At 43.5% G+C, this 183,747-nt stretch carries 160 protein-coding genes, 1 tRNA gene and 1 pseudogene (1 of these 162 only partly in view); 45 read left to right on the forward strand and 117 right to left on the reverse strand.

Going from position 1 to position 183,747, the window contains the following annotated elements:
* Positions 1-57: the final stretch of an MFS transporter gene (locus RA086_RS13205; RefSeq protein ID WP_308704239.1), read on the forward strand. It extends 1,161 nt beyond the left edge of the window; the window shows 57 of its 1,218 coding nt (coding positions 1,162-1,218); its start codon lies beyond the left edge, outside the window; it ends in the stop codon at positions 55-57.
* Between the two features lie 242 nt (positions 58-299).
* Here the strand turns inward: RA086_RS13205 and RA086_RS13210 are convergent, their stop codons facing one another.
* The 4 genes from RA086_RS13210 to RA086_RS13225 form a co-directional block, all read right to left on the reverse strand.
* On the reverse strand, positions 300-1,046 hold the full coding sequence (locus tag RA086_RS13210; RefSeq protein WP_308704240.1) for a helix-turn-helix domain-containing protein: 747 nt from the start codon (positions 1,044-1,046) through the stop codon (positions 300-302).
* A 227-nt stretch (positions 1,047-1,273) separates the two neighbouring features.
* Positions 1,274-2,062, reverse strand: coding sequence for a PRD domain-containing protein (locus tag RA086_RS13215; protein ID WP_308704241.1), 789 nt, complete (start codon positions 2,060-2,062; stop codon positions 1,274-1,276).
* Between the two features lie 241 nt (positions 2,063-2,303).
* Complete coding sequence (locus tag RA086_RS13220) at positions 2,304-3,242, reverse strand: alpha/beta hydrolase (protein ID WP_308704242.1); 939 nt, start codon at positions 3,240-3,242, stop codon at positions 2,304-2,306.
* 27 nt (positions 3,243-3,269) lie between these two features.
* The gene (locus RA086_RS13225; RefSeq protein ID WP_308704243.1) at positions 3,270-3,725 is read right to left on the reverse strand and encodes a DUF1836 domain-containing protein; all 456 of its coding nucleotides are present in this window, start codon (positions 3,723-3,725) and stop codon (positions 3,270-3,272) included.
* A gap of 209 nt (positions 3,726-3,934) precedes the next feature.
* On the opposite strand from RA086_RS13225, the gene RA086_RS13230 reads away from it, so the two are divergent.
* On the forward strand, positions 3,935-4,408 hold the full coding sequence (locus tag RA086_RS13230) for a nucleoside 2-deoxyribosyltransferase (protein ID WP_308704244.1): 474 nt from the start codon (positions 3,935-3,937) through the stop codon (positions 4,406-4,408).
* 823 nt (positions 4,409-5,231) lie between these two features.
* Here the strand turns inward: RA086_RS13230 and RA086_RS13235 are convergent.
* Complete coding sequence (locus RA086_RS13235; protein WP_308704245.1) at positions 5,232-6,098, reverse strand: LysR family transcriptional regulator; 867 nt, start codon at positions 6,096-6,098, stop codon at positions 5,232-5,234.
* A 162-nt stretch (positions 6,099-6,260) separates the two neighbouring features.
* Here RA086_RS13235 and RA086_RS13240 point away from each other — a divergent pair, with 162 nt between their 5' ends.
* The 4 genes from RA086_RS13240 (at position 6,261) to RA086_RS13255 (ending at position 11,829) form a co-directional block, all read left to right on the forward strand.
* Complete coding sequence (locus RA086_RS13240) at positions 6,261-7,499, forward strand: hypothetical protein (RefSeq protein WP_308704246.1); 1,239 nt, start codon at positions 6,261-6,263, stop codon at positions 7,497-7,499.
* Positions 7,493-8,734: a neutral/alkaline non-lysosomal ceramidase N-terminal domain-containing protein gene (locus tag RA086_RS13245; protein ID WP_308704247.1), complete on the forward strand. Its 1,242-nt coding sequence runs from the start codon at positions 7,493-7,495 to the stop codon at positions 8,732-8,734. The genes RA086_RS13240 and RA086_RS13245 overlap by 7 nt, the downstream gene beginning before the upstream one ends.
* Before the next feature lie 96 nt (positions 8,735-8,830).
* On the forward strand, positions 8,831-10,780 hold the full coding sequence (locus RA086_RS13250) for a beta-glucoside-specific PTS transporter subunit IIABC (protein WP_308704248.1): 1,950 nt from the start codon (positions 8,831-8,833) through the stop codon (positions 10,778-10,780).
* 26 nt (positions 10,781-10,806) lie between these two features.
* Positions 10,807-11,829, forward strand: a complete 1,023-nt coding sequence (locus tag RA086_RS13255; protein WP_308704249.1) for an amidohydrolase family protein — start codon at positions 10,807-10,809, stop codon at positions 11,827-11,829.
* 81 nt (positions 11,830-11,910) lie between these two features.
* On the opposite strand, the gene RA086_RS13260 is transcribed toward RA086_RS13255, so the two are convergent.
* Positions 11,911-14,523: a cation-translocating P-type ATPase gene (locus tag RA086_RS13260; RefSeq protein ID WP_308704250.1), complete on the reverse strand. Its 2,613-nt coding sequence runs from the start codon at positions 14,521-14,523 to the stop codon at positions 11,911-11,913.
* Between the two features lie 230 nt (positions 14,524-14,753).
* Between RA086_RS13260 and RA086_RS13265 the strand changes: the two genes are divergently transcribed.
* Positions 14,754-16,304, forward strand: a complete 1,551-nt coding sequence (locus RA086_RS13265) for a bifunctional metallophosphatase/5'-nucleotidase (RefSeq protein WP_308704251.1) — start codon at positions 14,754-14,756, stop codon at positions 16,302-16,304.
* A gap of 198 nt (positions 16,305-16,502) precedes the next feature.
* Here RA086_RS13265 and RA086_RS13270 read toward each other — a convergent pair whose 3' ends face one another.
* Positions 16,503-17,363, reverse strand: coding sequence for an aldo/keto reductase (locus tag RA086_RS13270; protein WP_308704252.1), 861 nt, complete (start codon positions 17,361-17,363; stop codon positions 16,503-16,505).
* Between the two features lie 140 nt (positions 17,364-17,503).
* Between RA086_RS13270 and RA086_RS13275 the strand changes: the two genes are divergently transcribed.
* Together RA086_RS13275 and RA086_RS13280 are read left to right on the forward strand one after the other, a co-directional pair.
* Positions 17,504-18,256 carry a threonine/serine exporter family protein gene (locus RA086_RS13275; protein WP_308704253.1) on the forward strand — a complete coding sequence of 251 codons (753 nt, stop codon included), beginning with the start codon at positions 17,504-17,506 and terminating at the stop codon, positions 18,254-18,256.
* A gap of 15 nt (positions 18,257-18,271) precedes the next feature.
* The gene (locus RA086_RS13280; RefSeq protein WP_308704254.1) at positions 18,272-18,751 is read left to right on the forward strand and encodes a threonine/serine exporter family protein; all 480 of its coding nucleotides are present in this window, start codon (positions 18,272-18,274) and stop codon (positions 18,749-18,751) included.
* A 204-nt stretch (positions 18,752-18,955) separates the two neighbouring features.
* Here RA086_RS13280 and RA086_RS13285 read toward each other — a convergent pair whose 3' ends face one another.
* From RA086_RS13285 to RA086_RS13300, 4 genes are all read right to left on the reverse strand, one after another.
* Positions 18,956-19,783, reverse strand: a complete 828-nt coding sequence (locus RA086_RS13285) for an undecaprenyl-diphosphate phosphatase (RefSeq protein WP_308704255.1) — start codon at positions 19,781-19,783, stop codon at positions 18,956-18,958.
* A gap of 194 nt (positions 19,784-19,977) precedes the next feature.
* Positions 19,978-20,496, reverse strand: coding sequence for an O-acetyl-ADP-ribose deacetylase (locus RA086_RS13290; RefSeq protein ID WP_308704256.1), 519 nt, complete (start codon positions 20,494-20,496; stop codon positions 19,978-19,980).
* A gap of 2 nt (positions 20,497-20,498) precedes the next feature.
* Positions 20,499-21,080 (reverse strand): TetR/AcrR family transcriptional regulator, encoded by a 582-nt coding sequence (locus RA086_RS13295; protein ID WP_308704257.1) that lies wholly within the window; start codon positions 21,078-21,080, stop codon positions 20,499-20,501.
* Between the two features lie 24 nt (positions 21,081-21,104).
* A complete protein-coding gene (locus RA086_RS13300) occupies positions 21,105-21,428 on the reverse strand; it encodes a DUF4870 domain-containing protein (RefSeq protein WP_308704258.1) in 324 nt (107 codons plus the stop codon).
* A gap of 181 nt (positions 21,429-21,609) precedes the next feature.
* Between RA086_RS13300 and RA086_RS13305 the strand changes: the two genes are divergently transcribed.
* A complete protein-coding gene (locus RA086_RS13305) occupies positions 21,610-22,566 on the forward strand; it encodes a DUF1002 domain-containing protein (RefSeq protein WP_407659098.1) in 957 nt (318 codons plus the stop codon).
* Positions 22,567-23,270: 704 nt separating this feature from the next.
* Here RA086_RS13305 and RA086_RS13310 read toward each other — a convergent pair.
* Both RA086_RS13310 and RA086_RS13315 read right to left on the reverse strand, forming a co-directional pair.
* Positions 23,271-23,768, reverse strand: a complete 498-nt coding sequence (locus RA086_RS13310) for a MarR family winged helix-turn-helix transcriptional regulator (RefSeq protein ID WP_308704260.1) — start codon at positions 23,766-23,768, stop codon at positions 23,271-23,273.
* Between the two features lie 163 nt (positions 23,769-23,931).
* Positions 23,932-24,570, reverse strand: coding sequence for a TetR/AcrR family transcriptional regulator (locus RA086_RS13315; protein ID WP_308704485.1), 639 nt, complete (start codon positions 24,568-24,570; stop codon positions 23,932-23,934).
* A 443-nt stretch (positions 24,571-25,013) separates the two neighbouring features.
* On the opposite strand from RA086_RS13315, the gene RA086_RS13320 reads away from it, so the two are divergent.
* The gene (locus tag RA086_RS13320; protein ID WP_308704261.1) at positions 25,014-26,675 is read left to right on the forward strand and encodes a phosphoenolpyruvate carboxykinase (ATP); all 1,662 of its coding nucleotides are present in this window, start codon (positions 25,014-25,016) and stop codon (positions 26,673-26,675) included.
* A gap of 95 nt (positions 26,676-26,770) precedes the next feature.
* On the forward strand, positions 26,771-26,968 hold the full coding sequence (locus RA086_RS13325) for an LBP_cg2779 family protein (protein ID WP_308704262.1): 198 nt from the start codon (positions 26,771-26,773) through the stop codon (positions 26,966-26,968).
* A gap of 171 nt (positions 26,969-27,139) precedes the next feature.
* Here RA086_RS13325 and RA086_RS13330 read toward each other — a convergent pair whose 3' ends face one another.
* Positions 27,140-28,189, reverse strand: a complete 1,050-nt coding sequence (locus RA086_RS13330; RefSeq protein ID WP_308704263.1) for a C40 family peptidase — start codon at positions 28,187-28,189, stop codon at positions 27,140-27,142.
* 303 nt (positions 28,190-28,492) lie between these two features.
* Entirely contained in the window at positions 28,493-28,825 is a 333-nt protein-coding gene (locus RA086_RS13335; protein WP_308704264.1) for a hypothetical protein, read from the reverse strand.
* Positions 28,826-28,940: 115 nt separating this feature from the next.
* On the opposite strand from RA086_RS13335, the gene RA086_RS13340 reads away from it, so the two are divergent.
* The 5 genes from RA086_RS13340 (at position 28,941) to RA086_RS13360 (ending at position 31,852) form a co-directional block, all read left to right on the forward strand.
* Complete coding sequence (locus tag RA086_RS13340) at positions 28,941-29,312, forward strand: hypothetical protein (RefSeq protein WP_308704265.1); 372 nt, start codon at positions 28,941-28,943, stop codon at positions 29,310-29,312.
* Between the two features lie 397 nt (positions 29,313-29,709).
* A tRNA-Ala gene (locus RA086_RS13345) sits at positions 29,710-29,782 on the forward strand.
* Between the two features lie 101 nt (positions 29,783-29,883).
* On the forward strand, positions 29,884-30,237 hold the full coding sequence (locus RA086_RS13350) for a bacteriocin immunity protein (RefSeq protein WP_308704266.1): 354 nt from the start codon (positions 29,884-29,886) through the stop codon (positions 30,235-30,237).
* 201 nt (positions 30,238-30,438) lie between these two features.
* On the forward strand, positions 30,439-31,161 hold the full coding sequence (locus RA086_RS13355; RefSeq protein ID WP_308704267.1) for a demethylmenaquinone methyltransferase: 723 nt from the start codon (positions 30,439-30,441) through the stop codon (positions 31,159-31,161).
* Positions 31,154-31,852 carry a YdcF family protein gene (locus RA086_RS13360; protein WP_308704268.1) on the forward strand — a complete coding sequence of 233 codons (699 nt, stop codon included), beginning with the start codon at positions 31,154-31,156 and terminating at the stop codon, positions 31,850-31,852. Before RA086_RS13355 ends, RA086_RS13360 begins: the two co-directional genes overlap by 8 nt.
* A gap of 53 nt (positions 31,853-31,905) precedes the next feature.
* Here the strand turns inward: RA086_RS13360 and RA086_RS13365 are convergent, their stop codons facing one another.
* On the reverse strand, positions 31,906-32,877 hold the full coding sequence (locus RA086_RS13365) for an SGNH/GDSL hydrolase family protein (RefSeq protein ID WP_308704269.1): 972 nt from the start codon (positions 32,875-32,877) through the stop codon (positions 31,906-31,908).
* Between the two features lie 112 nt (positions 32,878-32,989).
* Here RA086_RS13365 and RA086_RS13370 point away from each other — a divergent pair, with 112 nt between their 5' ends.
* The gene (locus RA086_RS13370; protein WP_308704270.1) at positions 32,990-34,903 is read left to right on the forward strand and encodes a heavy metal translocating P-type ATPase; all 1,914 of its coding nucleotides are present in this window, start codon (positions 32,990-32,992) and stop codon (positions 34,901-34,903) included.
* A 119-nt stretch (positions 34,904-35,022) separates the two neighbouring features.
* On the opposite strand, the gene RA086_RS13375 is transcribed toward RA086_RS13370, so the two are convergent.
* The 3 genes from RA086_RS13375 to RA086_RS13385 are packed head-to-tail and all read right to left on the reverse strand — an operon-like array spanning position 35,023 to position 38,012.
* A complete protein-coding gene (locus tag RA086_RS13375; RefSeq protein ID WP_407659072.1) occupies positions 35,023-35,967 on the reverse strand; it encodes a LacI family DNA-binding transcriptional regulator in 945 nt (314 codons plus the stop codon).
* 60 nt (positions 35,968-36,027) lie between these two features.
* Positions 36,028-37,074, reverse strand: a complete 1,047-nt coding sequence (locus RA086_RS13380; protein WP_308704271.1) for a DarT ssDNA thymidine ADP-ribosyltransferase family protein — start codon at positions 37,072-37,074, stop codon at positions 36,028-36,030.
* A 2-nt stretch (positions 37,075-37,076) separates the two neighbouring features.
* Positions 37,077-38,012, reverse strand: coding sequence for a macro domain-containing protein (locus RA086_RS13385; protein WP_308704272.1), 936 nt, complete (start codon positions 38,010-38,012; stop codon positions 37,077-37,079).
* Positions 38,013-38,244: 232 nt separating this feature from the next.
* Between RA086_RS13385 and RA086_RS13390 the strand changes: the two genes are divergently transcribed.
* A complete protein-coding gene (locus RA086_RS13390; RefSeq protein WP_137626139.1) occupies positions 38,245-38,565 on the forward strand; it encodes a thioredoxin family protein in 321 nt (106 codons plus the stop codon).
* Between the two features lie 2 nt (positions 38,566-38,567).
* Complete coding sequence (locus tag RA086_RS13395; protein WP_308704273.1) at positions 38,568-38,840, forward strand: metal-sensing transcriptional repressor; 273 nt, start codon at positions 38,568-38,570, stop codon at positions 38,838-38,840.
* A gap of 44 nt (positions 38,841-38,884) precedes the next feature.
* On the opposite strand, the gene RA086_RS13400 is transcribed toward RA086_RS13395, so the two are convergent.
* From RA086_RS13400 to RA086_RS13420, 5 genes are all read right to left on the reverse strand, one after another.
* Positions 38,885-39,088 carry a hypothetical protein gene (locus RA086_RS13400; protein ID WP_308704274.1) on the reverse strand — a complete coding sequence of 68 codons (204 nt, stop codon included), beginning with the start codon at positions 39,086-39,088 and terminating at the stop codon, positions 38,885-38,887.
* Positions 39,089-39,291: 203 nt separating this feature from the next.
* Positions 39,292-39,750: a Panacea domain-containing protein gene (locus RA086_RS13405; protein WP_308704275.1), complete on the reverse strand. Its 459-nt coding sequence runs from the start codon at positions 39,748-39,750 to the stop codon at positions 39,292-39,294.
* Positions 39,751-40,004: 254 nt separating this feature from the next.
* A complete protein-coding gene (locus tag RA086_RS13410) occupies positions 40,005-40,562 on the reverse strand; it encodes a ferritin-like domain-containing protein (protein WP_308704276.1) in 558 nt (185 codons plus the stop codon).
* Positions 40,563-40,573: 11 nt separating this feature from the next.
* Positions 40,574-40,795: a heavy-metal-associated domain-containing protein gene (locus RA086_RS13415; protein WP_308704277.1), complete on the reverse strand. Its 222-nt coding sequence runs from the start codon at positions 40,793-40,795 to the stop codon at positions 40,574-40,576.
* 80 nt (positions 40,796-40,875) lie between these two features.
* Complete coding sequence (locus tag RA086_RS13420; protein WP_308704278.1) at positions 40,876-41,109, reverse strand: heavy-metal-associated domain-containing protein; 234 nt, start codon at positions 41,107-41,109, stop codon at positions 40,876-40,878.
* Positions 41,110-41,369: 260 nt separating this feature from the next.
* Between RA086_RS13420 and RA086_RS13425 the strand changes: the two genes are divergently transcribed.
* The 5 genes from RA086_RS13425 to RA086_RS13445 all read left to right on the forward strand — a co-directional run bounded on the left by RA086_RS13425 (position 41,370) and on the right by RA086_RS13445 (position 46,747).
* Positions 41,370-42,044 (forward strand): Crp/Fnr family transcriptional regulator, encoded by a 675-nt coding sequence (locus RA086_RS13425; RefSeq protein ID WP_308704279.1) that lies wholly within the window; start codon positions 41,370-41,372, stop codon positions 42,042-42,044.
* Between the two features lie 102 nt (positions 42,045-42,146).
* Complete coding sequence (locus RA086_RS13430; RefSeq protein WP_308704280.1) at positions 42,147-44,063, forward strand: M13 family metallopeptidase; 1,917 nt, start codon at positions 42,147-42,149, stop codon at positions 44,061-44,063.
* A 93-nt stretch (positions 44,064-44,156) separates the two neighbouring features.
* On the forward strand, positions 44,157-44,642 hold the full coding sequence (locus RA086_RS13435) for a GNAT family N-acetyltransferase (RefSeq protein WP_308704281.1): 486 nt from the start codon (positions 44,157-44,159) through the stop codon (positions 44,640-44,642).
* A 317-nt stretch (positions 44,643-44,959) separates the two neighbouring features.
* Entirely contained in the window at positions 44,960-46,312 is a 1,353-nt protein-coding gene (locus RA086_RS13440; protein ID WP_308704282.1) for an FAD-dependent oxidoreductase, read from the forward strand.
* A gap of 120 nt (positions 46,313-46,432) precedes the next feature.
* Complete coding sequence (locus RA086_RS13445) at positions 46,433-46,747, forward strand: DUF1828 domain-containing protein (RefSeq protein ID WP_308704283.1); 315 nt, start codon at positions 46,433-46,435, stop codon at positions 46,745-46,747.
* A 563-nt stretch (positions 46,748-47,310) separates the two neighbouring features.
* On the opposite strand, the gene RA086_RS13450 is transcribed toward RA086_RS13445, so the two are convergent.
* The 5 genes from RA086_RS13450 to RA086_RS13470 all read right to left on the reverse strand — a co-directional run bounded on the left by RA086_RS13450 (position 47,311) and on the right by RA086_RS13470 (position 52,266).
* The gene (locus RA086_RS13450) at positions 47,311-49,458 is read right to left on the reverse strand and encodes a lectin-like domain-containing protein (protein ID WP_308704284.1); all 2,148 of its coding nucleotides are present in this window, start codon (positions 49,456-49,458) and stop codon (positions 47,311-47,313) included.
* Between the two features lie 19 nt (positions 49,459-49,477).
* On the reverse strand, positions 49,478-50,500 hold the full coding sequence (locus tag RA086_RS13455; RefSeq protein WP_308704285.1) for a DUF916 and DUF3324 domain-containing protein: 1,023 nt from the start codon (positions 50,498-50,500) through the stop codon (positions 49,478-49,480).
* A gap of 164 nt (positions 50,501-50,664) precedes the next feature.
* Positions 50,665-51,348: a WxL domain-containing protein gene (locus RA086_RS13460; protein WP_308704286.1), complete on the reverse strand. Its 684-nt coding sequence runs from the start codon at positions 51,346-51,348 to the stop codon at positions 50,665-50,667.
* Between the two features lie 43 nt (positions 51,349-51,391).
* Positions 51,392-51,985 carry a WxL domain-containing protein gene (locus RA086_RS13465; protein WP_308704287.1) on the reverse strand — a complete coding sequence of 198 codons (594 nt, stop codon included), beginning with the start codon at positions 51,983-51,985 and terminating at the stop codon, positions 51,392-51,394.
* Positions 51,985-52,266 carry a cell surface protein gene (locus RA086_RS13470; protein WP_308704288.1) on the reverse strand — a complete coding sequence of 94 codons (282 nt, stop codon included), beginning with the start codon at positions 52,264-52,266 and terminating at the stop codon, positions 51,985-51,987. Before RA086_RS13470 ends, RA086_RS13465 begins: the two co-directional genes overlap by 1 nt.
* A 662-nt stretch (positions 52,267-52,928) precedes the next feature.
* Here RA086_RS13470 and RA086_RS13475 point away from each other — a divergent pair.
* Positions 52,929-53,522, forward strand: a complete 594-nt coding sequence (locus RA086_RS13475; RefSeq protein ID WP_308704487.1) for a TetR/AcrR family transcriptional regulator — start codon at positions 52,929-52,931, stop codon at positions 53,520-53,522.
* 52 nt (positions 53,523-53,574) lie between these two features.
* Here the strand turns inward: RA086_RS13475 and RA086_RS13480 are convergent, their stop codons facing one another.
* The 5 genes from RA086_RS13480 to RA086_RS13500 are packed head-to-tail and all read right to left on the reverse strand — an operon-like array spanning position 53,575 to position 60,706.
* On the reverse strand, positions 53,575-53,874 hold the full coding sequence (locus tag RA086_RS13480) for a hypothetical protein (RefSeq protein ID WP_308704289.1): 300 nt from the start codon (positions 53,872-53,874) through the stop codon (positions 53,575-53,577).
* A complete protein-coding gene (locus RA086_RS13485; RefSeq protein WP_308704290.1) occupies positions 53,867-55,201 on the reverse strand; it encodes a vWA domain-containing protein in 1,335 nt (444 codons plus the stop codon). The genes RA086_RS13480 and RA086_RS13485 overlap by 8 nt, the downstream gene beginning before the upstream one ends.
* Positions 55,202-55,216: 15 nt before the next feature.
* Positions 55,217-56,410 carry a P-loop NTPase family protein gene (locus RA086_RS13490; RefSeq protein WP_308704291.1) on the reverse strand — a complete coding sequence of 398 codons (1,194 nt, stop codon included), beginning with the start codon at positions 56,408-56,410 and terminating at the stop codon, positions 55,217-55,219.
* Positions 56,411-56,448: 38 nt separating this feature from the next.
* The gene (locus tag RA086_RS13495) at positions 56,449-59,583 is read right to left on the reverse strand and encodes an SMC family ATPase (RefSeq protein ID WP_308704292.1); all 3,135 of its coding nucleotides are present in this window, start codon (positions 59,581-59,583) and stop codon (positions 56,449-56,451) included.
* 1 nt (position 59,584) lies between these two features.
* Positions 59,585-60,706 carry an exonuclease SbcCD subunit D gene (locus RA086_RS13500; RefSeq protein ID WP_308704293.1) on the reverse strand — a complete coding sequence of 374 codons (1,122 nt, stop codon included), beginning with the start codon at positions 60,704-60,706 and terminating at the stop codon, positions 59,585-59,587.
* A gap of 397 nt (positions 60,707-61,103) precedes the next feature.
* Here RA086_RS13500 and RA086_RS13505 point away from each other — a divergent pair, with 397 nt between their 5' ends.
* Positions 61,104-61,754, forward strand: a complete 651-nt coding sequence (locus RA086_RS13505; protein ID WP_308704294.1) for an MIP/aquaporin family protein — start codon at positions 61,104-61,106, stop codon at positions 61,752-61,754.
* A 148-nt stretch (positions 61,755-61,902) separates the two neighbouring features.
* Here the strand turns inward: RA086_RS13505 and RA086_RS13510 are convergent, their stop codons facing one another.
* Positions 61,903-63,633 carry an ABC1 kinase family protein gene (locus RA086_RS13510; protein WP_308704295.1) on the reverse strand — a complete coding sequence of 577 codons (1,731 nt, stop codon included), beginning with the start codon at positions 63,631-63,633 and terminating at the stop codon, positions 61,903-61,905.
* Positions 63,634-64,101: 468 nt separating this feature from the next.
* Here RA086_RS13510 and brnQ point away from each other — a divergent pair, with 468 nt between their 5' ends.
* Positions 64,102-65,487, forward strand: a complete 1,386-nt coding sequence (gene brnQ / locus RA086_RS13515) for a branched-chain amino acid transport system II carrier protein (protein ID WP_308704296.1) — start codon at positions 64,102-64,104, stop codon at positions 65,485-65,487.
* A gap of 174 nt (positions 65,488-65,661) precedes the next feature.
* Here the strand turns inward: brnQ and RA086_RS13520 are convergent, their stop codons facing one another.
* From RA086_RS13520 to RA086_RS13540, 5 genes are all read right to left on the reverse strand, one after another.
* A complete protein-coding gene (locus tag RA086_RS13520; RefSeq protein ID WP_308704297.1) occupies positions 65,662-66,069 on the reverse strand; it encodes a type II toxin-antitoxin system HicB family antitoxin in 408 nt (135 codons plus the stop codon).
* 403 nt (positions 66,070-66,472) lie between these two features.
* Positions 66,473-67,474 carry a LacI family DNA-binding transcriptional regulator gene (locus RA086_RS13525; protein WP_308704298.1) on the reverse strand — a complete coding sequence of 334 codons (1,002 nt, stop codon included), beginning with the start codon at positions 67,472-67,474 and terminating at the stop codon, positions 66,473-66,475.
* A 58-nt stretch (positions 67,475-67,532) separates the two neighbouring features.
* Entirely contained in the window at positions 67,533-68,999 is a 1,467-nt protein-coding gene (locus tag RA086_RS13530) for a UDP-glucose--hexose-1-phosphate uridylyltransferase (protein WP_308704299.1), read from the reverse strand.
* Entirely contained in the window at positions 68,999-70,003 is a 1,005-nt protein-coding gene (gene galE, locus RA086_RS13535) for a UDP-glucose 4-epimerase GalE (RefSeq protein WP_308704300.1), read from the reverse strand. Before galE ends, RA086_RS13530 begins: the two co-directional genes overlap by 1 nt.
* 27 nt (positions 70,004-70,030) lie before the next feature.
* Positions 70,031-71,209 carry a galactokinase gene (locus tag RA086_RS13540; protein WP_308704301.1) on the reverse strand — a complete coding sequence of 393 codons (1,179 nt, stop codon included), beginning with the start codon at positions 71,207-71,209 and terminating at the stop codon, positions 70,031-70,033.
* Between the two features lie 278 nt (positions 71,210-71,487).
* On the opposite strand from RA086_RS13540, the gene RA086_RS13545 reads away from it, so the two are divergent.
* Positions 71,488-72,930, forward strand: coding sequence for a sugar porter family MFS transporter (locus RA086_RS13545; protein WP_308704302.1), 1,443 nt, complete (start codon positions 71,488-71,490; stop codon positions 72,928-72,930).
* Between the two features lie 92 nt (positions 72,931-73,022).
* Here RA086_RS13545 and RA086_RS13550 read toward each other — a convergent pair whose 3' ends face one another.
* Positions 73,023-74,054 (reverse strand): aldose epimerase family protein, encoded by a 1,032-nt coding sequence (locus RA086_RS13550; RefSeq protein ID WP_308704303.1) that lies wholly within the window; start codon positions 74,052-74,054, stop codon positions 73,023-73,025.
* Positions 74,055-74,632: 578 nt separating this feature from the next.
* Between RA086_RS13550 and RA086_RS13555 the strand changes: the two genes are divergently transcribed.
* Positions 74,633-74,854, forward strand: a complete 222-nt coding sequence (locus RA086_RS13555) for a hypothetical protein (protein WP_308704304.1) — start codon at positions 74,633-74,635, stop codon at positions 74,852-74,854.
* Positions 74,855-75,235: 381 nt separating this feature from the next.
* Here RA086_RS13555 and RA086_RS13560 read toward each other — a convergent pair whose 3' ends face one another.
* The 4 genes from RA086_RS13560 to RA086_RS13575 all read right to left on the reverse strand — a co-directional run bounded on the left by RA086_RS13560 (position 75,236) and on the right by RA086_RS13575 (position 80,177).
* Entirely contained in the window at positions 75,236-77,497 is a 2,262-nt protein-coding gene (locus tag RA086_RS13560; protein WP_407659099.1) for an FAD-dependent oxidoreductase, read from the reverse strand.
* 25 nt (positions 77,498-77,522) lie between these two features.
* A complete protein-coding gene (locus tag RA086_RS13565) occupies positions 77,523-78,440 on the reverse strand; it encodes an FAD:protein FMN transferase (RefSeq protein ID WP_407659100.1) in 918 nt (305 codons plus the stop codon).
* A 63-nt stretch (positions 78,441-78,503) separates the two neighbouring features.
* Positions 78,504-79,262 (reverse strand): type I 3-dehydroquinate dehydratase, encoded by a 759-nt coding sequence (aroD, locus tag RA086_RS13570; RefSeq protein ID WP_308704307.1) that lies wholly within the window; start codon positions 79,260-79,262, stop codon positions 78,504-78,506.
* Positions 79,263-79,298: 36 nt separating this feature from the next.
* Positions 79,299-80,177, reverse strand: a complete 879-nt coding sequence (locus tag RA086_RS13575) for a shikimate dehydrogenase (protein ID WP_308704488.1) — start codon at positions 80,175-80,177, stop codon at positions 79,299-79,301.
* Between the two features lie 146 nt (positions 80,178-80,323).
* Between RA086_RS13575 and RA086_RS13580 the strand changes: the two genes are divergently transcribed.
* Both RA086_RS13580 and RA086_RS13585 read left to right on the forward strand, forming a co-directional pair.
* Positions 80,324-81,253, forward strand: coding sequence for a LysR family transcriptional regulator (locus RA086_RS13580; RefSeq protein ID WP_308704308.1), 930 nt, complete (start codon positions 80,324-80,326; stop codon positions 81,251-81,253).
* A 37-nt stretch (positions 81,254-81,290) separates the two neighbouring features.
* On the forward strand, positions 81,291-81,860 hold the full coding sequence (locus RA086_RS13585; RefSeq protein ID WP_308704309.1) for a hypothetical protein: 570 nt from the start codon (positions 81,291-81,293) through the stop codon (positions 81,858-81,860).
* 143 nt (positions 81,861-82,003) lie between these two features.
* On the opposite strand, the gene aroD (RA086_RS13590) is transcribed toward RA086_RS13585, so the two are convergent.
* The 6 genes from aroD (RA086_RS13590) to RA086_RS13615 all read right to left on the reverse strand — a co-directional run bounded on the left by aroD (RA086_RS13590) (position 82,004) and on the right by RA086_RS13615 (position 89,924).
* Positions 82,004-82,768, reverse strand: coding sequence for a type I 3-dehydroquinate dehydratase (aroD, locus tag RA086_RS13590; RefSeq protein ID WP_407659073.1), 765 nt, complete (start codon positions 82,766-82,768; stop codon positions 82,004-82,006).
* Positions 82,761-83,648, reverse strand: coding sequence for a shikimate dehydrogenase (locus RA086_RS13595; RefSeq protein WP_308704310.1), 888 nt, complete (start codon positions 83,646-83,648; stop codon positions 82,761-82,763). The genes aroD (RA086_RS13590) and RA086_RS13595 overlap by 8 nt, the downstream gene beginning before the upstream one ends.
* Positions 83,649-83,778: 130 nt before the next feature.
* Positions 83,779-85,266 (reverse strand): glycoside hydrolase family 1 protein, encoded by a 1,488-nt coding sequence (locus tag RA086_RS13600; RefSeq protein ID WP_308704311.1) that lies wholly within the window; start codon positions 85,264-85,266, stop codon positions 83,779-83,781.
* A 163-nt stretch (positions 85,267-85,429) separates the two neighbouring features.
* Entirely contained in the window at positions 85,430-86,893 is a 1,464-nt protein-coding gene (locus RA086_RS13605) for a glycoside hydrolase family 1 protein (RefSeq protein ID WP_308704312.1), read from the reverse strand.
* Between the two features lie 26 nt (positions 86,894-86,919).
* Complete coding sequence (locus tag RA086_RS13610; protein ID WP_308704313.1) at positions 86,920-88,914, reverse strand: beta-glucoside-specific PTS transporter subunit IIABC; 1,995 nt, start codon at positions 88,912-88,914, stop codon at positions 86,920-86,922.
* A 161-nt stretch (positions 88,915-89,075) separates the two neighbouring features.
* The gene (locus tag RA086_RS13615; protein ID WP_308704490.1) at positions 89,076-89,924 is read right to left on the reverse strand and encodes a PRD domain-containing protein; all 849 of its coding nucleotides are present in this window, start codon (positions 89,922-89,924) and stop codon (positions 89,076-89,078) included.
* Positions 89,925-90,060: 136 nt separating this feature from the next.
* On the opposite strand from RA086_RS13615, the gene RA086_RS13620 reads away from it, so the two are divergent.
* Both RA086_RS13620 and RA086_RS13625 read left to right on the forward strand, forming a co-directional pair.
* Complete coding sequence (locus RA086_RS13620; protein WP_308702118.1) at positions 90,061-91,299, forward strand: ISL3-like element IS1165 family transposase; 1,239 nt, start codon at positions 90,061-90,063, stop codon at positions 91,297-91,299.
* Positions 91,300-91,827: 528 nt separating this feature from the next.
* Positions 91,828-92,454 (forward strand): HAD family hydrolase, encoded by a 627-nt coding sequence (locus RA086_RS13625; RefSeq protein WP_308704314.1) that lies wholly within the window; start codon positions 91,828-91,830, stop codon positions 92,452-92,454.
* 104 nt (positions 92,455-92,558) lie between these two features.
* On the opposite strand, the gene RA086_RS13630 is transcribed toward RA086_RS13625, so the two are convergent.
* The 4 genes from RA086_RS13630 to RA086_RS13645 form a co-directional block, all read right to left on the reverse strand.
* Complete coding sequence (locus RA086_RS13630; RefSeq protein ID WP_308704315.1) at positions 92,559-93,449, reverse strand: BadF/BadG/BcrA/BcrD ATPase family protein; 891 nt, start codon at positions 93,447-93,449, stop codon at positions 92,559-92,561.
* An 18-nt stretch (positions 93,450-93,467) separates the two neighbouring features.
* The gene (murQ, locus tag RA086_RS13635; protein WP_407659101.1) at positions 93,468-94,361 is read right to left on the reverse strand and encodes an N-acetylmuramic acid 6-phosphate etherase; all 894 of its coding nucleotides are present in this window, start codon (positions 94,359-94,361) and stop codon (positions 93,468-93,470) included.
* A gap of 234 nt (positions 94,362-94,595) precedes the next feature.
* Complete coding sequence (locus RA086_RS13640; RefSeq protein ID WP_308704317.1) at positions 94,596-95,696, reverse strand: DUF871 domain-containing protein; 1,101 nt, start codon at positions 95,694-95,696, stop codon at positions 94,596-94,598.
* Positions 95,697-95,711: 15 nt separating this feature from the next.
* The gene (locus RA086_RS13645; protein WP_308704318.1) at positions 95,712-97,061 is read right to left on the reverse strand and encodes a PTS sugar transporter subunit IIC; all 1,350 of its coding nucleotides are present in this window, start codon (positions 97,059-97,061) and stop codon (positions 95,712-95,714) included.
* A gap of 223 nt (positions 97,062-97,284) precedes the next feature.
* Here RA086_RS13645 and RA086_RS13650 point away from each other — a divergent pair, with 223 nt between their 5' ends.
* The 3 genes from RA086_RS13650 to RA086_RS13660 are packed head-to-tail and all read left to right on the forward strand — an operon-like array spanning position 97,285 to position 99,192.
* The gene (locus RA086_RS13650; protein ID WP_308704319.1) at positions 97,285-98,016 is read left to right on the forward strand and encodes a GntR family transcriptional regulator; all 732 of its coding nucleotides are present in this window, start codon (positions 97,285-97,287) and stop codon (positions 98,014-98,016) included.
* Between the two features lie 17 nt (positions 98,017-98,033).
* Positions 98,034-98,828: an alpha/beta hydrolase gene (locus tag RA086_RS13655; protein WP_308704320.1), complete on the forward strand. Its 795-nt coding sequence runs from the start codon at positions 98,034-98,036 to the stop codon at positions 98,826-98,828.
* A complete protein-coding gene (locus tag RA086_RS13660) occupies positions 98,821-99,192 on the forward strand; it encodes a hypothetical protein (RefSeq protein ID WP_308704321.1) in 372 nt (123 codons plus the stop codon). The genes RA086_RS13655 and RA086_RS13660 overlap by 8 nt, the downstream gene beginning before the upstream one ends.
* A gap of 58 nt (positions 99,193-99,250) precedes the next feature.
* Here the strand turns inward: RA086_RS13660 and RA086_RS13665 are convergent, their stop codons facing one another.
* The 32 genes from RA086_RS13665 to RA086_RS13820 all read right to left on the reverse strand — a co-directional run bounded on the left by RA086_RS13665 (position 99,251) and on the right by RA086_RS13820 (position 137,060).
* A complete protein-coding gene (locus RA086_RS13665) occupies positions 99,251-101,005 on the reverse strand; it encodes a putative frv operon regulatory protein (protein ID WP_308704322.1) in 1,755 nt (584 codons plus the stop codon).
* Between the two features lie 3 nt (positions 101,006-101,008).
* Positions 101,009-102,172 (reverse strand): MalY/PatB family protein, encoded by a 1,164-nt coding sequence (locus RA086_RS13670; RefSeq protein ID WP_407659074.1) that lies wholly within the window; start codon positions 102,170-102,172, stop codon positions 101,009-101,011.
* Between the two features lie 86 nt (positions 102,173-102,258).
* Positions 102,259-103,716, reverse strand: a complete 1,458-nt coding sequence (locus RA086_RS13675) for a PTS fructose-like transporter subunit IIBC (RefSeq protein WP_308704323.1) — start codon at positions 103,714-103,716, stop codon at positions 102,259-102,261.
* Positions 103,717-103,730: 14 nt separating this feature from the next.
* Positions 103,731-104,174 carry a PTS fructose transporter subunit IIA gene (locus RA086_RS13680; protein ID WP_308704324.1) on the reverse strand — a complete coding sequence of 148 codons (444 nt, stop codon included), beginning with the start codon at positions 104,172-104,174 and terminating at the stop codon, positions 103,731-103,733.
* 354 nt (positions 104,175-104,528) lie between these two features.
* Positions 104,529-106,514, reverse strand: a complete 1,986-nt coding sequence (gene tkt / locus RA086_RS13685) for a transketolase (RefSeq protein ID WP_308704325.1) — start codon at positions 106,512-106,514, stop codon at positions 104,529-104,531.
* Positions 106,515-106,538: 24 nt separating this feature from the next.
* Positions 106,539-107,909 (reverse strand): PTS ascorbate transporter subunit IIC, encoded by a 1,371-nt coding sequence (locus RA086_RS13690; RefSeq protein WP_308704326.1) that lies wholly within the window; start codon positions 107,907-107,909, stop codon positions 106,539-106,541.
* Between the two features lie 20 nt (positions 107,910-107,929).
* Positions 107,930-108,220, reverse strand: coding sequence for a PTS sugar transporter subunit IIB (locus RA086_RS13695; RefSeq protein ID WP_308704327.1), 291 nt, complete (start codon positions 108,218-108,220; stop codon positions 107,930-107,932).
* A complete protein-coding gene (locus RA086_RS13700; RefSeq protein ID WP_308704328.1) occupies positions 108,198-110,315 on the reverse strand; it encodes a BglG family transcription antiterminator in 2,118 nt (705 codons plus the stop codon). The genes RA086_RS13695 and RA086_RS13700 overlap by 23 nt, the downstream gene beginning before the upstream one ends.
* 553 nt (positions 110,316-110,868) lie before the next feature.
* Positions 110,869-112,140: a glycoside hydrolase family 125 protein gene (locus RA086_RS13705; protein WP_308704329.1), complete on the reverse strand. Its 1,272-nt coding sequence runs from the start codon at positions 112,138-112,140 to the stop codon at positions 110,869-110,871.
* A 286-nt stretch (positions 112,141-112,426) separates the two neighbouring features.
* Positions 112,427-112,915, reverse strand: coding sequence for a PTS sugar transporter subunit IIA (locus RA086_RS13710; RefSeq protein WP_308704330.1), 489 nt, complete (start codon positions 112,913-112,915; stop codon positions 112,427-112,429).
* 14 nt (positions 112,916-112,929) lie between these two features.
* On the reverse strand, positions 112,930-113,313 hold the full coding sequence (locus RA086_RS13715; protein ID WP_308704331.1) for a hypothetical protein: 384 nt from the start codon (positions 113,311-113,313) through the stop codon (positions 112,930-112,932).
* Complete coding sequence (locus RA086_RS13720) at positions 113,300-113,881, reverse strand: PTS transporter subunit EIIB (protein ID WP_308704332.1); 582 nt, start codon at positions 113,879-113,881, stop codon at positions 113,300-113,302. Before RA086_RS13720 ends, RA086_RS13715 begins: the two co-directional genes overlap by 14 nt.
* Before the next feature lie 44 nt (positions 113,882-113,925).
* The gene (locus RA086_RS13725) at positions 113,926-114,426 is read right to left on the reverse strand and encodes a hypothetical protein (RefSeq protein WP_308704333.1); all 501 of its coding nucleotides are present in this window, start codon (positions 114,424-114,426) and stop codon (positions 113,926-113,928) included.
* Positions 114,427-114,441: 15 nt separating this feature from the next.
* A complete protein-coding gene (locus RA086_RS13730; protein ID WP_308704334.1) occupies positions 114,442-115,218 on the reverse strand; it encodes a MurR/RpiR family transcriptional regulator in 777 nt (258 codons plus the stop codon).
* 88 nt (positions 115,219-115,306) lie between these two features.
* Positions 115,307-117,205, reverse strand: coding sequence for an alpha-glucoside-specific PTS transporter subunit IIBC (locus tag RA086_RS13735; RefSeq protein ID WP_308704335.1), 1,899 nt, complete (start codon positions 117,203-117,205; stop codon positions 115,307-115,309).
* Between the two features lie 103 nt (positions 117,206-117,308).
* Entirely contained in the window at positions 117,309-118,640 is a 1,332-nt protein-coding gene (locus RA086_RS13740; RefSeq protein ID WP_308704336.1) for a 6-phospho-alpha-glucosidase, read from the reverse strand.
* A gap of 199 nt (positions 118,641-118,839) precedes the next feature.
* Positions 118,840-119,520, reverse strand: coding sequence for an HAD family hydrolase (locus tag RA086_RS13745; RefSeq protein WP_308704337.1), 681 nt, complete (start codon positions 119,518-119,520; stop codon positions 118,840-118,842).
* Between the two features lie 140 nt (positions 119,521-119,660).
* Positions 119,661-120,161 carry a hypothetical protein gene (locus RA086_RS13750; RefSeq protein ID WP_308704338.1) on the reverse strand — a complete coding sequence of 167 codons (501 nt, stop codon included), beginning with the start codon at positions 120,159-120,161 and terminating at the stop codon, positions 119,661-119,663.
* 39 nt (positions 120,162-120,200) lie between these two features.
* A complete protein-coding gene (locus RA086_RS13755; protein WP_308704339.1) occupies positions 120,201-122,066 on the reverse strand; it encodes an alpha-glucoside-specific PTS transporter subunit IIBC in 1,866 nt (621 codons plus the stop codon).
* Between the two features lie 88 nt (positions 122,067-122,154).
* A complete protein-coding gene (locus RA086_RS13760) occupies positions 122,155-123,498 on the reverse strand; it encodes a 6-phospho-alpha-glucosidase (RefSeq protein ID WP_308704340.1) in 1,344 nt (447 codons plus the stop codon).
* A 405-nt stretch (positions 123,499-123,903) separates the two neighbouring features.
* The gene (locus tag RA086_RS13765; RefSeq protein WP_308704341.1) at positions 123,904-124,635 is read right to left on the reverse strand and encodes an L-ribulose-5-phosphate 4-epimerase; all 732 of its coding nucleotides are present in this window, start codon (positions 124,633-124,635) and stop codon (positions 123,904-123,906) included.
* Positions 124,620-125,501 (reverse strand): L-ribulose-5-phosphate 3-epimerase, encoded by an 882-nt coding sequence (locus tag RA086_RS13770; RefSeq protein ID WP_308704492.1) that lies wholly within the window; start codon positions 125,499-125,501, stop codon positions 124,620-124,622. Before RA086_RS13770 ends, RA086_RS13765 begins: the two co-directional genes overlap by 16 nt.
* Before the next feature lie 11 nt (positions 125,502-125,512).
* Complete coding sequence (locus tag RA086_RS13775) at positions 125,513-126,289, reverse strand: DeoR/GlpR family DNA-binding transcription regulator (RefSeq protein WP_407659102.1); 777 nt, start codon at positions 126,287-126,289, stop codon at positions 125,513-125,515.
* Positions 126,290-126,319: 30 nt separating this feature from the next.
* Positions 126,320-126,961 (reverse strand): 3-keto-L-gulonate-6-phosphate decarboxylase UlaD, encoded by a 642-nt coding sequence (locus RA086_RS13780; protein WP_308704343.1) that lies wholly within the window; start codon positions 126,959-126,961, stop codon positions 126,320-126,322.
* A 78-nt stretch (positions 126,962-127,039) separates the two neighbouring features.
* Positions 127,040-127,333: a PTS sugar transporter subunit IIB gene (locus tag RA086_RS13785; protein ID WP_308704344.1), complete on the reverse strand. Its 294-nt coding sequence runs from the start codon at positions 127,331-127,333 to the stop codon at positions 127,040-127,042.
* 33 nt (positions 127,334-127,366) lie between these two features.
* Positions 127,367-128,887: a PTS ascorbate transporter subunit IIC gene (locus RA086_RS13790; protein WP_308704345.1), complete on the reverse strand. Its 1,521-nt coding sequence runs from the start codon at positions 128,885-128,887 to the stop codon at positions 127,367-127,369.
* A 16-nt stretch (positions 128,888-128,903) separates the two neighbouring features.
* A complete protein-coding gene (locus tag RA086_RS13795) occupies positions 128,904-129,362 on the reverse strand; it encodes a PTS sugar transporter subunit IIA (protein WP_308704346.1) in 459 nt (152 codons plus the stop codon).
* A gap of 23 nt (positions 129,363-129,385) precedes the next feature.
* Entirely contained in the window at positions 129,386-130,456 is a 1,071-nt protein-coding gene (gene ulaG / locus RA086_RS13800) for an L-ascorbate 6-phosphate lactonase (RefSeq protein ID WP_308704347.1), read from the reverse strand.
* Positions 130,457-130,760: 304 nt separating this feature from the next.
* Positions 130,761-132,152: a glycoside hydrolase family 1 protein gene (locus RA086_RS13805; protein WP_308704348.1), complete on the reverse strand. Its 1,392-nt coding sequence runs from the start codon at positions 132,150-132,152 to the stop codon at positions 130,761-130,763.
* Between the two features lie 13 nt (positions 132,153-132,165).
* On the reverse strand, positions 132,166-133,047 hold the full coding sequence (locus tag RA086_RS13810) for an ROK family protein (protein WP_308704349.1): 882 nt from the start codon (positions 133,045-133,047) through the stop codon (positions 132,166-132,168).
* 1 nt (position 133,048) lies between these two features.
* A complete protein-coding gene (locus tag RA086_RS13815; protein ID WP_308704350.1) occupies positions 133,049-135,760 on the reverse strand; it encodes an alpha-mannosidase in 2,712 nt (903 codons plus the stop codon).
* Between the two features lie 10 nt (positions 135,761-135,770).
* Positions 135,771-137,060, reverse strand: coding sequence for a glycoside hydrolase family 125 protein (locus RA086_RS13820; RefSeq protein ID WP_308704351.1), 1,290 nt, complete (start codon positions 137,058-137,060; stop codon positions 135,771-135,773).
* Positions 137,061-137,209: 149 nt separating this feature from the next.
* On the opposite strand from RA086_RS13820, the gene RA086_RS13825 reads away from it, so the two are divergent.
* Positions 137,210-138,277 (forward strand): GntR family transcriptional regulator, encoded by a 1,068-nt coding sequence (locus RA086_RS13825; protein WP_308704352.1) that lies wholly within the window; start codon positions 137,210-137,212, stop codon positions 138,275-138,277.
* Positions 138,274-140,409 (forward strand): GH92 family glycosyl hydrolase, encoded by a 2,136-nt coding sequence (locus RA086_RS13830; RefSeq protein WP_308704353.1) that lies wholly within the window; start codon positions 138,274-138,276, stop codon positions 140,407-140,409. The genes RA086_RS13825 and RA086_RS13830 overlap by 4 nt, the downstream gene beginning before the upstream one ends.
* A 117-nt stretch (positions 140,410-140,526) precedes the next feature.
* On the opposite strand, the gene RA086_RS13835 is transcribed toward RA086_RS13830, so the two are convergent.
* The 13 genes from RA086_RS13835 to RA086_RS13895 form a co-directional block, all read right to left on the reverse strand.
* Positions 140,527-142,185, reverse strand: a complete 1,659-nt coding sequence (locus RA086_RS13835; protein WP_308703384.1) for an IS1182 family transposase — start codon at positions 142,183-142,185, stop codon at positions 140,527-140,529.
* Positions 142,186-142,369: 184 nt separating this feature from the next.
* Positions 142,370-143,845, reverse strand: coding sequence for a response regulator transcription factor (locus tag RA086_RS13840; protein WP_308704354.1), 1,476 nt, complete (start codon positions 143,843-143,845; stop codon positions 142,370-142,372).
* A 322-nt stretch (positions 143,846-144,167) separates the two neighbouring features.
* Positions 144,168-145,307 carry an ABC transporter ATP-binding protein gene (locus RA086_RS13845; RefSeq protein WP_308704355.1) on the reverse strand — a complete coding sequence of 380 codons (1,140 nt, stop codon included), beginning with the start codon at positions 145,305-145,307 and terminating at the stop codon, positions 144,168-144,170.
* 207 nt (positions 145,308-145,514) lie between these two features.
* The gene (locus tag RA086_RS13850) at positions 145,515-146,378 is read right to left on the reverse strand and encodes an ROK family protein (protein WP_308704356.1); all 864 of its coding nucleotides are present in this window, start codon (positions 146,376-146,378) and stop codon (positions 145,515-145,517) included.
* Between the two features lie 577 nt (positions 146,379-146,955).
* Positions 146,956-148,416, reverse strand: a complete 1,461-nt coding sequence (locus RA086_RS13855; RefSeq protein ID WP_308704357.1) for a response regulator transcription factor — start codon at positions 148,414-148,416, stop codon at positions 146,956-146,958.
* Positions 148,417-148,422: 6 nt separating this feature from the next.
* Positions 148,423-150,129 (reverse strand): sensor histidine kinase, encoded by a 1,707-nt coding sequence (locus RA086_RS13860; RefSeq protein ID WP_308704358.1) that lies wholly within the window; start codon positions 150,127-150,129, stop codon positions 148,423-148,425.
* Positions 150,130-150,738, reverse strand: coding sequence for a YesL family protein (locus tag RA086_RS13865; RefSeq protein WP_308704359.1), 609 nt, complete (start codon positions 150,736-150,738; stop codon positions 150,130-150,132).
* Positions 150,739-150,866: 128 nt separating this feature from the next.
* Positions 150,867-152,495: a glycoside hydrolase family 13 protein gene (locus RA086_RS13870; RefSeq protein WP_308704360.1), complete on the reverse strand. Its 1,629-nt coding sequence runs from the start codon at positions 152,493-152,495 to the stop codon at positions 150,867-150,869.
* 102 nt (positions 152,496-152,597) lie between these two features.
* Entirely contained in the window at positions 152,598-154,061 is a 1,464-nt protein-coding gene (locus RA086_RS13875) for an ABC transporter substrate-binding protein (protein WP_308704361.1), read from the reverse strand.
* A gap of 161 nt (positions 154,062-154,222) precedes the next feature.
* Positions 154,223-155,140, reverse strand: a complete 918-nt coding sequence (locus RA086_RS13880) for a carbohydrate ABC transporter permease (RefSeq protein WP_308704362.1) — start codon at positions 155,138-155,140, stop codon at positions 154,223-154,225.
* Positions 155,141-155,152: 12 nt separating this feature from the next.
* Complete coding sequence (locus tag RA086_RS13885) at positions 155,153-156,133, reverse strand: ABC transporter permease (protein WP_407659075.1); 981 nt, start codon at positions 156,131-156,133, stop codon at positions 155,153-155,155.
* 859 nt (positions 156,134-156,992) lie between these two features.
* Positions 156,993-158,846: a beta-N-acetylhexosaminidase gene (locus RA086_RS13890; protein WP_308704363.1), complete on the reverse strand. Its 1,854-nt coding sequence runs from the start codon at positions 158,844-158,846 to the stop codon at positions 156,993-156,995.
* Between the two features lie 169 nt (positions 158,847-159,015).
* A complete protein-coding gene (locus RA086_RS13895) occupies positions 159,016-159,846 on the reverse strand; it encodes a helix-turn-helix transcriptional regulator (RefSeq protein WP_308704364.1) in 831 nt (276 codons plus the stop codon).
* A gap of 143 nt (positions 159,847-159,989) precedes the next feature.
* Here RA086_RS13895 and RA086_RS13900 point away from each other — a divergent pair, with 143 nt between their 5' ends.
* The 4 genes from RA086_RS13900 (at position 159,990) to RA086_RS13915 (ending at position 165,694) form a co-directional block, all read left to right on the forward strand.
* On the forward strand, positions 159,990-161,753 hold the full coding sequence (locus RA086_RS13900; protein ID WP_308704365.1) for an ABC transporter ATP-binding protein: 1,764 nt from the start codon (positions 159,990-159,992) through the stop codon (positions 161,751-161,753).
* Positions 161,734-163,527, forward strand: coding sequence for an ABC transporter ATP-binding protein (locus tag RA086_RS13905; protein WP_308704494.1), 1,794 nt, complete (start codon positions 161,734-161,736; stop codon positions 163,525-163,527). Before RA086_RS13900 ends, RA086_RS13905 begins: the two co-directional genes overlap by 20 nt.
* Before the next feature lie 221 nt (positions 163,528-163,748).
* The gene (locus RA086_RS13910) at positions 163,749-164,804 is read left to right on the forward strand and encodes a GntR family transcriptional regulator (protein WP_308704366.1); all 1,056 of its coding nucleotides are present in this window, start codon (positions 163,749-163,751) and stop codon (positions 164,802-164,804) included.
* A 32-nt stretch (positions 164,805-164,836) separates the two neighbouring features.
* Positions 164,837-165,694: a helix-turn-helix domain-containing protein gene (locus RA086_RS13915; RefSeq protein ID WP_308704367.1), complete on the forward strand. Its 858-nt coding sequence runs from the start codon at positions 164,837-164,839 to the stop codon at positions 165,692-165,694.
* 210 nt (positions 165,695-165,904) lie between these two features.
* Here the strand turns inward: RA086_RS13915 and RA086_RS13920 are convergent, their stop codons facing one another.
* The 4 genes from RA086_RS13920 to RA086_RS13935 form a co-directional block, all read right to left on the reverse strand.
* Positions 165,905-166,183 (reverse strand): type II toxin-antitoxin system RelB/DinJ family antitoxin, encoded by a 279-nt coding sequence (locus RA086_RS13920; RefSeq protein WP_308704368.1) that lies wholly within the window; start codon positions 166,181-166,183, stop codon positions 165,905-165,907.
* A 140-nt stretch (positions 166,184-166,323) separates the two neighbouring features.
* Complete coding sequence (locus RA086_RS13925; protein WP_407659076.1) at positions 166,324-167,694, reverse strand: Nramp family divalent metal transporter; 1,371 nt, start codon at positions 167,692-167,694, stop codon at positions 166,324-166,326.
* A 62-nt stretch (positions 167,695-167,756) separates the two neighbouring features.
* Entirely contained in the window at positions 167,757-168,218 is a 462-nt protein-coding gene (locus RA086_RS13930; RefSeq protein WP_308704369.1) for a universal stress protein, read from the reverse strand.
* A 101-nt stretch (positions 168,219-168,319) separates the two neighbouring features.
* Positions 168,320-168,871 carry a PadR family transcriptional regulator gene (locus RA086_RS13935; RefSeq protein WP_308704370.1) on the reverse strand — a complete coding sequence of 184 codons (552 nt, stop codon included), beginning with the start codon at positions 168,869-168,871 and terminating at the stop codon, positions 168,320-168,322.
* Positions 168,872-168,987: 116 nt separating this feature from the next.
* On the opposite strand from RA086_RS13935, the pseudogene RA086_RS13940 reads away from it, so the two are divergent.
* Positions 168,988-169,524 (forward strand): annotated as a pseudogene (locus RA086_RS13940) (phenolic acid decarboxylase).
* Between the two features lie 390 nt (positions 169,525-169,914).
* Here the strand turns inward: RA086_RS13940 and RA086_RS13945 are convergent.
* The 3 genes from RA086_RS13945 to RA086_RS13955 form a co-directional block, all read right to left on the reverse strand.
* Positions 169,915-170,370, reverse strand: coding sequence for a GNAT family N-acetyltransferase (locus RA086_RS13945; protein ID WP_308704371.1), 456 nt, complete (start codon positions 170,368-170,370; stop codon positions 169,915-169,917).
* Positions 170,371-170,469: 99 nt separating this feature from the next.
* Entirely contained in the window at positions 170,470-171,156 is a 687-nt protein-coding gene (locus RA086_RS13950) for a hypothetical protein (RefSeq protein WP_308704372.1), read from the reverse strand.
* Positions 171,131-171,646, reverse strand: coding sequence for a Panacea domain-containing protein (locus RA086_RS13955; RefSeq protein ID WP_308704373.1), 516 nt, complete (start codon positions 171,644-171,646; stop codon positions 171,131-171,133). Before RA086_RS13955 ends, RA086_RS13950 begins: the two co-directional genes overlap by 26 nt.
* Positions 171,647-171,819: 173 nt before the next feature.
* Here RA086_RS13955 and RA086_RS13960 point away from each other — a divergent pair, with 173 nt between their 5' ends.
* The gene (locus RA086_RS13960; protein ID WP_308704374.1) at positions 171,820-172,686 is read left to right on the forward strand and encodes a DegV family protein; all 867 of its coding nucleotides are present in this window, start codon (positions 171,820-171,822) and stop codon (positions 172,684-172,686) included.
* A gap of 57 nt (positions 172,687-172,743) precedes the next feature.
* Here RA086_RS13960 and RA086_RS13965 read toward each other — a convergent pair whose 3' ends face one another.
* The 10 genes from RA086_RS13965 to rpmH form a co-directional block, all read right to left on the reverse strand.
* Positions 172,744-173,130, reverse strand: a complete 387-nt coding sequence (locus tag RA086_RS13965) for a helix-turn-helix domain-containing protein (RefSeq protein WP_308704375.1) — start codon at positions 173,128-173,130, stop codon at positions 172,744-172,746.
* A gap of 21 nt (positions 173,131-173,151) precedes the next feature.
* Positions 173,152-174,468 (reverse strand): C1 family peptidase, encoded by a 1,317-nt coding sequence (locus RA086_RS13970; RefSeq protein WP_308704376.1) that lies wholly within the window; start codon positions 174,466-174,468, stop codon positions 173,152-173,154.
* 163 nt (positions 174,469-174,631) lie between these two features.
* The gene (locus tag RA086_RS13975; RefSeq protein WP_308704377.1) at positions 174,632-175,417 is read right to left on the reverse strand and encodes an alpha/beta fold hydrolase; all 786 of its coding nucleotides are present in this window, start codon (positions 175,415-175,417) and stop codon (positions 174,632-174,634) included.
* 126 nt (positions 175,418-175,543) lie between these two features.
* Positions 175,544-176,131, reverse strand: coding sequence for a signal peptidase I (lepB, locus tag RA086_RS13980; protein ID WP_308704378.1), 588 nt, complete (start codon positions 176,129-176,131; stop codon positions 175,544-175,546).
* Between the two features lie 739 nt (positions 176,132-176,870).
* Positions 176,871-178,784 carry a tRNA uridine-5-carboxymethylaminomethyl(34) synthesis enzyme MnmG gene (mnmG, locus tag RA086_RS13985; protein ID WP_308704379.1) on the reverse strand — a complete coding sequence of 638 codons (1,914 nt, stop codon included), beginning with the start codon at positions 178,782-178,784 and terminating at the stop codon, positions 176,871-176,873.
* A 24-nt stretch (positions 178,785-178,808) separates the two neighbouring features.
* A complete protein-coding gene (gene mnmE, locus RA086_RS13990; protein ID WP_308704380.1) occupies positions 178,809-180,200 on the reverse strand; it encodes a tRNA uridine-5-carboxymethylaminomethyl(34) synthesis GTPase MnmE in 1,392 nt (463 codons plus the stop codon).
* A 242-nt stretch (positions 180,201-180,442) separates the two neighbouring features.
* Positions 180,443-181,339 carry an RNA-binding cell elongation regulator Jag/EloR gene (jag, locus tag RA086_RS13995; protein ID WP_308704381.1) on the reverse strand — a complete coding sequence of 299 codons (897 nt, stop codon included), beginning with the start codon at positions 181,337-181,339 and terminating at the stop codon, positions 180,443-180,445.
* A 459-nt stretch (positions 181,340-181,798) separates the two neighbouring features.
* Positions 181,799-182,632, reverse strand: a complete 834-nt coding sequence (yidC, locus tag RA086_RS14000) for a membrane protein insertase YidC (protein ID WP_308704382.1) — start codon at positions 182,630-182,632, stop codon at positions 181,799-181,801.
* 15 nt (positions 182,633-182,647) lie between these two features.
* A complete protein-coding gene (gene rnpA, locus RA086_RS14005) occupies positions 182,648-182,992 on the reverse strand; it encodes a ribonuclease P protein component (protein ID WP_137626200.1) in 345 nt (114 codons plus the stop codon).
* Positions 182,993-183,105: 113 nt separating this feature from the next.
* On the reverse strand, positions 183,106-183,240 hold the full coding sequence (gene rpmH / locus RA086_RS14010) for a 50S ribosomal protein L34 (RefSeq protein WP_003640225.1): 135 nt from the start codon (positions 183,238-183,240) through the stop codon (positions 183,106-183,108).
* Positions 183,241-183,747: the final 507 nt, after the last annotated feature.

A 183,747-nucleotide genomic window follows, 5' to 3' on the forward strand; every position in this document is an offset into this window, starting at 1 on the left:
ATCGTGGTTCTAATCTTCATTCCAACGATGCGGCATCCATTTAAAAATAAAGCTTAACCGTTAAAAAGGCTTTCATCTTCTCTTCTAAATTAGTTTCTGTTATTGCCCCTTCGTACATCATGGGTAAAGAGAATGAAAAAGATTCGGAAAATTATTGTCGCAAGACTGCTTGTATTGATCGTATCTCTGTACGTGCATAAGCTTAAAAAAGGTAGTTCTGAGAAATCAAACGATTTCTCAGAACTACCTTTTTTAATGTGAGCCAAGCGTTTTGTCACGGACGCTTATGACTACTTGTATTAAGTCGTATGAAAGTGTTCATATAACGATTGACCACTGATAATAACGGGTAGCACGGCCTGGTCATCGTTGACTTGAACCCCGTTCCGCGTTAAATAATTCACTAACTGTGGCAAATATTGATCGACTTGTGCGTTTAACGCTAACGTCCTCGTCATGGTAGCAGTCGTTAACACTAACTGAAAGTAATCCGGGTTAATATCAAACGGTGAGACCCGCTGGCGCACTCGGTAATGAAGCGTGACGGTTTGCAACTGATCATAGCAGATCACCGTTTGCGTCGGGTGACGTAACACTTGTTTGAATTTGGCCCATATGGTCGTGGCATAGTGATTCAAGACTAGTCCATCATGCGTGATGACCCAATAATCGTCCACCGCAACCGGTAAAACCACGACGATTCCGAAACCCATTATCGCCACGAATAACCACCATGGCTGAGTACCAAAACCCGTGAATAGCAAACTGACAGCTAACCAAAACAAGCCCAAGCTAATGGCCCGACCAAAACTAAACCGTTTACCAACCAGATAGGGCTTCTTAAAGAACGGACTCCCCTGAATCAATTCATCCAACGAAACATTGTAAAAACCCGACAAAGCTAATAGGTTGTCAATCGACGGCACCGCCTTACCAGTTTTCCACTTAGAAACGGCCTGGGTCGTGACAAATAACTGGCGTGCGAGCTGTACTTGAGTCAGCCCTCGCTGCTGACGACGTATTCTTAACATTTCTTGTAATTGCACGTTGTTCGCCCCCTAATCCTCACTTTCATCATAGCGGTAAGTCTCATTTTTAACCATCAACTGGTGGTTGAACTTACCTTTTAATCGGTATTTAAGTCCGTTAAAGTTTGATGACGAACAACGATGGTCTGAAAGTCCACGTTAAAATAATAGGGCAACGTGCGTGCAAATACCAATGCCTATTGATCGAACAGTTGTGCTATCAATCATTTCAACTCGTCTCTCGGCTACTTCAAGATTCGTTGAATTTGCATTGCCATCAACATCACTTCTTCATCTGGTAACGGTTTAGTAAATTTCATATTTAAATAAACGGCAACCTTTTGCGCAATTTGATAGGCACGTTGATTTTGGCTTTGGACTAACGCAACCATGGCCGGGTCACTATCCGTTAGCAAGTTATGTGCAATAGCTCGTTCAACCAAAAACTTAACGTGAACTAAGCAACGTTGATAATTCGGACTCGCTTCGTCCAAAGCACCACCAGCTTGATACTTGATAATATTAATTACCCGACCAATCAGTTGGCCAGCTTTTAGCGCATCTTTACGCTCATCTGTACCATTTTCGGCATTGATTACATGTGCAGCAATATTTGCCGCTTCCTGATCAGAAAATACCGTACCTAGTTGCTGATTCATTATGGTAACGGCAAAACTTCCAGTAGCAAATTCAGCAGCATAGTAAGTTTTAATTTCCCAGTAAACTCGATTTGTAATCACAATTCCTTTTTCGGCGCGCTCCAGTGCAAACTTCAAATGGTCTAATAGTGAAATAAACAACGTATCGCTAAGCTTCAAATGTAAATGTTCCGTTGCATGATTGATGATCTGCTGAGTAATTTCAATCAACTGTGGAGATGATGAAGCAATGGTCGTCAGTAACTGTTCGAGATTTGCCTTATCAAAATCATTTAATGTGAATCGTAGTCGCGTTGAACAGTGAATTAAAGTAACAACATTTTTTGTACCACCAACACCAGCAATAATTGCCTGAGCACTTGCTTTAAAATCCATCTTATAACACTCCTTCAGACATAAAAAAACAGGACCTGAAAAGATACTGAGTCGTCACCCAATGTCCTTTTAGATCCTGCCTGCTTTACCAGTTACATGTCTAGTTTTATTCGTTTGTATGAATTAAATGTAAGCCCTTACTTTAAAACTGTCAAGTCCCATTTATGCTCAATTATATCTTTTACACCAAAAATGCCTGGTTGATGGGGATCGACTATTCCCATCAACTAGGCATTCTTAGCTACTTCATATGTGACGCCATAAATACGGCTACTTTTTCTTCATACTGATCTGGCTGCTTGTTTAAGGCTTCCCCGTGCTTAGCACCCGGTACGACCCAGAGCTTTTTATCTTTGACCGTTGTGGCCCGATAGTTTTCATACACCATCTTCGTGGGGACAAAAGTATCGTCTGCCCCATGAATGAAGAAGATCGGTAGTTTATTCTTCTTCAATTGGTTCACTGAACTCGCCTCTAAAAAGTTAAAATGAGCCTTCCAGTCTGCGACCCAGCTCGCCGTATAAATTAGCGGGAACTTCGGCAAGTGATACAATTGCTTCAATTCATACGCGAGTTCATCGGTGACACTCGTATAGCCACAATCTTCAATAATCGCCTTCACTTGTGAGGGCAGTTTTTCGCCGCTCATCATCATCACAGTCGCACCACCCATCGAAACGCCAAACAGGCCAATTTGGCTGTCAGATCCTAAACGACGGACGATTTGTTTGGTCCATTTGACATAATCTAACCGATCAGGCCAGCCAAAGCCATAATAGTTTCCTTGGCTTTGACCATTTCCGCGATCATCTGGTGCCAGCACATTATACCCTTGACGATGCCATAACCGAATATAGCTCGCCATCTGTTCTTTATTACCCATATAACCATGCGCGATCACAATCGTACGCGTCGTCTTTTTGGTTGCTGGGACAAAATCCGCGACCAACTTCAGATGATCCGTAGCCGAGGTTTCATGCCACGTTTGCTTGTTCACCTTTTTCAACCAGGCTTTATTTTTCAACAACGTGGTGTGGCTTGTTTTTGATGTCGATGTCAGTACCTTAGGCGTGGGTTCAAAAGCAAAATGATACAGATAGAAACTACCGCCAGTAATACCAATAATTAAAACAGTGACCAGTCCCACTAATACCAAAATCCATTTTTTCTTGGTCGTCATCAGTTCAATTCCTCTCATGCCGCAAGCTTATGCCAAAGTTTGCTGGGTTAATAGATGATATGCCACCGTCTGAGCAGCTAATTGCACCGCTTGAGTCGTTCGATCAGTAGGCTTGACTGACACGGTTTGCCCATGTAACGTTTGTTCAAATGCCATAGCGAATGCCTCATAGCGTTTCTCAACCAAACGTGATTCACGAATGCCGTTGATTGCCTGACTAATCGTTGCCAATGAAAAGTCCTGCTTTAAAATGGTGACAACCATCACGGCAACCACATGATTACGTTGATATTGCCGCCCCACTGGCCGACTAAAAAAATGCTGTTTCACATAACTATTCACCATGGTTTTCGTTACCGCTGGCAATGCCAGTGGCGCCAAGGCTTGATTCACTAATTGCAATAATTGATCCATGTAAATGGGCATCGCGGGCAGTTGGTCCCACGGAGTCATTTTAAACGTTGCTAGAGCCGTTGTTGCCATTCTCATTCCTCCAATGTTAAATCTTAATTTACCTGAAACTAGCTTCGATTACAAGCAAATTCACTATATACATTAGATTATGTAGAATTATAATCTACATAATATGTATAAACAATTAACTTAATGCCAAGACTACTTGAAACCACTACCCGCTTTCCGCTAAAATAAGACATACCCAAAACTACTGCAACAAAGAAAGGACTTTCTTCATGAATAACGTTTATTTAGCAGCTCCCTTTTTTGACGATGCGCAACAAGCACGTATCGAACAAGTAAAGGCCGCATTAATTGCGAATCCAACGATCAATTCCGATGGCATTTTCCAGCCACAAGAACACCAATTTGAAGATGAGCCTTTTGGTAGCCGTGCTTGGCAACAATACGTCTACGCTTCTGACATGCGCCAAGTCCACCGGGCAGATTTAGTGGTCGCACTCTTAGATTTCGACATGACGAGCGACAATAACGAACCTGATTCTGGCACAATGTTTGAAATCGGCGCCGCCGTCGCAGAAAAGACTCCCGTTCTGGTAGTCCAATTTGATGCGGACAAACAGTTGAACCTCATGATTGCTCAAGGTTTGACCGCTTACTTTGATGCCAGCAAAGACGGTTTACAGGAATTAGCCACTTATAACTGTGATGATTTGAAATCTAAACCTGCTAAACGGCCGGTTTTCTAAATTTTAAGATAACTCGAACGCCTGGAGATCAACTGCCAAGCGTTTTTTATTTTAGCTGATATTATTCACCGAATGCGCTTAAAGATATGAAAGCCCCACGCTATCTATGATGCCAAGCAGCAATACAAGAAGGCTGCAAAATACTATCAAGCCGCTTACAAATCTGTTGATATTACTGGGGACATTAATTTGGCACAACTTTATCTAGACGGCAAAGGTGTCAAATTAGGCAGCGATACTGCAAAACAAGCGTTAGCTAAACTTAATTAGTGATAATTTGCCAGTAAAAAAGCCACACCTTTTCATACGAAGATGTGGCTTTTTGCTATCTATAATGGTCATTCGAAAACGCGTACCATCTTATTTGAATAATTAGGTTTATCAACAACCAACTATTGTAGCCCAGCTGTCGTATTTATAGCTGTAGTCTTAACTTTTCGCTCCGGTTGGTCCGGGCCCCAAAGTGCGGTCTCACAAGCTGATCTTTCTCTAAACTGGAAGTGAACCAGCAAAGGGAAACTTCGCCACTAAGCACCAGCCATCCCTGTGCTAAATCAGAAAATCTAATCAATCGACTTTCGTTGAGCCCTGATTATGTCAGTGCTTTATTGATTACAACCAGTATTTTACGTCAGAGTGGGCCAGTTCGTTCGCCGTGTCGAGACACTTAGCTGGGTGATTTCCCCAGGTTAGTGTCTGGCCGACTTTTAAGACGCGATTTTCGGCTTGAAAGCGCCCTGCAGACCGGTCTTTGGCTGTAGGTCACCTCACAGCGAACGTGCTGGCCCACGGAGACGGATAACTTTAGGTCGTCGACCAGACACTAGTCTCGATCACCATTAAAATAATCCACAAACTGTTGTTGATAACGATTTAACTTGGCCTGCCTCAAATAACAGAGATTGATATCCGCCACAACGGTAGGTTCAATGGGTAAAGCCACTAAGTCTGGATCTGCTGGCACCAACTTTTGCATCAATAGTGAGACTCCGAGCCCTTTTTTGACAAAATTCAAAATGTTTTCAACAATCCGATCCGCATAAATCACATTGGGCGTAAAACCGTTTTTCTGACAAATCTGGACACAAAGTTCATAGGGCCGTGAATTGACTGGCTGAAAAATGAAGTCCTCCGTTGCTAACTGCTTAATATGCACACTTTTCTGTTGCGCTAGCGGATGCTCCTTCGGTAAAACTGCCACTAAATGGTCTTCGGTATACGGTAATTGCGTGAAAAGTTCCCCATTTTGAACATCCTTGACGAAGGCAAAATCAATCGTCTTATTTGCTAACATCGGCTCCAAGTCTTCCGATGGCCCCGTTTTCACTCTACAACGAATCTGTTGCGAACTCATAAAACCAGTGATCAAATCTAAGATGCCATATTCATTGATTGACGGAATACCACCAATGACTAAACCGCTATCTTCGGAATGCCGCCGATTGATTTCATCAGCCGCTTGCTCAGATAATAGTTTGATCTTGGTGGCGTACTTTAAATAGATCTCACCATACGGCGTCAACTTAACTTGCCGAGTGGTCCGTTCAAACAACGGTACACCTAACTCACCTTCCAAGCGCTTGATTCTTTTCGAAAAGGACGACTGTGAAATGTAACAAGCATCCGCCGCTTCCGAAAAGTTCTGCGTTTTGACTAGGGCTAAAAAATTATCTAAATATTTCAAATCCATGTTCCGACACTCCCATCAATGCGAAATTGGTCTAATTAAGCTTTTTATTCCTTACAGGCATAAGTATAGTCAGACTTAGAATTGCGTGTCAATGGTTAGCGGACCATAATGGGCACTGTAAAGAAAACGGTTACACAGATAATTAGAAAGGAGCACAGGCTTTTGAAAACAATTCAAGTGGGATTTGGTAAAGCTGTGATTGATTTTAAACCAACCGACTTCCCCATCCGAGAATTTGCTAAACAATTGGATACGCTTAATAGTCGAATCATGTTGATTGCTGGGCCTCAGCCATTTGTACTCGTTTCATTGGATCTGACCTCATTACCCAATCACCGAGTCATTGAACTTTTCAAAGACAAGGTGGCAGCAACATTGTCAGTGGCACCAGCCAATATTTGGATCACGGTAACGCACACTTTCGCTGCGCCGCATCTACCAAGCAACCCGCAAACCGCTGCTGCTCATCAAATTTACGATTTCATTCTCGCCAAATTGATGGCTAGCTTAGTGATGAGTTGCCAAGCCGCGCAACAAGATCTGCAACCAGTTAAGTTGGGGCACGCGGTGGTTGACTGCCCACTAAACGTCAACCGCAATGTTGCCACTCCGGCTGGCTGGTGGCTCGGTCGAAATTTTGCAGGCTATTCCAATCATCAACTACGTGTCTGGGCCTTTCAAAAAGCGGACGGTCAGCGCCACTTGCTTGTTAATTACGACCTACAACCAAGCGTCTTAGACCACCTCACCGATGATGCCGACCAACGCATGATTTCCAGTGATTTAGTGGGTTTTGGCTTAAAGAAATATGAAACAGATCAGCAAGTGGCCATCTTCTTACCCGGTGCCGCCGGTGATCAGCGACCATTGTTTGTTGGTCATAACGATGAACCCTTTGCCGTGGCTAAAAGTTTAATGCAACGTCAAGGTGACGTCTTCTATGAAAGTATTCAACAAGCCGTCCAAACAATCACCACTTGGACAACACTCAGCCAAGTTCAACAGGTTGCGCAACCAATGACGTTACCGACAAAGGTTCAAAAATTGACGACGTTTGAGTTAACCCCAACCCATCAAGACGACTTCGAGCCCACTGGTGCCACGGTTGATCTAAGTGTTGTTGGGATAAAGCTCAACCAGTTATTATTAATTGGCACGCAACCAGAATTGAACAGTCAATTTGGTAACAAGTGCCGCCATGCTTTAGGTACTGACCAAACGACCATGGTTGCCACACTCGTTAATGGAGCGGCCAAGTATTTACCAGAAGCCCGCGACTTCGATCAGGTCACCTATCAAGCCATGAACACGCACTTAGGTCGTGGTTCAGATCAGCTCGTTTTGAAGGCTTGCACCCAGTTAGGCCAAAAATTAATTAAGGAGGATGCTGCCAAATGTTAGTTGGACATGCTAGAAAAGATATTACCCCAACCGCACCATTTTATTTGTTGGGCTATAAAACACCGTTACGCAATCAACCTGCGAAAGGCGTCCATGATCATATTTTTATCAATGCGTTACTTTTCTACGATGAAAAAGGTGATGAATGCTTCTTAGCTACCGGGGATCTGTTGGAATTAGAAGACGTCGTTGCGGCCGATATTCGACAACGCATCAGTCGCCAGTATGGCATCGCGATGGATCACGTCATTATTGGCGTCACCCATGACCACCATTCCGTTCGGGATTATCACCGAACCTGGGAATTTGGTAAGTTCAGTCAAAGTTACTACGACTTCTTCGTAAACAGTTTCCTAGCTGCCTTCGAAGAATGTCGTGAAACATTAACCGATGTGACCGTGCAATATGGTCAGCGTGAAATTTTCGGTTACTACAGCAATCGAAATCATCCCAACAAGCCATCAGATAATGCCGTCAGTGTCATCAAGTTTATGCAAAACGGTCAAGCCGTGGCTGGCATCGTTAATATGGCCGTCCACTCCACCGTGTTAGGTCCAGATAACCAATATTTAACCGCAGATTTAGCCGGCAATACCTGCGCGAAACTCGCTGAAGATTGGGGCTTTTTCCCCTTAATGTTAATTGGCTGTGCCGCGGATTCTAGCAATCGCTATGAACGCCAAGGTCGTGACTTCTCCGAACTAGAACGGGTCACAACGGGTTTATCACAAGCGATTGCCAAGATTCAAACGCCTAAGACCATCGAGCTGGGCAAAATTCGAACTTTGACTTTAAGCCATGAAGTGGTTAACGATAAGAAGCTTTATGATGAACAATTGACTCAGATGATTGCGGATTTGAAGAGTGGCGCTAAAAAGTCGGTTGGGTCACAACCAGTCGCTGCCATCATTGAAAAATGTGAAGGCCAACTGCAACAACCGCAGTTCCATGACTTACTCAGTCTACAAATTCTGGATCTTGGTAACTTACGGCTTTTCATTTTTCCAGGCGAGCTAGCTTCAGCTGGTGCTAAGTTGCTCCGCGCTTCCACTGACAAAACCGTCTTGATTGCTGGGTACTGCGATGGGTTCCACTATTATTTCCTACAAGCTCAAGATTACGGCTTATCGTTTGAAACGATTGGTAATCCAGTCCCCGCGGGTACCTTCGAGGAGATCATTGCAAAATTTGTCAGTGGCAGTCGCTTACTAGATGTGTACGAGAAAAACAACTAACTCATTAAGGAGCCATAATCGGGACTCCATCATAAAAATCGATTATTGTATGTCAATTAAATTTGATAAATACAACAATTGAAAGGGTTGTTCAAAATGGATTACAAACCATTAGCTAAAGACATTCTTGAAAATGTCGGTACCAAAAGTAACGTTCAAAGCATTACCCACTGTGTCACCCGAGTGCGATTCGTTTTAAAAGACGAGTCCCAGGCCAACGATGCCGCCATCAAAAATTTAGATGGTGTGCTGGATGTGGTGAAGCAAGGTGGTCAATACCAAGTGGTCATCGGTCCTAGTGTTGGCAGTGTTTATGAGGCTATTTTAGCCGTTGCAAAGTTTCCAGATAGCGTCGTTGCCGGTAATGATACCGCAGCGCCAACTGGTGGCGACGATGATGAAAAGGGCTTTTTGAACAAAGCCCTCGGTTTAATCAGTTCAATCTTTATTCCCGTTTTAGGCCTATTGTCTGGCGCCGGGATGATCAAAGCGATTCTTTCACTTTGTACCGTCACTGGCCTCTTAACTGACAAGAGCGGTACTTATATTATTCTAAGTGCTTTAGGTGACACGCTATTCTACTTCTTCCCAGTCGTCATTGGCTGGAGTGCCGCTCGTAAGTTTGGTTTGAAGGAAATTTATGGGGTTACCTTAGGCGCATTCTTGGTCTATCCAACCTTGGCAACTGCCGCCAGCAGTACCGCCGTTTCAACCATTTTCAAAGGAACCATCTTTGCTTTGAAATATAAATTGACCTTCTTAGGAATTCCGGTCGCATTACAGTCATACGCTAGCACGGTCATTCCTATCATTATCATCGTTTGGTTCGCAAGCTACGTTTACAAGTACTGCGACAAAGTCATTCCAGATGTTTTAAAGATGGTCTTTGTCCCCTTCTTCACACTACTCATTGCCGGAATCGTTAGTTTGATTATCATCGGCCCAATCGCCATGATTTTGCAAAACATCTTGAGTGATACGGTTCTCTGGTTAGTTGGTTTGAACAAAGGGATTGCCGGTTTCCTGCTTGGTTTCTTCTGGAGTATTTTGGTTATGTTTGGCTTACATTGGGCCGTTATCCCATTCTTTGCCATCGACGTTGCGCACTATGGCTACGATGTGATCAACCCCTTGATTTTTGCTGGTGGTTTAGCCGTTTTGGGCTCCGCAGTTGGGGTTGCAATTCGTGCTCGCGATGAACGTGTCAAGAGTATGTCTGTCGCTGCTGCCATTTCAGCCTTCTTCGGGATTAATGAACCAGCCCTTTACGGTGTCTTGATTCCACGTAAAAAGATCCTGTTATCTTCGTTCACTGCTGCTGGGATTGGTGGGGCCATCGCTGGCTTCTCTGGTTCAAAACTTTACTCATTCGGTGCGAGTGGGATCTTAGGCCTACCTTGTTTCATTAATCCTAAAGGGATCGATGCTGGTTTCATTGGTTTATGTCTCAGTGGGGTCATTGCCTTTGCAATTGCTTTAGTTGCCGCCTTAGTCTTAGGCGCTAAAAAGGATGCTGCTGATCCTAAACAAGCTCAAAAAGCCGTTGAACATAGTGACGTTTATGCCCCAGTTGCTGGCGAAAGTTTCGATTTAACGACCGTCAACGATGATGTTTTCTCAAAATTGATCTTAGGTGATGGGATTGCCATCAAGCCTAGTGAAGGCAACGTTTACGCACCAGCTGCTGGCGTTATCCGCGTCGCTTATCCGACCGGCCATGCCGTGGGGATGGTCACAGATGATGGTGAAGAACTCTTAATTCATATCGGGATTGACACCGTTAATTTACAAGGCAAACACTTTAAAATGCATGTGAACCAGGGGATGCGGGTCAAGAAAGGTGAATTGCTCGTTGAATTTGACGAACCAGCCATTACCGCTGCAGGCTACGACACAACTGTCATGATGGTCGTCACCAAGACTGATCGGTTGAAGAGCGTTATGCCGACCCAATTCGGTCCAGTTACAAAAGACACTAAAGTTTTAAATGTTGAATTAAAAGAATTGACGACTGATGCGGATACCGCAGCAATCGCAAGTCACTAAGTTTTAACGACAAGGAGAGATTCAGAATGATTATTGATGCCAATGTCTACTGGTTACCAGCCGAGTTATTCACTGATGAACAGCTACAACAAAAGTTTGTGCAAGCCGTTAATCACGGCCATGATTCTAAGGCCACCGTTAGTCAATTACCTGATGGCTCGAAAAAATTCGTGATTGAAGAACCCATCGGTCAAAGTAGCCTAGATTATTTTCAAAATGACTATACGCTTGACCATCAACTTCATGATATGGACGCTGGCCACGTTGATAAAGCCGTGTTGAAGCTACCCGGTTGTCAAGAATGGCTGGATTTAGACCTATGTAAGATCTTTAATCGCGCTGTGGCGAAGCACGTCCAGGCTAGTCATGGTCGGATGGTCGCATTAGCTACGGTTCCCCCTTATGACACGCCGGAAAATTTGGCGGAACTGGATTATGCTATTGATGAACTAGGCTTAAACGGCCTTCAGCTCTCAACACATTATCAAGACGGCTATCTCGACAACCCAGCTTACCGGAGCTTCTTCAAGCACGTTGCGGCAAAAAAGATTCCCGTTTACATTCACCATTCACCCGTTCCAATTGAGTACGAATCGATCAAGGATTATGAAAATTTACGGCGATCCTATGGTCGTTGTGAGGACCAGATCATTGCGATTAGTCGTGAAGTCTTCAGTGATCTGTTCGAAGACCTACCTGACCTAAAGTTGATTCACTCGATGCTGGGTGGCGGTTACTTCACGTACAAGACGATGTTTCTTCCACACGATTCCGGTAACGGCCGCTTTGATACGAATACCAGCAGTGTTCAGGACCGCTTGGAAAACAACATTTTCTACGAAGTTTCACATGCACAGCCTTGGGGTCCTGACAACCTCGAAATTGCGATGAAAGTTCTCGGCGCGAACAATGTCATTTATGGTTCCTCTTACCCAGTTAAAACGGCTTGGATGACGGAAGGTCCGGCGATGATTCAGCATTTAAACGTTGCCGCAACTGACCGTGAACAAGTTTTAGCCGGTAACGCTGAACGGTTATACAACCTATAAGACTTAACACCTAAAAACAGGTCCAAAGATCCTCAACCTTGAGAATCTTCGAACCTGTTTTTGATTTTCATTCAGAATTCTTTATTCGGCTAAATCCGTCACATAACCCTGACGGCGCCGCTGCCAACGCTTGTTGAGTTCTAAGACGATTGTTGGCACAAACATGCCGACAATCGCGATGACCCAAGCACTTGCTGGTAGTGCCACCAGACCAATCAAGCTGCCTAATCCTGGAATAGCTGCGATCGCAATGACGACGGCAACACCGACTAGTAACGCCCAATTTAAAGTTGGATTACGTTTCAAACTCGCTAATGTCAATGGTTGGCGGTCCTTGATCGCGTAAATATCGATCATCGACCCGACTGCCAAGACTAGGAAGACCATCGTCATCCCAACAGTCGCTTGGTTGGCCGTTAAAACGAACCGACCCAGCGCATAAATGCCTAACGTGAGGATCGTAAACGTCACCGCTCGCAAGCCTAAACGACGACCCAGACCACGTGCTAAGATACTTTCATCACTGCCAACTGGCGCTTGTTGCATCGCGGTTGGTTCGCCGGGTTCCCGACTAATATAGAAACCAGGAATTCCATCCGCTAACACGTTAACGATCAGGAGTTGTTCCGCTAAGAGTGGCGCACCCCAACCGAATAACACGGCTCCAACCATCAGGAAGATTTGGGCAAAGTTCACACCGACTAAGAACTCAACGGCTTTCAAAATGTTTTGGTAAACGGTCCGACCTTCTTTGACCGCGGCAATGATCGTGGCAAAATTATCATCCGTCAAAATCATATCAGCCGCACCCTTGGAAACCTCGGTCCCGGTGATTCCCATGGCAATCCCAACATCCGCCGCTTTCAAGGCGGGCGCATCATTAACGCCGTCACCCGTCATCGCGACCGTGGCACCGGTTGCCTGCCAAGCTTGCACGATTCGAATCTTATCTTTCGGTGACACACGAGCATACACCGCAATCGTTTTAATTTGTGCCGTCAACTCATCATCTGACAAGCCACGCAACGTTTCACCAGACATCACTTGTTGATCATCCGTCAAAATGCCAATATCTTTAGCGATAGCGGTCGCAGTCACCAAGTGATCACCCGTAATCATCACCGGTTTAATCCCGGCACGCTTAGCTTCACGGATGGCAGGAATCACTTCTGGCCGTGGTGGATCAATAATACCAACAATGCCGGCCAACGTTAGGCCTTCATTAACCGCCGCCCAATTTGCGCTAGGATCAGCTTGGCTGGGCATCACTTTATAACCCACCGCTAAGACTCGCAACGCGGCTTCCCCAAATTGATCATGGGCCTGCTGAGCAGCGGTATAACTCGTACTATCCGCCTTCAACGGTAACCGATCCAGCGCACCTTTGACGATCACCAATTGCTGGTCATCATTTAGCGTATGCACCGTCGTCATCATCTTTTTCTTCGAGTCAAACGGATCTTCGGCAACCCGTGGATAGTCTTTTTCAAAATCGGCCCGACTGGTCTTGTTATGGGCTAGCCAACGTACAATCGCCAATTCAGTGGCATCACCTAAGGTCTGTTCTTCCCCCGCCACTTGCTTGATTTCAGCGTTGGTCGCCAGTCCTAATGCTTGCATCAATTGGCGCCCAGCTGCGGGCACGGCTTCAGTCGCCGCTTTAATCCCGGTTTTAGGCGTCCAGTATTTGGTAATCGTCATTTTATTTTGCGTCAACGTACCGGTCTTATCGGAGGCAATCACATCAACGCCACCAATCGTTTCCACCGCACTGACCCGACGCATAATCGCATTGCGTTCCGCCATTCGCCGCACTCCATGTGACAAACTAATCGTTACAATAATCGGTAACGTTTCTGGGACGGCCGCGACCGCCAACGAGATTCCAATCATTAAACTATCCGCAACCCCTTGATGTTGAACCCAAATGCTGAGGCCGAAGATGACCATGCCACCTAATACGGCAAAGGTGGTCAACCAACCGGATAAGCGATTTAAGCGTCCTTGCAAAGGCGTCGCACGTTTTTTGGTTTTATTCAATAGACCGGCAATTTGCCCTAATTCGGTCGCCATCCCGGTCGCCACAATTTGAATCACTGCCGTACCACCGGTGACCGCTGTTCCTGCGAAAGCTTGTTGTGACTCAAGCGGTTCCGTTGTGGGGTCATAGGTTATTTTTTCAACTGGCACACTTTCCCCAGTCAAGACGGCCTCGTCAATGGTTAAATTGGTGCTCTCAATAACAATAGCATCCGCTGGCACCTGATCCCCTGCTTTTAAATGGACCAGATCACCCGGCACCACTTGTTCGGCGGCAATCGTTTGTGTCACGTTGTCACGACGCACCGTCGTTGTCGGTAAACTCATTGATTTCAACGCAGCGAGCGCTTTTTCTGCCGAAGCCTCTTGATAGAGACCGATTGCGACGTTGATGATCAAAATCGCACCAATCACGATCGTCTTCATCCAGCCACCACCTTGGGCTACGGCCATATAAGTCGCCAGGCCCACGGCAAATAACAGCACTAAAGATGAAACGTCACTGAGATGTTGCCAAATTTTCCGCCATAACGGGGGTTGCCGGCTAGCAATCAATTCATTGACACCGAATTCTTCCAGTCGCGCAGCCACCTCGGTCGCATTTAACCCAGACTTGGGCGTTAAGTTAATTTTGCTTAGCTTAGCGTTGTTCATATGTTCCTCCTCCACTGTGATTATCGTTACAATTGCTATTACCTAATGATAGCGTAAACATTTAGTCGAATTTTGCCCGATTTATGAAGAAAGTTTGAGGATTGCACGGGGTGGCGTTGGTTAGCGCCATTTGATCAGAAAAAAAGTTGACTTGTAAACTGTCATGATTAACTTTATTAGCGTTAATATTGTTATAATAGACATTAAAATAATAAGTGGAGGCCCGGCGAATGCAAATCAAATTAATCTCAACCAGCGATGTTCATGGCTACTTAGCGCCCACCGACTATAGCCGGCGCGACCGGGTGGTGCCTTTCGGTTTGAGTCGCGCGGCGACCATGATCCAGCAACTAACCGCGACCGATAATGACCAAGTCTGGCCAATCGTGATTGAGAACGGTGATTTCGTGCAAGGTTCACCGTTAACCTATTTCATCGCGCGGCGCCATCAAGAAGCCGCCCCGTTATATTCACGGCTAGCTAACTGCAACCACGTTCAAGCGGGTGTTTTTGGCAATCATGAATTTAATTATGGTTTAGACTTTTTGGACTTATGTGAATCGAGTCGTCATTATCCGATGCTGGCCGCAAATATTCACGATGACTTGCAACGGACGTTGTTTGCTAAGCCTTATACGATTCTTGAACGGGCCGGCGTTAAAGTAGCTATTTTAGGGTTAACGACCCAATTTGTGTCACGCTGGGAATTGCCACGGCATCTCACTGGATTACATTTTACGGATGTCGTCGAAACCGCCAAAGCCTACGTTCCTAAGTTGCACAAGCTCGCGGATGTCGTCGTCGTTGCCTATCATGGCGGACTCGAACGTGACCCTAAAACTGACGCCCCAACAGAACGGCTCAACGGCGAAAACCGCGGCTCAGCGCTCTTGGCGGAAGTTCCCGGAATCGATGCCATGATTACCGGTCATCAACATCGTCGCCTAGCCGTGACGGTTCACGGCGTTCCCGTGACACAACCCGGCATGAAGGGTGCTAATGTGGCCATGATCACGCTCGACTTAGATGATCACAAACAAGTCACTAAACGCAAACCAGAAGTCTTCAGCGTCAAAAACACCGCACCCGATGACGCGATGATGGCGTTGTTAGCACCGATCAACACACAGATGGAAAATTGGCTCGACACACCATTAGGCAAGATCAATGGCAGTATGTTGGTTCATAGCCATCTACAAGCGCGGTTACATAACCATCCCTATCTCAATTTCATTAACCAAGTTGAAATGGCGGCAACTGGCACAGATATCGCGGCGACGGCCCTGTTCAACGATGAGGTGCCGGGCTTAAAACAGCATGTCACGATGCGCGAAGTGATGAATAGTTACGTTTATCCGAACAAATTAGCAGTCGAGACGATTACCGGCGCTGATTTGAAACAAGCGTTAGAACGTTGTGCCAGCTATTTCTTACTAGTCGCCGGCAAAGTTATCGTCAATCCTGAATTTTTGAAACCAAAATTACGCCATTATATTTATGATATTTATAGTGGGATTGATTATACTTTTGATCTCACGCGACCGATTGGTGATCGCGTCGTTCAGCTGGATTACCATGGCACCCCTGTTCAACCTGAACAATCTTTGACAGTGACATTGAATCATTATCGGGCTGGCGGTGGCGGCAACTATCCCATGTTTGGTACCGACAAGATCCAACGGCAGCTTTCAACGGATATGACCGTCTTAATTGCGGATTATTTCGCTGAGCACCCCGTGGTAACGGCAACGCGCCCAACAAACTTTAAAGTAACCTATTAACAAAAAATCGACTCACTTTAAAACCGGGAGACTTCCCGAAACTAAAGTGAGTCGATTTTTTTGTTAGTCAGCTTGGACAAAAATGCCATTATCAGGTCAGGTTCACCGAATGCTCGCTGCTGAACCGGAAAGAATCCAACAAAAAAGAGCCCAGATTCAGGCTCTTAAGATTTAGCGTCAAAAAACTAATGGTTTAACTTAGAAATCAACTTGGTCAGGGTCGTTGGCTAAGCCAGCTACACCATGCATCCCATCGATGGTTTCCATGTCAGCCGCACTCAATTCAAAATCGAACAATTCGGTATTTTGCTGAATTCGGTCCGCATGCACTGATTTTGGCAATGGTAAGAAGCCATTTTGTAGTGACCAACGTAGCACAACTTGCGCAACACTCTTGTGATACTTGTCCGCAATCGTCTTCAATTCTGGAATACCGAAAATTTTACCGGTACCTAAAGGACTGTAAGCTTCGGATAAAATGCCATGGCTTTCGTTATAAGCCACTACATCTGCTTCCATATCACTAGGATTCAAGAAAATTTGGTTTACCGCTGGCACCACTTTGGCCGTCTTTAATAAAACGTCTAAGTGCTTTGGTCGGAAGTTTGAGACCCCGATTGCACGGGCTTTACGGCTGGCGTACAATTCTTCCATCGCGCGCCAAGTATCCGCGGTCAATTGTTCGAAATTATTCCGCATTGCTACTGGATTTGGCCAATGAATTAAATAAAGATCAACATAATCCAAACCTAGTTTTTTTAATGAAGTCGCTAAAGCGGCCTTAGTTTGTTCGTAACCATGATCTGCGTTCCATAACTTAGTTGTGACGAAAAGATCTTCACGCGCAACCCCGCTATCCGCAATCGCCTTGCCAACACTATCTTCGTTGCCATAAGCAGCGGCCGTGTCAATGTGGCGGTAACCCGCTTTCAACGCAGCTAAGACTGAATCATAAGCCACTTGACCATCTGGCGTTTGCCAGGTCCCAAAACCAACGATTGGAATCTTGGTGCCGTTATTCAAAGCATACGTATCGGTAAGCTTAGTTAATTCTGTCATCGTGATGCCTCCAGTATTTTATTTACAGCTTAATTTTCCCGTATAAGTAGGGCAATGGTCAAGCAATCTGTCCCAAACGAGTGACGATTCGCATTTTTCGTGAGAAAATACAAGTATTCTATTCAAGGGAGATGGCCCTCATGGCCGAAACAAAATTACTCATGCAGACCACCTTGCTGGCGGGGGCCATTCTGCTCGAAAACGGGGCCGAAATTGCGCGCGTTGAAGATACGATGCACCGGATTGCCGCCAACGCGGGGCATCCCGAAGCGCAGGTCTTCGTCCTTTTGACGGGAATTACCGTCTCCTTGCCAGACGCTGACGCCAGCCAAGTTCGTGCGATTCACCAACGTGGCATGGATTTAGAAAAGGTTGATCAAGTGAACACCCTATCACGGCAATTTGCAGCACATGACATTGATCTTAATGAATTTGCGACCGCTTTAACCCATGTTAATCAAGCGGTGCCAACTTTTCCTTTTAGTTGGCTAGTTATTGCGGCACTTGTTGTCAGCGTGCCATTGATGATTGCCTTTACTGGTCACGCGACCCCCGCTGATTTAATCACTTGCGGACTCGCTGGTATGGCAGGCTTTGCGACGTATTATTGGGTCAACCGACTCGGGCATATCCGCTTTTTAAGTGAGTTTATTGGGGCCTTTCTCATTGGGTTGATCACGCTGATTGGTTTTTACTTAACACACGCGCCATACCATCCAGACGCAATCATTATCGGTGCCGTGATGCCCCTCGTTCCCGGCGTCGCCATCACAAATGCCGTCCGCGATACCATGACCGGCAATTTACTCAGCGGCCCGGCACGTGCCATCGAAGCGATTCTATCCGCGTGCGCTATTGGCCTCGGCATCGCGTTAACATCAATTTTTTACTAACTGGAGGTGACACACTTGTGGCATTGGCTTTTAACCACTGGCTTATTACAAACAATTCTCGCTTACCTCGCTACCGCGGGCTTCGGTGTGCTGCTTAACATTCCACGCCGAGCAGTTAACTTGAGCGGTTGGGTCGGCGCGGCTGGCTGGGTGACTTACGAAGCCCTCTACCAGATCTTACCCACTACTATTGACGTTAAACTCGCCATTGGTAACCTCGTCGCCGCCATTGTCATCGGCGTTGCCAGTGGCCTGGCCGCTCACTATAAGCACATGCCAATGATCATTTTTAATATTCCCAGTCTAGTGCCACTAGTCCCTGGTGGCCAATCTTATCGGGTCGTGCGCAACTTAGTCACCGGCCATCCTGATATCGCCAATCAATATTTAGCGCAAGTCGTCATCATTGCCGGTGTCATCGCCATTGGCTTTCTGATTGCTGAATTCATTAACCGTATGACTTGGCATTTAGCTCAGAGTTTAAAACAGCTTTAAGCAATGAACGTGTCGAATGACAAATTACGACTTTAACGGTTGTCACGGCAGAATCATTGGTCATTTATCCTCAAATGTTGTTAAGAATTGGGTTAAATGTGCAAAACAAATCAATATCCTGATACTAAATCAAAAACACCACTTTAAACTAGCAACGATTGACCTCGTTGCGGTTTAAAGTGGTGTTTTAAAAAATTTCAATTTTTAGTTAATTAAGGTAAAGTATGCAATGACTACAGCCCCTAAGACAATTCGGTACCAACCGAAAGCCTTAAAGTCGTTCTTCTTGATGTAGTCTAGCAAGAAGCGGATGGATAAGTAGGCAACTACGAAGGACACAATGACCCCAACCGCTAAGACTGCCCCTTGTAAGCCGGCCAAAGAATTGCCGTGATCGAAATACTTATACAGTTTCAACAGTGACGCCCCAAACATCGTTGGAATCGCCATGAAGAAGGAGAATTCAGTTGCGACGTAACGCGACGTCCCAATCAAAATGGCCCCTAAGATCGTGGCACCAGAACGTGATGTCCCTGGCACTAACGAAAGCAATTGGAAACAACCGATGAAGAGCGCTGTCGTATAAGGCAACGTCTTCAAATCACCAAATTTTGGTGTGAGTTGCTTGTTATGATTTTCAATCACAATGAAGAGAATCCCATAAATGATCAGGGTCGCCGAAACGACTGCCCAATTCATCAAATGTGCATCCATCCAGTCATTTAATGGCAAGCCAATAATTACTGATGGAATTACGGCTAAGATGACTTTGCTCCATAAGATCCAAGTATCATGCTTTTCAGTGCGGTTCTTTCGTGGGGATAGCGGATTTAATTTATGGAAATATAGCACAACCACCGCCATAATCGCCCCTAATTGGATCACAACATTGAACATATCCGTGAATTGCGTTGACTGTTGCATCTTAATGAATTCATCAACTAACACTAAATGTCCAGTTGAACTAATTGGTAAGAATTCGGTAATCCCTTCGACAATCCCCAGGATCACCGCTTTAATCATATCTAACAAGGTCAGATTCCTTTCTTTTAAGCCGGCGCGTGCCCCATATGCAAGCCCGGTTTGATCACAACTTCCCCGACAGTTCTGCCAGCTGCATGGTTAGTTAAAGAACGTTTCACTGACTTGCAGCCGGATTAAGCTATTTAATTATAGCAATGCTGACGGCTAGTGAATAGCGTTTGAAGGTAAGAAATTTGTAAAGTTTAGGCTAACAACGACGCTAAGGCAGTCTCGTAGGCCTTTTTGGTTTGTTCATCAAAACAAACCATCTGAATCAACTGGACGCCTTTAGCCGTCGCCGCGGCAGTATCCCGTAGCGTCCGCAAAGCAATTTCAGCTGCCATGGCTAACGGGAAATGATACACCCCGGTGCTGATCGATGGAAAAGCGACCGTTTGACAACCATGCTCAGCGGCCAAGTTTAAACTGTTCCGATAACTGTTCGCCAGTAGTGTCAACTCATGATGCTGACCACCTTGCCAAATGGGTCCTGGCGTATGTACCACATATTTTGCTGGTAGTCGAAAACCAGGCGTGATCTTGGCTTCTCCAGTGGCACAACCGTGCAATGGCCGACACGCGGCTAGTAATTCTGGCCCAGCCGCGCGATGAATCGCACCATCCACACCGCCGCCACCTAATAAACTTGTATTTGCGGCATTTACAATCGCATCTACCGGACATTTCGTAATATCACCTAAAACAATTTCAATTTTTACCACGCTTATTGCCCCCTAATGATCAAGTCAACACTTGCCATGGCCTGTTGTTTTAACTGTGCAGCACTCGGATGTTGTTTGGCTAGCACTTGTAACCCGGTACGCACTTGCATCAAACTCGTCGCGACCATTGACACCGTTACAGCTAGATCACTCGCATGCGGACTCAATAATCCCACCAATCGCGTTTGCAGATCAGCGTAGATGGCTTGGGTTTGATCCGCAATCAAGGCATCTTGATCCCCTAATTCTGCCATCAAATTAACCATTAAACAGCCCGCGGGCCAACGTTCACTTTGAAATGGCATCAATAGACAATCGGCTAACAATGCCGTTAGTGGCGTTCCCATGGCGTGATCACGTTGAATGAGTTGAGTCAACTGTTCGTCCAAGATGGTTTGATAGGCTTGCAAACTCCGTCGTAACGCAACCGATTTACTGCGATAGTGCCGATAAAATTGTGACCGTGATAACTGACCAACTGTAATTAATTCATCAACGGTTGTTTGCGCGTAGCCGTGCTGCCAAAACTGAACCATGAAAGCTTCAGTGGTCGCTTGCGGCGTTAATTTTTGTGAGTTTGTCATCACTAACACCTTCCTTATAGAAAACTACTCACTGACCAGGTACATAATCCCACGAACGAGCGCGTATAAATAACTCCCCAACGCGACGAGGACTAAAACGGCTAGGAGTACGATTGCCAGCCAACCACTATGCACCAAATTATCCATATAAAATCCTGAAACAGCTAAAGTAATCAAAAAGATGAGTCCCATGATTGTGGGGAGTAGTTGGACCCAAAACGCTTGACCAGCCGGCCGATGAATTTCTGGGTCATCGCCTGTCAAGGCCCAAACAATCAGTGGAAATAAGACTGGTAGAAATAAAATACTAAGATAGCTCAAACTGTTAATGACGCGATGTCGTGTCATAATACCGCCCACCCTTCATTAGTTACCCCGAGTATAGCGAACCCCAGCGTTATCGGCAAATAATAAATAAATCTAAAAATGTTTATGAGTCTATCAAATTATGGCAGTCATTGAACACTTGAATCATCAGTCTGCTATAATTCAAGGTGCATTAGTTAAGATGCGGAGGGAATCTTTTATGATGAAACGACAGTTTAAATGGCTCGGCTTAATAGCCGCCATATTATTAAGTATCGGTAGCTATCAACTCGTTGCTCACGCTGATGATAGTTCCGACGAACCAATCGTCACCTTGGGTAGTAGCCTAACTAGTAGTCAAAAGAGCGGTACCATTAGCACCTTGACTGCCAGCTTGAATGGCGATAATTACCAAACTTTGACGGTCAATGGCGATACCTTGGTCAAATATCTTAATCCAGCTGGTGAAAGTTTCACGAGTAGCTCAGGGGTTTGGTCAAGTGCCATGATTCAAAAAACCAGTTCTGGTTCCGGTATCAATGTTAAAATTCTTGATTACAACGGCACAAACAACATTACCACGATTACTGCTGATCAATACAAAAATGCGGCTTTAACTGCCGGGATCACCGACGCCAACATTTACGTGACTTCAGCGACTTCCATTGACGGTTCTGGTGCCTTAGCAGGCGTCTACGCAGCTTATGCGAAGAATGGTAATGCATTAAATACGCAACAAGTTAATGCCGCACAGAGCGAGCTAAGCACCTTGAGTGGCATTACTAGCGCCAACAAGAACAAAGATGGCTACTCTGATGCCCAATTAAATAATGCCGTGGCCGGTGCCAAGGCCGCTATGGCTAAAAAGGGCAGTAATGTAACCAAAAATGAAATCACAACTATTGTGAACCAACAGATCACTAATAATAACTTAACTAATGTCATTACCAATAATCAGAAAACAGAAATTATTAACTTATTAGTCAAAATCCGTGATTCTGGGGCTTTGGACTCTTCAAGTTTCAAAACTCAGGCCAATTCATTGATGAAGAATATTCAATCGAATGCCAAAGGGATCTTTAGCAAATTAAATACGCCCGAAAATCAAAACTTACTGCAAAAAGTCTGGACCGCCGTGGTGAACTTCTTTAGTTCCATCATCAAATCCATTTTCGGTTAGTCTTGATCATTAAAAAGACCAGTCACACCCGCGATGTTTAGGCGTGTGACTGGTCTTTTTATTTGGCGTTTTTTGGCATCAAAGATGGGTAGATCGACTAAGTTCGTTGCACTGGTTGGTCGGAAACGACACGGAAACGTGACCTAAGTGGCAGTCGGCTAGAACCTTATTTTAACCGGCATCACACCCAATATATTGTGACTAAAACAACTAATAGCAATACCTATTAACAAAATTGCTATATGAATCATTTGGCCGATCAAGTCTAATTGAATGGCTTCTTTACTGACACTCTCAAAGCCGTGAGGTTGGGTCATTTTAGGGCTCAGTGGTGAAATTTGACTTAGCTGGCGGTGAACTTTCCGGCAGGTTAGTCAAAGGTCGGCTTGTGAGACCGCCGTTTGGCTCACAAACGTGCCCACCACGTTCCAGCCCTAAAATGACCCAACCGGTAAGGCGACAATCAAACCACTATTTTGTTCTTAGTCTCCCTATCATTATAGTCGAAACGTGTTCATCAAGCCTGCGTCCTCCGCTTAGCTACGCCATTAGCACCATGCCAAACCCGCATGATACTAATGGCTAGGCTATGCTCGGAAGCAAACCGGCTTGATGAACACTCTACAAAAAAAGCCGTCGACCCAGCCCTCTTAAGCCAGTTCAACGACTTGATTTAAATGATTGACACTTGGTACTGGTACGTTTTAGGCTTCGGCACGCTTGTCCTCGGCATAACTGGCCTTTTCAGATTGCTTGCCGGCATTTTCATTGACAAACTTATCCATAAATTCTTCAACTAAGTCCAAAGTTTGATATTGTTTAGCTGAACTGAAGGCTTGACGCCATTCGCGGTTCCGTTGTAACAATTCACTAAAGACAACATGTTCTACTCGTGCGCCTTCTGGTGTTAATTTCAAAACTTTATTCCGACGATCATGATCTTCGGCTTCTTGATATAAGTAATCTTTGCGTAATAACCGGCCGATTAACCGTGAAATCGCTGACCGCGTTACGCCATGAGTTTCCGCAATATCCATTAAACGAATCTTACCCTTAGCTTCTGCAATGTCATAAAGGATGTAAAATTCGTCTAGCGTAATTCCGTGCTCCGTGGCTGGTTCCGCGAACATGTCAGCTAGGTTCTTGAAGCCGTGTAAATACATATGGCTGAATCGGTTAAAAAACTCCATATCTTCGTTCATATTAAAATCTCCCTTTCAATCTAACGGTCGAATCTGAATCAGTCAATAATTCATAATTCGCTCCAAAGTTATTCTTAATTAGTAAGCGTCTTTTATCATTTCCCCGATTTAAAGTGTACTAGTATATTTTACATAATACAAGGAAATTAAGTTATTTTTTATATTAAATTTTTATTTCTGAAGCCAAATCAATTGTGGCATGCGTATGCAGGTAATCAATAAAGTGCTGATAGTAGCGATCCGTATTATACTTGGCTGTACTCAAGTAAATCTGGTTGATTTTCTGGGCGTCCTCGCCTAGTAACAAGTAGAACGCCTGTGCAATATTCTCTGATATCGCCTCAACACTAGTTCTTAACAACTTGCGCTTGAAAAAGACGGCCATCCCACCAGATACTGAGAAATTAATCGCATACCGAATCACTGCGGTCTCACCGTCGACCCCAATCGCTTCTAGCCAGTCAAGCGTTACTAGTACTAATTCCGTCGTGAGTTCCGGGCTCTCAAACACGTCACGAATAAAATGTTCGATCTTCGGATTTTCATCCAGCGTCCGTAACAAAAAGCTCATCTGAATCATCGTCCGCTGCTCGGCTGACAGTGCAGTTAACTGCTCATTACTATAAGTAAACGCACTTAACATCAACTCATTTAACATCGTACTTAGTAGAACGATTTTTTTAGGAAAATAGTGTTGTAGCAACGATTTACTGATGTCGCAAGCTTCCGCAATATCCTTCATTTGGACCATATCATAACCACTTTCGGCAAATAACCGAAACGCCGTATTCACGATCTCCATCCGGCGCTGTGTGTTTCTTTTGCGGGGCACCGAAGCCACCTCCTTCATTATTAATGAGGACAGCCGACAGTGCCACTGATTACACTTGTCACCGATTAAATAAACCTCATTAATGATTGATTACGCGAATAGACTATTCGCTCATTTAAGTCTGAATCCTCATTAAATAAACTATACTAATATACCTTTCAGTGCAACTTATTTTTCGCAAATTCTAAAAATAGCTGATCTAGCTTATTTTTATTAAAATTCATGCTCAATAATTATCAATATAATTAAATCCTGAAGTCGACACAATTCTCAGCTGAGAATATTGACCAAAACGAATTTGTTACAATAGTTTTAAGAAGTCTATATGCCAATGATAATAATAAATTAAGCGCTTTCACATGCTGAGAACTGTGGTAGAATTAAATCATCAAATGTTCGAGGAGGCTTTCAACATGAGTACTAACAATTCATACAAATTAGCCGATATCGGTCGTAGTAACCCAATTTTTTCACAAATTCGTTCCACGATTGAAACCGCCTTTTATGGTAACAACATGACTCACATTCCTAATGTCGCTACAGCCTATGAACTAGCCGTCCAAGGTCCGGGGACGATTCAAACCGATTTACCAATCTATCGGCCAACCGATCTCGGCTTACCAGCGGATGCTAAAATGTTAATCGACAACACCGGTAAAGTCGTTGGTCGGACCGCCCAAGCCCGCCGAATCCTTGGCGACGCTGGCGTGGATGAGACTGATATGGCTGGTCGCTTACGTCAAGCCGTTTATAACGGACAACAAAAACATTTTATCAAAACCGATGTCCTCGTTGGTTTAGATGAAGATTTCATCGTCCGTGCACATTTAGCCATTCCGGATGGTTATGCCAACAACTTACTTTCATATATGCTGAACTTCCAACCCATTACCGAGCATTACCAAGCGATGTTCGATAACTCCGTAGCCTATCCTGAAGGCGATATTTACATCTATGCTGACCCAAGTTATCATGATCCAGACTATCCAGATGGCTTGGCGTTATTCGATCCTAAACATAATGTGGCCGCTATTTTGGGCATGCCATACTTTGGCGAACTCAAAAAGTCCACACTGACTTTAGCTTGGTCCATTGCACATCGGCATGGTTACGTTTCTTGTCATGGCGGCTTAAAGGCTTTCCACTTCAAGGACAAACAAGATCAAGTCTTTGCCATGTTTGGTCTCTCAGGTTCTGGCAAATCAACTTTGACCCATGCTAAACACGGTTATAAATATGACATTACCGTGTTACATGATGACGCCTTCGTGATCAATCGGAAAAACGGGAGCTCCGTTGCCTTGGAGCCTTCTTATTTCGATAAGACCAACGACTATCCGATGACCTCAAACGAAACTAAATACTTTATGACAATCCAAAATGTCGGCGTAACGCTCGATGATCAGGGTCGTAAAGTTCTCGTCACCGAAGATCTACGCAATGGTAATGGTCGGACAATCAAATCACGTTATGCTTCCACTAACCGTGTCGATAAGGAAAATGCCCCCATTAATGCGATTTTCTGGATCATGAAAGACGACAGTTTGCCACCAGTCATTAAAGTGGATGACCCCATCTTGGCCGCCACTTTCGGCGCCACTTTGGCAACTAAACGGAGTTCTGCCGAAAATATCGTCGGCGATGTTGATCGGAATGCGCTAGTCATCGAACCATTTGCTAATCCTTTCCGAGTTTATCCCCTATCGGAAGATTATCATGATTTCAAAGCATTATTTGAAGAACAGCATTTAGATTGCTACCTATTAAATACCGGCTTTTTCGGTGACAAGAAGATCCCTAAGGAAATTACGTTAGGCGCGCTTGAAGCCATCGTCAATAATACGACTGAATGGGAATCATTCGCTGGTTTGGATCACATGCAGAACTTAAAGCTAGCTGACTTTCCAGTAGATTATGATAACGAGGACTATCGTCACTTAGTTGCCACTCGTTTAGGGATTCGAGCTAACTTCGTTGATCATTATCAACATACCCATAATGACCGCTTGCCACATGAAATTACCGATGTGCTAGTTAATTTGCAAAAACAATTAACTGACAAAGTAACTCGTTAGCCATTCTTGCCCCGTTTTTCCCGATTTAAGGTTATAATAAAAGTATCAGTTACCGCACTGAACTTTTACGAATTCTAATAATCGGGGTGAGGAGCATGGAACTACCATTGAGCCAATTGTCAGAGAAACTGATTGCTTTCGAACGTCAGCACCATCTCACAGACGGTGATTTAGCTTTCGGCAGCCAAATATCTGTCGAGCGGATTCATAATATTAAATCTGGCGAAGCAACACCAACGCAAGACGAATTACAACTGTTGAAAAAGTATATGAACAGCAAAGCGAAGGCCTAAATAAGCCGGCCGTTTTAGACATCCATCTCATTGGGTGTCTTTTTTGTTTTCAACGTTATTCGAGCAGCCCAATTTGCCAGTTTTCCTGGTTAAGCACCCTAAGACAGCAAAAAAAAAGCCGCTCATCAAAGATGAACGACTCGTGATTAACGTCAATGACGTTAATTTTGATTACATATGGATTGCAAAGCTTGGTGTGTAGTAAGCGGTACTCTTAACAGAAGCTGGATCACCATAGTCATGGGCACCAATATATTGGCCGCCGCCTAAGTAGATCGCAACGTGATAAGGTGCACTGTCAGAACCCCAGAATACTAAGTCGCCAGCTTGAGCTTGGCCGAATGAAACATGTGAGCCAATTGTTGCTTGAGCGTAAGTAGTCCGGCCAATTTGACGTCCAGCCATTGCAAAGGCTTTTTGCGTAAATGCTGAACAGTCTAATTGTTCGTAAGGTGTGCCCACCAAAGTGTAAGCAGCTGAAATAGCTGAGCTGGCACTTACAGCAGTACTAGTTGATGCTGAACGAGTCGTTGTTGAAGCGGCACGGTAAGCAGTAGCCGTTGTCCGAGTTGAACTTTGGCTAGCAGTACTGTTTGAGCTTTGTGAACTGGTACTTTGTGAGCTAGTGTTTTGTGAAGAATAGCTAGTTGTGTTTGAACTTTGTGACGTTACTGCACTTTGGCTCGTTGAACTTTGTGAAGCAACTGAACTTTGACTAGCTTGGCTAACAACACTTGAGCTTTGTGAAGTAGAAGCGGCGCTTGATGCGACACTGCTGCTTGCACTAGCAGTTGAAGTGCTTGATTGAACAGCGGCACTCGTTGAAGCTACGCTGCTGCTTGAAGCTGCTTGGCTCGTGCTACTTGCACTAGTAACAGTTGAGCTCGTTGCAACGGCGCTGGTTGCTTGACTACTTGTTGAAGTAGCAGCACTCGTTGACTTAACACTGCTTGCACTAGCAGTAGTTGTTGTCTTTGAGTTGTCAGAAGTTTTAACACCAGGGATGTTAATCTTTTGGCCAGCGATGATTAAGTCTGCGCTACCTAAATGGTTTTGCTTAACAATATCGTTAATGGCAACGTGATATTTTTGTGAATAGGCCCAAACCGTGTCCCCAGATTTGATGGTCATTGAATCAGCGTTTGCGACTGCTTGGCTGGTTACCATTAAACCGGCTAAAGCAGCTGTCCCTAACATAACTTGTTTAATATTTACTTTCATTTTAATGATGATCACTCCAAGAAGAATGTCACGCATATGTACTTCAAGCCAATGTCTATACTACTCAATTAGTGTTACATACAAGTACCAACGAAATAACAATATGTTACGAAGATTACAGAACCTTAACAATATACCACAAACGTAACATTCAAATTTCAAAACGCCTCAACCACGGCGTTTCAAGGTGGTCAATAATTCACCACTTTTGCTAATTTTTTCGAAACTTTTTTACAAAAAATTAAAAATTATCATAAAAAATAAAAGAAAGGGCATGATTTAATCACGTCCCTTCGTTTTTCGTTACATCGCACGGTGCCGATGATGGGTTCTGGGCAGGCCCAATAACCACCGTACATCGTTGCCAGTGAAATTCAATTTTAAAAATTCAGTCTGACTGGCCTGCTCATACATCGTGGCAAGCACGGCATCACCCAACTCAACCACTCGCTGGGCGATTACATCATCAAATAAGTACAATAGGGTCGCATCCGCAATTTTACTAACCGTGAAAATCTCGTTAGCATTCTCAAATAAGGCTTCTTTCGAACGCTGTAGCTGGATTTGTTTAAAGTTGTCATAGGCTTGATTCAGAATTTGTTCCGCTTCACTCATCAATACAGTTGTCTCGGCCATAATGGCACCCCCTTGAATACCCTCATTTTAACGGGAAACGGGCTAGATAGCTATTCTTTACCGTTGATTTCAATCAAAATTTGTTATACTGAATGTTGTTAAGGGGGAAAGTCACTTGCCAAATATGAATAACCGTTATTACCAACCAAATGACCTTAAAGATGCGTTCCAAACGATTCAAAAATTATTCAATTCCTATACGGATGCCCCACTGACGCCAGAATTATTGGCTTATCATCAAAAATTAGTTCACCAATTAGAGACCAACCTCTTACCGCTCGCGCAACAGAACCATGATCAGCTGCGAAGCGACCAAGCCAACAGCATGATTACGGTGATGCAAGATTGGTTGAAATTGCGCCTAAGTGGCCAAGTCTTCAATGGTAAAATGCAACATTTTAAATTTGTCAGTAAAAACCAGCCGCAATTCAAACGCCGCGTCCACAAAATTCGTGGTGGCCAGAATCATCGGGCCAGTCGTCACTAGCGATGTCGTTTCTTTTGCAATTACACTAAATATAGGATGACTTGGAAAGCTGAATCATTCAATCATTCCTGAGATTCGTCCCGTCATTAAGAGTTTATTAGAAAATCAACAGTTGCCCACTGAATCCCAGGAGCACCAATTAAAGCGCCAATCTTCGGCTTATCAAGAATTTCATTTGCGGGCCACGCCAGTCGAAAAAGCCAATACTATTAGCGAGCTAACGTTCATTGGAATTCGCGTTGACTCACGCTCTCGCCTATTCAAAAATCAGAATACTTCTGTTAACTACCAAAAGCCTCAAAAGCAACTGACACTGAACTATCATGAAAAGTCTCATTTAACGCACTAGTTAGGGCTTGCAAGCGCTCAATTTTGCGGTATACTAATTATTGTACTTGGGCCCTTAGCTCAGTTGGGAGAGCGCCTGCTTCGCATGTAGGAGGTCGTCGGTTCAAATCCGGTAGGGTCCATCATTGATTAAGCAAAAGCTGGCAGTCGTTGTCAGCTTTTTTTGTGTCTTGTTGCCGCCCACAACGATCTGTCATATAATTTAGTTAAGTGGGGGTGCCACATGGATCAAGAGACAAACGACGAATTAGTTGCAACGTTAACCGATCAACTGAGTGCGGCCTACACGGCGGCTCAGGCCAATAATGATCAAGCCATGCAAAAACTACTGTTGAAAAATGCCACCGATTTGAATAATGACCAACCTTATCTGGATGTCATTACCAACTTAACGCATGACATTTCGAAATATTACATTCATAATCACCAAGTTCCAGAATCCGTCATGGCAATTTACCATGAACTGCAAGCCGACGTTAAGCGTGGCAAAATCGATGCGGATGAGATGCGCAAACGCAACATCGCGGTCGGCATCGTCATGTCGCCAATCATGTTTGGTGGAATTGGTGGCTGCTAACCATTAAATTGCAACTGAAACACGAGCCGCGGGTCTATCGCCCAAGCTCGTGTTTTTTTGGCACTGTTACGTTAAGATAAGCACCCCGTTATACCGGGCTGTTGACTCACAAGTCAAATGGGAGTCTTTTTCAAAAGTTAATTGCAACAACATCTGCTATAGTAGAGCTATACAGCGTTACTTCAAGGAGGTCACGATCCAATGGCAAACCGTTATTTACATAATGTTCACGGGCTTTTCGATACGATTGCCCCGAACTACGATCGCATGAACAATATTATTAGTCTGGGCACTCATCGGCATTGGCGCAAGCAAACGATGGCACAAATCTCACTCGCTCCCAACGCGCAAGCACTAGATTTGTGTTGTGGTACCGGGGATTGGACCATCGCAATCGCCAAGGAACTTGGCCCCACTGGCGAAGTCATTGGTTTCGATTTTTCTGCCCCGATGTTAAAAATCGCGCAACAGAAAGTGACCCAAGCAAAATTAACGGATCGTGTTTGGCTCCGACGTGGCAACGCCATGCACCTCCCCTTTAAAACCAACAGCTTTGACTTAGTCACCATTGGTTTTGGCTTGCGGAACTTGCCAGACAAACGACAAGCCTTAGCCGAAATCTATCGGGTTCTCAAACCTGGTGCTCAACTGGTCTGCTTGGAAACCTCACAACCCGACCAACCAGTAATCAAACCAGTCTGGCAGTGGTACTTTACCAAGGTTGTGCCTTTCTTTGGCCGGATTTTTGCCCATCAATATCAAGAATATTCTTATCTACAAGAAACCACGCGCCACTTCGTCAGCTATCAACAACTCGTCATCCTGTTTGAACAAGCGGGCTTTGAAGGCGTCCACTATGAACGGTTCAATTTTGGTGCGGCAGCGGCCCATTTTGGGATTAAACCGGAGGCCGACCATGAGTGAACTTACAGACTTAAATCGCTGTTTAGCTTGGTTAACAAAACCAGCGCCAAAACTGGCTGACATCGACGGGTTAGTATTATGTGGCAATAGTCTACCCTTAACTGCCCAACTGGCAGCACGAGTCGCCACCGAGCAACAATTACCAACTCTGATTATCGCTGGCGGGATCGGCCATGCCACCAAGTATTTACGCCAAAACATGGGCGTCACCTATAATTTGAGTGAAGCTGAATTAATGGCAACACTGGTACGACAAGCCGGCTATCATGGCAAGATCTTACAAGATCGCACCTCAACCAATACCGGCACCAACGCCAGTCATGCCTTAGCCCTAGCGCCAACGAGTTGGCGAAAAGTCTTGCTCGTTCAGGACCCCTTATTGGCTTTACGCACGCAACTAACCTTTGAACAAGTTTGGGGAGCAAGCACTCAGTTGACGCGCTTGCTCCCACCAGCATTTCAATTAAGTCAACTTGAGCCCATCGCCTTTGGCCTGAATCAAGCCTACCAAGGCGCTTGGCGCAGGGCCTATTTTACTGAATTACTATTAGGTGAAATCCAACGACTTTGGGATACACCCCAAGGTTATGGCCCACTGGGGACTGGGTTCATCCGACACATTGACTGTCCAGAAAACGTTACGGCGGCCTATCAACGACTATTGGCCCGACCACTACATCGCGAACGCTAAAAAGAGTCTGGAAAAATCCAGGCTCTTTTTGATATTTAGCACGTTGCTAGTTCTTAGCCAGTAAAAATTTCTGGATATAGCTGGCGTAACGCTTGTGCCAAGCAGTGTCCAGCCAGCTGTGAACCAGCCAAGTCCAAATGTACATGATCTGTCGTACTTGGTTCCCAGTCAGCCGTTTCAATCAATTGTACGTCCATAAACTCCGGGACAACTGTCCGAATAACCTGATCAAAACGTTGATTAAATGGGATCAACACGGCTAAACGACTATTGGGATACAACAACGCTACCTGATTAATGAACTGTTTGAGCAACGCCGTGAAACTGGTGGCCGATTCCAAGCCGTCGTTAGTCCCGACATTAATCACCACCACATCCGTGGGAGTCGGTTGCCAAGCGGTCTGACCATCAATGGCGGTCAATACAGCTGGTAATGGCGGAACACCACCTTTGCCTGGCTTATTGAGACCAATTGCACTATACGCAATTCGGACATTGCGAGCGCCCAATAAATCGCTAGCGATGGCGGCATAATTAGCCTCACCGCGATAGTCTTCTGCGGGCGTCTTGCCGGCAACCCAGCAACCAGCCGTAATCGAGTCACCAATAAAGGTCACGCTATGCTGCCCCGGTTTAACCGCTTGTAAGTCACCATCCGTTTTTAGCCCTGATACAGCAAAGCCGCTCGTGCCATCCCAAATGGGGTCTTGATCCGTATTACCACTCATCACCACACGAATAACATGTGGCCGACCGTCTAAAGTCAGCCGCAATGGTAGTGTTTTGACGGCCACACGCTGATAAGGCAAACCATCAATCTGAATCGCGATCCAGGCTCCGGCCGCCACAGCCAAATCTAACATGCTGATCATGACATAGCTCGCCCGTTGAACTTGGAACCAAAGCTCAGCGCCTAAATTCGTACTAAACATGACTGGGATATTTTTAATCGTCTTTACGGTCCAGCGACCTTGAAAATAAGCCGGTATAATCGGATTATTCGCCGTTGTTACTTGGTATTTCATGCCATCACTCCGTTAAATTTTAATCTTATTTCGCAAACTTGATACACGTCAATTTCTAATCAAGGACTAGCTTATATACTAGACTCATCAAATCAAATAAGGAGTCCTTAAAATGAAATTTCAGCAGTTCTTAACCAAACATACGAATCAAATCACGCTGATCACTGGTGTCCTCATCGTGCTCGGCTTCCTGAGCAAATACGCACTCAACTTTACCCTCGGCTATCAACTTATTCTAGCCGTTGCTTCCATTATCGCGGTGATTCCCATCGCGGTTCGAGCCTGGAGCGCTCTGATCAACAAAGTCTTCAGTATTGAACTCTTGGTCAGTATCGCCGTTATCGGGGCCTTCATTATTGGTGAATTCAATGAATCAGCCATCGTCACTTTTCTTTTCCTATTCGGTTCTTACCTTGAAAGCAAAACGCTACAAAAAACGCGCAATGCTATTAAAGGCTTAACAGACCTCTCACCAACTACTGCGACTTTAGTGACTGACACTGGTACTGAAGAAGTCGATGTCGATGATGTTGACGAAGGAGATGTCGTCCTCGTTAAAACTGGGAGCCAAGTGCCGGTTGATGGCGTTGTCGTTGAAGGCAATGGCTACATTAACGAAGCCTCGATCACTGGTGAATCCCGTCAGATCAACAAAAATCTTCAGGATCAAGTTTTCTCAGGCACCATCGTTGAAAACGGCTATTTAAAAATCAAGGCCACCCAAGTTGGTGACGATACGACCTTTGCGAAGATCATCGAATTAGTTGAAGAAGCGCAAGACACCAAGTCTAAAGCCGAAAAGTTTATCGACCGCTTCGCGCAATATTATACCCCAGCTGTCCTAGTCTTGGCTGCCCTAGTGTTCGTCTTTTCCCGTGACTTCCGACTAGCCATCACGGTCCTAGTGCTTGGTTGCCCTGGTGCCTTAGTTATCGGCGCCCCGGTTTCAAACGTTGCCGGAATTGGGAATGGTGCTAAACGTGGCATTCTTATCAAAGGTGGCGAGGTCATTGATACCTTTGCCAAAGTTGATACGCTCGTTTTCGATAAAACTGGAACGCTAACTGAAGGCAACACGGCAGTTTCAAGCTTCAAAGCTTACACAACGAACCAAGATCAACTATTAACTTTAGCCGCTGCCGTTGAAGGCGTTTCTGACCATCCTCTTGGCAAAGCCATCATTGATTACGCGGGGAGTCACGCTAAAGCTATGCCGGCACCAAGTTTAGACAACACTGAAACAGTTAAAGGCCAAGGTATTTGCGCCGACGTTAACCATCAACAAGTCGTTATTGGGAATCAAAAAATGTTAACCGCACATGAAATTAGTTTATCAACCGACCAAGCTCACGACCTTAGTGCCATGCAACAAGCCGGTAAATCAACCGTTATCATGGCTATTGATGGCGTCGTTCAATTGATCTTCGGTATTTCTGACACGGTGCGGCCAAATGTCAAAGAATCCTTAGCCGCATTGAAGGCCCAGGGAATCAAAAGACTCGTTATGTTGACGGGTGACAATGAATTAACTGCGGACGCCGTTGCACGTGAACTTAATATTGACGAAGTCCACGCCAACCTCTTGCCTGAAGAAAAAGTTGATTACGTTAAGAAACTCAAAACTGCCGGTAACACCGTTGCCTTCATTGGCGATGGCATCAACGATAGCCCTTCAATTGCCAACGCTGACATTGGGATCGCGATGGGCAGTGGGACCGACGTTGCCATCGATACTTCCGACGTCGTCTTAATGCAATCCAGTTTTCCAGCGCTAGTTCATGCCCACGGCTTAGCCAAAAAGACCGTTTTGAATACGCGTGAAAACATCATCATTGCCATTGCGACCGTCGCCTTCTTGCTCATTGGGTTAATCTTCGGCTACATCTACATGGCCAGTGGGATGTTCGTCCACGAAGCCAGCATCCTAGTCGTTATCTTCAATGCAATGCGCTTAATCAACTTCCAAACCAAGTTTGATAAGACGCGTAAGGCGCCTGTTCAACGAACCGCAACGACTACCGCTTAAATTTAAACAGTTTAAAATGACCACCTTCATATTTTGAGGGTGGTCATTTTGTAGGCAAAGTCTGCCTAATTTAAACAGGATATAATTATCAATTAAAACGTGGTTGAGCCCTATTTCAGCTACCAATTATTAATAAACTCAGAATCAATTGCAATCCGCCGTTTTTCACCACTCACAGCTAGCTGTAAGGCTTGTTGCCCAACGATTTGGCAATGATGATCAATCGTTGGAAATTGGGCCAGCTCGCCAGAAAGTTGGTGTTCCTGCCCAATTAAAACGGGGACCGGCAACTTTGCTTGCTGATAAGCACGCTGTACGCCAACCGCAATATCATCACTATTGGCAAAGATCGCCTCAAAAGTCTGTCCTGACGCAATAAACCGTTCGGCCGCGCGTTGCCCATCCGCCATCGTAATGACATCCGTCGCCAACATTGCTGGTCGTGGTGACTCCCCATAGACGATTCGATAAGCTTCCGCCGTGGCTTGACTCGTTTCACTAACCGCAATCGGCCGACTCATCAGTAAAGCAACTCGCTGACAGCCCTGCACTTTCAATGTCGTTAAGGCTTGCACATAAGTTTGCCGCCGATGGGCATATGCGGCTGACAAACCGCTATCTCGAGGTGGCTGACAGATGACAATCGGCCCATATTTTTGATACGTCGCAATTTCAGCCAAAGGTAACCCGTGTGAAGTGAAAATTAAGGCATCGTAGGCTTTACGCCGAAAAGCGGCCAAATAAGTGCGTTCAATCTCAGCCTCAAATCGTGAAGATAACAAAATGACGTGATAATCAGCGACAAACGCGGCCTTCGTAATGCCTTGAATCAACTGAACAAAATACGGATGGTCCAGGTTAGGCAAGATGACACCAATCGTCATCGTTTTGCCACGACTTAAATCACGCGCCACATCATTTGGCACATAATCCAGCTCATCAATCACTTTTTGGACCGCCGCTCGCGTTTCGGTCGTCACGTAATCTTTATGATTCAGCACCCGTGACACCGTCGAGACTGAATAACCCGATAACCGTGCCACGTCATGTATATTGGTCATCATTAGCCCTCTTTCACTCGCCAGCACGCCTCATCCATCGACACATTAAGCACTACAGCACAATTAAAATGGCAATTCATCTTTCGTTTGATCATATTCACCTAGATATGCCAGATGACCATCTATCCTTACTTCTAGTTTATAAGATGACTCCGGTCGATTCAATATAAACGGCATGGTTGTATTTAGTAACGCTTTATATCCCGGTTTCGGCCAGATCACAGTCCTACCAGTTGGTGTCACAGATTTTATGCTCACATTCAAGTAGCGATCCACGCTGTCAGGATTAATTGCATATTGTACATGTCCCCAATCGCTAGGATAGGAGTCCTGCACACTGCATTTAAGTGTGAACTTAGTTGAATCCAAACTCACATTTTGGATAAAATTCCTGTCCATATAAAAAGTAGACTCATCCCCAATCTGAATCATTGCATCATATTTGAATATGCCAACTTCGTGCAGTTCTGCCAATAACATTGTTTTCTCTGCAATAGATCTGACGTAAATAAATTTGAGTAATTTTAAATCCAACTCATCCGGTACAACAATTTCAGCATGTTTATGATGAGTAATTGTTTTTTTCTGTGTATAATCCAATCCATTAAAGCTAGAATCGTGATAGATTTGTTCAAAGGGCAAGTTGTTAAAAGCTTCGGGTGTATTAAATAATGGTACATTTTTCGAAGCCAGTGACCGATTAGAAAATTTAGTAGCCGGCAAGTTTAAAAGTCCAACCATATCAAACAAAAAGAAAACCGGCACCGGACAGTTGGCATTATAGGGCTTTCTTTCTCGCTTATACTTCGTCTGGAAACCCTCATTGTAAAATTGTGTTGGTGTCCGTGGTCTAAAATATAATCGCACCATTTTCTTTATTTCTGATTCAGTTTGATCGATAACCTCATTGCTCGCATTATCATTCGCCATGACACCATTTTGTTCTGCATATGCCCTTGAAATCAATGATCCCCTTTTCAAAATATCAATAACATTGTCACTATCAGTAAAATGAAAAGCAAAGCGTGGCCAGTATCTCCGTTTAGCAGGATTCAAATTAGTTGTCTTAGTGCCATTAAGTAGTTCTGCTACAATATCAGAGTACGTCATAATTACCCCTCCATCAAAATATCGGGCTGCTTCGATTGACCTTTTTTAGAAATTTCAGATGAGACTTGTTTACGCAATTCCAGTGCAGTGGTATGTTCATCGCCAATTGTAATCGAAACAGTCTTGATGTAAGCCAATTTAACCAATAGTTTCTTTAAAAAGCCATTATCACGATGCACTAGCACCGCTTGTGGTAAATCAATGTCTAACAATATTCCCTGATCTCGTAGCCGTGTCCACATGTCGACAAAGTTAGATTGCGTAATGGCGTATGCTTCCTTATTTTCGGCACTGATTGTCATGAATTTTCCGGCTGTTACATCTATTTTTTCAGTACCATCAATAATTCGAACCCGCCGTTGGTCTTCAACGAAATCACTCCCAGGTTGTGCACTGATAAAGTCTTGTTTAAATTCTGTAAAGCTTAATGAAGTTGGTTCACTTTCAATCCAAGTTCGCATTTCCCTAATATCTTTATATTCTGGTTTCTTTTCCCAGCCAGTATAGATGTGTATATATACTTTGATAGGTAACTTACGCAAGTACTTTTCCATTAACGGTTTTACTTCATGTTCCCAATCCAGGCCACCATTACCAGTCCCCAACTGTGGAAATGCAATTGATTCTATTCCTTTTTCTTGATAAGTGTCCACAAATTTTTTTAACCCAGATTCAATATAGGTTAACTTTGATTTTTTTCGCCAATTCTTTTTAGTTGGAAAGTTTAAAACCCACTTATTAGGGGTTTTATAAAGATACAATTTTCCAATAGTTAATTTCCCATCCTCACAAAAACGTTGATAGTTTCTAAACATTTCTGGATAGAGCTTTTTAAATTGCAACGCAATTCCTTTACCCATAACACCAACAGTATTTACCGTATTCACTAATACTTGGGCTGGGCTATCAAAAAGATTCGAATCCACATACATTAACATCGGGCATGCCCTCCTATTGTTAAAACAGTCTACACCAACTATCTAGTAATTCTAATTATCACACTAACTTCTGGATAAAGACTAGTAATTTATCACAAATTTCAAAGATTAGATGTCCATTCCCCCTTGATATGTTTTTTAATTAAAACGAGGACGAACAAATAAGTTGTTTTTAGATACCCATGGGGGTATATTGATAACAGTTAATCACCACACAATTGGAGGAATGACCATGATTAAAGAAATTCACGATCAAGATTTTGCTAAAGAAACTGATACCGGGATTGCCGTTGTCGACTTTCGTGCCGACTGGTGTCCGCCATGTAAAATGATGGACCCAATCCTGCAATCACTGTCCGAAGATCCTGCTTACAAGGACAAGGTCAACTTTGTCTCATTGAATGTGGATAATGACCAAGAAGTTGCCAGTCAATTCCAAGTTCAAGGTATTCCAACCTTCCTAATCAAAAAGGATGGGCAAGTCATTAGTCACATGGTTGGCGCGCGGCCAAAATCCAACTTTGAAATCGAGCTCAAGAAAGCGGTCGATTAATTATGGCTAGTGCTGAAGAACATTACGTCACCAGTAAACAGATTACGACGCGCCTAAAACGTTCTGCCGGCCAGCTTGACGGTGTTTTGCGCATGATGGCCGACGATCGACCTTGTGATGAAGTTCTAGTCCAACTTTCAGCGGTCAAATCGAGTATCGACAAGGCAATGAAGCTCGTGATTGCCCGTAATATTAACAACTGCGTCGATAACATGGCCGATGCAGATGTCAAAAATTTAGAACAGTCACTGGATTTATTGTTAAAAACAAAATAATCCTAAAAAAATCCGCGCCATGGCGGATTTTTTGTCGTTTTCAGTTATTTATCGTCCCAGTGACCCTTTTTCCAATCGTCGTGAGCCCAGCTGTCCTTATCCCAATCGTCTTCTTTGGGAGTGCCTTTAAACTCATCAGTTGGGCGATTCTTGGCTCGACGCATTAACACCGCTGTCGAAATCACAGTAATAAAGCCAGTTGCTAAGATGAAGACAAACGTCCAAATAATGATTTCACTGATTGACATCGTTGGCTCCCACCTTCCAGTTTTCGTTAGCGTTAGTATAGCGCAAGCTATGAGGAAAACCAACAGATGTCATTTTATCGTGATATAAAGATTACATCATTTTTTAGTGGGACATTAAAAGCTAATTTAGTTGGGACAAACTTTGTACTTTGAACATAGTGTGGTACTTCAATTGGTTGTTTAAATCGTTTGATTTTTGCCAACTAGCGGACAATTTCTTGTGTGAAATACTCGGCCATTAATGCCGGCGCAATCGGCTGTCCTAAAGTTGTCTGTCGCCATGGCTTTTCTGTATGTGTCCGCTTAACTAATTCAACCGTCGACAAATCGCCGAATGCCAGCCAAACTGCATTTAGAACTTGTCCCAACGACGAAGTTTCTGAAATTGCTTGATAATCGGCCACATCTTGTGGCGTCAATTCCCCAACAATCGCTGTTTGTCCTTGATAATCACGTTGTACAGCTGGAACAATGGGGCCTTTTTCCGAGGCAATGATTTCATCAGTAAAGGCTTTTTTACCATATAATGCTAAATGAGTTCCTTGAACATAATATAGCAGGCGCATAGCTCTTGCTAAAGTTAATTCATCCGCATCATACAGCCGCATTTGTGCATTGCTCGCCACCCGCAACCAATTTAAAATCTTAAAAACACTTGTCATTAATTTCATCCCTCAATTAACCATTCTGAACAATTGCACCGTGCACTGGCTGGTCAACAAGCATGTCCGCTTTGCTTGTGATGCTGAGGACATCATACCATGCCGCTGTGTCTAAAGTATTAATCGTACCCAAAAGCAACACAAATTTTACATAATCTTTTTAACAAGAATCACCCTCATTGACGTCACTAAAATAGCGACCCTAGATTAGCTCACAGACTAATCCAAAGTCGCTATTTTTACTTCATTAACGTTTAATCTTCGTCATCATCATCGTCTTCTTCGTCTAAACCAGTCCGGGCATCGTTGCCCAAGAAGGCTTGTAATTGACGAATGTTGCGGTTGTTACCGCCACGGTAGCCCACTAACCAGGCAGCCAATGCTGGACGTTCTTCCTTTTCGGCTAACTTGATGGCTCGGTCGACAAAGAGGTTTTCAGTATCGAAATCTTGAATGGTCGCGGCAACCAATGTGTTGGCGTCGTTGTACTTGAAAGCCCCATTTTCTTCCAACATTGAATACTTCGTTAATTCCGCCGTTGTTGATGAAGGTTTTTGGTTTTCATCAAGCAATAATTCGGCTAAGTCCGCAAAGTTCTTCGTATTCAACGCTAATAAACGAGCATATTCTGAGCGTAATCCAAACGCGTTTGCGCCCTTCACGTACCATTTTACTTGGTTTAATTTGACATATTCTACCAGTAAATTCGACAAGATGTGATTCGTCATTGCTCCCGCCGTCGGGGTATGATGATCGATGTCACTCTGTTTTAGTTCCGCTGCGTATTGATCTTCGATAGTTAATTCACTCATGGGGATTCCTCCTATTTTACCTTGACGCTTTGAACTTCGTAGCCCAAGCCAGTTACAACATCCGTTAATTTATCAGCGTCCGTGACGCCTTCGTCAAAATTAGTTTTGACTTTGCTGGCATTGAATAACACTTTGACGTTTTCAACCCCGTTTTGATTTTCTAAGGCTTTTTCGATTTTAGTCATGCATGATGGGCAAGTTAATGTGCCTAATTGCATCGTTGCTTTTGCCATAATGATTACCTCCGCTTAGTTTAAATCTCATTGATTGACTCTAGTTTACCGGCTAAGCCGGCTTTTGAAATTGACCACCATCAAGAAATGGCAGCTTTTACTTTAATTTGTTTAACGGTATAGCCTAACTCAGTCACAACATCGGCCAGCGTCTCGGCGGTCGTCGACGTTTCATCAAAACTAACTTTAACCTTGCTAGCATTGAACAACACTTTGACCGTCTGGACACCGGGTTGTTTTGCCAACGCTTTTTGAATCTTAGTCAGGCACGATGGGCAAGTCAACGTGTCTAATTGCATAATGGCTTTTGTCATTTTTAACACCCTCCGTTGTTTGATTTCTTATTTGATGGGTCTATCATAACGAGAATTTGTTGATAAGAACTTGACCGCCGTCAAGAAATAAAATCTTTTTTCGTTATATGATGATTGTGTTCTAAAAAGGCATTTACTGACCGCTTAATTTAGGGAAACGTAAATCAAGTCCATGCAAACTACTATATTAGTGAGCATTTAAACCCAACTCGCCAAAAATTCTGATATAGTTATGATGAAATATAAGGGAGGTTATCGCCATGGCAGCACAAGCAACTCATGAGTGTGTTCAATTAGTACCTATTTTTCAAGAACTCGCGGCAGATCAACTCGATACGATCGAATCCATCGTGCAGCATCATCATTATCAACCCGGAGAAACGTTGTTTAACGCCGATGATCCGTTAGACACGCTAATGATCATCTCCGGTGGTCAAGCAAAGGTCTATCAACTTGCAGCAAATGGTCGGGAGCAATTATTATATTTATTACAAACTGGGGATATTGACGGCGAAGCGGCATTATTTGAAACGAAGCATCGGACGTCTTACGGGGAAGCTTTGGTGCCAACGGATGTTTGTAGCATTCGACGCGAGGACTTCCAAAAATTAATGCAAAAATATCCAAGTATCAGTATCAACGTCTTGAATGTGTTCGGTAAACGGTTAACGCAACTGGAACGGCAGACAACCAGTACGGCGACCGAATCGGTGGAAGCCCGTTTAGCCAATTATTTGACCGAAACAGCCGCATCGTTAAACGAACCTGCTTTCAAATTACCTTTGAAGAAAAAAGACCTCGCAACCTTTTTAGGCACGACGCCAGAAACGATTAGTCGAAAGTTGACCCGTTTCGAGCAGGCCGGTCTGATCACGCAAAAGCCAGGCAAGATCATTCAGATCAATGACGCGGATCAATTATTATTAGTGGAATAAATTTATGTTGGTCGGGGAAAACTCGGCCTTTTTTTGCGCTCTCATTTTTAATCTACGGTATAATTAAAGCTGTATTAGAAAATTAATCGAGGAGTGGATTTAATGGCAACAATCAGTCAAGCAGCAGTTAAACAAGATCTCTATGACGCCGTCAACGGTGACTGGCTCAAGACCGCCGAAATTCCCGACGATCATGCTTCAACCGGTGGCTTCATGGACCTCGTTGATGCGATTGAAAAAACGTTAATGCACGATTTTGATGCCATGGCTGCGGGTGAAACGGCACCAAATGACCCACAGTTAGCCGAATTCATTAAATTTTATCAATTAACCAAAGATTTCAAACAGCGGAACGCTGCGGGGGCTAACCCAATCTTGCCGTGTTTGAAACAGATCGATAGTCTCAGCGACTTCGCAGACCTCCAGCAACGGATGCCCGATTGGCTCTACGATGGCTTACCACTACCATTTAGTTTGGACGTCGATGCCGATATGAAAAATACCAAGGTCAACGCCCTCTTTGCACAGGCACCGAATACGATTTTGCCTGACAAGACTTACTATGATGACGGTAATGAGTCCGGCCCTAAATTATTAGCTGTTTACGGTCAAATGATGACGCAATTGCTTCAATTAACCGGTTATAAAGAAGTCGAAGCCCAACAAATCGTGGCTGACACGCTGAAATTTGACCGGCTGATCGTCCCATGGGTCAAGAGTGCCGAAGAAGCCGCCGATTATAGTAAAATGTATAATCCACGGGCATTCAAAGACTTCGCCAATGACAGCAAGTACCTCGATTTAGCTGCCATTACGTACTCTGTGATCAATGGCAACCCAGAAACGGTTATTTTGCCAGAACCCGCATTCTTTGATCATTTCAACGAAGTCGTTAATCCCGAAAACTTTGAGATGATGAAAAACTGGATGAAGGCCAAACTCGTTCAACGGTTGAGTGGTTATTTGAGTGATGAGATGCGGACGCTGGGAACCACTTATTCGCGGACGTTATCTGGTCAAAAACAACCTCGAAATCAAGCTAAGAGCGCGTACTACCTCGCAGCTGGGGCTTTTGATCAAGTCGTGGGCTTATATTATGGTCATACCTATTTCGGTGAAGCAGCTAAAGCCGATGTTCATCAAATGGTCGAAAAAATGATTGGTGTTTATAAACGGCGCTTGGAAGCAAATACTTGGTTGAGTGCGGATACGCGTGCGAAAGCCGTCACTAAACTGAACAATTTAGGCATCCAGGTCGGTTATCCTGACAAATTGGAAGCCGTTTATACGAAATTCCATACCCTGTCCGCTGCGGATGGTGGGAGTGTCTTGAGTAACGTGCTGGCCTTTGGTCGCATTGCGCGCAAAGATATGTTCGCTAAATGGGGCCAGCCAACTGACCGGACCCGTTGGGAAATGAGCGCTGACACGGTCAATGCTTACTACCATCCCTTTATGAACATCATCGTGTTCCCAGCGGCCATCTTGCAAGCACCATTCTACAGTTTGGCACAATCCTCCAGCGCAAACTATGGTGGGATTGGGGCCGTGATTGCCCACGAAATCTCACATGCGTTTGATAACAACGGGGCCTTGTTTGATGAGTTTGGGAACCTGCATAATTGGTGGACTGAAGCAGATTCTGCCCACTTTAAGGAACTTGCTAAAGCGATGATCACCGAATTTGATGGTCTCGAATTCGCTGGCGCCAAGGTCAACGGGACCCTAACCGTTTCCGAAAACATCGCGGACGCTGGTGGGTTAAGTTGTGCCGAAGAAGCTGCTAAGAATGAAGCCGACGTTGATCTCAGCGCCTTCTTCACCAATTGGGCCATGGTCTGGCGGATGAAAGCCACCAAACAATATATGCAATTATTGCTCTCAATTGACGTGCATGCTCCCGCAAAACTACGAGCTAACGTGCAACCTAAGAATTTAGATGATTTCTATACTACTTTTGACATTACGCCGGAAGATCCAATGTACCTCGCTCCCGACCAACGGGTTAAAATCTGGTAATTTAACTTAATCCGGATAACCACTATTATCCGGTGACCCAAAACGAGTCCGGGATTATCCGGGCTCGTTTCGTTTTTAAAAGGAGTCCTATTGATGCCTAAGCTAGAAAAGTACCATCCGATTTTAACGCCCCATTATACATTTGATTGGCTGACCAAAGCCCGCGTCAAAGACGTTTTGACGTTAATTCAGGAAACTGACGCTAGGCAGCAGCCAACCATTCTCAGTGTCGCAGACCGCATCAATCAAACGATGCGTGAGATCTTTCATGATCAAAAACTTGTATGGGGGATTACGCAACGTACAACCGATCAACTGATTGGGATCGCCGGCTTCACGCCGTTGGATTTAACCGCTAACACTGCGACGCTGACCGTCACGGTGTTGCCAGCACAACAACAACCTGCCGTTTTAGCTGAAATCTATACACGTCTAACAGCGTTCGCCACACATGAACTCGGACTAACACAATTAAGCGTGCACTTGTCACAACCAGATCAATCACTGACAAAGATCTTCACTGAATTAGGCTTCTCAGTCATGACCACCGACCCGTTAGATTTTAAATTAACCCGCTAAGCTCACGCTCGCAAAAGACTCACTTTCACAAGCTTGTGAGTCTTTTTTGTTTATGATTGCGTTTTCATCAATTGACCTTTATAATGATTTTATGACATGTGGTTAACTATTTTTATAAAGAAATATCAAAATCATCAACTTTGGTTATCAGCGGTATATCAGCATTTGATTATCAGTCGATTAATGAGTGCTGTTAACTTTTAACCGCTTTACGGTTGTGTTTTGCTTTTAATCAAGTACAATAAAATTGTTAGCAAATACATGTTGTACAATTTCAATTGTGAATTGACACACATTAACTAAGGAGTGTTTTAAATATGAAAGTTATCGTTATTGGTTGTACCCACGCCGGCACCGCTGCGGTTAATCAGATTTTGGCTTCAAACCCTGAAACAGACGTCACGATTTACGAAAAAAATGACAACGTCTCATTCCTTTCTTGTGGCATTGCGCTTTATCTAGGCGGTCAAGTCGCCGACCCTCAAGGGCTTTTCTATTCTAGTCCAGAAAAATTAGCTGAACTTGGGGCAACTGTCCACATGCAACATGATGTGACAGCCGTTGACACCGACCAACACACGGTAACCGTTACCGACTTAGTTAATGGTGAAGAAAAAACGGATCACTATGACAAGCTAATTATGACAACCGGTTCTTGGCCAGTTATCCCACCAATCGATGGCATCGACAACCCAAATGTCTACCTTTGCAAAAACTGGGGCCATGCACAAAAGCTCTGGACGGATGCCAAGGAAGCCAAACGCGTGATCGTCATCGGCGGTGGTTATATTGGGACTGAATTAGTCGAAGCCTATCAACGTCAAGGTAAAGAAGTGACCTTGATCGATGGCTTACCACGGATTTTAAATAAATATTTAGATCAAGAATACACCGACCGAATCGAAAAAGATTTCGTCGACCACGGCATTGAAATGGCCCTTGGTCAGATGGTCAAAGGGTTCAGTGGCGATGGCGATGAAGTCACCGTTACGACCGATAAAGGCAGTTATACCGCTGACATGGCTATCTTGTGCGTTGGGTTCCGGCCAAACACCGCCTTACTCAAAGGTAAAGTGGACATGAACGCCAACGGTTCAATCAAAACGAATGATTATATGCAAACTTCTGACCCTGACATTTATGGGGCCGGTGACTCAGTCGCAGTGCATTATAACCCAACCCATAAAGATGCTTATATTCCATTGGCAACGAATGCGGTGCGGCAAGGGACCTTAGTTGGGCTGAATATCTTCAAGCCAACTCGGAAATACATGGGAACCCAATCTACTTCTGGTTTGATGCTATTTGGTAAAACTATCGTTGCTTCTGGGATGACCTTGGAACATGCAAAAGCAGAAGGCATCCCTGCCGCTGCAGTGACAGTTGAAGATAACTACCGGCCAGAATTTATGCCGTCAACAACGCCAGTTTTGATGCAATTGGTTTACAATCCAGAAACTCGCGTTATTTTAGGCGCACAATTCATGAGTGACTACGATGTTTCTCAATCAGCCAACACGATCTCAGTGCTGATTCAAAACAACAACACTATTGATGACTTAGGCTTTGTGGACATGTTCTTCCAACCAACTTACGACCGGCCATTTAACTACTTGAACATTCTCGGCCAAGCCGCGATTGCCCAAGCCGCAAGTAAAGTAACTGAATAATTTATTCTGCTGACCTCCTATAAAACTAATCCCCGATGCTAACTGATACGAGCTAGCATCAGGGATTTTTGTTGTGGCGGTCGATTATCAGATATCATTAAAGAAAGCGAGGTGTTAGCCGTGAGTATCAATACGCATTCCCTGCAACAAGCCTATTTAGATTGGGTAACGCAAAAACAGGTATTCAAACCACAAGCAAACTTTACAACCATTCAAACCCCTTTCGTAGACATATATCACGATACCATTGAACTTTTCATTGAAAAACATGCTGGACATTATATTCTGAGCGATGATGGTTACACACTTGATGAACTGGATACGCTAGATTTACAATTAAGTCCCAAGCATGCATCAAAAAAACGACAAGCCCTTTTTGAACAAACCTGCTTAAACTTCGGTATTCAAATTAATCAACTAAAGGTTGAAAGTTAAAAATTGCCGGTCTGCACCACTACGTCAACAATCCGGTAATGAAAACTAGTCGACTACTGCCGCTTCCGGTTGTTGCCGATAACATGCGGTCGAGGGACCGGTTCAAGCCATAGAAACGTCTTGAACCTCGCCCGGAAACTTTGCCAAAGCCTCAAATCTCCCGGACGTGCAGGTGGTGTAAGGCCGGCAAAAGAACGCCGGTCAAACACCACCTGCACGTCCGATGCTATCAGCAACAACCTCCAGCTAAGTCAGTCAAAATCGGTGTGCAGTGTCGGCGAGATTAATCGGCGTTCTTGGCTGACTAATCTCGCGGGGCAATTCAAAGACGGGTTTTGTCGGCTTGGAATTGAGGCGTCAGACCGTACCTTGGCTGGCGACGTCCCCCACAGCACACCGATTTTGACTGACGGAGCGCTAAATTTAGGTGAGTCTACTTTAGGCTTATGGGTTACCGATACGACAACATTTGTGATACTTTTGAGTCTTTCAACCTTTAGTTATATTAGCCACAATTCAAAAAGCTACCACCAACACAAAGTCGGTGATAGCTTTTTAAAACGTTAACTTGGCGCATTTGAAAGCGTCCACGTTATTTTTCCAGAATATGCCCCAGGTGTTGCTGCCGCATTAGTTTCAAACAATAACCCAGTATCTTTGGTCCAATTTTTTGTCACATCGTATTCATCCGCATCACTGGTACTTTCGTGACTGTCAATCACGGTACCAGACCCATTAATGACGGTTGATTGGTCACCATTTTTATAGACGACCTGACCAGGTAACTTGCGACCAGCTTCAGTCGTAAAGTCACCGGCACTTGCTTGCAATTGCCAGCTAGATCCCTTGCCACGATCATCAGCGACAACTAATTCCCAGTCATCTTCTCGCTGCGAGGTTTGGGCCTTACCGTCTAACGTAATAGCTGAAAACTTGCTGGCACTGGCAACGGTCTTGAAGCCGAGCGAACCACTGGTCACATGAATTTTAATATGAACCGTATCTGACGTATTTTCGTCATCATCCATCACATACACATCTAAGGTATTATCACCAACATGCAGCTGATTTGACTTCAAGGCTATTCTCAATACCCCAGATTCATCATCATCACTTAGCCTAAAAGGATCTAAATCCGTGCCGTTTAATTCGGAATAAACCGTAATCCAACTGTTGGTCAGCTGTTCTGAGTCTTCGGCTAACACTAGGCCAGAAATCTTTAAATCACTACCGTTATCAATCGTATAATCCTGAGTTGGAATGTAGAGTGTCAATGGCTGCGCAACTGTAATCAGGTAATCCGGTGCGGTAGTTTTAGCTTCATATTTTTCATTCGCGAAAACGGCATCCGTTGCCGTTGTTTGCGTGTTAACTTTGACACTATCGGCTTTACCGGTCAACGTAATCGTCGCCTTGGCATTGCCAGCATGCAGATTCTTCCCAATGTCATACGTCACACTCTCGGCGCCAGCTTCAGGCGCTTTTAAGAACTGAGTCGCGCCATCCGCGTATTTAATCGTTGCCTCGCTAAAGGTCACCGCTTTTGGCAGATCGATGTTTGCCGTAATCCGCTCCCAATCGATTTGCCCGTCTTTATAATTAAGATTGTAGGTATATTCCAACTCATCATTGGCTTTTACCTTACTACCAGTGGTCACTTCGCGATTCTTCGTCTTATCAAAGACCTTCATATCCGCATCCACATCAATATTTAAATGCGTGATGGATTCGAAGACGACCAAACTATTCCCAGCATTACTCCCGTTGGTACCGACAAAACCCCAGTGAACCAAGCCATTAGTACTATGGAACTGACTTGTATCGATCACTTCCGAACGTGTGATTGGGTTAGCATTGGTCGACCCATCAGGATTAACATCATTCAAGGTATAAGTCATCGTTTTAGTGCTAGCATCCCACTTTAAAACCAAGTGATGCCAAGCCGCATCCGTCAAGCTCAAGCTCGGAACTGGATTGGTATGTGCTTGGGTAAAGAGATAGCGATCTGCCCATAAAAGTTGCGTGACTTTTTTATTAATATACGTGTCCGCTAAACCCGGATAACCGGTTGCCATGTGCTGACCTTTAATGCCGACATCAAAGGCACTACCACTCCCGGCATCACTATAGGAACTCGACGTGTTGGAATACGTATCAAATTCAAGCGCCCAACTATTCTGAATCGCGGTTGCCGCAATTTCCGCCGAATCCGTTCGACTTTTATCGTCATCAACGCCCCAAACCCCCATCGTTTCACCGATGATGTTTTGCTTGGTGTAACTGGAAGCGGCAGTGGTGCCATTAGGATCATTTTGCAGGACAAACGCCAGCCCGTCACCGGCTTTGCTTTTAGAAGCCCCAAAGTAGAGCCACATGGATAAAGTCGTATCTTGGTTTAAGTCAAACTGATTGGTATCACTTGACCAAACCCCACCTAATTGGCGTTTAGAATTATTAATCTGAACTGCTTGCGTATTAGGTGAAGCTGAATTGGTCACATTTTGAATGCTCGCAGCATTTGACACGCCATCTGAAAAGACGGCCGGAACCGTAAATAATTTGTCTAACTGATCTAACCCACTCGGTGCCGTATCTAATGGTGACGCCGCAGTCGGATCAGTGTCCGCAGCTTGCGACCGCATGGCGGTGAAGCCTAAGCCCACCATCACCATTAATCCGGCTAATAATCCTATTGTTAGTCGCTTGCGCATCGCAATCCGCTCCTCTCAATTATTGTTTTTCATCATGCCGACGGTTCTTGAGTAACAACCAAATGACTAAGCCGAGTAAGGCCACAATCACTACGCCGAAGCCAACGAACCACCAGAAGTAATTAGTCTGTTTCTCTTGGCCGACCGCCGTCTTATTCAATTCCTTAGCTTTTTGTTCACTAATGGTGAAGTTGCGCGTGAAGGCCCACTTATAGTTGCCTTTTTCCGCGGTCGCCGTTAAATGTAACGTGTAGTTTCCCGCTTTAAGCGCCTTCGTCCCATCACCAATAGCAAAGTTGAAGTTACTATTTGGTGCCATGGCCAAATTTTCTTTGTCCGCAGTCACAACTTTTTTAGTACCGCCCGCGTTCGTCACGTAACTCTTGATCTTCAACCCATGCATGATCACAGGTTGATTATTTTGCAAATTAGCCGTGACATAATTACGATAATTAACTTGTTTGGCTTTTACGCCCAATAGTTTCATTTTAGGTTTAGCGGTCACCTTAGCTTGTTCTTGTAATTGCAACCCGATGACATAAGCGTACTGGTTTTCAATCGTCATGCCACTAGACTTCTTCTTGCTAGCCGTTGTTTCTTGAACCACGTTGATACCGCCTAACGCGATGCCCTCAAACCCTTTTTTCGGTACCGTTAATTTGAACGTGACGGCTTTAGTCGACTTCGCCGGCACCGAAACCGTTTGTGATTTCGACAAGGCTGACTTGAGATCAAACTTTAGTGAGGCATCCGCCTTAGCTTTGCTTTGACTATAATCAATGACCCCATTATCATTGGTCGTCGCCCGATTTGGCGTGATCACATATTTATGCGCTTGAGAATCACTATTCTTAATGCGAATCGTCAAATCCTGTTTCTGTCCAGGTGTGACTTTCAAATCAAAATAGGACACTTTTGAATTAAGTTGATTCTGGGGCAAGTCCGCCGAAACCGTGTAGTTCAAATTTTCGGCGTGTGCCACAGTCAACCCACCAAAAATCACTCCTATAATAACCGTTAAACTTAATAATAATTTTTTCATCGTCATTACCCCTTCCTTTTTTCAATGGTAATTTTATGTAGCGCGCAACCCGTGACTGGCAGGATGTCATTGAGTAGCGCCTAACCAGCAACACAATCTTAATTGCCGATTGCCAAGCTGGGTAGGCGTTACTCACGCCTGTTGTCACGGGTTTCACAGTAATGCTAACTCGGTGCATTCGTTAATGACCAAGTTAGGGTACCGGTATAGTGTCCGGCTGAAAATTTTTGATCTGCCAAGTGTAAGGTCGTCGGTTGCGAACCACGGTTCATGATCAATAGCCATGTGCCGAGCCCAGCTTGTTGATCAGCCTTTAACACATTATTGACTGATCCGGCCGTTAAATGACCTTCATTAACCAATTGTGGGGCGGTGCTAACATTGGTCGTGGCCGGTTTGATTTCGACTGACCCCAAATCAATCGTCGCCGCTAATGCTTGTTGCCCATTGCGTGGTGCGCTGGGTAAAACTTGCAACGTCCAGCCACTACCAGTTGCTCGGCGATCCGAGATTTGGACCATCGCTTTTTGATTCTTTGCGGTGGTCGTGGTTGGACCACTCGCCACCGTAATATTGTTAAACTTTAAGTTACTTAAATAATCAATTGTTAAATTTCCCCGTGAACCTGTCCCATCAACATTACCAGGATCGGCATCATCGCCAGGATACGGTTTCGACGGCTCATCTGGATCAACCGGCTTGACCGCACTATCATCTTCACTAGGGGTAATCTTAATCTCAATCTGCGACTGCGTCATTTGCGTGGCGGCACGGCCAGCCATTGGTGCAACTAACCAGCCGCCAAGACAAACACCGCTTAATGCCAACCACCAAATTAACCCGCGCATCAGTTACACCTCACTCCCATCAGTGCAGCGCTAACTGATTAACCTACGATTCAATGCCTGATGGTGCATTGCTAAGGGTCCAAGTTAAGGTTGATTTGTAAGCCCCAGCAGAGTTACCAGCCGGTACCAGTAAGCTGACCTGGTCAGTGGTATGTGACATGTCATAGACCCCAATACCTTCATTTTCGTCAGCCGACAAGATCGGTTGCGATTCAGTATTGATCGTCACTTCTTTAGCAGTTGGCGCCTTGGAGGCATTGTTGTTATCGGCGGCTGCAACAGTCCCCTTTTTAAAGGTTAAAGCCGCGCCACGTAAAGTTCCAGTACTGCCACTCGTTTGGAAAGCCGTTGCACTAACTCCCACATGCCAACCAGAGATATTACCCGGGTTTTTAACTTCAACTAAGTCAGTTACTTCTTCGGCAGTATAGTCTTGAGAAGCCAAATCATTGACATGTTCCCCTAAATTAATTGTTGGCGCTTTTTCCAACGTGATTTCTTTAGCGGTCTCATCTTGAGTCAAGTTGATTTCTGCAGTAGTATCCTTTTGGGTATCCGTATCAGCAGCCTGAGCAGCTAAGGGTAAAACAGCGAAAAGTGACATCCCAGCGATAAGTGTTCCAATTGTCTTCTTCATTACGATTGCTCCTTTATTTGTCGACGGCTTTGCCACCAAATTTTGATTAGTAATCCTAATAGACCAATGATGAGTAACCCAATCCCACACAAGAGCCATTGCTGGCTTTCATTCATTTGCGGCAGCAACCCTGCCAGCGGCCCTTGATCCAGATTGGTTCCCGCCGAGTGAGTTTGTGTGACGGTCACATCATAAGTTCCACGTTGCACATCTGCACCGGCAATGAGCGGGCGGCCACTCAGAGCAGTTATTAAACTAGCGCAACCAATTTTCCAATGCATGTCATCACATCCTTTACCCAACTTTACAATTAGTCAATTAACAAAACCAAACATAGCTACCAATAGTTTTTTTTGTAAACTTATCCTATCAGCACGCAAAATATATCACGGCAATGTAATCGCTGTCAATTAATAAGAGGGGTTAACCAACGGCCAAAAATCCTTTTCTAACGGACTTATGTGGAGTTTCTCATTTTAATCAAAATACAATTAATTTTATATAAACTGTCCAAATCAGTTTATTATCAAGGGTTTTCATAATTTGTATTTTTTGTTTTTTGAGAAACTGATTACCCCTTTAATCAATCATCCCGTTAATATTATATTTTAATTAAATTAAAATGAGAACAGCTATTAGCTATTTGTAGCCATCATCATAACCAATAAGCCGTGATATAAAAACAGAATAATTGGCTGTATTTAGTTGCTATGATTGCCTTTGGTTAACGGTTCTCATATTTGGACTAATGTAACAATGATTCATATTAACAAATATATTTATTACATTGGCTCAACTATTGATTAGAGGTTACTGTAAAAACAAGTATCTTTATATACTAAAATCAAATTTTAAATACTCAGATAATCGACATCCAACCCTCAGCAGGCCAAGTCATGGTCTATGGTATACTTAGAAAAAATAAGTTGCTTTATTGAAGGGAATGAAACATTTGCCAGCCAAGAAAACCTTTAGTGACGAGCAAGTCATTGAACTAATCATGCGACTATTCTGGCAAAATGGGTATTATCATACATCCATGGATGAGATCGTCGTCACCAGTGGCGTCAAGAAACAGAGCTTATACAACGCGCTCGGTGACAAACACACCATTTACCTCAAAGCCTTACAACGTTACCATCAGCTCACGTTGACCGCTTGTGCACAAGCGATGCAATCGTTGGAACAAGCCGGCGAGACGCCATTAACAGTCCTAATGATGTTGTACAGTCGCGATTTGACGCGTACTGATCAGCCAACCGGGGACTTAATGGCTAATGCCGTCGCCGAATTTGGGGCAAGCGATGCAACGGTCAAACAAGCCACCAATCAGTTCTATGAAGATTATCTTACGCTATTGGCTTCAGTTATTTTAAAAGGCCAAGCCAACCAAACCATCATTAATACCGAAGCTAGTATGGGGTTGGCACAGAGTTTGTTGGAAGTACGGATCGGCTTGCAAACTCGGATTCGCCAGGGCCAACAGCCTAATATTGACCAACGCCAACACGCATGGCGACAATTTTTACAAAAGTAGCCCTGCTAAAAAGGCCTGCAAATTTCAGTTTGCAGGTCCTTTTTTACTCGTTTCAAATATAAGGTTGAGCTAACCAGCGTTGTGCAGCCGGGCTGAGTTGGTTGCCAAAGTATTGACTGATTGCTTGCACCCCGGCATAACGATCAAACTGGAAACGGCTGGTCAACGTGCCACTATCTAATAAAGCTTTCGCAAATTGTAAGTCTTCCGGCTGAATCATTTGTCGAAAAGGCCGTTCTTCTTCAGCGATGATGGGCAACCAATGACCCTTTAGCACTGCCGCGGCACGTTGATAACGCCAATCATGCGTTAGTAGCGATTGCATGTCGGCTGGTTTCAATAAGTTAGCCATTTAGCGAAGTGCCCCCTTGTAAAGTCACCACTTGACCAATAACTGGTTGAACGGACAGGTGATCCGTCGCATGCGCCAGCAACCAGATTACATTGGTAAAGCCAGCAGTTGCCACCGTCCGTTCACCACGCCCGTCTGTCAAAATCAATGCCAGTGTTGACCGATTCGTCACATGATGCTGCGCTAAGTCATCAAAGATACTCTGATAGACCGTCCCACCACCGCCTTGACGAACAAAGCGAACTTGTTGTGGCAGACTGGCTTGATAAGTTTGACCCGGTTGAACAATGGCATCGAATGGTTTAACCGTAATCGTCACAGCCATTGCCCGCGTCAGACTAGCCACTTGGCTCAATAAATACTGTAGTGTTTGGTCACTGATGGAGCCCGAATTATCAACATAGACTTGCACGTTCAAACGCAGCTCACTAATTTGACCAGGCAATTCCATACGAGCTGGTTGGCGCCGATTAAAGCGTGCTCGGGAGGGCTTCTTCCCACTTGGAATTTGTCCCAAGCCACGGACTAATAACCGTCGCCAGTTTAAAGCCGCCGGTGCCTGCCTGACTTTTAAGTGCGCAACTACTTGGCCTGCCACCAGTCCCCGCCCAGCTTCTTGGGTGTGTGTCCAAGCATCATGGGTTAACTGTTGTAGTCGATTTGCCGCTAAGTTTGGATTAGTCAACTGACCGGAACTAGCTTGCCATCCACTTGGATCATCGATTAATTGGGGTGCTGGCTGGTGACCAACACTTTTTTGTGGTGCTTGGCCAGTTGCTGATGGTCCGGGCTGACTAGCTGATTTAGCTGGTGACGGTGCTGGTTGCAAGAGCTTTAAATACACACTCGAATCGGCCTTCAACGGCAATGGCGTTTTAACTAACGCTTGTGCCGTGCTCAGGCTGGTCATCCCAGCCGGTAACCCATCAACGTATTGATTGACCGCCAAATCGGTTGCTAATGTGACCAGTTGCCGCTGCGTTGTTAGTTGTTGCCGGTAACGCAATGGATGCTGCCATACAATATGCAACGCCACATGTTTTAACCCAGCTTGTAAACTGTCGAAACGCGGAAAAGTCTGTGCCAAATGACTTGCTGAAAACTGCAATATTAGCTGGTTTGATTGCCAGGTCAGAGCAAATGCAGCCTTCAATCGCGCCGATTTGCGTGGCAAACGTGTTAAAACCTCACCATAAAATTGGTCAGCTGCCAATAACTCAATCACAGCGCGATCGACCATGGTCTGGCCAGCAGCGACTAAAGCCGTGGTTGGATGCTGATTAATTTTTTGACGCCAACGGGCATATTCCGCCGCATTATTTAACATCCTGATCACTCGTTTCTACTGATTCGACCAACTCGCCACTTGTTGTAAATACTGATAAAGTGCCGTGGCATACGGACTGGTTTTAGTGACGTTCGCCGTATAAAGTTGTTTCAATAAATCCTGATTTTGACCGATTTGTTGCACTAACGCAAATTGGCCGTCTTGACTCAGCGCTTGCAAAAGTTGTAAAAAACGACCCGCATGTTGATCGGCTGTTAACGGATACTGACTCGTCACGCCTAAGCAACTGCGTAAGACGGCGCTCTTCTGAGGTTCACTCATCGCCTGAAATTGTTTGAGGACCGGTGCCGGAACAACTGCACCTGCAGGCTGTTCGTGATAAATCATCGCTGGCGTTAAGTGAATCGCTTGCTGGGCCAAATATTGTTCAAACGCATAGCCTAAATTTGCCCCAATATCACCTTGAAAAATATCCAACGCCACTTGTTCACGAGCCGCTGCCGGTAGCTTTTCTAATTCGACCAAGTTCGCCGAAACCCGCGCCCAGGCGCGGGGAGTCACAATTAAGTCAGCTTGTTCATCCGCCTGATTCAATCGTGTGACATCTTCCCCAATAAATTGCTGCACCAATGGCGCAATATTGGGCTGTTGCGTTTTAGGATTTGTCGCCGCGGCCCAACGTAACCAATCCCCGGCATCCGTGCGCATTACCAAGCGCACCGTCCGATCCTTGATTGCCGCATCACCGGCTACTACCCCATAGTCGCTCCCTTCAAAGCCCGTCATACTAGCATCCGGATTCTCCGCTAAAATCAATTGAACTTGTGCGGGTAGCGTTAATGTATTGATCGTTCGTTGTAAAACTAAGTTCATCAATTCACTTTGAACCGCTTGAGTTCCACGATTGAACTCATCTAAGAACCACAGAATTGGTTGCTGCGGATGGGCTTCGGCATAACTAATAATCTCAATCAATGTGTGAGCATAGCCAAATTGAACATCTGCTAATTGACCATAGGCTTTTGTTTGAATAAAAGAATCACTCGTTAATGGCGGTACCGGAATCGCCAAATCACCCTTTTCTGATAAACTCACGACCGTTGTAAATAGCTTAGCTCCCAGGCGTGTGGCAACCTCACTAACTAGCGCAGATTTACCAATTCCCGCTTCACCGACAATGTTGGGGACATTACCAGCCTTCAAAACAACCGGTACTGCGGTTAATAGTCCTTGATATGATAATGCCATTTTTTCCTCCATTTTCATGATTGTTTCACGTGAAACAGCTAGTCAAATGCTAACTGATAGTTTACCCGACTTTCGCCGTTACCTTCTGGAATCACTTGTAATTGTGCTGGTAACTGACTTTCTAGCTCTGTCACATGACTGATAATCCCGATCATCCGTGATTGCCCTTCAACTTGTTGTAAAGTTTCCATGGCCATTTCTAAGGCTTCTTCATCTAATGACCCAAAGCCTTCATCAATGAACAAGGCATCAATTTTGATGCCACCGGCTTGCTCTTGAATCACTTCGGCTAACGCTAACGCCAAAGATAGTGCAGCAACAAAGCTCTCACCACCAGATAACGTATGCACGCTACGAACTTTCCCGGCATTATCATCATAGATATTGATTTCCAAGCCAGTCCCGTTACGATAAGTGCCATAAGACGTTTCCAATTGGAATTGATAACGCCCACGTGTCAACTGCTGCAGCCGTTGATTTCCTTTGTGCAGCACCTTTTGCAAATAGGTCTGTAGCACAAAACGTTCTAAGCTGAGTTTTTGCGCGCCATTACCATTGGCCACTTGTGACAATTGTGAGAGCTCCGCTAACTGTGCCTGTTGCTCATGCACCGCAGCCAAGGTCGTCTGCATTTTTTTGACCAAAGCTTGATTAGCTCGTAGTTGACGATCTAAGTCATAATACTGTTGTTCCACTTGTTGCTCCACCGTTTGCGCCGTTCGAACTTGTTCAGATAGCGCCGCTAGATCAGGCGCGGGGCGCTCGGCAATCGCCTGCTTCACCGTTGTCAGTTGGCCTTGTAACCCCGAACGTTGCTGATCATAATCGCTAATCGTTTGTCGCAACTCAGGTAACGTTGGCAACTGACTAAGAAGTTGTTGCAATCGTTCAAAGTCGGCTGTTCCCCATGTCGCAGTCATCGCGGCCGTTAAGTCCGCTGTTTGACTAGCCACCGTCGCCTGGGCCGTATTCAAATGCTTTTGGGTGGTACTCAATTGAGCCTTAACGGCCGACAACTGATCATTTAACTGAGCCAATGCTTGGTCAGCCTGTTTTACGGTTGCTTCATATTTGGCCTGGTCAGCCTTGAGTTGTTTCAGATAAGTTTCAAGGGCCGTCAAAGTTGGATAATCCGGCGATAATTGTTTTTGCCGATCAGTTAATTGCGTTTGTAATTGCAGCACTTGGTTCGTGGCGGCCGTGACAACTTGGGCTTGTTGCTGTTGTTGGGCGGTCACTTCAGCAAGTTGCGTTTTTAACGCTGTTAAACGTTGTTGCGCTTGCTGAGCGCGTTTGATCTGGTCGGCATTGGCTCGTTGCTTTAAAGCCAATGCTTGTTCTGCGGTCTGCAGCTTAGTTTCGATCGTCGCTAATGTCGCGGCTTCATCGGCAAGATCACCGATTGCGGTTTTAAGCGTAGTCATCAAACTCGTTAATTGGGCTTGTGCCGTCGTGACGGCTTGTTGCTGACTGGCTAACTGACTTTGCCCTGAAGCCAACTTCTTGTTTGCCTCAACACTCGCGGTTTGCGCTTTTTTAACGGCGGCTTCGGTTACCGTAATCGTTTCAACAGGGGCCGGTTGTGGATGTTCGGTTGAGCCGCAGACCGGGCAAGGCTGATTCGGCAAGAGTCGCTGACTCAATATCGCAATCTGTGCACTGGCCCAATCGCTATCTAATTGTAGATAACGCTGTTCCTTTTCGCTCACCTGAGCCTGCTGTTTTGTCACTAATTTTTGTTGCTGAGTAACCGTCTGTTGGGCTTTTTCAATCACTTGTTGTTGCCGTTTCACAGCGCTTAGCTGTTGATGCCAATCAGCCAAATCACGTTGCCGGGTGGTTAAACCTGCCGCTTGCGTCATGAACTCTGGCAATTGGGCGCCAATTGGCGTAAGTGTCGTTTGCTCTGATGTCAATTCAGACAAGGTGGCTGTCGTCGTTGCTTGAACGTTCTGTTGCTTGCTTTCTGCTTGTTTGGCCTGCTTTAAGGCTTGCTTTGTTTGATCCACTTGTTCATAAACGCGGCGTTTTCCCGTCAAAGTGGTAATGTCGGCTTGTCGTTGCTTAGCAACCGTTTGTTGATCGGCCAACCGTTTAACAGTAGCGCTCGCTGCGGCTTGTGCCGTTGTCAATTCAGCTTGTCGTGTCGTCAACTGTTGTTGTTCAGCGGATTCAGTTTGCACCTGTTTTTGTGCCAAGGTACGTTGTTGTGCAGCATTTGCTAAGCCTTGACCCCATTCCAACGTTTTGACCTGTGTCCGCTGTGCCTCAATGATTGGTCGCTGCTCAGTCAATCGTGCTTGTATAGTCAGTAATTTCGCTAACTGATCATGATTTTTTTGTAAAGTTTGACCCGTTTGCTCAGCTTGTTGGGCTTTTTCTAGCGCTTTTTTAGCCGCATCAAATGTTGTTTTCAGTTCAGCACGTTGTGTCGTTTGAGCCGCCTGTGCCGTTAATTGGCGGTCAACTGCCGCTTGTGGCGCTAACTTGGCCGCTTCAGCCGTTGCTAAATCTGTCCAAGTTAACTGCTGCTGATAGGTTTGTAGTGTCTGCGTGGCTTGGGCGCTCACTTGTTGCTGCTGCTTCAATTGCCGCCGCAGTTGATCCGCCCAATCGCGATACAACGACGTCCCAAAAATATCACGCAATACTTTTTCTTTATCATCACTGTTAGCCATCAAAAATTGGCGAAATTGACCTTGTGGCAATAACACGATTTGTGAAAATTGTTCACGAGTCAGTTGTAATAAGTCACGAATATAAGCTTGAACTTGGTTAACTTTAGTTAACTCATCAACTTCCTGTCCAGCCTCGTCAAAAACCGTCAAAGTCACTGCTGCGGGCTGTACATGGGTACCGTCACCACGCTTTTTTGCGACTTCTTGTTCTGGTAAACGGACGACCTGATACGTCCGCCCCTGATGTTCAAAGTTAAAGGTGACACTAGTCTCATCATCAAAGGTCGCAAAGTCTGAACGCATTTGCTTCACTTGGCGATCGCCACCAGACGTGCCGCCAAACAAGGCAAAGCACATCGCATCAAAAATCGTCGTTTTACCTGCACCTGTCTTCCCGCTAATCAAAAAAACTGGAAAATCAGTAAATTTAGTAAAGTCTATTTTTTGTTGACGAAAGGGGCCAAAAAAGGCCAATTGTAACGTTAAAGGTCGCATCTTAGTTGTCCTCCTTAGTCGCTGCCGTGAGCGCTTGGGCCGCCCAAGTTTGTTGCTGCGCGGTCATCTCATCATTAGTCATCTGCTCAAAAAATTGGGTCATCAAAGTCATCGGATCAAGTGTTGGATCAATTTGTGCCGTGGCAGTATCCGTCAGCACGGGGCCATCAGCGCGCTCCAGCTCAATAATATTAGGATAGATTTCTCGTAAAGCCTGCATCACGTTGGGAATCACGCGTTTATCGGTCAACCGAATGGCTAAATAGTCATCTTGTTTTTGTTGTTGATAGTATTGAGGGTTGGTGAGCGTTGCAAAATCATTTTCCAATACTCGGACATCGCGTTCAGGGCTCAATGGCTTAAATTCAATCTTGAAGGGGTCGGTATCCACGATCCACACGCCCTTTTGTTGCTGTGCCTCAGAAACTGAAAATTTCACCGGTGAGCCACTGTAACGGACACGGTCCGCATGCAAAGCATCTTTGCCATGCAAATGGCCCAAGGCAACATAATCAAATGGTGCAAGCAAGCCTACTGGAATGGCATTTAAGCCTCCCACAGTCACCTGAGTTTCAGAGTCAACATGCTCACTTCCAGCAGCAAAAAAATGCGCAACTAAAACGTGCTTTTTGGCTGGGTTAAATTTGGCCTGCATCGCCGCGACAATTTTAATCATGCCAGCTTCAGCTGTCCGAATTTGGTCATCTTCAAAATAACGCCGCGCTTCAAACGGTTCAAAATATGGTAGTAAGAAAAATTGCGTGTCCGCAAATTCAATTGGCGTTAAAGCCTGACTTAATTTTGTATTTAAATAGTACTTAGTTTCTTTAAACCAACGGCTCCCCGTGCGCAAACGCGTGGCACTATCATGGTTACCGCTGATTGCCAGAATTGGAAAATGTTGTTTCAAGTTTAAATCAATCAACATCTCATCCAACTGTGTGACAGATTTTTCATTTGGAATCGCGCGGTCATAAAGATCCCCCGCAATGACCACTGCATCAACTTGTTCATCGATTGCAAGTTGCCGAATCTGATGGTACGCGTGGGTTTGTGCCTCAGATAAATCAAATCCATGTAACTTTTTGCCAATATGCCAATCGGCGGTATGTAAAAAGCGCATCGGTAAAGCCTCCTAAAAATCACTTATTTTTGACGGCCATCAGCCGTATTAATCCTTATCATGGCACGGAATGTGGGCCTTGTCTAATGATATCACAAGTAGCCGCGTAAGGGAACGTGTGTTCTAATTAGTTAGTTTGTGTGTTGAACCAACTAGAATCGACTAGCGACCCTCGACAGTTTACATAAAATAATTTATCAGCGAACGACATCACATTTTTAATTAGATCACATAATTGGTGTTGCTAGTGGCATACTCGCTTTTAAGCGTAACGATATTCTTGTATTTAACTTATCAAAATCATTAATATTTTGAGTCTATCACGAGCGACTCATGACAAAATATTGTAAAATGGAAACAAGTTAGTACTTATTCTAAAAAGGGAGCGTGAATTTTCATGCGCAAATATTTAGCCGAATTCCTCGGCACGTTCATGCTAGTTTTTCTTGGGACTGGCGCAGTCGTTGTCGCTAAAGGTGACGTTTTAACGATTGGCTTAGCTTTCGGGTTGGCAATTACCGTCTCTGCTTATGCTTTCGGGGGCATCTCTGGCGGCCATTTCAATCCTGCAGTCACAACAGCAATGTTAATTAACCGTCGAATCGAAGCAATGGATGCCTTATGGTACATCGTTAGTCAAATCTTAGGCGCTATTGTGGCTTCTGCGGCAATTCGCAGTTTCGTCAGTGCTTTGGGCCTATCAACGACTGCTTTGGGTCAAACTGATTTTTCAAAAATTAATGCTGGGATGGCCTTCTTTGTAGAAGCGCTCGTCACATTCTTGTTCTTAATGGTTATTTTAAACGTCACCAGTGCCGCACATGGTAACAGTGACTTCGCTGGCGTCACGATTGGGGTTACTTTAGCCTTCTTAATTATCGTGGCTTTGAACTTAACTGGTGGGTCATTGAACCCAGCACGTTCAATTGGACCAGCAATCTTTGCCGGTGGTACTGCACTTTCACATCTATGGGTTTATATTTTAGCCCCAGAAGTCGGCGCGATTCTGGCCGCCTACTGTGCACGTGTCATGGGTAGCGAAGACTAATTTTTGACATATAAATGAAATCGGCTCACTTGACCGCATTGGTCTTGTGAGCCGATTTTTTAGGTCCCGATTATGTTATATTTCACATATAATCATGAATTATATCCAATTAAAAACATATTTTACTATCATTACTCGTTGTATAGAATTATTTTTGCCGCCAGTGTCGATACCAGGAATGTAACGTTCCGATTAGTAACCCAATAATCACGACAACGGCTGTAACATAGCCAAAAATTCCAATATAAGTGATCCAATTATTATCCGAATGACTTTGAACTAATAAGGATGAGCCAACAATCAAGGCCGCTAGAATGACTGCCAAGACAACTTTGTTGACCATGGTGTCGATGCGATCAATAAACATCTTGCGGTGTGAAAAGACAATGTTAACACGCGTCTGACCATTTTCAAAAGTATCTAAAGCGGAAAGTAATCGTGAGGGTAATTTTGGCGTATCACGCAAACTTTGCGCGGTGGCTAACAGACCATCTTCTAATTCATTGCGCAAATTCAAATGTTCGCGCATATATTGTCGTGCAAACGGTCGTGCGACATCCATCATCGATAAATTAGGATCTAATGTTTCGACGATACCTTCAATCGTTCCAAAAGCCTTCCCCAGCATCGTTACTTCGGGATTAACCTGGATATTATTGCTGCGACAAACTTTAACCATTTCAAAAATCAAGCCTTGAAAATCAATGTCGCCCAGCCCGGAATTATAATACTGGCCTAAAAATGGGGCTAATTCACTAAAAAAGGCTTCTTCATCGACTTCACCGGTTCGATTAGAGATGGCCAAAATGGCCTTCCCAACTTGACGGGTATTTTCAGTAGTGACAGCAATCACCACATTGGCGATCCCGTCCATCAAGTTGGGGCTAATCGACCCCATCATTCCAAAATCCAAATAGACCAAACGATACGGTGGCAGTTTACGTTTACCAATAATTCCCGTCTTTTTCGCTACAGTATCGTTATAGCCCATATCGCTTGGCTTTAACTCACGTAACAGAATATTGCCAGGGTGTGGGTCAGCATGAAAGAAGCCGTCTTCGAAAACTTGTTTCAAAAAGTTTGTCACCAAGACATGTGCCAAGTATTGACGTTCTTCGTCATACTGATGATCACTGGTTTCGTCGGCTTGCACCATTTTGGCCATAAAATGCTGAATGCTGGTCCCCGACATATATTGGTTCACCAATACTTTTTGCGTGCTATATTTCGCATAAACATGTGGAACGCGAATAATATCATCATGATCATTTAAGTGATAAAAACGCGTGCCATTGCGCACTTCAATGCTAGTATCAAGTTCATTAAATAGTGACCGTTTAATTTCGGCGACCATTTCGCTCAAATCAATGACCGAGGAATCTGGAATATATCGTAAGAGTGGCAAGGCCCGCTCAAACAATGAAATATCTAAGGCAACTTCCGCATCAATGCCGGGATGTTGAACTTTAACTACGACTTTTTGGCCATTCAACAGTGTTGCATGATGAGTCTGACCCATTGAAGCCGACGCAAATGGGGTCTCATCGAAGCTGGCAAACATCTCGGACATCTGTTTTCCCGTCTGGCGTTCAATCGTCTCTTTAACGACGGCATACTCATCTGAACGAACATTGTCTTGGAGTTTCTTAAATTCATTTGCAAATTCTGGCTTCACAATATCAGTCCGTGACGACAAAATTTGCCCAATTTTAATAAAGGTTGGCCCGAGTTCTTCAAAGGCGGCCCGTACTTGATCTGGATTTTTTTGACGGGCTAAGTTGCTTAACACGTTGTATTTGCGCAAGACCCCAACAATCGTCCGAAAACGTGTATGCCGATTTTGATTGACTTGCCACTTAGGAATTGTGTCATCAGCCATTTACAGGCCTCCTAACTAATCATAATTTTACTCTATTATCCATCTTTCACGCGAAAATCGCACTAACTGAATCACTTTTTTCAGAAAAAAGGTTGACAGGCTATAAAATCGGCAGTAGATTATAGACACATTAAAAAATGGTTAACAAACGCGTTGATAAACACAGTACGTCATCACAATTGTTCCAAGAGAGTGCCGCTTTGGTGAAATGGCATAACATTGTGCAGACCGAAAATCAGTTTTGAGCGGCAGTGACGATGGCTACGGCCTAGTTGCAGTTGGGTGCTCCCATTATCGAGCCAAGGTATCGCAAGCGACCGGTCACTTGCCGTACCTCTGAAGGTGATGGTAGCGATACTGTCGCGAAGCTAAGGTGGTAACACGTTTTAAACGTCCTTGTATCTGAGAGATTTCTCAGACTGCAAGGACGTTTTTTGTTTAACCAACAAAATTATAAGGAGACTTTCTATGCTAAATAAAATCCAAAAACGCAACTTAACTAAACGCGACTATGTGACCCTCAGTTCCATGATCTTTGCCCTTTTCTTTGGGGCCGGTAACTTAATTTTTCCACTACATTTGGGTCAATTAGCTGGCAGTCACTGGGGTATCGCCGCCCTGGGATTTCTCGTAACGGCCGTCTTGTTACCGCTACTTTCAGTGCTAGCCGTCTGTGTCACGAAATCCAAAGGGGTCTACGACATTGGTAAACCCCTGGGTGCCACGTTCGCCGTCGTTTTCATGGTCTTGATCCACTTTACTATTGGCCCGTTTTTCGGCACGCCCCGAACAGCAACAGTTTCCTTTACCGTTGGCCTGGCACCATTCTTCTCCGCTAAATATCAAACCTTAGCGTTGCTACTATTTTCGGCGGCCTTCTTCGGACTCGCCTACTATTTGTCGCTGGAGCAGCATAAGATCATGAACCGCGTCGGCAAATTATTAAATCCATTATTTTTATTATTGTTAGTTGTTATTTTCTTTGTCGCTTTCAGTAGTCCATTAGCCAGTGCCGGCACGACCACAGCCACCGCCGCTTATCAAACGGCCGGCTTTACTAACGGCTTTTTACAAGGTTACAACACGATGGATGCTTTAGCCGGCCTAGCTTTAGGGGTAACCATCGTGACGGCAGTGAACTTTATGGGCCAAACCGATCCGAATAAAGCGGCCTGGGTCACCGCTCGAGCGGGGCTATTTTCCATGAGTTTTGAAGGCGTCATCTACGTGCTGCTCATCTTAGTCGGGGCACAATCATTAGGTGTATTCAAACTTTCCGACAATGGCGGGGTCGCCTTTAATCAAATCGTGAATCACTATATGGGTGCCTTTGGTCAGGCAGTTTTAGCAGTTTTGATCATCACTACCTGCCTGACTACAGCAATTGGTTTAGTTGCCGCATTCGCACAAGACTTCCATAAACACTTTGGCTTTTTAAGTTATAAAGCCTGGTTACGTGTCACTTGTTTGGCCTCATTTTTGACGGCAAATGTCGGTTTAAACCAGATCATTGCTTGGTCGACCCCTGTACTAATGTTTCTTTACCCATTAGCGATGGCTTTGATCTTCCTGTCGATCTTGTCGCCACTGTTTCATAAAGCCGCAGTCGTTTATCGGTGGGTCGTAGTCTTCACAGTTGTGCCAGCCGTATTCGACATGATGGCTGCGTTCCCAGCAGCTGTTAGTCAAAGTACCCTCGGTCGGGCAATGGCACAGGTTCAGTCCTTCATGCCATTAGCGTCAAGTGGGATGGACTGGCTGGTTCCCGCCTTAGTTGGTGCTGTATTTGGCACGTTGCACTATTTGGTACTGCAACATGGTAAGAATAATGTGACCGTTGGTGAACACGAGTAACTCACAATAAGTGCCTGCTCGGCCTACCACTTCGGTTGGTCTGACCGAACTCTTTACAGCTTGAAGGCGTCAATCAACGGAGACGGACAATTAATATTCTTTATAAGCACGCCGAGGCACCATTGATTCGTTAAAAAACAGCATCCAAGATTAAAGGCCTTGGATGCTGTTTTGCTATGCTTCTAATTTTTCTTTCAGGGATTCAGCAAGCACTTGCGAAAAGTTGATGCCGGCTTCAATTCCAGCTTCATTTAGATAGTTAGGAATCGTCAGTGTTTTTTTAATGACGCGATTATCATGCTTACGACGATACTCATCAACATTGACATCTACTAACGTCACAATGTCATCCTTATTAGTCGTTGTTGGCAACTTCTTCGGCATTTCTGGTAGTTCTTCATCATCAGCCAATAAAGTGATTGCCTTCAAGCCGATAAAGTCACGTGCCATTTGAATACTATCTGCGACTGATTTACCTTGGGTCATGCCATCCAGCGCCGGAATCGCTACCAAATATGGCACATCGGTTCCATCTTCTTCATAGCTAATAACAATTGGATAAACAACTATTCTATCTTTCATTGCAATACCTCGCTCTATGATTTCCCAGTTACTTTAAAATGTGCTTTTTTATCAGGTGCTGTGCCAAGCGCTCGTTTTGCTCACGATGCCGCGGAATAATTTCCTTTTCAGTGCCATTAGTCCAGACATCATGATCATGGCCGTGCCTAAAAAGTACCCAACCATTAGTCAAAAATAGCTGCAACAATTTACGATTTTTCAGCCGTAATCTTTCTTAAGACAGTTTTGATAATACACGTATCAAACACGTGTTTCAATTAATTAATCTTTTGTTCAGCTTTTAGCTGGCTTGTACCTAATTTCATTGTCTGGCTATGCTTTTCAGTATACCCACTCTCAAGAGAAAAGAACATACGTTCTAAATAAAAAGTAAGCCAAATCGATTTTCAATTTGGCTTACTTTTTATTTTGTACTATCACGCTCAACCAACTGAGTCCCCAGTACCACGCGTTGTGGCACTGTACGTCCAGTCTTCAAGCGATTTACAATCAGGTCCACTGCAGTTTCACCCATTAATTCGGTTGCGACCCGGACTGAACTCAATTCCGGATACACAAACGTCGCTAACGACGTATCGTTAAAGCTAAACAGTTTGACCTGTTCAGGCACCTTAATCTTGGCGGCTTGCAACGCCTTCAAAGCCCCAGCAGCCATGGGATCATTCGCAATAAAGAATGCCCGTGGTAAATCAGTACCTAGGGTTTTGATGGCACGTTGCATCATCTTAAAACCAGATTGGCTCGTATAGTCGCCTTGAAAGACCCGGCTTGGATCAAAGGCATGACGCGCTTCCATTGCGGCTTTAAAGCTCAAGAAACGTTGATCTGGGACTTCTAGTGCATGATCCGTCGTCATTTCCGCACCATGGATCATCCCGATATCTTGAATGCCTTGATGCCAGAAATAAGCGACGACCTGTTCCGTGGCGAGCTTAAAGTCCGTCAAGACGCTGTCAAAACCAGCCGGAAACTGGTCATCATCGACAAAGACGAGTTTATCAGTCAAGGTGGCCATATTTTGGACTTGTTGTGGGCTAAACTTACCGACCGCAATCACGGCATCAACATCCGCGTCCAACTGACCAGTATCATTTTGAAAGATTCGAGTGACTTCAAATTGACGGGCTTGGCCCTGCCGTTCAATTCCCATTCGAATCGACATGTAGTACAGGTCATCTTGTTCCTTGGACTCTGAATACCACTGCACGATCGCCAACTTTTGCTTGGCAACGGGCACATTGGTCCGTCGTTTGTTTTTTGAATATTGTAATTTATCTGCGACGGTAAAGATCCGCTGACGGGTCTCATCGCCCACTGATAAAGATTGATCATAATTTAAGACACGTGAGACCGTCGCCAGCGAAACCCCAACGGCGTTTGCAATGTCTTTTAGTGTTGCCGCCATGCTATGGCCCCCTATTTTAAGCTATCCCGGTCAAACCAGGACTGATTTCAAAATAACATTATTTTGCTTGTACTGCCGCTACAAACCGATCAAAAGCCGCTTCGCCTTGGGCATCCCATTTAAATACCCCAGCATCCGTTAAGACCCGGGCAAAGACTTGGCCCACTTCACGATCGATAATTTCAGTGACGTTATCGGCAGTAAAGTCATGCTTCGCCTTTAGGGCGTCTGCCCAAGGTTGATGCATGGCTACCATCTGATTATGACGGCCCAAAACGTAATTTGCAACCTCATGAAGTTCCGTCTTCAACCGTGCTGGCAAAATAGCCCGTCCCATCACTTCGATCAAGCCGATATTTTCTTTTTTAATATGTTGAACATCCTGATGGGGATGAAAAATACCATCGGGATAAGTGGCAGAAGTTTGATTGTCACGCAAGACTAAATCTAAAACGTAGCGATCGCCAACTTTACGAGCAACTGGAGTCGTCGTATGATGCCGAACACCTGCCGTCATTGCGCGAACCTCAACACTTTCATCTGAATAAGTTTGCCAGATTTGATGCACCTTAGTTGCGGCATCCAACAAGGCCTCAGTGTTCGAACTCATCAAGCGAATCGTTGACATGGGCCATTTAACAATGCCGGCTTCAACATCCGCCACACCTAAGTCAATTTTGCGAGCAATCGGCGCCTTCATCATTGGGAAAACGTGTCGTCCACCTTGATAGTGTTCATGCGTCAACATCGACCCGCCGACAATTGGCAAATCGGCATTGCTGCCCACGAAATAATGTGGAAATTGTTTAACGATTTCAATTAAATTACTGAACGTTTGCCGATTGATCACCATCGGTCGGTGCACTTGATCCAAAAAGATCGAATGTTCCTTAAAATACGCATAGGGCGAATATTGGAAGCCCCAAGTTTCGCCACCGAGCGTTAACCGCACAATTCGATGATTACTCCGCGCCGGGTAACCGAGCCGTCCAAGATACCCTTCATTCTCCATGCAGAGTTGACACAACGGATAACCATTTTCTGGTTGATCCTTTGCGGCCGCAATGGCTTTCGGATCTTTTTCAGGCTTGGATAAATTAATCGTGATTTCTAAGTCACCAAAATCAGTCTTGGCCGGGAAAACCACATTTTTCGCAATCGCACGAGTCTTAATGTAGTCATTGGCTTGACTCAAATGATAAAAATAGTCGGTCGCCGCTTGTGGACTCGTTTGATATTTATTCCAGAACGTTTGATTTAAAGCCGAGGGTAATGGCGTCACGAGATCCATTAATTGATCCGCCAAAATAGCCTTATCTGAAGGACTATCTTCAATCTTACCTTGATTGATGGCCGTTTGAACTAGGGCATCCGTTAGACTCGTTAATTGGTCATCGACCGCTTCAATTGGCGCTTCATCGCCCACGAGCGCGCAGACGCGATTATGCACATAGATCTGGTCTAATTCCGTATATTGTGACGGTGAGGCAATCACCGCGGTAACAAATTGATCGACAGTTGTCATTAAGCTTGGCCCCCTCGATCATCATAACCAGCTGGATGACGCTGTTTCCAGTTCCAAGCCGTCTTGATAATTTCTTTGACATCATCATACTGTGGTGTCCAGCCTAAAACATCGCGCGCTTTATCACTAGCCGCAATCAACGTGCTGGGATCGCCTGCTCGTCGTGGTGCCATCACAGCTGGAATCGGCTTACCCGTAACAGTCCGTGCTGCATCCAACATCTGCTTATTTGAAAAGCCGGTCGAAGAACCTAGGTTGAAAGCATTGCTATCATGACCTTGTTTCAAATATTCCAAGGCTAAAATATGGGCATCTGCTAAATCAACCACGTGTACATAGTCACGGACATTGGTCCCATCAGGCGTTGGATAATCGTCACCAAAAATTTGTAATTGGTCTCGTTCACCCGCAGCCACTTGTAAAATAATTGGCACTAAGTGGGTCTCAGGATGATGATCTTCACCGATGCTGCCGTCTGGTTTTGCGCCTGCCACATTGAAATAACGTAGGGCGACAAATTTGATGCCATACGCCACATCCGACCAATGCATGATCTTTTCCATCGCTAGTTTACTTTCACCATAAGGATTGGTTGGCACTTGGGGATCAGTTTCCTTGATTGGCACTTGTTTGGGTTCACCATAAGTTGCGGCAGTTGATGAAAAGACAATCCGTTTTACGTCATGCTTTTGCATCACTTCTAATAACTTAACCATACCTGCCGTATTATTATCAAAGTATTTGAGCGGATTTTGCATGGATTCTGGGACAATCGAAAAGGCTGCAAAGTGAATGACCCCTTCAACATCTTCCTTATCAAAAACTTCAGTCATAAAAGTCGTATCCCGAACATCGCCTTCGTAAAAACGTGCCTTGGGATTAATCGCATCCTTATGCCCGGTGACCAAGTTATCCACGACCGCGACATCATAACCTTTTGCAACCAATCGATCAACGGCGTGTGAACCAATGTAGCCCGCGCCACCTAAAACTAAAACTGCCATCTCAATTCCTCCACTTCTACTTAATCCTTATGCTTCAACTAAAGCCAATTCTTTGGGGCCATCCGCAATTTCTGCAATATAGAAATCTGTGTCATAACCGATCGCATCACGATAAGCCTGACCAACGTTGGCTTTAAAGTTAGCCACTTCAGCTTTAGCCACAATCGCAATCGCGCAACCACCGAAACCAGCGCCGGTCATCCGAGCCCCTAGCACGCCTGGTTGTTGCCAAGCGGCTTCAGCCAGCGTATCGAGCTCTTTCCCCGTCACTTCATAATCAAAATGCAATGAGACATGTGAAGCTGTCACTAACCGACCAAAGGTGTCCAGATCATTATTGGCCAAAGCCTTCGTTGCCCGAATGGCCCGTTGATTTTCAAATACAGCGTGGCGGGCGCGCTTAATTAACGTTTCATCATTAATGAGATAAGCTGCTTCGTCAAATTCAGCCTCATTCAAGTCACCTAACGATTTGATCGCCAACTTTGTCTGCAAACGCCGTAAGCCTTCTTCACACTCTGAGCGGCGTTCGTTATACTTGGAATCCGCTAATTCGCGGCGTTTATTTGTATTCATAATGACAATAACGTGGTCGCCTAATTGTACCGGCGCATATGAATAGGCCATCGTATTAGTATCTAATAAAATGGCTTGATCCTTTTTGCCCATGCCGACCGCAAATTGATCCATGATGCCTGAATTGACGCCAATATAGTTGTTTTCACACTTTTGGCCTAATTTAACCAATTCTAATTGGCTCACCTCTAACTTGAAGGCCGTCTTTAAAACGATCCCTGTCAAGAGTTCGATGGACGCTGACGAAGATAACCCCGCGCCATCCGGCAGGTTACCATGGATGTATAAATCAAAGCCATGATCAAACGTAACGCCCGTTTTGACCAATTCAGCCATCATGCCTTTCGGGTAATTCGTCCAACCAGCAGCCTTATCGTAAGTTAACTCATTAACATCAAAAGTAACGATGCCTTGCGCCGGAATATTCGCTGAGAATAGCCGTACCGTCTGATCAGTCCGTGCCGCATAAACGCCATACGTCCCAATGCTAATGGCACAAGGGAAAACGTGTCCCCCATTATAGTCGGTGTGTTCACCAATCAAATTAATTCGACCGGGTGAAAAGAAGACCCGTTCTGCTGTTCGGTTAAAGGTTGTTTTAAATTCTTGCTGTAAGTCGCTGGTTCTCATCTTGTGACCCTCCATTTTTACTAAAAGTTTTACTAGAATTAATATAAGCCTTTCCATTGCTGGTGTCAATCGAATTCAACCGTTTTCAATTTTAACTAAATTTTTTCAACACTAAAAGGGGCTGTTATCATCACGACTCTAACAATAATGTTAATCAAAGAGGTTATTTTCAGCAAAGAAAGCGCTTGACATTAGGCCAACTTTTGAACTAAACTCCTTTAAGTAAACTTTAGTAAATAAATTCACGATTTGTTAACAGATTTTAGGAGGAATTGATTATGGCATCTAAGGAAGAGACCCATCGTAAGTTTTACGTCATCCTCATCTCACTTGCAGCTGGGATGGCTGGCTTATTGTATGGTTATGATACGGCTTGTATTTCAGGAGCCATTGGCTTTTTAAAGACCCTTTATCACCTGTCCCCGGCCGCACAAGGCTTCATTACATCCAGTATTATGATTGGTGGCGTCGTTGGGGTCGCCTTTTCCGGCTTCTTGAGTGATCGCTTTGGACGCCGTAAAATTCTCATGTGGGGCGCTGGCTTGTTCTTCATCGCCGCCTTGCTTTCCGCTGCGACCCATAGCCCAGCTGAATTAGTGGGCGCTCGGATCGTTGGTGGGATTGGGATTGGCTTAGCTTCTTCATTAGCCACCACGTATATTTCAGAAGTCGCCCCAGCTGCGATTCGGGGTACGTTGTCCTCCTTATACCAACTCTTAACCACCATCGGGATTGCCCTAACTTATTTCGTTAACCTCCTAATTGTTAATCAAGGCGGTTACCATTGGGGCGAAGTCACCGGCTGGCGTTGGATGCTCGGTATTGGCGCAGTACCAGCCTTGCTCTTCTTCATTGCGTTAGTCGTTGCACCTGAAAGTCCTCGTTGGTTGATCCAACACACTAAAGTCGAAGCCGGCTTCAATATTTTAGTTAAGATCAATGGTCAAGCTGGCGCGCAAAACGAAATGACGGAAATTGCGACGGCGATTCGTCGCGATCGCAACTCAACTTTGGCTAAACTGTTCCAACCCGGGCTACGACGCGCACTAGGTATCGGGATCTTCTTAGCCTTCTGTAACCAGGCTGCTGGAATGAATGTCATTATGTATTACGGCCCACAAATTTTTCAGACGGCCGGATTTGGTGGTAACTCCCAATTCATGGCAACTGCCGGTATCGGGGTCATTAACATGGTCGCCACGATTGGCGCAACGTTAATGATCGACCGCGCGGGCCGCAAAAAGTTATTGATGATCGGTGCGGGCTTATTAACCGCTTGGTCGGCCGCCATTGCGTACGCTTTTGCAAGTGGTAACGGTCTGTTACTCTTAATCAGCCTCTTTGGTTTCGTGATCTCATTTGCCATCTCCATGGGACCAATTCCTTGGATCATGATTCCTGAATTGTTCCCCACCTATTTACGGGCCCGAGCCTCCGGTATCTGTACCATCTTTCTGTGGGGCGCCAACTGGGCGGTTGGGCAATTTACACCCGTCATGTTGAACGCTTGGGGCGGACGTAACACCTTTATCTTCTTCGCGCTAATGAACGTGATCATCTTCGTCGGCGTACACTTCTTTGTACCAGAAACCAAAGACAAAACTTTGGAAGAAATCGAAGCCTTCTTCTGGCCGAAGAATCAGGCACACGCCACAGATACCAGTGTCAATTTAGAGCAAAGTCAAAACCAAACTCGCGCACAACTAAAAAAAAGTAAGTAGAAAACCTAACATTATTTAAATAATGTGCTATTATTAATATAATTATTAGGTACAGTAAGGGCCGCATCTTTCGATGTGGCCCTTACTTTTTGCTATTTTGTTAACCGTTCATATTGATAACTAATGGTGTGCGTTACTGGCTGACCGGGACGTAGCACGATATTGCCGAAGTCAGCGTGATTGATCGCATCTGGCAAAGTCTGCGCTTCTGTGGCTAAAGCATTATACTGATGCGCCGCTTGTTGCGCCCCATCAAAGGGATTAGCCGTGAAAATGATTAGACTATTCCGATCTGAATATAAGCTGATCCGGCGTTGACCATCAGTATCCCCTAAAGCCGCGATTGGGGTCGTCGCACTCGGCGTCACTTCATAGGCGTCATCAAATTCCACCCCATCGCTTTCCACTTTGAGCTGTTTTAAAGCTTCCTGAATTGGTTGCGGATAATTAAAATCGTAAGCTGAATCTTTAACCGGTAATTTCCGACCGGTTGGCACCTTCTCGGTATCAAATTCAAGATGCTTTGCGCTATGAATCTGTAACCACTGATGAGCTAGTGTCGTCCGATCATTGGCCACATTCCAATACACATGGTTCGTGGGATTGAAGAGTGTCGCCGCATCCGTCGCACCGGTAAAGGCAATTGAGACTCGATTCTGATTAGTCAAAGTGAATTTGATCTGGACATCTAAATTACCTGGATAATTGTCATCAGTTGCACGAATATGATGACTTAACGTCACGCTCACGCTATCGGCCGTCCGACTAAATTCACCCGTAAAGTTCAAGGTGTTGAAACCGTGCAAGCCACCATGTAATGAGTGCGTCTGTTCATTCATATCTACTTGATAAGGTTGACCGTCAATCTCAAACTTAGCGCCACCGATGCGACCCGCGACACGGCCAATCGACTGGCAAAGGCAAAAACCCACGCGTTGATAGTCGGCCATGGTATCTAAGCCCCAAATGAGTGGTCGCTCCACCCCATCTTCATTGACCACAAACTCTTGCCAAGTTCCACCATAACTCAGGACTGAAATCCTGGTCTGTTGATCATTAATTAAGGTATATCGCAGTACATCCTGACCATTCAATCGATCAAAAACTGTTTCTTTTGTTTCCAATTGCCAAGCACCTCCGTGTTTTATAAACCGTTTTCATTATTTATTATAGCAGATGCCATGGCGAACTTTAGTAAAACATTTAACTAGGGGATATCTGCTTAACTTGCCGCTCCGGTTGGTCTGGCTTGATGCTGGAACGTGGTGGCCACGTTTGTGAGCCAAAGTGCGGTCTCACAAGCCGGGCTTTTTCTAAGCCGGAAGCCCAGCAGCTAAGAAAAACTTCACCACTGAGCATCATCCAGCCCGCCCTGCGCTAATTAGTGATTCTAATTTCAATTGATTACTACCAAATTCTAGCTTTGCCAATATTCCATTAATTAAGCCACCAGCTTATGTTTAAGCTAACCAGTTCGTTCACCTTGCAGATCTGTGCTTTCACTGTAAGTTTGCTTTACGACGACTGTGCTGGCCACTGGAGACGGATATTTGATGACTCATTTTAAACCTAAGCGCTACAAAGCATTAGACCACAGCTGATTGCCAAGTCTCCCATTGACAGCTTTCGTTAAAATTGCTAAGCTTTTAGAAAGCGCTTTATTAAGTGAACAAACAACGCTAAAATTCTAGGAGGATAACTCATGATTTTTGTAAACTCACCACTAATGCAAGATAAAATTATTGATCTATTAAACAACTATAACGAAGACGGCGTCACTTTTGAATTCGTTGAAAAGCAAGGTATGAAACTACGCTTCAAGACCAGTTCAGACGACCCAGAAGCCGCTGCTAAGCTTGCTAAATCAGCAATCAAAGGCCAAGACTGGGGTACTGCCATCTTCTTCCAAGCTGCCGCTGAATAAACTAATCAGCATTTAGCGATGTCTCAATCTGAGGCATCGCTATTTTTATACAATTAAATTTATAAGTTGACACGATTTAGCTAAGTTCATCTACCGAGTCGCGCAGGACCAGAAAACAAAAAAATAACCACCTACAAAAACTTTAGCCAGTTTTAGGTGATTATTTTTATTAATTTACCAATTATCGGCCACTACTCTTAAAAGGGTTTGCCTGTAGGAAGTGCTCATTTGCACTTCTTTTTTACATTTTTACTATAACATAAGTATAGTACATATGATATTTTTTGAACTTTAATCCTAAAATATGCTTCACCAGTGACTAAGCACCCCACATATTCAAAAAACCAGTCAAATTTTAGCGTCTGACTGGTTTTTTCATTATTAGATTGTGACCTTAGCTGGCTTCAATGACAAGCTATCTAAGAAATTGTTGAAGCATTGGGTCAAGAAGTGCTCACTGCCATCATCGTTCAACTGGCCAAATTCATTAAATTTAGTTCCAGCTTGCGGCAACATGAACTCATTGCCTGGCATCACTTGGGCATCCACACCGGGCGCATCCAGAATCTGCCGGAGATTCATTTGGGCGCGAACCGTTCCTTGAATGCCAAGCGACGTTCCGACGATCATGACCGGCTTGTCTTTAAACGGATGTTCCGCACAGGAGAACCATTCGATGGCACTCTTTAACGCGGCAGGAATCGCATGATCATATTCGGGTACCCCGATGACCACACCATCCGCGGCCGCAATTTTGGCACCTAGTGCTTTGACATTGGCCGGTTCATGGTCTAAATCATCTTCATTAAACAATGGCAAATCCGCAATCTCGCAAATTTCAAAGTTTACTTGGGCATCAAATAATTCCTTCATCGCAGTCAACAATTTTCGATTATAAGATTTGGAAGCATTGGTCCCAACAATAGCCACGAGGTGCGCTTCATTATCGCCAGCACTGGCTTGACGCTTAGCATTGGCACTCGCCGCTGCGCCAGCAACATAACCTGAAGAGATTCCCCAAGTGTTCATCATACTTGGCATTGAATCATGCCCGTTGGCACCGCCGATAACTTCACCAGCACCAAAGTAGTTCGCGACCGGCGTGTTTTTAGTCGTCAACAGTTGTAAGTTATGTGCATCCGCCGCATAGCCACCTAAAGTCGTCGCAAAACGGTCGCGTTGTTCGATGACATAGTAAGTCTCACCTTCAAATTGATGCAAGAACTGCGGATCACGGCCAAATTCACGATCATGACCAGCCGCAACATAACCTTGATAGGCTGCCACCGTTTTAGCCAAATGCGCGCTATCAATCCCGGCGATCGTAGCGACCGTCTGTAAATCACCCTTCGCAAAGATGGGCCGTTTGGCCGGATCCGCGAAGTAGCCTTGAATTTCTTGGGGCGTAAAGTCATGCAAGATCAAGAGGTCATAGACTTTCTTCCAAGTCCGCTCGTCCATTAGCAAGTAAGCCACTTTATCGTCCTGCTTCAAAATGGCATTGCGGAACGCCGTATAAACGTTCGATTCATTGACGATCCGTTCACCTTTTGAGTTCACGTAAATCGAACCCATATCGGTCGCTTGTTTAGACGCATAAGTCGTTAACTTAGCCACGCCCGGTTCAACTTCAACCCCATGTGGATAGATCTTGTACCACCCTAAATCATGGGTCTGCAAGTCCAGCGCATCGTTAAAGCGATAGGCATCACCAGTCGACGTCATTGGCCCATAATAATCGATGCCTGTACTTTCAGCACCACGCATCTTTTGATTAGCACCATGACCACCCGTGGCGAGCACGACCGAACGTGCTTTGATCTTAACCGTTTGACCATGTTGCTTGGCAATCACGCCCGTCACTTGCTTTTGCCGATTAAGCCGCAAAGATTGAACCGGCATATCCAGCAAAATCTGACCACCCGCAGCAGTAAAGGCTTTGGAAACTTTTTGAATGAATTCGAAACTAGAAGCAGACGGCAATTCGATTTGACGATTGATTGAATGTTCAGGCGTTTGCGTTTGGGCTTTTTGATAATGCAAGTTGGCAAACTGACTAATAAAATCAATCGCTGGCCCAATATGCTTGACCATTAAATCCGTCAAGGCCGGATAGTTCGTTTCTAAGCTTTCACGAGCCACATCCTGCGCCAACATTTCGGGCGTATCATGATTATTGTCAAAGATTTGCGCAGAAACATCTGAACCGGTACCGACCACATTTGAACCATTTAAAACAGTCGCGCCACCTAAGTAGCCATTCTTTTCGACTAAAATCACTTTTTGACCTTGCGCTAAGGCTCGACAGCCAGCAACTAAGCCCGCTTCACCACCGCCAATAACTAAGACATCAGTTTGATAGTGCTTGATGGCCCCAGACTGGGCTTTCTTAGGCACGGGTGTCACCGAAATACCTTGCTTAGTCACTGCTTGGTCCGCTGACTTCAGTAGCGCCTGCGTCATCACTGTCGCCCCACTGATCGTATCGACATTAAACGACTGTTCTTCAATAATGTTATGTTTTAATTTATCAATGACTTGATTGAAAATACCGGACGTTTCTGAATGCTTCAAAATTTTCAGATCTTCAATTTTATTATCCTGAATATCCACTTCATAATTAATAATGCCATTGTGGCCCATTGCTTGGCCTTGAATTTGTTCATTTTTACTCAATTGAATACACTCCTTTGCGTCGCGGCTGTAAGCCACTGGTAACAATAACGTGTTGTTGATGATCGACAAATACGGCTTCCGTTTGTGGTGTCTGGGCAATCAAAGTAGCGCCAGCTTGAGGTCCTTTGAAATAACAAACGGTCGCTAAAACTTCGGCTAACTCTGACTGGGCGGTGATAATCGTCACTTGATCGACCTGATTTCGGACCGGATAACCGGTTTGCGGATCTAGAATGTGATGATACATATGATTGCCGACCTTAAAGTAACGTTCAAAAATACCAGAGGTCACAATCGTGCGGGCAGGCATTTGAACTTGTAACAACGGAATGCCCCGAATGGCTTGCGGTGCTTGGATGCCAACCTCCCAGCGACCATCTACCGTTAAAGGATTCTCACCCAAAAGCTTCACATTACCACCAAGATTAACGATGGCACTCGCAACCCCCGCGGCTCGTAATTGCGCCACCAGTTTATCGGCAAAATAACCCTTAGCAATCGCGCCGAGATCTAATTGCATCCCTGCTTGTTTTAAATAAACCGTCTGCGCTGAAGCATCCAAAGCGACTTGGCTTAAATCCATCAACTTCAATCGCCGCTGAATCTCAGTTTCAGCTGGCACTTGCTCCCCGCCAAAACCAATTCGCCACAGCTTTACTAAGGGGCCAATCAAAACGTTGAAGCTATCCGCATGTCGCTGTGAATACTGCAACGCATCATGAATCAGCTCAAATGCAGTGGCACTGACCTTAACAGGTCGCACGCCGGCTTGCTGATTGATCGCCATTAACTCCGAATCCGGTCGATTCATCGAAAAGACCTGATCCATCCGTTGCAAATAATCGTAGCTCGCTTCAATCAGTGCCAGTTGTGGGTCAAACAGCGTGATGGCGATGACGGTGCCCATCATCTGAAACTGGGACACATATTTCTTGTGTGACTGTCTCACGGATGGTCACCTTCCTTTCAAAAATCACTTTAGTTTCAACGTTTCCAGCGCTGGCCGTAAGTGGTCGAGCGCGATTTGGCCGGGCGCCGAGGCAGCCCCGACTGTGGCAAATGATAAACATGAGCCAAACACTTCTCCAGCTAGGCGTGATACCTTGCCTAAATCCCCCATCGACATCGTAATAATCGGTTGTGACAGTGATTGTCGAGCTTCGTTCGTTGCTGCCAGTAAGGTCAACACATCCGCAACAGATTGTGGCATCACGGCCATTTTGGCGATGTCCGCACCGAACGCAACCATACTGGTTAACCGTTGAACGATTTCTGCTTGCGCTGGAGTCTTGTCGAAATCATGATTACTCATAATCACGATGACGTTCGCGGCATGAGCTTGGGCCACGAGTTGTTTCACGGCAGCTTCAGCATGATAGCGTTCAATGTCGAGCGCATCCGTAAAGTGACCAGTTAAGACGTTGGCGCAAACTTTGAAGTAATCGCTATCGCTTAACGTCCGCTCGCCACCTTCACCTTTTGTGCGAAAAGTCGTGAGTAACGCCAGATCACCTAAAGCGGCTCGTAATTTTCGGCCAGCGGCTTGTAGCGTTTCCGCGTCCGTTACACCGTCAAAATAATCAATCCGCCATTCCACTAGATCTGGTTGCGCGGCTTTAATTGGCTTCACGGCAGCAAGAATTTCTGCGAGCGTTTTACCGGTAATCGGTACAGCGATTTTTGGTCGCCCCATTCCTAAGCTCAGGTTGCGACAGTTAACGACTGGTTGCATGTTTAACGAACCCCTTTCTGGTTTATCACTGGCTGACTACGCATCTTCATCGAATAAAATATGGCGAATATAATCGACCGGCATCTCTTCACCAGTCCACAATTTGAAAGCCGCAGCGCCTTGTTCAAGCATCATACCCAGACCATTGAAGACCTGCGTCACACCAGCAGCTTGTGCCACTTTCATCAATTTGGTGGTTCGTGGGGCATAAACGGTATCAAAAACGATCTGGTCTTTACGGAACCAAGTTGGATCAGTCACTAGCGTTTCATTTTCCAATGGCTTCATTCCAACACCGGTGGCATCCGTATAAATCGCCGAATCTTGAATTTCTGCTTTAAAATCGTCACGATCTTCCAAGGCGTGTAATGTTGCCCGACAATTGGTTCGTTCATTAATGAGCTTGACATTGCGCACGGCATTATCCCATTCGGCATCGTGCCGATTAAAGATCGATAGGTCGCTGACGCCATCTAAGGCAGCTTGAACCGCAATCGCAGTTCCGGCGCCACCAGCCCCTGCTAAGGTCATCTTCTGGCCACGAATATTGAGGCCTTCATCATCCAATGACTTCATGAACCCAAGCCCATCAGTCGTATATCCGGTTAAAATGCCTTTATCATTCACAACAGTGTTAACTGCCCCAATCATTTCAGCGGCTGGATCTAATTTGTCTAGTAAAGGAATGACCTTTTGCTTATTCGGCATTGAAATGTTAGACCCCCGCATATCCAAAGTCCGAATCGCTTGAATTGCGGCTGGTAATTGGTCATTACCTACTTCAAAGGCTAGGTAAGCATAATTTAGGCCCAACTTGGCAAAAGCGTTATTGTGCATCGTCGGCGACATTGAATGCCGAATCGGGTACGCCATCAAACCAATTAGTAAAGTATGTCCGTCAATTCGTTCCGTCATCATTAATCACTCCTCATAAAATTTTAAATATCGGTTATTTGTTACTCAATTCACTTGTCATCTTAGCAAAATGGTTTAATATAATAAATAAACGTTTTTTAATTAATTGATTGAATTTTTCTATCAATGAAAGGGGTTCCATTTCTATGAATCTACGTCACCTCCAATTTTTCAAAGAATTGGCCCGCACACAACACATGGCTAAAGCCGCTGAGAACCTTGGTATTTCGCAACCGACACTCAGTTACGCCATCAAAAAGCTGGAATCTGAACTTGGGGTGCCGTTATTTGAGCCAGATGGTCGTAATATTAAATTAACAGCCATTGGCGGCACCTATTTAACGTACATCACTGCCAGTTTAAATGATTTATCACAAGGCAACGAATTGGTCCAACAATTAATGAATCCAGATACCGGCCACGTTAAACTAGGCTTTACTTACACCCTAGGACAAGAACTGGTACCAGAACTAATCGCCAACTTTCAAGCTGATTCGCAAAATCGTGCGATTACATTTCAACTGGGACAAGGTAATTCCAATGACTTGTTGCAAGACCTAGCCAACGAACATTATGATCTCGTTTTAGCTTCCAATGTGGAAAAACTAGGAGCGAGTGCCGCTAACGATGTCCTCGACTTCATCCCAATCGTCCAACAAACGATTATGGCTGCCGTCTCGGCCCAGCACCCTTTAGCCGTCAAATCAGAATTGAAAGTGACCGACTTAGCTCCCTACCCGATGATCCTATTCACTAAGAATAGTGGCTTACGCCCACTCATCGACCAAATTTTGGCACGCGCCCACGTGACCCCCAAAGTTGCCTACGAGGTCGAAGAAGACCACACCATGGCTGGATTCGTACGGTACAACTTTGGCGTGGCGTTAATGCCTTACTTACCACTATTAGAACAAAGTAGTGTCTTGCTCAAGCCATTGGTCGACCAACCGCTACAGCACCAACTCTACTTAGTCATGAAGCGTAATCACTTCATCACGCCGTCGGTCCAACGCTTTAAGGAGTTCAGCCGCAGTTATTGTTGGCAACACTATACCGCTCAGGATCGGTTAATTTGATTGACTGCGATGTAGCCAAAAAGGATGGTGCAAAATTATGTCTGGAAATAACGACGGTTTATCACAAAACAACGACAAGACTCCTCATCATATTTTGAATAAAACAATTTCTCGTGAATTTTCACAACAAGGTCTTCAAATTCTAGTGTTCGGCTCCAATGATCAAGTTAAAACAAGATTCGTACACCATTACTTGGACCAACTGCAAAAAGATTGCGGAACCAATCACATTACGATGACGCTAACCAGTCAAACAACCCTAATTGGTTTTTTGACCGAGGTTACTGCTAAACTTGAATCATCATTTTCTATTAAATTTCCATCTTCTGAATTACTTCCTGTTACCAATTATTTTATAGCTCTAGCAGAAATACTCTTCACACATAACGTCGTTTTAGTGGTGACCGACATGACAGTTTCAACTGAGCAAACCAAGCACTTGAAACAATATTTAGCTAATCTTGCCAAAAACATGTCCGATGATGCCATCAATTATGCGGATTCTCATGCTAAAATCATCTTCATTGGTAACACCGAAACAGCTGAGGAACTATGGTCCGATGTTCAATCTTTAAAAAGTCGGCTAGCAACCATTCTAGCTAGGTAGTTTGTGGTAATAAATTGTGATAATCCATGATAGGAAATAATCAGTTTGTCTGAGATTGATAAGAAAAAACGTTTATATTGTATAAATCCACACAAAAATACCCAATGCCCAGTCGGCATCGAGTATTCAGTTAATCTCTTCTATTAATTGTTCAATGTTAACTCATCTAAAATTGGACGCAAGCGTTCGACCGAAATTTGTCCCGGCGCTGATGCTGCACCAACTGTGGCAAACGATAAACATGACCCAAAAACTTCCCCAGCCAAACGTGAGACTTTACCTAAATCACCCATTGCCATAGTGATGACTGGTTGTGTTAACGTCTGCTGGGCCTCGTTAGTCGCGGCCAATAAAGTTAAGACGTCAGCGGCAGACTGTGGCATCACTGCCATCTTAGCAATATCAGCCCCCCAGTCAACCATGCTGGCTAATCGCTGAACGATATCACTTTGCGCTGGGGTTTGCTCGAAGTCATGATTACTCATAATGACGACCACGTTTTGTTGATGCGCTTGCGCAACTAAGCGTTTGACGGCCGTTTCGTCATGATAGCGTTCAAGATCTAACGCATCAGTATATCCTCCAGCTAACGCCGTAGCGCAAATATCAAAGTAAGCTGCCTCGGTCAATGCCAAATTGCCGCCCTCACCAGATGTCCGAAAAGTTGTTAACAAGGCAATATCTCCAAGCACGGCTCGCAATTGTTGACCTGTTTGTTGTAGTTTTACGGGGTCCATGACGGCATCATAAAAGTCAATCCGCCACTCGACTAAATCCGGTTGGGCGGCTTTGATTGCTGGGACGGCTGCTAGAATATCAGCCATCGTGTGCCCGGTAATTGGTACCGCAATTTTCGGTCGGCCCACACCCAATTTCAGATTACGACACTTGACCATCTTATTACGCATTGGCCGCATCGTCGTCAAACAAAATTTGATGAATATAATCAACCGGCATCTCTTTCCCGGTCCACAACTTGAAGGCAGCCGCGCCTTGTTCAAGCATCATGCCAAGACCATTGAAGACGTGTTCAACACCTGCAGCTTGCGCTACGGTCATCAATTTTGTCGTCCGTGGGGCATAAACTGTGTCAAACACGACTAAATCCTTCCGCAGCCAACTAGGATCATCAATCAAGGTTTGACCCTCTAAAGGCTTCATCCCAACACCAGTCGAATCAGTGTAAATGAATGAGTCTTGAATTTCGGCTTTGAAATCATTCCGATTTTCTAACTCATGCAAAGTCGCATGACAGTTCGTCCGATCATTAATCAGCTTAACGTTACGGACCGCGTTATCCCATTCTGCATCATGTAAGTTAAAAATCGAGATTTCGCTAACCCCATCTAAAGCCGCTTGAACCGCAATTGCGGTTCCGGCGCCACCAGCACCAGCCAACGTCATCTTGTGACCACGGATATCGATTTCTTCATCATCTAAAGCTTTCATGAAACCAATGCCATCGGTCGTGTAGCCAGTCAAAACACCGTCATCGTTAACGATCGTATTCACTGCGCCCACCATTTCGGCAGCTGGATCCAATTTATCTAGTAATGGAATGACTCGTTGCTTATTCGGCATGGAAATATTAGTGCCACGCATCTCAAGCGTTCGGAGTGCGTCGATTGCGGCCGGTAATTTTTCAGCCGTGACATCAAAAGCTAAATAAGCGTAGTTAAGTCCAAGCTTTGCAAAGGCATTATTATGCATCGTCGGCGACATAGAATGTCGGATAGGGTACGCCATTAAGCCAATTAAGATCGTGTGACCATCAATTCGTTCTGTCATTATAAATCACTCCTGAAATTTTAATCATTTTTTAACTTAACTACCATCTTAGCAAACTCTTAGACTGTAATAAATAGCCAAAATAAAAAAATAGTGCTCAGCAAGTTTGCCGAACACTAATTCTAACGTGCTAATCGAGATTCAGGTTAAGTGGATCCGCCTTTGGCTTGACTGGTTTTTTCTTTTCTAGACCATTGTTTTTAATCACATCTTGATACCAGTAGAATGACTTCTTCCGATAGCGATCCAAGGTGCCATGACCTTGATCGTCTAAATCGACATAAATGAAGCCATAGCGTTTGCTCATTTCACCGGTCGAAGCGCTCACCAAATCGATACAACCCCACGGCGTATATCCCATTAAGTCAACACCATCAGCAATCGCACCAGCCATTGCTTGAATATGTTGTTTCAAGTAATCGATACGGTAATCATCTGCGACATTGAAATCTTTATCCGGCTTGTCAATCGCACCTAGGCCGTTTTCAACGACGAATAACGGTTTCTGGTAACGATCGTATAACTCGTTCAAGGCAATCCGCAAACCAGTTGGGTCAATTTGCCAGCCCCAGTCACTCGCCTTGAGGAACGGATTCTTAACGCCGCCCATTAAGTTGCCGGCAACCGTATCAGTGTCTTGATCAGTCGTTTCGACTGCCATTGACATATAATAGCTGAAACCAATGTAGTCAACCGGATATTGTTTCAATAAGGCTAATTCACCATCAGTAATTTGCAGATCTTCAAACTTCAAATCATACTTAGCTAATAATCGCTTCGTGTAAGCAGGATATTCCCCACGAACTTGAACATCACCACAGAAATAATTAAAATCTTGATTCTGTTGCAAGTTAGCAAGTTGGTTTTGTGGATTCGAATCATAGCTATAACTAGTCGCATATAAGATCATGCAACCAACTTGCAAGTTTTTCCGAAGCCCATGCGCAATTTTAACTGCCTTGGCACTCGCTACGAATTGATTATGCCAAGCTTGGAAAACATTCTTCTTGTCGTTAGCGCCAGTTGACGGGACCATCCCTTGACCCATGACTGGAAAGTGGGCCGCACTATTGATTTCGTTGAATGTCATCCAATACTTAACTTTATCGGCGTAACGTGTCAAAACAGTCCGCGCAAAACGTTCGTAGAATTCAATCAAATAGTGATTCTTCCAGCCGCCATACTTTTTAGCTAAGTTAAGTGGTAATTCATAATGTGAAATCGTGATAACGGGTTGAATGTCGTGAGCTAAACATTCATCGATGACCGCATCATAAAATTTCAAACCGACTTCATTGGGTTCCGTTTCGTCACCATTCGGGAAAACTCGTGACCACGCAATAGAGAACCGATAGCATTTAAAGCCCATTTCTGCAAATAATGCGATATCTTCCTTGTAACGATGGTAGAAATCAATCCCCATGTGATTAGGATACGTGTACTTAGCTTCATCAATGGTCCAATCGAAATCTGGTTGTGAAACAATCTTGAAACGGTCCTTGCCACCAGGTAAAGCATCGGCGATTGAGAGTCCCCGACCGCCTTCTTGATAGCCACCCTCTAGTTGGTTTGCAGCGGTTGCGCCGCCCCATAAAAATCCTTCTGGAAATGCTGACATTAATACTACACCCTTTCTGACTTACCTATTTTATAAACATGTTAGCCCTTACATTTCCAGTATAATCAATATTGGTTAGTAAATTCAACCTTAAATGTAAACGACTAACTAAACGTTAGCTAAATAGCGACTACCGGTAAATTGCCAGTAATCGCTATTCAACCTAAGCTAAATCTTTGCCATTTGACGCAATGACTTTTTTATACCAATTGAAAGAATCTTTGCGAATCCGTTTCAAACTGCCGTTGCCTTCATCATCTTGATCAACATAGATAAAGCCATAGCGTTTGCTCATTTCTGACGTTGAGGCACTGATCAAATCAATCGGGCCCCAGGTCGTGTATCCCATTAAGTCAACACCATCCTTAATGGCTTCTTTCATTTGCGCAATGTGCAACCGTAAATAATCAATCCGATAATCGTCATGTACCTTACCGTCTGCAGTTAATTTATCAGCGGCACCCAAGCCATTTTCAACAATGAATAATGGCACACGATAGCGATCCCAGAATTCATTAAGTGAAACTCGCAAGCCTACTGGGTCAATTTGCCAACCCCAGTCACTGGCTTTTAGATAGGGATTTTTACCCCCAATAATCAGATTACCACTAGCTGTTTCCACATTGTCACTGGCAGAAGTTACCGATGACATGTAATAACTAAAGCTAAGATAGTCAACTTTTCCAGCTTTCAAAGTGGCTTCATCATCGGCAGCCATCGTTAAAGCAACCCCATTTTCAGCAAAATAGCGATTCATATATTCAGGATATTCTCCACGTACTTGGACATCCGTAAAGAATAAATTGAGTTGATCTTGCAATTGTGCAGCCCGCACATCAACCGGATTTGGCGTATTGGGATAAGTTTGCATCCGTGCTAGCATGCATCCAATTTTAGCGTCTGGGTCAATGGCATGGACTTGTTGTACTGCTAAGGCACTCGCAACAAATTCATGATGTAGCGCTTGATAGCGTAGTTGTGTCTGCGCTTGACTATCCAGATTACTATCAATTGCTCCTGTACCCGTGAATCCCCAAGTAGAGGCATTAATTTCATTAAATGTCATCCAATATTTCACAATACCTTTGTAGCGTTTGAACAACACTTCCGTATAGCGCGTAAAGTCAGCAATTGTCTGTCGACTAGCCCAACCATTTTGCTTCAAGGTGAGTCCTAATGGCATTTCATAATGCGAGATCGTCACGACTGGTTCAATGCCATATTTGTGGCACTCAGCAAAAACGTCGTCGTAAAATTTCAAGCCAGCCTCATTCGGTTCTGTTTCGTCACCTTTAGGGAAAATCCGTGCCCAAGCAATCGATAATCGAAAAGCTTTGAAGCCCATTTCGGCAAATAATGCGATATCCTCTTTATAATGATGATAAAAGTCTACACCACGACGCTTCGGGTACAACACATCTGATTGATCAGCAATTGCTGCATCAATACTCTCTTTCGTCACTGCATTCATCGTAAAGTTTTGCCGATCTTCAGCTTTCTTGACGACTTCCGCAGTTGTTAGACCTTTACCGTCAACATTCCAAGCACCTTCAACTTGATTAGCAGCAGTTGCACCACCCCATAAGAATCCTTTTGGAAATCCAGTTGGTATTGTTTTTGAATACATCTCTAAATCATCCTTCCACTATCTGATTAATCAAGCGCCAATAACGGTTCATTTGCTTGGATTGACTTCATAGTCTCGTCCACTAGCTTAACGTCATGATATTTTTTTGAATTGGCAATCACAATTGGTGTCGTTACGGAGAATCCAGCATCTTTGATCGTTTGAATATCAAATTCTACCAGGGGTTGACCAGCTTTAACACTGTCTCCTTTTTCAACTAACGTCTTAAATCCTTTTCCGTTCAGTTCAACGGTATCCATCCCAATGTGCATCAAAAGTTCGGCACCATCAGTCGTATTTAACCCCACAGCATGTCCAGTTGGGAAAACTAGGGCAATTGTGCCATCAGCAGGTGCTACTAATAAGCCCTTGGTTGGCTCGATCGCAATTCCTTGTCCCATGGCACCAGATGAGAAGACTTCATCTTTCACATCACTGAGTGGTAAAACTGTTCCTGTAACTGGGCTACTTAATTTAGTGGCTTGATTGTACGTCATTTCTGGTTTTAATTCTGTCGCCACACCAGCACCAGTTGAGGCTTCAACATTCACACTAGCTAATTGTGGTTCCGTTGCCGTTTCAACTGTGGATTTAACTGGTTTATCACCAGCATCCACACTCTTATAGCCAAATAACATTTGTAAAGCAAAGCCTAAAACGGCAGCAACACCCATCGCAATGAGCAAACCATAAACCGAAGCATCGATCCCATTTTTAGCGTTAATTGCACCAGGAATACTAAAGACACCCATACCAGCCATCATCCAAAGTTTAGTTCCGGCTAATCCGATAATCCCACCGCCAATAGCAGAAGCAATACAGCTAATAATAAATGGCCGTTTGCGAGGTAAAGTTAATCCATAGATAGCGGGTTCCGTCACCCCAAAAATCCCAGAAATAAAGGCTGGAAAGGCAATACTTCGTGTTTTTTCATTCTTTGTTTGTAACATAATTGCTAAAACAACACCTGTTTGGGCAAATGAAGCAGCTAGTGATAACACTAGGATAGGATCGTAGCCTTGTGAAGCCAAATTGGCCATTGTCACAGCAACTAATCCCCAGTGAACCCCAAAAATCACAAAGACTTGCCAGAAAGCTCCAATCACAACACCGGCAATAATCGGACTAAAGTTGTAAATAGCGACACAGAACGTTGATAAGCCATCACTGATCCAAGTAGCAATAGGTCCAATGACTAAGAACGTAATGGGAACTGCAATTAACAATGTAATAAATGGTACCAAGAACGTCTTAACAACCGTTGGAACCCATTTTTTAGCCCATTTCTGAACCTTCGCAGCAAACCAAACCGCTAAGATAATCGGAATAACTGATGACGTATAACTCATCATAACTACCGGAATTCCTAAGAAAGTCGCATGAATTTGAGATTCAAAGAAAGTACCACCAAATAGTGTGGTTAGGACGGTTTTACTACTATTCAAAGCAACAATTTCTGGGTAGCAGAGTGCCATCCCAATAGCCATCCCAATATACTTATCAAGATGGAATTTGTTGGCTGCTGAAATACTTAATACGATAGGTAAGAAGTAGAAGAAGCCATCCCCAATTGCGTATAAAATTTTGTACGTTCCTGAATTAGCTGATAGCCAGCCAAAAGCCAAGAACATTGCATCGAAGCCCTTAATCATCCCGGCTGCACATAACGCACCAAGCATTGGGCTAAAAATACCAGAGATCAAATCAATAAATCGATCCGTGATACTCATATGTTCGTCTTCGCCGTAATCGTCAGGAACTTCACCGCCGCCAGCAAAGCCACCAACTTTAACCAAAGTTTCATAAACGTCAGCGACTTCATTACCGATGACTACTTGGTATTGACCACCAGATTGTACGACAGTAATGACGCCATCAGTGTTTTTCAAGTCATCCGTTTTAGCAATACTTTCATCTTTTAACTTAAACCGTAACCGAGTCGTACAATGCACGACACTATTGACATTTTCCTTGCCACCAACATCGGCAATAATCTTCTTACTTAATTCTTCATAAGCCATTGCTTGTTTCCTCCTAAAAGTTCATCTTGGGTAAACAAAAACCCAAACGTCTTTGCTTAAAACGACTGCGACTAAAGAGCCGCTGAATCGCTGAAAAGTTTTAAGCAAAGATATTTGGGTTCATGCCTGCCTAACCAGTAACACACCTACTAAATCTTCGGTTATTCAGTTTTTTGACGATGCGTTACGCGCCAAATGTGCAAGGTCAAATAGACCTTGTCATCTGGTGATAACGACCAATCTGTTTTACTTTGTAAAAAGGTATCGATTCGTTCAACCGTTTCATAGGCAAACGAATACTTCACTTGCATTAATTGTAGTAACGAAGCATCTAAGTCACCGCCACCAGCATTAGTATTGGCTACTCGTTGTACCATCAGTGAGCGCAAATGTGCAACAAACCGATTGTAGTTGAACGAGTCTGGATCAAGGGTCAACTGATATTGATATTGAACAATATCGATAACTCCTGCAATTAATTTAGTGATTTTAATGGTTTCTTGGAGCTTAGAACCATCAGACGCTGCATTGACGAAGTGGTAGGTCATGAAGACCACCTCACTCTTAGGTAAAGAAATCTTAGCGCAGTCTTTAATCAATGCGACCGCTTTTTCAGCAGCTTGATATTCTTTACTAAAAAGCTTGCGCACTTCCCATCGAACCGTCCCATTGTCAACATCGATACCATCATTAGCGCGCTTGATGGCAAAATCGATATGATCGGCTAAAACAAAATATTGATAATCGCTAAAACTAAGGCCTAACAATGGTTCGACTAAATGGATGACTTTCGTGGTGATCAACAAGGCCTGTGGTTTAATATCTTTAAAACTATCAACATCGATATTGCCCTTCATCGTTGCAATAAAGCGACGCTCAATCTTGTCTTCATCGAGGGCGTCCCCCGGATGTTTGCCAAAACCGATACCCTTGCCGATTACAACCCACTCAACACTTTCGTCATCTTCCACCAGGGCAGCGTTATTATTAAAGTTCCTTAGAAATTTCAGGGTCTAGAATTTTTGGTGTTGGAAAGTATTTCCATTCCAAAAGTACTAGGCCCTTTTTGATAACAAAAAAAGCATCTAAGCCTCCCTAGTGCTATGCTTTAAGCGACTAAACTCAAGATAAGCGGGGTAGGAATAGATGTCTCAACTAGATAATACACTTAAATTACTGGGAATTACAGACACAAACATTCAGGTGTTCGGTACTCGTGAGGAATTTAATGGTCGGGGCTCGGGTCGCAAAAAGTATTTGGTCATCCAGGCAGAGCTTACCTACACACTCAGGCGCTGTCCCAGCTGTGGATACAATACGTTGCACCCTAACGGACACAAGCTCACTCATGTCCACATTTCAGGACCCATGGACCGGCCCGTAATTCTAGAGCTAAACAAGCAACGCTGGCGTTGTAGTAACTGCCATAGCACTTGTACGGCCACCACTCCAGTGGTATCAACCAACCACGCCATCGGTCACGGACTAGCGACTCATGTGCTGAAGCTAGCCAGTAAATCACTCCCGGCTAAGACTATCGCCAGTCTCACCGGTATTTCGACAAACTCAGTTCAGCGTATTTTGACGGCTAATATTCATCCACACGCGAGCCGCCGGTTACCGATTAATCTATGCTTTGATGAATTCCGTTCCACGCACGGCTCCATGTCGTTTATTTGCATTGACGCCGACACTCACAAATCAGTTAAAGTACTTAGCGACCGCCTTAATAGAACCATCAAACAGTTCTTTCTTAGTCAGTACAGCACCGTAGAACGGGCCGCGGTTCAACGCGTCATCATGGACATGAACGCCTCCTATCAGGCATTCGTGCACGAACTATTCCCTAACGCCGAACTCATTATTGATCGGTTCCACATTATTCAATTAATGGGCCGGACGATGGATACCATTCGCACTCAATGTTTAAAGCAACTCGACAAGCATTCGCGGGAATATAAAGTACTGAAATCACTATGGCGCCTATTCCACAAGGCCACCCCTGACGCACAAAAGAGCCGCTACCTCTTCGGCCTGAATGAGTACTCGACCGAACAGAACGCTATTGATATTGGAACCGATACGTTTCCGGCCTTCAAAACAGCTTATGAAACCTACATCGATCTCCACGATGCTTTGATGGGGCGTCACGCTGATGAACTCAAGAATATCATCACTAACTATCAGCCTAACGGCACGCCCCTAGATACGGCCATGCATACCCTACGAAAGAATCTTAATGGAGTAATTAATGCCGCCAAATCGTCCTACTCTAACGGACCGATAGAAGGCATCAACCGTAAGATCAAGGAGCTCAAACGTGCTTGTTATGGCTTCTCCAATCAGGCCAATATGTTCACACGCGTCTACCAGCTGATTGCCTAGATTATCTACCACAATAACGTCACGATGGTAGGCTTATTTGTTATGCCTTCAAGTACGATATTCAGACGACACACCAGATTAAACGCCGCAACTAATAAAAAAACAAAAAAGATCTCCCACACGAGGAGATCTCCAAAGGATAGAAACTATCCTTCAACACCATTTGACAAAGAGCCAAATTTCATCAACGTGCCTCCTGGATTTTAAATAAAAAAGCCTGCCACAATGTAGACCAATCCCTAAAGAAACTGGTTGTCCAAATTATAGTAGGTTTATGCCTGATCGAATCAGTAACACGCTTTTATTTATACTTGTTATACTAGCAGGCAATGTAAACGCTGTCAACAATTATTTTATCTTTTTGATTTTCACCTAAAAAGACTATACCAATTTTTAAAATGTTAAGACAATTATTGTCTTGATAGCTGCCAACTGATAACCACCCAAAATTTTTATTGCCATTTCACCGTTATGGTCGTGTTAAACTGACATAGACAAACTTTTATCTCGAAAGGATCAATTCATAATATGGCTTATAAAACAATTTTATTTGATGTCGACAACACCTTGATCGACTCCGCAACCATCGCAGCAACTGTTTTCCATGAAGTTGCCGCAAACTATGGCTTAGCAGTCCCAGCAAAAACAATCCGTGGTTTAGTTGGCATCCCTACCGAAAAAATCATCCAACAACTCAAACTTACTCACGCTACCGAAATTAATCGGGACTTTACTAGCGAAATTGGCACTCATAAAGATGAACTCCGCTTATTTGATGGCATCCATGAAACCTGGGACAAATTACTGGCAATCGGCCTACAAATTGGTGTCGTTACCTCGCGCACGACTGCGGAAGTCAAAAGCGATTTGGGCAACTTCCCGGAAATCACAAATCTACCTATTATCGTGACCGCCGACAAAACGACCGAACATAAACCCAGCGGTGCGCCACTGGAATATGCTATCCAGCAATACAACTTGATTAAGGCTGAAACCATGTATGTCGGCGATACTATTTATGATTTACAATCCGCTCTAAATGCTGGCATTGATTTCGCTAGTGCCACCTGGGGTGCACTAGCTTCAACTGACTTTTCTAAAGCAACTTATCAGCCCGAAGAACCGACTGATTTACTAAAAATTGTCAAAATTTAATTTATCCACATTTTGAAGTAATCAGTTCTCTAAAAGCACCCCCCAATCGATCTTGACCAATCAGTAAAAGTGCCGTCGGAATTAAACTTTCGGCGGCACTTTTGTTAGTTTTTGTAGGCATAGACCGCCGCAATGGCATTGCTAATATCTGGTGTAATTGGTACGTAATTAAATGGTAAGGCTGACTGAGCTAATTGTTGGCGTAAAGCTTCACGATAGTAACTGCTTTTTTCTAAGACCGAGCCAGCAAACGCCAAGTTCACAGTGTCAGTTTTTGACCAGCGTCCTTTTTGACGGGCGTATAAAATGGTCTGTGCTAAACCTGCGACAGCAGTTTGCACGATTGCCACGGCGTGGGGATCGTGATCAGCGGCTTGAGCTAAGACAAATGGTGCTAGCCTAGCCACATGACCCTTGTCCCACTGATAAAAATGATCGATTAATTCAAAAATTGATTTTAATTTTAATTGGGCTAGTAACGCCTGACTAAATGGCGAAATAGTCCCCGCATCAGTCTCAGTAGTCAATTGTTGAACAGCAAGCCGACTGAGATGATAGCCACTGCCCTCATCACCAAGCAAGTGCCCCCAACCACCGGCACTGAATTGTCGTCGGCCATTGGTTCCACTGACCACAGAACCTGTTCCAGCAATGGTGACCAAGCCAGGTTTACCCTGTAGCTTGGCGAGTTGAGCAAGTTGGGCATCGTTCATTAAGTTGATTTGTGGTACAGGAACGTTTAACCGTTGCCGAAATCGCTCAATAAAAGGGTAGGCCCGTAAGCCAGCAATTCCAATTGTCACCGCCTGACAAGTTCCATCTAACTTAGCTAATAATTGTTGTAACGCATTACGCGTATTGTTAAGTGCCCGTAAATCGTCGACCATTAGATTGGCCGGTCCTGTTACGACCTTGGCAATGGGGTGGCCGGATAATTGATAGGCGATGGCTGTGGTATTAGTGCCGCCACAGTCAACCCCAATAACATAATCCATTAGCAATTCCTCCTTGATTTAAAGCGCGTCGCGAACGATTCCGGCAGCTTTCGTCAGCCGTTCACGGGCTGTAGTGGCATCAACTTGGGCTAACGCCATGACAATTGCCGTTTTAACATCATGACCAGCTGAGTCAAATAGTTCAGCCGCTGTGGTGGCATCAACACCCGTAGCCAATTCAATAATATGTTTAGCCCGAATAACAAGTTTCTCATTAGTTGGTTTTACATCTACCATTAAGTTATGATACACCTTACCGATTTTGACCATTGAAATCGTCGATAACATATTCAAAACCATTTTTTCGGCTGTCCCAGCTTTTAACCGTGTTGACCCAGACAAAACTTCCGGACCAGGCGTCACTTCAATCGCAACCTTGGCAATGGCGCTAACGGCTGCGTGCTGATTGCAGGCAAGGCTAATCGTTGCTGCACCAATATCATTAGCATAGTTTAAAGCGCCAATGACATAAGGGGTACGACCACTAGCAGCAATTCCAACTACCGCATCATGTGCTGTTAGTTGTAGCGCCTTTAAGTCTTGCGTACCAAGTGTTAACGAGTCTTCGGCCCCTTCAACGGCGACAGTCATCGCTTTTTGGCCACCCGCAATAATGCCGCGGACCATGGCTGGATCGGTGCCAAATGTTGGCACACATTCAGCGGCATCTAACACGCCCAAACGGCCACTGGTTCCAGCTCCCATATAGATTAAGCGACCACCAGCTTTAAACGCCGAAACGATTAAGCCGACCGCTTGAGAAATTGCTGGAATTTGTGTTTGGACGCTTTGGCTGACTTTGGCATCCTCTTGATTCATTAACTTGACGATATCAGGAATCGTCATTTGATCCAAATCAGCACTGGCCGGATTACGACTTTCGGTCGTTAATTGGTTGATACTTTTCACAATTTCTATGCTCCCTTTTTTGTTTGATTTTTGTTGCGTCGCAAATTTTGGTGAACAGCGTTGGGGATCATTGACCAAAACATGTTCGAACTAACTGCGTCTTATACGCTGTGACCATTCAGAATGGCCGCGGCATAATTATTGGCCGGGCAATATTCAAAAATACCCGTTGTCTCTCACACTCTGACACAAAAGAAGAGCCACGGCAACTATCGCCGCAGCTCCCCCAGCTGACTGTCATTTGTTAGCTTGCACATCCTCAAACCGAAACTTCATCCATGGCCGGATGTACGGGATTAGGAATTGTTCATCAGCGACTAAATGGCCGACAACGTTTTTATGCTGATCAATATTAGGCATCGTTTGTTTGACAATGTTGACTTCACCTTTATATTGGCCAAAAGTATCATTCCCAATAACCACATCGCCGGGTTGCAAGGTCGCGACGGGATGGTTGACTGGAATCGATTGGTCCTTATATTGTAACTTCACAAAAGTAGACCGCACACTGTAACTGTTAACATCACCCCGATTGAAATGTTGATGATCTAATAGGATCTCCCGTTCCAATGGGGTCGCAGTGGCGTCAAAATCAACGGCTAAACTTAATTGTGCCTGATTGAGCTGGCTTAACTGCTTTAATTCATCATCACTAGCAAATTGATTACTAATTAAGACGTCGTCAATTAAACCAGTGGCAAATAAATGCTTAGCTTGCACAACAATTGGTAAGTCACGGTGCATTTCCAAAGTCGGTAAGCCGTCGTTAAACGGATGTGGTCCGGTGGTTGCGACTTGTGACGTGACAAAAGCCGCCGTCTTCAACCCCATTTTGCGATACTTTTCGGTACATTTGGTAAAAAAGTCTAGGTCCAAACCAGTAAAACGTTGTGGATAGAAGTTGTGACAACCACTAAGACGCCGCTTATTTGGTAAGTAAGACATAATATTACCAATGTTACCGGTATCGACCGACAAGTTTAACTCGATGTCCAAGCCCGAATCTTCGTAACTCATCATAGCTTCGGTTGAGCCATCAAAGTTCGCATCTAGACGAATGGCACTGGCCCCCAAAGTTTTAAACAAGCCAAGATGGTGGTAATCAACGCCTAACGTATCAAACAAGCGCGGGTTAGCGTCAATCGTGACAAACATACCTAAATCGTTAGCAACCGTAAACACTTTTTTAAATTGTGCTAGAATATGATCTTTATTTTCAGGTGTAACGTCTAACAAACTGGCGAAGACCCGCTTGAAACCGTAACTAGCAGCTGTTTTTAAATAAGCAATACTTTGTTCAGTCGGTGCTTTTGTCGGATAAACTGAAATTCCTAACATAACCCTTTAACCCTCTTATTCCGCTGAGGCCGCATTAGCAGCCGTAGCTTTAGCTGCATCTTCAGCAGCAGCTTTTTGTTCGCTCTTTAATTGGTTTCGATCCCAAATCTTGAAGAATGGGTAGTAGATAAAGGTCGCCATGACAATGTTAATAGTACATAGAACAGCGGCCCGCCAGTCCCAAGCAGTTGCCATTAAAGCCCCAATTGGTCCCGGTAAGGTCCATGGAACTAAGGCTACCGTTCGGCTGACCATATGAGTAATAGTCGCAAACCAAGTCAGAATCCCCATTGCTAATGGCGCTAAAACGAATGGAATCGCGAAATAAGGATTCATGACAATTGGTACCCCGAAGATAACAGGTTCGTTAATGTTAAAAATCCCTGGAATAATCGTGACTTTCCCAATCGTCTTCCCATAACTGGACTTGGAGAAGAAAGCTAATAAAATACATAGTGATAAGGTTGCCCCGGCACCACCAACATAGACGAACCACTGGAAAAATTGTTCCGTCATGAAATGTGGTGCAGTGGCAGCAGTAGCAGTCCCTTTAGACAACGCAGCAATGTTTGCATTCAGGTTCGGGTACCATAGTGGCCAGAAAATTGGCGTAGCTAAAGCAGCCCCGTGAATCCCAAACAACCAAACAATATCAGTTAACAAAATTGGCACAATTACTGAAATCAGGTTATCTTTCCCAAAGTAAGCTAATGGGCTGAAAACCCATTGTAGAAAAGCGTTAACGTCAAAGTTAAACCCAACGTGGATTGTCCAAGCGGCAACAATTAAAAAGGTAGCTGGAATTAAGGCTGAAAATGACGCCGCCACAGCTGGTGGTACCCCGTCTGGTAAAGAAATAACCAGATGATGGTCACGGCATAGACGGGTAATTTCCGCCGTGGCAATCCCAGCTAACATCGCTGTGAATAGCCCAGCAGCCCCAAAGTTTGTCAATGGTACCACAGTCGCGGCAGCTTTTAAGCCCAAGACCTTCATCGCGGCAGGAGTCGTCGCCGGAATTGGCTTGACGGCTAAGAGCAAGAATACCATGACTGAAACAACCCCGGTTGAAATTCGATCAAAATTATAGCCTTCCGCTAATCGCCCTGCAATCGCAAAGGCTGCGTAAATGGCCATAAACCCCATTGAAAAATTAATTGGAATAGCTAAACCAGCAGCATAGGGTTTGATGAAATTGGTCCAAGCAGTAATTGGTAACTGTGTCAGAATTGTAAAGAATGACCCCACAATCGCAACTGGAATAATGACCGCCATCCCATCACGAATTGCCCGTAAATAACGGTTTGCGGCAATTTTACTCATGACTGCAACGGTCTTGTCTTTCCATGAACTTGATTGATCCATCAGAAACTCATCTCCTTAATAATTTTAAGAACCCCAAAAGGCTTGATTGGCAAGCCTCCTAGTTTATAAAAGTTAATGCATTAACTTGAATTCAGTGGCTAGTATAGCATATTATATTAACAAGGTTAACGCTTCCATTGCTTTTAATATTGCAAAGTGCCATAATCAGCCTGTAAGTATAGACATTTAATGTGTTAAGTTGAAACCGGCAGAGGTGAACAAGTTGAGTCTTAAAGAACCAATCTATCAAACCATTTTAAATGCATTAATTTCGGAATTAAATTCCAACCGATTTAAGAAGAACGCCCTGTTTTATAGCGAAAAAGAATTAAGGGAAAAGTATCAAGTCAGTTCAACAACAGTTGTGCGTGTGCTGAATATGCTAGCTGATCAGGGCTATATTCATCGGATTCAAGGCAAAGGTAGCTTTGTCTCCAAGTTTAATCGTGGGACGGCAGTTAAGATCACGGATACTCACGCCTATGATTTAGATGATGAAGAAGTGGCTGTCTTAGTTGTGAACGACACGACGCCACAATCGGTGCGTACTAAATTTGCCGCGACAACGCCAACTTGGTACTTTGAACGGTTGCGTGAGATTCAACAAGTGCCCTTCGAATATTCACAATCTTGGTATTTAAAATCGCTACTGCCACCAGCAAGCGTGCGGCGTCCTCGGTTGATTCACTCGTTATATGCCTTGATTCGCAAGTACGCAAAACTCGATTTGGCACAACAACCGTTTGAACAAGAATACGCCGTGACAGTTGTGCCTGACCAACGTGTGGCTGACTATTTACATGTGAGCCTAAACGCACCCGTGGTAAAAGTTGAACGCTGGGTCTTTCAGGATAATCAAGTTTTAGAATATACATTGAGTTACTTATTGCCAAACTATTTTGGCTTACATCTGACGAGTGCAACACAGCCACGACTAGCCAGTGATATTTATTAAGCAAGGAGAATTGTGTGATGTCGATTCATAGTAATAACTTTTTTTCTAACGTGCTACGCCGACAAGCGACGGTTAACGTGATCTTGCCAGAACCACTGGGAGCTGATGGACAAGTCTTACCCGCGTACACGCAGGGACCACAACTATTGCCGACAATTTGGTTATTACATGGCCTGGGGGGCGACGCCACAACCTGGCTACGGCGAACTAATATCGAGTTATTAGCTACACAATATCGGGTAGCGGTGGTCATGCCACAAACTGAACGGGGCTTCTATACCAATATGGTACACGGACCACAGTACTGGAACTTTTTGACCCAAGAATTACCGGCACGGATGCAGTATGTATTTCCGTTAGCGACCGATCGTGCTCATAATTATGTCATGGGTAATTCGATGGGTGGCTATGCAGCTTTGCGATGGGCATTAAGCGCACCAGCCAAGTTTTCGGCAGTGGCATCACTCTCACCCGTTGCCGACCTAGTGCGGTTCTGTACGGAACAGGCAGCGATTATGCCCGATTTTGATTTGGCTTTTGACCCACAACACTTGGCCAATTCACCAGCTAGTTTGTCTTATTTATTAGCTCATTATCAGCCGGTTGATCCTGGATTACGTGTCTTAGCAACAACTGGTGATGCGGATATTTTGCGGTCAATGGATGACGCACTACGGCCACAACTGGCAGCCAAATTTGGGACCGACTTTACATGGCAAGAACAAGCCGGTCATCACGATTGGCAATTATGGAATCAACAATTACCAGCAGCATTACACTGGTTACTGAAGGGAAGTTGGCAAGTTGTCTAATTTTAAACCGAAATTACGCCATTATAATTTATGGAAACAAACTGGACTCGCGTTATTACCACTATTGTTAGCAGTGATCGCGTATCCACTATTACCCACCAAGATTTTTGTGCCGACCTCCATTAGTAGCTTGGACCCATGGGGAATTCGCAGCAATATTTTTATTTATCCCCTATTTTGTTTCGCACTATGGCTCTTAGCATGGGCATTTATTTACTTTAATCGGCTCTATGAAAAGAACTTGAAAATCACACACCAAGCCTATAAGCCATTAGAAAATTACTATATCTGGGGTTGCTGGGTCATCGACGCCTTGGCAATAATAATGGTTTTGATTCAAATTTTTGTGACAATGGCACACTAGCTAAAAGTTGACAATTAAAATAACCCAGCAATCATTTCTGAATTGCTGGGTCATTTTTTTACATATCACTCAATAGATCGATTACTTGTTGATAATCTAATAGTTTCTCCAATTGGGTAATACTCAAATTCTTTATTTTATTATAAATATATCCAAAAACCTGACCACTATCTTGGCGATCTTGATTGGCCAACACTAAAATCATGAGATAAATCGGTTTCCCACCAATTTTTATTTCACCATCAAATGAAATTGCAAATAACTCGTATGAATCGACCAATACCGCAGAAGCATGCGGTATCGAGATGTGATTTAGAATTAACTGATTGCCAGCATCCTCTCGAGCAATTAACGCTTTAACCTGATCAGTCGTCAATAATCCAGCTTCATTAAATTTGGCCGCCCCATCACGCAAAACATGCTTCGCATGATGATATCGACCTGATAATCGGACAAAGTGGCTTTTCGGGAAAAAATTCGTTAAATTTTCTTGGATGTAACTTTCACTACTGAGGTTTTTTAATCGATTCAATTCATTTTGACTGATTACACCATTAAAAGTACTGTCAAAATGAACTGGAATTTTCAAATCATTCGCATACAAACCATTACCAATGATCAAATCAAAATCGATGTAAGACAACTGTGTCTCCAATTGCTCCTTTGAGAAGACCATTTCAATATCTAAATTAGGAACCTGCTCACTAATGATCATCTTGTTGATATTGGCCACCGATTGCCGAGTTGCATACATTAAAGTTCGTACATCACGAGCAATCGGCGTTTCAATCGCACGTAAAACATACAATGCAATATATTCATCATCAATCTGTACTTTTTCAAATGCTGCTTGTAGCATTTTAGTTAAATCAAATGCAAAATCAAACGCAAATGGATTCTGAATTTTAAGATACCTGATTTGCTCTGACAACGAATCAGGCACAAAAGTCGGAAACATTGAACTGCGACAAAGATGGTTAAAAATCTCTTCCGCAAAATGATTATTTAGAGTATCTAAGGTATAGCGCGTTTTTGTCGCTTCTATGGCATTATGCACCTGTCGAATCGTTAAACTATTCAGCAAACTAATTTTAGTCTCAAAAAAATTAGTTAAAACACTGGCCACTTCAAGCCTGACATCATGTTGAATTAACGTATCAAGCAACTTTTGATTTGATACCCTGATAGTTTGAGTCGCAATAAGGCAGCAGGCCAATATCTGTGCCTGCAATTGATTCTCAGTCAAATAATCAAATAAGCGTTCTGGCATTGCTTGTCGTATGATTTTTGCCGGTGTATTTATATCAGGACTGATTTGCTTTTGCTTCAATTGATTTGCAACCAATTGTCGGTTATCCAAAATTAAGGCGGCTAACACATCAATCCTAGAGATATGTGCGATTTCAATGGCGATTCCAATTCTTGGACGCAGATTGATTGTCAAAACGTTTTTAAATTGTCTATTAATCTTTTCAATACTATTTAAAATGTTTTGCCGTGATAAAAACGTCTTCTCCCCCAATTCGGCCATGCTGATATTTGGCTGCGTTAACAGATAAAATAAGACCAGATTGCTTTCATTATTCACCCGCATGAGTAATTGATTGAAATTGGCAGTATTCAAAATCAACAAGTGATACTTTTTAATACTCTCCACTGAACCAACTTTTTCATCTGCCAGAATAGCATTAATACGTGCAACATCGCGAACCACCGTTCGTCTAGAAGTCGCTAGCAAAGTTGCTAATTCTTCCCCGGAAAGGTCATGTTCCTGCAACAGTAAAATGATTCTTAATTCTCGTGAATTCAGCATATTTTACGAACGGATACCCTGCTCCATTCTTTTCAGTCCCTCCTGTAATTTCGAGATTGGACAAGCGATGTTCATCCGCAAATAATGACTGTCCCCGTATGTTTTGCCAGGCATTATTCCAACTCGACCACGATTAATTAGCTTATCTTGTAATTCTGCAGAGGTTAACCCTAATTTGGAAACATCCATCCAAGCTAAGTATGTCGCTTGTGGCTGTTTAAACTCAATTTCAGGCAATCGCGTCTGGACAAAATTAGTTAAAAAGTCAAAATTATTTTGAAGATAACCAATTAATTGTAACAAATAGTCAGCCCCCGTGTTATAGGCAGCGATTTGTGACTCAATCCCAAAAATACTTGCGGATGAGAGCGCATTTTTTTGTTTTAGTTCAAGTAGAAATGATTCTCGTAACGTTTCATCTGGTTCAAACAAGTACGATCCAATCAATCCTGGTGTATTAAAAGTCTTAGTTGCTGAACAACATAAAACAACTTCCTTTTGCGTATACGCAGTAATTGGCGTGTACACCGCACTAGGGAATACCATATCTTTATGAATATCATCAGATATGATAAATACATGATATTGTTGGCATAGGCTCACAATTTGTCGCAATTCATCAGCTGAAAATACTTTGCCCGTAGGATTATGTGGATTGGTGATCAACATAATTTTCGTATTGTCTTGAGCCAACACTGTTTCAAGTGAATCCCAATCAATTTGATAATTTTGTTGTGCGCTACCCAACCTGATTGGCAATAATAGACGCTGATTATCTTCAATCACATGGTAAAAAGCATCATACATCGGTGTGAAAACGGCGACACCATCGCCAATTTCTGACTTCATACGGATAAACGTCGCAATTGAAAAAACAACGCTCGGACTATATAAAATCCATTCTGGATTCAGCTCATAGTTATTCTGGCTCTGAAACCAGTTAACAATACTATTTTTATAGTCATCATGATTCCAACGTGTATACCCGTATATTGGATGTTCAATACGCTTTTTTAAGGCATCTTGAACACCAACTGGCACCGGAAAATCAGTATCTGAAATAGAAAATGGTAAAATGTCGGATCGACCAAACCGGTCCTGAATGTAGTCCCATTGTGTACTGTACGTCCCTTTACGATTAATAACCTGGTCAAAATTATATTTCATGATTGATACTCCCTAATGATATAAATAAACAGACATGCGGTTAAACATGCCTGTTAGTTGTTATTTTTTTAAGCGGCATGTATTGATTATTTATCTTCAACCTGTGCGAGCTTTTCCTGTTCTTTCTTTTCGCGACGCTTCAGCCAAGCAGACTTGAAGGTAATGATAAAGAATACGTTCAAAAACAGACCAATTGCCAATGAAAGATAGAACCAATACCATGGCTTTTCCAAGCCAATCAACGGATCAAAGATCCCAATTCCGGGCGCCATCCGTTGCACGTTCAACATAATTGTAATCGCACCAGTAATCCCACCTGCTAGTGTGTTAGCTGCAATCATTGGTAACGGCGCCGCTAACGCATATGGAATAGCTGGTTCAGTCGCGACAGTCATCCCAACTAAGAACGAACTCCAACTTGCTGCACGTTCTTGTTTTGAGAATAGGCTTGGACGAATCCAAGTCGCAATTGCCGCAGCCATTGGTGGCAATAAAGTAACTACCCCAACAATTCCATACCAATTGTAAACACCGGAACTCAATAGTGAAAAGCTAAAGAACCAGGCTGTTTTGTTGATGGGACCACCCATATCAAAAGCCAACATACAGCCAACTAAGAAACCACCACCGAGTTTCATGGAAGTTGGAATATTCTTCAAGAATGCCAGTAAGACGCTCATCAACCAACCCATAAATGGTCCTAATAAATAATAGGTTAATAGTCCAAAGACCAATAATGTCACAAACGGAATAATCATGAAGCCTAAGATAGACTGGAAATTTTTACCCAGCTTAACTTTCTTGAAGTATTTAACGAAGTACCCAATCGATAAACCAACCACAATTGCGCCTAAGAAACCGGCCCCAGATTGAGTTCCAAGCAAATCAGTATCATTCGCCAAGTAAGTGACTAAGAAAGCTGGTGCAAAGGCTGGTTTATCACCGATTGCAAACGCGATGTAAGCCCCCATGATTGGAATCATAAATTGGAATCCCAGATTACCAATACTAGTGATCACCCACGCTAACGAAGGTTCAACACCTTTCGCTAATGCTGTATTGGGCATCCCAAATTGGACCATCATACTGCCGATAGCAATTAGCAAACCACCACCGATAACAAATGGTAGCGCCGCTGAAACGCCAGCCATCAAGTAGCTCATCACACCATCAGTTACAGCATCTTGTTCACTACCTAGCTTCACTTTAGAAACTTCAAAAACTTTTGCACGATCTTCAATATCGTCAAAAATTGTATCAATTTCTTTTAAAGCTTCTGATACAGGTAACTCCACAACCTTCTTGCCATTAAATCGCTGTTTATCTTCATCGGTCATCCCTTTGCCCAAGGCTAAGATAACGTAATCAGCCGCCGCAATTTGATCTGGTGTTAATTTATTTTCAACCCCACTAGCACCTTGCGTTTCAACATGAACCTCATAACCTAATGATTTTGCCTTTTCTTCAAGTGCTTCAGCAACCATGTAGGTATGGGCAATGCCGGCTGGACAATTAGTCACAGCAACAATCTTTAAATCGGCCATATAATCCCCTCCTTTTAACTAATCGCTTGATTAATCGCATCCAAGACAGCGGTTTGATCACCATTCTTCAAAATTTCCACAAAATCTTTATGAACTAACTTACGACTCAAACTTGCTAACAACTTCAAGTGCACGTCACCAGCATTGGCTGGCACCAACAAACTAATAAAAGTATTTACTGGTTTGCCATCCAGTGATTGCCATTCAATCTCATGCTCACTACGACCAAACAAAATCGTTGCCACTTTCACATTGTTAGATTTAGCATGAGGAATCGCAACACCATTCCCAAAACCAGTGGTCGATTCTTTTTCCCGTTCATGATAATCCGTGACCAACTGTGCTTCATTCTCAACAACGCCCAATGACTTGGCTAACTTTGCAAGTTCTGCTAAAACCTCATCTTGATTTGTTCCAGTTAACGCCATATTCATATGACTCGTTTCAAACATTGCCATGATATTCAGCTCCCTCATTTAATTTACAAATTCAGTATATTTGATAACGCTTACAAGGTTAATGGTCACTTTGTCACTGATCCTGTGACATTTTATTGTTTAGCCGAGGAATCAATCGATGACATGTGGGTTGGTGCTGATTGATTTGTATAAAAAATTAAAAAAGTACCTAACCAGAGAGATAGTTCTCTGATTAAGTACTCAAAATTTAGGCTCATAATCACCAAGATTTTAAACATCAACACATCATACAAACTCACTTTTAAATTACATCCTGATGCCCTGTTCCAGAGTATTAACTGCCTTGGCTTTAATAAACTCTCTAACAACCAACGTTAAACCTAATATACCAAATTAAAATTTATCCAAATATGCCTTAACAATATTTTCAGTTGAAAATCCATATTCTTTCATCATAATATTAGCATCTCCACTAGCACCAAAATGATTGATTCCAATATTAATACCATCCAATCCCGTGTATTGACTCCAGGCAAGTGTAGATCCCATTTCAATTGATACCCGGTTTCTAACACTAGATGGTAACACACTTTCCCGATATTCTTCGGATTGTTTTGCAAACAACTCAAAGCAAGGCATCGAAACAACAGACACATCAACATCGTGTTTGCGTAATTCCGCTTGTGCCGAAAGTGCTAATGTCACCTCTGATCCAGCTGCCATCAAAATACCATCAGGGACTGCAGCATGACCGGCAGATAATGTGTAGGCACCTTTGCTGACACCAGCCTCAACTGCTGATTTATACGCTGTTAACGTTGGTAGATTCTGACGTGAAAGTGCAAAAGTAGCTGGATAATTAGTCTGATTCATTACACATTTCCAAGCAGCAATTGTTTCTAATGCATCACCTGGCCGAAAAACCAACATTCCAGGCATCGCTCGTAAACCATCTAGTTGTTCGATTGGTTGGTGAGTTGGCCCATCTTGACCTAATGCAATTGAATCATGGCTAAACAGGAACAAACTTGGAATCTGTTGTAGCGCCGCCATGCGCATTGAATTCCGCATATAATCTGAAAATACGAAGAATGTACTGCCAAATGTGCGTGTCCCACCGTACAATGTGATGCCATTAACTGCGGCACCTTGCGCAAACTCACGCACACCATAAAAAACATTCCGATTTTGAGGCGTTGTATCGCTATAACCAGCATCATTTTCAAAGTATGTCTTATTAGAACTCGAAAGATCGGCAGAACCACCCCAAAACTCAATTTCACTATCTTTAGTGGCCTGCAACAATTTATGCATCGTCACTCTGGTTGCTTCGCTATCAGTAATATCAATTGCCAAATCATGATCTGTAAGCTTAGCATCATGATGAAAATTATCTAAAAGTTTCTTAGCTAATTTTGGATAAACTTTCGTGTAAGCTTTCAAAGTGTCCAGCCATTTATTCTCTTGCTCAATACCGTTATTATTGACTGATTTGAATGTTTCGTATACTTCCGATGGTACAATGAATGGTGCATCAGGCCATCCTAATGTCGCTTTAGTTTGTTTGATTTCGTCAACCGTTAACGGATTTCCATGTACACTGTTTTGGTTTGCGTGTGGCGAAGCATACCCAAGAATCGTTTTAACTTCAATTAATGTTGGTCGATTAGATTCATCGTCTGCTACTTGTAAGGCTTCATCTAACTTTGCTAAATCATTCCCATCGTTAACCCGTAAGTAGTTCCATCCATCAGCTTCAAAACGTTCGCCGGCATTGTCACTTAACTCCTTATCGGCGCTAGAATCAAGCGTTACATTGTTAGAATCATATAGAACAACCAGATTATTTAACTTTAAATGACCTGCTAAACTAGCTGTCTCATGACTGATTCCTTCCATCAAGTCACCATCACTGACAATCGCATAAACTTTATTATCAATAACTGGATAACTTTTACGGTTGTACAAGGCAGCCAAGTGCTTTTCCGCCATTGCCATACCAACTGCCATGCCTAATCCTTGCCCAAGTGGACCAGTTGAAGCATCAACACCTGGCGTCCCAATCTCTGGATGACCGGGCGTAATACTTCCCAATGTGCGAAATCTTTTTAGATCATCCATTGAAATATCGTATCCAGCTAAATGCAAAGTTGCATAAAGCATTGAAGAGCCGTGTCCAGGTGAGAGAATAAAGCGATCACGATTAAACCAAGTTGGATTACTTGGATTGATTTTTAAATGCTTTTTAAACAATAAATACATCATCGGCGCGGCATCTAATGGAAAACCCGGGTGTCCCGAATTCGCGTGTTGAATCATATCAATACTAAGCGCACGAATTGCATTTACTGCAGCTTGGTCTTTATCATTAAAACTCATAATCAATACTTTCCCCTTTCAAACCTATTTTGCTGTCGTAGCAGTTTTGTGACTTGAACGACGACCAACAAATACAGATGCTAAGATAAATAGTACAAAAGCAATGAGAATACCAGCTGCAATTGCTGCAACACCACCGGCATGACCAAGCCAGCCCACATATGAACCAACAATCCCAAAGTCCGAATCTGAGAACATTGCATTGCCTAAGCCAACTTTACCAAGCACTGGAATTAAGGCTAATGGTAAGAAACTGATAAAGATTCCTTGTACAAATGCACCTATAATTGCACCACGACGACCACCAACAGCATTACCAATTACGCCAGAAGTTGCACCACACATAAAGTGAGCAACGACCCCAGGAATAACGATCACAGTATGCAAACCGATCATGGCAAACATACTCAACACCCCACCGACAAAGCTTGAGAAGAAACCAACAATTACGGCATTAGGTGCGTATGGGAAGATAATTGGGCAATCCAATGCAGGAACAGCATTTGGAACTAAGCTTTCTGAAATACCTTTAAATGCAGGAATGATTTCGTTAAGAATTAACCGAACACCTGCCAAGATAACATAAACACCGGCAGCAAAAGTACCAGCCTGGATAATTGCAAAAACAATGTAATTAACATCACCACTCATTTTGCCAACATAGGCTGGACCAGCAAAGATTGCCAAAATAACATAAATAACAACCATCGTTAACGTAATGGAAACCGTAGAATCACGTAAGAAAGAAACACTTTTTGGAATGTTTAGATCCTCGGTAGACTTAGACTTGTCACCGAATGCCTTGGCAACAACACCAGAAATAAAATAGCCAAAGTCACCCGTATGAGCTAAGGCAACACTATCTGTCTTAGTTACTTCACGCATAAATGGTTGAAGTAGCGCCGGCATCAACGTGTCTGCCACTCCTAAAATTAAACCACCTAATAAAATCAATGGCCAAGTAGAGAAACCCGCAACTGACATAATCACTGCCAACATTGCAGACATATATAACATGACATGTCCTGATAAATAAATGTATTTGAAGTTAGTAAACCTTGCTAATAAAACGTTCACAATCATACTTACCAACATGATCAAAGCAGTTGAACTACCATATGTTACTAAAACCTCAGCAACCACTGCTTCATTATTCGGAATAACACCCTGAACATTAAAAGCATGAATAAACATCTTACCCATTGGCGCCAGTGAACCAGAAACAATCCCTGCACCACCAGAAAGTACCAAGAAACCGATAAAGGTTTTAATCCCACCAGTCATAACATCAGAAAAATTTTTCTTTTGTAAAACTAATCCTAAGACCGCAATTAAGGCAACAAGTATAGCTGGAGTCCGAACGATACTAATAATTAAATCAAGTGTAGCACCCATTTTAAATTCCTCCGATCGACTTAGAGCTCGCCATTATCTTTCAAATATTTTTCAACTTTCGTTTTTAATTCATCTTTATCGATAATGCTATCCAATACTGTGACGTTTTCTTTTCCTAATCGGTCTTGAGCCGCATCTGCTAAATCACGACCAACAAAGAAATGATCTGCCATATCCTTGCTTGCACTCCCCATATCCATATGAGTGGTCTCAACATCTTTAACGCCGATATCCTTTAAAATATCCGTAATGTTCATTTCAACCATAAAACTTGATCCTAAACCTGTACTACATACCGCTGCTAATTTCATGTTTTTCACTCCTTAAAATTACATCCATAAATTCTTGCCCATTTTCTGTTTCAAATAATTGTTGTAAAGTTACCTTATTACTAAGTAAGCTTGCCAGCTCAGATAGCGCTTTCAAATGTGCAGTAGCATCAACGGCCGCCAATACAAATATCAATTGAATTTTATGCTTTGAGTCAACCAAGTCTATTGAATTATTGAGTTTTAACACCGACATGCTTAAATGATTAACACCAGTTTCTGGACGTGCATGTGCCAGCGCAACTTTGCTACCAATATTAATATATGGACCGTTGTCTTTAACACTTTCAATCATGGCAGTTACATATGAATCTTTAATATCTTTATTTTCTAATAACGGTTTTGCCGCTAATTTAATGGCTGTTTCCCAAGACAAGTTCTTAGAATCAGCAAAAGTTATCGTATTGGGTTTAACCAACTCACTAAGCATTGGTTGATACCCCCTTTCAAATTTTGGCTTAGGATCAATTGAAAAGGTTAGAACCTCTTTTAACCCAACAATTAGACCACTAATATTCTTGATATCAGCATTATCTGCAATCACATCTAGCAGTGAATGAATCTGATTTAATTGTCCTTTTGAATTAACGACATTATGAATAGATAATTGCTTTTGTAAATAATTCAATCCGTTTTCATCTAATATTGGATCAACTTTAATAACATCTCGATTCAATTTTCCTAATGGAATGGTTGAGATGACAATGCTATCTTTAATCTTTTCCATAGACTGATATTGTTTTTTTGAAATTGGGCCTGATAATTTCAAATCTGGAAAAGCTTTGTTCAACTGGGCCATCAAAAATCTCGAGGTCCCGATACCACTTGAACATACAATTAGCGCAGACTTACTTTCTTGACTTTCACGGACAACTTGAGCGCCAAAATAAATTGCTATTAATGCAATCTCATTCTCAGTAAGCTTTCCCTCACTTAATTTTTCAAATGGATAAATTGAAATCTTTGTATAAGTATATACATCTGGATAATCGTCACGTATTTTGGCAACCATCCCATCTACATATTGATGATGATACTTAACCCGGTAGTAGGTAGAAAGTAAATGAATATATAACTCACGACTTAATTGTTTTTCATCTTTAAAAGCAACACCTGAAATTTGCTTAAAATTTTCAACAATTGCATTTGATACCTTAACAATGTCCTTTTTTACATCATTACGTCCCTGGGTATTCAATTGCCCTTCTAATAAAAGACTTTCCAAGTAATAGCATTCATCGGTGTACTCAACCAGTTCACTACCAAATTGAATAATAAATGAATATGCCAGATTATATTCATTGCTTTTTTCCATCTCATTCCGATCAACATCGTTCATCAAAAATGTTTTGAATTTTAAAATACGATTGTTCATCATTCGATGTAATACTAGCGAATAATAGCTTTCAAGAAATAAAACCATATCATCTGAATATGTTTTATTAGTACCTTTTTCAACGGTTTGTATCCAATCATTAAGCATAAGACTCAGACTTATTAATTCTGAAAGAGCAGGAATTGTTTTGGCTTTATTTAGAAAAACACTAAGTAGATGATGATGCTCACGTAACTTAACCTGCATATAATTTCTAATCAGTAATTCTGATCCAATCAACTGATGACCAGTCTGATTAGCAACAACTTTGATTTTATATGGCTTCAAATCAGTCTTCAGTTGTGACAGATCGTTTAAGATTGTATTTTTACTGACATTCTCCCATTCAACCAACATTGGCGTTGTAACTTGATCACCCAGAAAAAGTAATAACAAGTCAAATACCTGCCGTTCTTGACTAGATAATTTACCAATATGAAATGCTGTATTCTCACCGAGTAATTTGAGACCTTCCAATTGTCGTTTGGTACCGTCTGGTAAGAAATAGCCTTGCCTATAAACATTTCTTGGTGGCTCAATATGTTGTTCTAAACACTTGTTACTAATATTCGAAATAAATGAATAAACAGATCTTTTTGAAAAACCCATCTTTCTTACAATTGCATTGATACTTTGATAACCATCGGCCTCAATTAATATCTTTAGGAGTTTCATTTCATTATCCGTAAAATGTATCGTCATGACTAATACCTCCTACAATCACTATTATATGAAAGCGCTGTATAATTCAAAAGAGCTAAACTTGCACACTCACTTGTGCAAATTTGAACTTATGATTTTTAACCCTATTTTTCTTATATATTGCTACAAAGTACTACTGGCAATTTTTGAAAAATTAAAATTGATATCCATATTCATTCCAAACTATTCATAAAAGTAAAAAAATAGACTCTCATACAGATTTCCCTTGAAAGCAGAAATTTGCATGGGATTCTTGATTTGTACCCAATCTTATTTAAGGTATTGGTCAAGACCCAAACACCATTTTACAAAAGAAAGCAAATTCTCCTGTTGATTGAACAAATAATTTCTTCAATGCACTTTATGACCGTTGGACGTGATATCACACTGCCACCCAAACGATCAAATCCATTTAAGTCTCTCAACTTCGTTCAACCATCAAGCAAATTCAAATTCATTAATCGTTAAAAATGAATAAGTGCCCTATTTCCGTATTAGTAAAATACAAGAAATAGGACACTTGTTTGCTATGTTCAGATTTCAGATCATCCTTTTAAACGCCTAATACATCCAGTGCTAACTCACAATACGTCATATTTGCCCACGAGAACCAATCGCGAGTATATTGACTAACATCATCAACACTCACACTCTCATGACATTGATCAGTCTCATTATCAGTCGCAGCGATTTTTTCAAGTTGCGCAACTTTCACGGCTGGATCAGTTGACGTGAGACCTTCCATTGCTAAACTAATTGGCCAAACATAGGCTTCTGGCGTGTGGTTGCTACCAATTCCGGCTAAAATTTTTCCTTCATAATAATAAGGATTTTGTTTACTTAGAATAAACTCTCTAGTATTTTGATAGATTGAATCATCAATTGATGTGTAGCCAATAAACGGTAAGGCCAATAAACTCGGCACATTAGCATCATCCATTAGTTTCTGATGACCAAGCCCATCAACTTCGTAGGCATAACCTACTTGACCTGTTGGGAGTGTCACCATGGCATAATGCGTAATTCCTTGTTTAATCGCCTTGACTAACTTCTGGACACGCACCTTCAATGCCGAAAATTCGGTTGGAATCAGTGGCGTTATTTGTGACAGAACAGCTACCAAGAACATATTGGATGGCACATGATAACCGTACTCACAGGCATTATCACTGGGCCTAAAGCCATCCCAAACCATCCCTGTATAACCAACTGGAGTTCCTTTACCATCATTGGTCAAGGTATCATTAGCTGGACAATCGACGCGCTTAAAATAGTAAGAAGATTGATCATGGTGTTGCTCAGTTTCTAAGACCGTCATCGTTACTGACAAAGTCTGCCAAAATTCATCGTCCAGGAAGTCATGATTGTCAGTATTTTTATATAATTTCAATGCCAGAAATAATGGCGCACATAACGAATCAATTTCAAATTTGCGTTCCCAAACCAAATCAGAAACTGGAATGTCAGAATCGTCATCACTCCAATGTGCCCCTGAAGCGGTTTGATTAAAAGCATTGGCATACGGATCATGTTGCACATAACGCAATTCACGCCGCAACACCCCTATCAGAATGTTTTTCAATTCAGGAACCGCTTTCATTAATTTGATATATGGTAAAACTTGGAACGTCGCATCCCGCAACCACATCGCCGGAATATCACCAGTCTTAACAAAGAATGTCCCATCGGCTTCAGCACTGGTCGCTTTAGCTACGGCATCACTCAGTAAACTGTGGAACAAGGCCGTCGTTTTAGCCGTTGGTAGTGTCTTTTCAGCCGAATAGGCATCAATTTGGGCAATAATTTCCCTTAAATTCGTATCCATGATCTACTCCTCTTTAGTGAAGATACCCAAATATCATTGGGCATTTCAAATAATTAATTTAATAGGCTAAATTGACTTGCATAGATAATCTTCAGTTATCCTATTAATCAATTTTAGCATGCCAGCTACAGAATTATCAGCTACATCGATGTATAAATTTTATAATACTAAACAACCACCCTAAATCATACTCATCGAATCCGTTAAAACCATCGTTACAACCTCACTTGCCTAAAAAAACCGGATAATAATTATCCGGCCTTTCGCATCATTATTTGAATTATAACTAACCCTTTTGGTAGGTTAATGTTCCCACAGCATCACCATGATCCACATATTGTGGCTCAACAGCTGGTATAGCATCAATCTTGTCCATATTCGTATAAACAATCACGATAGTCGTTCCTTTACCACCAGCCTTAACTTTATCAAGATCCATTGTCGCTAATGGTGTATTCGTCTCAACTTTGTCGCCCGCCTTGACTAACATCTCAAAGGGCTCACCATTCAGTTCAACTGTATCTAGACCCATATGGACTAACACTTCTAAGCCCTCACTGGTCGTAATGCCAATTGCATGTTTTGTCGGAAAGACGGTCGACACTGTGCCTGCAACTGGAGAAACAATATCATTATGAGCTGGTTCAACAGCAAACCCATCACCCATCATTTTTTGTGAAAACACGTCGTCTGAAACTGATTCAATTTTAATTAGTTGACCGGTAGCTGGTGCAACCACTGCTTCTACTTTACTTTTCTTAAATAATTTAAACATTATAAATCCTCCATTCAGGTTAGTGACTGCCGTTTACAAATTTCGTAATGGCAATTTTCATCTAAATCAATCGTTGTAATCGATAGCGTACTTGATAGCGTTTTCAAATCTGCCAATTTCAATCCTTGCGTGACGCGCTCACCTTGATTAATATAAAATGTTACAAGATCATCAGAAACTGCTGGTAATTGCATTAATAAACTAGTTTTTGAATTATCCGCTACAATTCTAATTGTACGCTCAGAACGTGAATACGCAGAGATGTGGCCAGATATCGGCGCATAAATGTTAAGATCATCACACTTCATAACAATCTGTAACTTATGCTTGCTATCACAGACATGGTAAACGCTGTTAGCCGGTAATTCTATATGAATGATACGTTTAATTACTGTCATGATGCATAAGTTCTTTCGTTTTATACATATTCATCATTAACATTTGCCTAGCAATATCAGTCGCATCCGCGATTTCTACAAATATTCGATTCCCGACAGTCTTTACGGACGTAACCCCAATGCCTAGCTGCAACATAATATCAAACGGATCAACCCATGACACATCTTTTACTTGTACCATTACTTGATCGTTGGTTACTGTAATTTGCTGAATATTGCCATCTAAGCCAAAACACTCGTAAAGCATCGTAGCTTTTTCGCCAACTGGCGTAAGACCATATTCATCAAGTTCAGCATCATAAATATCCAACCCTGATATTAGTTGCCGCATTACGCTAAGTATTTGGGGGACGTCTAAGCCGACTATCACTTGAATCGCTTTTCCGTGTCGAACAACGGTCATTGCGCCATCTGCAATAAATTGCTGATTAGTGGCCACTGCACTAGTGTCATTCACAGAGACCCGAATTCGTGAGGCACAATTAACAATCTCATCAATATTTGAGCTGCCACCCAAATCTTTCAAGTAATCAACCGCCTGTTGTGAGAAACTATTTCTTTTTCCCATCCTAGACATCCTCCTGAATCATTAACTATTTTTTAGAACAAGCGTTAATGAATTATTAATCTAATAATTATCACGAGACAGAACAGATAAGCGACACTTGTTAGATATAACATAACCTTGACTTGACTAAACTTAGCAAATTTTTGATCTGGAACTTGATTTGAAAAGAATAAACAAGCTAAACCAACTACAAATAGTATTACATTACCTAATAACAATTGCGCAACCGTTAGCAAGATCATTGTGCATTTAAAGACCCGTCGATGCTGTAACATCACTTGCCGAAAATTCCATAGGGTATATGCACAAACCACATCTAGTAAAGCAACTATTAGCATTACTGTGGCGTATGGACTAGCCGTAAGTGCTACCACTACTGTCTGACTTTTCTGGTTAGCATTCATTAGGATATACAATAGGTAAGCGATTGGAATGATCCCTAAAATTGCAATAAATGCTTGGTACGATCGTACTAGGTTCAAATGCGCAACCTTGAAACCAACTGCAATCCAATTTGAAATCTTTTTATTTAAAGTACCATTCACAATCAACCACTCCTTCTAATTCTCCAGTGTCTTGTCCGTATTACCAATATAATTAATCAGTCCCATACTAAACAAATCTATTAAAACGTGCAGATCCGAAAAGAACTGTTCTTTACGATTCTCATAATTAACATTTTTCGAAACCGTATCATAGTAGAGATTATATTTTGCTATTTGTGACAACTTATTTTGTCTAAATGAAGTAAATGCAACAGTTTGCACACCTTGTAAATTAAAGTTTTGGACCATCTTCAAGACAACTTCATTCATTCCCGTATAAGAAATAACAATCAAAGCGTCATTAGCATCAATATGTGTTCGGCTCAATCCCATTTCATCCACTGCGCCAGGAAAACTAAAAGCCATTTTGCCTGCCAGATACAAATTTCGTTGTAACTGCTGTGCAACAATTTGCTGCTCCCACCCAGTTGAATAAATAAAAATCGTTTTTGCTTGATTCAACGTTTCATAAATATCATCTAGCTTGGTACTCTTAAACTGATTAGACATCCATAATACTGACTTGACGGTTTGCGAAACAAAATCAATATTAACGTCTTGAACCTGTTTCGCTTCTTCTTGTAATAAATATTTAAGCTGACTAAAACCAGTTAATCCTAATTTTTGACAAGCTCTAAATATGGACGACTTAGAAAACAATGACTTCGTTGCAACATCTGCTAAACTTGCCTCTCTAACCATCGCTCGATTTCGGTTAATAAACTGAATAATTTCTTTATCCGTTTCATTTAACTCACTAAAGTGTTCGTTTTCCAGAGCTTCTAAATTCAAATCGCATCCCTCAATCCAATTTGTTTGTTAGTTTAGTAACTTTTGTGTTTACTAAAACCTTTTAGATTGTAGCACGCACATTGGATCATTATTTTAATTGCCGTTTAATCGCCGCCGCGATTTCATTACCGTTTTCAATCTTGATAATAACCTGATTATCCTGACATTGAACCTGCTGAACACCAATATTTAAACTCTTAAAGATTGCTTCTGAATCGACCGTTGTCGAATCTTTAACTTGAGTTTTAAGACCGTCGCTCAATGCCTCAACACTAACAATATTTTCATTTGTTCCCATTGAATCCATTAACAAGGCAGCGTTTTGACTCATTGGATCTACTGGCTGCACTGGGATACTTGGAGAAGTATTATTTTCATCATTACCGGACATTAATCCTTGGATCGACTCTAATACTTGTGGCACGTCCAAACCAACAATGATTTGTAATGCTTTACCATGGCGAACAACGCCAACCGCTTTATTTGCTTTAAAAGTTGCATCATTTGCAACTTTGTTTTCATCGTTAACGGTAATCCGTAGTCGTGTTGCACAACTCGTAATTTCTGCAACGTTAGTGCTGCCACCTAAAGCATCTAAGTAAGCGGTCGCCCTTTCAATATACGGATCATCAGTTTTTGTGCTACCTGTAATAGTTTGGCCATCTGCTTTACGACTCTTATATTCCTTTTTAGTCATTAGTGTCGCTGTTTCAGTATCAGCTTCTCTACCAGGAGTAGCATAATTAAATTTTTCAATTAAAAACTTGAAAACGATAAAGTAAATGCCACTAAAGATTAAGCCAATAATGATTTGTAAGACATAACTGTTCCAATGGTTTTGCCACAATGGAATCCAGTTCTCAGAAGCAAACCCAATTAAACCTAAACTGAATTCACCAACAATCCCAAAGGCATACATCATTGCGTCCATAGTGGCCGCAAGCAAAGCATGCACACCCCAAAGAACAGGTGCTGCAAACAAGAATGTAAATTCTACTGGTTCTGTAATTCCGGCCATCAATGCAGTTAAACCAGCTGGAATCAATAAAGCAGCAGTTGCTTTTTTCTTAGAAGGACGCGCAGTGGCATAAAATGCCAAACAAATTCCGAGAATCCCAAAGACTTTTTCATTCCCGTACATTGCAAATCCCATTTGTGGTGCTAAGACCTTTAAAGGCTTAGTTGAAGCAGCAAACGCTGATAAGTGTGCAAACCACCATGGTTGTAACCCGCCGGCAACTGCTGCTGGCCCATACATAAATGGAATGTAGATAAAATGATGCAAACCAGTTGGGATAAGCACCCGTTCCAAGAAACAATAGACCCAAACCCCAATGACACCAGATGTTTTCATAAACCCTTGTAGTGCTGCGATTCCTAATTGAATCTTCGGCCAAACCATGCAGGTTATCAATGCCAAAGGAATCATGGCAATATATCCAAGAATGACAATATAAGCGGATCCTTGGAAGGTTCCCAACCAATCAGGTAATTTCTTGTCAAAATATTTATTGTGTAACCAAACCGTAATTCCAGCAACAATTAAAGCCCCGACAATACTAGTATCCAAGGTTTTAATACCTAGAATTTCAGTTAGACCGCCATTTGTTGAATTGGCTACGATTTGGGTCTTAACAAAATTATTAACCCCAAAAGCTGGGCCCCAAAAAGTCAACATTGAGTTAATCATGTAGTTCCATGAAGCATAAATAACAACTGCTTCCATCGCTGCCCGACCACCAGATTTTTTAGCTAATCCAATAGGCAACCCAACTACGAATAATAACGGAATAATATCGAAAACTGTGAACGCACCAGCTTTTAACGTACTCCATACCGCATACCAAGTCGTGGTTGTTGCCGCCAATGATCCAAAAATCTCTTGGTTCGTCATTAAAATACAAATCGCCGTCATAATACCAGCAAAGGAAAAAAGCAACACTGGCGTAAACATTGCAGCACCAAAACGCTGTAACTTCTGCATCATAATCATTCATCTCACTTTGATAATTGCTAAAAATAAAGGAGGGCACCCTTATTCATCTATCTAAGTTTGCTCTCCAATTGTTGTCCTTATTCTGTTTTTCGAATTACTTCAATTCTGGCCAGAAGTCCTTGTTGGCAACAATCATGTCATCAAGAATGTCCTTGGCAACACCAGCATCAGGAACAATCTTGCATAAACTGAATGCTTCCCATAATTTAACGTATGAATGTTGCTCCCAAGCATCAACAGCTAATTTTTCAACACTGTTTTGTTCAGTAATCATACCTTTCTGGAAGGTAGCAGCTTTGCCCATGGCGATACGTTCAGCACCAGTAGCACCGAACAAGCATGGTACTTCAACCGTGGCAGTTGGATCAATATTTGAAATAGCCCCTTCGTTAGGAATAATTGCTAACATCCGTTGCTTGGTATCGTAGGCAATGGCAGTACATAAATCAACGATGTAAGTTGAATGTTGGTCTGAAACAAAGTTCGTATCTTTTGCGCTACTATTTTTAACGATTCGTGCACATTCACCGAAAACATTCTTTTGACGATAAGCTTCAACTTCATCAGTACGGGTATATTTAGGATCTGAATGCTTAACAACCCATGATGGATAGAGATAATATTTCAAATAGGTGTTTGGTAAAGTCGATGGATCCAAGGCATAAACATCCGCAGCCTTCTTAAAGGTTTCTTCCCAGCTAGCTTCAGTATTCTTATCGTAGTCGCCGCCAACCCAATAACCATTCTTAGCAACATATTCTTTCAAAGCAGGCATCAAATCTTTACCAGTCTTATCGCGAATATCAGTCCACCACCCAAAGTGGTTCAAACCATAGTAACGGAAGACTAATTCGTTACGATCTTTCAAATTAAGAATTGCAGCCATTCGATCCATAATATCAATTGGCATATCACAAATATTGATAATCTTTGAATTTGGACGCAGACGACGAGTTGCTTCAGCAACGATTGCGGCTGGGTTTGAATAATTCAACATCCAAGCATTTGGAGAATATTTTTCCATATAATCTACTAATTGGATTACACCAGGGATTGAACGAAGTCCGTAAGCAATACCACCAGGGCCAGTTGTTTCTTGACCAACAACGCCATGAGCCAATGGAATCTTTTCATCTTGACTACGCATCGCATATTTACCAACCCGGATCTGGGCCATAACGAAATCAACATCTGAAAAGGCTTCTTCTGGGTTAGTTGAAGATTCAAATTCAACTTCAGGAGCACGTTCCTTGACTAAAATCCGACAAGCATCTGCAATTTTCTTTTGACGTTCGCCATCATTATCGTAAAATTTTAATTTCCGCAACGGAAACTTTTTGATGTGTTCCAATAAAGTTAAGACAATTCCTGGGGTATAAGTACTACCACCACCGGCAATTAATACGGAAAACTTTCTATCATCCATGAGTAATTCCTCCTAGAACTATTTGTGTTTCACTTGATTACAACTGTCATACTACTCGCTATTTAAGCGCTTTCAATGCTTTGAAAAGAGTTTGGAAACGGTTTCAAAAGGCATTCCACGTTTCATAAAATGAAATATATTTCAGAGACGTTCAACCCCGAAAGCCCCCGTAATAAGCGTTTTTTATACTGAAATAGATTTACTTATGTTCCGTAAGCGTTTCACTAATCTGATAATAGTCGCTAATCTTCTGATCAATGCGTAACCCATCTGGAATAGCCTCAACTTTTGCCTTGGGATCTTCAACTAACACAATTTCACCAACTTGAGCTCGGTTTGCGGCTTGTATTCCTGATACTGAATCTTCAAAAATGGCACAAGTCGTTCGAATCGCTTGAACATTCGTGATTGCTCTTAAAAACATATCTGGTGCTGGCTTTCCTGGCAACGAAAAATCATTCAAGGATACTTGGTCAATATCAAACCAGCGAGCTAGATTTAAATGCTTAAAAAAGAATTCTACGTTGGATCGTTCCGAAGCTGTTGCAATATTTAGCTTAATTCCCTGTCTCTGGCATTGGTCTAAAAACATAGGTAAGCCAGCGACTAAATGAAATTCAGCTGGCTTCGACAAACATAGGTCACAATAAATCTTTTCCTTTTCAGCGGTCATTGCTCCTAACTCGGCTTCAGTGATCTTGTGTCGCGAATAATACTCAAAAGTATCCCGATTATTTCGACCTGCAATATGCTTTTGAAATTCAAATTCTGTCATTTTAACTTTGAAATTTTGCATCAAGAATTGCTTCCAAGCTACTTTTTGGAACCCAGCATCAAAAAACATTGTGCCATTAAAATCAAAAATCATTGTATCAATCATCCTGCTCACTCCTCGTATAGTTGACTAATTCACTGCTACTCTTACAAAGAACAGCCTAGTCATCACACTACGTGCTGGCTAGGCTGCATTTGACACTATAGAAAATGACCGTTCTAATCTGTTTTGGTTATCACAACTGCTTATTTCACCCCAATTGTAAACAACAGCCACGTACAGATTAAGTAAAATGGTGTACTGCCAATAATAACCGCTAAAGTTTGTTTATCAATACCAGTCGATCGAGATGGCATAATATTCTTCGATAGATAGAGAACAATTAAACCCAAAATGACTGAAATGATATTGCCAACCATTAACTGCAAAAACGTTAAAAGACTAAAAGTCACAATCACCGTCATGCGGTTAGTCAATAATTCAGGCTTTCTAAAGTAAAGGACATACGCAACAATTAAATCCATCAAAGTGACAATAAACATCACTGTTGTTATTGGACTTTGCCTAAAATAGGCCTCTAGACCCATATTATTCATATTCAAAGCCAGAGCAACATAGGCAAAATAAGCTACTGGGACAATCATCAAGACGGCAATATAAATATTTACTGCTTTCCGCAAATTATAGTGCAATCCAGTGATAACTCGGTCAAAGAATCTCGAAATTTTACCATTTTTTGCAATCATCTGGCTTACCTCCTCTACCCATCAACTAATTATTTCAAACTAAATCAACGACAATATTGCTTGTACAAACTTTTCATGATCCTTCATATCGATAATAACTTTCTTACCATCAACTTTAACGCTATTAATATCCACTCCTAATTCCTTGAAAACAGATTCTTGATCAACTTCAGCCGGATTAACCACCGTTACCACCAATTCGCTAGCAATATCTTCAACATTTTCAATGTTTTGATCCGTACCTAACGAATCCATAATTAAAGTTGCACTTTGTTGTATTGGTGATAATTCTTTAACTTCTGGTTGAGCACTAGCATCTGTTTGAATCGGCCCACTGGATAGATCCGTCATTTTTTCGAGAACTTGGGCCACGTCTAATCCAACAATAACCTGAATAGCTTTACCATGACGAACCACGCCAACTGCCTTGTTTGCTTTAAACATACTATCTGATGCAACTCTTTCGGGATCTTTAATCGTAACTCGCAAACGAGTTGCACAGCTAGTCATGTCTTCAATATTACCTGCACCGCCAAGACCCTCAAGATAAGCTTGGGCTCGTTCGATGTATGGATTTGAGGCTGAACCAGTCTTAGCCTTGTATTCCTTTTTATTGATCAACTTAGTATCTTCACCTTCAGCTTCACGCCCTGGCGTTGCATAGTTGAAATGTTGAATCATAATCTTGAACACAAAGAAATAAATAACTGAGAAAATTAAACCGATGACAATTTGAAGAACCCAAGTATGCCAATGGTTAGCCCATAATGGAATCCAGTTCATACTTAAGAAGTTAATTAAGCCACCATCGAATTGACCAACAATCCCAAAAGCAAACATCGTTGCATCCAAGGTAGCAGCCAATAATGAGTGAACGACCCAAAGTACTGGAGCAGCGAATAAGAACGTAAATTCAACTGGTTCAGTAATCCCAGCAGCGATTGATGTTAATCCTGCAGGAATTAGTAGTGCAGCCGTTTGTTTCTTACGACTCTTTTTCGCGGTGACATAAAAAGCATAACAAATTGCAGGAATACCAAAGACTTTTTCATTTCCAAACAATTCAAAGCCCATTGCTGGTGCTAATGATTTGATTGGTGCAGTACTGGTTGCAAATTGTGATAAATGTTGTAACCAGTACGGTTCCAAACCACCAGCAACCGCTGCTGGTCCATATTGGAACGGAATATAGATGAAGTGATGTAACCCAGTTGGAATCAGGACCCGTTGTAAGAAACAGTAGACCCAGACCCCAATTACACCAGAAGTCTTCATAAATCCTTGTAAGGCTGCAATCCCCAATTGGATTTTTGGCCATACTAAACATGTTAGAAAAGCCAAAACAAACATAGCAGCGAAACCTAAGATAACAACATACGATGATCCTTGGAAAGTCCCTAGCCAATCAGGCAACTTCTTATCAAAGTATTTGTTGTGTAACCAGACGACAATCCCAGCGACAACCAACGCACCCACAATGCTGGTATCCAAAGTTTTAATACCAGCAATCATGGTTAACCCACCATTAGTAGAATTAGCAGAGATTTCGCGTGCGTAATGATTCACACCAAAGGTTGGACCCCAGATACTTAAAATAGCAGCCACGAAATAATTAAAAGTTAAATAAGTTACTAATGATTCCAGTGCAGCCCGGCCTTGCGACTTTTTAGCTAAACCAATTGGTAAACCGACAACAAACAGTAATGGTACTTGCCGGAAGATGGTCCAACCACCTTCCTCAATGGTGTACCAAATACCATACCAAGTTGTTGTATTTTTTGCTAAACTCGGAAAAATTGCAGCATTAGTAAATAAAGAACCAAAGGCAACAATCAACCCAGCAAAAGAGAATAGCAAAACTGGTACAAACATTGCAGCCCCAAACTTTTGCAGCTTCTGCATCATGATAAATTCATCTCACTTTTTTTAAAATTAAAAAGAAAGACTAGTACAAACCATTGCAATAGTCTTTCTTAGTCACTACTTGCCAAAATTAGTTAAGTTCTGGCCAGTAGTCCTTATTTGCAACGATCATGTCATCCAAGATGTCTTTGGCGATACCAGCATCCGGAACAATCTTGCACAAACTAAACGCCTGCCACAATTTCGTATAGGAATGTTCTAACAACGCATCGACAGCTAACTTTTCGACACTATTTTGTTCCGTTATCATTCCAGTTTGATAAGTAGCTGCTTTACCCATTGCTAACCGCTCCGCACCATTTGCACCAAAGAGACAAGGGACTTCAACCATTGCAGTTGGATCAATGTTTGAAATCGCACCCTCGTTAGGAATAATTGCTAACATGCGTTGCTTGGTATCGTATGCAATAGCAGTACACAAATCTACAATATAGGTAGAGTGATCATCTGGTTTGAAGCCCGTATCTTTCGCCGTACCATTTTCAACGATGCGTGCACATTCACCAAAGACCAATTTTTGACGGTGATCTTCAACTTCATCTGTTCGAGTGTAATTAGGATCCGAATGCTTAACTACTTGAGTTGGATACATGTAATACTTCAAATACGTATTAGGCAACGTGGTTGGATCTAAAGCATAAACATCCGCAGCCATCTTGAAGGTCTCTTCCCAGCTAGGTTCAATACCCTCTTCATAGTCGTCATCAACCAAATAACCATGCTTAGCAACATGCTTCTTCAATTGTGGCATGAGGTCTTTACCAGTCTTATCACGAACGTCAGTCCACCAACCAAAATGATTTAGGCCATAATATCTAAATACAAGATCATTACGATCTTTCAAGCCAACAATTTGGGCCATTCTATCCATAATGCCAATTGGCATATCACAAATATTAATAATCTTTGAATTTGGACGGAGACGACGAGTAGCTTCCGCCACAATTGCAGCCGGATTGGAATAGTTAAGCATCCAAGCATTCGGTGAATACTTTTCCATATAGTCTACTAATTCAATCACACCAGGAATAGACCGCAATCCATAAGCAATCCCACCAGGGCCAGTTGTTTCTTGACCAACAACACCATGTTTAAGTGGAATTTTTTCGTCCAAACTCCGCATTGCATACTTACCAACCCGAATTTGTGCCATAACAAAGTCGACATCGGTAAATGCCTCGGCGGGATTGGTTGTTGCCTCAAATTCAATTTCTGGTGCACGTTCTTTAACTAAAATTCTAGCGGCATCCGCAATCTTCTTTTGGCGTTCACCGTCATTATCATAAAATTTCAATTTACGAAGTGGAAACTTATCAAGCCCGTTCAATAATGTTAGAACAATCCCAGGTGTATAAGTGCTCCCACCACCGGCAATTAAAACTGAAAATTTGCGATCATCTGCTGCGTGAGTCATAAAAGTACCCTCCAAACCTTTAGTAGCTTCATATAAAGCGCTTTCATCAATTGATGAATTCATTATCACATGCTCAATAATGGACCGCAATAAGTTGGCGGGATTTAGAATGCTATTCCAAGATATTAAATTAATTTCATTTCATGGAATCTTTTTCTTGAATATGGACTTATCATTTCAAAAAGCTGTCTCATCAGTGCTGTATGATTAAAATGAAATGGCATTCACTCAAAATAAGGCTATTTAACTTATAAAATAAAATGGTTTTAACTAATAAGCAGATGGCCATGACTAATTTATAACAACTAAGAATGAAATGATCATGATCATCAATTCACATAGGGGCAAAAAAATAGTATGAACAACTTTATGCTGTTCATACTATTTTTCAATTGTTTAAAAGTGTTATAACACATGTTCATGGGTCATAGATTTAGGATTACTTTGTCCATAATAAGCATTATTACCATGTTTCCGATAATAGTGTTTATCCAACAAGTATTGTGGTACCGATGGACTTAAATGACCTGAAAGCTGCATCGTATGGTAGGCCATCTCGGCAACAACTTCCAATACCTTAGCATTATACACTGCCTTATCTGGTGTTGCCCCCCAAGTAAACGGGCCATGATCCTGGACTAAGACACCAGGCACTGCATCCGTATCCAACTCATGTTTCTTAAAAGTATCCACGATGACTCGGCCGGTATTGCCCTCATAATCATCTGCAATTTGTTCCTTGCTAAGTTGTGGTGTGACTGGTACTGGGCCATAAAAGGTATCAGCATGAGTCGTCCCACAGGCCGGAATAGCCATTCCGGCTTGTGCAAATGACACCGCCCACGGTGAATGAGTGTGGACGATCCCACCAATCTCAGGAAACTGGCGGTAAAGAATTGCATGCGTTGGCGTATCACTAGAAGGATTTAATTCGCCTTCAACGATCTTGCCATCCAGATCCACGACTACCATGTCACTTGGCTTCAATTTATCGTAGTCAACACCACTAGGTTTAATCACAAATAAGCCCTTCTCACGATCAATACCACTGACATTGCCCCATGTGAACGTTACCAATTTCAATTTTGGCAATTGCATATTGGCTTCATAGACTTCTTGTTTTAATTTTTCAAGCATACGTCCTTCTCCTGTTCCAGCCCGACTTTAGCAAACAAGTTATTGAAATATTGTTTGGCAACTTTAACCTCATGAACTGGATTTGCTGACTTTTCAGTCCACATCTCAATCGTGAAAGCACCATGGTAGTCAAGCCGCTTCAATGTTCGTAAACAACCTTCAAAATCAACCGTTCCATCACCAAATGGCACATCTCTAAATTGGCCCTTACTCGTAGCCGTTACGGGATGGGTATCTTTCAAATGTACTGAAACAATATTATCAACACCGACTTCTAACTCACGAGCCACATCATTACTTGGCCATGCACTCAAATTACCAACATCTGGGTAAGCTTGTAGCCATGGACTATGAATCTGCGTTTTAATCTCACCGATTTTTTCAAGTGAATTGATAAATGGGTCATCCATCGTCTCAATAGCAAGCGTAACTTCTTTGGCAGCTGCGTACTCGACCCCTAATTTAAGATTCGCCAGGAAATACTCTCTGGTAGTCACTGTTTTAGGTTCATAATAAACGTCATAACCAGCTAATTGAATATTCCGAATACCCAAATCACTCGCTAAATCTATTGCTTGATACAACATCTTTAAACTCGTCTTTCGCACTTCAGCATCGGCTGATCCCAGTGGAAACCGTCGATGACCGCTTAGCATAAGTGTGTGTATTCTAACACCTGTGTTCCAACTAGCATCCCGAACCTCTGTCCGTTGTTCCTTAGTCCAGTTCAAACGCGCCAAACGTTCATCACTTTCATCGACAGATAATTCAATGAAGTTAAAGCCTAATTGATGGACCAACTGTAGCCGTTCGAGCCAAGAATCGGCTTTTGGTAAAGCCTTTTCATAAATACCTAACGAAACCATCATAAACCTCCTTAATTCGCCACCTGAATGACTTCAATACCTCGATGGCGAAAGTCACGGACGACCCGCTCATTTGCAAAAGAATCCGTGATTAAGACGTCCACCGAAGATAGATCCGCAACGTGGTAATTACTTGAGACCCCAATTTTTCGATAATCAGCAACACAGATTACTTTCTGCTTAGTCCGCTGAATCATCGTGCTGTTAACCTGTGTTTCATAGATATTCTGCGTCGTTACGCCGTTTTCAGCACTGATTCCATCACAACCAATCAATGTAAAATCAGATTGCATCGTTTCCAAGAGTTGAATGGTAACGGTCCCCACTAATGATTCTTTAGGATAACGAACTTCGCCGCCGGTTAAAATAATAGATGTCTCTGGATGCCGAACACATTCTGTTGCACGAATGTTATTCGTAATGATCGTCAACGGCTTGACTGCTAACTGATTAATTGCGCGCCAACAAAGTGAACTAGAATTTACAAATAAAGTACTATTATCAGTAATATAGCTTGGCACTGCCGCCGCGATACTATCCTTTAGTTGTTCAATCTTTGTTCGTAAAGAATTGCCCTGGGACAATTCATCGTCAACTTTTTCAACTACCCCGTGATGCCAGTTAACACGTCCCATATCATTCAGCGCTTTTAAATCTCGCCGAACCGTAATTTCGGATACGTCTAACTGATCTGCCAAATCTTTGACAGTAATTGAACTAATTTGCTTCAACTCAGCCACAAGTTGATTACGTCGATTTTGAACATTTTCCATTGAATTCTTCACGATTACATCCCCGATCTACAACGTTAAAATAATTTATTCACCCCAAAGACGCTTTAATTCGTCCTGGAAAGCTTGTGCGGCTTTTGCTGGGTCATCGGCTTGAGTGATTGCACGACCAGCAATAAACGTGTAAACGTTTACACCTTCGAACAAAGCTAGCTTATCAACACTTAAACCACCCGTCACCGAAACACGGAAGCCCATATCTACTAACATTTTAACCTTATTTAAATCTTTTTCACCCCAACTAACTCCAGAGAGAAGCGCATCTCGGCTCTGGTGATAAATTGCTTGGGTAATCCCCGCATCAAGCCATTGTTGAGCATCTTCACGTGTCCAATTCCCGTACAATTCCACTTGAATTTCTGAAATTTCTTTATTAGCAGCTTTCATCGTTGGAATAGTTGCTGCACAAATACAAGTCATCCAGTCAGCCCCGGCGTCTGCCATATTTTTAGCAACAGTCCCGCCGGCGTCGGCACACTTGGTATCGGCAATAATTGTTTTATTAGGAAACAGTGCCCGCATTGATGACACGGCTTTAGTCCCTTCTTGCAAAATAAGAATGGTTCCAGCTTCAACAATATCAACGATACTACCGACTTCACGAACATCTTCTAGTGCACTTTCTAAAGTGTTGTTGTCTAAAGCAACTTGTAAATTTGGTTTTGTCAATTTAATCCCTCCTAGTGATCTATAAACACAACAAGCGAACCTACATTATCGGTTCGCTTGTCAACATTGACCGATTAATTATTTAACTAAATCGGTTTCCTCACGTACATGTTGCATAATTTCTTTATCACTCATGACGTTCTTCACACCGATGATCATGACACCCTTAGCCTTAGCTTCATCAAACATGTCAACAAAGTTCATTGGCGTGAAGACCATGTCGTATGAACGCGCATTGCTCTTACCTTCAGCTAAACTAGTATGTTCGATCTTTGAAATTGGAATATCCAACTGTTTGAACGCTTTTTGGACACTCTTCATCATCATTAAACTGGTTCCTGACCCATTGGCACAAGATACTAAGATATTCATAATAAAATCCCCCTAATATTTTTAAACTTATTGCTATTTTACCGCTTTCTTTTCAGCCATGTTCTTCTTATATTGATCGTAATCTGTAACCATCAAGAAGTAGTTCTTAGGATCATGTCGGTATTCAAGTTGTGGAATAATAACCAGAATAAGAACAACCGCAACAATCCCAAAGACACCCAAGAATTTCATAAGGACTGTGAAGAATGGCCAAACAGTATCCCAATCGAACATCCCAAGATAGCCACCGAACTTCGATAAACCGACCCAACTAGAGATAAGGGCGGCACCAAAGACTTGGACTAAGCCACTTAAGAACGGCAATAACATCGCTGCTTTGGCTCCGGCTCGTTTATTCGCATAAATCCCAAAGGCGGCATTATCAAAGAACAGTGGAATAAACCCAGCAATGATAATTGTTGGTGAATGGAAAATAAGTAATGCACCAATCGCGATAAACTGACCTAAAGCACCAAATAAGAAACCAATCGTCACAGCATTAGGTTCACCAAAGGCAAAGGTCGCAGCCACATCGATACCAGGCACAGAACCAGGTAATAACCGATCTGAAATCCCAGTAAAACTTTCAGTTAATTCGCCAACGAAAGTCCGAACACCTAATTGCAAGATTGCCAAGTTAACGGCAAAGCTTAGTGAGGTGGTTAAAATATAGAATAAGAAGCTACCATTTGGTGCTAAGCCAGAAACACCTTTACTAGCAGTATAAACACCATTGAAGTATGACCGACCGAGCACTAACATAATAATCCCGAAGAAGAACAACATTAGAATCCCAGTTGCAACCATATTTTCGTTGAAGATTTTCAAGAAACCTGGCAGTTGAATATCTTCTAATCGTTGAGCTTTCTTGTTAGATTTGATTTCATGTGCCTTAAATTTATCTGACAACCATGAAACAAAGGCAATCCCGAAAACTTGTTGGTGAGCAATGGCAAAACCACCACCGTCCGTTAAATCTTGTGTGTAACGAATAGTTAAGTTTGAACCTACTGCCCAATAGAGTCCGAGAATGACACCCATGACCAATAAAACTTCAATCCGACCCATTTTTGGGAAGCAGAACAATAATAGCCAGAATGCCGTTGCTGCTTGTTGAACCTGAACATTACCAGTTGTAAAAACGGCTCTTAATTTAGTATACTTTTGGAACCGAACTAATAGAATATTGAAGATAAATGCAAACAACAATAGCAACATGACATCACCGAATGTCCGCCCAAAGGTCTTCATCAGTCCATCGGTAACCGCGTTTTGACCAAAATATGGATCAATCACCGTTGCTGTTAAGTTAAAGCGATCTTTTAAACCAGTTAAGATTGGTCGAAAACTACTAACCAAACCACCAGACCCAACCATTAAAATCATGTACCCAATTACAGCCTTCAAAAAACCTGCAATCGATTCATACAATGGCTTACGTTCCAGAATATAACCAAGCAATACGATGAAACCAATCATGTAAGCTGGTTGGGTTAGAATATTATTGGCAAAGTAGTCCCATATTTTCATTAAAATATCTAGAAACTGCGACATGAGTGTGCCCCTTTCTTTAACTCATTCCGTCAACAATTGCCTTGAAGTCAGCAACACTGTCAACAGCTAGAAGTTTATCAATCAGACCATCCGTCATTAATAAATCCGATAAATCACTGATGTTTTTCAAATGCTGATCCGGATCTTTAGCTGTTAGCGTGAAGAACAATTGTGCATGTGAGTCAGGGTTATCTTTATCGAAAACCACTGGTTCTGGAAACTTTGTGAAACTAATCGCAGTTCCTAAGACATTTGTACTTTCAGCTAATGCATGTGGCATCGCCACACCTGGTACAATCACGATATATGGTCCATTTTTCTCAACGTTTAAAATAATTTCGTCAAGGTATTCTTTTTTTATATATTGATGTTCAATTAGCTTAGCACCGGATTGACGTAACGCATCACGCCAATCTTTGGCTGGTTCATGTCGAATATCAACAAGATCCTTTTCTAAAAAATCATTCAGTAACATTTCAACTCACCAACTTCGTTATTTTATAGGAATGATGGGAATGGCGTATCATTATCAATTGAGAAAGCATCATGGAAACCACGGTCAAAGTTGAATTCCATGCGATCTTTGTCATCTGGATAAGTGAATTCCCCACCAACTTGCCAGATATATGGTTTAAATTTATACTGCAACCGATCCTTCTTGAAATTCCATAACATGGTAATTTCCTTTGGATCAGCCATAAAGTTCGTCCAAATATCATAATGAACTGGAATGATAACCTTAGTCTTTAGAGATTCAGCCATCCGTAAGATATCAACCGAAGTAACTTTATCCGTAATTCCACGAGGGTTTTCACCGTAGGCTCCCAAAGCGACGTCAACGTGGTTTTCATTACCATGTTTAGCAAACATGTTTGAGTAGTGCGAATCAGCAGCATGATAGAGATTGCCACCAGTCGTTTCAAATAAGTAATTAACTGCAATCTTGTTCATATCTTGCGGCATCTTACCTTTGAGTGTCACTGATGGATCATCTTCAGTAACCAACGCCGTTCGATCAAAACCTTCCAGTACTTTAACCTTAGTCTTACCAATCGTTACGACATCACCAGGCTTAACCACAACGGTCTTTTCAGCCGGAACACCCCAACTTTGCCAAATTTCACAAACTTTTTCAGGGCCATAGAACTTAGCTTCTGGGCAATTGGCATTAACAGCCGCCGCAGTATTGACATCCAAATGATCACTATGAATATGACTAACGAACAAGGCATCAACATCCTTAATCGCAAATGGATCAATGACAAATGGTTGATTCCGTAAATTAGGTTGCATAGCCTGAACGCCACTCATCCGCTGCATCTGATGACCCTTACGCATCATACCGTTACCATGAGATTGCTTCCCGGTCCCACACCACATATCAACTAAAATGTTAGTTGATTCGGCGGTCTTCAACCAGATACCAGTACAACCTAACCACCACATTGAAAATGTTCCTGGTTTAACTTGCTTATCAGCAATTTCCTCATTTAACCAAGTACCCCATTCTGGGAATGTATTTAAAATCCAGCTTTCACGTGTTACGTTATTGATATTTTTGTCTGCCATGATGATTCCTCCCAATAAATTTATATCTCATATTTCATTTATAATGATACGTGCGTTTGTATTCGCTTTCAATATGCCGTTATGTTCGTTTGGTGTGTTTACGAACTTTATATGTCCATTTTATGAACATTATCATTTACCTCATCTTTTAAGCTTGTTTTACAACCAACTTTCGTCTAAAAACACTCTTATACATTACCACTAGTCACTTTATGAACATAAAAGTACCACAAACAAGCCGCTAGCCTATTTTTCTCTAGGTCAGCGACTTGTTTTAATCATGCTGTTTTATTTAAAATTAATTCTACTCTTCAAACGTCCCAGTCTCACTCAACCGATTAAACCAGCCAGCCGACTTCTTCAACGTCTTCTCCTGCGTATGAATATCATCGCGAATCAGACCATAGCGGTTGTGATAGGCGTGATTCCAGGACCAGCAATCAATTGCCGTCCAGACAAAGTAGCCTTTGCAGTTGGAACCTGCGTCAATTCCTTTGGCAAGCGCCGTCAGATGTGCCTTCATGAAGTCAATTCGATAGTCATCTTGGACGACACCATCCGCCGCCATGAAGCGCTCTTCACCAGCGACGCCCATCCCATTTTCAGAGATAAACCAAGGAATGTTATGATAATTTTCGCGAATATTATCCGCAATGTCAGTCATCGCTTGCGGATAGATTTCCCAACCACGATCCACGTTCATCACGCGACCGGGCATCGCATATTCCTTAAAGTAAATGTCCGGTAGCCATGGCTGCAAGCTTTTTGGACTGATATCTGGCCGCTCAACGCGGAACGGATGGTAATAATTCACACCGAGGTAATCGACAGGGTTAGCCGCGATAATCGCCAATTCAGCCGCGGTCGCGTCCCATAAAACGCCATCGTGATCCAAGGTTGCCACTAATTTGGCTGGAAAATGGCCCAGCACAGCTGGATCTAAAAACAGATTATTCGACCAGAGTTCCGCAAATTCGGCCGCGGCCACATCTGCTGAATCATCCGTCGCCGCATAGGCAGGCGTCAAGTTGAGGATGATCCCAATTTTATGCGCCTTATCTGGGCAAATTTCATGGAAACGTGCAATGGCTTTCGCCGACGCTAAATTCATGTTATACGCCACTTGTACCGCTTTAGGACCATCTTTCAAACAAGGATAGTGCCAGCCGTACAAGTATTGCCCGTCAACGACCACTTTGGGCTCATTGAACGTGAACCAATCATCAACCCGGTCGCCAAATAGTTTAAAGCATTGCGCCGCAAATTTGACGAACAACTCCACCACATGTTTAGACTCCCAGCCACCGTATTGCTCATAGAGTTCGACCGGCAAGTCAAAGTGATGCAAGTTGAGATACGGCTTAATATGATGGGCCAACATCGCATCAATCACATGATTATAGAAAGCAACGCCATCTGGATTCAGGCTAGCCGTTTCAAAATCATCGATCAAACGCGTCCACTGAATCGATGTTCGCAATCCCTTGATACCGGCCTTTTCCATCAAAGCTAAATCAGTTTCGTAATCATTGTAAAAGTTCGAAGCGGTATCTGGACCGACACCACTATCAAAAGCCGCTGGATCAGTCGCAAACCAATAATCGAAGACATTTTGATGCTGCTTATGAAAATTACCTTCAGTTTGTGGGCCCGACGTCGCCGCACCCCAAACAAAGTCCTTCGGAAAAGTGACCATTTAAACTTTCCTCCTAATTCGTTGATTGTTCAAAGTCGACAGCTGCACCGCGCAAGTTGGCCTCGCTGGTATACCGGCATAAAGCTAATTCAGGCCGAATCGTCGCAATTTCAACTTGTTTGTAGATCTTGTCCAAAGCGGTCTCAATCCCCGGAATCAGTTGCGGGTTATTAGAAATCCCGCCACCTAAAACGATCTTTTCTGGATCAAAGCTGTATTGGATATTGAAAATGCCTTGAGCTAAGGCCGCATACATCGTATTCAATTCGCGTTGGGCATCCAAGTCTGCTTTAGCCGCCAACGTATACAACTTTTCGCCTGTTAAAGGACTGGCCAGCTGTTTACCGGTCGCCGCAAGATACCGGCGAATTGCGTTGGGTACCGTTCCAAGCTCGCTCAGTGTGCCATGATCATTAATCTTGGTATAGCCAAACTCACCACCAAATAAATGGGCACCATGCCAGATTTGATGATTAAAGATCAACGCACCACCCACACCCGTGCCAATCACGAGAAAAGCTAAACTACTGGCACCCGCCCCGGCACCACCAGCTAATTCGGCCAGCGCCGCACAGTTGGCATCATTCTCGAGGCTAACTGGCACGCCAAAGCGCTCCACGAGTTCCGCTTGAATCGGGAAGTTATGAATATATGGAATTGCACTGGCGCCTTCGATCACGCCGGTCACCTTGTTGACGGCCCCTGGGGAACTGATCCCAACACCGGTAATCGGGGCTTGGGTCTTCATCTGCGCGACCTCTGTCGTTAAAACGGTCATAAATTCCGCTTTAGTTTTCGGTGTCGGTACAGCATGATGGTGCGTTAAAGTGTCATTTTGCCAAATCGCAAATTTAATACTGGTCCCACCAATATCGATCAATCCTAATGTTGACACGTTACTTCACCTCGGCGTCCTTAAACAATAATGTTTTGATTTCGGCCGGTTCTAAGTGATCAATGGCTTTATCGGCCAAGGGTTCTTCGAAGAAATTGACCACTTGTGGCGTTTCGTCCTTAAAGTTGACCCTCAAATCAGCGGCAGCTTGACCCAAGTTGTAGCCACGTAACGTCACACCCGCCGACTCATTGGCACGTTTCAAGCTCGTCACTTCAAAAGCTGGGGCGTCAAGTTGCAAATAGTTGCCCGCCGCAGCTAAGTCGCCATTATGATGACCCGTGGCTTGCACGCTAAATGGCACTTGATTCGTGTGCGCATCATGATAACTGACCAACCGTTGTTCGTCACTCCCATCGTGCAATTCAAGGCTGTAGTTAAAGGTAAATGCGCCTTGAGTTTGGGCTTCTGGTGTTGCAAAGTAACCCCAGTCCCCAAGTTCACCGACCGAGCGAATCATGGTCAGCGCAATCGTCCCATCAGCTGGCAGGATTTCGTATTCATTCAGCCCGATATTTCCAACGGTGACCCCATTTTCAGCATCGTGCAAATTGACGAAGGCTTGTTGATGTTGTGGATTCGTTGGATTTTGCCAAGTCTTTGCGGGATGATTTGGCCGCGTCACCGTTTCATAAATCGAATCGGCTTCATTCGTATCAGTCACTAAATTGGTCTTGAATAAGACGCGGACCCGATGATCACGCATTTGGTTATTTAAGGTCGTTTCAAATTGTAATTGTTTGCTGTGCCGACCTAACGTGATCGTAGTCGTCAGATCCAATGGCCGTAACTCAGCTGATCGTTTAGCCGTCCGTTGCGTAATATCAATGATGGCTTTTTCTTCTTTGATCAACGTTTCATCCGCTGAAACGGGGATTTGTAGGTGATTGACCACTTTAATAGCCGCACCTAACGCATCATCATGAATCAGCGTCGTTTCCATTGGGAAGTCTGTCGATAAAATAGCTTGATTATCAGCCGTTTGCCGATAAATATATTCATTACCCATGTCGCCGGTATCTTCAAAGACCATCATTTGATGATAAGTCTTGCCGGTTTCTCGATTAGTGACCGTTAAGCTACCATCTGCCTCAAGTGTGGCTTTAACCCACTCGTTGCTGAGTTCGTGGTCATTGCTTGGCGTTGTTGGCGCCACTTCAACGGCTTTGGCAGCCACGGACTTCGCTTGTAAGCCAAAGGCTTCCCAAGCAAAGGCTGGTAGTCCAGTGATATTCAAGGCAATCGTAATTTCAATGGCTTGATACGCAATCCGGAAGCTGTCTTTTGGTAAGTCATAATGGAAGCCAATCTCTTGGTTAACGACCCGGAATGGGATGGCTTGACCATTATGATCAACAACGGCTAATTCTGGTAAGGCCGCTAACTCGGCTTCAAGTTCGGCACGTTGTTCTTGAATCGTCCCAGCTTCACTAAAGTTACGGCGATCCCATTCGATTGTTACTTCAGTGAGGCCAGACTTCGGATAGCCTGCCGTATTTACCACGACAAATGGTTTGGCACTCGCATCAAAATCAGTAGTCTTCACCCGACTAGTGAGCAAGGTCAAGGCGTCTTGCGCGACAAACCGACCCACTTCACGCGACTTAGCAAAACGCGTCATCATTTCGCGGTGAACATCATCAACAGAACAGCCACAGATGCTGTCGTGTGGGTGATTTTGCAACAATAGTTTCCAAGCATAACGTAGCCGATCATGTGGATAATCTTTGGCTGGATAGGCCATCGTCGCCAATGGTTCCGCTTGATTTTCGATTAAGCGTTCAGTCTTGGTATTCGTTTGCTTGAGATAAACGCGACTGGATGCGGTATTGGCTAACGTATACCAGCCATCCGTTTCTTGACTCGTTAATTCACCATGAATGGTACTCAAATCCTTGGGGAGATCTTCACTCAATGTCTTCAAATAGTCGGTAAAGTTTGTATGAATAAATTCATAATCTGGATAAAGCTGGTTGGCAACTTTAATTGCCTTGGTGACGTTCAGCTGAACTGGTTGGTGGTCAACCCCATTCATCATGAGGAGATCACCGGTTGAAGCAAACTTTTCAGCATCCGCTAACTTTTGGTCCCAGAAAGCCTTCGCTTTATCGGGTTCAACTGGAATTTCATTCCCATTACTGTACCAGTTTGCAAATAACAACCCTAAAATCTTCGAACCATCGGGACCTTGCCACCACATTTCTGAATATTGTGATTCATAGTCTGCATCACCCGTTTGGTTATTAAACCCAGTTGGAGTGACCCCCCGGCCAAAAGCAGCTGTCTTCAAGTTCGCTAAGGCCATCATTTGTGGCGTCTGACCCATATTCCCGAAAGTATCGGGGAAATAGCCCAGTGGTACTGTTTGACCATACTTTTTAGCTTCGTCCCGACCTACGATCATGTTACGCACGTTGGATTCAGGACTGATCAAGAAATCATCTTGTAAGATGTAAAATGGTCCAATACGCAGCTTCCCGGCTCGAATGGCGGCCGCAACTTCTGGCTTACGTTCTGGTCGAACTTCCAAATAATCATCAAGCGCGATCATTTGGCCATCTAAATGGAAGCTATCGAAATCGGGATCATGCTTAAAAATATCCAGTAAATTATCGACTAAAGTGACCAAGCGCATGTGGTGTTGCTCAAAGGGCATGTACCATTCGCGGTCCCAGTGACTATGTGAAATAATAAATACTTTTTTCTTTGTCATTATTAATTAGCTACCTTTCAATTTTAAAACCAAGCGTCGTCAACAATAATTCGCAATACATCATATTTGCCCACGAGAACCATTCCCGCGTAAAACGCTGATCATCATTGACATCAAAGGACTCATGCATGAGAGCCGTCCCACCTGTCGTCTGGATCAACGTCGTTAAGGCGGCCAACTGTTGCTCCCGACTATTCGTGGTCAGGCCCTCCATCGCGATTGCAATCGGCCAAATATAATCTTTCGGCGTATGTGGGCTTCCTTGCCCCGCCGCCAAACGACCACTGTAATAGTAAGGATTTTCCGGACTCAGCAACGTTTGCCGCGTCCGCTGATAATTAACATCCAACAGATCACAATAGCCCAGGTAGGGCGCACTCAACAAACTTGGCACATTACCATCATCCATCAAGCTCGCCTGACCTAAACCATCGACTTCATAGGCGTAAACTTTTTCGCCATTCGCATTCGTGGTATAGCCAAACGTCTCAATCCCTGCTTTAACAGTCGTTTGCAAGCGCTGAGCACGGGTAACAATGTTCGGATCAGCCAGAACACTACTGAAGATTTTTTGTAAATAACCAAGAATCACCACGGCAAACATATTGGCAGGAACGAGATAACCGTACTCACAAGCATCATCACTAGGTCGAAAGCCGGACCAGATCATGCCAGTATCACCGACCGGACTGCCCTTGCCACCCTGTGGTAAGGAATCTTCAGGATGATCCTGTGTTCGAATGAATTGATATGACGAGGTCGCATGATGTTGTTCAACTTCAAAAGTCGTTAACAGTTGTTTGACCCCCGTGACAAAGTTAGCATCGAATTGCGCCGTCGCACCGGTATTCTTATAAAGGAGATACGCCAACTGCACCGGGTAACATAGTGAATCAATTTCAAATTTTCGTTCCCAGATCCACGGCCCCATCGCGGTCTGATCAGACTGATGGCCATGGCTGTTAGCGGTTTCATTAAAAGCATTGGCATAAGGATCAATCGTCATATTGAAAAACTGCCGTTGAACGACCCGCGTAATCAGCTGGGCAATCTTAGGTTCAGCATGCGCCAAAGCAAGGTACGGCCGCACTTGCGCTGTCGAATCCCGTTGCCACATTGCCGGAATATCCCCGGTCAAAATGAAAGCATAACCCTGTTCATCATCCGAAATTGTGGTGGCTAGCGTATTTAAAAAAGTCTTTTGAAAAACCGTCCCTAATTTAGGATCCAATGGCTGGCTTAGCTGCGTAATCTTCGTGACAAAAGCCTGCACATCCTTATCAACATAATTCGTGGTCATCGTTTCACCTCATATTTGATATATCATTTTCTGTCATTATAACATGCTGATACCGGTTGTCTATATCAAATTATGACTTTTTCTTCCCTTTTTACCGCAAAAATGATATATTAGCATTAAAATTAATCAAACAAGGAGGAAACTTGCTGATGCCACGGAAAGAACCCCGTTACTTAACCATTTACAATGATTTAAAACAACAGATTTTGTCTGGCAAATTGCAGCCAGATGATCAGTTACCAACTGAATTACAGCTCGCCCACAGCTATCAAGTGAGTCGCATCACGTCTAAACGTGCGCTAACAGAGCTAGAAAGCCGTGATTTGATCTATCGCCAACAAGGTAGTGGGAGTTTCGTGCAACGCCACGAGTCCGCAAATTCGAGTAAACAACTACTGGTCGTTTTGCCATTTCCTACCGATGCGGGCCTAGGTGACTATGCTTCAGGAATCAGTGCGGCAGCTAATACACGGCATTATCAAGCTGTGACCATGGACCCACGTGGTTTTGCACAGCTTAGCCCCACCGAGATCAAACATAACTACGCGGGGATCATTTACTTACCGCAGGATCTGTACCAAGAAGCGGAGCAACTTTATTTGTTGAAACTAGAAAAAGTCCCCCTCGTTTTGCTTGATAAATCCTTACCTGAACTAGAATTACCAGTGGTTGCCGCTGATAACTTCAATGGTGGTCAACTGGCAACTGAGCATCTCATCAAGTTGCATCATCAACAGATCTTGTTTTACGCTCAAAACCCACAAGCCGTCCTGCCAAGTTCGGTTTATGAACGTTACTTTGGTTATCTGCGAGCTTTGCATCAAGCGGCGTTAAAGCCAGTCGCATCGATCCACGAACTTGCGGCGTTAAATCAGCTGACCCCGAGTGCTTGGCTGGATTATCTCCAAAAACATCATATTTCGGCGATCGTCGTTGAAAACGACCTGATTGCCATTAAGTTGATGAATCGCTTACGAGCCGTGGACGCAACCATTTGGCAACGTTTGTCGATCATCGGCTTTGATAACATCCAAGCGGCCAGTCTGACCTATCCAGCGTTAACGACCATGGCACAAGACTTCAAAGGCATGGGCAAGAAAGCTGTCGAACTACTCTTAAATCCACCGGCCAAGCCAAAAATCGAACGATTGCCGGTCAAATTAATCAAACGGGCTTCCACCAGACCGTTTACTTCTAAGGAGGAAAAACTCTCTTGAAAATTGATGAAATTGATATTCGTCAGGGGACTGCTAACACCCCACAACGTTCACATGGTAATTGTTTACCTTATGTTGGTGTCCCTTTTGGGATGAACTATTTTAGTGTGCAAACTAATGGTGCCGCGGGGGCTTGGTTCTTTCAACCAGACTCACCGCGATTCGAAGGCATCCGTCTCACTCACCAGCCTAGTCCTTGGATTGGGGACTACAATCACCTACTCTTGACCGCCATTCAATGGGACGATGCCACACAAAAACCGGATTTAGCCGGCAATTATCGGCCAACTGAAGCCACCTTCAACGCACATCATTTAGCGCTTTTTGATGATCATTTTAACGTGCAAACTGATCTCATTCCCACAGCCTATGGCGCCGCACTGAACTATGACTTTCAACAGTTAGAATTAGCGCACCATGGCGTTGCGATTCAATTACCAGACGAGGGGCGCTTCGAATTCACTGCGACTGGACTCAAATTAGCGGTCTCGGACTATCACGGTGGCGAAGATCAAAACTTAACGATGTTTTTTGAACTCAGCATTCCCAATTTTGACGCTGAGAATTCTGGCTATTATGACGCACAAAATCATTGGCACACCGCGACGAATGGCACTGGCAAACCCTTAACCCTGCTACTGGCGACCACCGCGGCTACCGTCGCTTGTCAACTCGCAACATCGTACGTGAGTGCTGAACAAGCCACTCTAAACTTGCAACGACTCCAAACTTCAACCAGCGCAACCCTGAAAAATGAAAGCGCTGACGCGTGGAATGATTATCTCGGCCGTATTAGTGTCCGTGACCATCATCCGGCTGTCGTTCAAACTTTCTACACTTGCTTATATCGGTTATTCTTGTTCCCACAACGTTGTTACGAATTAGACGCCAACCAGCAACCAGTTCACTACGATACCATGGCTAAAACAGTAAAAACCGGACGACTTTACACTAACAATGGCTTCTGGGACACGTCTAAAACGGTTTATTCCCTCTTTTCGATTCTGGCACCAGAACTCTTACCTAAATTCTTACGGGGCTTTTTGACTAGCTATCAAGAAACGGGCTTTCTGCCTCGTTGGCTGGCCCCAGATGAACGGGGCATGATGCCTGGGAATTTAGTCGATTCTGTCATTGCCGAGGCTGCCCAAAAAGGCCTGGCAACTGAGCTAATGCCAGCTTTACTCGCAGCGATGCAGGATAGCGATTCGAAAAGCGCTATTAGCGAACGCTATGGCCGTCAAGGCAGTGCTGACTATGACAAATTTGGCTATATTCCCGCTGATAACTACTCGGAAAGTGTCAATTGGACGCAAGACTACTCTTATAGTGACTATTGTATCGGTCAAGTTGCACAGACTTTGGACCAACCCGCAGTCGCCGAAAAATACTGGCAATTGTCGAAACGCTATCTCAACTTATTAGATCCGGCAACCGGCTTTTTGCGGCCCAAGACTAGTGATGGTAAGTTTAAACCGAATTTCGTGCCTGACCGTTGGGGCACTGATTACACGGAAGGTAGTGCTTGGCAAAACAGTTATAGCGCCTTTCATGATATTGATGGATTGATCGCCGCTATGGGTGGAAAAGACCGCTTTGACGCGCAATTAACCGCGTTATGCAATGCTAAACCGACCTATCATGTCGGTGGTTATGAAATGGTTATTCATGAAATGTCTGAATTAGCCGCCGTCGACTACGGCCAACTCGCGATTTCAAACCAGCCGAGCTTCCATTTGCCGTATTTATTCGATTACAGTGGGCATCCAGAAAAGACCCAAGTGACCGTTAAACAATTGCGCAAGCTCTTCAATGCTTCCACAACCGGATTTCCTGGTGATGAAGATAACGGTTCAATGGCTGGCTGGTTCATCTTTGCCTGCCTTGGCTTCTATCCAGTTTGCCCAGCCGATGCCGAATACGCTTTGGGAATCCCTGCTTTTGATCAAGTGACACTGCATTTAGCCGATCACGACTTAACTTTGACCACTGCCAATAACCATGAACACAACAACTTCGTGCAAAGTCTGTGCGTAGACGGTGAACCCTTTGACGCAGTAACCATTAGTCATCAACAATTAATGACTAGCGCTCGCCTAGAAACACGCTTGGGACTTGTTCCTAATCATTAACCGGTTATTGCAAAACTTGAAACCAATAGTTTGCTAAAATATCACTAAATAAGCCGAGCCACCAGTAACTGATTAACAGTTATCGGTGGCTCGGCTTTTAGAGTCTGGGACAAAACCCTAGAATCTAAATAAGTAAGTGGTGTCAATTGCCGGTTTGTGGCGATTGACACCACTTTTCTTTGGTTTTAGATGTGGTTGTCCAGCAATTTTAGATAGTTTCGATAGATTTTCAGCCATTAAAGCAATCCCCATCTCATTGTTGGTTGCAGTTAGACCACGTACTGAAAAACGTTTGAATTTCAAGTAAGTCTTTAAATCAGCGAAGATCGGTTCAATTTCAATCTTACGACGAACATACAATGCGTGACCAATCTTGCTAGTTAGTTGTTCTTTAGCCCTATTTTTAAAGTATAACCAATTATAATTAATACTTATTTGGCGGCGATTACCTTTCTTTGTTGTCGCAAGTTTCTCTCGTTTCGGATCTTCAAAGTATTCGACAGTACGATAAGTTTTGAATTGTTTTTTATAGCCATAATGGTCATGACGCGTACTATAATTGTGAAAAGTAAAGGTAATACCGTCTAGATCAGTGTATTTGTCATTGGCTTCATCATAATGCCAGTTAGCAACTTTACGGCGGTCTTTGTGGTAGGCTCGAGTTTGTTCTTTTTCATACATCCCATAAGGAATCAAATAGTGGACTTGGAAGTCATCGGTAAGTTTTTGATAATTAGTTTCACTGCCGTAACCAGCATCAGCGACTATCCAGTGAATAGCATTGGGTGTCTGTTTGAAGATATGGTTTACAAATGGAATTAGTGTTCGAGTATCAGTCGGTCGTTGAAATAGCTGATAATAGAGTGCAAATTGATTTTGACTGGCGACTTGCAAGTTATAGCCTGGCTTTAATTGACCATTCAGCATAGGATCTTCTTTCATACGCATAAAGGTCGCATCTAAATCAGTCTTTGAGAAACTATTACGGTCACCGAAAGTTGCTTTATCGAACTCATATCTTTGTTTACGTGGCAAATAATCACTCGTTAATTGGTGGAGAAAGTGTTTCAATTTACGGCGACGGCGTTTGAGAGCTGAGCCACCACGTTTAGGTTTTTCTTGTTTAACTCGTTTATTTAAATCGTTGATAGCTATGGTCAAAGCAGTCGTTAGTTTAACCAACTCTTTGGCAGTTAGCGCTTGTCTTTTAGGTGACAACTGTGGCACATTAACTTGATAATCAACTAATTCATGGTAAAGCCGCGCGGTTTTACCATCGAGTCTAGGTTCAGCCTTTTCAACAGCTCTACGCCAAACGAAACTATATTTATTAGCATCAGCTAAAATTTTGGTTCCATCAATAAATAGTGCGGATTCGTCAAAAAGACCGATCATTGTTAGATAATCACGAAAGGCCGTGAAGAGCCCAGTGATTAGCGGCTTAGTCTTAGGATCACTGCGAAAACGGTTGAGGGTTCGATAACTCGGAATGGCATAATGATTGCCAATAAACCATCGCATCACAAGGTTTTCATTAGCCATTTGAACGAGCTTTCTACCTGAAAAAGTACGTCGTAAGTAACCAAACAAGAAAAGTTTTAGTAGTAACTGTGGTGGGTATGAGGGGCGTCCGGTCGCCGCTAAGTTAGCCTTAATGACGTGAGTCGGAATATCATTGACAATGGCATTGATGGCCCAAGCAACGTGAGTTGATTGAGGTTGCCAAATTAGATTGAGTTTCAAAGTGGGTTGATTACTGGTATAATTCATTTGCATGGAGCTAACGACCTCTTTTCTTTTTGGCTTCAGCACCTTAAGAATAGCAGGGATCGTCATCTCTGTGCGTACATAAGCTTAAAAAGGTAGTTCTGAGAAATCAAATGATTTCTCAGAACTACCTTTTTCGTGTGAGTCAGGGTTTTGTCCCAGACTCCTCTCTCAATAATATAATAGCAATAACTTAACCCATCGGTTGCCCTAGTGCCTGGCGCCGGTATTCCTTTGGTGAAATGTCGCAAATTAAGCGGAAATTTTTATAAAAATACCCACTATTCGTATACCCAATCTCTAGCGCAATATTGCTGATGCTTTCATCCGTGTGCGCCAGCATTTCTTTAGCTTGCGTGATACGATATTGATTCAAATATTTCGAAAAACTCGTGTGGACTTCCTTCTTAAACAGTTGTCCCAGATAAACTGGATTCAGGTGTAAGCGATTGGCCACCTGTGTCAGCGAGAGATCTTCGACATACTCTTGATTCACAATCGTAATGACTTGGCGCACATTTTTGGAGAAAGTCGGCTGTTGTTTAGGTTCAAAGTGTTGCACAATTGCCACGACGGCTTCCTCTAACACGGCAATCGTTGGTGCTTCATCGATCGCCGTTAATTGGCGTTCATATTCTTGATTACTGAAAGCCTGCGAATTGCTTAAAACATTCAGCACCAGAAACGCCACTTGGCGGGTATAAGACGGCGCCACATGTTCGTTACTTAATCTGGCGAACATTGCCCGCGTCAACGTCACCATCAGTTCCTGATTATCGTTACCGAGTGCCCGTTTGAATTTATCCAACGAAATCTTAGGGATCTCTGCTTGTCGTAACCATTCCGTTCGGGACTCCCCAGATAAAAATGGTGACCGGTCTTCATAAAATTGATAAAGTTCCGCCAACGTTTGGGCTTGCTCCAAACTGTCGGCTAACTCCGACAACTGGCTCACCTGCTGCCCAACCGTCACAAAGGATTCGCCAGCGATAAGTTGTTGCAGCTCTAACTGTTGAATGAACTTGGTCAAATCGCGATGTGACCCAACAAAGCAAATGATAAATTGATCTTGGCTACTGTAATATAAATACTGTTTTTGACGCTGACAAGCTTGACTGAGTGCTTCATAATTGGTGACGATGTTGCAACTGATCACCGTGAATTGACGCCGATCAGGATCTACACCAGCACTTGTCAATAGTTGCTTAATCTGTGTCGTTGTTAACTCTTGTGCAACTAGCCGCTCCGTCTGCATTTCCAAATAATAATGCTTTGTCGCATCCGTTTTTGTGCGTTGCTCAAGCTGCTCATGCGCTTTATCTAAGACTTTGTCGAGCTCTTGCGCATCAATTGGCTTCACTAAATAATCCATCGCCCCAAAATGCAGCGCCTGTTTCACATAATCAAATTCTTGATAACCCGACAAAACAATCACAATTGGCGGCTGTGGGGCGCCTTGCAGTCGTTGCATCAAGGCTAACCCACTCATCTCCGGCATACGAACATCCGTGATGACTAAGTCAACGGGCTGTTGCTTAAATGCTGCCAAGGCTTGCTTCCCATTGCGCGCCGTTTGGACGATTTCGAGCCCATGTTCTTGCCAATTAACAATTTTGGCCATCCCCTTGAGGATCATGTACTCATCGTCCACAATCATTACACTGTGCACTAAATCCACCCTCTTTATCCATCTAACTCAAAAATGTTATCGCTTACTTTTAGCGTAACATGCCAGGCTAAAATTTGTCTAAAATCCCCATTTAATTCTCATAAGCAAGTCGCTATTAATATCATTAACCATTGGCTGTAAATAGACCAGTAAAGGCGCTTGCAGAAAATCTGCAAGCGCCTTTAGCAAGGGGGTGAGAAGTTTTAGCTTAACCCTGATTTGGGATAATCATTGTCAGTTGCTGGTGGTTAGGAGTCACCAAGTCAGCTTCTCACATTAGGGTGTTTAAAAGGTTTGGCAAGGTTGGGGGCTTGCCAATAACCTAAGCTTCTGTTGGTTGATTTTCTTCTTCTTCATCCAACATGATGGAGCTATGGTTATCTTTATCGAAGAAATGTGCTTTGTTAATATCAAAGCCCATATCAATCACTGCGCCAGGTTGATGGAAATCACGTGCATCAACATTGGCAACAAATTCAGTATCACCGACTTGGCTATATAATTGACTCGTCGCTCCGAGCAATTCAGAAACGTTGATCGTTGCCCGTACCGTTTGCTTTGGCCAAGTATCAATGAAGACTTTTTCAGTATGAATATCTTCAGGACGAATCCCAAAGACGATTTCTTTCCCGTTATAACCACGTTTATCCAAAATGTTACTCATGCCTTCTGGGACGTGTAATTCCACGCCCTTGTGGTCATTGATCACACCATCACGGTAGCTGACATTAAAGAAGTTCATCGCTGGTGAACCGATAAATCCGGCAACAAACATGTTCCGCGGCCGGTCATAAATTTCCGACGGCGTCCCAATTTGTTGAATCTGGCCAGTAGACATGACAACCACGCGGTCAGCCATCGTCATTGCTTCCGTTTGGTCATGGGTGACGTAGATCGTGGTCGTGTTTAAGCGACGGTGTAACTTCGCGATTTCGGCCCGCATGGAAACCCGTAACTTGGCATCCAAGTTAGACAATGGTTCATCCATTAAGAAGATTGGGGCATCACGAACAATTGCTCGACCTAGTGCAACCCGTTGCCGTTGCCCACCAGATAAATCGGCTGGCTTACGGTCTAAGAAATCTGTTAAGCCTAAAATTTCGGCGGCATTATCGACCCGTTTGGCAATATCCGCTTTACTATATTTACGTAATTTAAGTCCAAAAGCCATATTACCGGCAACCGTCATATGTGGATATAAGGCATAGTTTTGGAAGACCATCGCAATATCACGATCACGCGGTGGAATATCATTCATCACTTTGCCGCCAATTTCCAAAGTTCCCTTAGTAATATCTTCCAAACCAGCAATCATCCGCAACGTTGTTGATTTACCACAACCAGAAGGTCCAACAAAGACGATGAATTCTTTGTCTTTGACATGCAAATCGAAATCGTTGACCGAGTTTTTATCGGCATTTGGATAACGTTTGTAAATATGATCTAGATTAATTTCAACCATAATGTATACCAGCCTTTCTCACAATGCGTCCTAATATATACCATATCATTCATTATTTTTCGTTTATTTATACCAACTTTCAACAGTTCCTATTCTAGTTGAAAGCGGTAACATTTGCTATGGGCACATTGTACAAAAAGCAGCACCACTGGCTGGTCAATGTACCGAAAATCTGAGAGCTGTCACAAATATGGCAAACGCCTTAAACTACTTTAGTAAGGTCGCTGCTAATGCAAAGTCACCGACTGTCGCTGAAGCGTTGTCCGCAAAGTGACTGTGAACGATCAAGTTGTCTGGAATTTTGACATAATCATTGTTCAATTTATCGAAGTATTGACGCACTTTGACCATATCGTCATCATTAATCACTGAACCACCAAAGATGATCTTTTCTGGGGCATAGTTCACGTAGGCAGCGAAAGCCATCTGGGCAGCATAATAATCGATGTAATCAAACACTGGATTGTCACGTTCAAGCTTTTCACCAGGAATACCGGTCCGTGCTTCAATGGTTGGGCCAGCTGCAACGCCTTCAAAACAGCGGTTACCGTGGAATGGGCAGAATCCTTCATAATGATCATCTGGGTGCATCATCACTGGCGCATGTCCCATTTCAAGATGTGAATAGCCGCCAATAAACTTGCCGTCTTGAATCACGCCACCACCGATACCAGTTCCGATAGTGAAATAGACTGCCGAATCAACTTCTTTAGCACTCCCAGCAATATATTCACCATAGACCGAAGCATTCACATCTGTCGTGAAGTAAACGGGCACGTGGAGAGCCGCGGTTAAAGTACCAACCATGTCAGTCCCAGCCCAGCCAGGCTTTGGCGTTGATAGAATATGACCGTAATCCGCGGTACCTTGCTTGATACCAATTGGTCCAAATGATCCTAATCCAATGGCGTCAACCGGATTTTCTTTGAAGAAAGCAATACAACCAGCCAAAGTGGTCGCAGGATCTTCTGTTGGAATCCGCTTTTTAGCACTGATCTTATACGTTTCATCCGCAACGGCCAAAATAAACTTAGTCCCGCCGGCTTCAATACTACCTAATTTTTTACTCATTAATAATCACCCTTACTTAATTGTTTTGAATTATCTTTATCATAGATGAAAACGGATACATTAACTGCCAAAATATTATTTTTAAGGCAATTTGACGAATAGGTTTAGACGCTTTACCGAACTTTTACCACAATCTTAGCCCGTGGTTAATGCATCATAGCTTGCCGTTCCGGTTGGTCTGGCTTGATGCTGGAACGTGGTGGCCACGTTTGTGAGCCAAAAAGCGGTCTCACAAGCCGGGCTTTCTCTAAGACGGCAGTTCACCGTCAAAGAGAAATTTCACCACTGAGCATCATCCAGCCCAACCTGCACTAAATAGTGAATCTAATATTAATTGATCCTTCGTCAGGTTCTGATGCTACTATGCCTAGATTAAAATCACTATTCAACGTCGGAGTGGACCAGTTCGTTCGCCGTGTCGAGACACTTAGCTGAGTGATTTTTCTCAGGTTAGTGTCTGGCCGACTTTTAAGACGTGATCTTCGGCTTGAAAGCGCCCTGCAGACCGGTTCTTGGCTGCAGGTCTGCCTCACAGTGAACGAACTGGTCCACGGAGACGGACAACTTAATGACTTTTTTAAACATCCATCGTACCAGCTTTACGATACTCACCTGGCGACATCCCGGTCTGTAATTTGAAAAGCTTAAAGAAGTAACTAGAATTCTGATAGCCAACCAATTCAGCGATTTGACCGACATCTTGATCCGAACGACGCAATAAGTCGACCGCCACATTTACCCGATAGTCATTTAAATACTGTGAGAAACTGCGGCCAACTTCTTGCTTAAACTGTTGACCTAAATAAACGGCATTCAAGTGTAACTCGGCTGCGACGATTCCCAAGGTCAACGGTTCAGCAAACCGTTTTTGAACTAATTGCCGCATGGCCGCCACATTACGTGAAAATTGTGGCACTCCAGTCTGTTTAGCCAAATTAGCAATACGCAATAGAGTCGTTTTTAACGCGCTCATGTCTTGTGACCGATTAATAGCCGCAATCGTCGCCGTCTTATCATTAAAAGCGGTCAAGTGGTCACTCAAAACCAACAAGACGACTAATGCAAACTGGCGGGCATAGCTGTCTGAAGCATTAGCCGCCTTCATGTCTTCAAGTTGCGTCGTTAACCACGTCGAAAAATCAACGACCGACAAATTATCGATCATGCCTTTGACTTCAGAATAACTTGGTAAAACCTGCGTCGACTGTTGCTGTGTTTCTGGCAACATGACACGTAACCCAGCGGCCGTTTCAAAGAAATACTGCCGAGCAATTTCTTGGCGCAACTGTTGATATCGCTGTGCAAGTTCGGTCAAATGTTTGACTGGCGCACCTACTAAAAATGGTCGTCGTTCGGCGCCAATTTGATGAGGTGCTTCGTTAATAAACACATTCAGTTGTTCAGCGGTGCCTTGAAAAATAATGATAAAATCTTGGCCTTCCACATAGAATCCTTTAATAGCTGCTAAAACCTTCAGGTAATTCACAAGATCCCGCGGTGGCAACGGATTTAAGACCCCAATCAACCGAACTGGCTTAGCTTCAGTAAATTGAAGCCCTAATACCTCACTCATCCGGGCCTGGCGGATAACGTCATCGCTAGTCAATAGCGTTCGTGACTGTGTTTGTACCGCTAACGAGGCGTTGTGATCACTTTCTTGACGGGCTTCTAAACGTGCAATGGCACCTTGTAGCGTTTCCAGCAACTCATCCGTATCGATTGGTTTTCGCAAATAATTGACCGCATTTTGCTTTAGCCCAGCATGGACGTAATCAAAATCCGAATAACCTGAAATAACGATCAACTCTAACTGCGGTTGAAGTTGCTTGGCTTTGGTCACAAATTCCGGGCCACCCATTTCCGGCATATTCATATCAGAAATTAAAATATCAATTGGATTAGTCTGCAAGTATTTGATTGCGAGTAACGGATTCTGTTCGGTAGTCACAATCTCTAGTCCTAATGCCGACCAATCGATTAGGCGTTTCAAGCCACGTAACAACATGTATTCATCATCCACTAACATGACTTTCCGCATGATTCTCTATTCCTCCTTTACATCAAACTGCACATTAACCGTCACGCCAGTTTGACCATCACTGGCAAGTGCCATAGTAAATGACGCGCCAAACGTGTCCAACAACCGTGAATAAACATTTTGTAACCCGATCGAGCGCTGCTGCTCAGCATCGAGTGGTTCCTGCATTTTGAGGTTGACCGCCTTAACTTCGGCAGCCGTGAGTGGACTCCCATTATTGACGATCTTAATATGAATCGTTTGCTGCTCACGCCAAGCCTTTACACTTAACGCGTTATCTTGACGGGCAAAATCAACGCCATGGACGAAATAATTCTCAACGAGTGGCTGCAAACTGAATTTGGGCAATTCAACATCCGCAACTTCAGGCGCCACTTGGAATTGATAAGCTAAGCGATCCGGGAAACGAACTTGATAGAGAAAAACGTATTTTTCCACAAATTTCAGTTCTTGTTTGATCGTCGTCCGCGGCGATAGATCGGTATTATTACGGAGTAAGGCCGCAAAACTATACACCACATTGGCCAGCTCTGGTTGATCTGCATCTAGCGCTGCCATCCGGATATATTCCAACGTGTTTGACATAAAGTGAGGATTAATTTGGGCCTGAAGGGCTTTCCGATTCGCTTCCTGTTGCGCAATTTGCAATTGATAGATCGTATTAATATGCTGGTGAATCTCTTCAAGCATCGCGTTGATTCCATCCGCTAACGTCCGTAAATCAGTGGGATTTAAGTCGACTGGAACCCGCGCATCTAAATTACCATCCGAGACACGTTGTACTGACGCCACAATGGCATCCAATTGATGCTGATACCGCCGAAAAGTCAGCCACAAGCCGATACTCAATCCTAGTAGCAAGAGTAACCCTAAGAGGATCAACGGTAAAATGTGGCCTAACAACAGTGAATGCAGTGTGGCCTGATTGACGACCATGATTAAGCGATAGCCAGACGATAAATCCTTGGTACTGACGCGATAGCCGCGCAAACTAGCCGTACTATCAGCGCTCAGGGCATGTTTGAAATCACGTTTAGATAACTTTTTGACTTGATTACCCACATAGTAAAAAACGGTATCGTTAGCGTCTGATTGGACGGCAATTTGAAAAGCGCGCGTCGCGGGGAGCTGTTGTAATTGCCGCTTTAAATCACTCTGATCAAAACTCAGACTGATCACACCATCGGTTTCTAGTGTGTATTGGTTGACCAGTGGCGCACTGATTGCAAATTGTTGTTTGACCGTCTTGGCGGGGTACAACCCACCACCAGAATTAGCAGGTGTCGCCATAAAAACTTTTTTCTGATTGGCTAAACGCAAGGTCAGTTGGCTGACTTGATCATGTTGCACGAAGAATTGTCGTGACTCAGTTGGCCAAAAGAAATACGGATTACCTTTGATGCTTTTATTAATCGCATAATTACTGTAATCAGATAATGAAGAATCAAAATACTTTTCAATACTCGGTAAATTGCCGGAACCCGTCGTTAGTTGCGTCGCAAATTGCGAAATAATCTGTTGATTTTGCATCAGGGTTTGACTCACTTGTGTTGCAGCGGTCGTTTCAGCCTGATTGATCTCAGAATCATAAGTTCGAACACTCACTAAAACGAAAACACTAGTTGCCAAAACAACCATCACCGAAATGATGGTTGTATAGAGCTTGATTAGGCGGGCAAAGCTTGACCGCATAATGTGTTCATGCACTTGCATTTAGACCGCCTCAAGCATTTTATCAATTTTTGCATACCATTGATGGGACAAGACGTCAGTGGCAAACATGTAGATTCCAGGGCTCAAGAAGAGAATCAACCCTGGCCACTTCAAGGAGACCAAAATCAAGACGATCGTCACGATGATAAAGACTAATAGTTGAATGAAACTACTAAAGAATTGCACAATAGCTAGTTTAACTGCATCCTTAAAGGTCACATCATAATGTGAACGCAACATGGCCGTAAACATCGCTAAACTAAAATCAAAAATCAAAGCAGCCGCAATGATGAATTGGACAAACAACATCCAGGCTTGATTGACCGTGGTGCTCAAGTAAAGGTTATAGGCTAAGATCACGCCGACGCCTAAAAAAATCCAAGTATGCAGATTTTCTTGCCAAAAATCGACCTTAAACCGCCGCCAAGCGGTCACGATACTGTATTTTTTGTAATCCCATTCGAAATCCATATACATTTCTGTAACGGTTCGTAGTGCTGGACCAATTCCCAAGACCACTAATCCAGCAAGCGTCAACAGCCAAAAATAGACTGTCATAATTAAAAAGACAAAGACTCGTGTAAAAATTTTATCTGCTGCACGTCCCATGCTAATTCCCCCTTGTATTCCTTCAAGACCCGTTCCCGTCAAGTCACGGTGTGTGCCAACAACGATGGTCAGTCACAACGGCCTTAATCATATCAAAATTCATTTGTTTTTGACAGCGCTGTCAAGAACTATTTCAGAGCAACCATAAAAGCCTCGTAAGGTCTTAATTTCATGGGTCCTAACTGCTCTGAAACAGCGGCATAATTGCTAACAAGAACTTCCACCGTGCAGGTTGGTAACGCAACGGCGGTTGGTTCAGCGCTAAAGTTACTACAGATTAACCAAGTGACGTCATTTAAAGTTCGGGTATAAGCCAAGACGTTTTCAGGCACCGCGTCGATGGCCGCAAAGACGCCCATCTGCAAAACCGGATTCGTTTGGCGCAACGCAATCAAGCGCTGATAAGTCCTAAAAATTGACGCTGGTTCAGCTAAAGCTGTAGCTGCATTGATCTGGTCATAATTTGGATTCACCGCTAACCACGGCTGCCCCGTACTAAACCCTGCATTGAAACTGGCATCCCACTGCATCGGTGTCCGGGCGTTATCACGACTAAAACGATTGATTTTGGCCATTGCCGTCATTTCAGTGTCACCTTTAGCCCGTAATTGACGATAGATTGTGCGCGCTTCTACATCATCGACTTGGTCGATCGTCGTCACAGGGCAGTCGGTCATCCCCAGCTCTTCACCTTGATAGATGTACGGCGTACCTTTCAGACCATGTAGCGTAATTGCCAACATCTTCGCGCTAAGCACCCGGTTCAAGCCAGTTGACGACCCAAATCGTGACACGGCACGCGGTAAATCATGGTTATTCCAAAACAAACTGTTCCAACCTTTAGGCCCCACAATTTGTTGACAATCATACAAAGCTTGCTTTAACCGACTAACTGATAAAGGCGTCGTTTCCCATTTTTCACCGCCAACTTGACGATCAGCCCACAAGTGACCAAATTGAAAAATCATACTTAATTCTTGATTGGCGGGATCACTGTATTGCAGCGCATCCTTAGGACCAGCACTCCAAGCTTCACCGACCGTTAAGAAGTCTCGGTCACCCCAAGTTTGGCGATTCATTTCGTGTAGATAATCATGCAGGTATGGCCCATTCACGAGTTGTTTTTTGAACGGCTCTTTCCCAATCATATCGATCACATCCATCCGAAATCCGCCAATACCTTTGTCGATCCAAAAGTTCATCATCGCGTAAATAGCTTGTCGTAATTGGGGATTTTGCCAGTTGAGATCAATTTGTTTGGCTGAAAATAGATGCAAGAAATATTGGCCACTCGGTTCATCAAACTCCCAAGCGGAACCACCGATAAATCCTGATGTCAGATCATTAGGCGCCTGTCCATCAACTGGATCTGACCAAACGTAATAGTCACGCGTTGGACTATCTGGATTGGCTTTCGCCTCAACGAACCAAGCATGCTCGTCGCTTGTATGGTTAACGACTAAGTCCATCACGATTCGAATCCCGCGTGCTTTGGCAGCGGCAATCAGCCGATCCATATCGGCCATGGTGCCATATTCAGGATTAATGGCTTGATAATCCGAAATGTCATAGCCATTATCCGCATTCGGACTTTGATACACCGGACTAAGCCAAAGTGCGTCAACCCCTAATTCTTGAAGATAGTCTAAACGACTAATGATCCCAGGTAAATCGCCAATGCCATCCCCATTACTATCTTGAAAACTGCGCGGGTAGATCTGGTAGACTACGGCACTTTGCCACCAAGGTTGGCTCATCACAATCAATCCTTTCTAAGTTTAAAATCTTGCTATGTAGACAAAGAAGTCGTAGCGCAAACCTGCACCCCGACCTCTTTGTGATAATACGTTAGTTGCTAATTATTGCTTAGCAAGAAAGGCATCGTATTGCTTTTGTAGTTCTTTTTGAACCTTATCGTAACCAGCAGTCTTCAGTTCCTTATCCATCTTCTTGATGGTTGGTTCTGGATCAGCGGTCCCAGTGTTAAGAATATCGAGGTACTTACTCATAACATTAGATAAGTTGGTGATTTCAGTCTTCAATGAGCTGGTATCAGGGTTGAAGCCTAATGCAGCAGAAGTCTTAGAAGCCTTGATGGAATCATCACGTTTCTTGATCATGGCATTCGTGGTTGAATCAAGGGTGTACAAGTTCTTGTTGTTACCCATCATCCACGCACCAATGAAGTAGTTTGGTTTGTACTTCTTAGTAAGTTTGATCTTACCCTTGGCTTCGTCGGTGAAGTTCCATTGTTGACCTTGAAGACCCCAAGTAATGTTGTTGAGGAGCTTCTTGTCAGTGTTCATCAAGTTCAACACTTTCATAGCTTCAGTCTTATGCTTAGAAGTCTTGGAGATGTTCCAAACCGCAACTTGAGATTGTGCAGATGACTTGTATGGTTCCGTAATGGCTTTAGATTGCATCTTCTTGCCACCGGCATTGTTTTCCAAAGTTGTATCGCCGTAATCGTAAGGACCTTGGGTTTCTTGACGAACGAACCAAGTATTGTCTTGCAAGTTATATTGGGTACTTGAAGTAGCAGCATCCTTTGGAATGTAGCCCTTTTCATAATAGCTGTGCAACGTGTTTAAGATACCCTTCATTTCAGATGTATCATAAACATTGACGATCTTCTTGCTCTTACCACTTGAATCAATGGCGAATGGCAGGCCATTACCCAATGGGAAGTCCATGTGTGCTGGTGATGCCTTGAAGCCTTGACCAATGGCGAAAGCTGCGACACCAGGGTTTTCCTTATGGAACTTCGCTAAAGCTGGTTCCATGCTGGCATATGAACTAACGCCACTGATATTAATATTGTATTTATCTAAGAATGACTGGTTAAAGGTCAACATATTTTGGGCATAAACGTTCGCATTTACAGGGAAGCCGTAAATTTTACCGTTGACTTTCAAGCCTTTCCAATATGAAGGGTTAACTTCTTTATAAGCCTTCTTAGCAACGCCAGTCTTCAAATCGCTGGTCATATCAGCGTAAGCACCTTTGAGGGCGTTGTTGGTATAGTTTTGTGAGAACGCTAAATCGTAACTGTTCCCAGAAGTAACCATGACGTTATACTTTTGTTGATAATCGCCCCAGCCAATGAAATTCATCTTAATATTGATGTCTTTATAGGTCTTATGAACTTCTTTGTTGGCCTTTTTGATCATCGCTGAATAGTTCTTGGGCTTGTCCCCTGGCATATACATGTTAACTGTGGTGGCATTACTTGATGAACTGTTTGACTTACCACAGCCAGCTAAAGCAATAGTCCCTAGTGCAGCAACACTAATCACGGCTGCACCCTTTATAAATTTGTTCATAACTTTTCATCCTCCTCGGAATGAGTCAATGTGTGCGATCCAATCGGTCAAACGAGATGATTGCTAAACTTAAGATCCCGAATCTCTGAATGTGACAAAATCATCCTTAACCTAATCGGTGCCCACACCGGCAATAATTTAAACACAACCTAATGCTCGAATTAACCTTTGACCCCGCCAATAGTCATCCCTTTGACGAAGTACTTTTGGAAGAATGGGTAGGTCAACGCAATTGGTAACGTTGCCACTACAACGACCGCGAAACGCATCCCTTCAGTTGGCACGCTGGCAGCACCAGCAATTGCCCCATTATTAGACATGTTCTGAGTCATGTATTGAATGTTGTTTTGAATCTTAACCAGCAAGTATTGCAGTGGTGTGACACTGTCCTTGTTGATGTACAGTAACGCATTCATCCAATCGTTCCAGTAACCTAATGATGTAAATAGACTAATCGTGGCAATCCCAGGAATGGCTAACGGCACCACAATGTTCCAGAAGATCCGCATTTCACTGGCACCGTCAATCCGTGCTGATTCAATAATCGCTTCTGGAATCGAGGTCTTAAAGAACGTTCGCATAATCAAAACGTTATAAACCCCGAAACTCATTGGCAAGATCAGTGCCCAGATATTATCTTGTAACCCCAACATTTGAGTCACAATTAAGTAAGTTGGCACCATCCCAGGAACAAAGAGCATGGAAATCAAAGCAAAGATGGTAAAGAATCTAGCATAAGCAAAGCCCTTACGAGAAATTGCATACGCATAAGTTGAACTAAACAAACTGTTCATAATGGTCCCGACGATAGTTACGAATATGGTAACCCCAAGTGAAACAAGCACTTGATGGCCCATTCTTGACAAGTATTGATAACTGGCAAAAGTCCAATGCTTAGGCCAGAATTGATACCCATAAGCAGTAATATCCGATTCCTTCGTCAAGGACAAAATAATGATGAAGAAAAATGGCAAAATACAAGTTAAAGCGAAAATACCCAGAAAGATGTTGAAAAACAGGTTGGCGCCAGGTCCGAACTTGCGAATTTCAACTGCTGAAATATGCTTTTTTTTACGCAATGGCGTCACCTCCTAAAATAGTGCTGATTCTGGTTGTACACGACGAACAATCCAGTTGCTGACGATAATGAGTAAGGCACCGACAACGGATTGTAGTAATCCGGCAGCAGTAGACATCCCAATATCGTTCGTGGTCGTTAACGCCCGGTAAATAAAGGTATCGAACGTTTGCGTCACGTTGATCAAAGCCCCAGATGAACGTGGAATTAAGTAGAATAGCCCGAAATCACTCCGGAAGATCCCACCAATGTTCAAGATCAGCATCAATGTTGCGACAGGTAAAATGTGTGGTAAAGTAACATTCTTGATTTGTTGCCACTTATTAGCACCATCCATCATCGCGGCATCGTAATACGATGGGTCAATCCCCATGGCAGTGGCGAAGTAAAGGATACTGTTGTAACCGATCCCTTTCCAAACCCCTAAGAAGATAATGATAAACGGCCAGACCCACGGCGTGTTATAGAAGTCAATTGGCGTTCCGCCCATGGCTTGGATAATGTGATTAAAGATCCCTTTATCTGAGCTCAAGAAAGCGTAAACGAAGTATGACAGAATCGCCCATGATAAGAAGTATGGGAACAACATTGACGTTTGATAAACCTTCAATAGTCGTTGATTCCGCATTTGACTCATCACAACCCCGAAGAAGATGGCAAAGAAGAAGTTCAGTAACAGGAAGGTCAAATTGTACCCAATCGTGTTACGAATAACGATCCAGAAATCCGCGGACTTGAAGAAGAAGGTAAAGTTCTGGAAGCCAACCCAAGGACTATGAAGCACGCTGTAAATAAATCCTTGATCTGAATATTGAAAATTTTGGAAGGCCACAACGTTAGCCAACACTGGAATGTAGAAGAAAACGATTAAGAACAGTGAGCCCGGTGCAACCATCAATAAGAACACTCGGTTGTCTCGAAGTTGCCGAAAGAAATTCTTCTTCTTAACCGGCGGTAGCTCAACTGCTTCGGTAACAGCAGGATCTTGCGTCATCGTTTCTCCCTCCTTTCATTTATTACACTTGTTATAGTAACCGCTTTCTTTTGTTGCAACAATCAACTAACTAAAGGGATATGTTCACAAATTTAAGATTTTGGCAAAATTAGGTATATTCTTTGTACAAAAATCAACAAGTTACTTCTTGCCGCTCCAGTTGGTCTGTACTCGGCTGGCACCAATGCGCGCTCCGATTCATCAATATTTTTAGTGATAAACTCAACTATTGCTCATATTTAAAACAGCTGGTTAAACGCACGTCTCCGTTGACCAGTACGTTTACTGTGAGGCAGACCTGCAGCCAAGAAACGGTCTGCAGGGCGCTTTCAAGCCGCAACCCATGTCTTAAAAGTCGACCAGACACTAACCTGGGTAAATTCGCCCAGCTAAGTGTCTCGACACGGCAAACGAACTGGTCCACTCCGACGTTAAATAGCGATTGTGATTCGAGCAATAGTAAAGTCAGGACATGGCAAAAAGCCAATTAATATTAGGGTCACTATTTAGCGCAGGGCGGGCTGGATGATGCTCAGTGGTGAAATTTCTCTTTGCTGGTGGTCTTTCCAGCTTAGAGAAAGCCCGGCTTGTGAGACCGCCTTTTGGCTCACAAACGTGGTCACCACGTTCCAGCATCAGTCCAGACCAACCGGAGCGGTAAGTTAAGCGGATGCTTGCATACTTCGACACACGCCATTTAAGCTGTCCTTTAACGCTAACTGTTTCAAAAATTTAAAAAATGTGCCCGGGGGAAACTCAATTCCCTAGCACATTTAATAACTAATAATCGATTCAGTATTAAATCCAGTCTAACCACAGCGGCAAGTTTGTCGAATCTATTTTTAAACTCAATTAACCGTTAGAACGAAAGATCACAGGCGCTGACAATTTCTTTGTATAGACCGTGACCAATCAAGCCGTTGCTGTGCTTATCCATCGGTAACAATGGTTCGTGCAGTTCGGCTAGATCATCGCGCCCAGCTTGCCAAGCCTTAATTCGCCAGCTAACTGTGTCACAACGCGCAATCTGACCACCCAGGCGGACGTCAATGATTTCAAAGCCATTGCCACGACGCTGTTGATGCCAAAGGTCGCGGAACTCATCTAGTAACACCACTAATTGCTGCCGACAACGCGTAATCGCTTGTAAGGCCGCCACTGCCATTTCATCATGCGCAGTCGTTGCGCCCAATTTGGCAACCGCTTGTAAGGCGCGTGATTTGGCCAAAACCGTTTTAGCCAACTGGCGATAAAAGGTCAACATGAGCCGATTATCGGCACGTAATTGTACTTGTCCTAACGTTCCAATCAACTGTTGGTACTGGCTTTCAATATCGGCTTGTTGTAAATTCTCCCGATAACGTTGTAATAATAAATCTTCATAAAGCACAATTTTGCTAACATTATCGGCATCCGCATTGACCGTCTTAGTGAAGTTGTCAAATTGATCTAAAACTTTGTAAAACTCTGGTGATTCACCCTGAGTTAACGCATATTCGGTATCAATGGTTTCCGGTTGAACGGTCGCATGATATTGATAGGCCGCAAACGCCTGTAACCCATACCACGCTGCACTATCTGGCACTTCGGCCCCATCATCGAACCAAATTGTTGCAACAACCTGTTGAACACCACTAGCTTTAGCGGCAGTTAAACCAGCAGCGACCGTCGCCAACATTTTACTTTGGTTAGGCGCTAAAGCACTCCAAGTCCAAATGCCCCCTGCAAAGACCACATCATCACTCAATTCAAAATGTTGGGCAAATCGATCGCGATAAGTCTGTTCATCTTCATGATAATAATCCCAATAAACTTGGCCCACTGGTGGTAAACTTGCTTTAAATTTTGCATCAAAATGAACTTCAGGATCGTACATTTCATGTTTAGGTGAGGCAAACGTGAACCAGAGATCACTCCACATATAGGCTTTGAGTCCTAGTTCTTTAGTTAATCCCACGACCATTTTTAGTTGATCAAGAATTAGGGTTTGCTGATCCGTATAGCCATTTTGATCTAAATAACGGCCGCGTCCAAGTTGATAGGCTTCATCCATCCCAATATGGATCTTATTGGTCGTAAATGGCGCACTGGCTGCCTGCAAAAGGTGGGTTAAAAAGGTCTTGGTGGCTGGGGCGCCAACTAACAAGGTATCATCCGTATCCTTGACTGCATCATGCGCATCCCATTTCAGTGCATTATGCACATGGGCTAACGTTTGTACGGCCGGCACAATTTTGACTCCAAATTGATCCCCATATAACGCAATCGCATGTAGCTGAGCTTGACTGTAGCGACCCCGTTCCCGGCCAAAATAAGGTTCAGCTGGAATTTCAAATAAATCTTCTAAGTATAACCATAATTCGTTGTAGCCCATGCTGGCTAAACGCCGAATCATCCGTTGAATCATTGCTACAGTTGGCACCCCGTTACGGGCAACATCCAACATGGCTGCCATTACCTTGAACTGTGGGCGCTGTTCAATTTCAAACTGCGTTGCTTGAACCGCCTTGCCGGCTAACAATGCCGCCCCACGCATTAAATCAACGGCACTCCCGTAGGTTAAAGATGCACTGGCACCATCACGCGCTAGCACCACGCCGGCAAGCCCTTTTTGACAAGTCACCGTTACGTCAATTGCTGTCAAATCATTCACTGAACAGACTGCCTGAACTGCTTGAACTTGTTCGGCACTCAATCCGCGCCATTTGATCATGTTATTTTCCTCCTCAGGTTCCTACTTGATATGTTTATCCGACTGAAATATACCATAATGTAAAATTACGAACTAGGTAAGCGTTAACATTTTTGTTTAAAGTTGTCAGGCAGGCTATATCAGGTTCCCGGCCGATACCAATTTAACGCACTTAATCAGTCAACCAGTTCTATTTGTTAATCAGAGACGGCGCCATCCCGAAATAGCGTTTAAACAATTTACTAAAATAGAGTGGGTCCTGATAACCAACCGATCGTGAGACTTCCCCCACGGTGAGCTGTTCTTTTGCTAACAGATCCTTAGCGCGCCGCATTCGCAACTTCGTCAAATAGTTAATCGGGCTTTCACCTTGAACCGTTTTAAACGTTCGCGATAAAACGGCTGGACTAATGTGTAAGGTCGCCGCTAAACTGCTCAGCGTCAGTTCTTCACTATAGTGGGCTTCTAAATAATAAGTCGCTGCACTCACTAACGCCGCATGTTCTTGTTTGACACTGCCTTCATCTTTCAACGATAAATAATCACTGCTGACGGCATTTTCTGGCAAAGCACGCAACAATAAGCATAACAATTCGACCACGAGTGCTTGCAGTAAAACTTCATGACCGAATTCTGATGGCCGCTGACTCTCCGTGACGACCCGTTGCGCACAAGCCATAAATTCGGTTTGAAGTGGGCCAAAGTTGATCAAACTATCTGCGAACGGTAAATGATCCGGCGTTTGTCCCGGCAAGGCCACATGCCGAAACCCAATATGCAACTGTAAGCTCTGCGATGCGGGTGGTTGGGTTTCTTGATGATGAACTCCCGGATTGAATAGTAACGCTTGACCAGCCACAACGCGTCGCCAGCGGCCTTCTACATTGTAATCAGAATAACCCGTTAACATGATCGATAACTCTAAAAAGGTATGTTTATGATAAATATAAGTTCCAGGCTGGTCGTTGCGATAAGGAAACGCATACAAGACATCCGGAATGAATTCTTTGAGTTTTAACAAGTAACCGCCCCCTTTGGCAAAAAATGCCATGTAATCAGTCAAAATATTCCATTCAAATCAAAGCCATTTATCGGCATACTAATAACCTAAGCTGGTGTCAGCGGGTGAACCCGTAACTTTCACACCAAGAGAGGTTGTGCACTATGAATCCTTATCAGTGGGTCTGGCAATATGCCAAAAAAAGTCGCTGGCAAATTGTGGTGGCCCTAATTCTGATCGTGATTAATTCGGCCGGTATCGTGGTCGTCCCATTACTAGGCGGCTTAATCGTCGACCGCGTCATTAATCAGGGCCATACCCAATTATTAATTCCTTATTTAGCTATCATGCTTGGCATGACCTTGTTTCGGACACTGATCCGCTACTGCTACATCATTCTCTGTGAACGAATCGGTCAAAATTCACTTTATAATATTCGCCATGATTTATTCACTCAGCTCCAGTCCTTGGATTACACTTTTTTCAACTCGGTCACGAGTGGTGATATCATGGCACGACTCACTGGCGATACGGATGCCATTCGACACTTTTTATGTTGGGTCACTTACAACACGCTAGAATGTGTGTTGTGGTTCCTAACCGCCATCTTCGTTATGGCCGCCATCAACTGGCAACTCATGCTCGCGTTAGTTATCTTGACCCCCTTTATTGCCATCCTCACCAATCGCATGAGCAAGGAAGCACACTCGGTCTTCTTCAATATCCGACAAAGCTTTGCCCGTTTAAACGCGATGGTCGAAGAAAACATTTCCGGTAACCGGGTCATCCGCGCCTTTGCACGAGAAAAATTCGAAGTTCAAAAATTTGAAAAGTTAAATCGTGATTATCGTGATAAAAACATGGCTTCAGCGGCAGTCTCACGACGTTATTTGCCAGCGCTAGACTTCTTAGCTTCATTGTTATCCGTCATCGTTTTACTATTTGGGAGCTTCTTAGTCATCAATCACCACATGACTTTAGGAGCGCTAGTTTCATTTAACGGCTTCCTCTGGATGCTGAACCAACCGATGCGCATGAGTGGCTGGCTGATTAATGATATTCAACGCTTTTCGGCAGCGACCATCAAGATTCGCGCGATGCTGGATGCCCAACCGGTTATCAAGCCAACGAAGAATGTCGCCGTCACGCCGATCAAAGGTGAAGTCACTTTTCAACACGTCGACTTTGCCTTTCCAGACGCGCCAGAAGTTAAAGTGCTCGATGATATCAACTTCACGGTCAAACCCGGTCAAACTTTAGGTATTCTAGGTGAGACCGGTTCTGGTAAATCAACCTTAATGAACATGATTGCGCGATTTTATGACCCCACCAGCGGCCAAGTTCTCGTTGATGGTCGAGATGTGCGGGACTGGCCCGCGCAAGTGCTCCGTAATCAAACCACGATTGTGACCCAAGACTTGTTCCTATTTTCCGATTCCATCGTGGACAATATCAATTATGGTAATCGACAGGCACCCGAACAATTCATCCGTGAAATGGCTGATATCGCCGATGCTAATAACTTCATTAGTACGATGCCTGATGGCTATGGCACAGTTGTCGGTGAGCGGGGCGTCGGTTTATCTGGTGGTCAAAAACAACGCATCTCTTTGACACGGGCCTTGGTTAAAGATCCCCGTATTCTGATTTTGGACGATACCACCAGCGCGCTTGATATGGAAACAGAAGCGACCATTCAAAAACGATTACGTAAAGTAACGCGCGATAAAACGGTCTTCATCATCGCCTCACGAACCTCATCTTTACGTCGTGCGGATCAAATTATCGTGCTTCGGCATGGCCGGATCGTTGAACACGGAACCCATGAAGACTTGCTCGCAATGGACGGCTATTATGCCGAAACTTATCGCCGGCAATTGGGCTTACTCAAAACAGCGAAAGGAGCTGATGACCTTGGCAAAGCGTAATACGTACAACGAAGACGAAAAGTTAAATGAACACTTTAATTGGCACGATTATGCGCGTCTTGGTCATTATTTACGCCCCTATTCTTGGCGGATGTTGCTAGTCCTGGGCTCAATTCTCATTGGAAATATTGCCGTGATCTTAGGGCCTTATCTGATGAAAGTCGCCATTGATTCAGCGATTCCACAACGTAACTTTCAGCTGCTCTGGTTGCTAGGGGGGATCTTTCTCGCTAGCCTCCTCGTTGCCTTTGGTTGTTTCCGTTACCGAATCTGGGCCATTACCGAAATTGGACAAAATTTACTCATTGATATGCGAACCGATCTATTCACGAATTTACAACAGTTACCCTTTTCCTATTTTGACTCCCGACCACATGGCAAAATCCTGATTCGAGTCGTCAACTATATCAATACGTTGAGTGATCTGTTAGCTAATGGCCTAGTTAATTTGATTTCTGACATTATTTCACTACTCGTCACCTTGGTCTTCATGTTTGCCATCAACTGGAAATTAACCCTAGATAGTTTAGTTTTGATTCCTTTCCTATTAATTTGGGCGTACTACATCCAAAAGAAACAACGGGTCGCTTATCGTGAATTGAGTAATAAACAATCGAATTTAAACGCTTACATTCATGAAAGTATTGATGGCATCAAAGTAACACAGGGTTTCGCACAAGAAAATAATGCCATTCATGCCTTTGATACAGTCGCTAATGATAACCGTGATTCCTATATGCGGGCGGTTAAAGTTCAATACGCTTTGAGTCCAGGGGTTCAAAATATCTCAACGATGACGACTGCCTTGATCTACTTTATTGGGATTCAGCAGCTAGGCGTCGTGGTCAGTACTGGGACCCTGATTGCCTTTCTCGGCTATATTAATAATTTCTGGAATCCGGTCATCAATATTGGGAACTTCTATAATTCTTTGATCACCGCTACTGCCTATTTGGAACGAATCTTTGAAACTATGGACGAAAAACCGACCGTGATTGACGCGCCTGATGCGTTTGCCTTACCACCAATTAAAGGTGATGTCCGGTTCAACGACGTTTCTTTCCGTTATGACGATGATGGTCCGCTGAACTTACATGACGTTTCATTTCATGCCCAAGCTGGTCAAACCATTGCTTTGGTTGGTCCAACTGGTGCCGGCAAATCAACCATTATTAATTTACTCTCGCGTTTTTACAACGTCACCAGTGGCACAATTACGATTGATAACGTGGACATTAGCCAAGTAACCTTGAAATCGTTACGGACGCAAATGGGGGTCATGCAACAAGATACCTTCATCTTTTCTGGCACGATCATGGATAACATTCGTTACGGCCGCCTAGACGCTACCGATGAAGAAGTGATTCACGCGGCTAAGATCGCCCGTGCAGATAATTTCATTGAGACATTGCCAGACGGCTATCAAACAACCGTCCAAGAACGTGGGGGTAGCATGTCTGCCGGCCAGCGCCAACTACTAGCATTTGCGCGCGTACTCTTAGCGGACCCGCGGATCTTAATTTTGGATGAAGCGACCGCGGCCATTGATACTAAAACCGAAGCCCTCCTACAAGCAGGCTTAAATGAACTGCTCAAGGGCCGTACCAGTTTCATCGTGGCACATCGACTCTCAACGATTCAACAAGCTGACCAGATTCTGGTCGTTAACGATGGTCAGATCGTCGAAGCAGGCCGCCATGAAGACCTTTTAGCCAAACGGGGGGAATACTATGAGCTTTATGAATCACAGTATCGCATGCTGCAAGCAGAGTAACGACTAATTTCAGAGTGTCTGTGATAAAAGGCAAGATGAGTCTGGTAGTTTATGCCAGACTCTTTTTGTTTCGCAAAAATTTGATAAAGACCTTTAATTTATGCACATCCTGGTATATTTTTACACTTGAAATATACCATGTAAGCGATTAGAATCAAACCATTAACCCACAATTAACGGCAAAAGTTGTTGGTCAGACTATACCAACTGGAGGAAACATTATGGCGAAATACGAAATCTTATATCAACGGCTGCGCATGGCGATCTTACGGGGAGAGTATGCCCCAAATGATCGGCTACCTAGCGAGAACGCCGTCGCGATTAAGTACGGCGTCAGTCGGATCACTTCGAAAAGAGCCTTAAATGATTTGGCTGCGGCAGATCTCGTTTATCGCGTTCGGGGTGGCGGAACTTACGTTAAACCACACAAGAGCACGACCCAACGCCAAATCTTACTGGTCTTGCCTTTTCCAGAAACAACGGCTTTTGGCGATTATCAAAGTGGCATTCGTGCGACGCTCAAAGATACGACTTGGAAATTAAAACTCATGGCTAACGAGGCTTTTTTACAGTTAGACATGAGTGCCCTCTCACACCAGTACGCCGGAATTATTTACTATCCACAAAACTTAGCCACTGAAATGCCGGTTCTAATGGCCCTGCATGCCCAACGTTTACCATTGGTCGTTTTAGACAAACGACCTTCAGCATTGGCGATTCCAAGCGTCGTTAGTGATAACGTGGCTGGGGGCAGTAGCGCTTGTGATCATTTACAAGCCCTCGGTCATCAACGGATCGCCTTTTTACCAGCGACACCCTTTTGGCAAACTTTCACTGGAACGGTCAGTGACCGATTCATGGGTTACTTTAACGAACTCACACTCAACAAAATTGATCCCAGCCTACCGCTACGCTGGGCACAAGCGCTACAGGCTTGTAGCGATGCACTACAGCTGCAAGCTTATATTCAAGCTCAAGCAATTACCGCCATCATTGCTGAAAACGATGTTATTGCCTTGCGTGCGATGCATCAATTACAAGAAGTTGATCCCAACGTCATGCAAAGCTTGGCATTGATTGGTTTTGATAATCTGCCAGCAGCTGAGAAAAACAAGCCGGCTTTGACGACCGTTGTCCAAGACTTTGCAAACATTGGCGCCAAAGCGGTCGAAGCACTATTAGATCAGATTAATAATCCTAAGCGCACTTTCAATGACCAAACTGTCGTTGATATTAAACTAATGGTTCGGGCGTCAACTGAAGACGTGCTACGCTGATCGTTAGCCATTTTTCGGAGGTGTTATGACTCATGAATGTTCAACAACTACAACTCATTTACCCACAAGCGACGGTGGTAACGGCACCTATTGTTAAGCCTAATACGGTCTGCATCAGGCTCGCAGCGGAAAAATATTTATGCATTGAGACCGCGAAACTTGGGCGCCGTGAACTCTCCCTCTTGGAACTGTTGACTCAAACCAAAGCACCCCAAGCCGCCATTGATACGTGGTCGAACTTTTTGACTGGCGAAGCCACAGTTGCACCACACACCACGGCAAAACAACTGCAGTTACTCCACTTTCAGGTTCGTTTTACCGACGACAGCCAGCATCATCACCAGTGGCTTGCAGCTTTAAGCGACTTGTTTAATGATGTCGTGCATCGTACTTTTACGACCGAAAATGATGGCTATTTATTACTAGCTGATCCCATCAGCCCCTTGACACAACCGGATTTGACCGGCTTATTAGATTTGTTAGATAACGATTTTTATACCAATACCCATCTATTTATTGGGAGCCGTCACGGTGATGTTCAAACGCTACCAGCCGCATATCGTTTGGAACGTCAACTTTTCGAGCAAAACCACAAACAAGCGGTCGGTACTTTAAGCAGTGCAATGTTACCTTACTTAGCCACGGTTCATCACACCGCACTAGATACTTTGACCAATGAGCTACTGACAGATCCTGATAACCAACAATTGATCACGGCTTTATATCAAACTCAGGGTAACGTCCGCCAAGCGGCAGCTCACCTCTTCTTGCACCGCAACACCTTGTTATATCGGATCGATAAGTTTGAGCGGTGCAGCGGGTTTAATCTGAAAGCCATGGATGATCTTGTGTACTGCTACTTATTAACGTTAGCCCAAACAAACAATTGAAAATTAGCTGATTGCAATAAAGTAAAAGCGACGAAACCTTACACAAAAGTTTCGTCGCTTTTCTTATCTAATTATTTATAACATATTAGAACCATCAGAAATTTTTCACGCTACACAATTCCCTCAATCAGCCCCACAAAAATGGCCAATATCAACAAGTTGCATCCATCTTAACTTGTTTAGAGAGAATGACTAACCATTGGTAAAATATCAATATTCATCATCGTCGTCATAGTACTCATCAAGTTTACTAGGTGCCTCAATGACTCGCAGTGGCCGCTGCTTACTCAATGTTTTTATTTTTAGATTTAACTTTTCTCGTTGTGACAAACTCACTTCAAATGGAACTGAACCGGTCGCCGCAATTTGTTGATACAAAGCGTTTATCAACGTCGTCGAATTCATTCCTAGCGCAACTAAAATACGATCAACCTCTTCTGATAAATCAGAATCAATAGAAACTTGGATCTTTTGTTTTTGTGTTGTCATGTGACCATTACCTCGTATAACTGCATTAGACTACTCTCAAATAACAGACGCTAGTGCCAATTCATCACAAGTTCAATTCCTATAGTCCTTAAAAAGGGCGAGTCTCAGCACATCCAGAGCTGAAACTCGCCTTTTCGACCTCAAGCTAAGGTCGTCCAAATTAATTGTAAATTCAAAATAACTAAAATTACTGCCACGATCCATGAAGTGTACTTAACCCAGGGCCGGTTAGCAAAGACACCCATCAATTTTTTATCACTAGTAAAAATAATCAATGGAATCATCGCAAATGGCAACGCAATCGACAAGAATACTTGCGAGAACGTTAACAGGCTTTCGATTTTTGCTTCATTACCATGATAGTAAACCGCGAAAATCAACACTGGTGTAATCGACATCAACCGTGTCAATAATCGTTGCGCCCAAAGCGGCATCCGCAAATGAATAAAGCCTTCCATGATGATCTGACCCGCTAAAGTACCAGTAATCGTGGAGCTTTGCCCTGAAGCGAGTAATGCAATTGCGAATAACATACTAAGCATTGGACTAGCAATCGCACCCACGATTTTGGAATTGTTCAGTGCATTGAACAAATCCGCAAAACGACCAAGATCACTATGCGTTCCGAAGAACAACGCTGCACCAAGAATCAGTAACAAACTGTTAACAACAAACGCTAAAGTCAGCTGAATATTCGAATCCGCAATCGTGAATCGAATAGTCTTACGAACTGACGCTTCATCATGAATGTCATACTTTCGAGTTTGAGAAATTGATGAGCCTAAATACAAATCATGCGGCATCACGGTCGCACCAACGATCCCCAAGGCCAAGTACAGCATTGGTTGATTGGTCAAAATTTCTGCCCGTGGCACATAACCGCCTAAAACACCCAAGGCATTCGGCTTTGATAAGAAGACTTCATAAGCAAAAACAAAGAGAATCACCGCAACCAGTGTCGCGACGATAGCTTCAATCTTGTGGAAGCCTAATTTCATCAAGAACAATAAGATCAAAACATCAAATGCCGTAATCGTGATCCCCACAATCAGTGGAAAACCGAATAAGAGTTCCAGCGCAATCCCTGAACCAATAATTTCAGCGATATCTGTCGCCATAATGGCCAGTTCTGTGATGACCCACAAACCCAGTCCGGCCCACTTTGAGGTGCGCTCACGAGTTAGTTGAGCTAAATCACGTCCGGTCACAATGCCTAATCGCGCTGACATCGCTTGTAGTAGCATCGCAATTAAACTAGAAAGTAAAACCACGCTCAGTAAGGTGTACTTAAAACTCGCACCCCCACCGATCGACGTGATCCAATTCCCAGGGTCCATATACCCAACCGCAATTAGCGCGCCTGGCCCCGTGTAAGCCAGCAAAGTTCGAAAATACCCTTTATCTTCAGGGACTTCAATCGTCCCATTGATTTCATCCAAACTTTTGCGTTGGGTCCCAGTTTCTTCAATAAATTTACTGGATTTTTTCTTTTCGCCCGTTTTCTTTTTCAAAACGGTACGCCCTCTTTCCACGTCTCTGCAACTCCTGAGGGGGTTGAGTTTAAATTTTTAGTTTAACGCACAACGATTACGGAGATTGGCGCTTTCCGCGCTAACCGCGGCCCAATCGCTCCCGCAATCTTTGAATGTGCAAATTGTGTATCGGCACCCGTAACTAACAAGTCCGGTTTAAAATCCGGAATCACTTGTTCTAGGATCACATCGTCGACATCCCCGCCTTCGTAGACGAGTGGTTCAACTTCAGCGATACCATCCTTTTTGGCTAAGTCAACATAGTCTTGAACTACTTGTTCAACATGTCTTCGCTTCGCCTGAATCTTTGATGGCGTGAGTGAATCAAAAATATTGATATCTTCACTCTCCATCACGGAAACGATTCCCAACGGCACCTCGTAATCACGCGCTAACGTGGTGGCATACCGAAAAGCCCGTTCAGAAGATGTATTGTCATCCTCATCCACGGTCAACAGAATCCGTCGATAGATTAATGGGTCATTCATTTTAGAACTATCCATAGTGTGTTACCCTCCTCATTGATTTGAATTGGTAATTGCACTGTTATTATAACCCTTTCGTTCAGTCCGTGTGGCGGTTCATCACTTCTTTTTAAGGTTGGCTAAGACTCGCTTGGTAAGGCCGCTAATGTTTGCTGCAACCAACCAACGTAGTAATTTTCTCGCCCCAAAGCATGTTGCAAAATTAAGTAATGACCAAAATTTTCAGTCTGTGAGGCTTTGGTGGGAAAGACCGTGGTCAACCGTGCCTGTAAATGTTGCAATTTTTCAGCATGTAATCGGAGTTGCTCAGTTAGCATCTCTGGCAAACGAGGATCGCGATTCGTTCGCACAAAGTAAAGTTTTAAAATGAACTCATCCTTTGTCGCCGTTAATTCAGGCGTCCCTGTTGTGATCCATGTCGTTAAACTCGCTTGTCCGGTTTCCGTGATATGATAAAGCTTTTTTTCTAGCTTCTCACCACTGATCATCACTTCATGCGTGATCAACCCTTGTGCTTCCAATCGTTTAAGTTGCGGATAAATTTGACTGTGTTGTGCTTGCCAAAATTCCCCAATTTCGTGGTCAAAGGCTTTCGTTAAATCATAACCAGTCAACGGTTGCTGATTTAGGAGCCCGAGAATAATGAATTGTAGTTTGTTTTTTTGCGCCATGAGTGATTCCTCCTTGACGAATGATTAACTTCAGTATACACTAACCTTGTTGTTTAAAACATGTAATAAATTACACGTTTTAATTTACTCATTCTAAATGAAGAGGGCTTAATCAAATGACAAAAACATTTAAAACTTTAGACGACTTTTTAGGGACCCACTTTATCTATACTTATGATAACGGTTGGGAATATGAATGGTATGCCAAGAACGATCACACCGTTGATTACCGGATCCATGGCGGCATGGTTGCGGGGCGTTGGGTCAAAGACCAAGAAGCTAATATTGTCATGCTAACTGAAGGTATCTACAAGGTTGCCTAGACGGAGCCCACCGGTACAGACGTGGCTTTAGACTTTTTACCTAACGAAGGCAAAGTTAACGGCACGATTTTCTTCCCTAAATGGGTTCAAGATCATCCAGAGATTACGGTGACTTTCCAAAATGAGCATATTGCATTGATGGAAGCTTCTCGTGAAAAGTACGCTACCTATCCTAAGTTGGTTGTTCCAGAATTTGCCACGATCACCTATATGGGTGATGCGGGTCAAAACAACGACGAAGTCATTAGTGAAGCACCCTACGCTGGTCTCCCAGACGAAATCCGTAATGGTCATTACTTCGACAAGAATTATCATCGTTTAACTAAATAATGTTTCACGTGGAACATTAAAACGGCCGTCACAAAAGTGGCGACCGTTTTCTTTTATTTACCGATACAATCATGTTTAGCCCGTCAGCTAAGCTATTTAACACCTATGCGATTACGTCGTCTCCACTAAACCGAATAGGTCACTCAGTTCATGAATCAATCCTAATTAAACTTGAAGCCACGTTTCTGGTCCCTTTAACTTTGCTTCAAAATCTGATGAAAACTTATTTCATGGAAGACCGCTCTCTCTTGAATGATATCTGCTGGAGGTTCTACTTTGCCAACTAATCATCCTACCGAGAGAAATTCTACGCTAACATTAGGAAAAGATGCAAAAAGCCCATTATAAGTCTCATAATGGGTCACAGCAGTGCTAGTTCAGTTTTGTGAACTAGTGTAAATTCAACGCAACATACTGTTCAGTATGGGTATCACGCAAGGTATAATTTGGCGGTAAAGCGTCTCGATCAGCTTTCACCACTTGAAAACCGACGCGCGAATAAAACTTGAGAGCCCCTTCATTAGCCATGACACACTTTAAAGTAAGCGGCTCAGTCGCATATTGACGCATCTCTGTCAGCAAACTTTCGCCGACGCCCATTTTACGAAAATCAGGCGCAATGAAGAGCAAGTGAATAAAATTTGCCAGCCGGTACAACGAGCAAAAGCCTGCTAAACGACCATTGATCCAAGCTACGCGGACAAATTCACCACGACTATCATGCTCAAAATCCGCCAGTCTGGGATCCGTGACCCACGGAAACTCCTGTTGCCGGTCAATCAAATAAAGTTCAGCTAACTCGGCCTGATCGGCCAAAGTCGCCGTTTTAATTTCAATCGTTGTCATCGTAATCACGCTCCCCCCATCATTAAGGCTATTATGCTTGTTTTATAAATATAATACAACTATCTAAAAAGGGCTGCCCACGTTAGACAGCCCCAATAGCTAAGCTAGTAAATCCATTGCACGAATAAAGCTAACTTGCTTGAACTCTTCCTCAAAATATTTTCGAAAAGTTTGCTGATACGGTGCCACTTCACGATACTTTGCTAATAAATACTCATCAGTCGATTGTTTTAACTGTTTTACAGGAAATATTAGATGATAAGGATCGAAGAAAATGACGGCCAACCAATTCTTTTCTTTGCTCGTCCCTGGTTCGCTCACAGCGTACACTAAAAACACTCTAAACGCTGAACGCCGCGTCAGTTGATTCGGATCGTTATCCATATCTGCTTCACGAATACCATCGTGATATTCATCTAATACATTATCAGGCAAATATTTATGCAAGACACTCATGATTCGCGCGCTATTTGACCGATGAAAGTCTACTGGAGTCGTTCGCTTTAATATTAATTGTGGCTTGCGACAAACAGCTTTAATATCCGCCTCAATCCGATTACCCATGATGAACATTTCATCAGGAATAAAGTTAGAGAAATACAAGATCGGATCCCGTTGACAATCTAAACAGGTTTCTAGAAAAACAACTTCAGCATCCGCATTATGCACCTCTAAAGATAAGTTCTTGTGCCCATTCATTAAGCTTATCCCAGCATCAATTTTAGGACTGCGCTTCGCTTTTTGATTGAATAACTTAAGATTAAATTTGGGATTGTTGTTTGACATAGCCGATATAGTCCTCTTTAATCGCTTCATTACTCATCTTGCTATGATTTTCGTTTTTAAATGCAAGTTGCCAAGCGCGATCCTGATGTGATCGTTCAACTAGGCCAAAATCATTTACGGTATTAATTTGGTCAGCCAAGTCATCGATAAACGATAAAACCTCTTTGCCATTTTCGGTTTGTGGTTTATAGTTATCTGGAATATTTTTAAAGTCACCACTCTTATATTCCGCATAAACTTTATTTAATACTGGACCATATCGCCAAGCTTCAAACTGAGCTTGAAACAGTTCTTTAGGATAACGTTCACTTTGCAAGCTAAACTCGTTCTTGTCATCTGAATAATCAATATTTCCATAGGTTGCAGCGTAAAATGCCCAAAGAAAATATAGTCCTTTTTGAACTTTTAATGGTGTTGGGTTGTCAAACCGATGCACAAGATGTGCAATCAAAACCGTGACATCCTCGAATACATAATGCTCTTCACTCATGGGATCCCCCTCATTCTTTCAGCAACTATATCATACATCTATTAATTACGTGAAAGGAACTGATTTCAGCCAACTTTATTTGCGTTATCCAGCCACATTCATGAAAACTAGCATTCACCACTACACAAGCGGTATAATACAGCATAATCTGTCACGATGAAAGCAGGGGAAAAATGCGAACAGCAATTGTTACCGATAGCGCGAGTTACTTATCGGCCGCCGATATTAAGAAATATCATATTTTTGTAGTACCAATCACCGTTATCTTTGGCCAACAAACTTACTTGGAAAACGTTGAAATGACGTCCAAAGAATTTTACGAACGGATGCGGACTGCGCCAGAATTACCAAGCACGACGCAGATCACGCTTGGTCAAATGCAGCAAATGTACGACCAATTGGCTGCGGATGGCTATGATGCCGTTATTAGTATTCATCTTTCTTCTGGCATCACCAGTTTCATCACAAACCTTGAAAGCTATCTACCGAACGTTACTAACATTAAAGTTTACCCGTTCGATTCCTTGATTACGGCCGCGGGTGAAGCAAATATGGCTTTACTAGCTGCGAAGCTGATTGCCGCGGGGAAAACACCAGAAGACGTGATTGAACAACTACAACATTTGCGCGATACGACCGAAGTTTACTTTGTCGTCGATAATCTCAGTCACTTAGTTCGCACGGGACGGCTTTCTAATGCGTCACGACTGGTCGGCAATTTGTTACGCATCAAACCCGTCTTAACTTTTGAAGATGGTAAGATCGTCGCAATCGAAAAGGAACGAACCATGCGCCGGGCTTATGCCGCCATCAAAGCCAAATTAGCGGCGGCCATCGAAGCAACTGATTATCCGCTGCGTATCACGATTGTTAACGGGAATAATCCCAAGTTACAAGCCGCATGGGTAGCCGATATCAGCGAAAGTTTTCCTGACTTGACCATTGACCAAAGTGAAATTGGCCCAGTAGTCGGCGTCCACGTCGGTGAAGGTGTCATGGGGTTATTTTGGGCTAAGGATTGGGAAAAATGGCCCGAATAGTTTAAGCAAAACAACCAAAAGGAGCCTCGCAACGTTCAGTTGTGGAGGCTCCTTTAATTAAGCTTGATGTTTCTTCTTCTTTTTACCTTTTTTCTTACCAGTCGGAACTTCAGCCTTCGCGACAAGTTTGCGGGCTTTCTTCAATAATTTCTTGTGTCCGGTCGCATCTAATTGTTCCCAAAGGATCGCTAGCTCCGGGGCAATCGCCGGCGTCGCAGCAACTGCAGGCGCGGCAGCAGCGGGGACCGTCGCTCCGAGCAACCATTCTGGTTCCACGTCCAACGCCTGCGCCAATGTGACGACTTTATCATGTTTTGCCACATATTTGCTACTCAACCACTGACTGATTGAGGAACGACCGATGCCAGTCGTTTTAGCTAATTGTGCGGAGGTGATTTGGGCTTGTTGCATCGCCTTTTTAAGTCGTTCTGCAAAAATACTCATCTGATTTCCTCCTGTCATGATTTAGTGCAACGGATCCCAAGCTGGCAAACGCCGCGCGGGTTCCTTGAGCAACGCTTGAAATTCTGGTGCCAAGAAGTGCTTGTGAACCACTACTTCATAAACATAGTCGTCAAACCAGTCTTGCGTCATCACAAAGTAACCTTTATCACCATTTTCTGAGCCCCAACTATTTTCAACTTTCCATTTAGTTGGCGTATCAGCGACGATATCGACACCCGTCAACGTCATCGCATGACTCACTTCGCCTTCGCCTGTCTGTAACCGTTGCGCTTTGGTCAAATGGCCGTTAATTCCAAATAATTTAGCGGTTTCATACAAGTGTGCATCCAAATAGCCCGCTTTTCGATCCATTTGCTGCAAAACGTCATTGCCAAACCAGATCGTTTCACCTGATTTGAGCTGTTGCACAGCAACATCCGTCAAAACGCCCATATCAACGTTCAAAAACTCGATTGGCCGTCCCCCGATGACATTATCTTCATCCGGCAAGCTATATAACTGATTGAGCGGCTTGTCAGGCGAATTAGTGACGACCACATAATCATCTAAGTCAGTTTCAAAATAATTTTGATAGAATGCTTGTGGTGTAAGTTGTGCGGTTCGATGATAATTTTTATCATCATCACGATAGGCCAAATCAAACGTGGTCGGTGGCTCGCCAAATGAATAAACCGCGATCCGATAGACCTCTTGTAACATACTCTTTTCAAGTGACTGTAATTCTGCTTCATCCGCGCCATTCATGACCAGTTGACGTAACTTCAAGCCATCTTTACGTAGTTTGCGACTCATGACTGCTTGAAAATCAGTCGTATTAGTCGTATTAAACGTTTCTGGCATCGCACTCGCTGGCACAACCCCGTATTTTTGTACGAGACTCGCCGCCATTGCCCATTGACCCCCGTCTTCACCCGGATTATCAAATAGGAATTGGACTAAGCGGTCACTGATTGGTTGGCGAGCCGTCTGTTCAACATTACGGTAAAATATGTTAGCTCGTTCAATTTTATCCCAGAAGAACAAATAATTTTCTGATAATTCAAAATCTTTAACATGATATTTTGTCGCAAATTTATGCCGTAAAGTGTTGAGTAGTGAAAACTCCCAACAGCGGCCACTGTGCTTTTGATTGCTGACCTTGCCAGTAGGTAAATCAATTGAAAAGGTTCGATCTAAACGAGTCGCGGCCTGATTATCATAGCTCGTGGCTTTGATGCCATTCTTAGTGATTGCACGCGTTAAAACTGGCGCTAACTGATGCTCTGCCTGCTTTGCACGTAAAGCGGCTAAAGCCGTTTTTGTCAATTCAGTTGCCATTTAATTACCTCCATCAATACTCATTTAAAATTAATTTCATATCATTGGTCACAATTCTAGCCTTGTTGTGCTTGGAGTTCAATGGAAATGAACAGCTTTTGTTTACTTTTCTAAACAAAAAGGGCGATTAAGCCATTTTAACTGGTTTAGTCACCCTTTTAACTTAATCAGCCGCTAAAAATTTCAGCATGACTTGATTGAATTTTTCGGTTTGTTCCGCCATCACAATATGTCCAGATTCAGGCATCACAAAAGCTTGCCCCTGTGGCGCTAACTTCGCACTTGCGGCCGCATGGTCAGCTGACCAAAAAGGACTCTTTTCCCCAGCTATAAATAAAACTGGTACGGTGACTTGTGCAATCACGTCCCGCCAATCCTGAAACGCATGATCGTACAATAATGGTCGATTCAACACATAGTCGAACACCGTCGTTCCTTGCGCGGCTTTGACCGCTCGATAAGTTTCGTCATCAATATGTTTATACGTGGTATGCACTTGATACATGGCCTCCGCCGCTTGCGGAAAGTTATCCCAAGTTAAATCAAGCATGCCATAGGGCCAAGTCACATCTGTGATCATCTTAGGTGACTGATCAACACTGATAATTTTACGAATTAAGCCATCACCATACAATGAACAATAAGCCCAAATCGTCGCGGCACCCATGGAGTTACCCATCAAATCAACATTTGTTAAATTCAACGCTGCCAATAATTCTGCCACGTCTTTCCCTTGGCGACTCATCCGTAGTCCTTTGACCGTCGTCTGTGAATGACCATGATTGCGCCGGTCCAAATTAATGACCCGATAGCCCTGTGCCACCAACGTCGCCACTTGAGCCCGCCAAATTTCTTTAAACCCTGCATAGCCGGTCATAATCAAAATAGGCTGGCCTTGCCCGATATCATCATACGTCAACCGCACGCCGTCACTAGTTGTAAACCGCATTTAATCACTCCACTTTATGGTTAATTTTTTAAGCTGTTGGCCCGATTATACCATGTTAATTAACCGATTCGACGGCTAAAAATGGTCAAAAAAAAGCAGCCATCTGACAACGATGACTGCGTTTACTTAATAACCAATTGAATTGACATTGTGTCGTTTGGTGGCATTCGTATCCCAGAATGGCACTTTAACCACGCCCAGGATTTTTTTAGCCGGCACAAAGCCCCAGTAGCGACTATCGTTAGAAACGGAACGATGATCCCCCAACACAAAATAACTGTTCTTGGGTACCTTAGTCGTCTTGATTTTCCAGCTCATTTTAGTCGACAACTCACCAAGCGTCCAATTACCAGTTCCTTGAGTGCGTTCAAACTGGCTGATAAACTTTTCACTGAGTGCCTTGCCATTCACATACAGCCGACCATCACGCGAACTAACGGTATCACCAGGCATCCCAATGACCCGTTTGACGTACTTGACGCTCTTTGAACGGGCATCCCCATCAACCTGATAAGCATTAAAAACGATGACACTAAGATGTTTTATCTTGGCTGTTTTGACCACCGCGACCCGTTCATTGTTCTCCAGATTAGGCTCCATTGAAGGCCCATCGACCCGAACCATTGTGAACACAAAATGTCGAATGACCATAGCAATTAACAGCCCCACGACAATTGGTAATACCCAACTCATGATGTTTTTGAATGTTTTCATCCACCAGTTTCTCCCTTATCCCCACGATTGCTTTCAATAATTATAGCCCAATTACTGGGCCATGTCCGTTAATGACTGATGGTTTTACAAATTTATAATCCTACTGTCCAATCTCTAATTCGAACGCTTGACCATTTTTGTCCCAATTGGTCTGCTTCATCATGAACAAACTAATGTGGTGTAGCTCTCGTATTTATTAAAATAGCTCATTAGTTCCATCTCCGTTGACCAGCACGTTTGCTGTGAGGCAGACCTGCAGCCAAAGAACGGTCTGCAGGGCGCTTTCAAGCCGGAAGCCCACGTCTTAAAAGTCGGCCAGACACTAACCTGGGTAAAACCGCCCAGCTAAGTGTCTCGACACGGCAAACGAGCTAGTCAACTCCGACGTTAAATAGTGACCTAACTAAGGAAACATTGATAAACCCAGTATTAACGAAAGAACAATTGATATTAGAATCACTGATTAGTGCAGGGCGGGCTGGATGATGCTCAGTGGTGAAATTTTCCTTTGCTGGTGAACCTCCAGCTTAGGAAAAGCCCGGCTTGTGAGACCGCACTTTGGCTCACAAACGTGGCCACCACGTTCCAGCATCAGTCCAGACCAACCGGAACGACAAGCTAAACAGATGCTTAATACATATGATGGCTACATTGCACTGGTCCACAGAGACAAGAGACCCACTAACTAAACAAAAAAACGCTAGCCACCATTATCGATGACTAGCGCTCAACAGTTTTATTAATTTTGAACCTTGGCAATCCGCCCTTGTTGAATATAAACACTCAAAATGGCGATATCTGCTGGGTTAACCCCGCTGATTCGCGAAGCTTGAGCAATCGTTGCCGGTTGGATCTTCTTTAACTTTTGATGCGCTTCGGTGGCTAAACCATCGATAGCATCATAGTCAATCCGATCTGGAATCTTCTTAGCTTCCATCTTCTTCAAATGGTCGACACGGTCTTCGGCCTTTTTGATGTAGCCAGCGTACTTGATCTGAATCTCGACTTGTTCAATAATATGCCGTTCCAACGGTTCCGCAGAGGCTGGGATAAACTTCATCAAGTCAGCATAGCGTACTTCGGGACGTTTCAAGAAGTCCGCTGCCAAGACGCCATCTTTAAGTTCGCCAGAATTGTGATCACGCAAAAATTGATTAACTTCAGCACTAGGCTTGATTCGGATCTTGCCTAAACGGTCAAGTTCATCTGTGATAGCTTGTCGTTTTGCTTCAAATTCCGCATAACGCTCATCATCAATCAAACCTAAGTCGTGACCTTTATCTGTCAATCGTAGATCAGCATTATCATGCCGCAAAATCAATCGATATTCGGCACGACTCGTCAATAAACGATAAGGTTCTTTCGTTCCCTTAGTCACTAAATCATCGATCATGACACCAATGTAAGCATCACTACGCTTCAAAGTGAATTGGCCACGGTCTAATGCTCGTAAACCGGCATTGATTCCGGCCATTAACCCTTGTCCAGCCGCTTCTTCATAGCCTGAAGTTCCATTAGTTTGACCCGCAGTATAAAGATTCTTAACTAGCTTGGTTTCCAAAGTCGCTTTTAATTGGTAAGGAGACACCACATCGTATTCAATTGCATAGCCTGGACGCATCATTTCAGCGTCTTCGAGGCCTTTAATTGAATGCAAAATACGTTGTTGCACTTCTTCTGGCATTGAGGTCGATAAGCCTTGCACGTACCATTCATCCGTATGACGACCTTCTGGTTCCAAGAAGAGTTGGTGACGCTTCTTGTCAGCGAAACGCACGATTTTATCTTCAATTGAAGGACAATACCGCGGACCCACCCCTTCAATCACACCCGTAAACATAGGCGCCCGATCGAGGTTTTCTCTAATAATCTTGTGCGTCGTCTCATTGGTATAAGTTAACCAGCAAGATAATTGATGCGCCAAGTCTAAATAGTCTTCGTCTTTAGTTTCGAAGCTAAAATGATGGGGTTCTGGATCACCCGGTTGTTCTTCAGTCACACTATAATCAATCGTGTTGCCATCAACCCGTGGTGGTGTCCCAGTCTTGAAACGTTCTAGGTCAAAACCTAGTCTTTCCAAATCACCCGATAATTTCATCGCTGGTTGAGAATTGTTTGGACCAGAAGAATACATCAATTCACCAATGATGATCTTGCCACGAGCGGCTGTCCCAGTGGTCAACACGACACTCTTAGCACTGTAACGCGCCCCAGTATTCGTGATGACCCCTTTGCAGACACCATCTTCTACGATCAAGCCATCGACAATGCCTTGGCGCAACGTCAAGTTAGGTTCACGTTCAATCGTATGTTTCATTTCTGAATGGTAAGCGTGCTTATCAGCCTGCGCGCGTAAAGCCCGCACCGCTGGACCTTTACCAGTATTGAGCATCCGCATCTGGACGTAAGTCTTATCAATGTTACGGCCCATTTCGCCACCTAAAGCGTCGATTTCGCGGACCACAATTCCCTTAGCTGGACCCCCAACAGAGGGGTTACATGGCATAAACGCAACCATATCCAAGTTAATGGTCATGAGTAACGTCCGATTGCCCATCCGTGCAGCAGCTAATGCCGCTTCGGAGCCGGCATGACCAGCCCCAACGACGATCACGTCATAGGCCCGGCCAGTATATTCCTTTACTTCTGTCATAATTAAGTCTTTCCTCCGTACCGCTTACTTACCCAAACAGAACTGGCTAAATAATTGGTCGATTAATTCATCTTCATAGCTATCCCCGGTAATTTGCCCGAGAAATTCCCAACAACGTGTCATATCAATTTGGACCAAGTCAACCGGCATCCCCGCTGCAATCCCTGTTTGGACGTCTTGGAGCGCTTGTTTGGCTTGATTTAACAACCCGATATGTCGCGCATTAGTGACCATGACACTATTCTGACTGCTCTCAATGCCTTCATTAAAGAACATTTTCGCAATCCGTTGTTCAAGTTGCTCAACACCTGCTTGCTGCAACACGGACATGCTCATCACATCAGCCGGATCGACCGCTGTGAATAATTCCGCTTGGTCTAATTTAGCAGGTAAATCTGTTTTATTTAAAATAACGATTCGTTTTGACGATTTAGTTTCAGCTAACAAAGCCTGATCTTCTTTGGTTAGCGGCTGACTGTTATCCAAAACTAATAGCACGAGATCCGCTGCGCCAATCGCTTTACGACTACGTTCGACCCCGATCTTTTCGACTTTATCATCGGTATCTCGAATCCCGGCCGTATCCACTAACTTCAACGGCACGCCGCGAACGTTCACGTACTCTTCAATGACATCTCGCGTCGTCCCAGCAACATCCGTCACGATGGCTTTGTCTTCATGCAATAAATGGTTTAGCAAACTGGATTTACCCACGTTTGGTCGCCCAATAATCGCTGTGGCTAAGCCTTCACGTAAGACTTTACCTTGCTTGGCCGTGGCTAATAATTGATCAATGCTTTGACCAACTTCGGCCGCTTTTTCCTTCAACATTTTAGTCGTCATCGCTTCAACTGCATCATATTCAGGATAATCGATATTCACTTCAACTTGCGCCAATACATCTAAGATATCTTGCCGTAAGTGACGAATTAAGGTCGATAGATCCCCATCTAACTGGTTTAAGGCAACTTTCATCGATTTGTCCGTTTTCGCACGGATCAGATCCATGACGGCTTCAGCTTGGGATAAATCAAGCCGACCATTTAAAAAGGCCCGTTTCGTAAACTCACCAGGTTCGGCCATCCGCGCACCGTGACTCAAAATCAACTGGAGAATCTCATTCGTAGCAACTAAGCCACCATGACAATTGATTTCAATGATATCTTCACGAGTGTACGTTTTCGGCGCTCGCATGACGGAAGCCATCACTTCATCGACTTCTTGTTGCGATTCGGGGTCCACAATGTGTCCATAATTAATCGTATGAGAGTGAACTTTACGTAAGTCCTTCCCCTTAAAAATCTGTGCAACTACCTCAAATGTTTTATCACCGCTAATGCGGATGATAGAGATCCCACCTTCACCAGGTGGCGTCGAGATCGCCGCAATCGTGTCAAATTCCGTGGTCGCTGGCATAACCGATCAAGTCCTTTCTTTACGTCGTTTCAGCGTTTCACCGCCTAATACCATACCAAATTTTGTGGTCAATTAGTTAATAATATGTCCTAAAATGCAGAAAAAAAGCGCCTAGTCCACGCCACCTTAAAGCGTGGATAAAGCACTTTGACTACTTTATCTAAAAGATAAGAATGATTAACACTTACTATAATAGCTCATTTGTCGTTTGTCAAACGCCTGTTTGCATTCCAAATAGCCCCTTATTTGCGCGCGGCAACCACGACGGCCCGATGAGGATCGCGACCTTCCGAGAACGTAGTCACGTGGCGATTATTGGCTAGTTCCGCATGGATTAATTTGCGTTCAAACGATGGCATTGGATCTAGAAAAACTTGCTTGCCGGTCGCAATCGCTTCCCGGGCCGTACTTTCCGCTAGCCGTTGCAACGTTTCCTCACGACGTTCCCGATAGTCATCGACATCTAAAACCACATTCACATGTGACGCGCCATGATGATTCATATAAACTTGTGCCAAATCCTGCAAGGCATTGATCGTGCGACCATGTTTGCCAATTAAGAGCCCTTGTTTTTCAGTATCAAAATTCAAGGTCGCATAGCGATTCCCAAAATCAACGTCTAAGTCCGCCGTGATGCCCAACTGTTTCACAATTTCTAATAAGTAGGCGCTCAAGTCACGCACCGCTTGCTCATTGGCTGCTTGCCGGGCGGCGATTTGTTCAGGCGTCCGTTCTGGTGTCGCGGATGCGGCTACGCTCGAGTTGGCCGCTGAAGTTGCGATCACAACTTTTGCTGCCGAAGAGACTACTGATTGCGTTGAAGCTGGTGCTAGCTTGCTCACAGACTGTGGTTTTGGCTGGGCAACCGGCTTGGCCGTCACCTTGGGCTGATTTTTTACAGCAGCCGCAGCACTGGCCGGACGCGTTGCTGACTTCACTGGTTGTTCAGTGGCACTAGCTGGCGCAGCAGATTGCGGTTTAGCCGTTAGTCGAACTTGTGCCGCTTGTTTGCCCAAACCTAAAAAGCCCTTCTTTGGTTCCGCAACGACTTCAAGCTCAACCTGATCACGGGTTAAATGCATTTGTTTTAAACCAGCCGCCGTAGCAGCTGCGACGGTATTACCTTCAAATACTGTCATACGATTTCCTCCTCGATAAAAATACCTAGGTTCATTATAGCATTACCCTATGACGGACGGGAATCTAGGTCATATTTGCTACTTTTAGACCTTTTTCGCTGGCAAAACTATCGTTATGACTAATCAATCAAGGCCAAAACGTTATTGACTAAGCGGTAAAGAACGATGGTGTATGTATTCTGGATGGCACTTTTGCTGATTCCTACCTTGATAGCCGAAACGTGGTAGTGTCAACTGCGAGCTCCGCTTATCCCGGTTAAGTCACTGCTCGGAAGCCCCCCCTACTTCAATAGCCGAAACGTGTTTGGCCAAACTGCGTCCTCCGCTTAGCTACGCCAGTCAACCACTCGGAAAAACACCGAGTAATTGACTGGCTGGGCTATGCTCGGAAGCAACCCGTTTGACCTCACACTCTGACCGTAAAAAAAAGACCCACCACATGGGCAGGTCCATTTGTATTTAACGTTTATGATTCCGAATCGCACGCTTTTTAGCTCTTTCAAGGTTGCGTGTCCGGTCTCGTTCTTTGGCCTTCTTCTCTGCCCGTTCGCGATTGATCTTGAAGGGGTTTTGTAGTAACAAGGTCTGTCCAACCTGGAACGCGTTGGAAATAACCCAGTATAAGGATAACGCGGATGGGACGTTGATGGCAGTAATCAAAATGACTAATGGCATCAAGTACGTCATCGAAGTGGTCATCCCGTTTTGCTCTGGCTGCGACTTCATCGACAACCATGAACTAGCAAACGTGAATAACGCCGCTAGGATTGGCAAAACATAATACGGATCTTTACTCCCAAGTTGCAACCAGAGGAACGAGCCAGTCTTCAACGCTTGCGTCCGCCAAATTGCTTGGTATAAGGCAATCAAAACTGGCATTTGAACTAGCAACGGCAACATGCTGGCCATCGGATGAACGCCGTACTGTGAGTACAGCTTCTTCATCTCAGCTTGGAGTTTTTGTTGCGTTTCCATATCGCGTGATGAATATTGCTTTTGTAAAGCTTTCATCTGCGGTTGGATTTCTTGCATTGCAACCATGCTCCGAGTTTGGAAGATCATCAATGGTAAGATAATGATCCGAATAATCAACGTAAACGCGATAATTCCGAGTCCATAACTATGACCAAACAAGTGTGATAGCCAAATAATCGCCCGTGAGAAATTCAAGATGATCAAGCCATCCCAAAATCCGGTGCTCTTATCCGTGATTGGGGTATTACTACACCCGCTCAACACTAGCACTAAGGCTAGTACGGCCAGCATTGCCAGTATTTTTCTGTACTTTTTCAAACGAATGTCCTCACTTTAATCATTGTCCAGCAGGTGCGCTAGCTTTAGCGCATGGCTAAGATAAGCTTTGGTTTCGGCTTGCGACTTACCGGCAACGGTTGGTCGGGCAATGACGAGGAAGTCCGCATCTTGCTTGAGCTGCGGTTTCAACTCGGTGATTGATTGCCGAATCCGGCGCTTGACCCAATTCCGAGCGACCGCATTCCCAATCTTCTTACCGACTGAGATGCCCACTCGAAAATGTGGCTGCCCCGGTTTATCCAAAACGTAAATGACAAATTGACGATTGGCATACGAGTTGCGGGTCTCAAAAACTTGCTGAAACTCAGTTTCTTTTTTTACCCGATATGATTTTCGCATAATCCATCTCCATGTGTGCGCTCAAGCTAACCTGAGCGAATTGCTACACAACTTTACAGCCCTGAACAACAAAGTCCAGGACTGTAAAGAAAAAGCCACTGATTATCAGTGGCCTATGCAGACAATACTTTTCTGCCTCGTTGGCGTCGACGGGCTAACACTTTACGGCCATTGCTGGTGCTCATCCGTTTGCGGAAACCATGGACACGTTGACGATGCCGCTTCTTTGGTTGGTAAGTTCTCTTCATCATGACACCTCCTTCTCTATAATGACATGAATCAATTCGATTAAGTCGTTATTTTCAAAACGCAGTCTAATCCTAAACGCATTTCCTGAATACTATAGCATATATTGTCAACTTTGAAAACCATAAAATTGTTTTAGCCTTATATCGTATGCGGCTAATTGCTAAAAAGTTTTAGCCAAAAGCTTGTGGAAACATTTTGGACAATTTTTACCGTCCACAAATTGTGCACAGGGTTATCGACAAAATAACAGCCTGTGACAAAGTTATCCACAGGACTATTTTTGAGTGTGCATAACTCTTTTGATTACTGTTAAACCAAGCTTGTTTTTGAACGCCACTCTGTGCATAACTTTCAAATAATCTCAAATGCCTGTTTTTTAAACATCCTGTGGACAAAATTAAAAACAGCCTGTGATTTATTTTTTAACCGTTTGTCCACCTGTGGAAAACTACAGTTGTTCATGCTAAAATAGAATTACGTTTTTTAAGAAAAGGGGTATCCACGTG

Source organism: Lactiplantibacillus brownii (genome assembly GCF_031085375.1).
In the GTDB taxonomy this organism is placed as follows: Bacteria; Bacillota; Bacilli; order Lactobacillales; family Lactobacillaceae; genus Lactiplantibacillus; species Lactiplantibacillus brownii.

Excerpts from the sequence above, each read along its gene's own strand:
- RA086_RS13215 (WP_308704241.1), bottom strand. The coding sequence starts at position 2,062 with ATGGATTTTAAAGCAAGTGCTCAGGCAATTATTGCTGGTGTTGGTGGT.
- RA086_RS13220 (WP_308704242.1), bottom strand. The coding sequence starts at position 3,242 with ATGACGACCAAGAAAAAATGGATTTTGGTATTAGTGGGACTGGTCACT.
- RA086_RS13225 (WP_308704243.1), bottom strand. The coding sequence starts at position 3,725 with ATGGCAACAACGGCTCTAGCAACGTTTAAAATGACTCCGTGGGACCAA.
- RA086_RS13230 (WP_308704244.1), top strand. The coding sequence starts at position 3,935 with ATGAATAACGTTTATTTAGCAGCTCCCTTTTTTGACGATGCGCAACAA.
- RA086_RS13235 (WP_308704245.1), bottom strand. The coding sequence starts at position 6,098 with ATGGATTTGAAATATTTAGATAATTTTTTAGCCCTAGTCAAAACGCAG.
- RA086_RS13245 (WP_308704247.1), top strand. The coding sequence starts at position 7,493 with ATGTTAGTTGGACATGCTAGAAAAGATATTACCCCAACCGCACCATTT.
- RA086_RS13250 (WP_308704248.1), top strand. The coding sequence starts at position 8,831 with ATGGATTACAAACCATTAGCTAAAGACATTCTTGAAAATGTCGGTACC.
- RA086_RS13255 (WP_308704249.1), top strand. The coding sequence starts at position 10,807 with ATGATTATTGATGCCAATGTCTACTGGTTACCAGCCGAGTTATTCACT.
- RA086_RS13260 (WP_308704250.1), bottom strand. The coding sequence starts at position 14,523 with ATGAACAACGCTAAGCTAAGCAAAATTAACTTAACGCCCAAGTCTGGG.
- RA086_RS13265 (WP_308704251.1), top strand. The coding sequence starts at position 14,754 with ATGCAAATCAAATTAATCTCAACCAGCGATGTTCATGGCTACTTAGCG.
- RA086_RS13270 (WP_308704252.1), bottom strand. The coding sequence starts at position 17,363 with ATGACAGAATTAACTAAGCTTACCGATACGTATGCTTTGAATAACGGC.
- RA086_RS13275 (WP_308704253.1), top strand. The coding sequence starts at position 17,504 with ATGGCCGAAACAAAATTACTCATGCAGACCACCTTGCTGGCGGGGGCC.
- RA086_RS13295 (WP_308704257.1), bottom strand. The coding sequence starts at position 21,080 with ATGACAAACTCACAAAAATTAACGCCGCAAGCGACCACTGAAGCTTTC.
- RA086_RS13300 (WP_308704258.1), bottom strand. The coding sequence starts at position 21,428 with ATGACACGACATCGCGTCATTAACAGTTTGAGCTATCTTAGTATTTTA.
- RA086_RS13305 (WP_407659098.1), top strand. The coding sequence starts at position 21,610 with ATGAAACGACAGTTTAAATGGCTCGGCTTAATAGCCGCCATATTATTA.
- RA086_RS13310 (WP_308704260.1), bottom strand. The coding sequence starts at position 23,768 with ATGAACGAAGATATGGAGTTTTTTAACCGATTCAGCCATATGTATTTA.
- RA086_RS13315 (WP_308704485.1), bottom strand. The coding sequence starts at position 24,570 with ATGGAGATCGTGAATACGGCGTTTCGGTTATTTGCCGAAAGTGGTTAT.
- RA086_RS13320 (WP_308704261.1), top strand. The coding sequence starts at position 25,014 with ATGAGTACTAACAATTCATACAAATTAGCCGATATCGGTCGTAGTAAC.
- RA086_RS13325 (WP_308704262.1), top strand. The coding sequence starts at position 26,771 with ATGGAACTACCATTGAGCCAATTGTCAGAGAAACTGATTGCTTTCGAA.
- RA086_RS13330 (WP_308704263.1), bottom strand. The coding sequence starts at position 28,189 with ATGAAAGTAAATATTAAACAAGTTATGTTAGGGACAGCTGCTTTAGCC.
- RA086_RS13335 (WP_308704264.1), bottom strand. The coding sequence starts at position 28,825 with ATGGCCGAGACAACTGTATTGATGAGTGAAGCGGAACAAATTCTGAAT.
- RA086_RS13350 (WP_308704266.1), top strand. The coding sequence starts at position 29,884 with ATGGATCAAGAGACAAACGACGAATTAGTTGCAACGTTAACCGATCAA.
- RA086_RS13355 (WP_308704267.1), top strand. The coding sequence starts at position 30,439 with ATGGCAAACCGTTATTTACATAATGTTCACGGGCTTTTCGATACGATT.
- RA086_RS13360 (WP_308704268.1), top strand. The coding sequence starts at position 31,154 with ATGAGTGAACTTACAGACTTAAATCGCTGTTTAGCTTGGTTAACAAAA.
- RA086_RS13365 (WP_308704269.1), bottom strand. The coding sequence starts at position 32,877 with ATGAAATACCAAGTAACAACGGCGAATAATCCGATTATACCGGCTTAT.
- RA086_RS13370 (WP_308704270.1), top strand. The coding sequence starts at position 32,990 with ATGAAATTTCAGCAGTTCTTAACCAAACATACGAATCAAATCACGCTG.
- RA086_RS13375 (WP_407659072.1), bottom strand. The coding sequence starts at position 35,967 with ATGATGACCAATATACATGACGTGGCACGGTTATCGGGTTATTCAGTC.
- RA086_RS13380 (WP_308704271.1), bottom strand. The coding sequence starts at position 37,074 with ATGACGTACTCTGATATTGTAGCAGAACTACTTAATGGCACTAAGACA.
- RA086_RS13385 (WP_308704272.1), bottom strand. The coding sequence starts at position 38,012 with ATGTTAATGTATGTGGATTCGAATCTTTTTGATAGCCCAGCCCAAGTA.
- RA086_RS13390 (WP_137626139.1), top strand. The coding sequence starts at position 38,245 with ATGATTAAAGAAATTCACGATCAAGATTTTGCTAAAGAAACTGATACC.
- RA086_RS13395 (WP_308704273.1), top strand. The coding sequence starts at position 38,568 with ATGGCTAGTGCTGAAGAACATTACGTCACCAGTAAACAGATTACGACG.
- RA086_RS13400 (WP_308704274.1), bottom strand. The coding sequence starts at position 39,088 with ATGTCAATCAGTGAAATCATTATTTGGACGTTTGTCTTCATCTTAGCA.
- RA086_RS13405 (WP_308704275.1), bottom strand. The coding sequence starts at position 39,750 with ATGACAAGTGTTTTTAAGATTTTAAATTGGTTGCGGGTGGCGAGCAAT.
- RA086_RS13410 (WP_308704276.1), bottom strand. The coding sequence starts at position 40,562 with ATGAGTGAATTAACTATCGAAGATCAATACGCAGCGGAACTAAAACAG.
- RA086_RS13415 (WP_308704277.1), bottom strand. The coding sequence starts at position 40,795 with ATGGCAAAAGCAACGATGCAATTAGGCACATTAACTTGCCCATCATGC.
- RA086_RS13420 (WP_308704278.1), bottom strand. The coding sequence starts at position 41,109 with ATGACAAAAGCCATTATGCAATTAGACACGTTGACTTGCCCATCGTGC.
- RA086_RS13425 (WP_308704279.1), top strand. The coding sequence starts at position 41,370 with ATGGCAGCACAAGCAACTCATGAGTGTGTTCAATTAGTACCTATTTTT.
- RA086_RS13430 (WP_308704280.1), top strand. The coding sequence starts at position 42,147 with ATGGCAACAATCAGTCAAGCAGCAGTTAAACAAGATCTCTATGACGCC.
- RA086_RS13435 (WP_308704281.1), top strand. The coding sequence starts at position 44,157 with ATGCCTAAGCTAGAAAAGTACCATCCGATTTTAACGCCCCATTATACA.
- RA086_RS13440 (WP_308704282.1), top strand. The coding sequence starts at position 44,960 with ATGAAAGTTATCGTTATTGGTTGTACCCACGCCGGCACCGCTGCGGTT.
- RA086_RS13450 (WP_308704284.1), bottom strand. The coding sequence starts at position 49,458 with ATGCGCAAGCGACTAACAATAGGATTATTAGCCGGATTAATGGTGATG.
- RA086_RS13455 (WP_308704285.1), bottom strand. The coding sequence starts at position 50,500 with ATGAAAAAATTATTATTAAGTTTAACGGTTATTATAGGAGTGATTTTT.
- RA086_RS13460 (WP_308704286.1), bottom strand. The coding sequence starts at position 51,348 with ATGCGCGGGTTAATTTGGTGGTTGGCATTAAGCGGTGTTTGTCTTGGC.
- RA086_RS13465 (WP_308704287.1), bottom strand. The coding sequence starts at position 51,985 with ATGAAGAAGACAATTGGAACACTTATCGCTGGGATGTCACTTTTCGCT.
- RA086_RS13470 (WP_308704288.1), bottom strand. The coding sequence starts at position 52,266 with ATGCATTGGAAAATTGGTTGCGCTAGTTTAATAACTGCTCTGAGTGGC.
- RA086_RS13475 (WP_308704487.1), top strand. The coding sequence starts at position 52,929 with ATGAAACATTTGCCAGCCAAGAAAACCTTTAGTGACGAGCAAGTCATT.
- RA086_RS13480 (WP_308704289.1), bottom strand. The coding sequence starts at position 53,874 with ATGGCTAACTTATTGAAACCAGCCGACATGCAATCGCTACTAACGCAT.
- RA086_RS13485 (WP_308704290.1), bottom strand. The coding sequence starts at position 55,201 with ATGTTAAATAATGCGGCGGAATATGCCCGTTGGCGTCAAAAAATTAAT.
- RA086_RS13490 (WP_308704291.1), bottom strand. The coding sequence starts at position 56,410 with ATGGCATTATCATATCAAGGACTATTAACCGCAGTACCGGTTGTTTTG.
- RA086_RS13495 (WP_308704292.1), bottom strand. The coding sequence starts at position 59,583 with ATGCGACCTTTAACGTTACAATTGGCCTTTTTTGGCCCCTTTCGTCAA.
- RA086_RS13500 (WP_308704293.1), bottom strand. The coding sequence starts at position 60,706 with ATGCGCTTTTTACATACCGCCGATTGGCATATTGGCAAAAAGTTACAT.
- RA086_RS13505 (WP_308704294.1), top strand. The coding sequence starts at position 61,104 with ATGCGCAAATATTTAGCCGAATTCCTCGGCACGTTCATGCTAGTTTTT.
- RA086_RS13510 (WP_308704295.1), bottom strand. The coding sequence starts at position 63,633 with ATGGCTGATGACACAATTCCTAAGTGGCAAGTCAATCAAAATCGGCAT.
- brnQ (WP_308704296.1), top strand. The coding sequence starts at position 64,102 with ATGCTAAATAAAATCCAAAAACGCAACTTAACTAAACGCGACTATGTG.
- RA086_RS13520 (WP_308704297.1), bottom strand. The coding sequence starts at position 66,069 with ATGAAAGATAGAATAGTTGTTTATCCAATTGTTATTAGCTATGAAGAA.
- RA086_RS13525 (WP_308704298.1), bottom strand. The coding sequence starts at position 67,474 with ATGGCGGCAACACTAAAAGACATTGCAAACGCCGTTGGGGTTTCGCTG.
- RA086_RS13530 (WP_308704299.1), bottom strand. The coding sequence starts at position 68,999 with ATGACAACTGTCGATCAATTTGTTACCGCGGTGATTGCCTCACCGTCA.
- galE (WP_308704300.1), bottom strand. The coding sequence starts at position 70,003 with ATGGCAGTTTTAGTTTTAGGTGGCGCGGGCTACATTGGTTCACACGCC.
- RA086_RS13540 (WP_308704301.1), bottom strand. The coding sequence starts at position 71,209 with ATGAGAACCAGCGACTTACAGCAAGAATTTAAAACAACCTTTAACCGA.
- RA086_RS13545 (WP_308704302.1), top strand. The coding sequence starts at position 71,488 with ATGGCATCTAAGGAAGAGACCCATCGTAAGTTTTACGTCATCCTCATC.
- RA086_RS13555 (WP_308704304.1), top strand. The coding sequence starts at position 74,633 with ATGATTTTTGTAAACTCACCACTAATGCAAGATAAAATTATTGATCTA.
- RA086_RS13560 (WP_407659099.1), bottom strand. The coding sequence starts at position 77,497 with ATGGGCCACAATGGCATTATTAATTATGAAGTGGATATTCAGGATAAT.
- RA086_RS13565 (WP_407659100.1), bottom strand. The coding sequence starts at position 78,440 with ATGATGGGCACCGTCATCGCCATCACGCTGTTTGACCCACAACTGGCA.
- aroD (WP_308704307.1), bottom strand. The coding sequence starts at position 79,262 with ATGCAACCAGTCGTTAACTGTCGCAACCTGAGCTTAGGAATGGGGCGA.
- RA086_RS13575 (WP_308704488.1), bottom strand. The coding sequence starts at position 80,177 with ATGACGGAACGAATTGACGGACATACTTTACTAATTGGTTTGATGGCG.
- RA086_RS13580 (WP_308704308.1), top strand. The coding sequence starts at position 80,324 with ATGAATCTACGTCACCTCCAATTTTTCAAAGAATTGGCCCGCACACAA.
- RA086_RS13585 (WP_308704309.1), top strand. The coding sequence starts at position 81,291 with ATGTCTGGAAATAACGACGGTTTATCACAAAACAACGACAAGACTCCT.
- aroD (WP_407659073.1), bottom strand. The coding sequence starts at position 82,768 with ATGCGTAATAAGATGGTCAAGTGTCGTAATCTGAAATTGGGTGTGGGC.
- RA086_RS13595 (WP_308704310.1), bottom strand. The coding sequence starts at position 83,648 with ATGACAGAACGAATTGATGGTCACACGATCTTAATTGGCTTAATGGCG.
- RA086_RS13600 (WP_308704311.1), bottom strand. The coding sequence starts at position 85,266 with ATGTCAGCATTTCCAGAAGGATTTTTATGGGGCGGCGCAACCGCTGCA.
- RA086_RS13605 (WP_308704312.1), bottom strand. The coding sequence starts at position 86,893 with ATGTATTCAAAAACAATACCAACTGGATTTCCAAAAGGATTCTTATGG.
- RA086_RS13610 (WP_308704313.1), bottom strand. The coding sequence starts at position 88,914 with ATGGCTTATGAAGAATTAAGTAAGAAGATTATTGCCGATGTTGGTGGC.
- RA086_RS13620 (WP_308702118.1), top strand. The coding sequence starts at position 90,061 with ATGTCTCAACTAGATAATACACTTAAATTACTGGGAATTACAGACACA.
- RA086_RS13625 (WP_308704314.1), top strand. The coding sequence starts at position 91,828 with ATGGCTTATAAAACAATTTTATTTGATGTCGACAACACCTTGATCGAC.
- RA086_RS13630 (WP_308704315.1), bottom strand. The coding sequence starts at position 93,449 with ATGGATTATGTTATTGGGGTTGACTGTGGCGGCACTAATACCACAGCC.
- RA086_RS13640 (WP_308704317.1), bottom strand. The coding sequence starts at position 95,696 with ATGTTAGGAATTTCAGTTTATCCGACAAAAGCACCGACTGAACAAAGT.
- RA086_RS13645 (WP_308704318.1), bottom strand. The coding sequence starts at position 97,061 with ATGGATCAATCAAGTTCATGGAAAGACAAGACCGTTGCAGTCATGAGT.
- RA086_RS13655 (WP_308704320.1), top strand. The coding sequence starts at position 98,034 with ATGTCGATTCATAGTAATAACTTTTTTTCTAACGTGCTACGCCGACAA.
- RA086_RS13665 (WP_308704322.1), bottom strand. The coding sequence starts at position 101,005 with ATGCTGAATTCACGAGAATTAAGAATCATTTTACTGTTGCAGGAACAT.
- RA086_RS13670 (WP_407659074.1), bottom strand. The coding sequence starts at position 102,172 with ATGAAATATAATTTTGACCAGGTTATTAATCGTAAAGGGACGTACAGT.
- RA086_RS13675 (WP_308704323.1), bottom strand. The coding sequence starts at position 103,716 with ATGGCCGATTTAAAGATTGTTGCTGTGACTAATTGTCCAGCCGGCATT.
- RA086_RS13680 (WP_308704324.1), bottom strand. The coding sequence starts at position 104,174 with ATGGCAATGTTTGAAACGAGTCATATGAATATGGCGTTAACTGGAACA.
- tkt (WP_308704325.1), bottom strand. The coding sequence starts at position 106,514 with ATGAGTTTTAATGATAAAGACCAAGCTGCAGTAAATGCAATTCGTGCG.
- RA086_RS13690 (WP_308704326.1), bottom strand. The coding sequence starts at position 107,909 with ATGGGTGCTACACTTGATTTAATTATTAGTATCGTTCGGACTCCAGCT.
- RA086_RS13695 (WP_308704327.1), bottom strand. The coding sequence starts at position 108,220 with ATGAAATTAGCAGCGGTATGTAGTACAGGTTTAGGATCAAGTTTTATG.
- RA086_RS13700 (WP_308704328.1), bottom strand. The coding sequence starts at position 110,315 with ATGACGATACATTTTACGGATAATGAAATGAAACTCCTAAAGATATTA.
- RA086_RS13705 (WP_308704329.1), bottom strand. The coding sequence starts at position 112,140 with ATGGATACGAATTTAAGGGAAATTATTGCCCAAATTGATGCCTATTCG.
- RA086_RS13710 (WP_308704330.1), bottom strand. The coding sequence starts at position 112,915 with ATGTTTAAATTATTTAAGAAAAGTAAAGTAGAAGCAGTGGTTGCACCA.
- RA086_RS13715 (WP_308704331.1), bottom strand. The coding sequence starts at position 113,313 with ATGACAGTAATTAAACGTATCATTCATATAGAATTACCGGCTAACAGC.
- RA086_RS13720 (WP_308704332.1), bottom strand. The coding sequence starts at position 113,881 with ATGGGAAAAAGAAATAGTTTCTCACAACAGGCGGTTGATTACTTGAAA.
- RA086_RS13735 (WP_308704335.1), bottom strand. The coding sequence starts at position 117,205 with ATGATGCAGAAGTTACAGCGTTTTGGTGCTGCAATGTTTACGCCAGTG.
- RA086_RS13740 (WP_308704336.1), bottom strand. The coding sequence starts at position 118,640 with ATGGATGATAGAAAGTTTTCCGTATTAATTGCCGGTGGTGGTAGTACT.
- RA086_RS13745 (WP_308704337.1), bottom strand. The coding sequence starts at position 119,520 with ATGATTGATACAATGATTTTTGATTTTAATGGCACAATGTTTTTTGAT.
- RA086_RS13750 (WP_308704338.1), bottom strand. The coding sequence starts at position 120,161 with ATGATTGCAAAAAATGGTAAAATTTCGAGATTCTTTGACCGAGTTATC.
- RA086_RS13755 (WP_308704339.1), bottom strand. The coding sequence starts at position 122,066 with ATGATGCAGAAGCTGCAAAAGTTTGGGGCTGCAATGTTTGTACCAGTT.
- RA086_RS13760 (WP_308704340.1), bottom strand. The coding sequence starts at position 123,498 with ATGACTCACGCAGCAGATGATCGCAAATTTTCAGTTTTAATTGCCGGT.
- RA086_RS13765 (WP_308704341.1), bottom strand. The coding sequence starts at position 124,635 with ATGCTTGAAAAATTAAAACAAGAAGTCTATGAAGCCAATATGCAATTG.
- RA086_RS13770 (WP_308704492.1), bottom strand. The coding sequence starts at position 125,501 with ATGGTTTCGTTAGGTATTTATGAAAAGGCTTTACCAAAAGCCGATTCT.
- RA086_RS13785 (WP_308704344.1), bottom strand. The coding sequence starts at position 127,333 with ATGAATATCTTAGTATCTTGTGCCAATGGGTCAGGAACCAGTTTAATG.
- RA086_RS13790 (WP_308704345.1), bottom strand. The coding sequence starts at position 128,887 with ATGTCGCAGTTTCTAGATATTTTAATGAAAATATGGGACTACTTTGCC.
- RA086_RS13795 (WP_308704346.1), bottom strand. The coding sequence starts at position 129,362 with ATGTTACTGAATGATTTTTTAGAAAAGGATCTTGTTGATATTCGACAT.
- ulaG (WP_308704347.1), bottom strand. The coding sequence starts at position 130,456 with ATGGCAGACAAAAATATCAATAACGTAACACGTGAAAGCTGGATTTTA.
- RA086_RS13805 (WP_308704348.1), bottom strand. The coding sequence starts at position 132,152 with ATGGTCACTTTTCCGAAGGACTTTGTTTGGGGTGCGGCGACGTCGGGC.
- RA086_RS13815 (WP_308704350.1), bottom strand. The coding sequence starts at position 135,760 with ATGACAAAGAAAAAAGTATTTATTATTTCACATAGTCACTGGGACCGC.
- RA086_RS13820 (WP_308704351.1), bottom strand. The coding sequence starts at position 137,060 with ATGACCACGAATTATGTTGATAAGGATGTGCAGGCTTTTGTCACGAAG.
- RA086_RS13825 (WP_308704352.1), top strand. The coding sequence starts at position 137,210 with ATGCCACGGAAAGAACCCCGTTACTTAACCATTTACAATGATTTAAAA.
- RA086_RS13835 (WP_308703384.1), bottom strand. The coding sequence starts at position 142,185 with ATGCAAATGAATTATACCAGTAATCAACCCACTTTGAAACTCAATCTA.
- RA086_RS13845 (WP_308704355.1), bottom strand. The coding sequence starts at position 145,307 with ATGGTTGAAATTAATCTAGATCATATTTACAAACGTTATCCAAATGCC.
- RA086_RS13850 (WP_308704356.1), bottom strand. The coding sequence starts at position 146,378 with ATGAGTAAAAAATTAGGTAGTATTGAAGCCGGCGGGACTAAGTTTATT.
- RA086_RS13855 (WP_308704357.1), bottom strand. The coding sequence starts at position 148,416 with ATGCGGAAAGTCATGTTAGTGGATGATGAATACATGTTGTTACGTGGC.
- RA086_RS13860 (WP_308704358.1), bottom strand. The coding sequence starts at position 150,129 with ATGCAAGTGCATGAACACATTATGCGGTCAAGCTTTGCCCGCCTAATC.
- RA086_RS13865 (WP_308704359.1), bottom strand. The coding sequence starts at position 150,738 with ATGGGACGTGCAGCAGATAAAATTTTTACACGAGTCTTTGTCTTTTTA.
- RA086_RS13870 (WP_308704360.1), bottom strand. The coding sequence starts at position 152,495 with ATGAGCCAACCTTGGTGGCAAAGTGCCGTAGTCTACCAGATCTACCCG.
- RA086_RS13875 (WP_308704361.1), bottom strand. The coding sequence starts at position 154,061 with ATGAACAAATTTATAAAGGGTGCAGCCGTGATTAGTGTTGCTGCACTA.
- RA086_RS13885 (WP_407659075.1), bottom strand. The coding sequence starts at position 156,133 with ATGACGCAAGATCCTGCTGTTACCGAAGCAGTTGAGCTACCGCCGGTT.
- RA086_RS13890 (WP_308704363.1), bottom strand. The coding sequence starts at position 158,846 with ATGATCAAATGGCGCGGATTGAGTGCCGAACAAGTTCAAGCAGTTCAG.
- RA086_RS13900 (WP_308704365.1), top strand. The coding sequence starts at position 159,990 with ATGAATCCTTATCAGTGGGTCTGGCAATATGCCAAAAAAAGTCGCTGG.
- RA086_RS13905 (WP_308704494.1), top strand. The coding sequence starts at position 161,734 with ATGACCTTGGCAAAGCGTAATACGTACAACGAAGACGAAAAGTTAAAT.
- RA086_RS13910 (WP_308704366.1), top strand. The coding sequence starts at position 163,749 with ATGGCGAAATACGAAATCTTATATCAACGGCTGCGCATGGCGATCTTA.
- RA086_RS13915 (WP_308704367.1), top strand. The coding sequence starts at position 164,837 with ATGAATGTTCAACAACTACAACTCATTTACCCACAAGCGACGGTGGTA.
- RA086_RS13920 (WP_308704368.1), bottom strand. The coding sequence starts at position 166,183 with ATGACAACACAAAAACAAAAGATCCAAGTTTCTATTGATTCTGATTTA.
- RA086_RS13930 (WP_308704369.1), bottom strand. The coding sequence starts at position 168,218 with ATGGATAGTTCTAAAATGAATGACCCATTAATCTATCGACGGATTCTG.
- RA086_RS13935 (WP_308704370.1), bottom strand. The coding sequence starts at position 168,871 with ATGGCGCAAAAAAACAAACTACAATTCATTATTCTCGGGCTCCTAAAT.
- RA086_RS13945 (WP_308704371.1), bottom strand. The coding sequence starts at position 170,370 with ATGACAACGATTGAAATTAAAACGGCGACTTTGGCCGATCAGGCCGAG.
- RA086_RS13950 (WP_308704372.1), bottom strand. The coding sequence starts at position 171,156 with ATGTCAAACAACAATCCCAAATTTAATCTTAAGTTATTCAATCAAAAA.
- RA086_RS13955 (WP_308704373.1), bottom strand. The coding sequence starts at position 171,646 with ATGAGTGAAGAGCATTATGTATTCGAGGATGTCACGGTTTTGATTGCA.
- RA086_RS13960 (WP_308704374.1), top strand. The coding sequence starts at position 171,820 with ATGCGAACAGCAATTGTTACCGATAGCGCGAGTTACTTATCGGCCGCC.
- RA086_RS13965 (WP_308704375.1), bottom strand. The coding sequence starts at position 173,130 with ATGAGTATTTTTGCAGAACGACTTAAAAAGGCGATGCAACAAGCCCAA.
- RA086_RS13970 (WP_308704376.1), bottom strand. The coding sequence starts at position 174,468 with ATGGCAACTGAATTGACAAAAACGGCTTTAGCCGCTTTACGTGCAAAG.
- RA086_RS13975 (WP_308704377.1), bottom strand. The coding sequence starts at position 175,417 with ATGCGGTTTACAACTAGTGACGGCGTGCGGTTGACGTATGATGATATC.
- lepB (WP_308704378.1), bottom strand. The coding sequence starts at position 176,131 with ATGAAAACATTCAAAAACATCATGAGTTGGGTATTACCAATTGTCGTG.
- mnmG (WP_308704379.1), bottom strand. The coding sequence starts at position 178,784 with ATGACAGAAGTAAAGGAATATACTGGCCGGGCCTATGACGTGATCGTC.
- mnmE (WP_308704380.1), bottom strand. The coding sequence starts at position 180,200 with ATGCCAGCGACCACGGAATTTGACACGATTGCGGCGATCTCGACGCCA.
- jag (WP_308704381.1), bottom strand. The coding sequence starts at position 181,339 with ATGACAGTATTTGAAGGTAATACCGTCGCAGCTGCTACGGCGGCTGGT.
- rnpA (WP_137626200.1), bottom strand. The coding sequence starts at position 182,992 with ATGCGAAAATCATATCGGGTAAAAAAAGAAACTGAGTTTCAGCAAGTT.
- rpmH (WP_003640225.1), bottom strand. The coding sequence starts at position 183,240 with ATGAAGAGAACTTACCAACCAAAGAAGCGGCATCGTCAACGTGTCCAT.